Genomic DNA, 195,551 nt, shown 5'->3' on the forward strand with positions numbered 1-195,551 from the left:
TTGATATTTCCGCCTCCCCTCGTTGTCACTATTTTGCTGAAGATCGCCATGCCCATTGCCACCGACACTCCCTTGCCGATCACTCAATCGCAGCGCAAACCCTGCTTTATGTCTTGCGCAACGGCCTCGAATGCGGCCGCGCTGCTCGCCCAAGACGGCCGGCATGCGCGTCGAATGACAGGAGCGGCCGGAGCCCAGCGATGAGCAACCTCGATGTCCCCAGGCATTTCTTCGCCGAACCGCGCATCGATGCGAGCGCGTTCCTCGCACCGAGCGCCACGGTGATCTGTGATGTGCACATTGCGGCTCTCGCCTCGATCTGGTTCGGCGTCGTGGTGCGCGGCGACGTGCAGGCGATTCGCATCGGCGAAGGCAGCAATATCCAGGACGGCACGATCGTGCATGGCAGCACCGGCGGCGTGCCAACGCAGGTGGGCAGCTTTTGCACGGTCGGCCACGCCGCGGTGCTGCATTCCTGCACGCTGGACGACTACGCCTTCGTCGGCTTCGGCGCGCGCGTGCTCGACGGCAGCCGGATCGAAACCGACGGCGTGCTCGCGGCAGGCGCGGTGCTCACGCCGGGCAAGATCGTCCGCAGCGGCGAGCTGTGGGCCGGCAACCCGGCCCGTTTGCTGCGACGGATCGAGCCACCAGAAGTCGCAAGCTATCGCGCCGTCGCACCGCGCTACGTCACATTGGCGCAGGCGTACCGGCTCAGGCCGGCAGCGTCGCGCCCCTGAGAAGCCGACTGCGCGTCAAGTTCACCGCGATCCCTTTTCCCTCCCAGCTGCAACAAGCACCACTCAACGCAGGCGCAAATCATGGCAAACAACATCAAGTCAAGGAGCCGTCCTATGCCAAAAAAGTTAGCGCTACGGGTCAACGGCGCGACCCGCTCGGTCACGGTCGATCCCGATACGCCGCTACTCTATGTTCTGCGCAACGACCTTGCGCTGAACGGCGCCAAATACGGCTGCGGCCAGGCGCAGTGCGGCGCCTGCAGCGTGCTGATCGACGGGGTTGAACAACGCTCCTGCGTGTACCCGGTCGGCGCCGTCGCCAAGGGCCGCATCACGACGATCGAAGGTCTTGGCACGACGCAAAAACCGAGCGCGCTGCAGCGGGCGTTCATCGAGGAGCAGGCCGCCCAATGCGGTTATTGCAGCAGCGGAATGGTCATGGCCGCACAGGCGCTGCTCGCGCGCAGCCCGAAACCCAGCGAAGCCGATGTCAAGCAAGCGCTTGAGGGCCATTTGTGCCGCTGCGGCTCGCACAACCGCATTGTGCGTGCGGTGCTGCGCGCGTCCCGGGGCGCTGCATCATGAGCGCCGCACTGTCAAACGTTTCGCGCCGCAATTTCCTGAAAGCTGGCACTGGCCTGGTGGTCGGCATCGCGCTGGCACCTGATGCGCTGGCCCAAGGCGCAGCGGTGCCGGCGCGCCTGCCCGGCAGCCTCAACAACAATCGCCAGCTGTCGGCGTGGCTGCGCATCAACCCGAACGGCACCGTGACGGTGTTCACCGGCAAGATGGAACTCGGCCAGGGCATCGCGAGCGCGCTGGCCCAGATCGCCGCCGACGAACTTGACGTCGACTACCAGCGCATCGACATGGTGGCGCCCGACACGTCGCGCACGCCCGATGAGGGTGTGACCGCGGGCAGTCAGTCGATCGAGCAGAGCGGCACCGCCATCCGCTTCGCCTGCGCCGAAGCCCGCCAGTTGCTGCTCGCCGCAGCGGCCGCCCAGTTGGGCGTGGCCTCGGGCGAGCTCACCGTCGTCAACGGGGCGATCGCCGCCCCCGGTGGCAAACAGACAACCTACTGGGAGGTCACCACGGACGCGATGCTGCGCCGGGAGGCGACCGCGAAGGCCAAGCCGAAGGACCCAGGCCAGTACAAGCTGGTCGGCCAAAGCCTCGCCCGGCGCGATCTCCCGGCAAAGCTCACCGGCGGAGCGGCCTACCTGCAGGATCTGCGGCTTCCCGGCATGGTGCATGCGCGCGTCGTGCGGCCGCCGGTGCCGCGCGCCGAACTCACGAACCTCGACACCGCGGCCGTCAAGGCGATGCCCGGCGTCATCACTGTGGTGCGCGACGGCAGTTTCATCGCAGTCGTCTGCGAGCGCGAGGAGCAGGCGATCAAGGCACGCCAGGCGCTGCGCGAGGCAGCCGTCTGGTTGCGGCCTGAGTTGCCTCAAACGCTCGCCGACCGGTTCGATCAGGCCGACCCGGGCCTGCCGACGCAGGATTCAGTCGTGAACGAAAAGAAGGCGCCGAACGCGCCGCCGGCCGCACAGCGGATCGAGGCGCGCTATACCCGGGCATTTCAGCTGCACGCCTCGATCGGCCCGTCGTGCGCGGTGGCGCAAGCCGCGGAGGGCAAGCTGACAGTCTGGACCCACAGCCAGGGCGTGTTTCCGCTGCGCGGAGACATTGCACGCGCGCTCGGCGTGGCGCCGGCCAGCGTGACCTGCATCCATATGGAAGGCGCAGGCTGCTACGGCCACAACGGCGCAGACGATGTCGCATTCGATGTGGCGCTCATCGCGCGCGCGGTCCCGGGCAAGCCGGTCAGGGTGCAGTGGATGCGCGACGACGAGTTCATGTGGGAGCCCTTCGGCTCGGCAATGAGCGTGACGATGCGCGCCGGGCTGGGTGCAGACGGCAGCATCGTCGACTGGCAGCACGAGTTGTGGAGCTATCCGCATTCGCGGCGGCCGGGCGGACGCGAGGGCGTGAATCTGCTCGCGTCGTGGTACGTAGCGAGTCCGACGCAGCCGACTTTCCCCACCGACATCCCGCAGCCAAACGGTGGCTCCGACCGCAACTCGATCCCGCTCTACGAATTTCCGAGCCAGAAGGTCCTCAAGCACTACATGACCGACGCGCCTCTGCGCACCTCGTCGTTGCGCACGCTGGGGGCCTACCCCAACGTCTTCGCGATCGAGTCGATGATGGACGAAGCCGCGGCGGCGGCGGGCGCTGACCCGGTGGCGTTTCGCCTGAAGCACCTGCGCGACGAGCGCGCGCGAACGGTGATCGAAGCGGTGGCCAAGAAGAGCGGCTGGCGGCCGGGCGCGCTGGGCGACGGCGGCAAAGGCAGCACGCTGCGCGGGCGTGGGATCGGGTTCGCCAGATACAAGAACCACGCCTGCTACTGCGCCGTGGTCGCCGAAGTCGAGGTCGACCGCACCAGCGGCAGCGTGCGCGTGACCCGGGCCTGGTCAGCGGTGGACGCGGGGCTCGCGGTCAACCCCGATGGCATCGTGAACCAGATCGAGGGCGGCGTGATCCAGTCGACCAGCTGGACGCTGAAGGAAGCCCTCAAGTACGACCGCTCGGGCGTGCAGACCAGGAGCTGGAGCGACTACCCGATCCTGCGCTTCAGCGAAGTGCCCGCAGTTGACGTCGAGGTGATTCAGCGCCGTGCCGAGGGCTCCCTCGGGGTGGGCGAAGGGGCGCAGGGCCCGACCGCGGCAGCAATCGCGAATGCCTTTGCGGCCGCGACCGGCCGCCGCCTGCGCGACATTCCGTTCACGCCGGAGCGAGTGAAGGCGGTGCTGGCGTGAGATGCAGACACGAATTCTTGCTTCGGGCCAGATGGTGCAAAACGTTTGAAAACGGAGATTCGATGATGAAGACTTCCACAACGGCATCGCGCTCAACTGCGCCCCCTTCAAATCTTGCCCAAGGCTCCATTTACCTACTCCAAAAGGAAAAATCGATGTTGTTCCACCGCATTCTGCTCGGCGTCGCCACCTTCGCGATCGCTGCGCTCGCCCATGCCCAGACACCGCTGCGCGTGATCAGCTTTCCCGGCGGAGCGAACCTGCCGCTCTGGGTCGCCGAGGACAAGGGGCTGTTCGCGCGCGAGAAGCTCTCGGTAAAGGTGAGCCCCACTCCGAACTCGGTCGTGCTGGTCCAGGGCCTCGTCAAGGGCGAGCAGGACATCGCGTTGGCCGCATTCGACAATGTCGTCGCTTACCAGGAAGGCCAGGGAGAGGTCCCGCTGCCGGCCACGCCCGACTTCTTCGCGTTCATGGGCGTCTCGCGCGGGACCGTTCGCCTGGTGGTGAGCCCCGACGTCAAGGACTACGATGGCCTGCGCGGCAAGACGCTTGGCGTCGACGCGGTCGCGACCGGTTATTCGCTCGTGCTGCAAAAGCTGCTGCAATTGGGCGGTCTCAAGGAGCTCGACTATCGCCTTGAGTCGGTCGGCGCAACCGGCGTGCGTGCGCAGGCGCTGATGGATAACAAGTTCGCGGGAACGATTCTGACGACGCCACTGGAGATCGCGCCGGAGTCGCGCGGCTATCGGCGGCTCGCCAACGCGGTCGATGTGCTTGGCCCCTACCAGACGATCGTCGGAATGGCGCGGCACAGCTGGGCGAAGAGCAACCGCGAGGCGCTCGTCGGGTTCATCCGTGCATCGAGCGAGGCAATCGACTGGCTGTTCGATCCGAAGAACCGCGCAGAGGCAGTGTCGATTTACCGGAAGTATCTGCCAAACGTGCCCGAGGCCGCAGCGCAGCGGCATGTCGATGCGTTGCTCGGCGATCGCGAAGGCTTCGCGCGCGGCGGTGCGCTCGATCCAGATGGCATGACGACAGTGCTGCGGATCCGGTCCGAACTCGGGCGCCCGCAGAAGACGCTGGCCGATCCGGCACGCTACGTCGACGAGAGCTACTACCGGGCGGCAAGGGCTCGTTAGTAATACCTTACGATGCCCAAGCTCGATCACCCTTCACGACCGGGAATGACGATCGATGAACTCGCCTGTCGTCGCGGCCACGCACCACTACGTGCATGAGAATTCAACGGCCGCGCGATTCATGCATGACAAACTTACCGCAGCATTTGGATCAAAAGCTCCCGGATCAGTTGCTTGCACAGGCTCCTCTATGGATTCACGGCCATACTCGTGATTCCTATGACTACCAGGTCACCTACAACGACAAGGTAGCCACCAGGGTAATTTGTAATCCACGAGGGTATCCCTTGGGCCATCGGAAGGCTCCGTTTGAAAATCCAGATTTTTCTTCTGGATTGATTTTGCCAACGTCTTGTTGACTCACTGATTTAGACTGCTTCGGAGCCTCAGACCCACCAACTGAATTGGAGATCTTGTGCATACAAACGACAGCAAAAAACCGGGAACAGGTGTGGTTTCAGCAGAAGGGATCGCACCAGCACTAGATCTAATTATGGACAAGGGACTTGATTGGGTTCCATTTCTAGGCCCCTCTATCGGCGCAGTGAAGGCTTACAAAGAAGTTCGTCTCTCGCTCGGTGAGCGCAAGCAGCAAGCGTTCTTACGGGGATTAGGAACACATCCTCCAGAAGAGGTCGCCCAGTTCTTGGAGCAGTTGGGGGACAGCGCGGAGGAACGGCGTAAGACAGGTACCACCCTAATGATGATGCTAGATCAGTTCACTGATTTCGATAAATGCGAACTGCTTGGAAAATTAACCATCGCATGCGGATTAAAAGTTATTAGCTCATCAGAATTGAGGCGACTGGCGAACGCTATAAGCCTGGCGTTTCCAGAAGATTTGCTGGCTTTCATTTCCGCGGAAGATCAACCTGTTTTTTTGAAGGATCCGGATTACTTCGTACACCTTCAGTTAACAGGGTTGACGCAAAACAATGGCGGGTGGGATGGCGGCATGCCGGCCATTACGCCGCTGGGCGCAAAGTTAAGAGAAGCTCTTAAAGCGGTGAACGCGCGATACCCTGGAAGTTGAACGGCACAGCCATCCATGGGGACTTTTGCGGGACAGCAGCAGAGTTGAAATAGAGACAATGCCGGACAGATGGGGACACCCATTACCGAAATACAAACAAAAAAGCCCTACTGACTCAGTAGGGCTTTTATCGTAACTCATTGATTTAAATGAGAAATTTGGCGGAGTGGACGGGACTCGAACCCGCGACCCCCGGCGTGACAGGCCGGTATTCTAACCAACTGAACTACCACTCCTGGTAGCAGTAACGTTCGCTCTTTCGAGCCAAGTCGCCTGCCCTTGCGGGCTGGCTGTTACTGACTTGCGCCTTGTACATCACACAGGGTGATGAATGCTGGCGACCCCACGGGGATTCGAACCCCGGTACTCACCGTGAAAGGGTGATGTCCTAGGCCTCTAGACGATGGGGTCAAAGCCTTGGAACTTTCCGGACAGGCTTTTGCTTTTACACAAAGGCCTGACAAAAAAAACTCTGCTAAATCTCTCTCAACAATTTTTGGTGGAGGTAAGCGGGATCGAACCGCTGACCTCTTGCATGCCATGCAAGCGCTCTCCCAGCTGAGCTATACCCCCAAACTCTGCAGATTTCTCAGCAGTTGTCGAGCCTTGAATTATAGCCCGAAAATTCGAGGTTTTTCAAATCTTCAAACGCGAGATCACATCTTCACGTTTCATGAGCTCCAAAATCGCATCCAGCGAGGGCGTTTGCGGGGTGCCCATGACCAGCACGCGCACCGGCATGGCCAGTTGCGGCATCTTCATGCCGGTCTCGGTGAGCACCTGCTTGATAGCCGCCGCAATGGCCGCCTTGTTCCATTCGCAGCCTGCCAGCGCTTCGGCCAGTTTGGCGAGAGCCGGACGAATGGCTTCGGTCACATGTGTGCTGATATCCTGCGCGCTCGGCTGCCCACCCGTCACCAGCACTTGCAGCCAGCCGGCCAGCTCCACCAGCGTGCTGCAGCGGTCCTTGAAAAGGCCGCAGCCGCGAACCAGGCGTGCGGTGTCCAGGCTCACGCCGCGCGCAGCCAGGAAAGGCTGCACAAGTTCGGCCAGCTTGTCGTCTGCCGTAGCCTTGAGGTGCTGTGCATTGACCCAGCGCAGTTTCGCTTCATCGAACTGTGCGGCGCTCTTGCCGAGGTGATCGAGGTTGAACCATTGCAGGAATTGCTCGCGGCTGAAAATCTCGTCGTCACCGTGGCTCCAGCCGAGGCGCGCCAGGTAGTTCACCATCGCGTCGGGCAGATAGCCTTCGGCCGCGTACTGCGTCACCGGCTTGGCGCCGTTGCGCTTGCTCATCTTTTCGCCCTGTTCATTCAGAACCGTGGGCAAATGCGCATAGACCGGCACGTCCTTGCCGAGCGCGCGAAAGATATTGATCTGGCGCGGCGTGTTGTTCACATGGTCGTCGCCACGGATCACATGGGTGATGGCCATGTCGATGTCGTCCACCACCACACAGAAGTTGTAGGTGGGCGTGCCATCCGGCCGCGCAATGACGAGGTCATCGAGCTCGTCATTGCTGATCTCGATGCGGCCCTTGACCTTGTCGTCCCAGACCACCGAGCCGCCCTGCGGGTTTTTAAAACGCAGCACGGGCTGCACGCCTGCCGGAATAGGCGGCAGCGTCTTGCCCGGCTCGGGCCGCCAGGTGCCGTCATAGCGCGGCTTTTCCTTGGCAGCCATCTGCTTTTCGCGCAGCGCGTCGAGCTCGGCCACGCTCATGTAGCAGGGGTAGACCTGGCCGGCCGCCTGCATCTCGGCCAGCACGGCCTTGTAGCGGTCCATGCGCTGCATTTGGTAGAACGGGCCTTCGTCATGATCGAGGCCCAGCCAGCGCATGCCTTCAATGATCACGTCGACAGCCTCCTGGCTGGAACGTTCCACATCGGTGTCTTCAATGCGGAGGATGAAGTCGCCACCGGTGGCGCGGGCAAACGCCCAGGGGTACAGCGCCGAGCGGATGTTGCCCAGATGGATAAAGCCCGTGGGCGATGGCGCAAAACGCGTTCTTGTTTTCTGTGTCATTTCAAACGGTCCAGACCGTCCAGGCCTCGCTGGAGATCGGCTTTCAAATCATCAATGTGTTCCAGACCCACGGCCACGCGGATCAGGCCCTGGCCTATGCCAGCAGCCTGCCGCTGCGCTTCGCTGAGCCGGCCGTGCGAGGTGGTGGCCGGATGGGTGATCGTGGTCTTGGTGTCGCCCAGGTTGGCCGTGATGCTGCAGACCTGCGTGCTGTCGATCACGTGGAAGGCATTTTTGCGGGCGCTTTCGACATCGCTGCTCTTGACATCAAACGACAGCACCGCACCGCCGCAGCCCCGCCCGTTGACGGTTTGCTGCCGCATCGCCAGCGCATGCTGCGGGTGCGACTCGAGGCCCGGGTAATACACGCGTGCCACGCCCGGCTGCGCCTCCAGCCAGGTGGCCAGCGCCAGCGCATTGGCGCTTTGCGCCTGCATGCGAATGGACAGTGTTTCCAGACCTTTGAGCACCACCCAGGCATTGAACGCTGACAGCGTCATGCCGGCGCTGCGCATGATGGGAACCAGTTTGTCGTCAATGAGTTGCTTGGTCCCGCAAATCGCGCCGGCAATCACGCGGCCCTGGCCGTCGAGGTACTTGGTGCCCGAATGGATGATGAGGTCGGCGCCCAGTTTCACGGGTTGCTGCAGCGCCGGCGAGCAAAAGCAGTTGTCCACGGCCAGCAGGGCGCCTGCGGCATGCGCAATGTCGGCCAGCGCGCGGATGTCGCAGATCTCGGTCAGCGGGTTGGTCGGCGTTTCGGCAAACAGCAGCCTGGTGTTGGGCCTGATCGCCGCTTTCCACTCAGCCACGTCGGTTTGCGAAACAAAGGTGCTTTCCACGCCAAACTTGCCAAACTCACTGCCAATCAGCTTGATGGTGGAGCCGAACACTGACTGCGAGCAGATCACGTGATCGCCGCTTTTGAGCAGGCCCATGCACATCAGCAGGATGGCCGCCATGCCGCTGGACGTGCCGATGCAGGCTTCGGTTCCCTCCATCGCCGCGAGGCGCTGCTCCATGCTGGTCACCGTGGGGTTGGTGAAGCGCGAATAGATGTAGCCCTCTTCCTCATTGGCAAAGCGCCGCGCCGCGGTGGCGGCATCGGGCTGCACAAAGCTGCTGGTCAGGTACAGCGCTTCGGAATTTTCGCCATACTGGCTTTTGTCGACGGCCGCACGCACGGCCAGCGTATCGAGGTGCAGGTTCTCAGGCAGTTTCTTGTTGCTCATCGTTCAGGCCTCTTGCGGATTGGGAAGCGCCAGGCGCGACACATCCACATCGCCTTCTTCGCTGGTATCCACGCGTTGTTCGTTCATCTTTTCAATCGTCTCGCTGGTCACGTCGCCGGTGATGTAAACGCCGTCAAAGCACGACGCATCAAAACCGTCCAGCTTGGGGTTGAGCGAGCCCACGGCGCGCTTCATGCTCTCCACGTCCTGGTAAATCAGGGCATCGCAGCCAATCACCTGGCGGATTTCCTCAACGGTGCGGTCATGCGCCACCAGCTCCGTCGCCGTGGGCATGTCAATGCCGTAGACGTTGGGATAACGCACGGGCGGCGCGGCGCTGGCCAGATACACCTTGCGTGCGCCGGCGTCACGTGCCATTTGCACGATCTCGCGGCTGGTGGTGCCGCGCACGATGGAGTCGTCCACCAGCAGCACATTGCGGTCCTTGAATTCACTCGCAATGACATTGAGCTTCTGGCGCACTGATTTTTTGCGCACGCCCTGCCCCGGCATGATGAAGGTGCGGCCGACATAGCGGTTCTTCACAAAACCTTCGCGGTACGGAATGCCCAGCAGATGCGCCAGCTGGGTGGCGCTGGGGCGGCTGGATTCGGGAATGGGGATGATGACGTCAATCTCGCTGGGCGGCACGGTGGAGACCACGCGCTTGGCCAGCGTCTCACCCAGATTCAGTCGCGCCTGGTAGACCGAAATGCCGTCCAGCACCGAGTCGGGCCGGGCCAGGTAGACAAACTCGAAAATACAGGGATTGAGCTTGGGGGAAGCCGCGCATTGCTCGGCATGCACGGTGCCTTCCAGATCCACGAACACCGCTTCGCCCGGCGCAATGTCGCGCTCGAACTGGTGCGAGGTGCCTTCCAGCGCCACCGACTCGCTGGCCACCATCACGGTGCCGCCGTCTTCGTTCTGGCCGTGGCCTATGCACAGCGGGCGAATGCCAAACGGATCGCGGAAAGCCAGCAGGCCGTGACCGGCAATCAGCGCCACCACGGCGTAAGACCCTTTCACGCGCTTGTGCACGCCGCGCACCGCCTCGAACACATCAACCGGGTTGAGCGGCAGGCCGCGCGTAGTTTTTTCCAGCTCATGCGCCAGCACGTTGAGCAGCACCTCGGAGTCGCTTTCGGTATTGATGTGCCGGTGGTCGGTATTGAACAGCTCGGCCTTGAGTTCGGCCGCATTCGTCAGGTTGCCGTTGTGCGAGAGCACCAGCCCGAACGGCGCATTGACGTAAAAGGGCTGGGCCTCGTCTTCGCTGTAGGCATTGCCGGCCGTCGGATAACGCACCTGGCCCAGACCCACATTGCCCGGCAAGGCGCGCATGTTGCGGGTGCGAAACACGTCGCGCACCATGCCCTTGGCCTTGTGCATGTAGAACTTGCGCCCCAGCTGCGTGACGATGCCTGCCGCATCCTGGCCGCGGTGCTGCAGCAGCAGCAGGCCGTCATAGATCAGCTGGTTGACCGGGGCTTTGCTGACGACGCCGACTATTCCACACATAAGCTTATATTTCCATTCATAAATTTTCCGCTGGACTGCCCCGGGGAAAATGCGCCCGTTTCGGGGGGCCGCACCTCACACGAAGTGAAAAGCGTAGGGGTCATACTTTCAAATACTTCGCAAACTTCTCCGGCAGAACCGGCTGCAAACCCTTGAGCGTGACCGTCAGCATGGCCGCGCCTCTAGACTCCCGCCACCATTCAGTGGTCTTGAGCCCCGTCATGTCAATCACCACCGTGGCGGCCAGCAACAGGATCAGGCCGCGCAGCAGGCCAAATCCCGCTCCCATCACGCGGTCCACCGGCCGCAAGCCAACGGCTTCGACCAGCTTCTTCAGCAAAAAAGCCAGCAAACCGGCCGCAAACACCGCGGCAATGAATACCAGTACAAACGCAGCCGCATAGCGCACCGGATTCGAGGCGGACTGGATGGGCAACCGGGCGGCCACCTCGGGCGCAAACCATTGCGCCGCAAAAAACGCCACCACCCACCCCAGTACCGACAAAACCTCATAAACCAGCCCGCGCCAGGCGCCCAGCACCAGCGAGAAGACCAATACCGCCAGCAAAATCCAGTCAACAGCCGCCACGAATGTCCCGACCCGCTGTTTACAAGGTCAGGATGGCGGCCGGCAAATCAAGGGCCTTGATCTTGCTGGCCGCTGTTTCTGCCTCGGCCCTGCTGGCAAACGGCCCGACGCGGACACGAATACGCTTGCCGTCTTTGGTTTCGGCGACCTGCGTGTAGGTTTTCAGGCCGGCTTTTTCCAGCTTGAGCCGCGCTTCGCGTGCCTTGGCCACATCGGCAAAGGCTCCGACCTGCACCACGACACGGCCTGCGGCCTCGTCGGCGGCGGCCTTGCCGGCCGGCGCGGGCGAGCCACTGAGCAGCGCGCTGGCCCGCGCCGCCTCGTCGCTCCCGGCGGCTGGCTTGGGCGCAGGTTTGGGCTCCGGCTTCACGTCGGCCTTGACCTCGGTCTTTGCTTCGGCCTTGACTTCCGGCCTGGGCTCAGGTTTTGGCTCCGGTTTTGCTTCATTTTTAGTAGCTGCCGGCGCCGGCGTCACAGGGCCCGCGGCCTGTTTGGACGGCAGGATTTCTTCCTGGGGGGCCAGGCTGGCGGTGGCGGCCACTTTTTCGGAAGGCGCGGGAACGGCCAGGGGCTTGACCGTGCCCTTGCCGGGAATTTCAATCGGAATATCCACCGCAATCGGCCGCGGCTGGGTATCGAACAGCAGCGGAAAACCCACCACGCCAATCAGCACCAGCACGGCCGAACCGATCAGGCGGTGTTTGGCGCGCTTGCGCATCACCTCCACGCTTTCCGTTTGAGCGGCTGATCCGGCAGTGGGAGCAGCATTGGAGCCGCCCCGGCGGAAGTTAAAAAACGGCATGGTGTGGCTTGAATCCGTTGACGGTTAACGTGGGCTGTCGGTCTGCATTTCCAGGCATCACAGGCCCCGGGTCAGACAGGTTTGTCCGGCATCAAGAAGCCAGGTGCGGGGCCATGAGGCGCGGCACCCCGCCCTTCAAAACACCGCCCACCGTGTAGAACGAGCCGAACACCACAATTCTATCAGCGGGCCCTGCAGCCCTCACGGCCGCCTGCAGGGCCAGTTCGGGGGCTTTGTGCGTGGTGGCGGTCACGTCAGGCCGGCTTTCCACCGCCCGCCATTTCGCCGCGAGCTCTTCGCCGCTCGCGGCCCGGGCCGTCGGCAAATCAGTGAAATACCATTTATCGATCAGCGGGCCGACCCGCGCCAGCATGGGTGCCAGGTCCTTGTCGGCCATGGCGCCAAACACCGCATGGGTGCAGGGGTAAAAGCCCATCGCATCCAGGTTTTCGGCCAGGGCTGCCACCGAGTGCGGGTTGTGCGCCACGTCCAGCACCAGCGTGGGCTGGCCCGGAACGATCTGGAAACGCCCGGGCAGCTCGACCATGGACAGGCCATTGCGCACCGCCTGGGCCGTCACCGGCAGGCGATCGCGCAGGGCCGTCAGCGCCGCCAGCACACCAGAGGCATTGACCAGCTGGTTGGCGCCGCGCAGCGCCGGGTAAGCCAATCCGGCGTACCTGCGGCCCCGGCCCGCCCAGCTCCATTGCTGCTTGTCGCCAGAGAAATTGAAATCCTGGCCGAAACGCCACAAGTCAGCGCCCAATGCCGCCGCGTGGTCAAGAATGCTTTGCGGCGGCACCGGGTCGCTCACCACCACCGGCTTGCCGGCGCGCATGATGCCGGCTTTCTCCCGGCCTATGCTCTCGCGGTCATTCCCCAGAAACTCCATGTGGTCCAGGTCAATGCTGGTGATGACGGCACAGTCGGTGTCGAGGATGTTGACAGCGTCCAGCCGGCCGCCCAGCCCCACTTCCAGGATGACGACGTCCAGCTTCGCATCGGCCAGCAACTGCAAAATGGCCAGCGTGGTGAATTCAAAGTAGGTCAGCGAGATTTCATCGCCGTTCTGGACCCTGGCCGTCTCGACACGGGCAAAGTTTGCGACCAGTTCAGCAGCATTGACGATGTCGCCGCGAACCCTGCAGCGCTCTTCAAAATGGACCAGGTGCGGCGAGGTGTAGACGCCGGTGCGGTAGCCCGCTTCCAGCAGAATGGCTTCGAGCATGGCGCAGGTCGAGCCCTTGCCGTTGGTGCCCGCCACCGTGATGACGGGACAGGCAAACGCCAGCCCCATGCGCCTGGCCACGGCCTGCACCCGCTCCAGCCCCATGTCGATACTTTTGGGGTGCAGGCGCTCGCAGTGGGCCAGCCAGTCTTCCAGTGTCTTGAGTTGTTCCATACAGGCCCGCATTGTCGCGCAAGCCACGGCACACCCCTGTTGACCCTCACTGCGTGTAGGGTCCTCCCCCCTTGCAGGGGGCGGCGCCTGCGGCCGGCAAAGCCGGACCGCGGCCCCCGCTGAAAACCTCCGGCACAGCCTCATTCATGCGGCGAAACGGTCAGTCGCGGCCATCAGCTGCTGCAGGATGCCGGGCTCGTTGAAGGCATGGCCGGCATCGTCGATCAGGTGAAAGTCCGCCTCCGGCCAGGCGCGGTGCAGGTCCCAGGCGGTTTTGGCGGGCGTGGCCATGTCGTAGCGCCCCTGCACGATGACGCCGGGAATGCCGGCGAGCTTGCCCGCGTCGCGGATCAGCTGGCCCTCCTCCAGCCAGCCGGCGTGCACAAAGTAATGGTTTTCGATGCGGGCGAATGCCAGCGCGAAATCATCGACAGCGTGCTTGGCGGTGGCGGCCGCATCGGGCAGCAGCGTGATGGTCTGGCCTTCCCACAGGCTCCAGGCCCGGGCTGCGGCCATCTGCTCGGCCCGGTTGGAGCCCACCAGCCGCTTGCGGTAGGCGGCGATCAGGTCGCCGCGCTCGGCCACCGGAATGGGCGCCAAAAACTCTTCCCACAGGTCCGGAAACAGCCAAGAAGCCCCCTCCTGGTAGTACCAGAGCAGCTCGGCGCGCCGCAGCGTGAAAATGCCGCGCACGATGAGCGCCGACACCTGGGCGGGGTGCGCCTGGGCATAGGCCAGCGCCAGCGAGCTGCCCCAGGAGCCGCCAAATACCAGCCAGCGTTCCACGCCCAGCAGGGTGCGCAGCCGCTCGATGTCGGCAACCAGGTGCCAGGTGGTGTTGTTGTCCAGCGAGGCACTGGGGCGCGAGCGGCCGCAGCCGCGCTGGTCGAACAGCAGCACACAGTAGCGCTTGGGGTCGAACAACCGCCGGTGGTCGGGGGAGCAGCCGGAGCCTGGCCCGCCGTGCAGGAACACTGCGGGCTTGCCTGCCGGGTTGCCGCACAGCTCCCAGTAAATCGAATGGCCGTCACCGGTTTCAAGAATACCGGTGCGAAAAGGCTCGACAGGCGGGTAAAGAAAGGGCCTGGAACGGCCAGGGTTGGGGGTCGGGGAATCGGTGGCCGAAGAGGTCATGGGGCATCTTCCATCAAAAATGAAGCGCAGGGGAAAGGCCGGCAAAGAGTACGGGCCATGGCAGGCGCGTGCTGGCATTATTCCAGTGTTGGCCGGGCATCGAAGCGCGGGCTTCAATAGCGGCGTCCGGGTTCGCCTCGGCCCACCGATTCAGCTACTTATTTGATAGCTATTGGCGCCCATAAAACGCGGGTTATGGCCAGTTCTTATCTAAAATTCTGCCAAAATGACCGGATGATCATTCTCTACGGCATTCCCAATTGCGACACCGTCAAAAAAGCCCGCGCCTGGCTCATGGGCCACGGTGTGGAGCACCAGTTTCACGATTTTAAAAAACAGGGCGTCCCCCCCGAAAAACTCGCCTCGTGGACGCAGGCAGCGGGCTGGGAAAAGCTGCTCAACCGGCAGGGTACGACCTGGCGCAAACTGGACCCGGCGACGCAGGCGGCCGTGCAGGATGCCGCCACCGCCCAGGCGCTGATGCTGGCCAATCCCAGCATCATCAAGCGCCCGGTCGTGGAGTGGGGTCAGGACATCACGGTAGGATTTGATGCGGCGGCCTGGCCCGCCAGGGTGCGTTCCTGAAAAACGGGCGGCAAGACAGCAACAAAGCAACCGCCATGGCAAAACCGCCAGCTTTACAGTTGATTTGCAGAACTCCGCCGGCCAAAACGGCTCTGACTCACTAAAATCAGGGTAATAACCTGAGCCGCCATGGCCATTCATTCCTGGCGAACAGGGCGAATGGGCGGGTCGTCTGGTGGACGGTATTCGTCACCGGGGGCCAGGCGGCAAATAGAAATAGGTGAACTTCAGCCACCGGCTGTAAAAAGGGGTTGAATCATGAAAAAAACACTAGTTATCTCCACCGTTGCGGCTGCAGCAGCCTTGGCCGCCGTACCCGCCTCTGCCACCGATATTCTGGCGCGGGTAATTTCCAGCACGCCGGTGGTACAGCAGGTTGCCGTGCCCCGCCAGGTGTGCAGCAACGAAGCAGTCATCATGCAGGCGCCCAAATCGGGCGCGGGCGCCCTGATGGGCGCTTTGGCGGGAGGCGCTGCCGGCAACGCCATCGGCAATGGCGGCGGCCGCGCCGTGGCGACGGTTATCGGGCTGGTGGGCGGAGCCATGATTGGCGACCGCATCGAGGGCCCCAACAACCAGGTGCAGAACGTGCAGCAGTGCAGCACGCAGACCTTCTATGAAAACCGTCCCAGCCATTACAACGTCGTGTACGAATACCAGGGCACCCAGTACAACGTGCAGATGGCAAACGACCCAGGTCCCTACGTTCGGCTGCAGGTAACACCGGTCGGGGCCATGAACCCCGCCCCCCAACCTGGGCAGCCCGCCCAGCCCCAAGGCTTTATCCAGCCGGCGCCGCAGCAACCTGTTTACATCCAGCAGCCCACCACCTATGTGCAGCCCGTGGTGACGGCCCCCGTGGTTTATCAGTCTTACCCCGCCTACTACGCCCGGCCTTACTACGCGCCCTATTACGCACCCATTGGCCTCTCGCTGAACTTCGGCTACAGCCGGGGCTATGGTGGACATCACTGGCGTTGAGCTGAGCTGAGTTGAGCTTTCAGCGAATCAAAAAAAGGGGCATTCAATGCCCCTTTTTTATGCCCCTGTCGGCTTCAGCGACAGGTGGATTCGGCAGAGGTAGGGCACGGGGTCAGGGCAAGGCCCGGGTAACCTAAAATCAGGGATTACCGCAGCAACCTCTGTCCGCGACGTTTTTCTGTTTACCCCCATTCATTCATGATTACCGAAAAAATCGACAACATCAGCGTTACCACCAAGGCCAATGTCTACTTTGACGGCAAATGCGTGAGCCATGGCATCACTTTTGCTGACGGCACCAAAAAGTCCGTCGGCGTGATTCTTCCCGCCACCCTGACCTTCAATACCGGCGCGCCGGAAATCATGGAATGCGTGGCGGGTGCCTGCGAGTACAGGCTGGCCGGCAGCGACACCTGGATCAAATCCGCAGCGGGCGAAAAATTCAGCGTGCCGGGCAATGCAAAGTTCGACATCCGCGTGGCGGAAGGCTTCGAGGCTTACCACTACATCTGCCACTTCGGTTAATCGCCCATCCCCTCAGGAACCTATTTCATGGCCACCATCCTCCAGAACCTGCCCGCCGGCCAGAAAGTCGGCATCGCCTTTTCCGGCGGCCTCGATACCAGTGCCGCGCTGCACTGGATGAAACTCAAGGGCGCCCTTCCCTACGCCTACACCGCCAACCTGGGCCAGCCCGACGAGCCGGACTACGATGAGATTCCGCGCAAGGCGCTGCAGTACGGCGCCGAAAAGGCCCGCCTGATTGACTGCCGCAGCCAGCTCGCCGCCGAAGGCATCGCCGCCCTGCAAAGCGGCGCCTTCCACATCACGACCGCAGGTGTCACCTACTTCAACACCACGCCGCTGGGCCGCGCCGTGACCGGCACCATGCTGGTGTCCGCCATGAAGGAAGACGACGTCAACATCTGGGGCGACGGCAGTACCTACAAGGGCAACGACATCGAGCGTTTTTACCGCTACGGCCTGCTGACCAACCCCAACCTCCAGATTTACAAGCCCTGGCTGGACCAGCTCTTCATTGATGAGCTGGGCGGGCGCGCCGAAATGTCGGCCTTCATGACGCAGGCTGGTTTCGGCTACAAGATGTCGGCCGAAAAGGCTTACTCCACCGACTCCAACATGCTGGGCGCCACCCACGAAGCCAAAGACCTGGAGCACCTGGACAGCGGCATGAAGATCGTGAACCCGATCATGGGCGTGGCCTTCTGGAAGGACGAGGTCGAGGTCAAGCGCGAGGAAGTCACCGTGCGCTTCGAGGAAGGCCAGCCCGTCGCGCTCAATGGCAAGACGTTTTCCAGCACTGTTGAGCTGATCCTCGAAGCCAACCGCATTGGCGGGCGCCACGGCCTGGGCATGAGCGACCAGATCGAAAACCGCATCATCGAGGCCAAGAGCCGCGGCATCTATGAGGCACCCGGCCTGGCGCTGCTGTTCATCGCTTACGAGCGCCTGGTAACCGGCATCCACAACGAAGACACGATAGAGCAGTACCGCGACAACGGCCGCAAGCTGGGCCGCCTGCTGTACCAGGGCCGCTGGTTCGACCCACAGGCCATCATGCTGCGCGAGACGGCCCAGCGCTGGGTGGCCAGCGCCATCACCGGCGAGGTGACTGTGGAACTGCGCCGCGGCAACGACTATTCCATCCTCAACACCGTCTCCGGCAACCTGACCTACAAGCCCGAGCGCCTGAGCATGGAAAAAGTCGAAGGCGCGTTCACGCCGCTGGACCGCATCGGCCAGTTGACCATGCGCAACCTGGACATCATCGACACGCGCGACAAGCTGGGCATTTATGCCAAGACAGGCCTGCTGTCATCGGGCACTGGTGCCGACCTGTTGCGCCTGCGCGGCAAGGACGACAAGTAAGCCGGCGTTCCAGGGCCACGTGCCAGGAAACTGGCAGATAGCTGCATCCAATCAGGCCGCCTCCGGGCGGCCTGATTTTTTGCAAGCGTCAGACGACGACGGGCTCAGGCTCCAGCAGGATGCCAAAACGTTCATACACGCTGGTCTGGATGGCCTTGGCCAGGGTCATCACTTCACCGCCCGTCACCGGGTTGCTCGCACCGCCACGGTTCACCAGCACCAGCGCCTGCCGGTCGTAGACACCGGCATTGCCCACGGATTTCCCTTTCCAGCCGCAGGCGTCGATCAGCCAGCCGGCCGCCAGCTTGACCGTTCCGTCGGCCAGCGGATAGTGAACAATTTTGGGCTCGCGCTGGATGATGTCGGCGCACTGCTCGGGCGAGACGGTCGGGTTCTTGAAGAAGCTGCCGGCGTTGCCAATGACCCGCGGGTCGGGCAGCTTGGCCTTGCGGACCTCGCAAATCCAGTCGTGGATTTGCTGCGCATCCGGCGCAGTGACCCCGGACTGCTGCATCTTTTTCTCGATATCGGCATACCCCAGCACGGCCTTCCAGGCCTTGGGCAGGGAAAACCGCACATGGGTGATCAGCGCCTTGCCCGCCAGGCCGAAACCGGGCGTGCCCGCACTGGTGGCGATGCTGGTGTGTTTGAACACGGAGTCGCGGTAGCCGAACGCGCACTGCGCGGCATTGAGGGTAAAGCGCTGGCCGGTGGTCAGGTCCACGGCATCAAGCGACTCGAAGCGGTCCTGCAACTCCACCCCATAGGCGCCGATGTTCTGCACAGGCGACGCACCGACGGTACCCGGAATCAATGCGAGGTTTTCCAGGCCCGGATAGCCCATTTGCAGGGTCCAGGTGACCAGGTCGTCCCAGTTCTCGCCGGCGCCGGCCTCCACGATCCAGGCCTTGGCGGTTTCGCCGACCAGGCGTTTGCCCATGATCTCCACCTTGAGCACCAGGGGTTTGACGTCACCGGTCAGCACGATGTTGCTGCCGCCGCCCAGCACAAACTTGGGCATGGCCCGCAGCGCGTCATCCTGCAGCACGGCGGCAATATCGGACTCGGCACTGACCCGGACGAGGGAAAGCGCCTTGGCCATAATGCCAAAGCTGTTGGAATGCTGGAGCGGAACGTTTTTCTCGACTAACATCATGGGATTGTCTCATCCCTGCCCGCCCTCTACGCCCCCCTTTTTCACCTGTCCTTCTCTCTTACTTCTAGCAAAGACCCGCATCATGCCCTCCTTTGATACCGTTTTAGAAACCGATATGGTCAAGGTCAAGAATGCCGTTGAAAACACCAGCAAGGAAATCGGAACCCGCTTTGACTTCAAAGGCACCGCCGCCTCGATCGAGCTGAAAGAAAAGGACATCACGCTGATTGGCGACAGTGATTTTCAGATCGATCAGATCAACGACGTGTTGCGCAACAAACTCACCAAGGCTGGCGTGGACATACGCTTTCTGGATGTCGGCAAGATCGAAAAAATTGGTGGTGACAAGGTCAAGCAGGTGACCAAGGTACGCGACGGCATCGAAACCGAGCAGGCCAAAAAAATCCAGCAACTCATCAAAGGCAGCAAGATGAAGGTGCAGGCCGCCATCCAGGAAGGGAAAGTCCGTGTCACGGGCAGCAAGCGCGACGACCTGCAAGCCGCCATGGCCTTGATCCGGACGGACATGAAAGATCTTCCTCTGAGCTTTGACAACTTCAGGGATTGAACATGGCCCCCACGCTTTTCGCTTCGCGTAATGCGCTGCCCCCCGAGGGGGCTGTGCTTGCTTGGGGCGGCCCGGCGCGGCGCACTTTGCCCTCCCCGCGTATTTCCGTTGTGGCTGGGCTGCTGACGGCGTTTGCGATGCTGCACGGCGCGGCTTATGCCCAGTCGGTGGCGCTGGCCGGCATGATGGGCAGCAAGGCCCTGCTGGTGGTTGATGGCAGCACGCCAAAGTCTGTGGCGGCGGGTGAGACCCACCAGGGGGTCAAGGTCATTTCCACCTCAGGCGACCAGGCCGTCATAGAGCAATCCGGCAAACGCCACACCCTGCGGGTCGGCGACGCGCCGGTGAGCACGGGCGGGAGCGGCGCCTCTGCAGGCCGCGGCACCCGCATCATCCTGACGGAAAGCGGCGGCGGCCACTTCATGACCGCCGGGCAAATCAATGGCCGTGCCGTGCAATTCATGGTCGATACCGGTGCCACCAGTATTGCGATGAGCGTCGCAGACGCCGACCGCGCGGGCATCAACTACAAAAACGGGCAGCCGGTGCGCATCTCCACCGCCAACGGCAACACGCAGGGCTTTCGCATCCAGCTCAACTCCGTGCGCATCGGCGACGTGGAGGTGTACGACGTGGCGGCTGTGGTAACACCCGAGCCCATGCCCTACCTGCTGCTGGGCAACAGCTTTCTGACGCGCTTTCAGATGAAGCGGGAAAACAGCCAGATGACGCTGGACAAGCGGTACTAGACCTGTCCACACACAACCCACCGGCATTCACGCACCGGCGCAGTTGCGGTGCTATCGCGCCGTCTTGCCCGAGGAGCCCAGCTTGGACTCGGTGCCCTTGAGCAGCTTGCTGATGTTCTCGCGGTGGCGATACACGAGCAACGCGCTAATGGCGAACATGGCGACCAGGATGCCTTTGTCCACGTACCACGCAGTCCGGTCACCAAAGAGGTAGTACAGGGGCGCAAAGACTGCGGCGACCAGGGACGCCAGCGAGGAATAGCGCGAAAAATACGCCACGATCAGCCAGGTCGCAAGGGTTGCCAGGCCCAGCAGCCAGCTGATCCCGAGCAGCACACCCGCGGCCGTGGCCACGCCCTTGCCGCCCTTGAAGTGGAAAAACACCGGGTACAGGTGGCCGATAAAGGCCGCAAAGCCCACGGCCGCTACGGTGCCGTCGCCCAGGCCGTAGTCGCGACCCAGCCACCGGACCAGCATCACGGGCAGCCAGCCCTTCAAGCCATCAAGCAGCAAGGTGGCCACCGCCGCCACCTTGTTGCCGGAACGCAGCACGTTGGTCGCACCCGGATTTTTGCTGCCGTAGCTGCGGGGATCATGCAAGCCCATCACCTTGCTGACAATGACTGCAAAAGACAGCGAGCCGAGCAGGTAGGCCGCAAACGTTGCGCCGAGTGAGTATGCGTAAACCAATGTCTTGTCCTCTTGTTATTTGATTTGTCTGGTTATTCGTCTGATTATTCGTTAAGTGCGCACTGCACCGATTTTGCACCCAGCAGCGTAACGCACACCTGCGGATCGATGCCCACCAGGTAACCGCGCCGGCCCCCGTTGATGGCGATCCGCGGCAAAGCCAGAATGGTTTCCTCGATGTAGACAGGCATGGGCTTTCGCGTTCCGAAAGGCGAGGTACCGCCCACTAGGTAGCCGCTGTGGCGATTGGCCACTTCGGGTTTGCAGGGCTCGACCGATTTGGCGCCGATCTGGCGCGCAAGATTTTTGGTCGAGACCTTGCGGTTGCCATGCATCAACACCAGCAGGGGCTTGCCGTCCTGGTCCTGCATGACCAAAGTCTTGACGACGGTGAAGGGATCAAAACCCAGCACCTCGGCGCTGTGCTGGGCGCCGCCGTGCTCCAGGTACTCGTAAGGGTGCTCGGTGAAGTCGACCTTGCTGGTACTCAGGAAGTGCGTGGCCGGCGTTTCGCTGACGTGATTCTTAGCCCCCACGGTCGCTCACTCCGTGTAGCTCCCTGCCCCCCGAGGTAGCCGCCCGCCTGTGGCCCGGCAAAGCCGGTTCCACGGCTCGAACTTGCAATTCGCGGATCACAGGCGCTGAAACATGTGTGGAGCTCACAGCGCCGGGTCGCGCGTTTCCCAACGGATGTTGTCTATCTCGGCCAGCACGTCGGGCGTCAGCGTGATGCCCCAGGCGTCCAGGTCCTCGTCCAGTTGCGCGACCGAGGTCACGCCGATGATGGTGCTGGCGACCTGCCATTTGGTGTAGCAAAAGGCCAGCGCCAGCTGCGTCGGGGTCAGGCCATGCGCACGCGCCAGCGCGTTGTAGCGCCGCGCGGCTGCAAGCGCCTCCGGGCGGCCCCAGCGCTGCTTGCGCACCGACTCGAACCTGGCGATGCGCGCTTCCTTGGGCGCCTGCGGGCCTTCCGTGCCCGACTCGTCGTATTTGCCCGTCAGCAGGCCGAAGGCCAGCGGTGAATAAGCCAGCAGCGAAACACCCAGGCGGTGCATGGTTTCATCCAAGGCGTTTTCCACGGTGCGATTGACCAGGCAGAAAGGGTTCTGCACGGTCGCCACACGGGGCAGGCCGTGCTGTTCGGCCAGGCGCACGAACTCGTGCACGCCGTAAGGGGTTTCATTGGACAGGCCGATGGCGCGCACCTTGCCCGCCTTGACGAGACCGCCGAGCGCTTCCAGCTGCTGATGGATGGACGACACCGCCTTGTCCTTGGCCGGCTCGAAATACAGCATGCCGAAGGCCGGCACATGGCGGGCCGGCCAGTGGATCTGGTAGAGGTCAATCACATCGGTCTTCAGCCGCTTGAGGCTGTGATTGCAGGCCTGGGTGATATCCGCCGCGGTCAGGTCCGGGCTGCCCTCGCGAATCCAGGACATGCCGCGCGCCGGCCCCGCCACCTTGGTGGCCAGCACCAGCTTGCTGCGGGCCGCGGGATTTTTGGCGAACCAGTTGCCAATGATGGTTTCAGTGGCGCCAAAGGTCTCCGCCCGTGCCGGCACCGAGTACATCTCCGCCGTGTCCAGAAAGTTAATCCCGCGCTCAAAAGACCGGTCCAGGATGGCGTGCGCCGTGGCTTCATCTACCTGTTCGCCAAAAGTCATGGTGCCCATGCAAATGGGGGTGACCTGCAGATCGCTGGCGCCGAGTTGAACTTTATTCATGAGAATTTCAGTTGAAGAATGCGGAAGGCCCCCGGTTACCGGGAGCGCGAAGCCATCACCTGGTCTGCGATGACAGCACTCGAAAAACGGCTAGTTTAAGGCTTCAAGGCCTATCCGCCCGTGCCGAAGTCGCGCGCTTGTCTTACAAATCGTCACCTTTCAAAGGTCTACCATCGTCCTGCCAGCGCTCTGGTGCGCTGCCGAACCAATCAATATCCATGAGGAGCATTTACATGAACATGAACATGAACGTGAACAAACTAGCCATCACAGCCCTGACGTCCGCGGCACTCGCCATTGGCGGCCTCTCCGGTTGCGCCAACATGAGCGAAACCCAGCAGGACACGGCCAAGGGCGCGGGCATTGGCGCCTTGGCTGGCGCGGTGCTGGGCGCGGCAACCGGTGGTTCAAAAGGCGCGGCAACCGGTGCGGTGCTCGGCGGCGCCGTCGGCGCAGGTGGCGGCTATATCTGGTCCAAGAAAATGCAGGAACAAAAAGCTGCGATGGAAAAAGCCACGGCCGGCACCGGCGTAGCCGTCAGCCAGACCGCAGACAACCGCCTGAAGCTGGACATCCCCAGCGACGTGTCGTTTGACGTGGGCCGCGCCGCCATCAAGCCCAACTTCGCGCCTGTTCTCAATCATTTTGCGACCAGCCTGAACCAGAACGCGGTCACCACGGTGACCATCATCGGCCACACCGACAGCACTGGTTCTGACGCGATCAACAACCCGCTGTCCGTAGACCGCGCCAATGCAGCCCGCGATTACCTAGTGAGCCGCGGCGTGGCCCGCACCCGCATCGCAACCGATGGCCGCGGCTCCCGCGAGCCGGTTGCCGACAACAACACGCAGCAAGGCCGCGACAAAAACCGCCGTGTCGAGATCTATGTGGCCGAGCAGGTCGCAGCGAAATAAGGTACACCCCTATTGACGCTCACTGCGTGTAGCGCCCTTTCCCCTTGCAGGGGACGGCGCCTGCGGACTGGCGTAGCCAGATCCGCGGCGCCTGCCGGAACAAAAAAGCACTCCTTGGAGTGCTTTTTTTATGGCTGGATCAGGTTGATGACTGTGCCTTAAAGCGCTCTTCTTCCTGCAGGCGCAGCACGCGCCGTTGCACCTTGCCGGTGGTTGTCATCGGCAGGGCGTCAATGAATTCGATTTCCTTCGGGTACTCGTATGGGGCCAGCATGGATTTCACATGGGCCTGCAGCGTTGCCGTCATGTCCAGATCGAATTGCCCTGTAGCCTCTGAAAAACGATAGCGTTCAGCTACAAAATCAGGAGCAAGCACCACATAGGCCTTCACCACGGCGCCCCGCTCCCTGTCGGGCTTGGGCACCACCGCCGCATTGGCCACCGCCGGATGCTTGACCAGGCAGTTCTCGATTTCGCCGGGGCCGATGCGGTAGCCGGCCGCCTTGAAGACATCGTCGGCCCGGCCCTCGTACCAGAGGTAGCCCTCGGCGTCACGGCGGGCCAGATCGCCGGTGCGGCACCAGTCGCCGGTGAACTTGGCCTGTGTCGCAGCGTCCTTCTTCCAGTAGCCCAAGAAGAAAATCGGGTCGGGGTCGCCATGGATGTCATAACGGTTCACCGCAACATCGCCCGGCACGCCGACAGCGCACTCCTGCCCTTCATCATCAATCACCGCCACGCGGTGGCCGGGGTAGCCTTTACCCATGCTGCCGGGGCGCGCTGGCCAGCCAATGGCCCCCACGCTTGTCACTGCGTGTACTTCGCTGCCCCCCGAGTGGGCTATTTTTCCTAGGGGCGGCCCGTCGGAAAAATGTCCTCCAGCAAATCTGTTCATGCTGCAGTTGCCCACCACGTAATTGATTTCGGTCTGGCCAAACATTTCGTTGACCGTCACGCCCAGTTGCTCCTGGCAGTAGGCAAACACGGCATCGCCCACCGCTTCGCCCGCGCTCATCATGGCCTGCAGTTTCAGTTGGAAATGCTCGCGGGGCCGCGGGTAGGCCTTCATCATGGCCTTGAGTGCGGTCGGAAACAAAAAGGTGTGCGTCACACCCTCCCCTGCCATCAGCGTGAACGCCAGCTCCGGACTGAAGCGGCCGTTGAACGCGACGATGGGGCGGCCGAAATACAGGGTGGGGAGCAAGGCATCCATCAAGCCACCGGTCCAGGCCCAGTCCGCCGGGCTCCAGAAGACGGCGTCAGTCCCCGCGTTGGCCTTGCCATCAAATCCGAACCAGTTCTGGCTGCAAACAAAACCCGGCAGGTTGCCGATCAGCGCGCGGTGCGGCAGCAGCGCGCCCTTGGGCGGGCCGGTTGTGCCGCTGGTGTAGATCAGGATGGCCGCATCCTCCGCCTTTGTCCTGACGGCCGTGAAGGCTTGCTGCTGCGCCGCCAAAGCGGTCTCATAGTCAATATCGCCCTGGCCTTTTGCGGCGCCGGCTGCAACCACGGTGCGCAGTGCCGGGCACTGCGGCCTCACCGACTGGATGCTGGCGATGGCGCTTTCATCGCAGATGGCTACCACGGCCTCGCTGTCCTGCAAACGAAACTCCAGCGCATCGGGTCCAAACAACATGGACAGCGGCATGGCCACCGCCCCCATCTGGAACACCGCCATGTAGGCCACCGCGGTTTCAAAGCGCTGCGGCATCACGATGGCGACGCGGTCACCGCGCTGCACGCCCAGGCCCGCCAGCGCATGGCTGAGCGCGTCAGCCGCCTGCTGCAGCGCCTGGTAGGTATAAAAAGTGGTGCGAGCCCCCGTTTTATGCTCGCGTATAGCTATTTTTTTTGCAGCATTCCGCCCGTCGCTCCCGTCCCGGGCCCAGCGGCCACAGCAGGCTTCGGCGATGTTGAAGTGCTCAGGGACCTGCCAGCGAAAGCCGCTGTGCATGGCTGCGTAGTGGTCTGCCGCCGGGCCCGGCGGCCCTCCCGCGGGCTTGTCCCTGTTTTGACTGCGTTTCAACTCGGTCCTCCTTATGATGAGGACCCAATGTACAAAGAAAAACGTTCTTTCCGCAGCGAGTTTGTCCCTATACGCGGGCTCAGCTACCACGTCCAGGTCTGGCCAGCCGCAGCTGGCCCCGCCTCCGCCGCCACCCGCCCGCCGCTGGTGCTGGTGCATGGCTGGATGGACGTCGCGGCCTCCTACCAGTTCATGGTCGATGCCTTGTCAGACGCGTTTGCGCAGGGCCGCACGATTATTGCGCCCGACTGGCGCGGCTTCGGCCAGACTGGCTCAAGCACCTCGGTAGGCCGAACGGACAACTACTGGTTTGCCGACTACCTGGCCGACCTGGACTTTCTGCTGGACCACTATGCGGCCGGCCAGGCGGTGGACCTGGTGGGGCACAGCATGGGCGGCAATGTGGCCATGCTCTACGCCGGCGTGCGGCCGGCACGCATTCGCAAGCTCGTCAACCTCGAAGGGTTTGGCCTGCCGGCCAGCAAACCCAGCCAGGCCCCCGCGCGCTATGCGAAATGGATGGATGAGCTCAAAAGCCTGCACCGGGGCGAACTCGACCTGAAGGCCTACAACGACGTGGACGGCGTGGCGCGCCGGCTCATGCGGACCAACCCCCGGCTGACACCCGACAAGGCCGGCTGGCTGGCCAGCCATTGGGCCCGCCCCGACGCCAGCGGCAAATGGCGGATTCTGGGCGACGCTGCACACAAGATCACCAGCGCGCACCTGTACCGGCTGGATGAGGCGCTGGAGATATACCGGCAGATCAGCGCGCCCACGCTGGCCATTGAGGCGTCCGACGACTCCTTGGCCACCTGGTGGAAGAGCGCCTACACCCTGGCGCAGTACCACGAAAGGCTCAAGCAGATACCCCAGGCGCAGGTGGCCGTGGTTCAGGATGCGGGCCACATGCTGCACCATGACCAGCCCGAACAGCTGGCCAGGCTGATCGAGGATTTCCTGGGTTAAGGGCAACACGGTTCAGTCAAGGACCCGTGAAGCTCCCTCCCCCGCTGGGGGAGGGCTGGGGTGGGGGCCAGCGGCGACCAGCTAAGCGCGGCGGTCCACCCCCCTCGCCGTGAGCCCCCATCCCGGCCTTCCCCCAGCGGGGGAAGGAGACGATTGGCACTGCACGCGGCGTGCTCACTGAACCGTATTGCCTCTGGCCCCATACGGTTCAACACGGTTCAGTCAAGAACCCGTGAAGCTCCTTCGCGCTGGGGAAGGGCTGGGGTGGGGGCCAGTAGCGACCAGCTAAGCGCGGTGGCCCGACGCCCACACCGCGAGCCCCCATCCCGGCCTTCCCCCAGCGGGGGAAGGAGATGAGCGGCACTGCACGCGGTGTACTCACTGAACCGTATCGCCTCTGGCCCCAATACGGTTCAATGCGGTTCAATCAAAAACCCGTGAAACTCCCTCCCCTTCCGGGGGAGGGTTGGGGTGGGGGCCAGCGGCGACCAGGTCAACACGGCGGCCCGACGCCCACGCCGTGAGCCCCCATCCCGGCCTTCCCCCAGCGGGGGAAGGAGATGAGCGGCACTGCACGCGGTGTGCTAACTGAACCGTATTGGAGCGCGGGGGCTATCCTCGTGAGAAAATCACGAGTTAAGTGGCATAAATCGCCAGATCATTCGCCAGACCGCCCAATGGCCAAAAACGGCCAAACGGCCCACCCTTCAGGATTGAACACTCATGGACGCAGAACGCATCAACATCATCGGCAACCAGCTCGCAGACCTGAGCAACCGGGTAAACGAACTTCGGGGGTATCTTTGACTACCCTGCCAAAGAACGAAAACTGCACGAAGTCAACGCCGCGCTCGAAGACCCCAAGGTCTGGGACAACCCCAAGCGCGCGCAGGAACTAGGCCGGGAAAAGAAATCGCTTGAAGACGTGGTGCATGTCATCGACCGGCTCACGCAGGAACTGGCCGACAACACCGAGTTGTTCGAGATGTCCAAGGGCGAAGGCGACGAAGCCGGCATGCTGGCCATTGAAGGCGAAGCCGGCAAGGTGGCCACCGAAGTCGAAAAGATGGAATTCCGCCGGATGTTCAACAACCCGGCCGATCCGCTGCCCTGCTTTCTGGACATTCAGGCCGGCGCCGGCGGCACCGAAGCCTGTGACTGGGCCAGCATGCTGCTGCGCCAGTACCTCAAGTACGCCGAACGCAAGGGCTTCAAGACCACCATTGAAGACGAAACCGCGGGCGACACGGCCGGCATCAAGGGCGCCACCATCAAGATCGAGGGCGAATACGCTTTTGGCCTGCTGCGAACCGAAACCGGCGTGCACCGGCTGGTCCGCAAGTCACCGTTTGACTCCTCCGGCGGGCGCCACACCTCGTTTGCCTCGGTGTTTGTGTACCCCGAGATTGACGACTCGATCGAGATCGACATCAACCCCTCGGACGTGCGCACCGACACCTTCCGCGCCAGCGGCGCCGGCGGCCAGCACATCAACAAGACCGACTCGGCCGTGCGTTTGACGCACATCCCGACCGGTATCGTGGTGCAATGCCAGGACGGCCGCTCGCAGCACAGCAACCGCGACGTGGCCTGGAAGCGCCTGCGCTCGCGCCTGTATGACCACGAGATGCGCAAGCGTCAGGCCGAACAGCAAAAGCTCGAAGACAGCAAGACCGACGTGGGCTGGGGCCACCAGATCCGCAGCTATGTGCTGGACCAGAGCCGCATCAAGGACCTGCGCACCAATTACGAAACCTCGGCCACGCAAAAGGTGCTCGACGGCGACCTTGACCCGTTTATCGAAGCTTCCCTGAAGCAGGGCGTCTGACGACGGCCGCCGACGTTCATCACCAACAACAAACCATTTTTTCAGGAACCCGACATGCTGCAAATGCCAGATGACAGAGAAAACGGACAGATGCCCGCCGTGGTAGTTAACCGCGCCGACTATGTGGCGCCCGCTTACTGGATTGACACCGTCGACCTGTGTTTTGACCTCGACCCGGCCAAAACGCGCGTGCTCAACAAGATGAAGCTGCGCCGCAACCCGGATGTGCCGGCCCAGCCACTGAAGCTCGACGGCGAAGAGCTGAATCTCGCCCGCGTGCTGGTCAACGGGCAAGGCACGTCGTTCAGGATGGAAGGCAGCCGGCTGGTGCTGGACAACCTGCCCGATGACTTCGAGCTGGAGATCTTCACCACCACCTGCCCCGCCAAAAACACCAAGCTGATGGGTCTCTACGTCAGCAACGACTCGTTCTTCACACAGTGCGAGGCCGAAGGCTTCAGGCGCATCACCTACTTCCTGGACCGCCCGGATGTGATGGCGAGCTACAGCGTCACGCTGCGCGCCGACAAGGCCCTGTACCCCGTGCTGTTGTCCAACGGCAACCTGGTGGAGCAAGGCATGCTGGAAAACGGCACCAACGGCCCGCGCCATTTCGCCAAATGGGTGGACCCGCACAAAAAGCCGAGCTACCTGTTTGCACTGGTGGCCGGCCAACTGGTCAGCCGCGAGCAGCGCATCACCTCGCGCGCCGGCAAGGAACACACGCTGCAGGTCTATGTGCGCCCCGGCGACCTCGACAAGACCGAGCACGCGATGAACTCGCTGATGCACTCGGTGGCCTGGGACGAAGCCCGCTTTGGGCTGCCGCTGGACCTGGAACGGTTCATGATCGTGGCCACCAGCGACTTCAACATGGGCGCCATGGAAAACAAGGGCCTGAACATCTTCAACACCAAGTACGTGCTGGCGAATCAGGCGACGGCCACCGATACCGATTATTCGAACATCGAAAGCGTGGTGGGTCACGAGTACTTCCACAACTGGACCGGCAATCGCGTCACCTGCCGCGACTGGTTCCAGCTCAGCCTCAAGGAAGGCCTGACGGTATTCCGCGACCAGGAGTTCAGCCAGGACCTGTGCGGCGAGGCGTCGGCCCGTGCCGTCAAGCGCATTGAAGACGTGCGTGTGCTGCGCACCGCCCAGTTCCCGGAAGACGCGGGCCCGATGGCCCATCCGGTGCGGCCCGACAGCTATATCGAGATCAGCAACTTCTACACCGTCACCATCTACGAAAAAGGCGCCGAGGTCGTGCGCATGATGCAGACCCTGGTAGGCCGCGAAGGCTTTGCCAGGGGCATGACCCTGTACTTCGAGCGGCACGACGGCAAAGCCGTCACGTGTGACGACTTTGCGCAAGCCATTGCCGATGCCAACCCGGCGTCTGACCTGGCGCGCCTGTTGCCGCAGTTCAAGCGCTGGTACAGCCAGGCCGGCACACCGCGCGTGCATGCCCAGGGCGTGCATGACGCAGCCGCCCGCACCTACACCCTGACGCTGTCCCAAAGCTGCGCGCCGACCGCCGGCCAGGCGGTCAAGGAGCCGTTCGTCATTCCCGTGGGCCTGGGCCTGCTGGGCGCAGACGGCACCGACCTGCCCCTGCAACTGGCCCACGAAACCGCTGCCGCGGGAACATCACGCACCGTGGTGCTCACGCAAGCCAGTGAAACGCTGACCTTTGTGAATGTCGATGCCGAGCCCGTGCCGTCCATCCTGCGCGGCTTCACTGCCCCGGTGGTGCTGGAGTTCGACTACACCGACGCCCAGCTGCTGCACCTGCTGGCCCACGACAGCGACCCCTTCAACCGCTGGGAAGCCGGCCAGCGGCTGGCCGTCAGGCGCGCTACCAAATCAATCGCTGCCGTCGCCTATCCCGTGGGGGCTGCGCCGCTCGATGACGCCTATGTGGCGGCCATGCGCAGCGTGCTGCACCACCCCGGGCTGGATGCCGCGTTCAAGGAACTGGTGCTCACCCTGCCCTCGGAAAGCTACCTGGCCGAGCAGCTCGACGTGGTCGACCCGCAGCGCATCCACGCGGTGCGCGAGGCCATGCGCCAGCAGCTCGCCGTGGCACTGACCGGCGACTGGCAGCAAGTCTACGAAGCCAACCAGGGCACAGGCGCCTATACACCCGACCCCACCTCGTCAGGCCGCCGCGCGCTGGCGGGCATGGCCCTGTCCCAGCTCTGCCTGGCCGCGATGACCACCGGAGATACCGTGTGGCCCGGCAAGACGCTGCAGCGCTTCAAGGATGCGGGCAACATGACTGACCGCTTCAACGCACTGTCCGCCCTGGTCTCCAGCGGCCACCCGCTGGCGGCCCAGGCGCTGGCGAAGTTCCACGCCATGTTCAAGGACGAGGCACTCGTCATCGACAAATGGTTCGGCCTGCAGGCTGGCGCGCCAGACCGCAACGGCAACATCCTGCCGGCCGTCAGGCAGCTCATGAAGCACCCTGATTTCAGCCTGCGCAACCCCAACCGCGCCCGCAGTGTCATCAGCACCTACTGCCAGGCCAACCCGGCGGCCTTCCATCGCACGGACGCCGCCGGCTACGTGTTCTGGAGCGACCGCGTGATGGAACTCGACGCCATCAACCCCCAGGTGGCGGCCCGCTTGGCCCGTGCACTTGACCGCTGGAGCAAACTGGCCGAGCCTTACCGCAGCGCAGCGCGCGAAGCGATTGCCCGGGTCGCGGCCAAGACCGACCTGAGCAAGGACACGCTCGAAGTCGTCACGCGCGCACTGGCCGATTGAATATATGGCCCCCACGCTTGTCACTTCGTGTACTGCGCTGCCCCCCGAGGGGGCCGCTGCGCCTGCGGCCCGGCTAAGCCGGTTCCGCGGCCCCTGCTGGGTTAAGACATCACCTTTCGTTGATGTTGCCCCTGCGCTTTTCACTTCGTGTATTGCGCTGCACCCCGAGGGGCCCGCTGCGCCTGCGGCCCGGCGACAATTGATCTGATTTTCTAATTTCGAAGACTGGAGTTTCCAATGTCCCAAAGAATTTCCCTCACCCGCTACCTGGTTGAGCAGCAACGCAGGGAAGGTCACATTCCTTCCCAGTTGCGGCTGCTGCTTGAAGTGGTGGCCCGCGCCTGCAAAGGCATCAGCCAGGCCGTCAACAAAGGCGCACTGGGCGGCGTGCTCGGCACGGCCGGCAGTGAAAACGTGCAGGGCGAAGTCCAGAAAAAGCTCGACATCATCGCCAACGAAGTACTGATCGAAGCCAACGAATGGGGTGGCCACCTGGCCGCCATGGCCTCGGAAGAAATGGACAGCATCTATGCGGTGCCCAACCGTTACCCGCAAGGCGAATACCTGCTGCTGTTCGACCCGCTCGACGGCTCCAGCAACATCGACGTGAATGTCAGCATCGGCACCATCTTCAGCGTGCTGAAAAAGCCCGGTGATCATGCCGTTGTCGAAGAAAAAGACTTCCTGCAGCCGGGCAACAAACAGGTCGCCGCCGGCTACTGCGTCTATGGCCCCCAAACCACGCTGGTGCTGACCGTGGGCGACGGTGTGGCCATGTTCACGCTAGACCGCGAGCAGGGCTCCTTTGTGCTGATCGAGGAAAACGTGCGCATCCCCGAAGACACCAAGGAATTTGCCATCAACATGAGCAACATGCGTCACTGGGATGCGCCGGTGAAGCGCTACATCGACGAATGCCTGCAGGGCACCGAAGGCCCGCGCGGCAAGGACTTCAACATGCGCTGGGTCGCCTCCATGGTGGCCGACGTGCACCGCATCCTGAGCCGCGGCGGCATCTTCATGTACCCCTGGGACAAACGCGAACCCGAAAAGGCCGGCAAACTGCGCCTGATGTACGAAGCCAACCCCATGGGCTGGATCGTCGAGCAGGCCGGCGGCGCCGCCACCAACGGCAAACAGCGCATCCTGGACATCCAGCCCGGCAAGCTGCACGAGCGCGTCAGCGTCATCCTCGGGTCCAAAAATGAGGTAGAGCGGGTGACCGGCTATCACTCCGGGCTATAATTAGAGGCTGTAATTCATAAAACGCCGGTGTAGCTCAGTCGGTAGAGCAGCTCATTCGTAATGAGAAGGTCGGGTGTTCGATTCATCTCTCCGGCACCAAATCAGATAAAGGTTCATTGCTATTAATTTAGTAGTGAGCCTTTTTTTTGGTGCTCATGTAGCCACTATGTAGCCACCAGTACAGTTTTTTGTACCTTTTCGGCCAGCATCAGACGAAAAATACCCGCACGCGGCGGGCTCTCTTGGTTGGGGCAGTTACGTTTATCTCTGGTGGCTAACGCCCTGGTTTCAATAACCAGTGGACTTGCACTGCATGGGTTTTCGTCTTGGGTTTGCGCCCATGCTTGCCACGCAAGGCAGAGCCCCAAACATAAAGCAATATAGTTTTTCATCTCAGCTTTCTTTTAGGTATTTCAGCAATTTTTGCTGTGAATTCACTGCCTTCTACTTGCTCCGACGTAGACCGTCAATTAGGGTTTCTGCAGTAAAAAAGCCTCCTTGATCGGGAGGCTTTTTCTGCCTGCAAGTTGTCTCTGGTGGACAACATCCGGAATTACCCCGCCATTGTTCGCACTAAGTCCGCTTTTCTACGGCGCAAAACTTTAACGCGCGCTAAGAAACGGCTGTCGATTTGGCTATTCTCTTGGGCAACGGGGAACTGGCAGGTGCTATCGATATCTCCGGAGACTCTTCTCGTGTCGACGTTCATGCCATGGGTCTGGTTGGCATGGCGGTGTCGCAAGTTGAGCACCGCATGATTCTTGGGGCCGCCACTGGTGAGTTGGTGCACTTCCATTCTCGTCCTCGCCTACTTCACACCCCACGCTCCGCGCTGATTAGCTTGAAAGACGGACGAATTTGTGGTCTTAACCGCGTCGCTGTCGACTTGCTGCAATCCTCCTGGAAGGAACTTCTAGGTCGACCGATTGAAGAGATCTTCGGCGCGCACTGGTTAAAGCTGAAGAGTCGAGCGGGTTTGTTCAATGCTCCGTGCGGCGATCAATGGGCCGTCGCTGTGGAGTCCCGTCGACCACAAATCCATAGCCTTACCTCCGCATTTGCCGAGCCACGGCCCGCGAGCGGCGACGCGAGTCAGCTACCTGAGCCTTCTGTACTCGACGGACTGCATACCACAGCGCTTCGTGTGGTCGACGGTGGCTTGCCCCTTCTCGTCCGCGGCGAAACCGGCAGCGGGAAGGACTATTTCGTGCGCAGTCTTCACGCGAAGTCCCGGCGAGCTCAAGGGCCCCTTGTAGCCGTCAACTGCGCGGCACTGCCGGAGTCGCTGATCGAAGCAGAGTTGTTTGGCTATGAGGAAGGCGCGTTTACAGGCGCGCGGCGAAAGGGACTTCCGGGGAGACTGCGGGAGGCGCAGGGAGGTATTCTGTTCCTGGACGAAATTGGTGACATGCCACTCACGCTGCAAACGCGCCTCTTACGCGTGCTGGAAGATCGTCGCGTTCGACCTCTGGGATCTTCCCGTGATTCAAATTTGGATTTCGACCTCATCTGCGCCACGCACCACGACCTGTCAAAGTTGGTGCGTGAAGGTATGTTTCGCGAAGACCTTTTCTACCGGCTCCGTGGTTTCGAGGTCGCATTGCCTGCATTGCGTGAGCGATCGGATCGACGGTCATTGATCGCCAGCGTCTTTTCCGAAATTTCATCAGGCAAGAGCTTGAGATTATCGGAAGATGCGCTGGACCGGCTCTGCAATCACCGTTGGCCCGGAAATGTTCGGGAACTGGTGTCGGTACTGCGCAGCGCGGTCGTGCTCTCCGATGGACATGGCCCTATCCCGGGCGCAGTCGTAGCGAGGCTCTGTCCGGGTGGAGAGGAGGCGCAGGGCCGAGGATCACTTTCAGATGCGATAGAAGACCCTTCGCCATCATCTCTGGAGTCTTTGGCTCGAAACGCGATTAACCAAGCATTGACAAAGCACCAAGGCAATGTATCTCTCACCGCTGCAAGCTTGGGAGTGCATCGGAGCACCATCTATCGGCACCTGGCGATGCAACGGCAAGGCGGAACACGCATGCTCCAGTCATTCACTCCGCATTGACCGCTTTCGCCTCTTTGATGAGCCACTGACGAAATTGCTGGACAATCTCGCGCTCCATCGCGCCGCTCGGGCACACCACGTGATATGCGTAGGCGCAGTCAATCTGGTGGGTGTGTGCAACGGCCATTCGCCCTGACGCGCCTTTGCCTCGATATGTGCGGGGTGCTTCATGAGCTGCTGCAGCGCGTCCATACTTTCCCAGTAGTAAACCGTGGAAACAAGCCCGGACGGCGGGTTTTCCCATGCCTCTTCACCCAGGTAGCCCGGAATCGATTTAGCCACCCGCGCAATGACGGCGTCCAACGCATGGAACGCGTCATCGAACTGATGTTTCGCGAAGGTGAAAGTTGCCGTGTACATAGTGCCCCTCGGGCTTTCAATTTTAATAGCCATAGCGCTTAGCGCTTAGCGGACGCAGGCTCAGATGTATCTATGCTCAGATCAGCATCGCAGAGTGCGTGTGGCCGCTGATAGAGAAATCCTGCTTCGATCAGAGTTTTCCCACAAGTTTCGACCAAAAAGTCTGTTGCCTGTTGTCTATTTCGCAGAGCGCATCGGCAAGCTCGCCGTGGCCACGAGCTTTCAACGTATCGGCGGCGGCGCTGACATCGCGAGCCTCCCTGTTCTGGCTCAGTTTGAGCTTACCTACTAAGGCCGTGATTGCGATCTCGCCGCCGGCGCCCAAGCCCGTCGCAGGGTCGGCGCCTGCGGCCTTCGCTCCCCCCTCTACCCCTGGCCAGCGAAATCTGACATAGCGTTTCTCAGGTATTAGACCTTGTTTGAAGCAAACATAAAAGTCACTCGATTTGCCATATTCGTACTTTGACTACAGGCTGGTCATAATGAGAAATCAGCTTGTCGCATGGAGATCGCATGAAAAGATTTACACCCACAGAGGCATCTTTGTTGGATGTCAAATTCCTGCTGCTCTTTGAGCTGCTGTACACGACCGGCCGACTGAATCGTGCAGCTGATGAGTTAGGCCAGAGCCACCCAACAGTGAGTATCTGGCTCGCTCAGATGAGGGAAATCTTGCTAGACCCCTTGTTCGTGCGAACCCCAACGGGCATGCAGCCTACACCCCGCGCGGATGCACTCATTCCCAAAGTGCGTATTGCCTTGGAGTCCATACGCAGTATTTCAGACACCCCTCCGGAGTTCGATCCGGGGTCATCCACACGTGCGTTCAGAATATGCATGACAGATGCCAGTCTTGTGACCATCTTGCCTATATTGTTGGGCCATCTGCGCATGGTGGCCCCTGACGTGGAAGTGGAAGCCTTGCGCATCAGCCCAGATACACCAGGTTTTTTGCAATCCGGCCAAGCCGATCTCGCAGTGGGACTGCTGCCCAATCTTGAGTCTGGTTATTACCAGCAGGCCTTGTTCAAGCAAGAATGGGTTTGCCTTGCCAATCCCAAGCACTCGCGCATTTGTAAATCACTGAGTCTTGATGCTTACAAGAACGAGTCCCATATTGGGCTTGTGTACGGAACCGGTGAACAGCTACTGGAAGCTGCGCTCAAGCGCCACCGTGTCAACCGACGCGTAACCGTGAAGATGCCAACGTTCCTGGGGCTTCCGGCCATTATTTTGGGCTCAGAGTTGATTGCTACGGTCCCCAGTCTGATCGGTGGAACACTGGCTCGCGTCAATGGCTTGAACGTGTTTCCGTGCCCACTGCCTGTGAAGTCATTTGTTGTCAAACAGCATTGGCACGAGCGGTACCACCACGATCCCGGCAACCGTTGGCTTCGGGAAGTTTGCTCCTCACTTTTTACGGACAAGTGAAATCAACCAAACATTGCCTGACGCAATGTTGATGTTTAGGCATTTTGCATTTACGTAAAGACACCAGATTCCTAAACTTCACTCTTATCAGACCTGCTCCTTGAAGTGCAGGGAATAAGAGGAGACGAAATGCAAGTACTTTTGACAGGTAAAAGCGGGCGCGACACGGTTGCCCATTGCCAAGGCCGTTGAACCGAAAGCTTCGGCCATGACACACAAATATTCATTGGCGCACATGACGGCCTTGCCGTTGGCGCCACCAGAGTTCATCGCAACCGCTGCGAAGGCGGGTTACGACCTGGTTGGTTTGCGCATGCTCTCCCACGCCACTGGTATGTTGGCATATCCGCTGATGGACAACCCCAGCATGCTGCGGGAAACCATTGCGCTGCTTCAGCACACGGGTCTGAGCGTTTTTGACATTGAGATCGTTCGTCTGAATGCAGAGTTCGATGTCAATAAATTCATTCCGTTCCTATCCACCGGCGCGGAATTGGATGCCCGTGCTATTAAGGTGGCTGGGGACGATAGAGATGCTTCGCGTCTGGCGAATTCATTCGCGGTCTTTTGTGAAGCTGCTGGCCGCTTTGGCATGACCGCGAACATTGAGTTCATGCCCTGGACTGCGGTGACCAACCTGACGGATGCAGTGAACTTGGTGAAGGCAGCCGGTTCACCGGAACACGCCGGCATTCTGGTGGACGCAATACATTACGCCCGATCCAACACCACTTTGGAGCAAATCGCAGCTATCCCCCGAAAGTGGCTGAATTACGCAAAATTCGGTGACGTAGACAGCAAACCAGACAGTATGGACGAGATCCAGCGCCAGGCACGTTACAAACGCTTATTGCCTGGAGAAGGCAGCATCGATTTGTTCGGCATGTTGCAAGCATTGCCGAGTGATTTGCCTCTGTCGGTAGAGGTTTGGGACGAAAGACGCGCATCTGTGATGGGCTTGCCTGAATGGGTAAAGCGCGCGCTGGAGACCACCGAAGAAGTGGTCACCCACAGCGGTGAGTTTCATCAACCCGAGGCGAAAACGCCCTCATTTCAACTTTAACAAGTGGAGACATAATGTTCAAATTTTCAACTTTCGCGGGTCGCCGTACCCTGGTTAACTTGACAGCCATTGCGGCCGTCGCCACCTCCCTGTTGAGCCCCTTTGCAGCCAACGCGGAAATCCGCGAGCACAAGATCAAGTTTGCATTCGTCACTGCACCCGATACCGGCAAACTCAACGGTGCAGACAAATTTGCTGAGATCGTGAAGAAAAAGAGTGGCGGAAAGATCAATATTCAACTTTTTCCCGGGGGCTCTTTGGGTGGCGACGTCCAAATGATCTCCGCCATGCAAGGCGGTATTCTGGACATGGGTGTCATGGGCACCAATGCGCTGGTGGGTGTGTCCAAGGACTTTGCCTTGTTTGACTTCCCTTACATGTTCGACAACGACAAGGAAGCCTCCGCTGTGATTGACGGCCCGGTCGGCAAGCAACTCTTTGACCAGCTCGCGGCGACAAAGGGCATCGTTGGCATGCCCATCTCTGCATTCGGCTTTCGCCACCTGCATAACAGCAAACGCCCTATCGAAAAGGCCGAGGATGTTGCGGGTCTCAAGTTGCGCGTGATTCAAAGCCCCATGTATGTGGACCTGATGGGTGCCATGGGTGCCAACCCCGTCGCCATGTCTTTCACCGAGGTGTACAACGCGATGGAGCAGAAGGCGATTGACGGCATGACCAACACCGCCCTGATTGCCAACAGTATGAAGGCGTATGAAGTGCAAAAATACATGTCACTCACCCGCCACATGTACAACTACATCACGCTGCTGATCAGCAAGAAGACGTGGGACAAGTTCAATGACGAAGAAAAGGCGCTGATTACTTCCGCTGCAAACGAGACCAAGGAATTTCAGCGCAAACAGCTGGTGGAATTGACCGCGCAAGCACTGGCCGATCTCAAAAAGAACGGCATGGTGGTGAATGAAGTGCCTGCAGCCGAAATCGCCAAGCTGCGTGCCAAAGCCGCTCCCGTGATCGAAAAGTTCGGCAAGGAATTGAGCCCCGGCCTCGTCCAGCAGGCCAATGCAGCAGTCGCTGCCATGCGCAAGTAAAAGCGCTTGGGGCTTGGCCTGGCGGTCCTCTGACGGAGGGCTTGCCGGGTATCCGCTGATCTGGCGGTATGTGCGCGCTATGCAGGCTCGTACCTTTCCATTTTCATAAATCCCCTTTTTTAGGATTTATCCATGTTGAGCAAATTCATTGACCACTATTGCCGGGTCATTCGCTTCGTCATGGTGGTTCTCCTGGCCATCATGTTCGTTCTGGTTGCGGGCAATGTATTGCTCCGTTACGGTTTCAATTCAGGTGTTACGGTGTCCGAAGAGTTGTCACGCTGGCTCTTTGTGTGGGTGGTCTTTCTGGGTGCCATCGTCGCCATGCGAGACGGCGCGCATCTGGGGACAGACACTTTGGTTGTACGACTACCCCTTGCCGGAAAAAAGTTCTGCTTCGTGGTCGCCAACATCCTGATGCTATTGGTGTGTTGGCTTCTCGCCCGGGGTGCCTGGGACCAAATGGTTGTCAACCGCGATACGACCAGCCCCGTGATGGGTGTCTCGGTCAGCATCTTTTACACGAGCGGACTGGTTTTGGCTGTCTCTGGTTCATTGGTTTTGGTGAACCAACTGTGGAGACTGATCTCGGGACAGATTCAGGAAAGTGAGCTGATTGGCATTCGCGAGTCAGAAGAAGAAGAAATCGATTTACCTGCGCCCCTGAAATAGACCCGAGGAACACAAGATGACTATCGCGATATTTTTGGGCTCATTGCTCGCTGCCATGGCACTTGGTGTGCCTATTGCCTTCTCATTGCTATTGTGTGGCGCTGCACTCATGTGGCAGATGGACATGATGGATGCCCAGATTCTGGCGCAAAACGTGATGGAGGGTGCCAATAGCTTTCCCCTGCTGGCCGTTCCCTTCTTCATGCTGGCGGGCGAAGTGATGAATACCGGCGGTCTATCAAGGCGGATTGTGGACTTTGCAATGGCCTTGATCGGCCATGTGCGTGGAGGACTGGGCTATGTGACGATTGTTGCCGCCTGCTTGCTTTCTGCCTTGTCGGGCTCTGCTGTTGCAGATGCTGCAGCCCTGACCGCATTACTCCTGCCCATGATGGTCAAGGCCGGACACGACAAGGCCCGTTGCGGCGGTCTGATTGCCGCATGTGGTGTCATTGGTCCCGTCATTCCACCGTCAATCGGCTTTGTGATTTTCGGAGTAGCGGCCAACGTGTCGATCAGCAAATTGTTCCTGGCGGGCATCTTCCCCGGCATTTTGCTGGCCGTGGGTTTGTGGGCAACCTGGTGGTGGCTGACGCGCAAGGAAGACTTGTCTCCGCCGCCCCGCCGCTCCCTGGCTGAAGTAATGCAATCCATGAAGAGAGCAGGTTGGGCGCTGATGCTGCCGCTCATCATTTTGGTTGGCTTACGCATGGGTGTATTTACCCCTACAGAGGCGGCTGTTGTTGCAGCGGCATATGCGCTCTTTGTGGCTGGCGTGGTGTACCGCGAACTGGACTTGCGGAAGTTGTACGGCATTTTTGAGCGTGCCGCAATGACAACAGCCGTCGTGATGTTCCTGGTGGCCGCTGCCATGGTGTCGGCATGGCTAATCACCATTGCGGATCTTCCGGGTCAGGTGGTGAGTTTGTTGCAACCCTTGCTGGACAATCCGAAGCTGCTGATGATGGCCATCATGGTGTTGTGCATGGTGGTGGGTACCGCTATGGACATGACCCCCACCATCTTGATCTTGACGCCGGTGTTGATGCCTTTGGTCAAGGCAGCCGGAATTGACCCTGTCTATTTTGGTGTGCTCTTCATCATCAACAACTCGATTGGGCTCGTAACGCCACCGGTCGGTACGGTTCTCAATGTGGTGGCTGGCGTGGGCCGGATGCGCATGGATGAAGTGACACGGGGTGTACTGCCATTCATGGCGGTGCAGTTTCTGATCATGTTCCTGATGGTGCTTTTCCCGCAGTTGGTTATGGTCCCGGCGCGCTGGTTGTACGGTTGATCTGCAATCGCTTTAGCCCCTGACCTCGGTACGACGGCTGCGTCCAGGGGTTTTTTCTATCCGTCTGAACTTCGACATGACTTTTACGTGAGAAAACCCAATGACAAACTCTCATTCAATGAAACCTGAAACCGCGATCATCACCGGTGGTGTACGTGGCCTGGGCCTGGGCATTGCCAAGCGTCTGGCTGCAGACGGACGTCGCGTCATCCTGTGGGATGTGGACGTGAGCGACTTTGATGCCAAGGTGACAGGCTTCGAGCCTCTGCTGCTTCAAAAAGTCAATGTGGCGGACCTGGGTTCCGTTGCCGCGGCCTTTGAGGAAACCGTGGCTGCTGCCGGAACTATTCAAACTCTGGTGAACAACGCCGGCATCAACGGCCCCATCCACCCCACTTGGGAATATCCAGTGGACCAATGGCAACGCGTGATTGAGATCAACCTCATTGGGGTGTTCAATTGCTGTCGTACCGTCATTCCGCATTTGCGCGCTAACGGCTATGGCCGTATCGTCAATGTGGCTTCTATCGCCGGCAAAGAGGGCAACCCCGGTGGCAGCGCTTATGCGGCGTCCAAGGGCGGTGTGATCGCCTATACAAAGTCCATCGCAAAAGAACTGGCTCAGGATGGCGTATTGGCTAACTGCATCGCGCCGACCATGGCCGAGACCGACCTGTTGAAGCAAATGACACCCGAGTTCATTGCTTCCATCAAGGCCAAAATCCCCATGGGCCGTTTCCTGATGATTGAGGAAGTGGCTGCCATGGTGGCCTGGATTTCTAGTCCGGAATGCAGCTTCACCACCGGTTTTACTTTCGACCTGACCGGCGGACGCGCAACTTACTAAGGAGATGCTCCTCGTAGCATCAATGCCATGATTAAAACCCAACCGCTCTCCACCATTTCTCTAGCCAACCTGACCATTGGCCGCACGCCCCAAACCGAACTGATCGAAGCTGCCGCCGCGGCGGGTTTTGGCAAGGTCGGCATGCTACTGATGACTGCCACTGCTCAGCCTCTTCAATACGAAGTCATTGGGCAACCCCAGGTCATTCGTGAAGTCAAGGCCGCGCTGAAGGACACGGGCGTGCGGGTGTTCGACATCGAGGCCTTTGTGATTTCGCCGCAAACCGATCTGGAGCGTTTCAAGCCTGCGTTGGAACTTGGTGCTGAGTTGGGTGCAAGCCATATCAGTTCCATTGGCACGGAGTTCTCATCGTCTGCCACCTTCCTGTCGATTGAGCATCGTGTGGATCTCTTTGGTCGCTTGTGCGATCAGGCTGCACAGTTCGGGCTTACGGTTGGGGTGGAGTTCATGCTGTACCGCGACATCCGCACCTGGCAAGAGGCAATGCAATTGGTGGAAGCAGCAGGGCGTACCAACGCAGGCCTGATTCTGGATTTGCTGCACTTCCATCGTGCAGGTGCCAGCGCTGCCGATCTGGCAAATATCCCGGCGAACCGTTTTGCCTATGCCCAGCTGTGTGATTGCGTAAGCACATCTCCTGCTTTGGAAGGACTTCCTGTGGAAGCACGTACATCCCGTCTGCACATGGGCGACGGCGTCATTTCCTTGAATGCCATCCTGGACCAACTGCCTCAAGACCTGCAATTGGTTGTTGAAACGCCGATTGCTGCCGAAGCCACGCTTTCCACTTTAGAACGCGCCAAGTCAGCTGCTGCAAGGTCGCAGGCATTCTTTCAAGCACGAAGCGCTTCATCAATATGAGTAGCGCAAACCCCGTCCAGTGCGACCTACTGGTCGTAGGTTCCGGTGCATCAGGCCTGGCAGCCGCAGTAACTGCAGCATGGCATGGACTGAAAGTAGTGGTCGTTGAGAAGGACGATGTACTGGGTGGCGCCAGTGCTTGGTCGGGCGGTTGGATGTGGGTGCCTGGCAATCCCTTGGCCAAACGGGCCGGTATCAACGAAGACCCGCAGCAACCCCGCACTTACCTCAAAAGCCAGCTGGGCAACCGCTACAACCCTGAACGTGTGGATGCGTTTCTGGACAACTGCCCGCACATGGTCGCGTTCTTTGACCAGCATACGGCCCTGAAGTTTGTGGATGGTAACTCCATTCCCGACATGCACGGCAACATTCCCGGTGCGGCCACGGGCGGCCACCAGGTGATTGCTGCGCCTTACGATGGCCGCGAAGTGGGGACGCTGATGAAGCGTTTGCGCAAGACCATGCGTGAAACCGCATTTATGGGCATGCCCATCATGGCAGGGCTTGACCTCATGGCATTCTTGAGCGTGACCCGCTCGTTCAAATCGTTCTGGCATGTGTGCAAGCGCTTCACGCGCCATCTGCTGGATCTGGCTGTGCATGGGCGTGCCATGCAACTGGTCAACGGCGTAGCATTGATTGCACGTCTGGCCAAGTCAGCAGAAAAGTTAGGCGTGACGCTCATGGAGTCCGCACCGGCCACGCGGCTCATTCTGGAAAACGGAGCTGTTCGTGGCGCGGTGGTGAGTACGGGAAATGGCGAAGTCGAAATACGTGCCACACGTGGTGTGGTGCTGGCTGCCGGTGGCTTCCCCAATGATGTGAACCGTCGCAAGGAATTGTTTCCACGCACCCCCACAGGCACCGAGCATCTGGCCCTCCCACCCACAAGCTGCAATGGCGAAGGCATCAGTCTGGGTGAATCAGCAGGCGGTTGCCTGGAGAAAGATGTCGCTTCACCTGCAGCTTGGGCGCCAGTGTCCAGGGTGTTGCATTCCGATGGCAGTGTTGGTCATTTTCCTCACATCATCGATCGCGGCAAACCCGGTGTGATCGGAGTGCTTTCCAATGGAAAGCGCTTTGTGAATGAAGCTGATGGTTATTACGACTACACCTCGGCCTTGGTTGCGGCAGCACCGCAGGGTGAAGAGGTTGCATCCTGGTTGATTTGCGACCACGGCTTCCAGCGCCGTTACGGTCTGGGTTACTCGCGGCCTTTCCCGGTTCCTGTCGGGCCGCATGTTCGCAGTGGCTACCTCACGCGAGCAGATTCCATCGCGGAATTGGCGAAGGCTTGTGGCATCAGCGTGGAAGGGCTAACTCATACGGTCAAAGTATTTAACGACAATGCTCACCGTGGGGAAGATCCTGAATTCGGTCGTGGTACCACCCCCTTTAACCGCAAGCAGGGTGACCCCATGTACCCCGGACCGAACCCCTGTGTGGCCCCCATTGAAAATGGGCCTTTCTACGCGGTGAAGGTAATGCCGGGAAGCTTTGGAACCTTTGCAGGTTTGAAGACCAATGGCAACGCACAGGTGCTGGACAGCTCCAATGCGCCGATCACAGGCCTTTACGCCGTGGGCACGGACATGGCCAGTGTGATGGGGGGCTACTACCCGTCCGGTGGCATCAATTTGGGACCCGCCTTGACCTTCGGATATGTAGCAGCGCGCCACGCTGCAGGTGCCCAAAGTTACGAATGCTGAGTCACAACCCGATTGCTCTCCAATGAGCTATGACAGCTATATGAAAGGCGACATCTGGCCCAGTGCGCGTCGAACCCACGAACAAGATGCACAAGGCTCGATAGCCGAAGGCGACTCTCAGCTTGAGGAAATTGTGTGCGCTGCGTCGAATACATTATTCATCGACTTCGGCCTCCATCTCGACTTCGACCTCGGTTTCGATCTGCGTTTGCAGTTCGATGACGGCGGTCCGCAGCGGGTCGTAAATACTGATTTCCTGACCAACTATTTCAAATGTGACGGTGAGCGCGTAGCGTGCCGTCGTGTCGGAGTCACGGCTCCAACCTTGGTGTCCGCGGACCGCGAGGCGCGCGCGTGGCGCACGGCGCATGACTGGAAAACTACCGAATCCCCTGATCTGGATACGGCTATGTCGATGGAGTCAGAAGCACCGGAGAGGATTTCAAAAAGTGTTACTGGGGTCACCCCTAGCTTTGCAGCTGTTTCGACAAAGCTGCGATCACCCACGTATTCCTTGAGCACTTCTCCAGGATGGGGAGGGAGGTACATACGTGTCACCTTTTGTGGTCTTCAGTTTCACAGGAACTTCGATCTCAACCTGGCGAGCACTACAAAATGATGATGGGCGACGCCTACATCGAATTGCCTGCCCTGGAGATCGCTGCATGAATTCGCGGCCGTTGAACATGCCCGAGTGCGCATTCCATTGGAAACTGCCCGCCGATCAGAAACCTTGAATGACCGGAGTCAGTCTGGAACGGTTCCGTTTTGCAGCGGTTGCTGCCGTTCACCAAAGGCCGCTCTGGAGAGAGTCAATTCTCTCAGTGCAATTGCCTGTCATGGCAACCAGTTTCGTGCCCAAGCAGTCGGTGGAGGGTAGCTGAATTACGGCACGCATCGGCTAATAGATAGCAGCCCAGTCGTCGAATTACCCGAAAGCCGTTGTTAGCGTAGCCAAGACGATCCAGCGGGATGACTGGCGTCACCAGCCAGATTATCTTGGCACGATGTCCGCAATTACCGATGCCAAGGTGCGTATTCCCTGCTCAATCTGATCGGTTGTCAGACTGGCATAACCCAGGATCAAACCGGCTGGTCGAGCTTGCACGGGCGAATCCGGGTTGGCAAACAGCGGCGTCACCGGGTAGACGCCAACGTCCTTTTCGCGGGCTGCGGTCACTAGCGCGGGCTCGTCTTGAGACCGCAGGAATGGCAGCCACAGCACCAGATGCAGTCCAGCCGCCGTACCACTGACCCGGACGTCACCCGGAAGGTGGCGCGCAATGGCGTCCAGCAAGGCCGTGCGGCGACGATCGTTCTCCCGTCGCATGCGCCGCACATGGCGCTCGTAGGCACCGCTGTCAATCAGTGACGCCAGCACACGCTGCTCCAGTACGGGCGCATGGCGGTCGGCCAGTCGCTTGGCTTGCCGGAACACCGGCACAAGCTCGGGGGGCAGCACCAGGTAGCCAAGTCGAAGTTGCGGGGACAGCGCCTTGGAAAAAGTGCCGATGTAGATCACGCGGCCGTCGGTGTCGATCGACTGCAGCGCGTCGATCGGGCGCTGGCCATAACGGAACTCGCCGTCGTAGTCGTCTTCGACGATCCAGGTGTCGTGGCGCCCGGCCCATTGCAGCAGGTCCAGGCGCCGTCCGATGGGCAACACCCCTCCCAGTGGAAACTGGTGTGATGGCGTCACGTACGCCAGGCGGACACGTTCGTCCTGGGAAAGGATGGCGGTATCCAGGCCATGCTCGTCCACCGGCGTGCTCAAGCACCTCGCGCCAGTTGCCTCAAAGCAGCGCCTTGCCATCAGGTAGCCGGGATCTTCAAAGACAAATGCATCACCGGCATCGAGCAGCAGCCGTGCGCACAGGTCGATGGCCTGCTGCGATCCGTGCACCACCAGGATCTGCTCGGCCTCACAGGCCAGTCCCCGGGTACGCCGCAAATAGCCCTGGAGGGCGCGCCTGAGCAAGGCGTCACCTTCGGGCGGGACGTAGTAGAGGCTATTTTGCTGACGCAGCAGTTCGGCCTGGTAGGCACGCCGCCAGACCAGGGTCGGAAAGTCCCGGGAAGCCACCGCGCCGTACAGGAAGTCGAAGCGGACCGGTTCGGCGTCAGGCAATGCCGGCATGCCGATTCCCGTCAGGCGGCGCCCAAACTCGGACAGGGATGGCGCACGCTTAACGCGTCGGCTTGCGTTGGTTGCGGGTGGTGCGGGCGCAGCCAGCGGGCTGGCCACCCGGGCAACCCGCCCCATGGTGGTGACAAGGAAACCCTCGGCCACCAGTTGCTCGTACGCAGCGGTGACGGTGGTGCGCGACACCGCCAACTCGGCTGCCAAGGATCTCGTGGATGGCGCGCGTGCGCCCGGGACTAGCGTGCCGTCGGCAATCTGAGTGCGCAGCAGGTCGTAGATGCGGCGTCCGGCCCCGGTGGCGCCGGGGTGGTAGTCGGTTGGCTTGTGAGACTGGACCATAAATAATTACAAAAACTGGACCTTCTAATTGTGCCGGTTGTGAGCGATAGTGAAAAGGATTACGACATCACTCATTCACTCATTCACGATGTACATCCCTGACCACTTTGCTGAAACCCGACTTGGCGAACTCGGTCGCATCATCCGCGAGCACCCGCTGGGCATGCTCGTCACACAAGGGAGCGCCGGACTGGATGCTGACCACATCCCGTTCGAGTTCGATGCTGGCGTGGGAACGCCTGGCATTCTTTCGGCCCATGTGGCCCGTGCCAACACGCTGTGGCAGCGCTGCCCCACGGGCACTGCGGTCATGGTCGTGTTTCGCGGTGCCGAGGCCTACATCTCGCCCAGCTGGTACCCGAGCAAGCACGAAGCGCATCGCCAGGTGCCGACCTGGAACTACGAGGTCGTTCACGCGCATGGCACGATCACCATCCATGAGGACGAGCGCTTCGTTCGCCGCATCGTCGCGCGCCTGACACGCCAGCACGAGGCGGCCGAACCCAAGCCCTGGAAGATGGGGGACTCCGCGCCCGAGTACATCGACACGCTGCTGCGTAACATCGTGGGCATCGAGATCGCACTCACTTCACTGGTGGGCAAGGTCAAACTCAGCCAGAACAAAGATGCGCGTGATCGCCTCAATGCCGCCGATACCCTTGAGGCACGGGGGCGCAGCGAAATGGCACAGGCCATGCGCAAAGCCGGGTGACCCACAGACGACCATTCCTCCCCCGCAGATATATGTACACAGCCACCTTCACATTCGCAAAACGCGAGTTCGATGATGAGTTCCACGCCATGGACCATGCCATTGCCCAGATTGCGAAATCAATCGCCGGCTACCTGGGCGATGAGTGCTGGGAGAACCCTCTAACCGGGCTCATCTCCAATGTGTACTACTGGGAGACCATGGATGCACTTCAGGCGCTGGTGAAACATCCGACGCACATTGCCGCGAAGCAGCGGCAGGCGCAGTGGCTCAATGGCTATCAGGTCGTCATCGCCCAGGTGGTCAGCGCCTACGGGGACGGGGGCATTGCGCATCCGCTCGCCCACCTGACGTTACCCAAGCAGAGGCAGCCCCTCCGGAGTCATTGATACCCGTGCATGACAGGCGCATTCGTGGCGCTACAAGACCCAACCACGCAAAAACACCAACACCATGTCATTCATCCCCTTTCTGATTGCCGCCGTTGTCCTTGCCATCACCCCCGGCCCGGGTATCGCCTACGTCGTTGCGCGTACGGTCGCGGGTGGTCGCTCGGAAGGCCTGGCTTCATGCTTGGGCACTGGCCTGGGTGGCTTGCTCCACGTGCTCGCGGCGGCGCTCGGCCTGTCGCTGGTCATTGCCCAGTCCGCTGTTGCGTTCAACTTGCTCAAGTACATCGGTGCGGCCTATCTGGTGTACATGGGCATTCGCATGTTGCTGCGCTCGGAACAGCCGATCACGGTCGAAGCCGTGGCGGCGTCTCAAGGTGCGCGTCGCGCCCTTGTCGAGGGGGTGGTAGTCGAGGTATTGAATGTCAAGACTGCGCTGTTCTTTCTGGCCTTCTTGCCCCAATTTGTCTCGCCGAGCGAGCCCCTGGTACAGCAATTGGGGTTGCTTGGATGCATCTGCGTTTTTCTCAACACGCTCGTTGATGTTGTGATGGTCTTTGCTGCCCATCGCTTGCTCAAGTCAGCTGCTGCCCGGGCCGCACGCGCTCGCCTGATGACCCGTATTGCGGGCATCACGATGCTGGGTTTGGGGTTTTTCCTGACGCTGGCTCGACGTGAAGCATAAAGACGGTCAGCAACTTAAACTGGTATTGACCGGTCGGAAAAGAGGCAGCACAGCACTGGAGAACTTGGTTGAGCCCACGCTCGCTTTGGAACGCAGCTACGCAAATTCGGATCCTGGTCGGTGGCCGGGGTCGCTTTGACGGAGCTTTTGCCACATTGCTGACGGTGTTACCGTTGAATGAACGACAGCTTTGGAGGATGCAGATTGCGAATTGCTACTTCGGCTATAGACTGCTATGCAACGCTCTCCATAGCAGTCTGTACTTGGCATTCAAGCGAAATCTTGCATAACACCCCGGCCACTGACTCTTGAAGACTGAATGCCGACATAGGTTTGCTCAAGTTGCTCGCGCCATCCCCGACGTCGACATCGGCAGGTTGGGTGTCGGCAATGTGGAGTTGATTTCGATGAATGCTGCACCGGCGCCTAGCCATCAGCGGGTACTGAGCACCACTCGTCTGACCGTCCGGTGTCGGGTCGAAAGCAGTCCAGAGGTCTGAAACTATCGGGCTTCTGGCTCAGAATGCCTGAATTTTGTCGATGCCCGCAGTCTCAATGCGCGGCGCGATATCCAACATGATCAATGCGCAGGCATCAACGTGGTCTTCGCCCACGGCGACCAGGCTGGCACCTCCATCCATGGACGCGCCGACGAGTATCGGACGCCGTTTTCCGATAGCCGCGATAACGAATTCCAGATCCCGGACCGTGACATCCTGTCCGTACAATCCATCGGGCGCCCAATCCGAATCGCAATCGCCACGAGCATCGAAGGCAACGGCGAAATACCCTGCTGCGCCGAGCATTTCTCAGGTGCTTTTCCAAGTATGCCGGGCTTGGCCGCCGCCATGTTGAAGCAGCACCAGCGGGCCATCAGGGTCGCCTCATGAGTCACCTGCAATGCCGACGCCGCCCACACCTTGCCAGACGTGCATCGGCTCCGGGTGTGCCTGCTGTCATGGTGTTGCTCGATGGTTCATCGATTGTTTGCTACGACACTAACCGGACAGAAGGAGTGCTTGGTCAAAGTCGCGCCTTTCATGGTCCGATTGCCAGTCTTGCAACGCGCATAGTCGTCGCAAGACGCTGCAATCTAAAGCGCAGCCACCAGCTCCGGCACCGCCGTGAACAAATCGGCCTCCAGCCCGTAATCGGCGACGCTGAAGATCGGCGCTTCCGGGTCTTTGTTGATGGCCACGATGACCTTGCTGTCCTTCATGCCGGCCAGGTGCTGGATGGCGCCCGAGATGCCGCAGGCAATGTAAAGCTGCGGCGCCACGATCTTGCCGGTCTGGCCAACTTGCCAGTCGTTGGGCGCATAACCGGCGTCGACGGCGGCGCGACTGGCACCGAGTGCGGCACCCAGCTTGTCGGCCAGCGGCATCATGATCTCGTTGAATTTCTCGGCCGAGCCCAGCGCGCGGCCACCCGAGACGATGATCTTGGCGGCGGTCAACTCGGGCCGGTCGCTCTTGGCGATTTCGCTGCCGACAAAGCTCGACTTGCCGCTGTCGGCGACACCGGCCAGGGTTTCCACGCTGGCGCTTCCCCCGCTGGCGGCGGCCGCATCAAAGCCGGTGGTGCGCACGGTGATGACCTTGGTCGCATCCAGGCTTTGCACAATCGCAATCGCGTTGCCGGCGTAGATCGGGCGCTCAAAGGTGTCCACCGCATCGACCTTGGTGATGTCGGAAATCTGCGCCACGTCCAGCAGCGCCGCCACGCGCGGGGCAATGTTCTTGCCCGAGGCGGTGGCAGGAAACAGGATGTGCGAGTAGCTGGCAGCCCCATTTCCACATAAGGCCAGCACCTGGGCCGCCATGTTTTCGGCAAGGCCATGCTCAAAGTGCACCCCATCGACATGGATGACTTTGGCCACGCCGGCGATGTTGGCGGCAGCCTGGGCGGCGGCGGCGTCCTTGCCGGCGACCAGCACATGCACCTCACCACCACACTGGGCGGCAGCGGTCACGGTGTTGAGGGTGGCGGGCTTGATGACGTTATTGTCGTGTTCGGCTACTACGAGTACAGCAAGTGCGGTCATGTCAATTCCTTAGATTACTTTGGCTTCGTTCTTGAGCTTGTCGACCAGGGCGGCGACATCGGCCACCTTGACACCGGCGCTGCGCTTGGGCGGCTCGCTGACCTTGAGGGTTTTGAGGCGCGGCTTGACATCGACACCGAGGTCTTCGGGCTTGAAGTTGTCCAGCTGCTTTTTCTTGGCCTTCATGATGTTGGGCAAGGTGACATAACGCGGCTCGTTGAGGCGCAGGTCGGTGGTGATGATGGCCGGCAAGGTGAGGGACAGGGTTTCCATGCCGCCATCGACTTCGCGCATGACGACGGCCTTGCCGTCGGCCACGTCGACCTTGGAGGCAAAGGTGGCCTGTGGCCAACCCAGCAGGGCGGCGAGCATCTGGCCGGTCTGGTTGCAGTCGTCGTCGATGGCCTGTTTACCCAGAATCACCAGTTGCGGCTGCTCTTTGTCGACCAGGGCTTTGAGCAGCTTGGCCACGGCCAGCGGCTGCAGTTCTTCGGCGGTTTCGACCAGGATGGCGCGATCGGCGCCAATCGCCATGGCGGTGCGCAGGGTTTCCTGGCACTGCAGCACGCCGCAGCTGACGGCGATGACTTCGGTCACCGCGCCTTTTTCCTTCAGGCGTGTCGCCTCTTCGACGGCGATCTCGTCAAAGGGGTTCATGCTCATCTTGACATTGGCGATATCGACGCCGCTGCCGTCGGATTTGACGCGGACTTTGACGTTGAAGTCGACGACTCGCTTGACGGGTACAAACATTTTCATAAAGTTCAAAATTAGAGATGAGGTATGAAGGATAAGAGTGCACAAGCTTTCACGCGAGCCAACTAAATCAACGAATAGAGTTGGATGATCTGATGCGAACTCTTTGGCGCAATGAGAGGCCTGAGCGTTGGGTAACTAACTTTGCATCGTGTACCGAAGTCGGACGGGGGTTAACGCTAGGCGCTGCTTTCGAGTTCTCGATAGACGATCATCGGATGAACCGTCCGTCACTCCGCAGCATGGCTATGTCGGTGTACAGAGCACCTTTTTCATTGAAAGACAAACCGAAGGGCTTCGTGTTCTTTAGGTCATTCCAGGCCGTTTTCAGCCGTTTCGGCGTCGTCTTGCCGCCGGAAGCTTTCAAGGTATCGAGGAACAATCTGCCCGTCAGGTAGCCCGTGATGAAGGCCTGCGTCACCTCGCCTCGGTCGATACCTGGATGGAGGTCGTAGATTTCCTTGACCAGAGGGTGTGAGAGGTCGTAGGGCCCGGGCACCACTTGGGAAATCACCACGCCCGCCGCGTCTTTGCCAAGCGCGGTAATCACCCCACGATTGGACAGAAACGACAGAATTCCCACGCTTCCAGAGTATGTTTTCCTGAGTTTCTTCACCATTGAAATAGTGGGACCCGCAACGGTAAACATCAGGACCGCATGCGGAGAAACACCCGCGGCACTTTCAAGCTGTTGATCGGTTGCGACCGAGCCGGGTTCGATGGCAACTGATTTCACATGAAGATGGCCCTTTGCGGCGAACCCTGCGAGCGCGTATTCAGCCAAGGGCTTACCGAACGAGTCGTTCTGGTAGAAGATAACGAACCTGCTACTGCCGATGGAGCTGTAATGGCGGACCAGTCGGTCGATCTCCGAGCGATAGTCACCGGTTGCGAAGATGGTGTTCGCACTATTGGTTGTGCGCAGATGCGTGGCTCCCGCGAACGGACCAAACAACATCAGCTCGCGCGACTCCAGAAAAGCTTGCGTCTTTTCGGTGGGTCCCGTTCCGACGTAGCCGAGCAGGACTTCGACGCCCTGTTCGAGAAACGTTTGGGTATTCGAGACCGCAAGATCCGCCTGGTACTTGTCATCCAGCTGCACGATCTCGATGCGTCTTCCCAGAACCCCTTTTTCGCCATTGATTTTCTTGATGGGAAGCAGCAGGCCTGCGGCATACCCGTTGACGGTTTCGGCGATCGGTCCGGTGAAGCCGGCCGAGACACCGACCTTGATGGGCCTTTCCTGGGCGGATAGTCTGCGAGTCTCGGTGAGCGTCAACCCGACGAGCCATGCGGTCAAGGACCTTCTCGAAACGGCGTGCCGGCGATGCGGACCAGTCGCAGTCGGAGGATTTCCAGGGCGGGCTGAGTCGCTATGGATTTTCGGCTCACCGTGGCAAGCTTTGTTCATGGTTGTCTCCTGTGTGATCGCCCGCGACTTCACGGAATGGATTCCGCTTTCCCTGCAGACGTTGATGATTGCACCAGTCGGCTTTTGCAAGCCGTGTCCGTTCCCACCGGATCCGGGGTTACGGAATGGGGGGCGTCAGTTGTTGAACTTCGTGTCCATACGCCGGTTGACGTGGGGTCAAATCTTCATGCCTCGATTCGGGAATCGAGCATGCCCGCGATTTTCCGCGTCAGCAATGATTCAATATCGGTTTGGCTGTAGCCGAGCTCCTCCAGCAGCACCCGCGTGTGTTCGCCGAGTTCGGGCGGCTGCAGCCTCAACTCCAGGCGCTGGCCGTCGAGGGTAAGGGGCGTTAGCGGAACCTTGGAGACCGAGCCGTCGTTCATGCGGACTGGCGCGAGTCCACCGGTTTCATTCAGATGGGGGTCGTCGAAAAGATCTTGCGGCTTGGTGATCGGCGCGAATGGCAGCCCGTTTCTCTGGAAGACCTCGCTCAGTTCGGCCACGCTGAAGCGGGCGAGGTGCGTGCGAAGTCTGGGCATCATCCAGTCGCGCGCGGCGACCCGGTCGTTGTTGGTCTTCAGTCGCGCATCCGCCAGCATCTCGTCCAGCCCGAACGCCTTGCAAAAAATTGCCCATTGCTTGTCGCTGACGGCGGCCAGGAAGATTTGTTCGCCGTCCTTGACGGTAAAGATGTCGTAGATGGCCCAGGCCGAGATGCGGCTGGGCATGGGCGCGGCGGCCTTGCCCGTGGCCGCGAACTGCATCATGTGCTGGGCCACCAGGAAGACGTTGTTCTCAAAGAGTGCAGACTGCACGTCGCAGCCCCTTCCGGTCAGGTCTCGTTGGTGCAGGGCGGCCATGGCCCCCATGGCTCCGAACATCCCGCCCATGATGTCGTTGACGCTGGCTCCAGCGCGTAGGGGGTCGCCCTCGCGTCCTGTCATGTAGGCCAGCCCGCCCATCATTTGCACCACCTCGTCGAGCGCGGTTCGGTGCTCGTAGGGCCCGGGCAGGAAACCCTTGTGACTGACGTAGATCAGCCGGGGATGGAGCTTACTCAGTGACGCGTAGTCCAGACCCAGCCGCTTCATGGTGCCCGGCTTGAAGTTTTCGCTGACGATGTCGGCGGTGGCGACCAGCCTGAGCGCTGCGGCGATGCCGTCGGGATCCTTGAGATTCAGCGCGATGCTCTTCTTGTTGCGGTTGAAACTCGGGAAAAATCCTGCGCCCGAGCCGCGCAAATGGCGGGTGCTGTCGCCCTCGACCGGTTCGACCTTGATGACCTCGGCCCCAAGATCGCCGAGCAGCATCCCGCAGGTGGGACCCATCACCATATGCGTGAATTCGACTACACGGATACCCGCGTAAGGCAGGTTGGAACGATCAGACATGCAATCCTTTTTGTATAAAGCCCTTGGGTAGGCCGGCCTCTGGCGTCATGCCGTAGACGGGTTCTCCGGGCAAGCCCTTCATGAGCGGCTGGCGCGCCTCGAATAAGGCGTCCAGGCGGATGCCCGTCGCCAGGCCCATCGCCTCGAACATGAACACCAGGTCCTCGGTCACCACATTGCCCGAGGCGCCAGGTGCGTAAGGACACCCACCGAGACCGCCGAGCGATGCGTCGAAGGTACGCACCCCCTCCTCATAGGCAGCCAGGCAATTGGCCAGCCCCAGGCCTCGCGTGTTATGCATATGCGCTGCGCCGGCATGGTCGCCGATCTCGGCCTTGAGCTTCTTGAACAGGCGCCGTACCTGCGCCGGGTTAGCGTAGCCGACGGTGTCGGAGAGCCCAATTTCGTCGATGCCAGCGGCAACGCAGGCCGCCGCCAGCCGGATCACGTCGTCCTCGGCAACCTTCCCCTGCAAGGTGCAACCGAACGCCGTGGAGATCCCGACCTCGAGGCGAACGCTGGGCGCGAGTTCGCGACGCAGCGCGGCAATAGACTCGACCTCCGATATCATTTCCTCGGGCGTCTTTCTCACATTGGCCAGCGAATGCGCATGGCTGGCCGAGACAGGCACGGTCAGCTTGTGGGCACCGGCCTGCAGCGCGGCCTCGGCACCTCTTCGGTTCGGCACCAGCGCCATCACCGTGAGTCCGGGCAGTCCGATGGCGTGGCGCACGACCTCTGCAGCGTCGGCCATCTGCGGCAACAGGCGTGTCGGGACGAAAGACGCGACCTCGATTTCACGCAATCCCGCTGCGTGCAGGGCGTCGAGCCAGCGCAGCTTGTCGGCTGTCGGCATGACGGCCTTGACCGACTGCAGGCCGTCGCGCGGGCCGACCTCGCTGATCAGGATGTCCGGCGTCATCGGGCGTCCCATTCGCGGACCGTCACTTCCGATGAACCCGAGGTGTGGATCGGATCGTCAAACGCGATCTGCCTGGCCTCATCGAGATGGCTGGCCCTGAGCAAGTAGGCGCCACCGGATTTGTCGGTGAACGGGCCGGCCAGCTCCAGGCGCGCCTCGCTTTTCAGGCGGTCGAGAAAGGCGTAATGCGCGGGCACGACCTGCGGGTCGAAATTCGGTGTGCGCAGGGTGAGGACGAGGTAACGGGGCATGGTGGATCGATCGGGTGTAGGGTTTTTCGGGACAGATTGGTTTCGAAGGCTAGTGCTGCGGCACGATGTCCAGCCCGAGGTAGCGGCTAAGGATCGTCGGATCATCCTCCAGCATCCGGGTGCTCCCTTCGAAGGCGACGGTGCCCTCTTCCAGGATGTAGTGGCGCCGGGCCAGCGTGCGGCACACGGCAAAACTCTGTTCGACCAGCACGATGGTGATGCCGCTCTTGCCGACATCGGAAATCAGGGCGATCAGTTCGTCGACGATGACAGGTGCCAGTCCTTCCGTGGGTTCGTCGAGCAGCAGCAACTGGGGGCCCTGCACCAGCGCGCGTGCCATGGCCAGCATCTGCTGTTCGCCACCGGAGAGAGCGCCGCCGGAGTTCCTGCTTCTCTCCTTCAGGCGCGGAAACGCATCGAACACGCGCTCCAGCGTCCACGGTGAATGCGGCCGCTGCGCGATCTGCAGGTTCTCCAGCACCGACAGCATGGTGAAGATGCCGCGATGCTCGGGCACCAGCGAGATGCCGACGCGCGCGATCATGTCGACTTCCCGGCCCGCTATATCCCGGCCTTCGAACAGCACCTGACCCTGGGTCGGTGCGAGCAATCCGACGATGCTATTGAGGGTCGTGGTCTTGCCCATGCCATTGCGACCAAGCACGCTGACGATTTCGCCGGCCTGCACCGACATGTTGATGCCGTGCAGCACTTCACTCTTGCCGTAGGCGGCGTGCACGTTGCGCAATTCAAGAAGAGGCTGGCTCATGCGGCGCTCCCGAGGTAGATGCGGCGCACGTCCGCGTTCTCGCGGATGTCCTGGGGCGTGCCCTCCGCGATGACGTTGCCGGTGAACATGACGGTGATGCGGTCGCTGATATCCATAACCACCCGCATGTTGTGCTCCACCAGCAGGATGGTGTAGCTGGACTTGAGTTGCTGCAACAGCGCCGAGATGCGCGGCACGTCGGCCAGGCCGAGCCCGGCCAGCGGCTCGTCGAGCATCAGCAGCCGCGGCTGCGACACCAGGCACATGCCGATCTCGACCACACGCTGGATGCCGCTGGACAGCGAGCCCACGGGCATGTGCGCATAAGCGCCGAGTTCCAGACGTTTCAGCACGTCGTCCACGACGCCGAGGCGCTCGGCCTCCTGCGACCAGCGGCGCCAGAAGTGCAGCGCACGGCCGGCCTGCATGCCCATCGCGGCGATCTGCAGGTTGAGCAGCACCGAGCTTTCCGGAAACAGGCTGGTGACCTGGAAGCTACGCGCCATGCCCAGCTTGACACGCTGGTGTCCGGGCGAACTGCTGATGTCGCGACCCTCCATCAGGATGCGGCCCCGGCTGCGCGGCAAGCGCCCACTGACCACGTTGAAGAAGGAGGTCTTGCCGGCGCCGTTGGGACCGATCAGCGCGTGCAGCGTGTTCGGCTGCAGGCTCACGCTGACCTCGCCGACGGCGCGGAATTTTCCATAGTCCAGGCCCAGGCCGTGGGTTTCGAGAAGTGGCGTCACGGCGCTCATGGGCGTTCCTCCTGCAGGGCGGCGGCGTTGGCGTTGGTGGGCGGGCGGCGCCTGAATTTTTCAGCCAGCTGGCGCCAGAGGCCGCTGAGCCCGTCCGGTGCGTAGAGCACCACGGCGATCAGCACGAAGCCAACGATCATCTGCCAGCGCGGCCAGATTCGCGACAGCTCTTCGGCCATCAGGGTCATGGCCAAGGCGCCGAAGGCTGCACCGATCAGCGAGCGCCGCCCGCCGAGGATCGCCATCACCAGGATAGTCTCCGAGGTCAACAGGTCAATGTTCGACAGCGGCGCCGAACGTAGCTGCAGCGCGTAAAGCGCTCCGGCAAGTGCCGTCAGCGCGCCCGAAATGCAGAAGGCGACGAGTTTGAGTTTTTGCACGTTGTAGCCAACGGTGACGGCACGGATTTCGTTTTCCCGGGTCGCGTCGAGAACCTTGCCGAACGGCGAGCTCACGACCCGGCGCAGAAACGCGAAGACGCAAAAGAACGCCAGCACCACCAGCAGATATTGCGCCTGTCCTTCGTTTACCAAACCGTCCAACCCCAGCGCCGGCCGCGGGATGTCGAGTAGGCCGTTTTCGCCGCCGGTCAGCGACGGGAACGAGAGCGCAGTAAAATACGCCAGCTGCGCCATAGCCAGGGTAATCATCACGAAGTAGATGCCGCGCTGGCGAATGCTCAGCGCGCCAATGATCAGCGCGAGCGTCATGCCGGCCGCCATCGACAGAGGCAGCGCGGCCAAACCCAGGTCCGGCCAGGTCTTCAAGGCCAGTCCGACGACATAGGACCCGACGCCGAAAAAGCTGCCTTGGGCGAAACTTAGCAAGCCTGCATAGCCGAGCAGCAGATTGCACGACGCGGCGGCAATAGCGAAGACCAGCACGACGGAAGCGGTCGCTACCGAGCCCATGAGACTGGGCAGCACGAGCGCCAACGCGGCGAGGGCGACATAGAAGGTCACAGCTGATTGAAAAGGTGAGTTACGCACGGCCGAACAAGCCTTTCGGTTTAACAAGAAGAATGCCCGCCATCACAAGAAAGATCATGAGTCGCGCGCCTTCGGGCCAAATTGCGCTCATGAGGCTTTGCGTCACGCCGATGATCAGGCCGCCGATCAGCGGTCCGCTGAAGCTGCCGATGCCGCCGAGGACAACTACCACAAAGGCGATCACGATGGCCTCGACGCCCATCGAGGGGTCTGCGCCACGCAGTGGTGCGGCCAGGCCGCCAGCGAGGCCAGCCAGACCGGTTCCCAACGCAAAGGTCAGCGCATAGACGCGCGATACCTTCACGCCCATGAGGCTGAGCATGTTCGGCGACTCATTGCCGGCCCTGACCTTGGCGCCGAACAGGGTGCGCTCGAACAGCAGCCAAAGCAGGGCACCGATCAGCGCACATGCAAAGAAAATGAATACCCGGTACTTGGGGATAGGGTAGGCGCCGATGAACAGCACGCCGTTGAGGAATTCCGGCATCGGCACCAGCTGGGGTTCAGGCCCGAAGATCAGCACGACCATCTCGGTCAGGACAAAGGTCAGCCCCACGGTGATCAGGATCTGGGATTCGTGCGACATCTTGTAGGTGCGCCGCAGCAGCCAGCGTTCGGCCACGACACCCAGCACCGCCACACCGCAGAACGACGAGGCGATGCCGAGCGCGAAACTGCCGGTGGCGGTCGACACCGCCATGGCGATGTAGGCACCGACGAGGAAAAGCGCCCCGTGCGCAAAATTGACGAAGCCGAGTAAACCGAAGATGATGCTCAGTCCCACCGACAGCAGGAAATAGATCATCCCGATTCCAAGCCCGTTCAGGGCCTGGAAGACATAGATATTCATTTTTTGTCGCGCCCGTCGCTCAGATCATCTTGCAGTCGGATTCGCCGCGCGTGACCACCGACCGCGATGAATAGATGACGTCGGCATAGTCGTCGGCGTCCTTCATTGCCGCCTTCTTCTTGCCCTTGAGCAACAGATAGTTTTTGATGACCTGGTGGTCGAACCCACGGACCTCCTCCTCGCCGGTCAATCCCTGGTACTTGTAGTTTTCCAAAGCCTTTACCATGGCGGCCGGCTCGTCGCTGCCAGCGCGTTTCGCCGCATCGAACATCAGCGTAGCAATCTGATAATCCGCGGCCGAGTAAAAACGCGGGTTCTCTTTGAATTCGTCCTTGTAGGTCTTGAGGAAAAGCTTGTTGCCCGGCGTGTCAAGGTTGTGCCAGTACTGGACCCCGAAGTACATGCCTTCGGTGACGTCGGCGCCCAACGACTGGAAGGTGTCGAGGCCGGAGAACCAGACCACGACCACCGCCATGCGCTGCTTGATACCAAAACTTGCCGCCTGGCGAAGCAGGTCCAGCGTGTTAGCACCAAAGTTCAGCACCACCAGTACGTCGGCGCCGGAGCTCATGGCATTGCCAAGGTAGCCGGAGAATTCCTTTTCTGCGAGCGCGTGGTAGCTGTTACCGGCATGCTCGAGCTTGCCTTCGGCCAGTACGCTCTTGGTGTTGCGCAGCAGCGCCTCTCCGAAAACATACTGTCCGGTGATGGTGTAGAAGCGCTTCCACTTCGGGTTCTGCTGGATCAGCGGGCGCAGCACCGTATTGACGGCGCCGAAGGTCGGCAGGGTCCAGCGGAAGGTCGCGCGGTTGCAATCCTTGCCGGTCACCTCATCAGCACCAACGTAGGTGATGTAGACGCCCTTGTTCTTGTCGATTTCCTTCATGATGGCCAACGCCTCGTTGGACAGAGCCGCGCCGCCGAAATGCCGGGCCTTGTCCTGATCGATGACCTGCTGGACCTTGCGCACCGCGATCGCCGGGTTGCCCTCGGTGTCGATGCGGCGGTAGTCGATCGGTCGTCCCAGCTGGTTGCCATAGGCCTTGACCGCCGAGCGCACGCCGAGATCGCTGAACTTGCCGCTGACCGCGAAATTGCCCGAGAACGCGTTGACGCTGTAGTAGACGAAAGGTTTGGCCTGGGCAATGGCGAACGAGGGCAGCGCAAGCGCTGCGCCTGTGGCGCTGGTTTTCTGAATGAATGTGCGGCGATCCATGATGTCTCCTGTCGTTGATTTGGTGGAAAAGCGAAGATCTAAACGCTGGCGCGCGCGGCATGCTGCGCGGCGCGTCGGCCGAACACCAGGCCGCGAAGCACCGATGTCGAGCCGTTGTAGACCTGGTGGTAGATGCCCATAGTCTCGCCGGCGGCGTACAGACCCTGCATGACCTTGCCGTCCTGGTCGATCACCTGGGCGTCAACGTTGACCTTCAGCCCGCCGAACGTGAAGCAGTTGGTCGGAATGATCGGGTAGGCGTAAAACGGCGCCTTGTCGATCGGGCGCGACCAGTGGCTCTTGGGCAGCGGCAGTCCGGTCGTGGCGCGGTGGTCTAGCGCGAACGGCGTGAACTCGCCCGCCTCGGGCGGGCAGGCGCGGTTGAATGCGCCGATTGTTTCGGCCAAGGCGTCACCATTCAGTCCGATCTGGCGAGCCAGATCCGCGAGGTTATCTGCCTTGTATGGCGGCAAATCGCTGCGAATGCTGGTTTTCCAGCGCGGGATGTCTTCCACCCGCGAGTCGAAGATCACATAGCTGATGCCGTCCGGCGTGTCGGCGATCGAGCGCGTGATGTTGTCGTAGTTCGCATCGACGGTGCCTGGCGCTTCGTTGATAAAGCGCTGGGCCAGCTTGTCGACAAGGATGCCATAGGGGTAAATAAAAACGACCGCTTCGGCCTGGCGCGAGCGCGGGTCGACCGGCTCGGCGTGGTAAGAGCCGAACTCGCCGGCGGGCGCGGCACCGGCATTCAAGGCCATACGAATGCCTTCTCCCTTGTTGTAATAGCCGCCGATGGCGACCGGGCGGATATGCCGCGAACGCGGCCCTATGTATTGCGCCATCATCTCGGGATTTCCCTGGAAACCACCGCTGGCGAGAATGACGTTCTTTGCCGTCAGGTTCAGGCGCTTGCCCTCGGGGCCGGTGCACACCAGGCCGGTTACCGCGCCGTCGTCGCCCCGCAGCAGGTCCACGGCCGTGGTGCGATAGTGGATCTCGCCGCCAAGCGCCACAGCCTTGGCCATCAGGGTCTCGATGATGGCGAGGCCGCCGCCCTGCGCCGCGATTCGTGTGGTGTTCTGGGTCAGCAGGTAGATTGGCTGGGGGCCGAATTTGAGTCCGTGGCCCTTGAGCCATTGGATCGTCGGCGGAACCGATGTCGCAAAGGACGAGACCACTTCGGGATCGGGAAACGCGTGCGACTTGACGAACGCTGGCCAGTGCTCGTAGTTGTCGCCGGCGGCGTCGAGCACATTCGGATCGAGGTTGACGCCTGGGTTGTTCGCGAAGTGTTCCTCGAAATCGTCCGCGATTTCCGAGTCATTCTTCATGCGCATATAGGCTTCGGTCCAGCGCGAGTTTCCACCGAAGTGGTCCTCGCCAGAACGCTCTAGGTTGATGACCTTCAGTCCCTGTTCCAGTGCCGTGACCGCGGCGGAAAGTCCCGCCACGCCGCAACCGACGATGAGGAGGTCGGCGTCCAATGTCTTGTTCATATCTCTTTGTCTCCTGGTATTGCTGTAGTGATCGCTGGGGGCGGGTTATCCGAGCACGAAGGCGTTGCGGCGATCCGGCTTGGTCGTAATCCAGACGCTCTTGGTCTGCAGGTATTCCTTGACGGCCTCGATGCCGCCCTCGCGGCCGACGCCGCTGCGTTTGTAGCCGCCGAATGGTGTCGTGAAGCTGGTGGATCGGTAGTTGTTGACCCACACTGTGCCGGCCTGCAGGCGATCGGACATGTAAAAAGCCCGATGTAAGTTCTGCGTCCAGACGCCGGCGGCTAGGCCGAACGGGGTGTCGTTGGCGATCCGCAGCGCCTCATCTTCCGTGTCGAACACGATCACCGAGAGCACCGGACCGAACACCTCCTCCTGTGCAATGCGCATGTCGTTGGTGACGTCGACGAAGATCGTCGGCGCGATGAATTGGCCCTGGCCGTAGCCTTCGCCCGTCAGCGCATGTCCGCCGAGCACGCAGCGCGCGCCCTCGGCTTTCGCGATCTCGATGTAATTGAGAATGCGTTTGAACTGCGGCGTGGTCGCGATGGGGCCGATCTGCGTTTCCATTTTGGCCGGATCACCGATCACCGCCTGACCCGCCATCTCGGCGAGACTCTTTACGAACTGGTCGTGGATACTGCGCTGGACCAGCAGGCGCGAGCCCGCCATGCAGGTCTGACCTGCCGCACCGAAGATACCGGCGATCGCACCCTTGACGGCCTGGTCAAGATCGGCATCGTCGAACACGATGTTGGCCGACTTGCCGCCGAGCTCCAGGGTTATTTTCTTAAAATCCGACGCGGCGATCTCGTTGATCTTCTGGCCCGCAACATCACCGCCGGTAAAGCCGATCTTCGCGATCTTCTTGTGCCGCACCAACGGCTCGCCGACCTCGGCGCCGAAACCTGTGACGACGTTGATCACGCCTGGCGGGAAGCCGGCCTCCTTTGCCAGGGCGGCCAGTTCCAGCAGCGAGGCGGAGGTGAACTCCGAGGGCTTGATGACCAGCGTATTGCCAGCCGCTAACGCCGGCGCCATCTTCCAGACCGTCAGTGCGAGCGGGGAGTTCCAGGGCGTGATCGCGGCCACGACGCCTAGTGGTTCGTACTTCACATAGTTGAATACCCCCGGCTTGTTGATCGGCACGACGGCGCCATGCACCTTGTCGGCCAGACCGGCGTAGTAGTGGAACCACTGCGCGACATTCAAAACCTGGCCCGAAACTTCGGCGATCAGTTTGCCGTTATCGCGCTGTTCGGTCTCGCTGAGCAGCTTGACGTTTTCCACGACGAGGTCGGCCAGCTTGCGCATCATTGCGCCACGCTGCGTCGCCGTGAGTTCACTCCAGGACGGGTGATGAAAAGCCGCATGGGCCGCCTCGACGGCCTTGTCAACGTCGGCGGCGTTGCCCCTCGGGACCTGGGACCAGACCTGGCCAGAGTAAGGCTCACTGGAGTCGAGCCACTCGCCGCCGGCGGGGTCGACCCATTCGTTGTTGATAAAGAGTTGGTAGCGTTTCATGGGCTGGCTAGTGTCAGAGTGAAATTGGTGCGAAGTCTAAAACGGTTCTAAAATAATGTCAATCGTTCTGCTAGGTAGAACTTTTATTTGACGCTACCCTCTCCACCAACGATTGAGAACTATGACCAAATCCAAATCCACCAACGCGCCGGACCTCCAAGACGACTCCACCGCCGGCGTGGCCGCAGTCAACCGGGCGCTGGCCTTGTTGGCGGCTTTTTCGAAGCAGCATCCTTCCTTCACATTGACGCAGCTCGCGGAATCCACGGGTCTCTACAAAAGCACGGTGCTGCGGCTCGCCGAATCGCTGGAACTGCACGGCTACCTAGTGCGCTCGGCCGCCGGCGTCTTCACTCTGGGTCCGACACCGATGCGGTTGGCGGCGCTTTACCGCAGCAACCTGCATCCGGCCGAAGTTGTGATGCCGATCCTCCGCGAACTCATGCAGGTGACCTCCGAAAGTGCCGCGCTCTACGTTCGCGCAGGCGACAAACGTCTTTGTGCTTACCGTGTGAGCTCCTCGCGCGCGATCAGCGACAACGTTCAGCAAGGCGAGCTGCTCTCTCTCGAGAAGGGCGCTGGCGGTCATGTGTTGATGGCGTTTTCCGGCGAGACGGGGATGCAGTACGAAAAGATCCGCAGGCAGATGCTCTCGATCACCCTGGGCGAGCGCGACAGCGAAACCGCGGCGATCGCCTGTCCGGTGTTCGGCGTGGATCAGAAGCTCGAGGGCGCGCTGTCTTTGTCCGGCCCGATCCAACGCTTCAGACCGTCTGACATCAAGCGCATGTCGCCCAACCTTGTCGTGGCGGCCCGCGCGATGACCGCCGGACTCGGCGGTGATGCCGACGTCTACGAGAAATTCCAGGGAAGCTAACAAACCTGCGCCTTGCCGGGTGAACCCGCCCGCCGCTCAGCGGCCCAGACGCGTGAGCATGTGCAGCGTCTTCCCGGCTTGGCTGGGATTTCTCCTGACACTTGGGATGGCTAAGGCGCTAGGGGAACTCCTGAGTTCCCAGGAAGGAGCGCAGCACCTTATGGCTGCTTGGCAGGGTGTTGCGAGTTCGGCCTCATCGGTGATGCTAGCGAGTCGATGTGCGCGATGGCAGACTAATACTTCACGCATGCTCAACCAACTGGACGCACCTGGGCATCCGTCCACATCGGGCTTCACCGATCCTCAATAGCCTGTGACAGGGCGAGTGGCGCGGAACCTCTTAGCCGCTAAGACGGCGGCCGCGAAGTGTGCATTGCCCAGGCCTTGGAACAGTCCTGATACCAGCGAAAGCGTTTTTACATCTCACCAACCCCGGACAGCATCTCGCCGGAAACGCTCTCCATGCGGTCCTCTCCCATCATCGGTGGGGATTCGCGCACGGCCACCATCGGTCGTGCGTAATTCTTGCGACCGGGACTCAGCCGTACAAGGCCTTGCGAACCTTGCTCGCGTTTTGGCTACAAATTGCTCTGAAGTTCTTGCTGATTCGCGCGTCGCCGCTTGCTGCTGCCCAGAAGTGCTCCGCCGCATGGGCGGCCGTGAGCCAGGCGTCTTTCTCGGCGGGCAGGGGCAGAGGGGGCACAAACTCCTTTACCGGCAACTCCACGCCGCGCACCGGGGCGTACCCCATGGGCAGCATGTCATATACCGGGGCCGGTTGAAGCCCGGGCCTGAACGACAGGTTGCCGTCGTGCATGTCTGTATTGGCAATGAGCTGCCCGAACAACCAAAGTCGTTGCAGGGCGGCCAGGCATTCGGTATCGATGAGCCCTTGCCTGAGCAGGGCGGCGCCGCCCTCCGGCCAAGGCTTGCCGGCAAACCCAAACAGAGCTGCGTTCAAGGCTGACCAAGAACAGACGGGCGAGCGCCCGAGCCTGCCATGGCGGTCAAACCGCTCCACCTCCAGGAAAGTTCGCCCGCCCGCCTGATGGATGCGGCTGACCGCGGCCTCAAGACCCAGGTGCTCGGCCACGGCGCACAGGGCCAAGTGTTCGCAGACCAGCAGGTCAGACCAGCGCACAGTTCCGGGCGCCTCATCGGAGCCCGAAAACTTGACGATGACGTGGATCGGCTTGCCCGCCACCTCGCGAAACGCGGTGAACTTCGGGAACTCTCCTCCTGCCGAGGAGCCCGCAGTCCCGTGAGTCATAGCCTCTTCGGCCTTGAGCAGGTAGGCAGGCACAACTTGGCTCGATTCCAGGGGAAGTGCGTTCTGTTGAGAATGGGCCAGCCACTGGCGCAATGCCGGCTCTCCCAGGACGTAGTTGCCTGGCGTGTCACTGCCTAACAACGTCAGCGCATGCAGCGTGTCGTCCTCCGACCAAACCTTGGGGTCCGCGCTGACTTGGAGCAAGTCGGCGTGACGTCGAGCAAAGTGCCGCCCCAAGAATCCTTGTGGGCGCATATCGTCCAGAAAGTAGGGAAGGCCTTCAAACCAGCCGTCCCGCATGTCTTCATCCAACGGCCAGTCAAGCGACTCAAGAAAGTCAAGCGCACACCCTGCCGGATAGACCGGATACAGCATCGCAACTTCGTGGGCCTGGCCGTCCTGGTCAATGCGGTAGAGCGGCAGCGCCTGCAAACTGCCGCGCAGCGCACGGCGGGCAGCGTATGCTGTCCTGCGCGCCCGCCCGCGAGCAACTACCTGCGAGCCAAGCTCACGAACTGCGCGCATGAGCGTCGCGCGACTGATGCCAAGCCGCTCAAGCAGTTGCTTGGCGGGCAGCTTGTGCCAGGTGCGTAGTGTTCGGAGCAGGTCCTCGGAAGTCGTCATGAAACGATTTTCAAGTAGATTAAAAAAAATTTTGTGAATGATAATTTCGCCAATAGTCATTGTAATTTGAAACGATTATTGAAACGATAAATTAAAACCTCAACACTTTTCATTCGAGGGGCACGTCGGCCTGGACTCGACCCCCGAGGCGTACTTGCGCCATGTGTTGCAGCGCATCGGTGAGCATCCGGTCAACCGGGTGGCTCAATTGTTGCCATGGAATGTGGCGGCCCAAATCCAGCGACAGCCAGACAATGACAACCAGCGGCCGCCCGCCTGACCTCTCCATCGCCTTTGCCTTGAAGGGTGTCCACCTGCGGTGCACACCAGCACACCAGCACGCCACTAAGCCTCATGGCGCTGGACTTGTACCCGACTCGTTGGGCACCTGCTCCGGCTCTGGCGCCGGGGCAGTGGTCGGGACTTGCGTCTGCAGCAGACCCTCCTTCAAGAGCGCTTCCACGATATCGGCCTGGCGCACATCGCGTCGCCGCTTTAGCTCTGGCCTTTTCTGCGCGTTGTCAGCCATCCAGCGTTTGAAGCTCACGAACACAGCGGGGTCAATGGTTCGCATAAGCGCCATGCGCCCCGTCGCGGAGATGACCAGATGCTCAAACAGGGGCGTACTTGTCAGCACCGCAGCGCGCTCGGCTTGCACGGGCCACAAGTCCTCCTCGTCGTCCGTGAAACGAAACGGGTGGGGGTCACCCTCTGCGACCTGGCGGCGCAGGAAGTCCACCTCGAACCCCTTATCATCAATCGCTGTTTCGGCCTGCCCCTCCTTGCGCCGAAAGCTCGGTTCGGCCTTTTGCAGCACCTCGAGCATAGACTTGTCGAGCTTGTCCATGGTGGTGACAAAGCTCACGCGCCGCCCGGCATCCCAAAGCAGGTCGATATCCTGCGTTGCCAGCGCTCCCTGCACGATGCGAACGCCAGCAGCCGTCTCATAGGCGTACAGAGCGTGGGTACCAACCACCCTGAAATGTTCACCCAGACCCGCACCCTCAAGAGCCTGCAATACGGCAACGACTTTGGACGGCACACGACCAGCCTTCAGCGCCTTGTTCAATCGCTCGGCCTCTTTCAGGGCGCCTTGCAGTGACTTCAGTCGCGCCTCTATCTCGGTCTTGCGCTCGGTGAAATCCTTGAAAATCGCCTCCGTCTTGGCGGAGCGTGGGTCGATGCGCTTTTGACGGTTGTCGGGCAGGGTTTTGACGAGGTACTCATATTCCCCCTGCCGCTTCCAGTACATGCCGCCCACGTAGGCCCGCGCCGCCCTCTCAACGCGGCGCCACTCCTCGAAGATGGTGGAAGCGTCGATGACTTGTCGGGCTGCGTTGTCTGAAAGCGGTAGATAGTCCATTAGCCGTATAAATATTGTTTTTGCATTTTGTACGGCTAATTCAATAAAATCAATAAGTTATATGAATTTTTACACCATCGATACGTCATCAACGACGTAAGTGGCCCCACACAGACGCTCACCCATCCAGAAATGGCGGGCGAATTGAGAGCCTTCACCAACACCATGCGGTGATCTAACGGGCTATTTCGGCGTTACCAAAAAGTGATTTCTAAGCAGCAGTTGATTGCCTGCGCGCAGCTGGCGCAGCAACCCAGAGTCCTGGGCGTTCTGGTCTTCATGCATCACTTCGCTGGCCCACCGGGCAAGCATTTCCTGTGACATCGACTCGCGGCCGGTAACATTATTTCGAAAAGCAGGTCGAATCATGCTCAGTCCCTGCTTGAAGCGGTAGAGCAAGCACAGCCAGTGCCCGCGCACGGAGCCATAACGCGAACGAACCACCTTCAGTGTTTGGGACTGGGCCACGTAATACATGCTCAGCACCATGGCGCGACGAGTTGCATCCTCGCTGGCGGTGGCCATCCCATCTGCTGCACGCAGCAGTTCGCGATGAGCGCAGCTGACGGCCGCATTCCGCCTGGTATGGGACCCTTCCAGAATGTCCGCCGCCTGAATCAAGTCGTCAGGGGTGACCGCACAGGTTCCACTCCAGCCGGTGCTGGTGTCGAAGGCGTAGATTTTGGCCGATAGATGCGCAAGGGCTGCACCGCCCTCACCCCAACTTTTTGCCATGCTTACCGACCATCCCGGATTGCTGCCTACCAACAAGTTTGCCCAGAACTGATCTTCGTTTTTTTGCATGCAGTCCCTGGGATTACAGGTTGGTCTCGGGGCCGTTGATTTGACCGGAAATGCGGGCGCTAGGGTGCATGATCAGATCTGCGTCGTACTGGATGCCGCCCTTCACTTTGGCTGTGGGGCTGCGCTCGATGACTTTTCGAGCGTGGAGCTTGCCGTTCACAATACCTTCCACGTAGATGTAGTCCGCAGTGATCCGACCGGTGGCAATAGTTGCGCCGCCAGCGGTATGGATGGAGCCGGCCTTGTCCAGCTCGATCTTGCCGTTGTACTCACCGTCGAGACGAATGCCAGGCCAGCATCACCGCGGACACCATGGCTGCTTTGAAGAGGGAGGCGAGACGGGTCATATGGGGTTCTCCTATTGGGATCGATGAAATAGGTAATGGGTTGAAACCAGCTTCACACGGATTGCGGGTTTGTCAATGGAAGGGTCTGACGGAATTCGTTGCGGTAGGCCCATACCACTGCGGCGAGGGCGTCGCATGTCCTGGCGCACCCGGCCCCAACGGATAGGGAAACGGATTTCCAGCGTCCGCCATGGCCTGCCCAGCTTGCTGACATGATGTTTTCTTTTCTGAGGGTGGGTTGAGGCTCTGAGTTATCCGGGGTGTGGGGCTGTGGTGCCGTTCTGAATCAGCGGACCATGAGTTCCAGCGCGTCGTCGGGCTGGCCGGTTTCAAAGTGCTCGCTGAGGTCGATGGCGCGGTCGTACATGCCCATGAGGCGCTGTTTGAGCATGAAGCGGGCATCCCCATCCAGGGGCTGGCGGCTGGCGGTCTGGACGATGAGCCGGAATTTCTCGCTGGCCACCACTTCCAGACCCATGGCAAAGCGTCCCCCCATCCAGACGGCGAAAACGCCGGCGTCTTTCATGGCGGTCTGGAATTCAGGGTTTTCCTCCGTGCGCTGTACCCAGTCACGGATGCGCTGTTTGCGTCCCTTTTCCATCATGGGCAGGGAGCCGGTGTAAGCCTGGGTGATGTCGGGGCGAAAGTGGCCGAGTTCGCGGCTGACCTGTTCCCGGGCAGCCAGATCGGCGCTGCGTACTTCGTCGGTGACGTGCAGGGGGGCGTTCTTGCTCACTGGCGCGGCCATGCCTGCCAGTCGGGCATAGCGGCGGGCGGCGTACTGGTGGCGCAGGCCATGGGCGGTGACGCCGAGCTGGTCGCGGGTGATGCCGATTTTGCGGCACTGGTAATAGAAGTGGGCCTTGCTCTGATCCAGGCGTTTGCCCTGGATGGACAGGGTTCCCTTGCGATTTTGCTGGGCGTGGAGTTTTGCCCGTTCAAGTACATCTCTCTGCCACTCGCGCATGGCAGGGTCCTCGTCAAAGTCCACGTCGCGTGGCAAGCCGCCTTTGGTGCCGTGTAGGACGCGCAGGAAGGTGCCGCAGTCTGCCGCCTGGGGATTGAGCTGGATGGATTCCTTCATGCGCAGGCCGAATGCCGCCTGTACCTCCAGTTGGATGGCGGTGATGGCGCTTTCCTTGCTCAGCTCGGCCAGCACCTTGTGCAGGTCAACCTGGTTCTCATCCCATGCCTTGCTCTCGGTGGGGATGTTCTGCCGGGTAATGGGTGCGGTGACACCCTGGCGGTTGAGCCAGGTCTTCAAGTCCTCTCCCTTGGGGATGGCGCTGTCTTTTCCGATGAACGTGAGGAAGCGGCGCAGGATGCTGATCTTGTTCTGGATGGTGGAGGCGGCCTGGCCGCGCGCGCCCCAGTGTTTGATGAGTTTGACGGCATGGCTTTTGCCGATTTCGCCTATTTCCTGCACGCCTGCGCGAAGTTCACTGAGTTCATCGAGCATGCGGATGAGCTCGTCGGCGTAGACGGTGCGGGTGCGTTCTGATACGGGGCGTGCTCTGCCGGTTCCGGCGCGCAGGGTGAATTCGCCGAAGAACATGGCCATTTGCGCCTTGGGGTTCCTTTTGTAGCGTTGCTGGGCGCGCTGCAGGACACTCACGCCCGTGCCGGAGCCTGCTCGTTTGGCCTGGGCGACGCGCTTGGCGCTTCTGAGTTCTGATGAGATCAGGCGGTTGACTTCCCGGGCGCTGAGTTCTTTGCTGCCGTGGAGAGCGGTTTGGTCTTGTTTGGTCATATCTACGCTTTCGGTTTGGATGTACTTACTGGTTTGAAATGGAAGTCACGGAGCCCATCAAGTAGGTGTCTGTTGGTCCAGTGCTGGCCGTGACATGCCTGTGCCCACGTATTTGAATAGCGTCGTGTCGTCGGTCTTGGTCGCTGGCATAGGCATGTCACGTTCCTGTTTTCAATTCATAGGGCGCATAGCCGGGTACAGGTGCAGGGTGTGCATCTGTGCTCATAGGCATCGCGCTTTTCAATCTCACTGCTCTGTTCCTCCGGTGCTGACGTCACTGGGCTCACAAGGGCGCACCTGTCCCCACGGTCTTTCGTGCCATCACGCTGGTGATTGGTTTCCTGTTTTTTGCGGCCCCAGGCGGGCATGTCAGGTTTGGTCGCGGCTCGTTAGCAAGCTCTCCTAAAGTCCGCATTCGCTTTATTGTCGATAGCGACACCCCGGAGTTGTTGAAGCGGTTGGCTGGTTCGAAGCGTCGGTCGCGCGAGATTGTTTACCTGCTGCGACTTGGGTTGCAACTGGAAATGAGGCTCAACGGCAAGGTGCCCATGATTGGCCATGCGTCATCGGAGAGCGCACCGCCATCGAATCAGGTTCCCGCGCCGGCGGCCCCCGTACCTGCACCGGTTTCAGGGACGAGTACCCCTGCTGATATTCCGTTTGGCGGTGACTTCGCAGCTATAACTGGATTGGACGCCGACTACTTTGCGGGTGCGCCAATCGCCTACTCTGACTAGAAGCGAGTTTGAGACCAGATGCATGCAGAAGTGGCCGGATGTTCCGGCCATTTTTATGCGTGTAGCCGCCTCGGGTGATGAGCCTCAGGCAGTCTTCCTTTGCCCGTTGCATTTTGGGTGGTTGACGTAGACCGTTTCTGTGAGATTCTGTATGTGTCAAAGGCAAATTGAGAGGTACATATGACTACTCGTGTTGATAAAGAGCTGACTGCAGAAGACTTTCGCCAGAACTATGTTCCTGAGCCAGCAATGGCAGTTGAAGGCCCGAACCGCCACTGGCTTCTGGATAGCCCTGCAGGTCGTGATCTGCTCAAGTTGAAGCTACTCAAGTTGGACCATCGCTCTGATGTGTCTCTCTGGGGTGAAGGTCAAGAGTTCGATGGCCACCTGAACCGTATGGTGGACGAGCTGAAACTGCGTGACCTCGCAAAACCCGAACTCCCCATGGATCTTCTCAAGGTCAATTTCGAGCTGCTCAAGATGATGGCCGCAGTCCAGTTTGGCCTGTCCTAACAGGCTATTGAAATACCCCCAACAATAGGGCTATCCGAAATACTCGCTCCATACCCGACGTTGACATCGGCAGGTTGGGTGTCGGCAATGTGGCGCCGATTTCGATGATTGCTGCACCCGCAACCGGCCAACAGCTGCCGGTCAAACGTGTGCCGTCGAATGCCTGCAAGAGACTGACAAGAGCCAGTCGACTTACGGAATTGCTTGCTCCATTCCCGACATTGGAACCAACAACTTGACCGTCAGCAATGGGGCGACGATTTCGATGACCGCAGCACCAGCAACCGGCCAGAAGCGGACGGCCCGCGTCCTGTCAGAATCCGCAAATGACTCGACTTAAATCGATGTACGAACCAACGTGGCTGTGCGAACAAACTCGGGCGACTCGAGCTCTCATCAAGTTCATTCGTGACCATCAGGGCGAGCCTGTTGCCGACCTTTTGCAATGCTTGGCCGCCCTCGAAGGCAAGAATGTCGAGCAGGCGGTCCAGCATGCACGTCGCGTTAAGCCTGCCGGGATGGGCGGCATTACGGACTGGTTCCCACCTGTGATGTTTGCAGATGAAGACGACGAGTACGTCACGGAGGTACTTGTCTCGTTGGTTCACCATTGGGCCCACCTGATGAGTCTCTCGTTCAAGGCCGCGGCCGGCTAACGGCCAACTGCGGATGTTCGACCTCGCTGTTCAATTTGTGCAAACATGATTGATTTCAAGTTCATTACCCGCGACGAACTTACCCAAGCAGCATTCCAAGAGGCCCCGGTCTGGGTCGAGTGGGAAGAGCCCGAGCAAGACCTTGAGATTGCTTCGTGGGGAGTGGACGTCGTTGCAGCTCGGCGGTTGCGTGCGTTAAAGCCAGACCCGCATGCCGAGTACTTCTTCCCGTACCTTGGCAAGGCGCCCCTGAGTCTGGTCCGTGGAACGTACATGGCTGCTGAGGCCTATCCACTGCGCAATGCGGTCAGGTTTAGGGACGACTATCTTATTCGGATCGCACGGCAGAATTATTGTTGGTGCCTCGGCGGAAACTCGCGAGAAGCAAGCTTGCGAAATCTGCTTGCGGCCGGGCTCTCCGTCTCGGCCATGTAGGCCAGCGCCAGCCCGATGGATGCGGCCGATGGAAAGTCCACGAAGGGGCGATAGACGATCTTGTTGCTGACAAAGCGCTGCATAACCGATGGCACGAGCGCCACACCCAGCCCGCTTTCCACCAACGCCAGCACGGTCTGAATCTGGATGGCTTGTTGTGCCACGCGGGGGATGAACCCGGCCTGCTGGCAAGCGAGCATGGCCGTACTGTGCAGACCGGAGGCATGCGTGGGGGCATACATGATGAACGACTCGCCAGCCATGTCTGACAGTTTGAGCAGCCCCTTATTAGCCAAAGCGTTGCCGCGGGGCAGCGCTGCGATATATTCGTCGCGCTCCAGCTGGACCAGCGTTGCCTTGGATGCCTGCAACAGCGGCACGCGCACCAGGCCAATATCCAGTGCGTTGTCTTCCAGCTGCTGCATGATGTCCACCGAGGTTGCTTCACGCAGGATCAATTCAACGCCGGGATATTCGGCGCGAAACAGCGGCAGCAGTTTTTGCAGCATCCCATAGGTGGTCGAGCCGACAAAACCGATCTGCAAGGTTCCACCGGTTCCCTCGACCGTGCTTTTCGCCGTCTCGCGAAGCTGGTTGCCGTGAAACAGCAGCCTCTTGGCTTCCACCAGCACAGCCCGCCCGCTGGCCGTCAGCGTGACACCGGTGGATTCGCGGGCAAACAATTTGACGCCCAGCTCCGCTTCCAGCTTCTGAATGGAAACCGTCAGCGGCGGCTGCGCCATGTGCAGGCGTTCTGCCGCACGGCGGAAATTGAGCGTCTCGGCAAGGATGACGAAGTGGCGGATGCGTCGCAGGTCCATGGGTTTGGCGGAATCGTTGCCGCCAAGCATAACTGAGCGTCCCGCCGCCGCCGCCGCCAGCGCCTCGCCTGCGCGCACCTCAGCCCTTGAAAACAGGAGGGCGCTTGGCCAGAAAGGCCGAAACCGCCTCCTTGTGGTCATCCGTCTGATGCGACATCGCCTGAAAGGCCGACGCCATTTCCAGCAGTGTGTCCAGGCGCGTGTGCATGGCTTCCCGCAGCAGCCGCTTGGTCAGGCGCACGGCATGCGGCGGATTGGCCGCAATGCGCAAGGCCAGCTCATTCGCCGTGGCAAGCAGTTGATGGGCTGGCACCACGCGCGACACCAGGCCCCAGCTCGCTGCGAGGTCCGGCCCAATGACCTCACCCGTGAAGGACATCTCGGACGCACGCGACATACCGATGATGCGGGGCAGCAGCCAGGCGCCGCCGTCGCCCGGAATGATCCCCAGCTTGACAAAACTTTCGGCAAATTTGGCATGTTCCGAGGCGATACGAATATCACACATGCAGGCAACGTCCAGGCCGGCGCCTATAGCAGCGCCATTGACCGCAGCGATGACCGGAACTTCGAGGTTGAACAGTGCCAGCGGCAGTCGCTGGATGCCGGTGCGGTATTCCTGGCGAATCTGCATGCCGCTGACCTCGCCAGAAGCCTGTCGCTCCATGTCGCGGATGTCGCCGCCGGAGGAAAAAGCCGTACCGGCCCCGGTCAGGATGACGGCGCGCACGCTGCGGTCGTTGTGAATGCGGTCTATCGCGGCCAGAAAGTCCGGCACGGCCGAATTACCCGTCAGCGGATTGCGGCGCTCGGGTTCGTTCATGGTCAGCGTGACCACGTGGCCTTGCTGTTCGTACAAAAGAAAGTCGGACATGGGATGGGCCTCCTCAGGCTGTGTCATAGACCTCCAGCGTAGAGGATTTACCTCACACCGTCCAATATCGATAGATACAAAATTGATACCAAATACGTATTGCTAAATGGATGCATTATTCAGATTATTTAATAAAAATCTCTCAAAAAATTGATACCAAAAAAATATCAAAAATCAACTAATAAATATTGGACGGTATCAGGCACTACTCCTATCCTTGGCTCATCGAAATAGACAGGAGTTCCCCATGAAAACGGCGCTAGGGCACCTCAAGGTGCTCGATTTGACCCGCATCCTTGCCGGCCCGTGGGCCACGCAAAACCTTGCCGACATGGGTGCTGAAGTCATCAAGATCGAGCGGCCCGGCGTGGGCGACGACACCCGCGCCTGGGGCCCTCCTTTCCTGAAGGACGCCAACGGCCAGGAAACCCGCGACTCCTCCTACTTCCTGAGCGCCAACCGCGGCAAACAATCGGTGACCGTCGATCTGGCCAGCCCGGACGGCCAGGAGATCATTCGTCAACTGGTGCGCGATGCGGACATCCTGGTCGAAAACTACAAAGTTGGCACGCTGGCCCGTTATGGCCTGGCCTACGACGACCTGCGCAAGATCAATCCACGCCTGGTCTACTGCTCGGTCACCGGTTTCGGCCAGAGCGGCCCCTATGCGGCGCTGCCGGGTTACGACTATGTGTTTCAGGGCATGGGCGGCCTGATGAGCATCACCGGCATCCCCGACGGTGAGCCCGGCGCGGCCCCCATGAAAAGCGGCATCGCCATCAGCGACCTGCTCACCGGCATGTACGCGACAACCGCCATTCTGGCCGCCATTGAACACCGGCGCGAAAGCGGTGAGGGCCAGTACATCGACATGTCCCTGCTGGACTGCATCGTCTCGATCAACTCCTACCAGGCGATCAATTACTTCCTGTCGGGAAAAATCCCGCAACGCATGGGCAACGCGCACTCCAACATGGTGCCTTACCAGGTGTTCCGCTGCAAGGAAGGTGACATCATCATCGCCGTCGGCAACGACGGCCAGTACGCGGCTTTCTGCAAGATGATTGAACGTCCGCTGCTGGCGACCGATCCGCTGTACATCAGCAGCGCGCAACGCAACCGCAACCGCACGACACTGATCCCCCTGATCGCCGAAGCCATGCTGGCACGCACCATGGAAGAGTGGGTCACGCTGCTGGAAGCCAACAACGTGCCCTGCGGCCCCATCCACAACATGAAGCAGGTGTTCGAAGATCCGCAGGTCACACATCGCGACATGCAACTGTCCTTACCGCACAAAACAGGCGTCCATGCACCCAGCGTCGCCAACCCGATCCGGCTGTCCGCCACGCCTATCCGTTATGAGCGTTCGGCACCCACGCTGGGCGAACACAACCAAGCCATCCTGAGCGAGCGGCTGGGGCTGTCCGACGAACGTATGGCCGACCTGCAAGCCCGAGGCGTCGTCTGAACGCCCCCACCCGATAAAAACCAACCGGAGACCTTCCCATGAACATTCGATTCACCCGCCGCGCTGTTGCAGCCGCGTCCCTTTTCCTGGCCTTTGGCAGCTCCAGCGTCCAGGCGCAACAAGACGCGCCTATCCGTTTTGTCGTGCCTTACCCCGCAGGCGGCGCTGCCGACCAGATCACACGCCTGGTCGCTCAGGACGCCTCCCTCATTCTGGGCCGGCCCATCATCATCGACAACAAGGCCGGCGCGGCCGGCATGATCGCCGGGGATATCGTGGCGCGCGCCGAGCCCGACGGCAAGACATTTTTTGTCGGATCCAACGCACCACTGGTCATCAACGCCGCGCTTTACGCCAAGATGCCTTATGACCCGGAAAAGGCCTTCATTCCCGTGGCCGGCATGGGCAAGTCCCCGCTGTTGCTGGTCACACGCAAGGAGCTGAAGGTCAACACCGTCAGCGAGTTGATCGCGCTGGGTAAAAAAGACCCGGGGAAGCTGACCATGGGCTCGGCCAGCAGTGGCAACATCACCCACCTCGCGGGTGAATACGCCAGCACGCTGATGGGCTTCAAGGTGACCCATGTTCCTTATGCCGGCAGCGCGCCCGCCATCATGAGCATGATGGGCAATAACGTCGACATCATGTTCGATGCGCTGCCCTCGTCCATGCAACAGGTCAAGGCCGGCAAAATCCACGCGCTGGCGATTCTCGACAACACGCGCTTTCCGCAACTACCGAACATCCCCACCCTGAAGGAGGTCGGCTACCCGAATGCCGAGGCCAGCGCCTGGTTTGGCGTGGTCGCGCCGGCACGCACCTCGCCGGCGATCGTCAACGAAATGAACAAGGCCATCAACGAAGCGCTCAGGAAGCCCGAGCTGCTCGACAAGCTGCGTACCATCGGCGCCCAACCCATGCCCGGCTCGCCGGAAGTTTTCGGCAAGTTCATTGCCGACGAACGTGCACGCTGGATTCCGCTGGCCAAGTCGCTGGGCGTGAAAGCGGACTGACAGCATGCAAAAAAGTTTTGACTCTATTGAGGCCATCAAGGCCTTTGTCGGTCAAACCGCTGTGAGCGGCGACGCGATCACGGTTGACCAGGACATGATCAACGTGTTCGCCGGTGTGACGCAGGACAAGCAATGGATACACACCGATCCCGAGCGCGCCGCGACCGAGTCCGTCTTCAAGACAACGATTGCCCACGGTCTGCTGACGCTGTCGCTGGTCACGGGCTGGTACCACCGCTGCTTTGCCTTTCCCAATCGCAAGATGGCCCTGAACTATGGCTTCGACAAAGTGCGTTTCACCGGCCCCGTGCCCAGCGGCTCGAAACTGGTGGGCCGCTTCCAGCTGGAACGGGTGGACGACATCAAACCGGATGAAGTGCGCTGCTTCTGGCATGTGGAAATCCATATTGAAGGCGCCGAGCGGCCCGTGATGGTCGCCACCTGGCTCATGCAAATCCGCTACTGAACAACTGGAGAACCCACACATGGCTGCCATAGAGATCAAACGGGTGGATGCGACGGCGGTTCTGACCATGAACCGGCCCGACCAGCGCAATGCACTGGACTTCGCGATGCGGGAAGACTTTGCCGCCGCGGTGGCGGAGGTGCGCGACGACGAGTCGGTGCGCGCGATTGTGCTCACGGGTGCCGGCGGTCACTTCTGCGCCGGCGGCGACATCAAGGCCATGGGCGAGCAGCAGGGGAAAAAACGCGACATCTTCGAAGGCCGCGAACGGATCCGGAAAATCCACCGCTGGTTTGACGAGCTGGTGGACCTCGAAAAACCCGTGATCGCCGCTGTCGATGGCGTGGCCTTTGGTGCCGGCTTGTCGCTGGCGCTGTGCGCCGACTTCGTGCTGGCCTCGCCGCGCGCCAAGTTTTGCAGCGTGTTTGCACGGCTCGGTTATATCCCGGATACGGGTGCGATGTACCTGCTGCCGCGCGCCATCGGCCTGTCACGCGCCAAGGACCTGGTCTTCACCGGCCGCGTGGTCGGCGTCCAGGAGGCCAAGGAGATGGGCCTGGTGCAGACCATTTGCGAGCAAGACCTGCTGCAGTCCGCGCTGGACTTTGCAGAACGTTTCCACAGTGCGCCGACCGGGGCGCTGGGTATCGCCAAGAGTGTGATGAACCACGCTTTCGAATCCGACCGAAAGACGGTTTATGCACAGGAATCCATGGCACAAGCCATGTGCCGCGAGAGCGACTTCCACGAAGAAGCCGTGCGCCGCTTCCTGGCCAAGGAAGCGCCTTTGTACCAATGGCCTGATGCCAAACCCTGATTTGATGGAGGAGACTATTCATGACTGAGATCCGACCCGAGCAGGAATTTTTTGACCACCTGGCGCAGGGAAAATTCATGCTCCAGCGTTCACGCAGCAGCGGCAAATGTTTCTTTTATCCCCGTGTGGCCGAACCCGTCACGGGCGCGCGCGACCTCGAATGGGTGGAGGCCTCGGGCCGCGGCACCGTCCATGCCACCACGGTGGTGCGTGTCAAGCCACCGCAACAGCCTTACAACGTGGTGCTGGTGGACCTGGAGGAAGGCCCGCGCGTGATGAGCCGTGTCGAAGGCATGGCGCCCGATGCGGTGTATATCGGCATGAAGGTGCAAGCCCGCATTGGGACACAGGATGAACGCCCTCTCCTGCTGTTCGAGGTGGCCACAGACACAGGAAACAACTGATGACACAAGACAAATTCCCGCGCGGCAAATCGGCCATCGTGGCCGCCGCCACCTATGGCATGGGCGAGTCCCCAGGGCGCAGCTCCATGGACCTCGCGGTTTCGGCCAGTTTGGGCACACTCGATCAGATCGGCCTCAAGCCCTCCGATGTCGACGGCCTGTTCATCGGCCTGCCCGATGATTTCCTGTCGGGCCTGACCTTCGCGGAATATCTGGGCATCCAGCCCCGGCTGACCGAAAACAACCGCACCGGCGGCTCGGCCTTCCTGACGCATGCCATGTGGGCGGCGCTGGCCATCGAGGCCGGGCAATGCGACGTGGCCCTGATTGCCTACGGCAGCAACCAGCGCACGGCGTCGGGCGGGCTGGTCAGCGCCATGCGGCCGTCGGCCTATGAAGCACCTTACAAACTTGGACGTCCGGTCGGTGCCTATGCGCTGGCGACCTCGCGCTACATGCACGAATATGGCTTGAAGCGCGAGCAACTCGGCGAGGTCGCCCTGGCTGCACGCCGCTGGGCCCAGCTCAATCCCGATGCATTCATGCGTGACCCGCTCACGATGGAAGATTACCTCAAGGCACGCATGGTGTCGGACCCCATCAGCGTGCGCGACTGCTGCCTGGTGACCGACGGCGCGGCAGCCGTGGTCATGGTGAGCGCGGAACGCGCCAAACACCTGGCCAGGCGGCCGGTTTATCTGCTGGGTGCCGCTGCGGCCACCGATCACCGCGACATCACCTCCATGCCCGACCTGACCACCACGGCGGCAGTCTCCTCCGGCGCGCGCGCCTTTGCCCAGGCCGGTGTCAAGCCTTCGGATATTGACGTGGTCGAGGTCTACGACGCCTTCACCATCAACACCATCCTGTTCCTCGAAGACCTCGGTTTTTGCAAGAAAGGCGAAGGCGGTGCTTTTGTGGAAAACGGTCGCATCGCCCCGGGCGGCGCCCTGCCCGTGAACACCAACGGCGGCGGGCTGTCCTGCGTACATCCCGGCATGTACGGACTGTTCACCATGGTCGAGGCCACGCAGCAACTGATGGGGCAAACGGGCGAGCGCCAGGTGAAAGATGCACAACTGGCCGTGGCCCATGGCAACGGCGGCGAACTGTCTAGCCAGGCCACGCTGATCCTCGGTACCGAAGAAACACTTTAAGAAAGAACAGCCATGAATGACGAATCCCTCTCGCTGAAAAACAAAAGCATCGTGGTGACCGGTGCCGCCCAGGGCATTGGGCGTGCCATCGCCGACCTGGCATTGAAGCTGGGCGCCACGGTTACAGCGGTGGACCTCAACGCCGGTGCGCTGGAGGCCTTCCGCGACGAAGCCGGCAAGGACCGCGTGTTGCCCATGGTCGGCAGTGTGGCCGATATTGAATTTGCACAACGCACCGTGGACGAAGCCGTCGCCAAGTTCGGCGCCGTGCATGGCCTGGTCAACAACGCCGGCATCACCCGGCCCGCAATGATTGAAAAGATGAAGGCCGAAGACTGGCAACAGGTCATCGATGTTCACCTGTCGGGTTCTTTCTACTTTCTGCAGGCGGCAGGTCGCCACATGCTGGCGCGTTCGCGCACTGGCGACAAGGCTGCGGGCTCCATCATCAACATCTCCTCCGATGCCGGTCGGCGCGGCACCATCGGCCAGATCAACTACGGCGCGGCCAAGGCCGGCCTGCTGGGCCTGACCATGTGCGCCGCGCGCGAGTGGGCCAAGTACAACGTGCGCGTGAACACGGTCGGCTTCGGCGTGGTGGAAACGCCGATGACCGAAACCATCCGCAGTGAGAAGTTTGCCGACACCTACCTAGCGCAAATCCCGCTGGGCCGCTGGGCCGAGCCGCTGGAAGTGGCTCGTCCGGTCTGTTTCCTGCTGTCGGATGCAGCGTCCTACATCACGGGCCAACATTTGTCGGCCAATGGTGGCTACACCATCGGCGTCTGATCCACGCAGGAGAATTCCTTGAGCAACCTGTTATCGGCGTTTCGGCTCGCCACACTCCCTGCCGCTACCCATGCATTTCGCGCCGAGGTGAAAGCATTTCTCGCGTCCAGTTTTGAGGCCACGCCGCCGGACATCCGGGCTCGCTCATGGCTGGGATTTGATGCCGCCTTCAGCAAGAAGCTGGCTGCACGCGGCTGGGTGGGGGTGACCCTGCCCGCCCCATACGGCGGAGCCAGCCTGGATGCCTACTCACGTTTCGTGCTCGTCGAAGAACTGCTGGCCGCCGGCGCACCGGTGTCCGCCCACTGGATCGCCGACCGCCAGAGCGGGCCCCTGATCCTCAAGTTCGGCACGGAAGCGCAGCGCCAGTTTTATCTGCCCAAAATCTGCTCTGCCCAAGCCTTCTTTTGCATCGGCATGAGTGAGCCCAACGCCGGCTCGGATCTGGCCAGCGTCGGCACCCGTGCCACCCGCTGTGAAGGCGGCTGGCGGTTGAATGGCCGCAAGATCTGGACAACCAATGCGCAGCACTGCCACTACATGATCGCCCTGGTGCGCTCGTCCGGCGAAGCGCAGGACAGGCAACAAGGCTTGTCTCAGTTTATTGTCGACCTGTCCTTGCCCGGTGTGACAGTGCGCCCCATCCATGATCTGGCTGGTGATGCCCATTTTTCCGAAGTCTTTTTTGACGACGTGCTGCTGGCCGACGATGCCTTGATCGGCCAGGAAGGCAGTGGCTGGGCCCAGGTCAATGCCGAACTGGCCTTCGAACGCAGCGGCCCGGAACGCATCTACTCCAGCATCGTTTTGCTGGAACACTGGATCAGTTGCCTGCGCCGCATGCCGGGCGCCGCTGTTCACGCCGCCACCATCGGGCGTTTCGCCACACACCTGACCACGCTGCGCAACATGTCCATCGCTGTCACCAGCAAACTGGTTAACGGCGAAAGCCCTATCGTGGAAGCGGCGCTGATCAAGGACATAGGCACGGAGTTCGAGCAAAGCATCCCGGCCATCCTGGAAGCCGCCATCGCCATGGACCCGGATGCGCCGGTCGACGCCGACCTGTACCGCACGGTGGCCTATGTGAGCCAGATTGCACCGACTTATTCGTTGCGCGGCGGCACGCGCGAGATCCTGCGCGGCATGATCGCGCGCGGTCTGGGCTTGCGCTAAGAAAGAAAACCATGTTTGCAGAAGCCATTGAAGACATTCTCAAAAACCAGTGCACGCCGGCCGCCGTGCGGGCGATCGAAGCCGGAGGCTCAGTCGCCGCATTGTGGGACGCCGTCGCGGACGCGGGATTTCTGGAGCTGCTGGCGGCTGAGGCCGATGGCGGCGCCGACCTGTCCCTGGCCGAGCTGTTTCCGATCCTGAGCTGTTTGGGGCGTTACACGGTCCCGGTGCCGCTAGCGCAAACGATTGTGGCCCGTGCGCTGCTTGACGCCCAGTTACCGGTACCCGCCGGCATGATCACGCTGGCCGCGACCTTTCGCCGCGAAGCGGACGGCACTGTCAGCTGTCCATTGACACCTTTTGGCATGCTGGCCGACTTCGTTCTCGCCAGCGACTGCGATACCCTGTTGCTGCTGCCTTGCGCGGCGGCTCAGCGCCAAGGCACGGGGGTCCAGCACCATCTCACGGCGACGCTCACCTGGCCCGATGCCGGCAGCGCGATCTGCGCGCCACGCGGGGGCAAAATGCTGGCTGCCTTCGGGGCCGCGCTGCATGCCGCCTTGCTCAGCGGTGCGATGAACCGCGTGTTCGACATGACGCTGCAGTACTGCAACGACCGCGTTCAGTTTGGAAAATCACTCGGCAAATTTCAGGCGGTACAACACCAGTTGAGCGTGATGGCCGAACACACGGCGGCTGCATCGATAGCGGCGGAAGCCGCCTTTCAGGGCGCCGACAAAACGCCCTCCCTGCTGGCCAGCGCCATGGCCAAGTCACGTACCAGCGAAGCGGCCGTGCTGGTCGCCGCTACCGCCCACGCCTTGCATGGTGCCATCGGGGTGACGGAGGAATACGACCTCCAACTGCTGACCCGTCGCCTGCACGAGTGGCGCATGGCCCACGGATCGGAGGCTTACTGGAACACGCTGGTCGGCCAACATGTGCTCGCCAGCGATTTGTCGCTTTCAGACTTCGTCCGTACGATTTAAATTTCTATCCCCAAGAGACAAAATGAACTTCCAAAAAATCAAATCCCGGATGGTGCCGGCGCTGGCCGTCTTGTGCAGCGCCGCATGCCTGCTGCCCGCCGGGCAGGCCTGGGCGCAGGAGTTCCCATCCAGGCCCATCAAATTCATTGTTCCCTTCCCCCCGGCAGCGGCACCGATACCTCGGCACGCTACTTCGGGAAAAAGCTCGGTGAACTGACCGGTCAGCCCGTGGTGGTGGAAAACCGCCCGGGTGCCAACGGCTTTATTGCAGCCAAGGCCTTGCTCACCGCGCCCGCCGACGGCTACACCGTTTTTGTCGGCAGCAATTCGTCGCTGGCCGTCAACGTGGCCCTGTTCAAGAAGCTGCCCTACGACCCGCAAACCGACCTGGCGCCCTTGACCATGATGATGCGCGCGCCCACCGTGCTCGTGGTGCCACCCAATTCCCCGTATAAAACGCTGGCAGAGCTGATCAGCGCGGCCAAGGCGCAGCCCGGCAAGCTCAACTACGCGGCGGGTTCCGCTGGCTACCAGTTGATGTCGGAAGCGCTAAACGACAGCGCGCACCTGGACATCCGCAACGTCCCGTTCAAAGGCGCCTCCGAAGCCTTGATCGCCATCGCCTCGGGCAGCGTGGACATGGCGTTTTCCGACATCACCGCCGCATATGAGCTGGTCAAGGGCGGCAAGCTGCGTGCACTGGCCGTCGCCTCGGACCGCCGCTCACCCACTCTTCCTTCCGTACCTTATTTTGGCGAGGCCGGCGTGCCGGGCTTCACCGCCTATGTCTGGGTAGGCGCCATGGTGTCCGCCAAAACACCGAAAGCCGAAACCGACAAGCTTGCAGCCCTGCTGACACAAATCGAACGCCTGCCGGAAACCAAGGAGTTTTATGAACGCCTGGGTGCGGAGGTCATGAACGGTGGTGCGGATGAAATGCGGAAATTCCAGGCCGCCGAAATCGCGCTGTGGAAACGTATTGCGATCAAGGCCAAGGTCGAGCAGGAGTAAGTCGAACAAGAAGCGCCGCTGCGGCACAAAGTCCGCAGCGCCTCAAAAAATCACTCAGCGTTTCCGGCTTCGACCCAGCAGGTTCATGCTGCCGGAATCCTTGAAAGCCTGCTCGATTTCGCCCGCTGTCTTGATCAGCAGCGGCGCGATCGTTTCGGTGATGTGTTTGGCCGTTAGCTGTTTGGCCGAGCCGCCGCAGGTCAAGACCATGGTGCGGCCAAAGTCCTTCAGGTAAAGCGGAACCGCGACACCGGTAACGCCTTCGCGCCATTCATGGATAGACGTGCAATAACCCTGTTCGCGGTATTCTTCCATCGCTTTGGCGGTCGCCAAACTCAGCTCTTGTGCATCACGCTTCTTGCTTTTGGTTAGGTACTGAATGATTTTCTTCTGCTCCGAGGCGCTGCAAGAGGCCAGGTAGGCCCGGCCCATGGCCGTGGTGTCCAAGGCCATATGTGAACCAACCTCCAGCGGCTGGGCCAGTGTGTTGCGGCCCATCACCGCTTCGACAATCAACATGCTGTAGTCCTCACAGGCCGCCAGCGCCACCAGGCTGTTGGCGCGTTCCGCCAGTTCGGTCATATGCGGAAGAATCAGCGGGCGCATCGCCATACCACCCAACATGGCATAACTCAGCGACAAAACTTTCGCGCCCAAGCGATAAGCCGCATGGCGGCTGTCGTATTCGAGATAACCCAGCTTGACGAGTGTATGGGTCAGGCGCGACACCGAGGAGCGCGGCAGCTCGCTGTACTCCGCGAGCTGGCCATTGGTCAGCAGCGGCCGGCTGACCCGGAAGCAGGCAAGGATCAGCAACCCGCGTGACAGCGCGTTGACAAGTTGACGATCAGGAGAGCTTACAGGTGCCGAGTCATTCATATCTCAGCGACGGTGATCGCTAAATGATTTTTTTCTCGCGCAAGGTTAGCAGAGTTTCCGGGGGCAATCCCAGCAGCGCACCCAACACTTCGTCGGTGTGTTGCCCCAATCGCGGCGGGGCCATGTCTGTACGAACCGGCGTTGCGGACAGGCGGATCGGGCTGGTGACCGTCGACACCACATGCCCGTCCGGATGGGCGATATCGGTTTTCAGTTGCCGGGCCTGAACCTGAGGATCAGCAAACACTTGCGAGTAGTCATTGATCGGGGCGCAGGACACACCATGCTCTTCCAGCAAGACCAGCAATTCATCCCGCTTCCAGCGCGCCAGCGCCTGGGCGACCTGGGGAATCAGCCGCTCACGATGGATCAGACGCTGCGGTGTGGTCAGGAAGGACTCATCGCGCCCCAGCTCTGGCAGATTCATCGCACGGCAGAATTTTTGCCACTGACCATCGTTGGCAATCGCCAGAATGATCTGCCCGTCGCTGGCTGCAAACACGCCATAAGGAACGGCATTGGCATGGGCGTTTCCATAACGCTGAGGCACCTTGCCGGTGGCGAAAAAACCCGCGATCTGGTTCGACCCGAAGGCGACGATGCAATCGAGCAGCGCCGTATCGATGTATTGGCCAACACCGGTTTCAGCCCTGTGCACCAGCGCCCCCAGGACGGCAACCGTGGCGTACATGCCGGTGGTGATGTCCGCGACGGCAATACCGACCTTCTGCGGCCCAGCGCCCGGCAATTCGTCTTTCTCGCCGGTGATGCTCATCAGGCCACCCATGCCTTGAAAAACAAAGTCGTAGCCGGGGCGATGGGAATACGGGCCGTCCTGACCAAAGCCGGTAACGGAGCAATAAATAAGGGCGGGATTCACCTTTTTCAGGCTCTCGTAATCTAGGCCGTAACGCTTCAAATCACCGACCTTGTAATTTTCAACCACCACGTCGCAGCTCTCGGCCAGGGTGCGAATGATTTGCTGGCCGGTATCTGTCGCGATGTCGACGGTGATGGATTTTTTTCCGCGGTTGGCCGAGGAAAAATAGGTGGAGTCCGGCAGATTACCGCCTTGGCCATCCGCCAGCCAGGGCGGTCCCCAGGTCCGCGTATCGTCACCCACTCCGGGGCGTTCAACCTTGATCACCTCGGCGCCGAGATCCGCCAGATTTTGCGTACACCACGGTCCCGCCAGGATACGGGTCAGGTCGAGGACACGAATATGAGAAAGAGCACCTTGCATGGTCGGCTTCGTTAAAAGTTGAGGAAATGGAACGACTCATTGTGCGCATGCACCACCTTAAAAATCAACGCCCCATTCCGCTGTGCGGAACGCTGCTTGCGCTTTCAGGCAGCGTGCCTAGACTGGCTCCCAACCGGTTTTTGGCCTCAGGCCGTAAACCCGATTCCACCACACTGACCCTGGAAAAGGACAATGACTGTGACATCTGCATTTAGTACACCCAAGGCGCCTGCGCTCGACAAGGCGGGCGCTGTTCCTGCTGAAACACTGGTCGCCCCGGACTGCCGCGGCCTGAACTTCCATACGATAGATCCGGCTTTTTCCGACCTGCTGGCCTTGCGCTTGCCGTCCGAGGTGCTGGACTTCATCACCCCCCACCTTCACAAACTGGGACAAGTCGCTGGCAGCCGCCTGGACGAGCTGGCCATGGCCGCCGACAAGAACAAACCCGTACTCCGCACCCGTACCCGCTTTGGCGCCGACGAGGACTGGATTGACTACCACCCGTCTTACCGCGAGATGGAAAAAATCGGTTACACCGATTTCGGCATCCATGCCATGTCACGCGCCAAAGGGGTGCTGGGCTGGCCGACACGTTACCTGCCACTGGCGAAATACGCCTTCCAGTATTTGTTCGTGCAGGCCGAGTTTGGCCTGATGTGCCCAATCAGCGTGACCGACAGTTCGACCTTCCTGATCGAGCGTTATGGCGACGAGGCGCTCAAGGCGCGTTTCCTGCCGGGCATGACCAGCACCGACCCCAGCAAGATCCTCAAGGGCACCCAGTTCATGACGGAGCGCACCGGCGGCTCGGACATCGGCACCAACCGCCTGCAGGCGGCGCATGACGGCCAGCACTGGCGCCTGACTGGCGACAAGTGGTTTTGCTCGGCGGTTGATGCCGACGTGGCGCTGGTACTGGCCAGACCGGCGGACGGACCGGACGGCACCAAGGGACTTGCGCTGTTTGCCGTGCCGCGCCGCCTCGACGACGGTAGCCGCAACACTTACCGCATTGCGCGCCTAAAAGACAAGATGGGCACGCGCTCCATGCCCAGCGGAGAAGTGCTGTTTGAGGGCGCCGTGGCCTACCTGGTCGGCGATATCCACCAGGGCCTCAAACAAATGCTGGACCAGGTAAACTTGTCGCGCTTGTCGCACGGCGTACGTGCCGCGGCCATGATGCGCCGCTGCTGGAACGAGGCCATGGTGGTGTCCAACTACCGCATTGCCTTTCGCCGCCGCCTCATCGACCACCCCCTGCATCGCCGCCAGCTGATGAAGCTGCTGCTGCCCACGGAACAAGCACTGTCCATGTTTGTGCATGCGGCCGACGTCATGCAACGCGCCGACAGCGGTGACCTGCGCGCGCAACTGGAGCTTCGTATTCTCACGCCGCTGTTCAAGTTCCGCGCCTGCCGGGACAACGTGAAAGTGGCAACCGGCGCGATGGAGGTTCGCGGCGGAAACGGTTACATCGAAGATTTCGTCAATGAGCGCCTGATTCGCGACTCGCATATCGGCGTGTTGTGGGAAGGCACGAGCAATATCAACGCACTCGACGCGGTGCAACGCGCCGCCGGCAAGGAAGGTGCCCACAATGCCCTGGCGGAGTCGATGGCCGACTGGCTGCGGCTGTCGCCCGGCATCCCGGCACCGCTGTTGAAACTCCTCAGCACCGCCATCGAAGAGGCGCGGGTTTTGATGGACCAGAGCGCAGCAACACTGGAAGGCGAAGTGGACAGCCGCGAGGCCGCATCCCGCATGTACCACGCCGTCACCGCCGCCATGCTGGCGGGCGAAGGCGCCCGTGTCGGCCAGCAGGGCGGCGACGCACGCCGCCTGTTGATCAGCCGGCAAGTCTTGCTTCACCGCCTGCAAAGTGGTGAAAAGGATGTCCAGCGCGAAAGTCAAATCGAGATGCTGCTGCTGCAATCCGATCCCGTGCCGCTGGCACTGGCCCAGTCCCTGGTTAGCTGAGCGCCGCGCAAGCGGCACATGACGACAACAATCCCTCATGGAGACACTGATGACACCTCTGACATTTCGCAAGATTCGCAGATTTTTGTGCGTGACAATCCTGGCGGCACTCGCGCTGCCATTCGCCAACGCACAGGTCGACACCTACCCCAACCGGGTGATCCGGCTGGTCGTGCCTTATGCCAGCGGTGGCCCGACCGACCTGCTGGCGCGCTCGCTGGGCCAGCGCATGCAGGAGAGCCTGGGCCAGCCTGTCATCATTGAAAACAAGCCGGGCGCGGGCAGCATTCTGGGTGTGGACTATGTCGCCAAGTCGCCGGCCGACGGCTACACCTTGTTGTTTACCGCCAGCGCGGCCCTGGTAATCAACCCCTCCTTGAACAGCAACCTGCCCTACCGGGCCAAGGACTTTACGCCCGTCTCAAGTGCTGGCTCTTACGCGATGTTTCTGGCCGTCAACCCCAAGCTGCCTTTCAATTCCGTCGGCGACCTGATTGCCTATGCAAAACGCAACCCCGGCAAACTCTCCTTTGGTTCGGCCGGCAACGGCACCTCCAACCATTTGGCTGGCGAGCTGCTGAAGAAAATGGCGGGTATTGACCTCATGCATGTTCCCTACAAAGGGAATGCGGCGGCCATGACCGATGTGATGGGCGGAAACATTTCGATGATGTTCGACCTCCCGGCCACCACGCTGCCCCACGCGCGCGCCGGTAATATCAAACTGCTGGGCACTACCGGCCAGGACAAGAGTCCCCTGGCTCCCCAGGTCCCCCCCATTGCGAGCAGCGGTGTGCCTGGTTACGACGTCACCTCCTGGTTCGGCGTCCTGGCACCTGCAAAAACGCCGCCCGAAATTGTCCAAAAGCTCAGCAGCCTGATCGTCACGATCCTGAAGGATCCCGCCATCAGCGCCAAGCTGGCCGGCCAGGGTTACGAAGTTTTCGGCAGCACACCCAAAAAACTGGCGGACATGATGGCAGCAGACACAAAACTCTGGGCCGACCTGATCCGTGAGGCCAACATAAAGTTGGACTAGTGGACTGTAACGATTGAATCGGGAGTAATGCGCCGAGACAGGTCGCAGTACTTCCACTTCACGGGTTTAGGCTGTTTGTTGTAGTGGCGTATGTATCGCATGAGTTTTCGCTTCAGATCAGGCAAGGACGTGAACACGCCACGGGAGATGACATCGCGCTCGATCTTGGCAAACCACAACTCGACCTGGTTGAGCCAGGACGAATAGGTCGGGGTGAAGTGCATGTGAACGTTGCTGTGAGTAGCCAGGAACTCGTCAACATGCTTTGTCTTGTGGGCCGAGAGGTTGTCGGCGATGACATGAATCTCTTTGCCCGTGGGTTGGTTGGCCACGATGTCGGTGAGAAACGCCACGAACTCAGCCGAGGTATGCCTCGCAGCCGTCTTGCCCAGCACTTCGCCGGTCTTGGTGTTGAAGGCGGCGTACAGCGAGAGCGTGCCGTGCCGGAAATACTCAAAGCCGTGTCGCTCGGCGCGCCCTGGCGACAGCGGCAGCACCGGGTCCAGGCGATCCAGCGCCTGAATCGCGGTCTTCTCATCGACACTGAACACCACGGCGTTCTGCGGCGGGTTCAGATACAGCCCGATGACATCGGCCGCCTTGCTCTCAAAGTCCGGATCGTTCGAGGTGAGGTAGCCTTCCAGCAAGTGCGGCTTGATGCCGTGCTTGGCCCAGATCCGGGCCACCGTCATGTGCGAGATATCGCCGCCCAGTTCAGCTGCCAGTTTGCGCGAGGACCAGTGTGTGGAGCCGTCGGCTGGCTTGTGTTTGGTGGTTCGCGCCAACACTCGAGCTTCCAGGCGATCAGTCACCTTGTAGCGTTCGCGCCCGGCGTGGCGAGCGAACAGGCCGGCCAAGCGCTCACTCTCAAAGCGTTTGCTCCACCGATCAATATAGCTGTCGCTGCAGTCCAGCTTGGCGCGAATCTCAGCCCAGGTGAGCCCCTCGGCCAGCAGCAGAATCAAGCGGGCATGGCGCGCCGAATCGGCTCGGGCGTTCCTCGCTGCAGCTTGCTGTTGAAGTTCCATGCGTTCGCTCTTGGTCAGTTTCATCGCAACCTCCATGGGTGCAATGATACTTCCGTTTTAAACGTTACAGTCCACTAGGTGGAATGGCATTTACTTTGGCTCCCAATCATGACCGTGCCTCTAGGCCTGTCGGCGGGCCTGGGCGCGCGATACCTTCAACCAGGGGTAGGGTTTGGGCCGTCGTTTTCGCATCCGTGGCTCGATGCGTCCGGGCCGATGGCCGACCCTGCATTGGGCGATCAACGTGAACAGCCGCTGGCAATGCGTCGTGGCGGACAGTCCTCGCGCCACCCACTCCGTCCAAAGCTGCACCGTGTGCTTGAAGCTCAGGCTGCGCGGGTCCACGCCGGCATTGCAGGCGGCCTGCGCCATGATCAGTCGGATCACGTTGTAAGCCAGCAAATGGACCCACAGCTGCTTTTCATTCATCTGCGGCGTCTGGCAGCTCAGCACGTCCATGCCCGTGGTGGTCTTGAGGTTACGCAGGTCGAGTTCGACGCTCCAGAGACGCGCGTACAACGCCGAGAGATCAGCCTTGCCGACCTGTCGATGATCCAACAGTGTGGTGACCAACACCTGGTGGGCGACCTTGACCTCACGCAGCGTGATCTCATCGGGGGCGTGCGCGTACTGCTCGGGCGTCATCCACTCGGGACGGGCCGCCGGCTTGGGCCAGCGCACGATGTGGTCGCGCGTGCCCATGCGCGATGTCATGCATTACTCGGGGAACACGTTAACGGTTGCTGGCCTCCTGGACCTGCCTCTGGTGCAAATGTAGCTGAGCAAATCGCAGCAGTGCCGTGGGCGGTGCTGTCTGCCTGCAATCACCTGACTCGAAAAGGGTTGACATCGGCCGCGACCGGACGTGAATGCGGTCAGTTCAAGAGTAAAGCAAAAGCTTGTTAGGACGGACCATAAGGCGAACATAAAATTTATCGAGGCCAGAATACCCGCACAAGTATGTCCTTGTAGGTAAACGTCTGCATGGGTTACCGGTAAGCCGACACCGACGACCGGCAGCAACCGCTGCAGTCCCGTCGTTCGAATCCCAATCATCAGTGACCGCAAAGGGCCCTTTGCTGGCGGCCATGAATGACTGCTGACTGGCAAGCCAAATTTTGAAATTGAGTTTTCAGAGAGCTGCCGTTGACCAGTAAGCTGTTAGCCACAGCCACGCGAGATTGACATCCAGATCGGTCGCTGATCAGTGTTTCAACCAGTCTTGATTCTCGGCAAGCAGTGCCTTGTTCTTGCGCGCAACGTACTCGCTGAAAAAAATCCCCGCAACGATCACTGCGCCAAGTGCGATTTGGACTATGGTGATCGTTTCCATGATGTTTCCTGTATTTATTGTGCTTCTTAATGGTGCAGATCCATAAAGGCGTTCACCCCTATGGATTGCTTGCTTACTTTAAGCAAAACCTGCGTCTATTTCAAGCTCCGCAACGAGTGCTTTCACTATCTTTTCGGCAAGTAATGGCGCGAAGAACACAAGGACTCACCGAGTGATAGCTAGCGGCCTGGGTCACACTGTCATCAGGTTGTTTCGGGACTTGCACTGCCGCCACGTCGCCCGAGGCATTCTGTGCGAAAGCCGCCGGTATGACTGCACTGGCAAGAAGGCCCACCGCCGAATGGGCGAGCACCCTTGAGACCCCAAATTTCAGCACGCAGCCCCCAAAACCATCGCTACACCTCTCTGCACATCGGCAGCGCCAACTTCAATGAAATCATCGTTCGACTGAGAGATCGCACGGTTAGGATTTGAAGCCATTATTCTGCGTGAGCAAGCGAACAGGGGCGGAACGATCATTGAAAAGATAGAGGCCAATGGGGATGTTGGTTTCGCAATTGTCTTGCTGACTCCCGACGACGTAGGGGGCAAGCTGAATGAGGAACAAAGACCTCGTGCACGTCAAAACGTGCTTCTGGAATTGGGCTATTTCATCGGCCGACTAGGACGGCAAAATGTGTGCACCCTTGCCAGGGCAGACTTAGAAATTCCTACCGATTTCGCTGGAGTGGTCTGGGAACAATTGGACGATGCCGGCGCATGGAAACGTTCCCTTGCAAGGGAGCTAGATGCAGCTGGTTTTGAGATCGACTGGAACAAGGTGATGAGGTAGCTTCGCGTTCACTGAGGACATTCCCTGCAAGTGATGACACGACTGAACATGCGCGGCGTCTCATTGGGGTCATGTCCCCCTTTGATTTCCCGCAAAAACTGCGGGCTGTTGTACGGCGGGTAGGCCTTCGTAGTGAGAAGGTCGGGTGTTCGATTCATCTCTCCGGCACCAAATGAAAAGGGGATAGGCTTTCGGGCCTATCCCCTTTTTCACGTAGTCAGTATGTAACCGCTGGCTAGTTATTAGCCCATGCGGCTTTTCTCGCAAGCTTGACGCGCACAATTTACCCTTACGCCGACTCGGACCATCTCTAAATGCTGGTCAAATTTTTCGACTCCATAGTCGCGTTTAACGTGAGCTCAGGAAGCACCACATTTCCGTTGGCATGCCCCATCGTATTGAATTCAGGGCCTACATCAATGCTAATGATTACCTGCTTGATGTCCTCGATTCTGTTGTCGCAAAAGACAAATGGAACAAGATCATCAGTCAACCTTGATTCTGTCAAATTAAGCACATATTGGTCATCCCTTTGGTTCCAATCGGCGCGAATTTCACGACCGAGAAAGCAAAAGAGATGAGTGACCTCCCGGTCGCCGGTTTCGATAAAAAGGAAAAGCACGAATCCGTCACTTACATACTTTGTCGGGAGCGTCACACTCGATGTTCGAGACCTTCCGAGGGATCTGCCTTTGCATTGAATTCGACAAAATTTGGCATTGTCTTTCACGTCCAAGAGAGCAAGCAAATCGGCTCCATCCTGATCAAACTTTGGCTTCGCCACCAAGATATTTGCTCGCTGAAGCTTATGCGCGATGAGATCTTCGGCGGTGTACTCCATAACAGTTGTGTCGTTTGTCATTTACGCTCCAGTTTTCTAAAAATACGGTTGTGAGAAGCTTCAAAATTTGGCGGATTATTCGCGTGCATTCTCAGCATGGCGACGAATGACCTCGGATGGAAAGATAGGAAGGGACTACTGCTGATGCGTCCTGGACTGGGGAACCCCTTGCCAGACTATGTTCCATTCATCCACCTAGACCAGGTCCTCGAAAGCGTCTATTGGCGCACAGCCTGCCCAGAACCAGCAACGCACGGCGACTGGTCAACTGCTTGCTAACGTCGTAACGTCACTCTCTGGCCAGCAGCTTCTCCAGCATAAGATCAATTCCGAGCAAAGCCTCTAGTGATCCTTTCTCGATACCGACGTCCATGCTACTTGGCACCTGCGGCTCGCGCGGGTTGATACGGATAAGGCGTGCGCCATACTCATGACTCAAGCTGTGGCTGTTGTGTCGGACGGAGGGTATTGCCATGCCAGCGCCGATCTCCACAATCACAACGCGCGCTTGACTGTCAGAAATCGCCTCCAGCCATTGCATCTCACGCCTGCGCTGCAATTCGGCTCGCCGCTCCACCCAGTTCCAGTCGCTAAACATCAGAATATTCGGTCGGGCCAGACCCGCGCAATGCGGACAACGTGGTGGGGCGTTCAGGAGACGGCACGCATCGGCATCTACTTCCGGGGTGAACTCTGCGGCACTCCACACCCCCGATTCGCAATCCATGCATTGCAGGTGATGGATCGAACCGTGGCATTCATGAATCTGCTCCTCAGAAAATTCTGCCTTCTGAAATTGCCCGTCCACGTTACTGGTAAATATCCAGGTGCCCAGGGGCATGCGCTCACCCCATTGCCGCAATATCCCAAAACCGGCATGGGGAACGGTCTTACGGTACAGGTCGAGGCGATGCCCGTAGAAGCCCCAAGCCAGACTGGCATCCTGAAGAAAAGTGCGTGGACTGGCCACCTCAGTGAAATTGAGATTCGCCTTGGCCAGCGCCGGATAGGCCTGCCAGAACCCCTGATTGCCACGAAAGTCTGGCAGGCCAGAGTCAACCCCCATGCCAGCACCTGCGCCAATCACCAGAGCATCAGCTTCGGCAATGAGTTCAGCAGCCTTTCGATATTGGGCCATGCTATTCATTTGTACTGCGCTGAGGTGGGGATCTTCACTGCAACCCTGCCGCGCTTAACCAGCAGGAACTTACCGCTTCTTGCTTTCGGGCAGCTGCCCATCTTGCGGCATGATGAAGGAGTCTTCCCACTGCACCGCGAAATTGTCACCCGCGTCCTCTTGCACGCTTTCCTCCACGTGGTCTGCACTGGCGCTGAGGGGGTCGAAATTGGTGAAGCGTATCTTGCGGTTGCGCTCAAGCTTGGCGCGCAGGCTGGCGCGGGCAGCCGCCACGGCCTCCATGTCGATTTCAGAGGACATTTCTGGCTTGGCGCCGCTGGCCGGACGCAGGGTGTCGGGCACCGTGGGCAAGGCCCCGTTGTCGAAGTCCATGTCCGCGAACGACTGCGACATCGGTGGCCGGCTGTTCAGGGCGAGGTCTTCATCCGAAGGATCGATTTCACCCAGGAAGGCAGCGCGCACCTCTTCCAGCGAGGGGAGTTTTCCCGCCCGGACGACGGCATACGCGATACGGCACTCTTCAAACAGCTTTTGCTTGAGGTCACGGTTACTGGCACTCAACCCGCGGGGTCCGGGGACATCCAGGCAGCCGATGACGGTGCCGTCGGAGGCGCACACGGTGAACGTGCAATAAACACTGTTAAGCAATTCATGGGAACGCAAGCCCTCGGAGACATTGCGGGGCGACGTGAAACGGATGGCGGAAACCTTGACCAGCACGTGCTGGTCAAAAAAAGCACGTTTCAGCCAGTGCCAAACATCCTGTTCCTGCTCCGTCAGAAGGGGTCTGGGCCGAAGCTGCCAGCGTACGGGAATGCGTCTTTTACTCTTCGCAGCGCGTGCCGCCCAGCGGCGATGGCACAGCGCGCCCAAAGCCATTCCGGACACCGCCGCGGCAGCCAGTGTCAATGCAAGAGAATTCAACATGCGCGCCCTATTTTTTTAGAGTTTAAACACAGCACCCAGAAAGTTACAACTATGAAGGCGCCGATTGTTGCGGCAATGTCTGAAATATGAGCAATAGCGCCCCGCGCGGCGCGAGTCCCCGCAAACTCCAACCAATTCGGAGTCATTGGGCCTAAGCGTCCGTGGACTCGGTCGTCCGGCTGGCCAGCACCTTGTCAATGCGCTTGCCGTCCAGGTCAAGGACCTCAAACCGCCAGCCTGCGCAATCGACTTGCTCGCCCGTCTTCAGCAGGCGGCCTGAGACGCTTTGCAGCAGGCCTGCCGCGGTGTTGTAGCGCCCCCTGTCCTCTTCCGGGAGCTCCCTGATATCGAGCCGGACCTTGAGTTCGGACACCGGCATGACGCCATCAATCAGCCAGCTGCCGTCTTCGCGCTGAGTCGCCCAGGCATCGATCTCGGCACCAGGCTGCAATTCACCGGTGATGGCCTCCAGCATGTCCATGGGCGTCATCAGCCCCTGCACCACGCCGTATTCGTCGACCACAAACACCATGCGGGTAGACCGGGCACGAAACTGCTCAATCAGTTCCATGCCCGTGAGGGTTTCGGGAACGAACACGGCCGGCACGGCATAGGCGCCAATGCGGTCGGCCACCGAGGGGGTTGCATTCTCGCCCGGCTCGGGGGGAGAGGACAAAATCCTGCCGCGCAGGCCCAGCAGCTTGGCCACATTGACCACGCCGATCACGTCGTCGAGGCTGCCCCGACACACCGGGTACCAGGAATGGCCGGTGGCCCCGGCTTTGTCAATGGCCTCGGCCACCGTGTCGGAGGCATCCAGCCATTCGATGTCGGAGCGCGGCAGCATCAGGGAGGTGAGCAAGCGGTCGTCGAGCAAAAACACGTTTTGCACCATCTGGTGCTCGTGTTCCTCGATCAGGCCGGCGTCAACACCCTCTTCCAGGCTGGCGGCGATTTCTTCCTCGGTTACGCCGCGCTCGCCCGCGTTGTCAACGCGCAGCAGCTTGAGCACCGCGTGGGTGCTGAAGGACAACAGCCTGACAAATGGCTTGGCGCCCGTAGCCACCCACATCATGGGCCGCGACACCAGGCGCGACACCGTCTCGGGGTAGAGCTGCCCGATGCGTTTGGGCACCAGTTCGCCAAACACAATGGTGATGAAGGTGATCACGGTCACAACCAGAGCCGTGGCGGAAATATCGGCGGCGCGCGGCGCGGCCCCGAAACTCTGTATCCAGACGGACAAGCCGTCGCTGAAAGCCGCCTCGCCAATAATGCCGTTGAGCATGCCGATGGAGGTGATGCCCACCTGAACCGACGACAGGAATTGTGTGGGGTTTTCCAGCAGGCCCAGCGCCGCGTGCGCCCCCTTGTCCCCTGATTCGGACATGGCGATCAGCCGGGCCTTGCGACTGGATGCCAGGGCCAGCTCGGACATGGCAAACACGCCGTTGAGCAAGGTTAAAAAAACGATCAGCAGGAAATCCATGAATCCGGAGGGAGAATAAACACATGTCACTTTACTGTATTGGCGACCTGCAGGGTTGCAATGCGCCATTTCAGCGGCTGCTGGAGAAGATTGACTTCTCCCCAAGCCGCGACACGCTGTACCTGCTGGGCGACCTGGTCAACCGCGGCCCGCACTCGCTGGCCGTGCTGCGCCACCTGAGCCGCCTGGGCGATGCCGCCCAGTCCCTGCTGGGCAACCACGATTTGCATTTGCTGGCCTTGTGGCAGGGCATGGGCAAGCTGCACCGCAGCGATACCGCACAAGACATCCTGCAGGCCAGCGACCGCGGCGCCCTGCTGGAGTGGCTGCGCCACCGCAACATGGCCATCCATGCGCACGGCTGGCTGATGGTGCATGCCGGTGTGCTGCCCCAGTGGAGCACCGCCAAAACCATGGCACTGGCCGCCGAGGTGGAGCAGGCCTTGCGCGGGCCCGATCTGAAGGGATTCTTGAGCGACATGTATGGCAACACCCCTAACCAGTGGCACGAGAGCCTGCAGGGCGCGGACCGGCTTCGGGTCGTGGTCAATGCGCTGACGCGCTTGCGCTTTTGCACTCCGCAAGGGGTGATGGAGTTTGCCACCAAGGAAGGCGCAGAGGCGGCGCTGCACGGCTACCTGCCATGGTTTGATGTGCCGGGCCGTCAAACCGCAGACACGCCGGTCATGTTTGGCCACTGGTCAGCGCTAAAGGCACAAGACGCCCAGAAATCGGGCAGCCTGCTGCTGCCGCTGGACACGGGTTGTGTCTGGGGCGGGAGCCTGACCGCCGCCAGGCTTGGGGCAACGCCAGCGGCGTATGAACTGATCTCGGTGGCCTGCGCAGATTGAACACCTTCCCACCGTCCCGCTCGCGAACCTCGTCAACCCAGGCCCGCGCGACGCTGGCCGCCAGGCTGGGAGCCCTTGCCTCTTACCCTTCCTCTTACCGTTCGCCTTTACCCTGACACCTCAGACCGAACCACCGCGTCGCCCGCAGGCGGCGCCACGTTGCCGGAAGCCTCGTCAGACCAGGCGCGCGCCACGCTCGCAGCGAGCAGAAGCACCGCAGATGAAAAATAAATCCACATCAAGATGACCACCAGGGAGCCTGCGGCGCCGTAGGCAGATACCACGGCTGCGGTAGACAGGTAAAAAGCCATCAGGTGCTTGCCGACCGCAAACAGCAGCGCACCTACCGCCGCCCCCCTCACCAGGTAGCGCATGGCCGGCTTGGGCCCAGCGCTCATTCTCATCAGGGCCACAAACAGCGCCACGGAAAAGCCGAAGGACGCCACTTCATTGATGGCGTAGGCGAATTTCTCGACAGGCCAATACTCGCCCGCCCAGCCCGACAGAAGGTTTAATAAAGTGGAAACCACGAGCGAAACCAGCAACAGGAAGCCGATGGCCAGGATGTAAGCCACACCACGCAGGCGCAAGGAGGCGGTGTACCACCACTTCTGCTGGGGCGCCTTGCCGCTGCCCTGTCGCCACAAACGTTCGAACGCGTCCTGCAACTCGGCAAACACGCCGGTGGCGCCGGAAAGCAGCAGGCCAAACGCCACCAGCGAGGCGGTAATTCCCTGCGAGGGCTCCCGCGCGCTGGAAAGCGCCTGCTGGACCACCTGCGCGCCCTGGGCACCCACCACACTGCGGATCTGGTCGACCAGGCTGATTTCAATAAAGCTCTGATCCACCCACCAGCCCAGCACCGCCACCAGCAAGACCAGCAAGGGCGCCAGACTGAGAATGCCGTAGAAGGACATGGCCGCACTCATGCGCAGGCCATCGGCCTCAATCCACTGATCCACAGCGCGCCAGAGCGGTCTGTAGATATGCTGGAGCCTGTGCTGGAGCGATGAAAGGCCAACCGCCGGCAGGCCCGAAAGGCGCCGGTGAGCGGACTGGTTATCGGTATCGGTGTCGGCGGTTTTTGCCGTCATTCAGACAGCATGAGGATACGGCGGCAGAACCCGCGCCGGACGGCCCCGCGAAGAATCGTAGGTGCGCGCCGACGGTCCGGCCGGACGGGAAAGATCTCAGTCGCTGGTCTTGAACAGCGCAGCGACTTTTTTCTTGGGCTTGATGTTGGCCGAGACGCTGCTGCGCGCAGGGCCGGCCTTGGCGGTGGCTTCCCAGGCTGGTTGGGCGTCCGCTATAACGGTCGCCTCGTAGGGCTGGTCAAAAAACGGATCGCGCGGCGCCGCCGGCTGGCGATGCGGCATGTATTCGCGACGCTCCCTGCGCTCCGGCCGGTCACGCGGTTCCCGCGAAACAAACGCTTCACGCCCCGCGCCCTCTTCACCGTCGCTGCCCTGGCGGTACATGCGGCGGCCGTCGTTGATGCGGCCCTGCTCGCTGATGCGCGGGCGGTCTTCATCAAACTCGATCGGCTCCAGCTCGATCTTGGTCTTGATCAGCTTTTCAATATCGGCGACCAGGCGCTGGTCGCTGCTGGCGACAAAACTCACGGCCAGGCCTGAAGCCCCGGCACGGCCGGTGCGGCCAATGCGGTGCACATAGTCTTCGGCATTGAATGGCACGTCGAAGTTGAACACCGCCGGCACATCCTTGATGTCCAGGCCGCGCGCAGCGACGTCGGTACACACCAGCAGGTCCACCTCGCCTTTTTTGAATGCATCCAGCGCCTTCAGGCGCTCGTCCTGGCTTTTGTCGCCGTGCAGCGCGGTGGTTTTAAGGCCTTCGCGTTCCAGTGAACGGGCCAGGCGTGCGCAGCCGAGCTTGCTGTTGACGAACACAAAGGCCTGCTTCATGCCGCGCTCTTTGAGGATCTGGTGCAGTGCACGACGCTTGTCGTCAGCGCCCACACTGTAGAAGTGCTGCTCGACTGTCGAGGCGGTGGCGTTGGAGCGCGCCACCTCGATCGTCACCGGATCCTGCAGGTAGCTGGAGGCCAGGCGCTTGATTTCAGGCGAGAAGGTCGCCGAGAACAGCAGCGTGATGCGCTGCTTGGGCAGGTAGCTCAGAATGCGCTGCAGATCCGGCAGAAAGCCGATGTCGAGCATGCGGTCGGCCTCGTCGAGCACCACGTATTCAACCTGGTTGAGTACGGTATTTTTGGCTTCGATGTGGTCGAGCAGACGGCCTGGCGTGGCCACCAGCACTTCAACGCCTTTTTTGAGCTCCAGCGTTTGCGGCTTCATGTCCATGCCGCCAAACACCACCGCACTGCGCAGGTTGGTGTGCTTGGCGTAGAGCTTGACCTGTTCGGCTACCTGGACGGCCAGCTCGCGTGTGGGCAGCAGCACCAGCGCGCGCACCGGGTGGCGCGCCGGCGAGGTCGAGGCGTTCTCGTGCTTGAGCATGCGCTGCAGCAGCGGCAGCGAAAAGGCAGCGGTTTTACCGGTACCGGTCTGTGCGGCGCCCATCACGTCTTTGCCCTGCAGGACGACCGGAATGGCCTGCTCCTGAATGGGCGTCATGGTTTCGTAGCCCATTTCGGCTACGGCGCGGGCCAGCGGTTCTGCCAGCGAAAGATTGGAAAAGGAAGATGTCATTTAACCCACTATTGTCGCACTTTGGGCGAAATCCCCCTTTTTTGCCCGCCAACCGGGGTATTGCCGCCCGGATGCAGCGACGCGGGCAGCAAGCCAAAAGCCCCGTCAGCTATTGATTTAATAGCTACACACCCAGGAAAACCACGACCCGCAGCCATATTTCTTATAAATTCCGGGCGCTGAAAGTGTCGCAGGCCTTGATGCTGCCGGTTTTCAGGCCGGCGTCGAACCAGCGCTGACGCTGGGCGCTGGTGCCGTGGGTGAAGCTCTCGGGCACGACCGCACCGCCGCTGGAGCGCTGCAGCGCGTCGTCGCCAATTTTGGCGGCCGCATTCATGGCCTCCTCGACATCGCCCTGCTCCAGGATCTGGCGCGCGCTCTGCGCGTTGTGGGCCCACAGGCCGGCAAAGCAGTCGGCCTGCAATTCCAGCCGCACGCTCAGGGCGTTGTACTCCGCCCGGCTGACCCGGCCGCGCATCTGCTCCATCTTGCTGGTGATGCCCAGCAGATTCTGCACATGGTGGCCGACCTCATGCGCAATCACGTAGGCCTGCGCAAAATCGCCCGGTGCGCCCAGGCGGTTTCTCAGGGTTTCGTAAAAGCCGAGGTCGATATACACCTTCCGGTCGGTCGGGCAGTAAAACGGCCCCATGGCGGCCTGACCCTGGCCGCAGGCGGTTGGCGTGGCGCCCCTGAACAGCACCAACCGCGGCTCCTGATAACTTGCGCCACCTTTGGCAAACACGTCTTTCCAGACGTCCTCGGTGTCGGCCAGCACGGTGGAGACAAACTTCGCCATTCGGTCATCGGCAGGCGGCCGCTGGGCCGGTCTTTGTTGCGGTACCTGCTGCACCTGCGCCGGCGGCGAACCGCCGCTCAGGAGGCTCAATATGGTCAGCGGATTGATGCCGAAAATCCAGCCGCCGACCAGCGCCACCACAATGGTGCCAATGCCGATGCTGCGGCCGCCCAGCAATCCGCCGCCGCCAAAACCACTGCCCCCGCCACCCTCGTCGCGCCTGTCCTCAACGTTGTCGGATTCCCGATTGCCTTCCCATTTCATGATTGCCCCAGTTGCATAGAGAGAGAGAGAGAGAGAGATAGAGAGAGGTGGTGAGGCCGAATAGCTCGCATGGTCCGGACAGCCCGGACGCCTCACGAACGCCTCAAAATTGCTTCAACGCATGAGCCAACTTTACTAGAGAGCCATGCGCTGCGTGGAACAAAATTGAACCCCGATGTATCCACTCTTTATGGCATTTTTTGCACATTTTCACCCTGCGCGGTCAATTCGCCTTGGCATGGCGCTGCTCCTGGTGACCTTGGTGGCCCTGCTGGCCGGCTGCGCCAGCCCGATCACGGCCAGGGTCACCAGCTTTAACCAGTGGCCCGCCGATGCGGCGGGCAGCACGTTCAGCTTTATCAGCCCGGTCGACAGCACCCGCGAACTGGAGCAGGCCACCTATGAAAGCCATGTTCAGGCTGCGCTTGAAAGGCAGGGCCTGCGGCGGGCACCGCCCGGGCAGGTGGGGCGCATCCAGGCCGAGGTGCGGGTAGTCAGCCACAGCGATCAAAAAACCTGGCTGCAACCGGTCTACCACGACCACCCTGTTTTTTTGCCCCCGTACCGTGATGCGGCCGGACGTGTGTTTCCGGGGGCCTGGGTGCCCGATCCGTTCGGGCCGCGCTATGTGGGTGACCGCCAGGTGAGCCGCATCGTGTGGCTCGGCAACTTGCGCCTGCGCCTGCTGGACTCACGGGGAAGCCCACCGGGCAAACCGCACACGGTGTTCGAGTCGCGAGCCAGTTATGAAGGTGACAGCGACGATTTGCCGGCACTGATGCCCTACCTGGTGCGGGCGGTATTTGACGATTTTCCCGGCCAGAACGGGCGGACACGCAACGTGAGCTTTGACAGCGAAACCGGTGCGTTGATCAAAAAGTAATCCTCCTGAGGCTGGAAAGGCTGCGCCGGGCTGCCAGCGGCTCCGCGCTCCAGCGCGCGCCAGCCAAAAGACTTCAGGGTTTCAGGGGATCAAGGCTTGAGGCCATCAATGTCATTCAAAACGCAGGCGCAACCCCTCGAGGTCCTCTGCCACCGGGTCTGGCGATTGAATGTCCGTGTGCCATAGTTGCCCGGCCTGTACCGGCCAGGCATCGGTCAAACTGCCCGTGGTGACCAGATCACCGGCCAGCAGTGGTGGCGCGCCCGGGGTGGTGCGCAGCGCCTCCACAAAATGCAATAAAGCCTGCAACGGCCCATCCAGCACGTTGGCGCCCACGCCTTCTTCCTTCAGCGCCCCATCCACGTAAAGCCTCAGCCGCAAGCCGGCGAGCGCCTGAACCAGCGCGTCCGGCGCAATACCTGCGGTCAATTTCACGGGGTAGCCCACCAGCAGGTGGGCATGGAGGCCGGCATCCGCCACCGCCTGCGCGGCAGTGAACTTCCAGCCCGGGAAATGGGTGTGCACAATCTCAAAGCCGTGGGCTATCCAGTCAATGGCGTCCACCAGCTGCGCCAGCGTGCATGCGGGCGGTGGCGGGAAGCGCAGGCAAAACACGATCTCGGGTTCGATGCGGGGCTCGCAGAGGCCCTCCAATCGCACCTTGCCGATGTTCGGCGCCCCTGCATCAATCAGCGTCAAGCCACTTTGCCAAACAGTGCCCCAGACGGGCGCATAGACCTCATAGCGCGGCCACATGCTGCGGTTGGTAAAGCCGACTTTGTAGCCTGCGGCGCGCTCTCCGGCGGCACAGCGCGCCTCGCGCACAGCCAGAGCCGCAGCGTAGGCTGTGCCTACATCTGACGGTACCGTCGCAGGCCAGCGCAAAGGCTCCGCGTGAAGCCGGGCACGCGACAGGTCGGACACGAGGCTGGAAAGCGGGGGTGGGGAACTCATGGCCGCATGTTAGCCACAACCAGACCCACCGCGCAACGGGGAGCCATTTCGCAGACCCCAGCGAGACACCCCAGCCATACTTCACAATGGCAACATGGACACGGCCTCCACCCCTCCCCGCGTGCTGCTCACCGGTTTTGATGCGTTCGGGTTTGGCGAAGCCGGGCCGGCAGGCCCTGCGCTCAACCCCAGCTGGCTGGCCGTCCAGGCACTGCACGCCACACGCATCGCGGGCCACGAAGTGATTGCGGCACAGTTGCCGACCCGGTTCGACACATCGGTGACGGAGCTCATGCGCCTGTTGCGTCTTTACCGGCCAGCGCTTGTGATTTGCGTCGGGCAGGCAGGCGGGCGAAACGCCTTGTCGCTGGAAAGGGTCGCCATCAACGTGAACGATGCCCGCATCCCCGACAACGCGGGCATGCAACCCGTCGACACGCCAGTCGTACCGGGAGGCCCGGCGGCCTACTTCAGCACGCTGCCCATCAAGGCCATGCTGCAGGCCCTGCAGGACGCGGGCCTGGCTGCCGAGGTGTCGCAGACAGCGGGCACCTTCGTCTGCAACCACGCGTTTTACGCGCTGATGCATGCGCTGGCCACGCAGCGCGGCTTCAAACGCACGCGCGGGGGCTTTGTCCACGTGCCTTACCTGCCCGAACAAGGCTCGCCCAGCCTGCCACTGGAAGACATGGTGCGCGGGCTGCAAGTGGCGATAGCCACCGCGCTGGCAACGCCGCACGACATCACAAAAAGCGCAGGCGCAGTCAGCTAGGGACTAGCCCGGCGGCGTCGGTCTGCCCCGCTGCTCCGGCGCATCGGCGGCGGGGTCATTGCGCATCAGCCGCCAGGCCAGCCAGATGCCGATGGCCGCATTGCCGATGGCGAAGCCACTCACGAGCAAGGCGCCCCAGGCATTGAGCGGGCGGTTGTGCGCTACCCAGGCCAATGCCGTTGACAGGCCATTGAGCACGAGCATGATCCAGAACAGGGGGTTGCGTGGCTGGAACAGACGGGAGAACTTCATGGGAGTCCATGCTACCCGCTGTTGAGCACGGCTGGTCCGCACCGGCCTGGTCGCTTCGCCCTTCCCCGCTTGCCGCGCTTCAGCGGGCCGTCATCAGCGGGGCGTGAACATCGCGGGCCTGAAGTCCTGCATCTGATGGGCCGCGAGGGCACCGCTCCCATCGTCGAAATTGCTGGCCACCGCCTGGCTGTTCTGCCTGGGCTCGGCGACCTCGGAAGGAAGGTTGGCGGTCTTCGCCTGCTGCAGGCAACTGTGGCGCGCAGCCCCCATGCTGCTTTCCATGCAGTGGGCAGTGGCGATTCGCTCCGAAATCCGCTGGGTCTCGCGTACCTGCGCTTTTTTGACCTGTTCATCCGCCACCATCGCCAGGGCAACCAGCTGGCACAGAATCACGAAGCCACCCGCCACGCCGAGCAGGGTCTTGTACGGGATCTCCTGAATTTTTCGCAAATGATCTGAAAACATCGCTCGCTCCCATTTTTGTCTGACGACTCCATGCTGAGGCGAAGCTTTCAAAAGGCCACCCGGTGCAGCGCCCGTGACACTGTAGGATGGAAACGCGAAGCAGGCTTGCAGTCCCGCGCCTGCGGATCGGCCTTCACGGCGCGAGTTCTGCCACCATTGCACCGACCCGTACCAGCCGGGTCTGGATGGTGGTCGATGCGGGTCTGCAAGGGCGCCTGGCCAGGGCATCAGCTGGCGGCATTACGTCATTGGCATGCAGCCCATCAGATTCGGGTGGGCATTAAAAAACCCGCCGGCACCGGCCGTCTGGAAGCGGCGGCTGGGCGGGTCGAGTCGGTTCGGAATTTGGCGGCGAGAACACCACGCAGCAATCGTCACCGACAAGCCGGCCTATTCGGCTTGTTCGGCTTGTTCAAAAAGTAAAAAAAAGCGAACCGGTTAATTACTGGCCACAGATGGGGGAGTGCCCACACCACGGTTCGGTTTTCCTTCAGCATCTTCCCGGCGGTCGAATGTCAGCAGTTTTCCCATCACCACCTGTATCCATTGCGGGTAGGTGTATGCGGTGCCCTTGTTATGGTCAATGATCGCACCGATACCGCCACCAAAGAGAATGTTGCCAGCCATGCCCGCATTCGCACGCGAAATCGCGACACCGCGGCCATCGGTTTCACCGGGTTTGACACAGGTGACCTGCAAATCCTTGGAGGAACGGCGCACGTTGACGGTGGCAGGCGTTTTGACGCTTTGCTTGCCATAGTCGTTTTCCAGGGTGCACTCTGCATCCTTGATCTCGACGCCGGCCGCACTGAAGGTTTCAAAGCGAACCGGCGCGGAGGTGTCGTTGGTGATGGATGCGCAACCGGTCATGGCGACGCAAGCGACAAGGACGGAATACAAACGAACAGACATGTCTTACCTTTTTTGAATGAGGCTCAAAATGTAACTTCATGTTTCAGCCTTTCATCGCACGGTGAACATGTTTTTATTACCCTTGCACGCGTCGAAAGTTCAAGCTAAGGGTGAGCGTCATCCTGCCTGGTGGATTGAAACGACGGCTGAATCGGCATTCGCGCCATGCCGGCGCAAGCGGCTTTGTTTGCGGCAACCGCTGGTACAGGTGAAGCACCCTTTGTTGCTCTTTGCCTCTCTGCCTCTATGCTCCTATGCCGCCCTGCCTCTATAGCGCTTCCAGCGGCTTCAACTGCTGCAGCAACGTTGGAATCAATTCGCTGACAGTGGGATGGATGTGCATCGCACGGGTGATGGCCGTGTAAGGCTGGTCGGCGGCCATGATGTCGACCAGTGCGTGAACCACTTCGTCGCCGTTGAGCCCGAGGATGGCGGCGCCCAGCAGGCGCTTCGTGTCTGCGTCGACGAGGGCCTTGATGAACCCCTGCGTCTCGCCGGCTTCGCGGGCGCGGCCTACGCGCTGCATGGGCATGCGCGCCAGCAGCGCCGCCCGCCCGCTGGCGCGCACTTCGCGCTCTGTCAGGCCCACGCGGCCGAGCGCGGGGTCGATGAAGAGCGCATAGCACGGGATCCGGTCGCTCACGCGGCGCGGGTCGCCATCAAACAGGTTGGCGGCGACGATCTCGTAATCGTTCCAGGACGTGTGGGTAAACGCGCCCCGGCCATTGCAGTCACCCATGGCCCACACCCCTTCGGCACTGGTGCGAAGCTGATCGTCAACGATGATGTAGCCGCGTTCATCGAGCTGGATACCCGCGGCGTCCAGCCCCATGCCGTCTGTATTGGGGCGCCTGCCGACGGCCAGCAGCACATGGCTGGCAATGAGGGCGGGCGACTCCGTTGCGCACACGGTGCCGACCAAAATTCCGCGCCCTTCCCGCGCCAGCGACAGGCACTCCGCCTCCAGCTGGAACCCGATGCCCTCTGCCTCCAGGATGGCACGAATGCCATCCGACACATCCTCGTCCTCGCGGGACAGCAACTTGGCCGAACGCTCCACCACGGTGACCCGGGCCCCAAAACGCCGCATCATTTGCGCAAATTCGAGGCCGATATAGCTGCCGCCGACAATGACCAGATGTTCCGGCACTTCGGTCAGCTCCATGATTGACGCGTTGTCCAGATACGGGACGTCATGGACACCCGCCAGCTCCGGAACGGAAGGCCGGCCGCCCACATTGAGGAATATCCGCGGGGCCGCCAGCGTGCGCTCGCCGACCTTGACAGTGCGCGGCCCCACAAATGCTGCATCGCCCTGAATCACCTCGGCATTTTTCAGGCCCTGCATCCACTGGTAGACACCGTTGCGCGACTTCAGGACGATCTCGTCTTTTCGTGACTTGACGCGCGGCATGTTGACCTGGATATCGCCGGCGGAAAATCCGAACTCGGCGCCACGCCTGGCCATGTGGATCGCCCGCGCACTGGCTACCAGTGTTTTGGTGGGTATGCAGCCGTCATTGACGCAGGTGCCGCCGAAATGGGCGCGCTCGATCACCGCCGTGCGCAAGCCTTCCTTGGCGCAACGCTCTGCCAAAGCAGGCCCCGCCTGCCCGGCGCCTATGACGATGGCATCGAAAGATTCGACTTGCATGAGCTTCTCCGGTTTCCGTGGATGGGCACGGACACAAGCACAAGGGAGGCGCCCGGATGCAATGCCCCGGGAGTGCCCTATGGCAGGTTCATGACCACCCAACCAACAGTATCCGCCTCTGTGAATCCTCTGTGAATGATAGTGAGCCTTCTTCGTGCTGACTACAGCTTGACTACGGCTTGACTACAGTTGGCAATCACTGTCAGGACCGACCGAACCCGGCAATTGACCATAACGCCCAGACCCACAGATACTCGGGGGCAGGAGTGCAGCCTGACGCTGCCTGCCTGTCACATGCCTTTATTTGCCACAACGGTATTCCTGTCGGCCTTCCTGCTGTTCCAGATCCAGCCCATCGTGGGCAAGATGATCCTGCCCTGGTTTGGCGGATCATCATCGGTCTGGAGCACCTGCATCGTCTTTTTCCAGGCTGAGCTGCTGCTGGGTTACGCGTATGTGCACTGGCTGCACGAGAAGCTGCCCGGGCGGCGGCAGGCGCTGGTGCATGCGGGCTTGCTGCTGCTGAGTCTGGTCACGTTGCCCGTGGTGGCCGATCCGGCCTGGAAGGGCACGGCGCTGGCCCATCCGGGCCTGAGCGTGCTGGCGGTGCTGGCCACGGCAGTGGGGGCGCCGTACCTGTTGCTGTCAACCACCGGGCCGCTGATGCAGGCCTGGTACGCCCGCTCGCATTCGGCGTCGCTCACCACGGCACGGCCGTACCGGCTGTATGCGCTGTCGAACCTGGCCTCGATGCTGGGCCTGCTGTCCTACCCGGTGCTGATCGAACCGCTGTTGCCCGTCGGGGCACAGCTCCAGTCGTGGTCGGCTGCCTATGCCATGTTTGTCGTGGCCTGCGTGGCCACCGCGGCGCTGGCATGGCACCGCATGGCGCCGCCAGCCATCGCCCACCCGGCCCCGCTGGCAACGACGCCGCCGCCGGGGTGGCGGGAATGCCTGCTGTGGGTCGGCCTGTCGGCCACGCCTTCCATCCTGCTGCTGGCCATGACGCGCCACCTGACGCAGGATGTGGCGCCGGTGCCCTTCCTGTGGGTGCTGCCGCTGAGCATCTACTTGCTGAGCTTCATCCTGTGCTTCGATGCACCGCGCTACTACGTGCGGCCGGTGTTTCTGGCCGCGCTGCCGCTGGCATTGCTGGCGATGGACCGCGTGCTCGACAACGGCATGGACGTTCCGCTCCTGGTCGGGCTGCTTTGCGCCTGCCTGTTCATCTTCTGCATGGTCTGCCATGGTGAGCTGGTCAGGCGCAAGCCGCCGGTGCGGCACCTGACGCTGTTCTACCTGATGCTTTCGGTGGGCGGGGCGCTGGGTGGCCTGCTGGTCGGCCTGGTGGCACCCGCGATTTTCACCGCCTACTTCGAGTTGCCGCTGGGCCTGTTCCTGTGCGCAGCCCTGGTGGTGACGGTGCTCTGGCGCGAACTGCGTCCCGTCTGGCGCGGGCTGCTGCTGGTGGCGCTGCTGGGCTATGGCTGGCGGCTCGGCGACATTTCGCAGGAGTACGTTCAGGGCTACCGGCGGGTGGTGCGCAACTTCTACAGCCAGCTGCGCGTGCAGGACAACACCGATGCCGCGCTCGGGCCGCAGCGCACCATGCTGCATGGCCGCATCAACCACGGAGAGCAATACACCGCGCTGGCGCACCGGCGCCAGCCGACGGCCTACTACTGCGAGAAGTCAGGCATTGGCCGGGCCATCCGCGCCCTGCCGCAGGCGCAGCCGCTCAAGCTCGGGGTGGTCGGACTCGGCGCCGGCACGCTGTCGGTTTATGGGCGTGCGGGCGACGAGATGCGCATCTACGAAATCAACGAGCAGGTGCTCGACCTCGCCCGCAGCGAGTTCAGCTACCTGGCCGACACCCCCGCACGCATCGTGCCGGTGCTCGGCGACGGGCGACTGATGCTGGAGCGTGAATCACCGCAGCAGTTCGACCTGCTGGCCATGGATGCTTTTTCAGGCGACTCGATCCCGACGCACCTGCTGACCCTCGAAGCAATCCAGACCTACCTGGGCCATTTGAAGCCCGAGGGGCTGCTGGCCATCCACATCACCAACCATTACCTGGACCTGCGGCCGGTGATGGCGGCCGCAGCGCAGCACTTCGGCAAAGCCGCGCTGCTCTATGAGCTGGAGCCGGCGGACAACGATGCCTATTGCCGCCATTCGATCTGGGTGCTGTTCATGCCCCCGGAAAGCGCGGCCAGCCTGCCGGCCGGACTGCAGGGTGGTGAACGGCTGGTATCCCGTCCCGGTTTCGCCCCCTGGACCGACAGCTTTTCAAACCTGCTCGGGATTCTGAAATAAGCCAAAGCCCTGCCTGCGGCCTCGGCCAGAAGCAGCGGCCACGACGAAGCTCCCTGGAAAACACATGGCCATACACGCCCCCGGCGGCGCCATCAACCCGCACGTCGATCACCATGTGTCCGCCACTCAGCAACGTATTGCCGCGCTGAGCATCACCGCGGCAACGCTTTTCAGGGCAAGCCGGCGAGCAGCTTGCGCATTTCGGTAACCGTGAATCCGCGCAGCGTCTGCGTGCGGACGTTCCCCAGGCTGGCGGTTTGCAGGCTCAAGGCCATGAGAGCGTCTTCGGGGCCCTCGGTAACCAGTACCAGGTCGTAAGCGCCCAGTGTCCAGTGAACACTTTTCACCGTGATGCCTTTGCTTTCGGCCACAGTCTTGAAAGCCTCGAAGCGGTCTGGTGAACCCTTGATCGTGCGGGCGCCCTGGTCAGTGAAATTCATCAATGTGATGTATGCAGGCATTGCCGTTCTCCTTGCTGTATTGAATGCGTGGATAAACCGGCGGTCGCTTGGGTATTGCCGATGCGCCGAGGAAGACCGCCATTGCCCCGGCCTCAGAGTACAAACCCTTTGCCAACCAAAACTATAGCCCCCGCATTCGGAAAATCAAGGGACGCGAGGGCCATTTTTTCGCGCTTTTTTTTGGGGCGGCCCGCGCGCAGTCAAAGCCTCCCACGGCCCACTTTTCACTTCGCACTGATCGCGTTTTTCGCACTTTCCTTTTTTTGTAACCCGGAAACACCCGGAAACACCATATACAGCCCTCCTCAGTGATTGACGGACCGGGTCAACAGGGATCAGAATCAAAAAGTCCGCCCTTTTCGGGGTTCGCAGGGATGAAACAACAAGTCCGCTTTTGCACCAGTGCCGACGGCACGCGCATTGCATATGCCATGAGCGGCAATGGGCCACCGTTGCTGATGTCGACCACGTGGCTGACACACCTTGAATACCAGCACCGCAGCAGCCTTGCCTGGCGCCCCTGGCTCGATGCCCTGTCGCAGCACTACACCCTGATTCGCTACGACCCGCGCGGCTGCGGCATGTCGGATCGGGCGGTGGCCGACCTCTCGTTCGAGAGCTGGATGATGGACTTGGAGGCGGTCGTTGCAGCGTCGGGCTATCAGCGATTTGCCCTGCTGGGGGTGTGTTGGGGCGGGCCGCTTGCGATGACGTATGCGGCACTGCATCCGCAGCGGATCAGCAAACTGGTTCTTTATGGAACGTATGCCCGGGGCAGGCTCCGGCGAACCGGCTCTCCACAGGAAATCGAAAAAGCCAGATTGCTGCTGGAGCTGACGCAATTGGGGTGGGCCCAGGAAAACCACGCATTCCTGCAGGTGTGGGCCACCGCATTCCAGCCCGGCGGCACGATGGAGCACTTGCGTTCGTGGTGTGAAATGCAGCGCATCAGCACCTCGGCGGAAATGGCGGTGGCGCTGAGCCGTGTGTCTTTCGACGTGGATGTCAGCGCCATGGTGCCCCGGATTGCATGCCCGACGCTCGTGATTCATGCGGATCGGGATGCGGTGGTTCCGATCGAGGAGGGGCGGATTGTTGCCTCGCTGATTGCCGACGCACGCTTCGTTCAGCTCGATAGCGTCAACCATATGCTGCTGCCGGCAGAGCCCGCCTGGGCGCGGTTTCTCTCGGAGCTCCGCGGCTTCCTGCCCGAGGGCATCAACGACCGGAGCGCCTCCGGCGAACAGGTACGTCTGGCCTTACTCACCGCGCGTGAGAACGACGTGCTCAACGCATTGGCGCAAGGCCAGAGCAACGCGCAGATTGCCGATGGACTTGGCCGCTCCGAGAAGACCGTGCGCAATCACATCACGCGCATCTTTGACAAGCTGTCGGTGCAGACCCGTGCGCAAGCGATTGTGCTGGCGCGCGAGGCCGGGTTTGGCCGGGAGCGCGCCATGTCTTGAGGCGCTGAACCGGGACGGGTGTCCCGGTTGCGGTGTTTTTTTGAGGGGGCTTGGGACCAGGGACTCTAGGAGGTGCACTCCGCGCCGCCCATAGTGGGTGTACTGAAGTTCATTGCCGAACAGGATGAGGATGGATCCGGATCGGCGGATGTTCTCCAGTATTTGTTCAACTTTTCAAGGAAACCATCATGCCTAAATATGTCATTGAACGCGAAATTCCGAAAGCAGGAATGCTGCCCCCAAGCGAGTTGAAGGCCATCTCAAGAAAGTCATGCGACGCCCTGGAGAGCATGGGCCCCCAAATCCAGTGGGTCCAAAGCTACGTCACCGGTGACAAGATCTACTGCGTCTATATCTCGCCCGATGAGGACACCATACGCAAGCACGCGACCCTGGGCGGCTTCCCCGTCAACAGCATCGCCCGCGTACAGACGATCATCGATCCGACAACGGCCGAGTAGCGATCGCCGGCCTTCCCAGCGTTGTACCCGAAGGCCGGAGGTTTCCGGTGCAGCCGGCTGCCTCTGGCCTGCCTGACGTCGCCCTGCCCCCCCGGCAAGCCCGTCAGCGTGCCCGCCTGCGCCAATCAAGCCTTGGGCAGCGTCACCCCATGCTGGCCCTGGTACTTGCCGCCGCGGTCCTTGTAGCTGGTCTCGCACACTTCGTCGCTCTCGAAGAACAGGACTTGCGCGCAGCCTTCGCCCGCGTAAATCTTGGCGGGCAGCGGTGTGGTGTTGGAGAATTCCAGCGTCACATAGCCTTCCCACTCGGGCTCAAACGGCGTGACGTTGACGATGATGCCGCAGCGGGCGTAAGTGCTTTTGCCCAGGCAGATGGTCAGCACGTTGCGCGGGATGCGGAAATACTCCAGCGTGCGGGCCAGCGCAAAGCTGTTGGGCGGGATGATGCAGCTGTCGCCGTGGAAGTCGACAAAACTTTTTTCATCGAAGTTTTTCGGGTCCACCACCGTGCTGTGGATGTTGGTGAACACCTTGAATTCGGGGGCGCAGCGAATATCGTAGCCGTAGCTGGAGGTGCCGTAGCTGATGATCTTCTTGCCGTCGGCCTCGCGGATCTGGCCAGGCTCGAAGGGCTCGATCATGCCGGTGCTTTCTGCCATCCGGCGTATCCATTTGTCGCTTTTGATGCTCATTGGGGAAATTCCTTGGGTTGGCTAGATTGTAGGCAAGCCATGGCCGGCGCCGGCCAGCGCAAGTTACCCATGAATTGGACGGTTTGCCCAGCCTGCTTTTCATGGCACGGGCAGGGAGCCGATTTGGCTCCTCAAAACCAGCCGGTCAGGCTGATTCCGCCTGTGAAATCACGGTTTTCTCGATCAGCCGGTCATCGCCCAGCACGATCAGGGAAAAGAGCAGCTCGTCCAGGCTGCCGGCCTGGCCGGTCTTGCGGGCCAGCAGCGGCGTGGCCTGGGGGTTGAGCACCACAAAGTCGGCCTCGCAGCCGGGCAGCAGGTTGCCCACCACGCCCTGCAGGCCCAGCGCCCGGGCCGCACCGGCGGTGTGTTGCCACCACAGGTGCTGGGGCGGGAGCGACACGCCGGCTTTGGTCTGCCCCTCGCGCCCCACGTAATACGCCGCCAGCATGGTGTGAAAGGGGCTGAAACTGGTGCCACCGCCCACATCGCTGGCCAGGCCATACAGAAAGCCTGCGCGGTCGGCGCCGACATGGTCAAAAAAGCCGCTGCCGAGGAAGAGATTGCTGGTCGGGCTCACCGCTGCGGCGGTGCCGGTGCTGCGCATCAGGGCGCGGTCCTCGTCGTCGAGGTGAATGCAGTGCGCATAGACGGCGCGCGGCCTGAGCAGGCCGAAGTCCTCGTACACGCTCAGGTAGCTGCGCGCCTGGGGATAGAGCTGGCGCACCCAGGCGACTTCGTCCCTGTTTTCCGCCACGTGCGACTGAATCCACACATCCGGGTATTGCGCGGCCAGTTCGCCGGCGCCGCGCAGCTGGGCCTCGCTGCAACTGGGCACGAAGCGCGGCGTGATGGCGTAGCCCAGCCGGTCCACGCCATGCCATTTTTCAATCAGCGCCTCGGTATCGATCAGGCTTTGCCGGGTCTCGTCCCGCACGCCATCGGGCGCATTCTGGTCCATCAGCACCTTGCCGGCGATCATGCGCAGGCTGTGCCGTTGCGCTTCACCCAGCAGCGCGTTGACCGATGCAGGGTGCGAGGTGGCAAAGGCCAGCGCCGTCGTCACGCCGTGGCGCAGCAGTTCCGCGATGAAAAAAGTCGCCGCTTCCGCACTGTATTCGGGCGCCGAGAAGCGTTTTTCATGCGGAAAGGTGTAGTTCTCCAGCCAGGGCAGCAGGCCCTCGGCGGGCGAGCCGATCACGTCGATCTGAGGATAGTGGATGTGCATGTCCACAAAGCCCGGCGCAATGATGCGGCCCGGCAGGTGTTCGACCTGCAGGCCGGGGTACTGGCTCTGTGCCTGGGAGGCGAGTTGCTGGTAGCTGCCAATGGCCTGCACCACTTGTCGGCCCGCTGCGTCAGGGCCCACCACGAGCAGACCATCCTGCTCGAATGCGGCCCGGCCCGGCTGGCTGTCGGGGGCGGCAAAGTACAGAAGGCTGGCGCGGTAGGCTTTCATGCCCGCAAGGTTACCGCAGCGCGGCCCGCGGTGCATATGCCGCGCCGGATGAGCACTATCTGGCCGGCGCCCCGGGTGCCCCTGGATTCCCACGCAGCGTGCAGCTGTCGCCGACCGACTCGCGCCAGACGCGAACCGCCGCCAGTGACGGCAGGGCCGGCGCCAGCTGGCGCCAGATAAAGGCACACAGGTTTTCCAGGGTGGCCGGGCCCAGGCCCGCGATGTCGTCGAGCATGTGGTGATCCAGCTGGGGGCGCAACTGCTCGATGGCCCGGCGTACCAGCCCCAGGTCCACCACCATGCCGGTCCGCGCGTCGGGCTGACCGGAGAGCGTGACCTCTGCGTTGTAGGTATGCCCATGCACGCGGCGGCTGCTGTCGGCCTCGACCTCGCGCTTGAGCGTGTGGGCCGCATCAAAAAAGAACTTCTGGCTGATTTCGTAGCTCATCGTATGCCCGTGATCTTGTGGGTCTGCAGGCTCAGCCGCCAGGCGGGCCGCTGCATGCACAGGGAAATGCAGGCCTGGGTGTTGTCGGCGCGCCGGGCGTTGTCCATGGGCTGCAGAAAGCGGTGCGTGAAGCGGGCCGCCTCCAGCTCGGACAGCTCAAAGCCGGCCTGCGGCCACACCACCTTGAGCTCCTGGCCTTCCCGCTGTATCCACGGGGCGCCGGCCTTGGGGCTGACGCAAATCCAGTCAATGCCGGCAGGCGCGGCAATCGTGCCGTTGGTCTCCACCGCGATCTGAAAGCCACGCGCATGCAGGGCTGCGATCAGTGCCGCATCGACCTGCAGCAGCGGCTCACCGCCGGTCATGACCACCAGGCGGTGTTCGCGGTCATCCGCCGGCCACTGGGCCTCGATCTGGCGCGCCAGCGCATCGGCGTCGGCAAACTTGCCGCCCAGCGTGCCGTCGGTGCCGACAAAATCGGTGTCGCAAAACTGGCAGACGGCGGTGGCGCGGTCCTGCTCGCGGCCGGACCAGAGGTTGCAGCCGGCAAAGCGGCAAAACACAGCCGGGCGTCCGGCGTTGGCGCCTTCGCCCTGCAGGGTGTAGAAAATCTCTTTGACCTGGTAGCTCATGCGGCCCTCCGGAACACGGGAGGGGGCGGCAGGGAGCAAGGGCGAGAAATGGAAGAAATGGGAGAAATAAAGCTGGCGGCCACGCGCGTCGACATGACAGTGGCTGCGAGGTTTTTATACATGGTAGTCCTCTACATGGCCCCGGAAACATCAGAAACAACAAACACCAGCACGCCGGGACAGCATGCTGGCAAGCTGTGATTTTAACGCGTCAAGCCGGACAGCGCCTTGTCAGCCGGTAAAGCCCGCCTCGGCAGGGGAATGGGCACCAGCGCCGGCACCCCGCAGGCGCCGCCGTCGCCGTCGTCCTGGTGCTCGCTCGACCCGGGGCCGGGTTCACGCCGGCCGGGGGTAGGCCCGGGTCATCCAGCCGTAGATGGCCGCGCCGGCCAGCAGCGTGGCGGCCGCAATTTCCAGCGACAGCGTGAAGCCTTGACCCGCGCTGCGGGTGTGCCTGAGCAGCACGGCCACCAGTGGCGGCCCCAGGATTTGTCCCACACCGTAGGTAGCCGTGAGCAGGCCCATGAAACTAGCCGCGGTGACGGGGCGCAGACGGCGTACCTCCTGCATCGCGAAGAAAGTGATCGCCGTGAACGGCAGGCCGAGCAGCAGGCTGCCGCCGGCAAAACCGGCCAGGCTGGGACTCCAGATACTGGCTGCAATGCCAAGTGCCTGCGTGACATAGCAGCCCGCCAGCAAGAGACGAAAGTCGATGCGGGGCGAAATGCGCGTGGCCAGCAGCGCACCCACCATCACCCCCAGCCCGAAGATGGGCCAGAACAGGTCCAGCCATGCCGATCCCGGCAGCGCGGTGCGGGCAATCACCGGCAAAAACGTGGCGGTGATGATGTAGCCAAAGCCCGCCAGCCCGTAGGCCAGCGCCAACAGCATCATCTCACCCCGGCCGTGCCGGACCGACGAGTCGCCGGATGGGCCGATCGCGCGCGCACCGAGTGCCACCAGACGCTCGTCGCCCCCTCGCAGGACGCGCCATACCATGGCCGCCAGCCCAAAAGCCAGCACGCCAAAAATGGCCCATCCGGTAGCAGCCGTCCAGTCCCAGGCCACCATGCCGCTGGCGAACAGGCCGCTCACCACAATGCCCGCGCCCGGGCCGACGTAAATCAGGCCCCCCAGCGCCGGCGTGCCGAGCCGGGCCAGCCGCGACAGGCACCAGCCCGAGGTGAACACAAACACCACTGCGCTGGTCATGCCGGCGGCGAAGCGCAGCACCGGCCAAGCCGCAGGCTGCTGCCAGGCCATGGCCAGGGTCAGCGCACCGGTGGCCAGCAGCCCGGTGCGCACCAGGGACACATAGGCCAGCGACGGCAAGCCCTGGAACCGGGCCCACAGCCAGGGCTGCAGCGTGCACAACAAGGCGCCCAGCATGTAGCCGAAGTAGTTGGCGCTGGCGAGCCAGCTGGCCGATGGCAGATCGACGACGCCGTCGTTCAGCATCATGGGCAGCAGCGGCGTGAAGGCAAAGCGTCCTATGCCCATGGCCACGGCCAGCGACACCAGCCCGGCCAGGGCGATGGCCCTGGGGCCAGGCAATGCAGGCGTCCGCTGCGGCTGCGGATCCGGCATCAATGCCATGCCCGGAAATTCATCATCGACAGCATCAACGACACCTCTCGCCGGGCCGGCGCAGCGACCCGCTCATTGAAAGGTTTCAAAGGTTTCGTCCAGACCTTGGATAAGGGCCTGTCGGTCAGGTGCGTCGATGAAACTGGCCTCGAAGCTGTTGCGCGCCAGTGTGTAGGCGTGCCCTGCATTCAAGTCCACCGCGGCAAAGGTTTGCGTGAAGTTGTCATTCATGTAGCCACCAAAATAAGCCGGGTCATCCGAGTTGATGGTGGCCACCAGCCCCGCATCCAGCAACGTGCGAAGGTTGTGGCTGGCCAGGTCGGGAAACACGCACAGCTTGAGATTGGACAAGGGGCACACCGTGAGCGGAATGCGGTCCTGGGCCAGGCGCCGCATCAGGGCCGCGTCCTTGCTGGACTGCACGCCATGGTCGACCCGCTCCACCTTGAGCAAGTCCAGGGCCGTCCAGACATAGGCGGGCGGCCCTTCTTCACCGGCGTGCGCGACCAGGTGAAAACCCAGCTCACGGCAACGGGCAAACACGCGGGCAAACTTTTCAGGCGGGTTGCCCACCTCGCCGGAGTCCAGCCCGACACCGATGAATTTGTCGCGGTAAGGCAGTGCCTGCTCCAGCGTTTCAAACGCCTCCTCTTCGCTGAGGTGGCGCAGGAAACACAGGATCAGCGTGGCGCTGATACCGAGTTCGGCACCGGCATCGACGCAGGCGCGGTGCAGGCCATTGATGACGGTCTCCATGCCGACGCCGCGCGCCGTGTGCGTCTGCGGGTCGAAGAACAGCTCGGCATGGACCACGTTGTCCTGTGCCGCCCGCAGCAGGTAGGCGCGCGCCATGTCGTAGAAGTCCTGCTCTTTCAGCAGCACACTGGCGCCGGCGTAATAGATGTCGAGAAAGCTCTGCAGGTTGGTGAAGGCGTAGGCGCTGCGCAGCTCGTCCACGCTGCGGTACGGAATCGCCACGCCATTGCGCTGCGCCAGCGCAAAAATCAGCTCGGGCTCCAGCGAGCCCTCGATGTGGATGTGCAGCTCGGCCTTGGGCATTTTCCGGAGCAGCTCGGGCAGGCGGTCGGCGGCAATGGGTTTAAGCAGTTTCATGACAATTCCCTGAACGAAAAAGCTGCCCGAGGGCAGCTATGGCATCACGTTTTTGCTCCTTCCCCCGCTGGGGGAAGGCTGGGATGGGGGCAGCTGGCGGTACACAGAGCACTTGCAATAGATGCGCCGCCGGCCCTCACCCCAACCCTCTCCCAGGGGGAGAGGGAGTGAAGAGGCCCTCACCCCTGCTCTTTCCCGGAGGGAGAGGGAGTAAAAACTCAGTTACCGGGAACCTTGCCTTCCACGCCCTTGACGTAGGTCTTCAGGCCACCCAGGAACTTGTCGTCGGCCACCACGTCCTTGCCCAGCAATTCCTTGCCAGTGTTGTCCATGATGGGGCCCTTCCAGATGGCAAAGCTGCCGTCCTTGAGGCCGGCCTTGATTTCGTCGATGCGCTTTTTGGTTTCGGCGGGCACGTCCTCGGCGATGGACACCATGTCGATGGCGCCTTCCTTCACGCCCCACCAGATCTTGTCCGGCGAAGTCTGCCACTTGCCTTCCAGCGCGTCGCGGGTGGCCTTGATGTAGTACGGACCCCAGTTGATGACGGCGGAACCGAGGTGGGCCTTGGGGCCGTAGGCCGTCATGTCGGAATCCCAGCCGAAAGCGCGCTTGCCTTTTTCCTGGGCGGTCTTGAGCACGGCGGGCGAGTCGGTGTTCTGGAACAGCACGTCTGCGCCGCCGTTGATCAGGGACGTCGCGGCCTCGGTTTCCTTGCCGGGGTTGAACCACTCGTTGACCCAGACCACCTTGGTCTTGATCTTGGGGTTGGAGCTCTGTGCGCCGAGCGTGAAGCTGTTGATGTTGCGCACCACTTCGGGAATCGGCACCGAGCCGACCACGCCCAGCGTGTTGGATTTGGTCATCTTGCCGGCGATCACGCCGGCCATGTAGGCGCCTTCGTAGGTGCGGCTGTCATAGGTGCGCATGTTCTCGGCGGTTTTGTAGCCGGTGGCATGCTCGAACTTGACGCCCTTGTTGTCGGCCGCCACCTTGAGCATGGACTCCATGTAGCCGAAGGTGGTGCCAAAGATCAGCTTGTTGCCTTCACCTGCGAGGTCGCGGATCACGCGCTCGGCATCGGCCGACTCGGGAACGCTTTCCACAAACTTGGTGACCACCTTGTCGCCGAATTCCTTTTCGACCGCCTTGCGGCCGTTGTCGTGCGCAAAAGACCAGCCGCCGTCGCCCACCGGCCCCACATAGGCAAACGCGATTTTCAGCGGCTCGGCCTTGGCCGGCGCTGGTGCCGAAGCCGCGGGGGCGGGCGCAGGTGCGGGTACAGGCTCATCCTTCTTGCCGCAACCTGCCAGGGCCATGGCTGCCACTGCGGATGTCGCAGCCAGTTGGAGCAAGGAACGTTTTTTCAGGTCAGTCATGTCGTCTCCTGTAGCGACGGGTTTGCAAAAAAAGGCCATTATGAGCCCGGAAATTGATCCCAGAAATGAGTCCGAAAAATCAGGACCCAGGGTAAAACGGTTTGCCAATGGAGCCCGGCATGTTCACGCGTATCCACTGGGGGTTGCGCGAAATCAGCGCCAGCACCACGATGGTAGCCAGGTAAGGCAACATGCTCAGGAACTGGCTGGGAACATTCACCCCCGCGCCCTGCAGGTGGAACTGCAGCATGGTCACGCCGCCAAACAGGTAAGCCCCAAGCAAAACCCGGGCCGGGCGCCACGTGGCAAAGGTGGTCAGCGCCAGCGCGATCCAGCCCCGGCCGGCCACCATGCCTTCAACCCACAGCGGGGTGTAGACCGTGGAAATGTAGGCCCCGGCAAGGCCACACAGGGCACCGCCCGCAACCACCGCCGCCAGGCGAATGCGCCGCACCGGGTAGCCCAGTGCATGGGCCGACTCGGGCGATTCGCCCACCGCCCGGAGCACCAGGCCGGCGCGTGTGCGATAGAGAAACCAGATCAAGCCAAACGCCAGCGCAATGGTCAGGTAGACCAGGGGGTGCTGGCGAAACAGCGCCGGCCCCAGCACCGGAAGATCGCTGAGCACCGGAAGCTCCAGCGGCGTGCGCTCGGGCAACTTGGCCTGCACATAGGGGATGCCGACAAAAGCCGAAAAGCCCACGCCGAAAAGACTGAGCGCCAGCCCGGTGGCGTACTGGTTGGTATTGAGCCAGATAACCAGCACGCCAAAGATGGCCGCCAGCACGGCCCCGGCCGCCATGCCCGCGACAAAGCCCAGCAAGGTATTGCCGGTGTGCACCACGGTGGCAAAGCCGGCAATCGCCGCGCACAACAGCATGCCTTCGGCACCCAGGTTGACGATGCCGGCCTTTTCGTTGATCAGCAGGCCCAGCCCGGCAATGGCCAGAACCGTCCCCGCGCTGAGCGTGGCGGCAAACAGCAGTGCATAGGACTCCATCAGTGCGCCTCCCGGGGGGTTGTTTGCGGGATGACGGGGATGGGCGCCTGGCGCGCAGCCCTGACGAATTTGATGCGGTAGGCGATCAGCGTGTCAGCCGCCAGCAGCGTGAACAGCAGCAGGCCCTGGAAAACGCCGGTGAGCGATTTTGGCAGCCCCAGCCGCGACTGGGCCAGCTCGCCACCAATGTAGAACATGCTCATCAACAGGGCCGAGAAAACCATGCCCACCGGATGCAGCCGCCCGACGAAAGCCACGATGATGGCGGCAAAGCCATAACCCACGGGGACATGGGGCGTGAGCTGACCGATTGGCCCGGCCACCTCCAGCGCACCGGCCAGGCCGGCCGCACCGCCCGAGGCCAGAAGCGCCACCCACAAAGCCTTGCGCGAGGAAAAGCCGGCATAGCGCGCCGCCGCCGGCGCCAGGCCACCGACCTGCAAGGCAAAGCCGGCTCGGGTGCGAAACAAAAACACCCACAAGGCGGCCACACCGAGCAGCGCCAGCAGCAGCCCGATGCTCACGCGCGAGCCCTGCACCAGCCGGGGAATTTGCGTGACGGCCTCAAAATTTTTCGTCTGCGGAAAGTTATAACCAGCCGGGTCCTTCCAGGGCCCGTAAACGAGGTAGCCGAGCACCAGCACCGCCACGTAGACCAGCATCAGGCTGACCAGAATTTCGTTGGCATTGAAGCGGTCCCGCAGCAGCGCCGTGAGCGCCGCCCAGGCCATGCCGCCCGCCACCCCGGCCAGCAGAATGGCCACCACAATCCAGCTGCCGGTGGTTTTGTCGGCCAGCAAGGCCATGCCGCCGGCCGCCACGGCGCCCATCACAAACTGCCCTTCGGCGCCAATGTTCCAGACGTTGGAGCGAAAGCACACCGCCAGGCCCAGCGCAATGATCAGCAGCGGCGTGGCCTTGACCATCAGCTCGCCGAACGCATAAGACGTTTTGATGGGGTCCCAGAAGAACACCAGCAAACCCTTGACCGGGTCCTTGCCCAGCGCCGTGAACATCAGCACGCCAATCACCACAGTCACCAGCAGGGCCAGCAGTGGCGAGGCATAGCTCCAGAACTTCGAAATCTGGGGTCTGGCTTCAAGCCGCAGCATGTAGAACTCCTTTTTCCGTTTGGGTACCCTGATCCCACAGCCCGCTCATCCACTGCCCCACGCGCTCCACCGTCGCGTCGGCGCGCCGCAGCGAGGGCGAGACGTGCCCCTTGGCCATGACGTAGAGGCGGTCACAGATTTCGAACAGCTCTTCCAGCTCTTCGCTGACCACCAGCACGGCACAGCCGCTGTCGCGCAGTTTCAAAATCTCGCCCCGGATTTGCGCTGCGGCCCCGACGTCAACACCCCAGGTCGGCTGCGAGACGATCAACAGGCTGGGCTTGGCCTCAATCTCGCGGCCGACAATGAATTTCTGCAGGTTGCCGCCCGACAACGACATCGCTGCCGCATTGGCTCCGTTGGCTTTCACGTTGTAGCGCCCGATGATGCCCTCGGCCTGCGCCTGCAAACCGGCCAGGTGAATCCAGCCCCCCGCCTTCACGGCATCGCCCCGCGTCAGCAGCAGGTTGTGTGCCAGCCCCAGCGTGGGCACGGCGCCACGCCCCAGCCGCTCCTCGGGCACAAAGTTCAGACCCAGCTCGCGGCGCTGCATCGGGCCCAGCCTTCCGGCGTCCTGGTTTCTGACCAGGATGGTGCCCGCGGCAGCCCGCGTGTCTTCGCCGGACAGGGCGTACAGCAGTTCTTTTTGCCCGTTGCCCGACACACCGGCAATGCCGACCACCTCGCCGGCACAGACCTGCAGGGCGACCCGCTGCAAGTCCACGCCGAATTGCTCCTCACGGGCCAGGCTCAGCCCGCGCACGTCGAGCACGGTCGCACCGACCTGCACCTCGCGGTGCTCCAGGGCCGGCGGCTCGGCGCCAATCATCAGGCGGCTCAGCGAGGCATTGGACTCCTGGCGCGGATCGCAGACCCCCGAGACGCGCCCGCCGCGCAGCACGGTGCAGGCGGTACAGAGCGCGCGGATTTCATGGAGCTTGTGGCTGATGTACAAAATGCTGCAGCCCTGCTCCGCCAGCCGGCGCAGCGTGACGAACAGGCTCTCCACCGCTTGCGGCGTCAGCACCGAGGTGGGCTCGTCCAGGATCAGCAGTTTGGGATGGGTGAGCAACGCCCGCACGATCTCCACGCGCTGGCGTTCGCCCACGCTCAGGGTGTGCACGGGCCGCGTCGGGTCGAGCTCCAGTCCGTAGGCCTGCGTCGTTTGCGTGATGCGCTGCGACACCTCGGCCAGGCGCAGCTTGTCCAGCCCGAGCCAGACGTTTTCGGCCACCGTCAGCGTGTCAAACAGGCTGAAATGCTGAAACACCATGCTGATGCCCAATGCACGCGCCTCGTGCGGGTTGCGCACCAACACCGGCTGGCCGTCCACCACCACACTGCCAGCGTCGGGCTTGACCGAGCCGTAGATGATTTTCATCAGGGTGGATTTGCCGGCGCCGTTTTCACCCAGCACGGCATGGATCTCGCCGGGCTGCACCGTCAGCGCAATGTCGCTGTTGGCCAGCACGCCGGGGTAGCGCTTGGTGATGCCCGCAAGCTGCAGCCGGGGTGGCGCGCCCCCGCCCGCCATGCCGCTGCTTTCGGTCGGGGTTTCAGTGACAGGAGGTGATGCAGTCATTTTTTCCGGTTATTTGATTTGTGGATGTTGCAGGCCTGTCACCGTTGATTGATGGGTACCAAATGCTATTCTTTTCGGAGCGAAGTAGCCACCGACTTGACACGCTCGCGCAGCCATTTGGCGGCATTGGAGGCATGCGTGCGTTCGTGCCAGAGCTGGTAGTACATCATGCGGGGAAACTCGATCGGGCACGGCAGTATTTTGACCGGCAGCAGCCCGGCAAACCGCTCGCAGTACTGCCGGCCGGTCGTCATGATCAGCAAGCTCGACGCCACCATGGAGGGCATCAGGCCAAAGTGCGGGCAACGCACCGTGATGTTGCGCTGCAGCCCGAGTGTGTCCAGGTGCTCGTCAATCACGCCCTTGGCGCCCGGGTGCGTGGCCATCGGTGCAATGTGCTCGGCCTCCAGCCAGTTCGCGACATGCGCCGCGCTCCAGCCGCGGCGCACGGCCGGATGGTCTTTGGCCACCAGGCACACCACCTCGTCGCCAAACAATCGCCCCATGTGCAGGTCATCGGGCGGCGCGGCCCAGTTGCCGATCACGATGTCCACCTGACCCTGCGCCAGGTGGGCGCGGTAGTCGGACTCGGCCGTGAGCGGATGGATTTCAATATGGCAGCGTGGCGCTTGCGTCTTGATTTGCGCCACCAGCTGCGGCAGGAACAGGGGATCAAGGTAGTCGCTCGCGGCCAGGCGGAACGTCGTTTCGGCGGTAGCCGGCTCAAACCCCTTGGCGTTGCTGAACAGCATGCTGGATGCGCGAAGAATGCTGGCCGAGGGCTCGATCATGCGCAGGCCGGCATCGGTGGGCACCATGCCAGCGCCCGAGCGCACAAGAATCGGGTCGCCGGCCAGCTCGCGCAGGCGCTTGAGCGCCGCGCTGACGGCGGGTTGGTACATTCCCAGGCGCATGGCGGCGCGTGATACGCTGCGTTCAGTAAGCACGGTATTCAAGACCCTGATGAGGTGGAGGTCTATCTTGTCGAAAAGCGCCTGATCTTTCATACGCTCTTGCCCATGCGCCTGATATGCGCTTTTGTATGCCGACTGTGGACTGACTGTTTTACCCTGAAACTCATGTCTAGCATGGCCATCCGATCTGACACCCAGAACACTGTCAAGCCCATCCGGTTCATCCGGCGTGGTGAAGTGGTAACGCTTGCCAATGTACCACCCAGCCGCACCCTGCTGGAGGTGCTGCGCGAAGACCTCGCCTGCACCGGCACCAAGGAAGGCTGCGGCGAAGGCGACTGCGGCGCCTGCACCGTGGTGCTGGGCGAGGCCGACGGCAAAACCATCCGCTACCGCGCCATCAACAGCTGCATCCGGCTGGCGCATTCGGTTGACGGCCTGGCGCTGTGGACGGTGGAAGATATTGCCCCCACGCTTTTCACTTCGCCTTCGGCTTCGTGTAATGCGCTGCCCCCCGAGGGGGCGCTGCGCCTGCGGCCCGGCAAAGCCGGTTCCGCGGCCCCTACTGGCGAAGAAGAAAGGGGTGAACCAACACTACACCCCGCGCAAGAGGCCAGTAATGCGCTGCCCCCCGAGGGGGCGCTGCGCCTGCGGCCCGGCAAAGCCGGTTCCGCGGCCCCTACTGGCGAAGAAGAAAGGGGTGAACCAACACTACACCCCGCGCAAGAGGCCATGGTCCAGTGCCACGGTTCCCAATGCGGCTTCTGCACCCCCGGCTTTGTCATGAGCCTGTTCGGCATGTACCAGAACCACATAGCCCCCACGCTTGCCACTTCGTGTGCTGCGCTGCCCCCCGAGGGGGCTGGTGCGCCTAGGGGCGGCCCGTCGGCGCACCGTGCCGCCAATCCCATCACGCGCGCATTGGCGCAGGAAGAACTCTCGGGCAACCTGTGCCGCTGCACCGGCTACCGGCCCATTCTCGACGCCGCGCAAGCTATGGACGCGCTCCCGAGGGTGGCCATTGACGAAACCGCCCTGCTGCAAAAACTGAAGCGGCTGGCGCCCTCGCCGTCCTCGTCGCACCGGCCAGGCGCCGATTTCGCTTACGAATCGCCGTCCACCCTGGCAGCGCTGCTGCAAGCGCGGGCCGCGCGCCCCAAGGCACAACTGGTGGCCGGCTGCACCGATGTGGGTCTCTGGGTGACCAAGCAGCACCAGCAGCTCCGCCAGGTACTGGACGTCACCAGGGTGCAGGAACTGCGCCGCATTGAAGACTACCCGCAGCACATCGCCATAGGCGCCGCAGTCACACTGGCCGATGCCTATGCCGCGCTGGCGAAAGACCGGCCCCAGCTGCACACCTTTGCCGCGCGCTTTGCCGGCCTGCCGGTGCGCAACGCGGGCACGCTGGGCGGCAATGTCGCCAATGGTTCGCCGATTGGCGACTCCATGCCGCTGCTGATTGCGCTGGGCGCCAACGTCGTGCTGATGAGCGAACGGCAAGGCGTGAGGGGCCACCGCGAGATGCCGCTGGAGCAACTCTACATCGGCTACCGCCAGACCGTGATCGCCCCGGATGAAGTGCTGGCCTGGATCAAGGTGCCGCGGCCGAAGGCGGGGAGCCCTCACCCTAACCCTCTCCCAGGGGGAGAGGGGATTGAAGAAAAAGACGGTATTGCTCCCTCGCCCCTCTGGGGAGAGGGCTGGGGTGAGGGGCCGGAACGACTACGGGTCTACAAAATCTCCAAGCGCTACGACGACGACATCTCCGCGGTCTGCCTGGCCCTGAACCTGCGCATCGACAAGGGCATCGTGACCAGCGCGTCGATAGGCGCAGGCGGCGTCGCCGCAACACCCGTGCGCGCCGTCAAGACCGAGGCAGCGCTGCTCGGCCAGGCATGGACCGCCGAGACGGTGCAACAAGCCATCACCACCTTGCGCGCCGAGTTCTCGCCGATCTCGGACATGCGCGCTTCCGCCACCTACCGCAGCACGGTGCTGGGCAACCTGCTGCAGCGCTACTGGCTCGAAAGCCAGGGCCTGCAGCAGATCAACCTGGAATCCTTCCGGCTGGAGGAGACGGTATGAACGCCCCTGAAATACTGCCGGTTCATGCGGCCGGACCGGCACAGCCGTCGGCCGCCGGACGCCCGCACTTTCATGAAAGTGCCCGTGCGCAGGTGGCCGGTTCAGCCCTTTATGTCGACGACATTCCCGAAGTCAAGGGCACGCTGTTTGCGGCGCCCATCCTGTCGACCACGGCCCACGGCAAACTGCTGGGCGTCGATGCCGGCGCTGCGCTGGCCATGCCCGGCGTGCGCGGCGTGGTGCTGGCCGGCGACATCCCGGGCGACCCGCTGCTCCCCACGTTCGGGCAAGACGAGCCCGTGCTGGCGACGACCAAGGTCGAGCATATCGGCCAGGTGATCGGTGTGGTCGTGGCCGACACCGTGATGCAGGCCCGCCGCGCGGCGCGCAAGGTTCAACTCACCATAGAAGCACTGCCGCCGGTGCTCGATGTCCGGGACGCCTTGGCAGCACAAAGCTTTGTCTTGCCGCCCGTGGTCGTCAAGCGCGGCGATGCCGAGGCCGCGCTGGCAGCGGCGCCACACACCCTCCGCGGCTCGTTCGAAGTGGGTGGGCAGGAGCATTTTTATCTCGAAGGCCAGGTGGCCTATGCGCTGCCGCAGGAACAGAACCAGTGGCTGATTTATTCCAGCACGCAGCACCCCGGCGAAGCCCAGCACTGGGTCTCGCACGCGCTGGGCATTGACAGCCACGCCGTGCGCGTCGAGTGCCGCCGCATGGGCGGCGGGTTTGGCGGCAAGGAAACCCAAAGCGGCCACATGGCCGTGTGGGCGGCGCTTGCAGCCCACAAACTCGGGCGGCCCGTCAAGCTGCGCATGGACCGCGACGACGACTTCCTGGTCACCGGCAAACGCCATCCGTTTGCCTATGACTACACGGTGGGCTTTGACGACAGCGGCCGCCTGCGCGGCCTCGAGCTCATGATGGCCGTGAACTGCGGCTTCAGCGCCGACCTCAGCGGCCCGGTGGCAGATCGCGCGATTTTTCACGCCGACAACGCCTACTTTCTCGAAGACGTGGCGATCACGTCCTACCGCTGCAAGACCAATATGCAGAGCAACACGGCGTTTCGCGGCTTTGGCGGGCCGCAAGGCATGATCGCGATCGAAACCATCCTGGGCGATATTGCCCGGACGCTGGGGCTGGATCCGCTCGATGTGCGCAAGCGCAACCTGTACAGCGACGAGATCGTCGCGCCGAAGACCGACACCACGTCCGAAAGGCGCCGGGACACAACCCACTACGGCATGCAGGTCGAAGACAACATCCTGCAACCCCTGCTGTCCAGGCTGGAGCAGACTGCGCACTATCGCCAGCGGCGTGAAGCCATGGCTGCATGGAATGCGCAAAGCCCGGTGATCAAACGCGGCATCGCCATCACGCCCGTCAAGTTCGGCATCTCGTTCACCGCCACCCTGTTCAACCAGGCCGGCGCGCTGGTGCATGTCTACACCGACGGCAGCGTGCAGGTGAACCACGGCGGCACCGAGATGGGCCAGGGCCTGAACACCAAGGTGGCGCAAATCGTGGCCGACGAACTCGGCGTGGCGTTTGAGCAGGTGCTGGCCACCGCGAGCGACACGAGCAAAATCCCCAACGCCTCGGCCACCGCCGCATCCGCCGGCACCGACCTCAATGCCAGGGCGGCGCAGTATGCCGCCCGCCAGGTGCGAGACAACCTGGCGCAGTGGGTGGCCGGGCTGGACCGCTGCGATGTGGCGGCGGTGCGTTTTGCAGGCGGCGAAGTCACGACACCGGCCCGCACGCGTGCGTTCACCGAGGTTGCCAAGCTCGCGCATGCCAACCGCATCCAGCTCTGGAGCGACGGCTTTTACCGCACGCCCAAAATTCATTACGACAAAACCACGCTGACCGGCCGGCCGTTTTACTACTTCGCCTATGGCGCAGCGTGCACCGAAGTCGCCATCGACACCCTGACCGGTGAAAGCCGCGTGCTGAAAGTCGACATCCTGCACGACGTGGGCACCAGCATCAACCCGGCGATCGACATCGGGCAGATCGAGGGCGGTTTTGTGCAAGGCATGGGCTGGCTCACCACCGAGCAGCTGGTGTGGAATGACCAGGGCGCGCTGTCGACCCACGCCCCCAGCACCTACAAGATCCCGGCCACCGGCGACGTTCCCGAGCACTTCAACATCGCCCTGTGGCCCGAGCCCAACCGCGAAGACAACGTGTTTGGCAGCAAGGCCGTGGGCGAGCCGCCGCTGATGCTGGCGATCAGCGTGTATGAGGCCTTGCGCGACGCGATCGCTTCAGTCCGGCCGGACCGGACCGTCGTGCTGCAGGCGCCGGCCACGCCCGAGCATGTGCTGGCGGCGCTTGGCCGCCCTGCCGATATCCCTGCTCACATCTTCATGTCGAGGAAACCGCGCAAGGTTTGAGACGTGTTGCCGACATGCCAGGCCAGGAAGAACTCGGTTTTCGCCCGGGTCCCGCGCAGGGCGCGGTATAAAACATTCTGCATCTGCAGCCTTTGCATCGACTCGGGGACGATGGCAATCCCAACGCCCGCCGCCACCAGCCCCACCACGGTCGACATCGGGTAGGCCTCTTGCACGATGCGCGGTGAAAAGCCCGCGGCCTCGCACATTTTGCGCAGCTGTTCGTGGATCGCGGGCGCCTCGCTGCGGCTGAAGAATACGAAGTCCTCCTCCGCCAGCGACTGCAGCATGACCCGCTCCTGCCCCGCCAGCCGGTGATGCGCCGGCAGCGCGGCCATGAAGCCTTCCTTGAACAGGCTGCGCGTGGCCAGCCAGGGCTCGGTGACGGACTGGCGAATGATGCCGACGTCGATCTCGCTGTTTTTGAGCATGACGGTTTGCCGGGCCACCGTGAGCTGCTGCACGGACACCGCCACGTGGGGATAGAGCCGCCGGTATTGGCTTAACAGGGCAGGCACCGAGGTGTAAATGGTGGAGCCCACAAACCCGATGCGCAGCGAGCCGGTTTCTCCGCGGCTGGCGCGGCCGACGACCTCGGGAATGCCCGCCGACAGCGCCAGCAGGCGGCGCGCCTCCTCCAGCAGCGCCTGGCCTGCCTGCGTCAGTGCCACCTCATGCGATGAACGGATCAGCAAAACCGCCCCCAGTTCCTGTTCAAGCCTGGCGATCTGGCGGCTCAGGGGCGGCTGTGAAATGTGTACGCGCGAGGCGGCGCGGCTAAAGCTCAGCTCTTCGGCCACGGCCACGAAGTAAGACAGCTGGCGCAAATCCATGAATACCTTTCTGGTATAGCCAATGACTTTATTATGCATTGGACAGCAATAAAGGCGGGGCATAGCATCCACTTATGACGACTGCTTCTTCTGCTTCTGGAGACAAAATGACCCCTCACCTTCCCCCCGGCTCCGGCCGGCGCCGCCTGCTTTCGCACAGCCTGAAGCTCGCCGCCCTGGCGCTGGCCTTGGCGGCCGCCTGGGTTCCGCCCGCAACCGCCCAGGCGGCTTACCCGTCCAGGCCCATCAAGCTGATAGCGCCTTTTGCCGCAGGCGGCGCGGCCGACACGGTGGCGCGCATCCTGGCGCCCAAGCTGTCCGAATCCCTGGGCCAGCCCATCATCATTGAAAACCGCGCCGGTGCGAGCGGCGCCATCGGTTCCGCCTATGTCGCGGCGGCAGCGCCGGACGGCTACACCCTGCTGATCAACCTGGGTCCGCCGCACCAGACCGTGCAGTTCTTCACCAAGGGGATCAAATACGATCCGGTCAAGGACTTCACCGCCATTTCGCACGTGGCCACCGCGCCGCAGTCGCTGGTGGTGCCCGCGTCCTCGCCAATCAAATCGGTGGCCGATTTCGTCGCGGCGGCCAAGGCCTCGGCCAAGGGCCTGTCGTATGCGACCTCGGGCTCGGGCACTTCGCAGCACCTGGCCGGCCTGCTGCTGGCGAGTTCGCAAAAACTCGCGCTGACGCACGTGGGCTACCGGGGCGGCGCGCCGGCCCTGACCGACGTCGTCGGCGCGCAGATAGACGCCGGCCTGCTGGTGCTGTCCAACACCCTGCCTTACATCCAGGCCGGAAAACTCCGCGCGCTGGGCGTGGTGGAAAGCCACCGCTCCAAATCGGCCCCCAACATCCCGACGCTGGCCGAAGGCGGCCTCACGGGCTTTTCGGTGCCCGACACCTGGGTGGGCGTCATGGGGCCCGCCGGCCTTCCCGCCCCCATCGTGCAGCGGCTCAATGCCGACATCCTCAAGATCCTCCGCAATCCGGACGTCAAGGCGCAACTGCAGCAAAACGGCTATGACGCCGTCGAAGCCTCGCCCGACGAGTTCGCCAGGCTGCTGGCCGACAGCACCCAGGTCTATCGCTCCATCGTCCAGAAAGCCGGCATCACGCCCGAATGAGTTGAACCAGGAAACCAACGACACAATGACAACCCAACCAGCCACCACCCCCGCAGGCCGCAGGGCCAGCGCCGCCTTTCCCCGGATGACGGTCGTGCTGACCTTTCTGATGGAGAACTGGTCCGTCGGCAAGGCGCCGCCCTATTCGCCCATGACCAGCCCGCCCAAAGCGGGCGAGATCGATCGGGCCGGCATTCTCTGGGCCAATTACGGCGGGCGATCCGGCATTGCCAGGCTGATGCGGATCGCCGAACGCCACGGCGTGTCGGGCACGGTCTGCGTGAATGCGCGCTCGGCGGAGCTGTTTCCCGAGACGGTCAGGCACATCGTGGAGTCGGGCTTTGAACTGGGCGGCCACAACTATGCGCAGGACGAGGTGCTGTCCGGCCTGAACGAGGCCGACGAGCGCGCGCTGATCCAGAAGAGCCTGCGCATCCTGCAGGAAGTGTCGGGCGTGCGCCCCACCGGCTGGCTGAGCTCCACCATCGCGACCACCGACCGCACGGCCGACCTGCTGACCCAGGAGGGCTTGCTCTGGCACGGCGACTACAACGACATCGACCAGCCGCACCAGGTGGCGACGCAGTCCGGCCGCATCGTGGCGATTCCGCACAGCGACTACGCCGACAACCGCGTGCTGCGCGGCGCGCCGGACGACTGGTACCACTGCTACAAGGACATGTTCGACTACCTCTACCGCCAGGAGTCGGGCGCGTTGATCAACATCACCATGCACGGCAACTTCGGCGGCCGGCCCCTGATGTCGGCGCAACTGGACAAGCTGCTGACCTACATGCTGGCCCATGACGAGGTCTGGATGCCGCGGCATGACGAGCTGGCCCACTGGGTCAACGAGCACGGCATAGCCGAAACGCCCTTCATCCAGCGCTTTGCGGCCTGAGCCGGCGCCCACCCACCGGAACACCACCAACAGGAAACCCGAGACATGATCACCGAGACTGAACGCCGACAGGCCGCGGATGCGCTGCTGGAAGCCGGCCGAACCCGCCAACCAATACGCCAGGTCAGCCAGACCTGGCCCGCGATGGACATCGAAGATGCCTATGCCATCCAGAAACTCTGGGCGGACAGCAAGATGGCGCAGGGCGCGCGCATCGTCGGCCACAAGATCGGCCTGACCTCACGCGCGATGCAGAGGGCGTCAAAAATGACGGAGCCGGACTACGGCATGCTGATGGACGACATGCTGTACACCGACGGCGCCCGCATACCGGCCAGCGGCTTTCATTCGCCGCGCCTGGAAGTGGAGCTGGCCTTCGTGCTGGGCCGGCCGCTGGGCGGCAAGAACATTTCCATTTATGACGTGCTGGACGCCACGGCCTATGTGACGCCCGCGCTGGAAATCATCGACTACCGCACCGACGTGCCGCGCGCGATTTGCGACACCATCGCCGACAACGCGGCAGCGGCAGCCATGGTGACGGGCGGGCGTGTCGTCAAGCCCATGGACATCGACCTGCGTTGGGTCAGCGCGACGCTGTCCAAGAACGGCGTCATCGAAGAGTCCGGCGTTTCCGCCGCCGTCATGGGGCACCCCGCCATGGGCATCGTCTGGCTGGCCAACAAACTGGCGCTGCACGGCATCACGATGCAGGCGGGCCACATCCTGCTGGCGGGCTCGTTCACGCGGCCCACGCCGGTCGCCGCGGGCGACACCATCCAAGCCGACTTCGGGCCGCTGGGCTCCATCGGCGTGTCTTTCAGCTAAGAGCCGCTCTAAACTGGCCTTCGGGTGCGCGAAATCCCTTCGCCGCCCGGTCGCAACAACGCGCGCAATCATCAAGCAACAAGGCGGAACCATGGAATTGCCGGTCAACGAATTCAAGAAAGCGCTGCGAAGCGGGCATCAGCAGATAGGCCTGTGGTGCACGCTCTCCAGCCCCTACGGCGTCGAGCTGCTGGCCGGCTCGGGCTTTGAGTGGCTGCTGATAGACACCGAACACTCCCCCAGCGAGGTGGGAAACGTGCTGACCCAGCTCCAGGCCATCGCGCCCTACCCGGTTTCCGCTGTGGTGAGGCCCGCCTGGAACGACCCGGTGCTGATCAAGCGCTACCTCGACATAGGCGCGCAAACCCTGTTGATCCCCTATGTTCAGAACGCCGAGGAAGCCAGGCGGGCCGTCCAGAGCATCACCTACCCCAGCGGCGGCATGCGCGGCGTCTCCGCGCTGACGCGGGCCTCCCGCTTCGGCCGTGTTCCGAACTACGCCAAAACCTGCCGCGACGAGCTGTGCCTGCTGGTGCAGATTGAAACCCTGGAAGCGCTCGACAACATCGAAGCGATTGCGGCCGTCGAGGGCGTGGACGGCATCTTCATCGGCCCGGGCGACCTGGCCGCCAGCATGGGTCACCTCGGCGAGCCGGGCAACGCCGCCGTCGTCGCGAAGATCGAAGAGGCCATACGCCGCATCATGGCCTGCGGCAAGCCCGCCGGCATCCTGACGGGCGACGAGGCCTTTGCCCAGCGCTGCATCTCGCTGGGGACCACTTTTACCGCGGTGGGCGTGGACGTGGGGTTGTTGGCCCGGTCTACCTCGCAGCTGCGGCAGCGTTTCGGCGGTGGCAAGGCCTGAGCCAGGGCGTTCCGTGGGTTTCGCGTGAGCGGCTACGCTGGCCGGGATTTGTTTTCTCCCTCTCCCTCTGGGAGAGGGCGGGGGCTGAACGCTGCGGCTCCAGATGCGCCTGCGCGCATCTGGACAGCGTGAAGAAGTCCGGGCTCAGACCGGGCTGCGGTCTGCAAGACAGGGCCGCGGCCTTTGCATGCGCCGCGGCATTTTTCCCGCCGCAGGCCCTCACCCTAACCCTCTCCCAGGGGGAGAGGGGATAAAAAAGTAGAGAGGGTCAACGTCTGCCTCCACAACACGCACAAAAGCACGCATGGCCAAAGGCGGGGCACTGCCATCCACCCCCTTTTGATGGCGCGTGTCAACCGCCCTGAATCAGCGGCCGGAACAAATCCAGCAGCATCATCAGCACCGCGAAACCCATCACCACCACGCCGCCCCAACCGAACCAGGTAGTCTTGAAGCCCGAGGTGAATTTGCCCATCACCGATTTCCGGCCGGCCAGCAGCATCAGGCCGGCCATGATGGGCGCGGCCACCACGCCGTTGATGACCGCGCTCCAGTAGAGCGCCTTCATCGGGTCTATGGTGGTGAAGTCCATGCCGGTGCCCACGATGGTGGCGATGACGATGATGGCGTAAAAGCGCTTGGCCTCGTACCAGCGGCGCTCCAGGCCCTCGGGCCAGCCGAAGGCTTCGGCCACCGCGTAGGCGGCCGACGAGGCCAGCACCGGCACGGCCAGCAGGCCGGTGGCGATGATGCCGCCGGCAAACAGCGCAAAGGCAAAGTCGCCGGCCAGCGGGCGCAGGGCCTGCGCCGCCTGCGCGGCCGAGGTCACGTCGTGGATGCCCGCCGCATACAGCACCGCCCCGCCCAGCACCATGATGAAAAATGCGATGGTGTTGGAGAAGAACATGCCGATGTAGGTGTCGCGCTTGACGCGGCGCAGGTCGCGGCGCACTTCTTTTTCCGACCCGTGCCCGGCGCCCTTCAGGCGCAGCTCTTCCACCTCCTGCGAAGCCTGCCAGAAAAACAGGTAGGGCGAAATCGTGGTGCCCAGCAGCGCGACGATCATCATCCAGTAGCCCGAGGTCCATTGCAGCTTCGGAACGACCAGGTCATGCAGCACCTGGGCCCACTGCACCTGCACCAGGAGCACGGCGATCACGTAGGCAAACAGGAACAGCGTCAGCCACTTGAGGATGGGCGCCAGCTTGCGGTAAGGCACGAAGACCTGCAGCAGCACCGTGATGACGCCGAAGGCCACCGCATGGAAATGCTCGCCGCCGCCCACCGCCAACTGCAGCGCCTCGCCCATGGCGGCGATGTCGGCAGCGATGTTGATGGTGTTGGCGATCACCAGCAAAAACACCATGCTCATCAGGAAGGCGCGCGGCGTGTGCTCGCGCAGGTTGGCCGCCACGCCCTTGCCGGTGACACGCCCTATGCGCGCGCTGACCAGCTGGATGGCGATCATGAAGGGCAGCGACAAAAACACCGTCCAGAGCAGCCCGGTGCCGAACTGCGCCCCCGCCTGCGTGTAGGTGGCGATGCCGGAAGGGTCATCATCGGCGGCGCCGGTGACCACGCCTGGGCCGACATGGCGCAGGAAGGAGGGGATGCGGTTCAACATGGGCGCGAGACTAGCAAGGCGCGATTAGGCCAGGCTTAAGCCGGCTGACGGGCGGCTTGCAGGCCGATGGACCAAGGTGGATACGACTGTAGACCTTGAGAAACCGACGTCAGACGCTGGAAAATCAATAGCAGCCCAAATCCTTCACATCGGCTCGCCACGGATCGCGGCCGGCTGCTACTCGCTCATCACCACCAGCACCTGCGCATCGGTGCGGCCCAGCGAGAGATAGATGTGGCCAACGCCGCTGTCGAAATAGGCCGATTCATGACGGCCGACTTCGACGATTTCGCCGGTCTCGAACTCGATGCGCACCCGGCCGGACAGCACCGTCACGAACTCCTGCCCCGGATGGCGAATGAAATCAGGGAACTGATCCCGCTCGCGCGCCACGATGCGGCCGTGCAACGGCGTCATGCGTTTGCCGGGGAAGCTGGTTGCGAGCATGCGGTAGTCGTAATTGCCCGAACTGTAGGCCGGCGCCCCGCCGGCTTCGGACCACACCACCACGGGCGCCGCCGTGCCGGCCGGCGGCGTGGCCCGCGCATCCAGCAGTTGCCCCACGTCCAGCGACAGCGCCCGCGCCACGGCCGCAAGCTTTTCATAGCTGACCGAAATCTGGCCCAGTTCCATTTTGGACAGCGTGGACAGCGCCACGCCTGAGTGGCCCGACAGGTCCTTGAGCGTCAGCCGCCGTGCCTTGCGGTGTTCGCGCAGCCTAAGGCCAAGCTGCACCCGGTCGGCCTCCGGGGCGGCGGCAGGGGTGCGGGCAGAGCTTACAGAGCGTGCGGGCATGGTGTTTTCCCTTGTTCAGACTGAAAATAGGTAAATGGCACTGGACAGGCACGATTCTCGCATGTGAGAATTCTCAAATGCGAGAATTTGACATTGTTATCTTTGGTGCCGGCATCGCCGGTGCATCCGTGGCCTGGCGCCTGGCCGGGCAGCGCAGTGTGCTGCTGCTCGAACGCGAGGCCCAGCCCGGCTACCACTCCACCGGCCGCTCGGCCGCCATGTTCATGGAAAGCTATGGCCCGCCGGCCGTGCGGGCGCTGACCCGCGCCAGCCGGGCCTTTTACGAACACCCGCCCGAAGGCTTTGCCACCGCGCCGCTCATGCAGCCACGCGGCGCGCTGTACCTCGCCACGCCCGGGCAGGAAGCGCTGATGGCGCAAACCCGCGCCGAACTGGCCGCGACCTGCCCCGGCCTGGAAGTGCTGGATGCGCGTACCACCCTGGAGCGCGTGCCCTGCCTGCGGCCCGAAATGGTGCACGGCGCCCTGTACGACCCGGGCGCCCAGGACATCGACGTGCATGCACTACACCAGGGCTTTTTGCGGGGCTTCCGACAACAGGGCGGTGAGCTGCGCACCAGCGCCACCCTGACCCAGGCCAGCCATGACGGACAGGGCTGGGCGCTGCAGTTTTCCGACGGCCAGACGCTGCGGGCACGCACGGTGGTCAACGCCGCCGGCGCCTGGGCCGACGAGTTGGCGGGCCTGTTTGGCGCCGCCCCCATCGGGCTGGTGCCGCACCGGCGCAGCGCCTTCACCTTCAAGGCGCCCGAGGGCGTGGACGTGTCCGGCTGGCCGGCCGTGGTGGGCATGGACGAAAGCTATTACTTCAAGCCCGACGCCGGCCAGTTGCTGGGCTCGCCCGCCAATGCCGACCCGACGGTTGCGCACGACGTGGTGCCCGAAGAGCTGGACATTGCCACGGGCATTTACCAGATCGAAAGCGTCTCGACCCTGACCATTCGCCGTCCCGGCAGCACCTGGGCGGGGCTGCGCTCGTTTGTGCCCGATGGCGAGATGGTGATCGGCTGGGATGGCGCCTGCCCCGGCTTTTTCTGGCTGGCGGCCCAGGGCGGCTACGGCATCCAGAGCGCGGCCGGCGCCAGCGCACTGGCCGACGCCCTGCTGCGCAACGTGGCCCTGCCGGCAGACCTTGTCCAGCACGGCGTCGAAGCGGCCGCACTGTCACCGGCCCGCCTGCGTTGACAACGCCACGTTGATTGATACCGGGACACCACAACCATGAAACAGCCCGCCACGTCTTCCTCAGCCGGAACCGCGCTTGATTCGGCTCTGGCTGAGACCACCGCACGCTACTGTGCCCGCAACCCCGGCAGCGAACGGCTGCTGCGTGAGGCGGCCGACGTGCTGCCCGCGGGCAATACCCGCAGCGTGCTGTTTTACACGCCGTTTCCGCTCTACATGGCCCGGGGCGAAGGCTGCCACCTGTGGGACGCCGACGGCCACCGCTACCTGAACGCGCTGGGCGAATTCACCGCGGGCATATACGGCCACTCGAATCCGGTGATCCGGCAAGCCATCGTGGCCGCGCTGCAGGACGGCCTGAGCCTGTCGTCGCACACCGCGCGCGAAGGCGCGCTGGCGCATGAAATCCAGCGCCGCTTTCCCGGCATGGCGCTGCTGCGCTTCACCAACTCGGGCACCGAAGCCAACCTGATGGCGCTGGCGGCTGCCACCGCGCACACCGGCCGGCGCAAGGTGCTGGTGTTCAACGGCGCCTACCACGGCGGCGTGCTGTCGTTTGGCGGTGGTGGTTCGCCGGTGAACGTGCCGCACGACTTTGTGGTCGCACCCTACAACGACCTGGACGCCGTGCACGCGCTGGTCCAGGCGCATGGCCCGCAGCTGGCGGCCATCCTGGTCGAGCCCATGCTGGGCGCGGGCGGATGCATTCCCGCAGAACCCGCTTTTTTGCACGGCCTGCGCGCACTGGCCGACGCCTGCGGCGCCTTGCTGATCCTCGATGAAGTCATGACCTCGCGCCTGTCCGGCGGCGGGCGGCAGGCGCAGCTGGGTTTGAAACCCGACCTCACCACGCTGGGAAAATATTTCGGCGGCGGGTTGTCCTTTGGCGCGTTCGGGGGCCGGGCAGACGTGATGTCGCGCTTCGACCCGCGCCGCGCCGACGCACTGGCCCACGCCGGCACCTTCAACAACAACACGCTGACCATGGCGGCCGGCCTGGCAGGCCTGACGCAGGTGCTGACACCGGCCGCCCTCGATGCGCTGAACCAGCGCGGCGAGCGCCTGCGCGAGCGGCTCAATGGCGTGTTCAAACGCCACGCGGTGGGCCTGCAGTTCACCGGTCTGGGTTCGGTGATGCAACTGCATGCCACTGCCAAACCGCTGCGCAACGCGGCCGACCTGGCCGGCGCCGACGACCGCATCAAGGCGCTGCTGTTTTTTGATCTGCTGGAGCGCGGTATTTTTCTGGCGCGGCGTGGGCTGGTGGCGCTATCGCTACCGTTCGGCGATGCCGCGGCCGATGAATTCGTGGCGGCGCTGGACGCTGTGGTCACGGCACGCCATGCGCTGCTGCCCGCTGCAGGTTGAATAGTTTTCTTTTTACGAGAGGTCATCATGTCAAGCACGTCAAATACTTCAGGCACTTATTTCAACCCACTGCGCCGCGCACTGATCGCCAGCAGCCTCCTCCTTGCCGGGCTCGCCTGCGCGGCGGGTTACCCCGAGCGGCCCCTCACGCTGGTCGCGCCCTACCCTGCCGGGGGCGCGGCCGACGTGCTGGCCCGCCTCCTGGCCCGGAAGCTCGAAGAGCAGCTGGGCCAGCCGGTGGTCGTGGAAAACAAACCCGGTGCCGGCACCGCCATTGGCGCCGCCGCCGTGGCCAATGCCAAACCCGACGGCTACACGCTGCTCGTCAGCTCCAACTCCACCTTCACGCTCAACCCGGCCTTGCAGCCCAAACTCTCGTATGACCCGGTCAAGGGCTTCGAGCCCATCGGCATGGTCGGCTCGGTGGCGTTGGCGGTGCTGGCCCATCCGTCCGTCACGGCGAGCACCGTGCCGCAGCTGGTGGCCGCCGCCAAAGCCAACCCGGACAAATTCCTCTATGGCAGTTTCGGCAACGGCACCAGCTCCAACTTTGCGGGGGCCATGTTCAACAACGCCACCGGCCTCAAAATGACCCATGTGCCTTACAAGGGCAGCGCGCCGCTGATGACCGACCTGATCGGCGGGCAGATTCCCCTGTCATTCGACACCGTGGTGGCCGCGGCGCCGCAGCTCAAGACCGGCAAGATCAAGGTGCTGGCGGTCACAACGGCGAAACGCTCGGCTCTGCTGCCCGACGTGCCCACCGTGGCCGAGTCGGGCTACCCCGGTTTCGACATGACTGCCTGGCTGGCGCTGGTAGCGCCGCACGGCCTGCCGGCCGACGTCAAGGCCCGGCTTGAGAAGGCCCTGGTCACCATGATGGCCAGCACCGACACCCAGGACAAGATGAAGGCCGCCGGCTTCGAGCCCGGCTACCGTGCCATTGCCGACTGGCCCGGCATGATCACCGCCGACATTGCCCGCATGAAAACAATCGCCGAACGCTCGCAAATCAAGGTGGACTGATATGACGGCCTCCACGCTCGTCGAAAAATCCGCGGTTGAACTGCGCCGCCTGATCGGCAACCGCCAGCTTTCGCCGGTCGAGCTGCTCGACGCCTGCATTGCGCGCATCGAAGCCCTCAACCTGGCCATCAACGCGATCTGCGCGACCGACTTCACGCGGGCGCGAGAAGCTGCGCGCCAGGCCGAGGCGCAGGTGATGCGCGGCGAGCCGCTGGGCCTGCTGCACGGCCTGCCCCTGGGCGTGAAAGACCTGCAGGACACGGCCGGCCTGCTCACCACCTATGGCAATGTGCGGCTGCGCGGCAATGTGCCCAGCGCCGACAACGCGCTGGTGGCCCGGCTGCGCGCCGCCGGTGCCATCGTCACCGCCAAGACCAATGTGCCCGACATGGGCGCGGGCGCCAACACACGCAACCCGGTCTGGGGCGCCACGGGCAACCCGTTCAACCCCGCACTCAACGCCGGCGGTTCCTCGGGCGGCTCGGCCGCGGCGCTGGCCGCCGACATGCTGCCGCTGTGCACTGGTTCGGACACCGGCGGCTCGCTGCGCATTCCGGCGGCGCTGTGCGGCGTGGTGGGCCTGCGCCCCTCACCCGGGCTGGTGGCCAACGATGCGCGGCCCCTGGGCTGGTCGGTCATTTCAGTGCTGGGGCCCATGGGGCGCACCGTAGCCGACACCGCGCTGATGTTTGCCGCCAGTGTGGGGCCCGACGCGCGGGATCCGCTGTCGTACCCGGTCGATGCCTCGGCATTTTGGCCGCTCCAGCAGCTTGATCTTTCAACACTGCGCGTGGGCACGACGGAAGACTTCGGCCTGTGCATTGTCGACCCCGAAATACGCCGGGTGTTCCGCGAGCGCGTCGAGGCAATCCGGCCGCTGGTGGCCAGTTGCGAGCCCGTGGACCTGCAACTGGGTGACGCCGACCGCGCCTTTGACATCCTGCGCGCCGAAAGCTTTGTCGCCGCCTTTGCCGAGACCTGGCAAAAAGAGCCCGAAACGCTGGGCCCGAACGTGCGCGCCAACATGGATATCGCGGCAGCGATCACCCTGGCCGACCGGGCCTGGGCGCACCTGGAGCAGACCCGCATTGCGCGCCGCTTTGCCAAGGCCTTCGAGCAATACGACCTGATCCTCGCACCGACCACGCCGGTCACGCCCTTCCCGTGGACGGAGCTGTACGCCGGCAACATCGACGGCCAGGCCATGCGCAACTACTACCACTGGCTGGGCCTGACTTACGTGGTCACGCTGGCCACCAATCCGGCCCTGTCGCTGCCCTGCGGCACTGACGAACACGGCATGCCGTTTGGCCTGCAGGTCATCGGGCGCCTGCGCGGCGATGCGCAGCTGATGGCGGCGGCGCAGGCACTGGAGCAGGCGTTCGAAGCCACGCCCGCGCTGCGCCGTCCGAAGCCGGCCATCGATGCGCTGCGCACTGCGCGGCCCGAACTCCAATCCATCGTCACGCACCCGCCGGAGACAGGCAGTTTCAAAGATTCCGGCGACGGCGTGACTGCTGTTTAGCCGGACAAGTCCCGCTCACCGGTGAACGGGTCCGTATCCGCGGCAAAACGGCCTCAAGGCAAAACGGGGGTCGGCAGCGGCAACTCAAGGCCCCGGCCCCTCATTTCCTCGCGTACCAGATCGGGGCGGTCGCTCACGATGCCATCAACCCCCATGTCCATCATTCTTGCCATGAGGCCGGGGTCGTTGACTGTCCAGGCCAATACCTTCAGGCCCAGACCGTGCGCCTCTTTCACTTTTGCCGCGGTCAAGTCGCCGTGGTATGCCGACCAGGTGTGGCCACCGGCCGCCTTGATCATTCGTGGGACGGAGCCGTAGTCCTTGTACCGCAGACCGGCAGTCCACGGCGAAGCACCCGCCTTGTCGGCTTCGATGTTGTCCATAAAGCGCTGCTGGGCTGTCAGGTACACCGTGGGGATTTCGGGCGCTTCACGTTGCACAACCTGAAGGGAACGCCATTCGAAGGACAAAACCGAGCTGCGTGGCGCGACCCCGGCCTCGCGGATTGAACCGAGGACGGCACGGGTGAAGGCCTCGACCTCCATCGTGTCCTGGGGGGCCAGAGGTGACACTTTGGTTTCGATGGCGAAGCGAACCCTGTCATTTCCGGACTTCTTCACCAATGCGAAAAGATCGGACAAACGGGGTATTCGCACGCCGTCCATCCCACGCTGATCCGGGTAAAGCCGCGCGTACTGTGTGCCTGGTTTGATACGGCCTACGTCATATCGGCTGAGCTCGTCAAACGTCAGACTGCTGATGACAGGACCGCGAGTTTGCAGAAACTTCCCGTCGGGTCCTCTGGTGATGTCGGGATTAAGCGCCGAGTCGTGAGAGATGACCAGGACACCGTCTTTGGTTATCGCTATGTCCAACTCCAGGGTGGTTACCCCATAGCTGAGCGCTTGCGCGAATCCCTCAAGCGTGTTCTCCGGCGCAATCGCCCGGGCGCCACGATGGCCTTGCAGGTCGAAGGCGTAGGTGCTTGTACTTATCAGCAGAAACACAAAGGCGGCGAGAGTCGGTCGCAGTGCGGCCATTGAAGTCTCCTTCAGCTGTAAGTTTAGGCTTGCGAACACTTTCGATTGATAAAGGATTACCAGAAGTCCTCGGTACCGCCGGCGATCTCATTGGCGAAGATCACTCCCGGAGGGTGACCGATGTTTCGGTGCTACCCGGCATGCCTTGTTGCGTCATTCGCTGGAAAAGTGCGAACATGCTGTTGTTATCCGCATTGGATCGAAATCTGATGGGCACGTTGTTGGTGACTCTGCAATTTGGCCTGCTTCTCGTGCTGGCAGCGTCAGCGGCACGAAATATCTTGCTTGGCGATATTCCCGCGGGAGCGTTGATGATGATGGGGATCTCCATCGCACTCATCACGTGGGCGCTTATGCACAACAGGCCGGGAAACTTCAACATCCAACCTGCGCCCAAGGTTCGGGGCGTTTTGGTTACAACCGGTCCGTATCGGTGGATTCGCCATCCCATGTACACGTCGCTCCTTCTGGGCGCGGCAGCGCTGGCGTGGACGTCCAGCACCTTTCTGGGGTGGGGTGCATGGTCCATGCTGGCCATTGTCCTGTTCATGAAATCAAGCCTGGAGGAGCACGGGATGCGCAAGCAGCATCCTGGGTATGCCGCCTACACCCTTGGAAGCAAACGCTTTTTACCCTGGCTGTTTTAAAGGCCATCATGCCGCTGGCCAGCGCTTCCCAAGCTCAGCGGGACACGCCAAACTCCCGGGCGAGCTGGCGGTATTCCGCGATCTGCTTGTCGATGAGCGCGTCAAGCGCCGCGCCAGTCAGCCCGCCGGGTTGAAACCCGGCGCGTTCCAGTTCACGGGGAAAGGACGGATGCGCCATCGCGCGGGCCAGTGCGTCGACCCAGTCGCGCTGCTCCCGCTCACTGACCGCCGGCCCCACATAAACCCCGCGCACGATGGGCCAGCGAATGTCAAAGCCCTGCTCCTTGGCGGTGGGAACCTGGGCCCAGCGACCCGGCAGGCGCTCCGCCGCCAGCACGGCCAGCACCCGGACCGGCGCGCCCTGATCGATCTGCCGGGCCACCTCGGCGGCATCCCCGGCGAGGACCTGAACATGGTCGCCGCGCAGCGCGGTCAACGCTTCTCCGCCGCCTTCAAAGGCCACGAAACGCATCACCTTGTGGCTCACGCCGGCAGCCCGGGCCAGCAGCGCCGCCTTCATCCAGTCCTGGCTGCCGATGGATCCGCCGGCACCAAAGACGATGCGGTTCGGTGACTCACGCAGTGCGCTCATCAATTGCCCAAGCGTCTGGAACGGGGCGTCACGGCGCACGGCAATCACGCCGTAGTCCAGCCCCAGGCTGGCAATCCAGCGCACGTCGCGCGCCGTGTAGGGACCAAAGCGGCCCTGCGCCAGATTCAGCAGCGAGCCCGAGGAAAACGCCACGATGGCCTGGCCATCGGCCGGCCTTTGCGTCACCACGCTTTTGAAAGCCAGGGCACCTATGCCGCCGGGCTGATAGGCAATGGACAGCGGCGCGCGGGTCAGGCCCGCCTCCTGCAAGGTGGCGCGCGCCAGCTGGCAGGTCAGGTCAAACCCGCCGCCAGGCTTGGCAGGTGCGATGCAGCGCGCGCCCTCCAGCGCGCCCGCATGGGCCGGTGCGCCGGCAAGACCCAGCAGGAACAGCAGGAACAGAAGCAGGAGGCTCAGCAGGACGGGAAAGCGTTTCATGATCGGGGCCACCATATTGCAACGCAGGTGCCGTTGGCCGCTGGCGTCGGCTCAATGCGCAGGCGGCCTCCGTGGCGCTCGGCCACCGAGCGGGCAATGGCCAGCCCCAGGCCGGAGCCCCGGCTGCCCCGGCTTTTGACAAAACGCTGGCCGATCCGATCCAGCACCTCGGGGTCAATACCGCCGCCGTCGTCGATGACCTGCAGGCTGAAGCCCAGCGCGTCGGCCGCCGCCTGCAACGTGACCGTGCCCTGTTCGCGGCCATGCTGGATCGCGTTGTGGGCAATATTGAGCAGGGCCTGCTGCAGCAGGCTGCGGTCGCCCTCGGCCTCAAGCGCTTCGGCCTGCACTTCCACGCCAAAATCGACGCCGCGTGCCCGCGCCAGGGGCAGCAACTCCAGCGCCACTTCCCGCGCCAATCTACCCAGGTCAAACTTTTCCCTTTGCGGCGTGGCCGCGTCACTGCGCGCCAGGGTCAGCAACTGGTTGGTGGCACGGATGGCATTGCCCAGTTCTTCGGACAGCGCCTGCAGGGCCAGTTGCCGCCGCGCCGGGTCCGGCTCGCGCAGCACATAGTCGAGTTGGGCACGCAGAATGGACAGCGGGGTGCGAAGCTGGTGCGAGGCATCGTCGACAAAGCCCCGGCGCTCGGCCACCAGCTGTTCGGTGCGCGCCATTTGCTGGTTGACGGCATCAACCAGGGGCCGGATGTCGTTGGGCAAATCAGCCGTTTGCAAGGGACGCAGGTCGTCAAGCTCCCGGGCCCGCGTTTGCACTGCCAGGCGCGTCATCGGGCGCAGGGCCACCGTCAGCCCCATCACCACCGCCAGGCCCATCACGACCAGCAGCAGCACGTCGCGCCAGGCGGCACGCCGCACGAAACTGGCGGTGAATTGCTCGCGCGATGAAGTGCTCTCGGCGACCTGGATCACCAGTTGCGGATCACCGCTTGCATTCAGGGGCTGCTCCAGCGGCCGCATGAAAGCGCCCACACGCACCGACTCGCCAAAATAGGTGGCGTCATAAAACATCGGCTGGCCTGCGCGCAAGGCCGATGGCGGCGACGGCAGATCGGGATTGCCGATTTCCACCAGGCTGTCGGCTGTGGCCACCCTGAAATAGACGTTTCCCGTCGCCGTGAGCTGGAAAAATTCGAACAGGCGGTAAGGAAGCTCAACGGACAAGCCGCCCGAGGCCGTCGAGACATTCAGGTCCAGCGCCTTGATGGCGCCGAGCAGCGAGCGGTCGTAGGCCGCATTGGCTGAAGCCACGGCATCGGCGCGGGTCAGCCACAGGCTGGCCGCCGTCACCAGCGCCATCGTGGGCAGCAACAGGGCCAGCAGCCTGACCCTAATGCTGGCCCGGCGAATCCAGTTCCAGTACATAGCCCAAGCCCCGGTAGGTCTGAATGCGAACGCCGCTGTGGTCAAGCCGCTTGCGCAGCCGGTGCACCAGTACGTCGATCACGCTGGGCTGCACGTCCTCCTCGTCGCTGAACACGCGGTCCATCACCTGCTGGCGCGACAGCGGCTCCCCACTGCGCTGGATCAGGGCCTTGAGCAGCGCATGCTCGCGCGGCGAAAGCGGCAGGTTCTCCGAGCCGAGGCTGAACTGGCGCGACACGGTGTCGAACAGCAGCGGGCCGCAGGCAAAGCGCGGATGCTCGCTGCCGCGGGCGCGGCGCACCAGCGCGGTCAGCCGGGCTTCCAGTTCGGCCAGCGCAAACGGTTTGACCAGAAAATCATCCGCGCCCTCGTTGAGCGCGTTGACCCGGTCGGCGAGCGAGTCACGGGCGGTCAGTATCAGGACCGGCAAGCGTTTATCCTGCGCACGCAGCCGGCGCAGGATCTCATCGCCGCTGCGGCCGGGCAGACCGAGATCAAGCACCACCGCGTCGTAGTCGTGATCCACCAGCGCACGCTCCACCAGGCGGCCGTCGTCACGCCAGTCCACGCGGTTACCGCTTTGTTCAAGTGCCTTGGTCAGCCACTCGCCCAGGGCGTGCTCGTCTTCAGCCAACAGGATTCGCATGTCAGGGATTATCGGGTCGACCGGGCTGCAGGACTGAAAGGCAATTGTTAGGTTCGCCCGGGCACGATAGCGGGCATTCTCAAAACTCCAGGAGACTTCCATGACCGACTTGACCCTCAACCGCCGCAGCCTGCTGATGGCCGGCACCGCAGCAGCCTCCAGCCTCTGGCTGCCCCAGGCACGCGCCCAGGCCGCATGGCCTGCCAAGCCGCTGCGCCTGGTCGTGCCATTCGCACCGGGCGGAAGCTCTGAAATCGTCGCGCGGGCGGTGGCCGGCGAAATGGCCAAGACCATCGGCCAGAACGTCTTCGTGGACAACAAGCCGGGCGCGGCAGGCAACATCGCGATGCAGGAAGTTGCCAACAGCACCGATGACCACACCCTGATCCTGGGCCACATCGGCACCCTGGCCATCAACCCCTACATCTTTCCGAAGCTGCCTTATGACGCCAACCGGGACTTTGTGCCCGTCACCCTGGTGTCCAAAGTGCCGAGCCTGTACGTGGTGCACCCCGACCTGCCGGTGAAAAACCTCAAGGACTTCATCGCTTACGCCAAGGGCCAGCCAGGCAAGCTGAACTATGGCTCTGCCGGCAACGGAAGCGCGGGCCACCTGGCCTTCGAGTACCTGAAGCTGGTCAGCGACACCTTCGTGGTGCACGTCCCGTACCGCGGCACCGGCCCCATGCTGACCGACCTGATGTCCGGCCGGCTGCAGGCTGCGTCGGTCGGCGCTCCAGCCCTGCTGCAATTCATCAAGGCCGGGAAACTGCGCTGCATCGCCACCGGTACCGCCCAGCGCCTGCCGCAGCTGCCCGACGTTCCCACCGTGGCCGAACAGGGCTTCAAGGGATTCGAGATGACGCAATGGTACGGACTGCTGGCCCCGAGCAAGTGGCCCAAGGCCCATATTGCCAAGCTCGAAGCCGAGGCCATCAAAGCCGCCCGTGGAAGCGTGGTCAAGGAAAAGCTGGCCCAGGAAACCGCGCTGGCCGTGGGCAACACGGGCGCCGAGTTCGACGCTTTCATCAAGTCCGAACAAGCGCGGTGGAAGCCCGTGATCGCCCGCGCCGCGATCAAGCCTGAAGGGACTTAGGTCCACTGTTGGCCGCGGAGCAGATCAGCTCCCGGCCGGCGCTTCCAGGCACACATTCGGGGCGCAGGCGCATCCCGCTGGTTAAAAACTCAATTTTTTAACTGGAGAGGCGCTTTCTTCGCAAGAAGACTCACAAGATGTTGACGGATCACGGACGTAATGTGTTCACGCTTCCCCTGCTCAAGCATGCCGATCTGCCGTGTCGCCGGACGGCCCGGTAGCGGCAGGACGCGCAATGTAGGGTCGTTCACCCAGTCGGCATTTCTCCAGTGCGGCACGACGGTGACGCCGACATTCTGGCGCACCAGATCGATGATGCTGGACACCGAACTCAGCTCCAGAAAGTCTTGCGGCATCAGACCCAGTTTGCGCAAGGTCTGCTCGATACGGATACCGCTGGGGGTGCGGCGATCAAAACGTAAAAACGGGTTTTCGCGCAGCAGCTTCTTGATGTCGCTGTCGGGCCCGGCCACCAGCGAACTGGCCACCAGGGTCAAGGGCTCCACGTACAGCGGTGTCCATAGCAAGCCCTGGCGTTCCATCGGCGGGCCTTCGATCATGACCGCGGCATCCAGCGCCCCACTGATGACACTCTGGGCCAGACCGCTGGACTCCTGCACCACCAGGCGCACATTCAGGCGGGGAAACCGCGGCTTCATGGCGACCACCGTATTGGACAGCAGGCCCATGGCCGAAACCGTCGAACCCACAGTCACCGTGCCGGCGATCTCGTTTTCTTCCTCCAGGCCTTCGCGCATCTGCTCATAACAGGCAATGATTTTTTCCGCATGGGCGATCAAGGCGCGCCCGGCCACCGTCAGCAGCACGCCGCGCCCCGACCGTTCAAACAGCCCGGTGTTCAGCTCGGCTTCCAGCGCCCGCATTTGCAGTCCGACGGCAGCTTGCGTCAAAGCGACCCGCTCGGAGGCCGCGGCGAAAGAGCCCTCTTGTGCCACAGCCAGAAAGGTTCTGAGAAATCGAATGGTGCTCAAGGGAACAAACCCATTGTTGGGCCCAAAATACTAAAGAATAACTTTAGCATTGCAAAACAAAATATGGATATATTTTTTAGATTGGATGGAGAACAATGGCTCACCAACCTGTTGTTTGACATGCAATTGTGCTCACGCGCAGCGCCGTCCAGTGCAGGTTTATGGCCCTTATGGCCCTTTTTAACCTGACTATTTATGCCTGATTTGCTCTCCCCGACAGCCCGCGCCGACACTCCCGCCGATGCCTTTGGCGCACAACGCGCCGAGGCGATTTACGACCTGGGCCACAGCACCATCTTTGCGTCGCGCAGCGACCCGCGCTTTTCCTACTGCACCTACGCGCCGCCCACGTCGGGCAATGAGCAGCATCCCAAGGCCTTGGTCGTGGTCGTGCATGGCACAGGCCGCGCATTCACCGAATACCGCGATGCGTTTGCCGAATTTGCCAAATGGAACGACTGCATCGTGCTGTGCCCGCTGTTTCCCGCCGGACCCCAGGGCGACGGCAACCGCGACGGCTTCAAACACCTGCAGGAAGCCGATATCCGCTACGACCGGATCTTGCTGGATATGGTGGACGAAGTCGCCACCAAGTTCCGCGCTGATTTTTCCAGATTCGCGCTGTTCGGCTATTCGGGCGGCGGCCAGTTCGTCAACCGCTTTGGCCTGCTGCATCCAGAGCGCCTGTGGGCGCTGTCGATCGGCGCGCCGGGCTCGGTCACCCTGCTCGATTTCAACCAGGACTGGTGGGTCGGCGTGCGCGACTTTGCCCGCCAATTCGGCCAGCCGCTGAACCTGGATGCGCTGAAAGCCTTGCCGGTACACATGGTGGCGGGCAAGGCCGATTTGGAAACCTGGGAAATCACCCACCAGGCAGGCGGCAAGTTCTTTATGCCCGGCGCCAACGATGCCGGGCGCACCCGGCCGGAGCGGCTGGAAACCCTGCGCAAGTCCTTCGAGGCGGCGGGTGTGCAGGTGCACCTGGATCTGGTGGACAACGTGCCGCACAACGGCCTGGCCTGTGTGGACAAGGTGCAGGACTTCTTTGCGGCCACGCTGCGCCGCCTGCGGGCAGCCAGCCGCTAAGCGGCCTTAGCCACTTTTAGCACTTCACCTACTTCAGCCACTCCACTGACAACGGAAGAGCCCTCATGCTGCGTTTTGCGCTGTCCCGTCTCGCCATGGCCATACCGACGCTGCTGATCGTCGCGGTGGCCGTTTTCGTACTGATCCGGCTTATCCCGGGCGACCCGGCGCAGCTTCTGCTGGGCGATCTCGCCGACCCGGTCCGGCTGGCCGACCTGCGCGCCCAACTCGGCCTCGACAAGAGCTGGCCGGTGCAATTCACCATCTGGGGCCGCCACGTGCTGGGCGGCGACCTCGGCGTTTCCATCAACACCGGCGAACCCGTGCTGCACCTGGTGCTGAGCCGCTTTCTCGTCAGCGCGCAGATTGTGATCATTGCCGTGTTCTTCGCCACCCTGGTTGCCGTGCCCGCCGGCATGATCGCCGCCTGGAAGCAAAATCGCCTGCCCGACCTGATGCTGGTCGGCACGGCGACCCTGCTGGTCTCGATCCCCACTTTCTGGCTGGGCCTCTTGCTGCTGCTGTTCTTCGGCCTCAAGCTCGAATGGCTGCCCGTGGTCGGCTATGTCTCCATCATGAACGACTGGAAGTCGGGCTTGCTGTACCTCCTGATGCCCATCCTCACGCTGTTCCTGCATGAGATCGGCGTGCTGATCCGCATGGCCAGGGCCAGCACGCTGGAGGTGCTGCGGCTGGACTACATCACCCATGCCCGGGCCAAGGGTCTGTCGGAACGTGCCGTGCTGGTGCACCACGCGTTTCGCAACTCCTTCGGCCCGACCTGGACGCTGATCGGCCTGGTGCTGGGCAACCTGCTGGGCGGCGTGGCCGTCGTCGAGACTGTCTTCACCATCCCCGGTCTGGGCCGCCTGCTGGTCGACGCGATCTTCGCGCGCGACTACCCGGTGATCCAGGGCTGCCTGCTGCTGGTCGCCGTGATCTACGTCGTCACCAACCTGGTCATCGACCTCTGCTATCCGATCTTCGACCCGAGGGTGCTCGCGGAATGAAAAAGTTTTTAAGCCCGCAGGCCCTGATAGGCCTCATCATCGTGGGGCTGATCCTCGCGGCGGCCGTACTGGCTTTCTTCTGGACGCCGCACGAGCCGCTCAAGATCAACTTCATGGCGCGCCTGAAGCCGCCCAGCTCAACCTATTGGTTCGGCACCGACGAGTTCGGCCGCGACGAGCTCTCGCGCCTGATGGCTGGCGCCTCCAACAGCGTGTGGATCAGCTTCCTCACGGTGCTGTTCTCCATCACCATAGGCACGGCCATCGGCGTGCTGACCGGCTTTGTGCGCGGCTGGACCGACCGCATCGTCATGGCCTTCATCAACGCCCTGCTGGCCTTTCCGGGCCTGCTGCTGGCGCTGGCGCTGCTGGCCGTCTTCGGCGCCAACAAGTACGGCATCATCCTGGCGCTCGGCCTGGCCTACACGCCGTCGGTCACGCGCATCGTGCGCGGCACGGTGATGTCGCTGCGCGAAAAGGAGTTCATCGAATCCTCGCGCGTGCTCGGCAATTCGGAGCTCTACACCATGTTCCGCCACGTGCTGCCCAACTGCGTGGCGCCGCTGACGGTGCTCGCAACCTCGATGTTCGGTTGGGTCATCCTCGCGGAAAGCTCGCTGTCCTTCCTGGGCCTGGGCGTGCCGCCGCCGGCGCCGACCTGGGGCAATATGCTGGCCGCGGCCCGGCCCTTCATGGCGCAGGCGACCTACCTTTCCATCTTCCCGGGCCTGTGCATCGCGCTCACGCTGCTGGGCATCAACTTCCTGGGCGACGCGGTGCGCGACCTGCTGGACCCGCGCATGAGGGGTATCGAATGACGCATCTGGTGGATGTCTCCGGCCTGAGCCTGTCCATCGGCAAGGACGGCCGCGAAATCGTGCGCAATGTCTCCTTCATCGTCGCGCCCGGCGAAATCGTCGGCATCGTCGGCGAATCCGGCAGCGGCAAGACCCAGGCGGCCCGGGCCATCATGGGCCTCACGCCGCCGCCGCTGGTGCGCAGCGCAGGGCGCATTTTGTTTGAAGGCGAAGACATGGCGGCGGCCGGCGATGCGCGTTTGCGCAAGCTGCGCGGCGCCCGCATCGGTATGGTGTTCCAGGAGCCCATGACCTCGCTCAACCCGTCGATGACGATTGGCCGCCAGCTCGATGAAGGCCTGGCCCTGCACCGGCCCGAACTTTCGCCGGCCGCGCGCCGCGACAAGGCGTTGGCCATGCTCGCGCGCGTCGGCATCACCGACCCGCAGGCCGCGCTCGCCGCCTGGCCACATGAGTTCTCGGGCGGCATGCGCCAGCGCATGATGCTGGCCTCGGTCATGCTGCTGGAGCCTGCGCTGCTGATCGCCGACGAGCCGACCACGGCGCTGGACGCGCTGGTGCAGCGCGACGTGCTGGAACTCATGGTCGGGCTCACGCGCGAGCACAACACGGCCGTGCTGCTGATCAGCCACGACCTGCCCATGGTCGCGCGCTACACCCAGCGCATGATCGTCATGCAGCAGGGCGAAGTCGTCGAAGCCGGCGACACGGCCGCCCTGCTGGCCGGCCCGCGGCAGGCCTACACCCGCAAGCTGCTGGAGGCCATCCCGCGCCGGCAGGCCGCGCGCACGATTGCCGACGCGCAGCCCGTCATCGAAGTGCGCAATCTCGTATTCGACTACCCAGGCAAGCGCCGGCTGTTCGCCAAGTCCACGGCCAAGCGCGTGCTGCACGGCATTGACCTGGTGGTGCGCCCGCGCGAGATCGTCGCGGTGGTGGGCGGCTCCGGTTCGGGCAAGACCACCCTGGGCCGCGCGATTGCCGGCCTGATCAAGCCGACCGAGGGCGATATCCGTTTTCGCGGGCGTTCGATTGCGCGCAGCGACGCGGGCTGGCTGGACTACCGGCTCAATTGCCAGATGGTGTTCCAGGACCCGTATTCGTCACTAAACCCGCGCATGAGCATAGGCCAGCTGGTCGGCGAAGGCCTGCGCCTGGTGCCCGGCCTTTCCTCGGCCGAACGACAATCGCGTGTGGCCAAAATGCTCGACGAAGTCGGGCTGGAGCCGAGGCATGCGGCGCGCTACGCGCATGAACTCTCGGGCGGTCAGCGCCAGCGGGTGGCGATTGCCCGGGCGCTGATACGCGAGCCGGCCTTCGTGATCGCCGACGAGCCGGTGTCGGCCCTCGACGTCACCGTGCGCGCCCAGGTGTTGGCGCTGCTGGCCGAGCTGCAGGAGCGGCACGGCTTTGCCTGCCTCTTCATCAGCCACGACCTCGGCGTGGTCGAGCAGGTGGCCGACCGCGTGATCGTGATGCAGGCCGGCCGCATCATCGAGCAAGGCAACCGCGACGAGGTGTTCGACCGTCCGCAGCATGCCTACACGCGCAAGCTGCTCTCGGCGATTCCCGCGCTGACGCCCACCGGCCAGGGCGGCATGCAGCTCAAGTGGCGTTTTGACGAAGCCGATGCGCCAGCGGGCGCCCTGCAACCTGCCCTACAACCTGCCTTGTAACCCCCTGTTTAACCTCTTTCCGTTCGATTTCCGATTCTTAAGGAGCTTCCCATGCTTTCGATGCGATTGAAATTTCTGAGCACCGCCGTGCTGGCGGCCTGTACCGCGGCCCAGGCCCAGACGGCGCAAATCGTGGTCGCGCAGCCGGCCGACATCCGCTCGACCAATCCCGGCGTGAACCGCGACAACACCACCGACGGCGTGGTGCTCAACATCGTCGAAGGCCTGGTCGGCTACCACGAGAACGGCACCGTCGGCCCGCTGCTGGCGCGCTCCATCGTCGTCAGCCCCGACGGCCTGACCTACATCTTCAAGCTGCGTACCAACCTCAAGTTTCACAACGGCGAGCCCATGACTTCGGCCGACGTGCTGTGGAGCTGGAAGCGCTACACCGACCCCAAAACCGACTGGCGCTGCCTCAGCGAATTCGACGGCCGCTCCGGCATCAAGGTGACATCGGTGACGGCGCCCGACGCTCAGACAGTGGTGATGCAGCTGGACCGTCCCTCGGCGGTCTTCCTCGACAACCTGGCGCGTACCGATTGCGGCATGACGGCCATCCTGAACAAGAAATCCGTCAAGGAAGATGGCAGCTGGGACAAGCCCGTCGGCACCGGCCCCTTCAAGTTCGATGAATGGAAGCGCGGCGAGTACGTGACCCTGAGCGCGTTTGCCGACTACCAGTCGCCCCCCGGCACCAAGCCCGACGGCTACCTCGGCCTCAAGAAACCGCTGGTCGAACAGGTCAAGTTCCTGACCGTGCCCGACATGTCGACCTCCAAGGCCGGCCTGCAGTCCGGCGCCATCGACGCCGGCCAGATCACCTCGTCCGATGTGCAGGAGCTCAAGGGCAACAAAAATCTCAGCGTGGTCGCCGCAGTCGATGCGGGCAAGAACACGCTGCTGATGCAAACCAATGACCCGCTGCTAAAAGACGAAAAAATCCGCCAGGCGATCGCGCTGTCGCTGGACATGAACCAGATCGTCGCGGCCTCGTCCGAAGGCCTGGCCCGCGTCAACAACTCGGCCATCCAGGACACCTCGGCTTACTACACCGCGGCCCAGAAAAAAGGCTACCGCTACGACCCCGCCAAGGCCAGGCAGCTGCTGCGCGAAGCCGGCTACAAGGGCCAGCCCATCGTGATCCAGGCCAACAAGCGCGCTCACCTGCCGAGCTTTTCTGTCGCCGTGATGAGCCAGGCCATGATGCAGGCCGTTGGCATCAATGCGCAGATCGAGGTGCTCGAATGGGCGACCCAGCTGGACCGCTACAACAGCGGCAACTACCAGATGAGTTCCTTCACCTATTCCTCGCGCCTGGACCCGGCCCTGAGCTATGAGCAGTTCTCCGGCAAGAAGGAAAAGCAGCCGCGCAAGGTATGGGATGACCCGGCCGCGCAAAAACTGATCGACCAGAGCTTCACCGAAGCCGATCCGAAAAAACGCCAGGTCCTGTTCGACCAGTTGCACGCCCTGATGATGGCCAAAACGCCGCTCGTTGTTCTGTACAACGTTACCGATTCATGGGCGGTGCGTAAACGGGTCACCGGATTTTCAGTATGGGAAGGCAAGCCGCTCCTCTGGAATACCCGGATCAGTAAATAGCAAAGAGCAGAGAGAGAGCAGAGAGCAGCGTCCCGGCCGGGGGGGCCCAGTTTGCCAAAACAGCGGCAGCTGCGCCTTCGGGTCGCGGCGCTGTCGAAATCGGTGACCGCGCCCTTCCGGACGGTTTTCTCCTGCTTCTCCTGCTTCTCCTGCTTCTCCTGCCTCCCCTGCTTTCCTGTATAGCCAGACTGCCTGCCGTTCGCGTGGCATGAACGGGCGGGCAGGTCTTCCATCTCACAAGCTTTGCACATGACTACCCTACAGCAATTTCCTTTTGTGTCAGTTTCGGGTGCGCCCCATGCACGCGGGCTGCAATACGGGCAGCAGGCCGCTGACCGCGTGCGCGCCAGTGCGCGTCTTTATGGCCAGACCCTGATAGACCTTGGCTACAGCGATAGTGCCCGCTCGCAGCTGATTGCGTATTTTGCAAAGGAAATAGAAGGCTTCGCCCCTCATTACCTGAACGAGATGCGCGGTATTGCGAAAGGGGCCGGCGTCGACTTCCAGGACATTGTGATGATCAATGCCCGCACCGAAGTACTCGCCAAGGCACGGGCCGAAAAGGTCAAGCAGGCCGACCTGGAGCCTGGCGACGGCTGCACCGGTGCATTGATACTGCCTGAGCGCTCAGCAAGCGGGAACCTGCTTCACGGGCAAAACTGGGATTGGCGCGCCGAGTGTGTGGAAACGTCCATCGTGCTACGCGTGCGTAACGACAACGGGCCTGACTTTTTGACCTTTGTGGAGGCCGGCGGCCTTGCCCGCAGCGGCTTCAACAGCGCAGGCGTTTCCATCACGGCCAACTACCTGGAGTCGGATCGCGACTTCCAGCAACTGGGCGTTCCGCTTTCACTGATTCGCCGAAAAGTGCTGGAGCAGGAAATTTTTTCACTGGCGATGAAAGCAGTGGCCACCACGCCGAAATCCTGCTCGAACAACATCATGCTGGGCATGGCGCAGGGCTTCGGCATCGATTTTGAATGCACCACCAATGAGGCGTTTCCTATTTATCCCGGCCCCGACAACCTGATCGTCCATGCCAATCACTGGATGAGCCCGGTCGCCCTAAGCAAACTGGTCGACAAGGGCTTGTCGAATTCGCCGGACAGCCACTACCGGGACTGGCGTGTGCGCAAGTTGCTGAATAAAAAAGAGAAGCTTGGCCGCCAGGATTTGAAAGATGCATTTTTCGACAACTTTGGCGCTCCCTACGCTGTTTGCCGCCCACCGCGGCCTGGCAGCAATGAAAACCTCTCGGCAACGGTTGCCATGGTCATCATGGAGCCGGCAGTCAGGGAAATGGATGTGGTCCCCCTGCCGGCCCTTAACCGTGTTTTCACGCGCTACAGCCTGACCGAAGAGCCCAAGGTCTTCGAGTCATAGAACTGGAACGAGGAAGAACGGCGGACGCAATAGGTAGCCGGATTCAGGATTCACGGCGTTTCAGGTTCGCACAGCTTGAACAAAGGCCCCCCGCAAACCAGACGCCGCATCCGGCTGGGTTCTGATAACTGATAACCGCGGGACCTCAGCCTTCGGAAAACAGCGCCACAATCGTCTGCCGCATCCACCGGTTACCGGGATCAGACTCAAACCGTTTGCTCCAGTGCCGCGACACTGTGAAGCCGCCATGCAGGGCATTCGTGAGCCACGGCCCGTCACTCAGCAGGTAGCTGTTTGAGCACCGGCGCAAAAGTCACAAATACCGATGTGCCTCCGCCCGGCGTCGATTTCACCCAAATCCTCCCGTGATGCCGGGCGATGATGCGCTGGCAGGTTGTCAGCCCAATGCCGGTTCCGCTGAACTCGCTCAGGGTGTGGAAGCGTTGAAAGGGTTTGAAGAGCAACTCGGTATTCCGCGCATCAAAGCCAACACCATTGTCCTGAACCCGAACAATCACGTCGGCCCCCTCTGCATCCACCAGCAGTTGAACGTGCGCATCGTCACGCTTGCCGGTGAATTTCCATGCGTTGCCCAGCAGGTTGGCCAGCAGTGGTCGCACCAGGCCGGCATCTGCGCGCACATGCAGCGATGCGGGCGCTTCAAAGCACACCTTGCGATGGGGCTCCTGTTGCTGAAGCTCCTCAATGATGTCCTGGGCGATGGGAACGAGGTCCACGTCCATGATGTTCAGCACCGTCGTGGACACCCGTGACAGGGACAGCAGGTCATTGACCAGGCTGGCCATCTGCTTGGCCGAACGTTCGATGCGGGCGGTTAATTTGGCACCGTCCTCGCTCAGCACAGCGGCATACCGCTTCTGAAGAATCTGCGTGAACCCGACCACGGAGACCAGCGGTGACTTCAGGTCGTGCGCGACAGTTCTTGCAAACGCGTCGAGCTCGGCATTGACGCGCACCAGTTCGGCCGTTCGTTCCGCCACCAGCCGCTCCAGCTCAAGCTGGTTCGCCGCACGCTGCGCCTCGTGTTGCTTTGCTGCCGTGACGTCAATGGCCATCACCATGGCGGCCTTGCGCTGCAGAAACTGCACCGTATGCAAGGTGAGGTGGACAAAGACGACCTCGCCGGACTTCTTGCGGTGCCGTACCACACCCATGTCGTGCGGCCCCTCCAAGGCGTCCTGCCTGGTTGCGAGCAGGAGCGGCAAGTCTTCTGCCGGGCGTATGTCCCTCAGGTTCATATGCAGGAACTCATCACGCGAATAGCCGTAATGCCGCGTGGCAGCCTCGTTCACGGCCAGGAAACCGAGCGTCTCCTGGTCATACACCCACATCGGTTTGGGGTGTTGCACGAACAGGTCGCGCGCATGCAGTTCCATGGCTTCAGCCCGGTTGCGCGCATCGAAGAGCCGCCTGTAGCCCGCGTTGACCAGGAAAATCAGGCCAAGGGAGGTGCTCAGAACATAGAGGATGCCCTTGTAGCTCTGGGCCGTCGCCAGCCAGGCAGGGTCGACAGAGATGGACGTGACAAAAGTGTCTGAAGCGAGAATCCAGAGAACCCCAAGCGCGGCGTAGAGTACACCGATTCCCAGGGCGAACCGTGAAATATTCGGTCTTAGGACTGCTTTGAAGTTTTGACTCATGGCAAGCTCACTTGGGTCCTCCTGGCACCTCGCCACAACGGCGAGCTGTTCCTCGTCGTGCTTCGCCTCCTCGGCACGGCACGGCACGGCACGGCACGGCACGGCACGGCACGGCACGACGATAGCACGGGACGAAGAGCGCCAACACCGCGACCGCCTCAGGAAAGCGACGATTTTCCACCTTTTTTGCACTCAACTTTCTCGCCGGTTTTCGCTACGGCGCATGAGCAGCGTTCATGGGCTCTCCCGGGCAGCAGCGCGACTGCAGTTTTACCGCTGGATGGTGTTCAACGTTCTGATTGGCAAGGCGACAACCTCCTGCGGGCATCAACGTCGCACCGACCTATGACTTGCGATGCACGGCGGTATACGAGACCGGAGCCCTGGCTAACGAAAAAGGGCCACTGGCCCGGCACGCCCTTGGCATTCTTCCAGGGCAACGCGACCACTTTGCTGTTACTCGCGCTAACGTGCTCGAAGGCGAAGCAGGCTATGGGTCTGGCCGAGGCGACTGCGAAACGGGACTTGACCGCTCGACGGCACACGTTTCGGTGCGCTGATCAAGGCAAGGAACATCAAGGGCGACTGAGAAAGGCCCCCACGCTCGTTACTTTGTGTACTGCACTCCCCCCCGAGGGGGCTGTGCTTGCTTGGGGCGGCCCTTCGCTGCGCACAAGGACCCCCACGCTTGCCACACAAGCTACGGCGGCATACTTTCCATCCATGCCTCGATCGCCAAGTGGCACGGCAGGAGCCTTGTGCAGCGCTACCTGGAGATGCGAGGCGAGACTCCGATCATGGCGTGCGACGAGGTGCGCATCTTCGCTGGCAGCAAGAACGATGGTCGCATGTTCACCTGGGAGATTCCGGCGCAGATCCGGCAGTTGTGCGAAAAGGGGCTGAGCCGGAGCCCTGCCGCTCAGATGGCGCGGTTCAGGTCCACGTCCAGGCCTGCCCGCTTCATCTCGCGCGCCAGCAGCAGCCGCCACAAGCCCGTGTCGTCGACCGTGATACGTGTCGCGCCCTTCAAGGCGGCCGGCAATGCCCCCTGTTCGGACTGCAGGCAGACGATGCGGCTGCGGCCGAGCACGGCGAGCATGAATCCGATGGCCAGCATGGCTGCCGGTGCCTCGGAGTCTTCGCCCGGCAGAAGCAGCAGGAACGCCACGTTGCGCAGAGCCTCGAGTTGATCGACAGAGACGGCGTCGAGTACCGCCGCCTCCAGTCCCAGTTGCTCCATGAGCTCGCACGCCTGGCCCGCAGCGTCGTCGCCGCCCCAGCCAAGGACGGCCACGCGCCCACCGGGCACGGCTTGCTGCGCTGCGATGGAAGAGGAAGCGGAATCGGAATCGGCTTTGGACATGGGCATCATGGTAACAGCGGGAGATGAAGGCGTCTGCGCGGTCGTCGGTACAGGCGACGGTGCCGGGCTGGACGCAGCCACCGGCGCTTGTGCGGGTGCGGGTGCGGGTGCGGATGCGGACGGTGGCGGTGGCGGTGGCGGAGTTTCCGCCTCTGCAGCTGGGGCAGCCGCCGGCGCGCTTGTCGATACAGGCGACGGTGCCGGGCTGGGCGCAGCCACTGGCGGCTGTGCGGGTGGCGGCGGCGGTGGTGGTGGTTCCGCCTCTGCAGCTGGAGCCGCCACCGGCGCGCCCGTCGGTACAGGCGACGATGCCGGGGTGGACGCAACCACTGGCGCCTGTGCGGATGACGGTGGCGGTGGTGGTGGTGGCGGTTCCGCCTCTACAGCCGGGGCAACCACCGGCGCGGCAGCGGCCCGGCCCTCAAGGCGCTCCGTCAGCAGCTTCTTGGCCGCATTCAGATGGGCGATGGCCCGATCGATCCCATGCTTGACTTTTTGCTGGCGCTCCTCGACCGAGTAGCGGTCGCCGAAGGTCTTGTCCAGGAAGAAATCCTGTGTCGCCACGGCGTACTGCCTGTACTCGGGCGTGCCCACGCCGAAGCTGTCGGCAAGGGTGGCGTTGATTTTCTTTTGCAAGGCCTCCATGCCCGAGTCCCAGCCATCCCGTGCGACCGAGACATCGAAAGTCCGCAGCATCTTGACCTGCCGGTTGACCTTCTCGATCGTGTTCTTGATCGAGACCTTGTCGTGGGTGCCTGCGGGTGGCGGTGTGTGTTTGTCGATGGACATGCAGCTTCCTTATGCGGCCAGCCTGCACTTTAACGCGTCCGTGACGCGAACCCGAAGAAGCTCGTGGCGCAGCCTACAAAATCAGCATCGCCCGGAAGTCATTGACATTGGTATTCGTCGGCCCGGTGATGACCAGGTCACCCAGCGGCTCAAAGTAGCCATAGGCATCGTTGCGGTCCAGGTACTGGTTCAGCTTCATGCCCTGCGCCAGCGCCCGTTCCAGGGTGTCAGGCGCGACGAACGCGCCGGCGTTGTCTTCCACGCCGTCAATGCCATCGGTGTCGGCAGCCAGCGCATACACGCCCGCTTGCCCCTGCAGCCCCAGCGCCAGCCCCATGCAGAATTCGCCGGCCCGCCCGCCCCTGCCCTTGGGGGTGCCGTCGGGCTGCTTTTTGATGGTGACCGTGGTTTCGCCGCCGCTCAGAATCACGCAAGGTTTCTGGAAAGGCTGGCCCTTGAGAGCCACCGCGCGGGCCAGCGCCGCATGCACCTTGCCGACTTCGCGCGACTCGCCTTCCATTTCATCGCTGAGGATGTAGGCCGTCAGCCCCGCATCCCTGGCTACCGCGGCGGCGGCTTCGAGGCTTTGCTGCGGCGTGGCAATCATGTGGACCTCATGGCCGTTGAAGGCCGCATCGCCGGGCTTGGGCGTTTCGAGCGCGCCCTGCTCCAGCAGGCTCATGAGCCCGCCCGGGATCGCGATGCCGTAGCGCGCGAGGATGGCCACGGCCTCGGCGCAGGTGCTGGCATCAGGCACGGTCGGGCCGCTGGCGATGATGGAGGGGTCGTCGCCCGGCACGTCGCTGATGGTGAGCGTGACCACGCGCGCCGGCGCGCAGGCCGCGGCCAGCCGCCCGCCCTTGATGCGCGACAGGTGCTTGCGCACACAGTTCATCTCGCCAATGTTGGCGCCGCTGTTCAGCAGGTCCTTGTTGATGCGCTGCTTTTCTTCCAGCGTGAGGCCCTCGGCGGGCAAGGTCAAAAGAGACGAGCCGCCACCGGAGATCAGGCACAGCACCAGGTCGTCGGCGGTCAGACCCTGCGTCATGGCCAGGATGCGCTGCGCAGCCGCCAGGCCCGCCGCATCGGGCACCGGATGCGCCGCCTCGACCAGTTCGATGCGCTGCTTCAGGCCCGCAGGTCGCGGCGGGATATGGTGGTAGCGCGTGACCACCAGGCCCTCCAGCGGTGCGTCAGCAGGCCAGAGGGCCTCGACCGCCTGCACCATGGAACCCCCGGCCTTGCCGGCGCCCAGGACAATCGTCCGGCCCTTGGGCGGCTTGGGCAGCCACGCGGCCGTGTTGTGCAAAGGCAGCGCACGTTGCACTGCCGCGTGGTAGAGATGCTCCAGAAACTGGCGCGGCTGGGAGGCGGGGTTGGGTGCGGTCATTCGGATGTCTCTTGCGGGTTATTGGAAGGCAGTTGATTGAACAGCGCTGCTTTCCGGCACTGCTCGCTGTCCCGCCCAGACCGTCATTGTGCCGCCGTAACTCGCCTGTAACACCACACCACGGTTAAAAGTGAATTACCCCGCGCTAGTGTGGTGTCGCATGCTTGACGGTACAAATAAAACCGATGGATTTTTGTTCAGGACAAGGCGCAAACCACAGCAATAGCCCCGCTATTGCGCGGATTTGCAACGCCGTCATGGACGAAAAGACGCGGTTTTATGTACCGGATAGCGTGCAACACCACACTAGCCATCCCTCCAGAAAAATCGCCCTCCGGGGGGCCGATGCCAGCGGCCCGGCCTACTTCTTGCCCAGACCCAGGCGCTGCGCACCCTCGGTGTACAGGCGCACCTTGTCTTTCATGAAGGCGTCCATCTGATCGGCGCCGACATTGACCAGCTCGAACCCGCTCCTGGCCGCGAGCTCCTTCATTTCTGGGTCGTTGTTCATGGCGGCCCAGAGGTCCGAGAGGCGCTTGCGCGCTTCGGGCGGAGTTGACTTGGGCACACCGATGCCGCGGTAGGCGCCATCGACCCAGTCCACACCGAGCTCCTTGAAGGTGGGCACGTCGGGCATCAGCGGGTGGCGTTTTTCCATGGCCACGGCCAGCGGCCGCAGGCGGGTCTTGTTGCTGATGGCAAACGGCGTGTAGGTCATGGCACCGTCGACCTGGGAACCGATCACCGCGGTGGCCATGTCACCCGTGCCCTTGTAGGGAATGTAGTTGGTCTTGACGCCGAAAGCCGCATTCAGGCGTTCGTGCGCTGCGTGGTTGGCCGAGTTCAGGCCCGAACCGCCCAGGCTGAGCTGGCCGGGCTTGGCCTTGGCCGCACTGAGGAAATCAGCAAAGGTCTTGATCGGGCTGGACTCGGGCACCACGAGGATGTCGGGCGTGTAGTGGAACCAGAACACCGGCGTGATGTCCTGCGTCTTGTACTGTACCTGTCCCTCCAGCGGCTGGAACACGATATGCGGCAGGTTGATGCCAACCACGTTCAGCCCGTCACCCGGCAACTGGTTCATCTGGCCCCACATCAGCCCGCCGCCCGCACCGGCCTTGTACTGGATGATGGTGTCAATTGCAGGGCATTTCTTCTTCAGCACAACCTGTTGGTGGCGTGCCGACAGGTCGGACTCGCCGCCTGGCGGAAAGGCCTGCCAGTACAGCACGTTCTTGTCGAGGCAAGCGGGCCCGGCGGCTGCCGGAGCGCCTTGCGCCAGGGCCAGCGGGGCCAGCAAGGCCAGGCCGATTGCACTTAAAAGCTGTTTCATGGTTTGTCTCCTGTTGATTGTTGCCATCTCGTCATCCATCAGGCCCGTCAGGCCCTTACCGTCTGGTCTGTCAGTCCCGTCACGCCGCCTGGCGCGCCGGGGCCGCAGCAAAGCGCGCGCAGACGGCTTCGGTGACCTGTGCCATCGTGGCCTTGCCGCCGAGGTCGCTGGTATGCAGCGCCGGGTTGGCGGTGATGGCTTCCACCGCCTCCATCAGCACCCTGGCGGCCTCGGGCTCCCCAAGGTGCTCGAGCATCATCACGCAGGACCAGAAGGTGCCCACCGGGTTGGCGAGGCCCTTGCCCATGATGTCGAAGGCCGAGCCGTGAATCGGTTCGAACATCGACGGATAGCGGCGCTCGGGGTCAATGTTGCCGGTGGGCGCAATGCCCAGGCTGCCCGCCAGCGCGGCGGCCAGATCGCTCAGGATGTCGGCATGCAGGTTGGTCGCAACAATGGTGTCGAGCGAGGCCGGGCGGTTGATCATGCGCGCCGTCGAGGCATCCACCAATTCCTTGTCCCATTTGACATCCGGAAACTCTTTGGAGATCTGCAGGGCGATCTCGTCCCACATCACCATGGCATGGCGCTGGGCATTGGACTTGGTGATCACGGTCAGCAGCTTGCGGGGGCGCGACTGCGCCAGCTTGAAGGCAAAACGCATGATGCGCTCCACACCGGCGCGCGTCATCACGGAGACGTCCGTCGCCACTTCGATGGGATGGCCCTGGTGGGCGCGACCGCCGACGCCCGAATATTCGCCCTCGGAGTTTTCGCGCACGATGACCCAGTTCAGGTCTTCGGCCTTGCAGCGCTTCAGGGGGCCGTCGATGCCGGGCAGGATGCGCGTGGGGCGCACGTTGGCGTACTGGTCAAAGCCCTGGCAGATCTTCAGGCGCAGGCCCCACAGCGTGATGTGGTCCGGGATGTGGGGGTCGCCGGCGGAGCCGAACAAAATCGCGTCCATGCCACGCAGCGCATCCAGGCCGTTGTCCGGCATCATCACGCCGTGCTGGCGGAAATAGTCACCGCCCCAGTCGAACGAGGTGAAATCGAATTTGAACTTGCTCTGCGTGGCGGCCAGCGCTTGCAGCACGGTCTGGCCGGCCGGCACCACTTCCTTGCCGATGCCGTCACCGGGAATACACGCGATCTTGTAGGTTTTCATGAAATGTCCTGGGCTGTTGTGAGTTGTCCTGCCGACAACTTTAACGACTGCCCATCGCGTATAAAACATTTCAAGTTATGTCATTATTGCCTTCAAGTTAACAATCATGGAGTTCCGTTTCGACGACCTCAGGCTGGAATTCCCCTCAAGTCAACGCCGCCCTCAGCGCATCCGCGAGCGGCGGGTATCCACGAAAAACAGCCCGGCACGCAGAGGCAGACCGCGCTGTGGCGGTCATGCCGGCCCGATCACTGCCGGATACGCCCGGCCTCGGTGACGATGGTTAGTTCCACAAACCTTGAGCCGAACCGCATGCCCGGCTTGAAGCCGACCTTGTAGCCGCCCAGGTCTAGGTCCAGGCCGTCGAGCGCTTTCACCATTCCGTCGCGGGAGACACGGGCGCCCATGCGCCGCACGGCTTCCACAATCACCGTGCCGGCAATGTAGCCCTCCATCATCGCGTAGCTCACCGGCACTTCCAGGTCAGGGGTGCTGCCCGCCAGATCGCTGAATTCCTTGTTCAACCGGCCTGAAATCTTGTACGGGTTGGGCGTTACCTGGGTGATAGCCAGGCCCTTGAGCTGGGCCTCGCCCAGGCGCTTGGAGATTTGCTCGATGTCTGCGCCCGAGTGCGCGAACAGGCGCGCCGTGCCGCCGCCTCCCTGGTATTTTTCAATGAAGGCTGCCGCAGCGGAGCCGCTGGCAACGATGATGATCGCCTGCGGCGCCGCGGCAATGAAGGTGTCAATCACCGCATTGGGAACCTTGGCCGTACCGGCCGCGTAAGCGCCCTTGGCCGTGATGTGCGCGCCCTTGCTCTTCATCACGTCTTCGGTCGCGGCAATCAACGGGGCAGCACCGGGACCGTCTTGATAAAAGAGACCAATGCGGGTGATACCGACCGTGACGAGATGTTCGGTGATCTTGTTGATCTCATCGCGCAGATTCGCACGGACGCTGTAGAGCAAGGGCGCCTCGGCCCTGATCTCGTTCACGCGGTAGCCCACCAGCGGGATATTTTCCTTTTCGAGCAGGCCGGAACTGACCAGCTCGCCAATCACGTGGTCGCCGAAGTAACCCGCCAGCACGAGCGGGCGGCTCTCGCCGAGCAGCTGCCGGGTGGCGGTCATATTTTCGGCAGGGCTGCCGGAATCGTTCTTGCGGACCAGGCTGAACGTATGGCCGTTCACCCCACCCGCCTTGTTGGCCTTGTTCAGGGCCAGCTGGATGCCGGTTGAATAGGCGCGGGCCTGCGAGCCCTCCAGCCCGGACAAGGGGGCCACCTGCCCGACAACAATCTGGACGGCATTGACTGCCAGCGGTGCGGCCAGGGCAGCGGCAACCGCCAGGTGACGAATCAGGAACTGCAAACGCATCATCATGGGTTTCTCCTCCTCATAGGGTGTGGCACGCCAGGCGGACCGAGAGACCGCGGCGACCATCTGTTTCTTGGCTATTAGGCTATTGGGTTATTAGGCCTATCGGGTATCGGCACAGGGTTGTGCCCGGCCGCAGCCGTCAGGCGGCAACCGCCACGAATTGAAGCACGGGATCCGGCGATGCCTGTACGTGAAATTACGCAGACGCGCCCGCGCCTTGCTGCGCCGACGGATGCGGTGGCCGGTCAGCGGATCAAGGCGTCCGGGCACCCGCCTCAAACCACCGCCGGAGCAGCTCACGCTCCGCGTCGGTCATGCCGGTGGCATTGTTCATGGGCATGGCCTTGCTCACCACGGCCTGCTGGTACACGGCTTGCGCATGCCGGCTGAGCTGCTCCGGCGAATCCAGCCGCACGTTTTTCATCTGCACCTGCTCGCCATGGCACTGGTAGCAGCGCTGGGCCAGCACCTTCTGCACCGCTGCATAACTGCCGGCGCCGTCAGCCCCTGTACCGCTTTGGCCAGTCGCCATCGATTCGGTAGCAACCGGATTCATCCAGGCGATCGCGCCGATGATCACCGCGATTCCGGTCAGCGCGTAAGGCAGCGGGTGGCGGTTGCGGCCCAGCTTGTAGCCATGGCGCAGCACAAAAAACTGCCGGATGGCAGCGCCGGCCAGCATCATCAGGATGAGCACCAGCCAGTTACGCGGATGACTCCAGGTAAAACTGTAGTGGTTGCTCAGCATGGCAAACAGCACCGGCAGCGTGAAGTAAGTGTTGTGCACGCTGCGCTGCTTGCCGCGCAGGCCGTGCACCGGGTCCACCGGCTCACCGGCCTTGATGCTTGCAATCACCTTGCGCTGGCCCGGGATGATCCAGAAAAAGACATTGGCGCTCATGGCCGTGGCCATCATGGCCCCCACCAGCAAAAAGGCCGCGCGCCCGGCAAACCAGTGGCAGGCCAGCCAGGATGCGATGCACACCAGCAGCGCAACCAGCGCCCCGACGATGGCATCGCCACTGACCTCGCCCCCACGCTTTTCACTGCGTGTCATGCGCTGCCCCCCGAGGGGGCCCAATTTCCTCGGGGCGGCCCAGCGGAAATTGCGCTGGCCGAAGAGTTGGCAGATGCCGTCGTACAGCATCCAGAACACCACCAAGAAAGACAGCGCCACACCGACAGCCGCCCCCGTCGACCAGTTCATCAGGGACTTGTCGATCAGGTAGGTGCCGGCGTTCCAGAGATAGGAGATGGTGAAGAGCGCAAAACCCGACAGCCAGGTGCTGTAGCTTTCCCAGTAAAACCAGTGCAGGTGCGCCGGCAGTTGCGGCGGTTGGACCGCGAACTTGACCGGGTGGTAAAAGCCGCCGCCGTGTACCGCCCAGAGCTCGCCGCTGACACCCTGCCGCTTCAGGTCCTCGTCTTCCGGCGGCGTCAGGCTGGAATCGAGAAAGACAAAGTAAAACGAGGAACCGACCCAGGCGATGGCGGTAATGACATGGACCCAGCGCAGCAGCAGGTTGGCCCAGTCGAGAAGGTAGTTTTCCATATCTCTCAACCTATGCAAACCTGCTCACCACTGCGGGCGCTGTAAGCAGAAATTAGGCCGCGAACAAAAGAAACAGACGTTTCCCGGCTCCGCTGCGGCCTGATGGCGTCAGTTTATCGAGTTTGACGGCCCCGGCAAAGCCCTGGGGCGGCCAGGCTCAGCCGCCGTGGACGGTTTGCAACAGCTGCGCCGCTACAGCGACCGCAATCACTTCCGGTTCCTTGCCGCCGATACCGGGCACGCCGATCGGGCAGGTCACCTGCGCCAACTCGGCCGGGGTGAAACCCCTGGCCTCCAGCCGATGGCGAAACACCGCCCATTTGCTTTTGCTGCCGATCAGGCCAATGTAAGGCAGGTCGGCCTTCTCGCGCTGACGTTTCAGGCAGGCGGCCACTATATCCAGGTCCTCCGCATGGCTGAAACTCATGATGAGCACGCGCGACTGCGGCGCCAGGCCGGGCACGGCCGCCTGCACCGGCCCGGAATACTCGCACACGACGCGTTCCGGCACCTCGTCGGGAAAGACCTCGTCGCGGCTGTCGATCCAGGTGAGCAGAAATGGCAACGGCGCCAGCACCTGCACCAGCGCATGGCCCACATGGCCGCCGCCAAACAAGGCCACCGGCACCAGCCTGCCGGCCAGTTCATCGGCCAGGCTTTGCGCCAGCGCGGGCGCATCATGCGCGCCGACCCTCTCGAAACGAAGATGCACCACGCCACCGCAGCATTGGCCCAGCGCCGGCCCCAGCGCAAAACGCACCGGCGCCTCGGCGGCCTCCTTCGCCTCTTCCGCCTCTTTCCCTTGCACGCCCTCGGCCAGCAGTTGCGCACGCGCCCTGGCAATGGCTTCGTATTCCAGGTGACCGCCGCCTATGGTGCCCACCAGTGCATCGGTAAAAACGGCCATCCAGGTACCGGCCTCGCGCGGAACGGAGCCCTGGGTCGAAACCACCCGCACCAGCACCGCCGGCTCATGGGCCAGCCGTGCCAGAAAAGCGTCGACGGGCCGACTGGTGTTGCTGGAAACCATTGGTGACGAGTTGGCCATGTCAGCGGATTAAATTGTGGGCAAAATAGTTACATCAACAACATGAATTCAACAAAGGGCACAAGGAGCACAAGGAGCGCTAGAGGCACACAAGAGACACACCAGGCGACAAGGCACGCCGTACGCGAATACAGACTGAACCCTTACCTTAGCACCACCTCGCACGATTCGGCCACAGAAATGGCGCCCGGCAACATCTCGCTCCCGGGATCAGTCCGGACATACATGGCAACAACAACAAACAATAAGCGCACACCCATCATGAGACACGACACGCCTGACTCCGCACTTCGCCGCCATTGGCTGCTGGCACTCCTCGCCGCTTCGGTGGCTGCACTGCTGAATGCCTGCAAGACCGCCCCCGAAATAGCGCTCCCCGAGTCCCCGAAGGAACCCGACAAACCCGACAAGCCGGTGGCCATTGCTGTTCCTGAGCCAAAAGGCTCGGCCCGAACGTCTTCAGCCAGCTCGCCGCGCGCCTACCGGGAAGACGGCGCCACCCATATTTATGGCCTCAATGCCGACCGTATTTACAAGGGGAAAATGCCGCCGCTGCTCTATGCCATCGGTGTGCTGAACGTGGAGATAGATCGGGCCGGCCGCGTGACCCGCCTGGACTGGATGCGCGCGCCGCGCCATGCCCCTGAAGTGATCGCGGAAATTGAGCGCACCATCAAGGAAGCCTCACCTTTCCCCGCGCCCACGCGGCTGGGCAAGGTGGTTTATACCGACACCTGGCTGTGGCACAAGAGTGGCAAGTTTCAGCTGGATACGCTGACCGAAGGGCAGAATTAGGCCCCCACGGTCGCTCACTKCGTGTAGCTCCCTGCCCCCCGAGGGGGCCGCTGCGCCTGCGGTCTGGCAAAGCCAGTCCCGCGGCCCCTGCTGGTATTGGACGGTTCGCTGCGCATCGCGCTTGGAGCGCCCTGGGCCATCCTTCGACAGGCCAGGACGACCGGATATGAAAGAGCGACAAAGAGGGATCTTCAACCCAGCCTGAGCCGCGGAACCGGCTTTGCCGGGCCGCAGGCGGGCGGCCCCCTCGGGGGGCAGGGAGCTACACGMAGTGAGCGACCGTGGGGGTCACTCTATTTTGAGGTTTTGCGTCTTCACGACGTTGCGCCAGGCGCGGTAGTCGGCTTCGATGAAGTGGCCCAGCAGCGCGGGCGAGCCGGGTGCGGGCTCGACGGCATCGGTCTTGAAGCGGGCGAGCACATCAGGCAGGGCCACCACCTTGTTGATGGCAGCGTTCAGGGCATTGACGACGGCAGCAGGCGTGCCCGTGGGCGCCATCAGTGCGAAATAGTTCACCACATCGATGCCGGGCATGCCGGCCTCGGTCATGCTGGGCACATCGGGCAGCGCACTGGAGCGCTTGGCGCTCGTCACGGCCAGGGGCTTGATGCTGCCGTTCCTGATGAAGGGCAACAGGGCGGGAATAGTGCCGGTGACCAGCTGGATCTGCCCGCCAATCATGTCCATGGTGGCGGGTGCCACGCCGCGGTAAGGAATATGCGTGATGAAGGTGCCGGTGCGCGCCTTCAGCAGTTCCAGCACCAGGTGGTTGACGCCCCCCGCACCGGCCGAGCCGTAGTTGAGTGCGCCGGGCTTCTGCCTGGCCAGCGTGACCAGCTCTTTCATGTTGTTGACCGGCAACTGGGCGTTGGCCGCCCAGACCAGCGGGCCGCTGGCGATCATGCCGACCGGCGTGAACTGGCGCAGCGGGTCGTAGTTGGCGCTGGGCAGCGATGCCGCCACCGTGGTGAACGGTGAGGCCACCAGCAGCAGGGTGTAGCCATCCGCAGGGGCCTGGGCGACATATTGCGTGCCGATCGCACCCGAAGCGCCGGCCTTGTTGTCCACCACAAAGGTGGCGTTCATGACCTCGCCGAGCTTTTGCGCCACCAGGCGCGCCATGGCGTCGGTGCCAGCGCCCGGTGCAAAGGGCACCACGATCTTGACGGCGCGGTCGGGATAGGCAGGGGTAGAAGTAGCAGGGCCTTGCGCCCGTGCTGCGGGAAGCACCAGACTGGCGGCAGTACCTGCAGATAACAGCAGGGCTTGGCGGCGGCTCAGGGCGCCCGTGGACGTGTCGTTCATGTAGAACCAAAAAAAGTGGCAACCGGCGGATTGTCGCCGCCGCCCATGACTGCTGCGTGACAGGGCCGCGACAGCCCACCGTTCGGCTTCAGCTTCCGCGGTAGGTCGAGTAGCTCCAGGGGCTGACCAGCAGGGGCACGTGGTAGTGCTGGCCGGTATCGGCCACGCCGAAATCCAGCGTGACCTGGTCCAAAAAGGGCGGCTCCGGCAGCACCACGCCCTTCGCCCTGAAATAAGCGGCCACATCAAATACCAGCCGGTAGGTGCCGGCTTGCAACGTGGCGCTGTCGTACAGCAGTCCGCCCGGATGGCGGCCATCGTCGTCAAGTGTGAAGCTTTTCACCAGCGTGGCCTGGTCGCCGCGGGTGGTGAACAGTGCAACCCGCATGCCGCCCGCCGGCGTGCCGTGCATCGTGTCCAGTACATGTGTGCTCAGGCCCATGGCGTTCCTTCAGGGTTCAGGGTTCAGGGTGGGTGAAAAATGCGAAAAACATAAAAAACGGTTCACCAAAATTGTATACAATTTTTGGATTTGGGGCTATGATATCTGCATGGAATCATCCACCACCCATGCCATCGTCGAAGCCCTGACCAAGGCCATTGTGGAGCACCGGCTACACCCGGGCACCAAACTGGCCGAACAAAAACTGGCCGATCATTTCGGTGTATCGCGCACCCTGGTGCGGCAGGCGCTGTTTCAGCTGTCGCAAAACCGCCTGATTCGCCTGGAGCCCGCCCGTGGCGCCTTTGTGGCCGCGCCCTCGGTGCCCGAAGCCCGGCAGGTGTTTGCGGTGCGGCGCATGCTGGAAGCGGAAATGACCCGTGCCTTTGTGCGCGATGTCACCCCCGCCAAGATCAAGGCGCTCAGGGACCACGTCAACCAGGAGAAATCGGCTGTGGAACGCAACGATGTGCCCGGCCGCACCGAACTGCTGGGCGACTTTCATGTGCGCATGGCTGAACTCATGGGCAACGAAGTGCTGGCTCAAATACTCGGCGAGCTGATCTCGCGCTGCGCACTCATCACCCTGATGTACCAGACCGCCAGCGCCGCCGAACACTCGAACGACGAACACGCCGAAATCGTCAAGGCCCTGGCGGCTAAAGACGAAGCGCTTGCCGTGCGCCTGATGACCGAGCATTTGCTGCATGTCGAAGAAAACCTCGCCTTTGACCGCAAGGTTCCCACTAACGATATTTCGATGGCTTTGTCATGAACACCTACGATTCCACTGCACCCTATCCCCGTGATCTAGTCGGTTACGGCCGCAACCCGCCGCATGCCCAGTGGCCAGGCCAGGCGCGCATTGCCGTGCAGTTTGTACTGAACTACGAGGAAGGCGGTGAAAACGCCGTGCTACATGGCGATGCAGGCTCCGAACAGTTCCTCTCCGAAATGTTCAACCCCGCCAGTTTTGCCGACCGCCATCTGAGCATGGAAGGCATTTACGAATATGGCTCGCGCGTGGGTGTGTGGCGCATCCTGCGCGAATTTGAAAAGCGCAAGCTTCCGCTGACCGTGTTTGGCGTCGGCATGGCGCTGCAGCGCCACCCTGAACTGACCTCAGCCTTCGTGGAGCTGGGCCATGAGATCGCCTGCCACGGCTGGCGCTGGATCAGCTACCAGAATGTCGACGAAGCCACCGAGCGCGAGCACATGCGCCTGGGGCTGGAGGCCATCGAGCAACTCACCGGCACCCGCCCCTTGGGCTGGTACACCGGGCGCGACAGCCCGCGCACGCGGCGCCTGGTGGCCGATGACGGCCGGCTGGCTTACGACAGCGACTACTACGGCGACGACCTGCCCTTCTGGATGAAGGTCGCGCGCACCGACGGCACGGTGGTGCCGCGCCTGGTGGTGCCCTACACGCTGGACACCAACGACATGCGCTTTTCATTGCCGCAGGGGTTTTCCCAGGGCGACGATTTCTTCACCTACCTGAAGGACAGCTTTGACGCGCTGTATGCCGAAGGCGACGAGGCCCCGAAGATGCTGAGCATCGGCATGCACTGCCGGCTGCTCGGGCGGCCGGGGCGCATCGTGGCGCTGCAGCGCTTTCTGGACCATGTGCAGCAGCACGACCGCGTCTGGGTGTGCCGGCGCATTGATATTGCCCGGCACTGGCAGCAGACCCATCCGTATCCAGCATGAAAGGGAACCTCGCCATGGCCATCACCCTGGAACAAGTCAATCGTGCCTCCCGCGCCGAAGCGATGGAGCTGCTGGACGGCCTGTATGAGCACTCGCCGTGGGTCGCCGAAAAGGCGCTCAACGAGCGCCCTTTCCACTCGCTGGCACACCTGAAACACGCGATGGCCCGCGTGCTGCACGACGCCGGCAAGAACGCGCAAATCCGCCTCATCCAGGCCCACCCCGAACTGGCCGGCAAGGCCATGGTCAGCCAAAGCCTCACGGCCGAGTCAGCCCATGAACAGGACAAGGCAGGCCTCACGCAATGCACGCCGCAGGAGTTTGAAACCCTGCAGCACCTCAACACCGACTACAACGCCAAATTCGGCTTTCCCTTCATCCTCGCGGTGCGCGGCCCGCGCGGCAACGGGCTGAGCAAGCGGCAGATCATCGAGACCTTTGCGCGGCGCCTGCAAAACCACCCTGACTTTGAGCTGCAGGAATGCCTGCGCAACATCCACCGCGTAGTCGAACTCCGGCTCAATGACAAGTTCGCGGCAGAACCGGCGCTGGGCAACGACGTCTGGGACTGGCATGAGCAACTGGCCCAATACAGCGACCCGGGCTACGCCGAAAAAGGCCAGCTGACGGTGACCTACCTCACCGACGCACACCGCGCCTGCGCGCAGTTCATAAGCAAGACCATGCGGGACTGCGGCTTTGACGAGGTGGGCATCGATGCCGTGGGCAACGTGGTGGGCCTCTACAAGGCCGCCACCCCCAACGCCAAAACCCTGCTCACAGGCAGCCACTACGACACCGTGCGCAACGGCGGCAAGTACGACGGCCGGCTCGGCATTTTTGTGCCCATCGCCTGCGTGCGCGAACTGCACCGCCTGGGCCGGCGACTTCCCTTCAACCTGGAAGTGGTCGGCTTTGCGGAAGAAGAAGGCCAGCGCTACAAGGCCACCTTCCTGGGTTCGGGCGCGTTGATCGGCGACTTCAAGCCCGAGTGGCTGGACCAGAAGGACGCCGACGGCATCACCATGCGCGAAGCCATGCACAATGCCGGCCTCCAGCCCGCGGACATCGCGAAGATCAAACGCCAGGCAGACAGCTACCTCGGCTTTGTCGAAGTCCATATCGAGCAGGGACCGGTGCTCAATGAGCTGGACCTCCCCCTGGGCATCGTGACCTCCATCAACGGCAGTGTGCGTTACCTCTGCGAAATCATCGGCATGGCCAGCCACGCCGGCACCACGCCGATGAACCGCCGCCGCGACGCAGCCACCGCCGTGGCCGAGCTCGCGCTCTATGTGGAGAAGCGGGCTGCACACGACGGCGATTCCGTCGGCACCGTGGGCATGCTGCAGGTACCGAACGGCTCCATCAACGTGGTGCCGGGCCGCTGCCTGTTTTCACTCGACATGCGCGCGGCCGTCGATGCGCAGCGCGATGCATTGGTCTCCGACGTACTGGCGCAGCTCAAAACCATTTGCGAGCGCCGCGGCGTGCACTACACGCTGGAGCTGACCGAGCGAGCGGCCGCCGCGCCCAGCGCGCCCGAATGGCAGCGGCGCTGGGAGGCTGCCGTGGAGCCACTGGGCGTTCCGCTGTACCGCATGCCCAGCGGCGCCGGCCACGACGCCATGAAACTGCACAAGGTGATGCCGCAGGCCATGCTGTTTGTGCGCGGCGAGAATTCCGGCATCAGCCACAACCCGCTGGAGAGCACCACCAGTGATGACATTCAGCTCGCCACGGCCGCCTTCCAGCGCCTGCTGGCCAACCTGGCTTTGGAAACCCCATGACCACCACCCATATCAACACTGACATCAACACCGATACCAACATCGACACCGCCTACAAGCAGCTTGATCGCTGGATCGACGAGCACTTCGACGAGGAAGTGCGCTTCCTGCAGGAACTCATACGCGTACCCACCGACACGCCCCCGGGCAACAACGCGCCGCACGCCGAGCGCACTGCCGAGCTGCTGCAGGCTTTCGGCTTTGAGGCTGAAAAACACCCTGTTCCCGAGGCTGACGTCCGGGCCTATGGGCTCGAATCCATCACCAACCTGATCGTGCGCCGCCCGTATTCGAAACCCGGCGAAGGACGCACGATCGCGCTCAATGCCCACGGCGATGTGGTGCCGCCCGGCGAGGGCTGGACCAAGGATCCTTATGGCGGCGAGATCGAAGACGGCAAGATCTACGGCCGCGCGGCCGCGGTCAGCAAATGCGATTTCGCCAGCTTCACCTTTGCCGTCCGGGCACTCGAAGCACTGGGCGCACCGCTCAAAGGCGGTGTCGAGCTGCATTTCACCTACGACGAAGAGTTTGGCGGCGAGATGGGGCCGGGCTGGCTGCTGCGCCAGGGTCTGACCAAACCCGACCTGATGATCGCGGCGGGCTTTTCATATGAAGTCGTGACCGCCCACAACGGCTGCCTGCAAATGGAAGTCACCGTGCACGGCAAGATGGCCCATGCGGCCGTTCCCGACACCGGCGTCGACGCGCTGCAGGGCGCGGTGCATATCCTCAATGCGCTGTATGCGCAAAACGCGCTGTACCGCAAGGTCACCTCTGGGGTCGCGGGCATCAACCACCCTTACCTGAATGTAGGCCGCATCGAAGGCGGAACCAACACCAACGTCGTGCCCGGCAAGGTGATGTTCAAGCTGGACCGCCGCATGATCCCGGAAGAAAATCCGGTCGAAGTCGAAGCCACCATCCGCCAGGTGATTGCCGACGCCGCTGCCGGCTGCGCGGGCATCAGCGTGGACATCAAGCGGCTGCTGCTGGCCAACTCGATGAAGCCGCTGGCGGGCAACAAGCCCCTGGTGGACGCGATCCAGAAGCATGGCGAGGCACTGTTCGGCCAGAAAATCCCGGCCATGGGCACGCCGCTGTACACCGACGTGCGGCTCTATGCCGAAGCCGGCATTCCCGGTGTGATTTACGGCGCCGGGCCACGCAGCGTGCTCGAGTCGCATGCCAAGCGTGCCGACGAGCGTCTGGAGCTGGAAGACCTGCGCCGCGCCACCAAGGTGATTGCCCGCACGCTGGTTGATTTGCTGGCCTGACCCGACGGCAAAAACGCACGAAAAAACTCACGAAAGACCGGGACAGCCGGCAACGGTGAGTTGCCCGGCGCCCGCAGCAGCGACATGGCGCGCGCAAACCGCCGGCACCCGACCGACCGCACTTCCGGTGCCGTGTCACATTGCCACCCGGCGCCGCGCCGGGCGATTTCCAGGCATTTCGCCGACCCGGCGAATCCGTGCGGTGCGAGAGTCACTGACGCCTGAAAGTGAGCCGTCACAGGCGTAATATTTAACTTCGGGCACATGAACCGGGAAGCCGGCGCTCGACTGCATGAATACCAGGAAAGCAGCGAGTCGCCAGTCTTCCAGCCCTCAGGAAACAAGGAGACACACCATGACTACTCCTCTTTCACCGGCTGAAGAAGCGCTGCGCGACGCCGCGCGCGACTACCACCGCAGCCCGGTGCACGGCAAGATATCCATCACGCCAACCAAGCCGCTGTCCAACCAGCGGGACCTGTCCCTGGCCTATTCGCCCGGCGTGGCCTACCCCTGCCTTGACATCGAGGCCGACCCCTCGCTCGCGGCCGAGTACACCTCGCGCGGCAACCTCGTGGGGGTGATCACCAATGGCACGGCCGTCCTGGGACTGGGCGACATCGGCCCGCTGGCAGCCAAGCCGGTGATGGAAGGCAAGGGCTGCCTGTTCAAGAAGTTCGCCGGCATCGACGTGTTTGACATCGAGCTGGCCGAGCGCGACCCCGACAGGCTGATTGACATCATCGCCGCCATGGAGCCCACGCTGGGCGGCATCAACCTCGAGGACATCAAGGCACCGGAGTGTTTCTACATCGAGACGAAACTGCGCGAGCGCATGAACATACCGGTGTTCCACGACGACCAGCACGGCACCGCCATCATCTCGTCGGCGGCCGTGCTCAACGGCCTGGAACTGGTGGGCAAGCGGATCGAGGACGTCAAGGTCGCGGTCTCGGGGGCGGGAGCGGCCGCACTGGCCTGCCTGGACGTGATGGTGGGCCTGGGGGTGCGCCGCGAAAACGTCTATGTCTGCGACTCCAAAGGCGTGATCTACCACGGCCGCCCCGGCGGTTTTGACGAATCCAAGAAACGTTTTTCCCAGGAAACGGCGCTGCGCACGCTGGCCGACGCGGTCAACGGCGCGGACGTGTTTCTGGGGTGCTCGGCGCCCGGCGTGCTGACGCAGGACATGGTCAAGACCATGGCCGCCAGCCCGATCATCCTGGCGCTGGCCAACCCCGAACCGGAAATTCGACCCGAGCTGGCCAAGGCGGCGCGGCCGGACTGCATCATTGCCACGGGCCGTTCGGACTACCCGAACCAGGTCAACAATGTCCTGTGCTTCCCCTACATCTTTCGCGGCGCGCTCGATTGCGGCGCCACCAAGATCACCGAAGAAATGAAGCTCGCCTGCGTGCGGCAGATTGCCGACCTGACCAAGGCGGACATCAGCGAGGAAGTCGCCCGGGCCTATATCGGGCAGGATCTGGTGTTCGGCCCTGACTACATCATTCCCAAGCCTTTTGACTCGCGCCTGATTCTCAGGATCGCACCGGCGGTGGCGCAGGCCGCGCAGGACTCGGGTGTGGCGACCCGGCCCATCACGGACATGGCCGCTTACCGGCGGGAACTGTCGCGTTTCGTGTACTCGACCGGCATGCTCATGCAACCGATGTTCCTTGCGGCGCACGCCATTGCGGACCCGCACAAACGCGTGGCCTTCGCCGAAGGGGAGGACGAGCGCGTGCTGCGTGCGGCGCAACTGGTGCTCGACGAAGGCCTGGCCCGGCCCATCCTCATCGGCCGTCCCGCCGTGATCGAGACCCGCATCGCCAAGGCCGGACTGCGGCTGCGGCTCGGCCACGATGTGGAATGCGTCAATCCCGAGGACGACCCGCGCTTTCGCCATTACTGGGAAACCTACCACCGGATCATGGGTCGCCACGGCGTGACGCCCGACGCCGCCAAGGCGGCGGTGCGCCGCTCCACCACCACTATCGCCGCGCTGATGGTCAAACTCGGCGACGCCGATGTCATGCTGTGCGGCATGGTGGGCCGCTACGACGGACATCTTGAGCATGTGCGCGACATCATCGGGCTCAAGGAGGGTGCGTCCGGGTTTGCGGCGCTGAATGCACTGATGCTGGACAAACGCACCCTGTTCATCGCCGATACCTTTGTCAACGAAGACCCGAGTGCCGAGCAGCTGGCCAGCATTGCGCTGATGGCGGTCGATGAGGTGCGGCGCTTCGGCATCCCGCCCAAGGTGGCATTTCTGTCGCACTCCAACTATGGCTCGTCCAACCGTGCGTCGGCGCGCAAGATGCGGCTGGCCCACGAGCTGTTCACCAGGATGGCGCCCGACGTGGAGTCCGATGGCGAGCTGCATGGCGATGCGGCGCTGTCGGAAGAGGTGCGGCGGGCGTCCCTGATGGAAAGCAATCTGAGCGGGGAGGCCAATATCCTGATTTGCCCGAATCTGGATTCCGCCAACATCCTCTTCAACGTGCTCAAGATGACGGGCGGCCAGGGTGTCACCGTCGGCCCCATTCTGCTCGGCACGGCGGCCTCGGCACACATCCTGACCACCTCGGCCACCGTGCGGCGCGTGGTGAACATGACGGCGCTGGCCGTGGCCAGCGCAGCGGCCCGGCGCTGACACGCACCCTCGGCACCGCGCCTGGTGCGGTGACAGGCACAGCCGGGATTTCCGGGGCCCGCCTGTTTCCGTGCGCCGCGAAAAACCGAGGTCTCCAAGTTTTCCCAAGCTTTTGAAGGTTTGCCGGCGCACGCTGCGCGGCCTGCCGGATTGGCGGTCAACGGCCTTAACCCCCTCCTCTCAAAACTCCCGTTGCGGCGGGAGTTTTGCTTTCCGGAAGAGCTGTCCGCACCGCCTCGGGTGAGCCAGTGAAGGCGAAGTGGGCGAATCAGTTTTTACTTTCCCGGCAGGGATGACTCGGGATAACCCTGAAATGTTATTTCCGCACTTTGCCTACATTACTTGTATGCAAGACTTGTGAGCAATAGGCCTTGCTGTTCAGAAACCCCTTTCGGAGACTGCCATGCCCAAGTTTTTCCGCTCCCTGTTCGGTCAGGTGCTGCTCGCCCTGATCGTCGGCGTGATCGTCGGTTTTGTCTGGCCAGACACGGCCGTGCAGCTCAAGCCGCTCGGCGACGGCTTCATCAAGCTGATCAAGATGCTGATCCCGCTGATCGTGTTTTGCGTGGTGGTGCACGGCATCGCCGGCACCGGCGACCTCAAGCGGGTCGGCCGGGTCGGCGTCAAGTCGCTGATCTACTTTGAGGTGGTCACCACCGTCGCCCTGGCGCTGGGCCTGCTGCTGGCCTTTGTGTTCCAGCCCGGCGTGGGCATGAATGTCGACCCCAAGACGCTGGACGCCAGCGCCATGAGCGCCTATGCCACCAACGCGAGCAAGCTGACCGGCGGCGGCACGGTCGACTTCCTGATGAAGCTGATCCCGACCACGGCGGTGAGCGCCTTCGCCAACGGCGATGTGCTGCAGGTGCTGCTGTTCGCCGTGTTGTTCGGCTGCGCGCTGGCCATGCTGGGCGAGCGCGGCAAGCATGTCAGCGGTTTCATCGAAGATCTCTCCCATGTGCTGTTCAAGACCATGGGCATCATCATCAAGCTGGCGCCCCTGGGCGTGCTGGGTGCCATTGCCTTCACCGTGGGCAAGTACGGCATCGGCTCGCTCAAGCAGCTGGGCATGCTGGTGGTGCTGTTCTATGGCGCGGTGACCATCTTCGTGGTCGTCGTGCTCGGCGCCATCATGCACCTGTCGGGCTTTAACCTGTTCAAGCTGCTGCGCTACCTGCGCGAGGAACTGATGGTGGTGTTTGCCACCACCTCGTCCGACAGCGTGCTGCCGCAGATCATGGCCAAGCTCAAGCACATGGGCATACGCGACTCCACGGTCGGCCTGGTCATCCCTACCGGCTATTCGTTCAACCTCGACGCGTTCTCGATCTACATCACGCTGGCGGCCGTCTTCATTGCCCAGGCCACCAACACGCCGATCTCGATGACCGATCTGCTGACCATCCTGGCCATCTCGCTGGTCACCTCCAAGGGCGCGCACGGTGTGCCGGGCTCGGCGATCGTGGTGCTGGCCGCCACCCTGCAGGCGATTCCGGCCATTCCCGCCATCGGCCTGGTGCTCGTGCTGTCGGTGGACTGGTTCATGGGCATCGCCCGCGCCCTGGGCAACCTGATCGGCAACTGCGTGGCCACGGTCGCGGTGGCCGCCTGGGAGGGCGACATCGACCGCGAGCGCGCCCATGCCGTGCTCAATGGCGAGCCGCACGCGGTGTTCGACATAGAGGACGAGGAGCCTGCGCCCGTGCCGGTGGCCGTGCCAGTTCGTTAGTCCGTTAAAGTCCCATGCCATGAGCAGCCAGAACCAGATTTCCCAGCAGGTGGTCGAATCCATCCTCGCGCAAAAGCTCGCGCCCGGTGAGCGCCTGGGCGAGCAGGAGCTCGCCGAGCTGTTCGGTGTGAGCCGCACGCTGGTGCGCGAAGCACTGATGCAGCTGCAGGCACGCGGCTTCGTGGAAGTGCGCACGCGCAAGGGCTGGTATGTGGTGGAGCCCTCGGTCGAGGAGGCACGCGATGCGTTCTCGGCCCGCCGCATCATCGAGACCGGCATCCTGCGCGAAGCAGGCCGGCCGCTGCAATCGGTGGTGCGCAAGCTGCGCCAGCACATTGCCCAGGAGAAACAGGCGATTGAAGACGCCGACGCCGCCACCCGCTCTTTCCTGCTGGCCGACTTCCATGTCTGCCTGGCCGAATGCCTGGGGCAACGGCTGCTGTGCGATGTGCTGCGCGACCTGACCGCGCGCACCACGCTGGCAGCCTCGCTGTACCAGTCCAAGCACGACGCGGGCCAGTCCTGCGCCGAGCATGCGGGCATCGTGGCCGCGCTCGAAAAAGGCCAGCTGGAACTGGCCCGGCAGCGCATGCTGGACCACATTGGCAGCGTCGAAGCGGCGCTGGGCTCGTCGGCGCCGGACGCCTCCAGCAGTGACAGGCTGCGCGCGGCGCTCTCGCCGGTGGGGCGGCCCACCTTGCGCCGGGTAGGCTGACGCACCCTGCCATCAAGACCGGCTATGCGCCGCTGTTAACCCCCATACGGTTCAGTCAAGGACCCGTGAAGCTCCTTCCCCTTTCGGGGGAAGGCTGGGGTGAGGGCCAGCGACGACCAGGTCAGCACGGTGGCCCGACGCCCACGCCGTGAGCCCCCATCCCGGCCTTCCCCCTGCGGAGGAAGGAGACGATCGGCACTGCACGCGGTGCGCCAACTGAACCGTATTGCTGCCAACCCGCTAACCGACTAACCGACTAACCGGGTACCTGCCCGCCAGCCCTCACAGAAACCGCTCCAGCAGGCGGCGCGAGGCGCGGTCCAGCGCCGCCATGTCGGGCACGCTGTACTGCACGCCCTGGCTGCCCGAGATGAGCAAGGCCGTGCGCCCCAGCCGGCGTATGTCTTCCTCGCCCTTGAGCACAAAAGACGTGTCGCCCCGGTCGGTCTCCACCGTCCAGATGCTGGGCGTGGCAAAGGTCGACACGCTTTTCAGGCGCCGTATCTCGGGCACAAAGTCGCGCAGGGCCAACTCTTCCTGCAGCAGCGTGCGCAGCGCGGGCGGCAGCGCCTGCAACTGCTCTACCCAGGCCAGTTCATGGCCCTCGGTACTGACCAGCGAGATGCCTTCATCGGGCGCAGCCAGCGGGAACGCCCGCACGGGCACCACGCCGGCATGCTGCTCGCCGTTGGCGCCAATGAACAGCAGCCGGCCGGAGGGCTGGCGCATCAGCTGGAAAGCCGGGGAAGCTGTAGATGATGTCGAGGGTGTCGAGGGTGTCGAGGGGGAATTTGTCATGCTCGGGTTCTCACTCATGGGTTGCCCGCATGTTGTGCGGTATGGGCCAGCTGCGAGGTGGCCAGGGCTATCCGGCTCTCCTCGCCGTCCTGGCCGCCCTCCTCGCTGTCCACCTGGCGCGCCTGCGCTTCATACAGCCGCCAGTAAGCACCCTGCTTCGCCATCAGCTCATCGTGCGGGCCGACTTCCACCACCTGGCCGCGGTCCATCACCACCAGCCGGTCGGCCTTGCGCAGCGTCGAGAGGCGGTGGGCAATGGCAATTGTCGTGCGGCCCTGCACCAGGTTGTCCAGCGCGCGCTGGATTTCCTTTTCGGTCTCGGTGTCGACCGAGGAGGTGGCCTCGTCCAGGATCAGGATGCGCGGGTTGATCAGCAGGGCGCGCGCAATCGAGATGCGCTGGCGCTCCCCGCCCGACAGGCCCTGGCCGCGCTCGCCCACCAGCGAGTCATAGCCCTGGGCCAGGCGCAGGATGAACTCATGCGCATGGGCGGCGCGCGCGGCCGCCACGATTTCGGCGCGCGTGGCGCCGGGCTTGCCGTAGGCAATGTTCTCGGCAATCGTACCGAAAAAGAGGAAGGGCTCCTGCAGCACCAGGCCGATGTGGCGGCGGTAGTCGGCCACGCCAAAGCGCCGGATGTCGGTGCCGTCTACTTGAATAGCGCCGTCGCTCACATCGTAAAAACGGCAGATCAGGTTGACCAGCGTGCTTTTGCCCGAGCCGCTGTGGCCGACCAGGCCGATCATCTCGCCCGGCTCGATCTGCAGGTCCAGGCCGCGAATGACGGACCGGTTGCCATAGCGAAAACCCAGGCCCTTCATCTCGATGCGCCCCTGCAGCGCGCCTATTTTCACCGGGTTGGCCGTCTCCGGCACGTTGGAGACATGGTCCAGGATGTCGAAAATCCGCTTGGCGCCGGCTGCCGCCTTTTGCGTCACCGACACGATGCGGCTCATGGAATCCAGCCGGGTGTAAAAGCGCCCGATGTAGGCAATGAAGGCCGTCAGCACCCCGACCGTGATCTGCTGTTTTGACACCAGCCAGATACCGAAGGCCCAGACCACCAGCAGGCCGACCTCGGTCAGCAGTGACACGGTGGGCGTGAACAGCGACCAGGTCTTGTTGAGCTTGTCGTTGACCGCCAGGTTGTGCTGGTTGACCTCGCGAAAGCGCTGGGCCTCGCGCTTTTCCTGGGCGAAAGCCTTGACCACACGGATGCCGGGGATCGTGTCGGCCAGTACGTTGGTCACGTCGGACCAGACCCGGTCGATCTTTTCAAAGCCGGTGCGCAGCTTGTCCCGCACCACATGGATCATCCAGCCGATAAACGGCAGCGGCAGCAGGGTCACCAGGGCCAGCCACGGATTGATTGAGAACAAGATGACCGCGGTCATGAGGATCATCAGCACATCGGTGGCAAAGTCCAGCGCATGCAGCGACAGGAACACACAGATACGGTCGGTTTCGGAGCCTATCCGGGACATCAGGTCACCGGTGCGCTTGCCCCCGAAATAGTCGAGCGACAGCTCCAGCAGGTGGTCAAACGTGGCGGTGCGCAGGTCCGCACCGATGCGCTCGGACACCAGCGCCAGCAAATAGGTGCGCGCCCAGTTCAGCGCCCACCCCAGCAGCGCCGCGGCCAGCAGCCCGGCGAGCAGGGCAATGACTTTCCAGGGCTCGATCTGCTGGCCGTTCTGGAACGGGATCAGGATGTCGTCCATCAGCGGAATGGTCAGGTAGGGCGGCACCAGCGTAGCCGCCGTGGAGGCCAGCGTCAGCAAAAAACCGGCCAGCAGCTGATGGCGGTAAGGATGGGCAAAACGCCACAGGCGCAGCAGCACCCAGGTGGACGGCGGCGTGTGCAGCTCGCGGGCGCAGGCCGGGCATTCCTCGCTGTCCGGCGGCAGCGGCAAATCGCATTCGGGGCACAGGGCGGCTTCATCGGTCACGCCGGCCGCACCCGCCAGATCCGCCGTCACGACGGCGCCTTGCTGGGCAAACAGCCGCGCCAGGCGCAGCGCCTGCATATTGGCCCCCAGGGTAAACCGCCAGCTCGCGAGCCGGCTGTGGGTATCGTGCAGCTCCAGCGTGCCCACGCCGGCATGGTCGAAATGGCGCAATTGCAAGCCCTGCCCGGGCGCACCCGCCGCGTCCGGGAGGGACCAGGCGTGCCAGTCGCCCTGCGGGCTGCAGGCCAGCAGGCGGCGGTCAGTCAGGGCGAGCAGGCCTTGGGCAAAACGAAGTTGCGGGTCCAGGTCAACCGTCAGGGTCGCCAGAACGTTTTCTTTGGTTGCAAGTTGTGAACGAAGCCCTGTCAGCGCAGGGTCGGTATGGCTGGAGTCGTCCACCGGATGGTTATGTTGCATTGTGTAATGAATTTCCTGGAGTCCGGCATCTGGCGCGGCTGGGTGTTCGGATTCGCGCGGATTGGCCCCGAAGCAGGGATTTTCGCCGAATGCGGGCCGTCGCATCGATGTTTACCTATTTCCGGACCGAAAATGGCGAATGCCTGCAAAATCAGCACTTTGCCCACTGCCGCCCGCTGCAATTAAAACCAGCAAACAAATAACGAAAATAACGAGACACAGGCAGGACCCCGAGACCCTCAAAGGCCTCCAACTGAAATCTATCGACACAACATGGGCATCCTGCATGGGCAGGACCGAAAACCCGATAACGTGCCGACAATTTTGCAAAACATGAGCAAACAGGACGACATCAAGCTACTGCGTATCAACTACCTGCGCGGCCCGAATATCTGGACCTACCGGCCCGTTCTTGAAGTATGGCTGGACCTGGGGGGCCTGGAAGACTGCCCCTCCAACCTGCTGCCCGGCTTCAATGACCGGCTGGTCGCCCTGCTGCCCGCCCTGCTCGAACACCACTGCGGCGTCGGCGAGCGCGGCGGCTTCATCCAGCGCCTGCGGGAAGGCACCTGGGCGGGCCACGTGCTGGAACATGTGGTGATCGAGCTGCTGAACCTGGCCGACATGCCGACGGGCTTTGGCCAGACACGCAGCACCTCCCGGCGCGGCGTGTACCGCATGGTGTTCCGGGCGCGCGACGAACAGGTGGCCCGCACGGCGCTGGCCGAAGGCCACCGGCTGCTGATGGCCGCCATCAATGACGAAGCCTTCGGGCCGGCCGACGTACAGCTTGCCGTGGAGAAAATCCGCGCCAAGGTGGATGACTGCTATCTCGGCCCCAGCACGGCGTCGATTGTGGCGGCCGCCACCGACCGCCGCATTCCGCACATCCGCCTGAACGACGGCAACCTGGTCCAGCTAGGCTACGGCGCCAGCCAGCGCCGCATCTGGACCGCCGAAACCGACCTCACCAGCGCCATTGCCGAAGGGATTGCCCACGACAAGGACCTGACCAAAAGCCTGCTCGCCACCTGCGGCGTCCCCGTTCCGGAAGGCGAAATTGTCAGCACCGTGGAGCAGGCCTGGGAAGCCGCCCAGGACATCGGCCTGCCGGTGGTCGTCAAGCCCTCCGACGGCAACCACGGCCGCGGCGTCTCGCTGGACCTCAACACCCAGGAAGAAGTGGACGCGGCTTTCCGCGTGGCCGAGCCGCATGGCAGCGACGTGATGGTAGAGCGCTTCATACGTGGCCATGAACACCGCCTGCTGGTGGTGGGCGGCCGCGTCGTGGCGGCAGCCCGGGGTGAAACCGCCACCGTGACCGGCGACGGCAGCTCGACCGTGATGCAACTGGTGGACGCCCAGCTCAACACCGACCCGCGGCGCGGCCTGGAAGAAGACTTTCCCCTCAGCCGCATTGAAACCGACAAGGACGAAGCCATTGTGCTGGACCTGCAGCGCCAGGGCCTGACGCCGCACGCCGTTCCGGCGGCCGGCCGGCAGGTGCTGATCCAGCGCAACGGCAATGTCGCCATCGACTGCACCGACGAGGTCCACCCCGAGGTTGACCATATCGTGTCGCTCGCTGCGCGCGTCGTCGGCCTGGACATCGCCGGCGTGGATGTGGTGGCGCAGGACATCTCGCGCCCGCTGCACGCGCAGGGCGGCGCCATTGTCGAGGTCAATGCCGGGCCTGGGCTGCTGATGCACCTCAAACCCGCCGAGGGTTCGCCGCGGCCCGTGGGCCGCGCCATTTGCGACCACCTGTTTCCCGACACACCCGACCACGCGCCACAGGACGGCCTGAACAGCAGCCCCTGCGGCCGCATTCCCATCGTTGGCATTGCCGGCTCCGAGGGCACCCAGCGCATTGCGCGCCTGGTGGCCTGGCTGCTGCACCTGTCGGGCCGCTACACCGGCCTGGCCTGCCGCGATGGCCTGTTCCTGGACCAGCGCTGCGTGGATGCCTCCGACAGCGCGCACTGGGAAGCCGGCCAGCGCCTGCTGATCAATCGCACGGTGCAGGCCGCCGTGTTTGAAAACAGCGCCGAAACCATCTTGCGCAGCGGCCTGGCTTACGACCGCTGCCAGGTGGGCGTGGTCACCGACCTCGGCGGCGCCGCCGGCCTGGCCGAATTCGACATCACCGAAGACGAGCAGATGTTCCGGGTCATGCGCACGCAGGTCGACGTGGTGCTGTCCGGCGGTGCGGCGGTCCTCAACGCCGCCCATCAACGCATCGCGGACATGCATGACCTGTGCGATGGCGAAGTCATTTTCTACAGCGCCGACCCCAAGGCGCCCGCCCTCGCCGCGCATTGCGCCAAAGGCGGCCGCGCCCTGTATGTGCGGCAAGACCAGATCGTGCTGGCCACCGGCGCCACCGAAGCCTTTCTGCCCGGCCTGGGCAAGCTGTCGGCCTGGCGCGCGCGGCGCGACCTCAGTGAAAGCACGCTGCTGGCCGCCGTTGGTGCGGCCTGGGCGCTGGGCATTCCGCTCAATTTGATCGGCGCAGGCCTGGAAGCCTTTGAAACCACCCCTAAAACTGCCGGGAGTGCAGAGTAATGGAAGTGTCCCGCATCCGGGCCCTGCGCGGGCCCAACCTCTGGAGCCGGCACACGGCGCTGGAAGCCGTCGTGGCCTGCACGGCGGCCGAACGTTCGATAGACGACCTGCCCGGCCTTGAGCCGCGCGTGCGCGCGCTCTTTCCCGGCATCGGCGCGCTGCGCCAGACCGGCCACGGCGGCCCGGTCTCGCTGGCGCATGTGCTGGAAGCCTCTGCGCTGGCGCTGCAAGCGGCAGCCGGCTGCCCGGTCACCTTCAGCCAGACGGCCGTCACGGTGGAACCCGGCACCTACCAGGTCGTGGTCGAATACAGCGAAGAGGCTGTGGGCCGGCTGGCGCTGGAACTGGCGCAGGCCCTGATTCACGCAGCCCTGCGCGACGCCGCTTTTGACCTCGACGCGGCCATCGCGCAACTGCGCGACCTGGACGAAGACGAGCGCCTGGGGCCCAGCACCGGCGCCATAGTCGATGCGGCCGTGGCGCGCGGCATTCCCTACCGGCGCCTGACCAAGGGCAGCATGGTGCAGTTCGGCTGGGGCTCCAAACAGCGCCGCATCCAGGCGGCCGAAATCGACGCCACCAGCGCCGTGGCCGAGTCGATTGCCCAGGACAAGGACCTCACCAAAAAGCTGCTGCGTGCGGCCGGCGTGCCGGTGCCGCTGGGCCGGCCGGTCAGCGACGTGGAAGACGCCTGGGCCGTGGCCCGGCAGATTGGCCTGCCCGTCGCGGTGAAGCCGCAAGACGGCAACCAGGGCAAGGGCGTTACCGTCAACATCAGCAGCCGGGAACAACTGGAAAGCGCTTACCGCGCGGCGGCCGAGTATGGCGAGGTCATGGTCGAAACGTTTTTGCCCGGCAGCGACTTCCGCCTGCTGGTGGTGGGCGACAAGCTGGTCGCCGCCTCGCGGCGCGATCCGCCGCAGGTGGTGGGCGACGGACTGCACACCGTGCGCGAACTGGTCGACATCGTCAACCAGGACCCTCGGCGCGGCGAAGGCCATGCCACCTCGCTGACCAAAATCCGCTTTGACGATATCGCTGTGGGCCGGCTCGAGGCGCAGGATCTCACGCCCGAATCAATTCCCGCCAAGGGACGCCGCGTCATCCTGCGCAACAACGCCAATCTGAGCACCGGCGGCACCGCGACCGATGTCACGGACGATGTGCATCCCGCCGTGGCGGCACGCGCCGTGGCTGCGGCGAAGATGGTGGGCCTGCACATCTGCGGCGTCGACGTGGTCTGCGAAAGCATGCTGCGCCCGCTCGAATCGCAAAGCGGTGGCGTGGTCGAGGTCAATGCCGCGCCCGGCCTGCGCATGCACCTCTCGCCCTCCTATGGCAAGGGCCGCGCCGTGGGCGTGGCCATGATCAACGAGCTGTTCCCGGCCGGCGGAAATGACGTGAATAACGGCCGCATCCCCGTGATTGCCGTGACCGGCACCAACGGCAAAACCACCACCACGCGCCTGATTGCCCACCTGATGGCCGCGCACGGCCTGCGCACCGGCATGACCAACACCGACGGTGTCTGGGTCAATGGCCGGCAGACCGACAGCGGTGACTGCAGTGGCCCCAAGAGCGCCCGCAACGTGCTGATGCATCCCGACGTGGACGCCGCCGTCTTTGAAGTCGCCCGCGGCGGCGTGCTGCGCGAAGGCCTGGGCTTTGACCGCTGCGAAGTGGCCGTCGTCACCAACATCGGCAGCGGCGACCACCTGGGGCTCAACTACATCACCACAGTGGAAGACCTGGCGGTGCTCAAGCGCGTGATTGTGCAGAACGTCGCGTCCACCGGCTATGCGGTGCTCAATGCGGCGGATCCCATCGTCGCCGACATGGCTGCCACCTGCCCCGGCAAGGTGATTTATTTCGCAGCAGACCGCCACCACCCGCTCATGGCCACGCACCGCGCGCAGGGCAAGCGCACCGTGTACGTGGACGGCCCGATGCTGGTGGCCGCCGAAGGCGCGTGGGTCGAACGCATTCCGCTGACCGGCATTCCCGTGACGCGCGGCGGCAGCATTGGCTTTCAGGTCGAAAATGCCATGGCCGCGATAGCCGCAGCCTGGGCGACGGGCCTGAACTGGGACACCATCAAAAGCGGGCTGGCCAGCTTTGTCAACGATGCGCACAACGCACCGGGCCGCTTCAATGTGATGGACTACCGCGGTGCCACGGTCATTGCAGACTACGGCCACAACCCGGACGCCATGCGCGCACTGGTGGCGGCGGTAGACGCCATGCCCGCCGCATCCGGGCAGCGCCGCAGCGTGGTGATCAGCGGCGCCGGCGACCGGCGCGACAGCGACATCCGCGACCAGACCGTGATCCTGGGCGCCGCGTTTGACGACGTCATCCTTTACCAGGACGCCGCCCAGCGCGGCCGCGCCGATGGCGAAGTGATGGGGCTGCTGCGCGAAGGCCTGGAAGGATTACACAAGGCCAGCCGCACCAGCCGCATCGACGAAATCCGCGGCGAATTCCTGGCCATTGACACGGCACTGGCGCGCCTGCAACCCGGTGACCTGTGCCTTGTGCTGGTGGATCAGGTGCAGGAAGCGCTGGACCATCTGGCGCTGCGCGTGAAGGAAGCCAAAGACCAGCTGGTGGCTGCATCCTGAAGTGCATTCCGGTTTGCCGCGCGGGCAACAGTTCATGCAACAGTTCATACAACAGCGTAGGGAACAACGCAGGCAACCGGAATCAATGACCAGCCACGATCAACAACGGCCGAAGCCCATCAAAAACACGGGCTGACAGCTATAAACTTCATAGCGAACCAGCGTGGCAGGCACGCTAAACTCGGCCCATGACCTGGAACGCGACGCTCGCACTCGACTACACATGGCAAGCCGGCAAGACGGTTGCCCACTTTCGCCACAGCGGGCCGCTGCGTATTTTGCAAAGCCTCTATCCCGAGGGCGATGCGATTTGCCACAACGTGATCGTGCACCCGCCCGGCGGGCTGGTGGGCGGCGACACGCTGGACTTGCAATTCAGCGCCGGCGCCGGCGCACACGGCCTGGTCACCACACCCGGCGCCACGCGTTTTTACCGCTCCACCGGTGAGCCCGCGCTGCAGCGCACCCATCTGACGCTCAAGGCCGGCGCGCGCATGGAGTGGCTGCCGCTGGAGGCGATTTGCTACAGCGGCTGCCTCGCTGAAAACCACCTGACCATGACGCTGGCCCCCGGGGCCGAGTTGATCGGCTGGGACGTCACCGCACTCGGCCTGCCCGCTGCCAACCTGCCCTTTGAACATGGCAGCTTTTGCCAGCATATTGAAGTGCCGGGCGTGTGGCTGGAGCGCGCGCGCATGCAGGCCAGCGACACCTTGCTGATGAGCAGCCCGCTCGGCATGGCGGGGCACCGCTGCATGGCCTCGCTCTTTTTTGTGGCCGGCAGCAAGCTCGACCGCAACCGCCGCCAGCAGGCGCTGGACACCGCGCGCCAGATCCTCGAAGCGCACCCGCTGTCGGCAACGGCGGGCGCCACCAGCCCCGATGGGCAGGTGGTGGTGGTCAGGGTGCTGGCGCCGGTGGTGGAGCCCGCCATGGCGCTGCTGAGGCAGGTGTGGCTGGCCTGGCGCAGTCATTTCTGGCAACAGGCCGCCTCCAGCCCGCGCATCTGGTCGATGTAAACGCCGGGTCACCAGAAGCGCGGCCTTCAGCACCCTTTCCCCTCTGTTCCTGCGGTGCTTGAGCCAGGCAGGAAAACCCTTGAAAGACCTGTCCTACAGAGGAATTCGGCGTGGGACGCGGTCTTGCTGGTGATTTCCTTTCATCCCATACAGAGCCGCTGCGCCAAACTACATGAACCGAAATGGAACAAGGAGTTTGACCATGCACTTATTAATGCCTATCCGCCACGACCATCACGTCCGGCTTAACCGCTTGGGCAAAGGCGTGGCTTGCTTCGGACTGGCTGTACTGCTGGCCATGACTGCCGCCACCGCTCAGATCGCCTCCGCGCAAATTGCATCCGGCACGACCGGTATTGATGCAACCGGTGATGCAAAAAGCGAAATGGCCGCCTGTAACAGCGGTAAAACCCAGCAAGACAGGGCCACCTGCATCACCGAGGTGAAAAATGCCAACGCTGCCAAGCGCGCAGGCAAGCTTGAAAACGGTGACGGCCAGTTTGCCGCCAACGCACTGAAGCGGTGTGAAGTCTTTAAAGGCGACGACCAGATTGCCTGCCAGGAGCGCATTGCGGGCAGCGGCAAAGCCCAGGGCAGTGTCGCCGGTGGTGGCGTGCTGCGCGAAGCAGAAATAACAGTGCCTGCTACGCAATAAAGTTAACCAGGTTGCCACTCGCTCCGCCGGGGTTTGATGAATTCACCGGATGGGGTAGAAGCAAAGTGGGCCGCTCGATGCGGCCCACTTCTTTTTTCAACTCACCAAAAACTTCAGGCTAGCACTTCGACACAGAGGTATCGGAACGCAATGAAAGCGATGGATTCGGGCCCAGGCCTAGGCGCAAACCGCAGACATAGCCGTAGCTATGGCGAGGATTTGCAACGACGGCATGGGCTCGAAGGCGCGCTTTCATGTTTCGATATTTCTGGGTCGGAGTACTAGGGCTTGACCAGCCCGTCGGCCTTGAACATGGCCTTGATGCCGCGCACGGCCTGGCGGATGCGGGCCTCGTTTTCGATCAGCGCAAAGCGCACATGGTCGTCGCCATGGTCGCCGAAGCCGATGCCGGGCGACACGCACACCCTGGCTTTTTCAAGCAACTGCCTGGAAAATTCCAGCGAACCGAGCTTGCCATAGGCCTCGGGGATGCGGGCCCAGATGTACATCGAGGCCTTGGGGCAGTCCACCTGCCAACCCGCTTCGATCAAGCCCTTGTAGAGCACATCGCGCCGGCTCTGGTACTGCGCGGCGATCTCTTTCACGCAACTCTGGTCGCCTTCCAGCGCGGCGATGGCCGCCACCTGCAGCGGCGTGAAGGTGCCGTAGTCGTGGTAGCTCTTGATGCGGGCCAGCGCGGCCACTAGATCGGGGTTGCCCACCATGAAGCCGACGCGCCAGCCCGCCATGTTGTAGCTCTTGGACAGCGTGAAGAACTCGACCGCGATGTCCTTGGCACCCGGCACCTGCATGATGGACGGCGCCTTCCAGCCGTCGAACACGATGTCGGCATAGGCCAGATCGTGCACCACAAAAATGTCGTGCTTGCGCGCCAGCGCAATCACCTTCTCGAAGAACTCCAGCTCCACGCACTGGGCCGTCGGGTTGGACGGAAAGCCCAGCACCATCATCTTGGGCTTGGGGTAGCTGCCGCGAATCGCCTTCTCCAGCTCGGCGAAGAAATCCGTGTCGGGCGTCAGCGGCACGGAGCGGATGTCGGCCCCCGCGATCACCGCGCCGTAGATGTGGATCGGGTAGCTCGGATCGGGCACCAGCACGGTGTCGCCACGGTCCAGTGTGGCCAGCATCAGGTGCGCCAGGCCTTCCTTGGAGCCGATGGTGACGATGGCCTCGGTGTCGGGGTCTATCGCCACCTGGTAGCGGCTCTGGTACCAGTGCGCGATGGCGCGGCGCAGGCGCGGAATGCCCTTGCTGGCCGAGTAGCCGTGGGTGTCGGGCCGCTGCGCCACCTCGGTGAGCTTGGCCACGATGTGCGCGGGCGTGGCGCCATCGGGGTTGCCCATGCTCATGTCGATGATGTCTTCGCCACGCCGGCGCGCCGCGAGCTTGAGCTCGGCCGTGATGTTGAAGACGTAGGGAGGAAGGCGGTCAATGCGCGCAAAGCGGCGCTTGCCTGAAGAGGAAGCGGACATAAAAAACTTTCACGTAAGCGCCCGGAACCGTCCGAGCGACGTGGCCGGCAATGAGGCCGGCCCACCGCCATCGTAACCGACGGCGATGCCGGTCGACTGGTAGGCACCGAGCTCATCGGGCTTCCATAAGAAACCACGATGAATCCGCCTTGGCCGTTGCAGCAACTATGTCGTGTTGACGGTCATTGTGGAGAGTGCGGATGCGTGGTGTCACCCCCGAGCGGTCAGTCACGAATTGTTCTTCGAATGAGCCCAGCCCAGCACAGCACAGCGAAAAGTCAGCCATTCAGAACCAACCCCTACTTTCCGGGAGGGCTATTGCATGGGCAGATAATTTGTAAGGGCCGCGGGAGCGCTATGCTCGCACCCCCGCCAAATGCGCGAGGCGTCAGCGGGCGTAGCATTCCATGCGTTCGGTATTGGGTGTTGAAGAGTCGCCCGCCTTGTGCGGCGGGTAAGGAGTGTCACCATGGCCGCGCTGGTTACCGCGAAACCTCCAGGCAAGCCAAGACCTCGCATAAGGCTGTCGCGCAATGGACCATACCTGGTCACCGTCGATGACCTGACAAACTCAAAGGGAGAGCGGCTCGAAGGGTGGTACGGCGTCGCGTTGTGTCGTTGCGGCGCATCGAAGAGGAAGCCGTTTTGTGACAGCTCCCATATTCGGATCGGGTTTTCGGACGAGCGGCACCCGGACCGCACGCCTGATGGCGTCGTGGACTACCCGGGCGCCGCCATTGTTGTGAGCTTCAACCGTCTTCAGTGCTCGGCGTCGGAGCGGTGCGCCAAAACGCTTCCGCTGGTCTTCCGCGATGGCGAAAAACCCTGGATCCAGCCGGATCGGGCAGACGCGGACACCATCATCGAGGTCGTTCGACACTGCCCGTCAGGCGCGCTTCGATACACACGGCACGGCCAACCCGGACCAACTGACGTGGCTGCTCCGAGCATTCATATCGCACGAAACGGCCCCTATGAGGTTCAGGGGTTTGATCTTGACACCGAGAACTGGAGCGAAGGCGCCTCGCGTGAGCGCTTTACCCTCTGCCGCTGCGGCGGATCGAAGAACAAGCCATTTTGCGACGGTACGCACCGGAACATCAACTTTCAGGACGACAGCAACTGAATCAGCGGATGGGCGGCTTGTTTTCGTCCGACCCAACACGGGTGAGGCCGGCGTGTCAGGCAGCGTTGCCCCAACCGTCAGCCTGACCCTTTTACAGGGACTTCCCACGAAGTCAGGCACGGTCCACGATAGTTTTTCCGTGGTGACGGCTTTCTTGCGCTGGCGTTCCGCTCAAGCTTCGATCCACAGTTCCAATTCATCATCTAGCGCGAGTTCCTCGCAATTGGGCAGCTTCGACGGCCCACCCCGGTCGATCACAAGAAAATCGCAAACCGAGTGCAGGGGCAGCACCGGGTGATGCCATGTCCCGCGTGCAAAATTGACACCTTGGCCAGGGGATGCACGAAAGCAGTGGATGTGCTGTGCGCTCAGCGGCGTGTCGGCCGCGGCCACAATCACCAGATAGGGTTGGTTTCCCATCGGAATGAACGCTTGGCTGCAGATCGGGTGGCGCTCGAGCAGCCGCAGACGCAAGGGCAAGTTGCATGGCTGCGCGCGGAAAATGCTAATGACCGGATGGCCATGCTCGGCAGCCACGTCCACCGTTGCCAGATCGTGGTACCGCGTCGCGTCCCCCTGGTTGACCGTGAACTGCTCGGCCGAATCGCTGGCCTCAATGACATCGCCGTAGCGGCGAAACGCTCCCGCGCCGAGAGGTTCGATGGGCATGACGTGGCGACGGGTTGACATGGTGGCGACCTTCAGAGGTGGGGGTGGCGAGATCGAAAGGGACGAGCGACATGCAGATAGTTGGCAACTGTTGTTTTGCACAGCATAAGGCGTTGCCCGGTTGTCACGGCTCGCCGAACATCCATGTTGCCTCATTTTTTAGCATAATCCGCCAACCCAGTGCTGGCGGTGCTTTGGGGACTTATCCAAAAAGTTATCCACAGCGTAGGCCACAGGCAGCGGGGACAACTGATTGAAGCGTTTGCGAGAATCTGGGCCAACATCGCACCGCCGCCAAAAGCTGACTGTCAACTCCAAAGTCGGCTATGGAGCATGCCGCGCACCCGCATTGCTTTAGGAGGGACGAGTCATGTCGGAGATTGAAAAAGACCAGGTCGTTGGCGTGCTGAACCGGATACTTGAGGCCGAGCTCGCCGGCGTCGTCCGCTACACCCACTACTCATTTCTGGTATTCGGGTTTGGCCGTATTCCGGTTGTTGCCTGGTTGCGCGAACAGGCCACTGAATCGCTGCTGCATGCCCAGCAGGCCGGAGAATGGATCACCACGCTCGGCGCCTATCCGTCGCTTGCGATCGGCAAGCTGCTGGACAGCCACACCTTTGATATCGCCGCGATCCTGCGCGAGTCACTGGAAGCCGAGATGGGTGCCTTGAAGCTGTACCGCGAGCTATTGACACTGGTGGAGCATCGCTCCGTCGCGCTGGAAGAATATGCTCGCCAGATGATCCAACTGGAAGAGCTGCATGCCGGGGACGTGGACAAGATGCTGCGCAAACCGGGACATGCCGCGGCGTTCGCCCAGCCCCAAGGTTGACGGGAGCGGGTGCGGGTAGAGGCCTGACCGGGACCGGCAGTGACGGCCCCGCCCGCAGAGCTGGCGAAACCGGAGCCCCGAACGCCTTGGGAGAGTGTGCGGCATCGGCGGATCCCTACAACGGCATCAGTCCCATCCGACAGACCGAGGTCCCGCGATGAGTACGATTTGAGTTGTTTGGACGGCGGCGGATGCCGGGTGCTCAACTCTTCAGGAGACACGAAATGACCAGCAAGAACACGATCTGTCTGTGGTACGACGGCGACGCCGCTGACGCCGCAAAATTCTATGCCGAAACATTCCCTGACAGCGCTGTCGGCGCCATCCTCCGCGCACCGGGCGACTATCCCGACGGCAAGCAGGGCGATGTCCTGACGGTCGAGTTCACCGTCGCCGGCATTCCCTGCATCGGGCTGAACGGCGGCCCGTATTTCAAGCACAACGAGGCCTTCTCTTTTCAGATCGCGACCGACGACCAGGCCGAAACCGACCGCTTGTGGAACGCGGTCGTCGGCAACGGCGGCCAGGAAAGCGAGTGCGGCTGGTGCAAGGACCGGTGGGGATTGTCATGGCAGATCACCCCGCGCGCCCTCACCGCGGCTGTATCCGACCCCGATCGCGCGGCGGCCAAGCGCGCATTCGACGCGATGATGACCATGAAAAAGATCGACATCGCCGCGATAGAGGCGGCACGGCGGGGCTGAAACCTGTCCTCAAGTTGATGGCGCATGTCCCGCGCGTTCTCCGCACATTCTCCGCAAGTTCTCTCCTGTTCAGCTGTGAGGGGATGGCTGCCCGACCGGTTCTGGCCGGGTGCGGATGCTTCGGTTGTTGAAATCGTCGCCATATTGCAGGCAAGCGCTATCATGGTGCGATAACAAAGACGCGAGAACTTCCATGAATACGATTCTCAAGACCGCAGCAGCGCTTACCTCAGTGTTCATTCTGCTGGGCCACGCCCAGGCCGCCTCAGAGGAACCCGCGGAGTCAAGCACGAGCACCGCGCCTGGCGTCGTTGACAAGGTGGGAAATGCGGTCGCGCGAGGCGCAAAAGCCGCTGCCAGCGGCGTCGAGCGTGGGGTGAAGGCAGCAGCCAGCGGCATCGAGCGTGGAGCCAAGGCAACGGCCCGCGGAGTCGAGCATGGCGCAAAGGCAACTGCGAGCGCGGCTAACCGCGTTGCCGGCAAGGTGGGCGGTTCACCCGCCTCCTCGCCGGCATCCTCACCCTCACCCGCTACCGACAAATAACGGAACGGTGGTCGCGTGAGTTCAGCCGCACGGGCGCCCAACCCGTCGATCAGTTGGTGCCTGCAATGCAGTGAAATTGGTCTTTCGGCAGCCTCCCCCAAATGGAGGGATATTCAAACCACAACGTTTGGTCGAGAATCGCTATAAATGTGGGACGAGCCATTTCTTACAATTTGCCGGGTTTGTCGCTATTTTTAATGGCACAAACTATCCAAGTGAGACAAGCCTAACTGCCAGTTTCGTAGTGAAAGTCGCCACGTTATACCGCTGCACCTTGCGGTCTACATTCGTTAGGAGCAACGGTAACTTCAGAGGAGAACGCAATGCGAACGACTCATTGGCTGATGACCGCAATACTTGGACTGCTGCTTTCGGGCTGTGCGGGTGTCAGTACCGCCCCGACACCGGAAGTGCGACAGGCATTGGCTCCAACCGGCAAGCTTCGCGTTGGGCTCCAGCAGAGCAATCCCTTGAACATGACGCGGGACTCCGTGTCGGGTGAGATGAAGGGGCTGGGATTTGACCTCGGAAAAGAGTTGGCCCGGCGCATAGGGGTTCCGTTCGAACCGGTTCTGTACCCATCGATCGGAGCCCTTCTCGACGGTGGGAAATCCGGGGCTTGGGACGTGTCCCATTTCGGGTTTAGTCCTGAGCGGGCGAAGGAGTTTGATTTTGCCGCCGTGCACCTGGAAGTCGAATTCGGCTACCTCGTCCCTGGCGGTTCTTCCATCTCGACGATGGCTGATGTGGATCGCCCCGGGATTCGAGTTGCCGTGCAGGAGAAATCCGGCCCGGATGTCTTTTTCACTCGCGCACTGAAAAATGCAGTGTTGGTCCGAGCACCAAGCAACCCTGGCGCATTGGAGGCGCTGAAATCCGGGAGAGCAGACGTAATGGGCAGCATCAAGCCAATCCTGTTCGAGATGTCGAATCAATTGCCCGGTTCTCAGGTTCTCGACGGTCGGCCCGGCATCGATCCACACGCCATGGCGATGCCCAAGGGACGGGATCTCGGCATCACGTACTTGCGCCAGTTCATTGAAGACGCGAAGTCCGAGGGTTTGGTTCAGGCCGCGGTCGAAAGAGCCGGATTACGCGGCGTGGTTGTGACCCCACATAAATGATGCTCTCTAACCACGGCTTGGACAGCGACGCCCGTAAAGCGGGTGCGCGTCAAGCTGGCCGTTAAATGACGGTTATCGGTCGTCCCGAATCTCTGGAGTCAGTCTCAGCCAGGCATTCAGCAATACGCGTTGGACCGCCAGGTGTTGGCACCGGTCCACAACATTGCGACATTGCGATCAAAGAAGTGCTGGTTTCATGCCTTGGTGCTCATATCGCCACCAGCTGCCGGACACCATTGGCTTCCATGTCCTTGCCTTGGCCGCGCGCGATGAATTCGCCGCGCTCCATCACCAGGTAGTCGTCGGCCAGCTCCTGCGCAAAGTCGTAGTACTGCTCCACCAGCAGAATCGCCATGTCTCCCCGGTCGGCCAGCATGCGGATCACGCGGCCGATGTCCTTGATGATGCTGGGCTGTATGCCCTCGGTCGGCTCGTCCAGGATCAAGAGCTTGGGCTTGGCGGCCAGCGCGCGCGCAATCGCGAGCTGCTGCTGCTGCCCGCCCGAGAGGTCGCCGCCGCGGCGGTTCAGCATCTGCTTGAGCACGGGGAACAACTCATACAGTTCAGCAGGAATCGGTGTGCCCGCGCTTTTGTAAGCCAGGCCCATGCGCAGGTTTTCTTCCACCGTCAGGCGCGCAAAAATTTCGCGGCCTTGAGGGACGAAGCCTATGCCGGCCCTGGCGCGTTCATACGGTGTCGCACCCTGGATCTGCTTGCCATCGAATTCGATGGTGCCGGTCTTGATGGGCACCAGGCCCATGAGCGACTTGAGCAGCGTGGTCTTGCCTACGCCGTTGCGGCCCAGCAGCACCGTGACCTTGCCAAGGTGGGAGTCCATGCTCACATCGCGCAGGATGTGGGAGCCGCCGTAGTATTGGTTGATGTTTTTCACTGTCAGCATGGGACTACTCCGAAGTTTATGGGCCTTTGCTGAGGGTGGAGGCCGGGACTCGCCCCGGCGGGCGACTTACTTTTCTTTGCTTCGCTGTATGGACTGGGCACATACGCAACAGGTGTTCGGAGACATAGGAAACACTTCTTCAGCGCCATTGGCGCAAGGAGAAGGGCATGCCTTGGCAACCGAGAGACCTGATGGACATCAAACGCGAATTCGTGGCACTGGCCTTGCAAGAAGGCGCCAACCGGCGCGAGCTGTGTCGGCGCTTTGGCATTGGCGCGAAGGCCGCAT

At 62.5% G+C, this 195,551-nt stretch carries 172 protein-coding genes, 4 tRNA genes and 5 pseudogenes; 90 read left to right on the top strand and 91 right to left on the bottom strand.

What is annotated here, in order from left to right:
- Positions 1–200: 200 nt before the first annotated feature.
- The 5 genes from AC1DS5_RS08600 to AC1DS5_RS08620 all read left to right on the top strand — a co-directional run bounded on the left by AC1DS5_RS08600 (position 201) and on the right by AC1DS5_RS08620 (position 5,743).
- A complete protein-coding gene (locus AC1DS5_RS08600) occupies positions 201–740 on the top strand; it encodes a gamma carbonic anhydrase family protein (protein ID WP_477717836.1) in 540 nt (179 codons plus the stop codon).
- A gap of 114 nt (positions 741–854) precedes the next feature.
- Complete coding sequence (locus tag AC1DS5_RS08605; RefSeq protein ID WP_477717837.1) at positions 855–1,325, top strand: (2Fe-2S)-binding protein; 471 nt, start codon at positions 855–857, stop codon at positions 1,323–1,325.
- Positions 1,322–3,568 (top strand): xanthine dehydrogenase family protein molybdopterin-binding subunit, encoded by a 2,247-nt coding sequence (locus AC1DS5_RS08610; RefSeq protein WP_477717838.1) that lies wholly within the window; start codon positions 1,322–1,324, stop codon positions 3,566–3,568. Before AC1DS5_RS08605 ends, AC1DS5_RS08610 begins: the two co-directional genes overlap by 4 nt.
- A 155-nt stretch (positions 3,569–3,723) precedes the next feature.
- Positions 3,724–4,710, top strand: a complete 987-nt coding sequence (locus AC1DS5_RS08615) for an ABC transporter substrate-binding protein (protein WP_477717839.1) — start codon at positions 3,724–3,726, stop codon at positions 4,708–4,710.
- Positions 4,711–5,125: 415 nt separating this feature from the next.
- Positions 5,126–5,743: a hypothetical protein gene (locus AC1DS5_RS08620; protein ID WP_477717840.1), complete on the top strand. Its 618-nt coding sequence runs from the start codon at positions 5,126–5,128 to the stop codon at positions 5,741–5,743.
- Between the two features lie 159 nt (positions 5,744–5,902).
- Here the strand turns inward: AC1DS5_RS08620 and AC1DS5_RS08625 are convergent.
- From AC1DS5_RS08625 to pip, 10 genes are all read right to left on the bottom strand, one after another.
- Positions 5,903–5,979 (bottom strand) — tRNA-Asp (locus AC1DS5_RS08625).
- Positions 5,980–6,078: 99 nt separating this feature from the next.
- Positions 6,079–6,154: transfer RNA gene (locus tag AC1DS5_RS08630), tRNA-Glu, on the bottom strand.
- Between the two features lie 86 nt (positions 6,155–6,240).
- Positions 6,241–6,316, bottom strand: a tRNA-Ala gene (locus AC1DS5_RS08635).
- 63 nt (positions 6,317–6,379) lie between these two features.
- Positions 6,380–7,768 carry a glutamate--tRNA ligase gene (gene gltX / locus AC1DS5_RS08640; RefSeq protein ID WP_477717841.1) on the bottom strand — a complete coding sequence of 463 codons (1,389 nt, stop codon included), beginning with the start codon at positions 7,766–7,768 and terminating at the stop codon, positions 6,380–6,382.
- Positions 7,765–9,000 (bottom strand): O-succinylhomoserine sulfhydrylase, encoded by a 1,236-nt coding sequence (locus tag AC1DS5_RS08645; RefSeq protein ID WP_477717842.1) that lies wholly within the window; start codon positions 8,998–9,000, stop codon positions 7,765–7,767. The genes gltX and AC1DS5_RS08645 overlap by 4 nt, the downstream gene beginning before the upstream one ends.
- A gap of 3 nt (positions 9,001–9,003) precedes the next feature.
- Positions 9,004–10,521, bottom strand: coding sequence for an amidophosphoribosyltransferase (gene purF / locus AC1DS5_RS08650; protein WP_477717843.1), 1,518 nt, complete (start codon positions 10,519–10,521; stop codon positions 9,004–9,006).
- A gap of 100 nt (positions 10,522–10,621) precedes the next feature.
- Positions 10,622–11,110, bottom strand: a complete 489-nt coding sequence (locus tag AC1DS5_RS08655; RefSeq protein WP_477717844.1) for a CvpA family protein — start codon at positions 11,108–11,110, stop codon at positions 10,622–10,624.
- A 19-nt stretch (positions 11,111–11,129) separates the two neighbouring features.
- Positions 11,130–11,912 (bottom strand): SPOR domain-containing protein, encoded by a 783-nt coding sequence (locus AC1DS5_RS08660; RefSeq protein WP_477717845.1) that lies wholly within the window; start codon positions 11,910–11,912, stop codon positions 11,130–11,132.
- A gap of 91 nt (positions 11,913–12,003) precedes the next feature.
- Positions 12,004–13,314 carry a bifunctional tetrahydrofolate synthase/dihydrofolate synthase gene (gene folC, locus AC1DS5_RS08665; protein ID WP_477717846.1) on the bottom strand — a complete coding sequence of 437 codons (1,311 nt, stop codon included), beginning with the start codon at positions 13,312–13,314 and terminating at the stop codon, positions 12,004–12,006.
- A 144-nt stretch (positions 13,315–13,458) separates the two neighbouring features.
- Entirely contained in the window at positions 13,459–14,448 is a 990-nt protein-coding gene (pip, locus tag AC1DS5_RS08670; RefSeq protein WP_477717847.1) for a prolyl aminopeptidase, read from the bottom strand.
- Between the two features lie 234 nt (positions 14,449–14,682).
- Here pip and AC1DS5_RS08675 point away from each other — a divergent pair, with 234 nt between their 5' ends.
- From AC1DS5_RS08675 to argG, 4 genes are all read left to right on the top strand, one after another.
- Positions 14,683–15,033 carry an ArsC family reductase gene (locus tag AC1DS5_RS08675; protein ID WP_477717848.1) on the top strand — a complete coding sequence of 117 codons (351 nt, stop codon included), beginning with the start codon at positions 14,683–14,685 and terminating at the stop codon, positions 15,031–15,033.
- A gap of 258 nt (positions 15,034–15,291) precedes the next feature.
- Positions 15,292–16,014, top strand: coding sequence for a glycine zipper 2TM domain-containing protein (locus tag AC1DS5_RS08680; RefSeq protein ID WP_477717849.1), 723 nt, complete (start codon positions 15,292–15,294; stop codon positions 16,012–16,014).
- A 198-nt stretch (positions 16,015–16,212) separates the two neighbouring features.
- Positions 16,213–16,539, top strand: a complete 327-nt coding sequence (ppnP, locus tag AC1DS5_RS08685; protein ID WP_477717850.1) for a pyrimidine/purine nucleoside phosphorylase — start codon at positions 16,213–16,215, stop codon at positions 16,537–16,539.
- 27 nt (positions 16,540–16,566) lie between these two features.
- Positions 16,567–17,904, top strand: coding sequence for an argininosuccinate synthase (gene argG, locus AC1DS5_RS08690; RefSeq protein WP_477717851.1), 1,338 nt, complete (start codon positions 16,567–16,569; stop codon positions 17,902–17,904).
- Between the two features lie 88 nt (positions 17,905–17,992).
- Here the strand turns inward: argG and murB are convergent, their stop codons facing one another.
- Positions 17,993–19,057 carry a UDP-N-acetylmuramate dehydrogenase gene (gene murB / locus AC1DS5_RS08695; RefSeq protein ID WP_477718001.1) on the bottom strand — a complete coding sequence of 355 codons (1,065 nt, stop codon included), beginning with the start codon at positions 19,055–19,057 and terminating at the stop codon, positions 17,993–17,995.
- A gap of 85 nt (positions 19,058–19,142) precedes the next feature.
- Here murB and AC1DS5_RS08700 point away from each other — a divergent pair, with 85 nt between their 5' ends.
- The gene (locus AC1DS5_RS08700) at positions 19,143–19,628 is read left to right on the top strand and encodes a YajQ family cyclic di-GMP-binding protein (protein WP_477717852.1); all 486 of its coding nucleotides are present in this window, start codon (positions 19,143–19,145) and stop codon (positions 19,626–19,628) included.
- A 137-nt stretch (positions 19,629–19,765) separates the two neighbouring features.
- Positions 19,766–20,377 (top strand): retropepsin-like aspartic protease family protein, encoded by a 612-nt coding sequence (locus AC1DS5_RS08705; RefSeq protein WP_477718002.1) that lies wholly within the window; start codon positions 19,766–19,768, stop codon positions 20,375–20,377.
- A gap of 51 nt (positions 20,378–20,428) precedes the next feature.
- On the opposite strand, the gene plsY is transcribed toward AC1DS5_RS08705, so the two are convergent.
- The 3 genes from plsY to AC1DS5_RS08720 form a co-directional block, all read right to left on the bottom strand.
- A complete protein-coding gene (gene plsY / locus AC1DS5_RS08710) occupies positions 20,429–21,067 on the bottom strand; it encodes a glycerol-3-phosphate 1-O-acyltransferase PlsY (RefSeq protein ID WP_477717853.1) in 639 nt (212 codons plus the stop codon).
- 44 nt (positions 21,068–21,111) lie between these two features.
- Entirely contained in the window at positions 21,112–21,603 is a 492-nt protein-coding gene (locus tag AC1DS5_RS08715) for an aminoacyl-tRNA deacylase (RefSeq protein WP_477717854.1), read from the bottom strand.
- Positions 21,604–21,726: 123 nt separating this feature from the next.
- The gene (locus AC1DS5_RS08720; RefSeq protein WP_477717855.1) at positions 21,727–22,791 is read right to left on the bottom strand and encodes an aldo/keto reductase; all 1,065 of its coding nucleotides are present in this window, start codon (positions 22,789–22,791) and stop codon (positions 21,727–21,729) included.
- Between the two features lie 239 nt (positions 22,792–23,030).
- Between AC1DS5_RS08720 and AC1DS5_RS08725 the strand changes: the two genes are divergently transcribed.
- Positions 23,031–23,708 carry a YiaD family glycine zipper/OmpA-like lipoprotein gene (locus AC1DS5_RS08725; protein ID WP_477718003.1) on the top strand — a complete coding sequence of 226 codons (678 nt, stop codon included), beginning with the start codon at positions 23,031–23,033 and terminating at the stop codon, positions 23,706–23,708.
- Between the two features lie 139 nt (positions 23,709–23,847).
- Here the strand turns inward: AC1DS5_RS08725 and AC1DS5_RS08730 are convergent, their stop codons facing one another.
- Positions 23,848–25,662, bottom strand: a complete 1,815-nt coding sequence (locus AC1DS5_RS08730) for an acetate--CoA ligase (protein ID WP_477718004.1) — start codon at positions 25,660–25,662, stop codon at positions 23,848–23,850.
- Between the two features lie 99 nt (positions 25,663–25,761).
- Here AC1DS5_RS08730 and AC1DS5_RS08735 point away from each other — a divergent pair, with 99 nt between their 5' ends.
- The 5 genes from AC1DS5_RS08735 to AC1DS5_RS08755 all read left to right on the top strand — a co-directional run bounded on the left by AC1DS5_RS08735 (position 25,762) and on the right by AC1DS5_RS08755 (position 32,650).
- On the top strand, positions 25,762–26,703 hold the full coding sequence (locus tag AC1DS5_RS08735; protein WP_477717856.1) for an alpha/beta fold hydrolase: 942 nt from the start codon (positions 25,762–25,764) through the stop codon (positions 26,701–26,703).
- Between the two features lie 723 nt (positions 26,704–27,426).
- A protein-coding gene (prfB, locus tag AC1DS5_RS08740; RefSeq protein ID WP_477717857.1) for a peptide chain release factor 2 occupies positions 27,427–28,531 on the top strand; the annotation gives its coding sequence in 2 pieces (ribosomal slippage) (positions 27,427–27,507 and positions 27,509–28,531; 1,104 coding nt in all).
- Between the two features lie 54 nt (positions 28,532–28,585).
- Complete coding sequence (gene pepN / locus AC1DS5_RS08745) at positions 28,586–31,306, top strand: aminopeptidase N (protein WP_477717858.1); 2,721 nt, start codon at positions 28,586–28,588, stop codon at positions 31,304–31,306.
- 237 nt (positions 31,307–31,543) lie between these two features.
- Positions 31,544–32,551, top strand: coding sequence for a class 1 fructose-bisphosphatase (locus tag AC1DS5_RS08750; protein ID WP_477717859.1), 1,008 nt, complete (start codon positions 31,544–31,546; stop codon positions 32,549–32,551).
- A gap of 23 nt (positions 32,552–32,574) precedes the next feature.
- Positions 32,575–32,650 (top strand) — tRNA-Thr (locus AC1DS5_RS08755).
- A gap of 65 nt (positions 32,651–32,715) precedes the next feature.
- On the opposite strand, the gene AC1DS5_RS08760 is transcribed toward AC1DS5_RS08755, so the two are convergent.
- Positions 32,716–32,943, bottom strand: coding sequence for a hypothetical protein (locus tag AC1DS5_RS08760; RefSeq protein ID WP_477717860.1), 228 nt, complete (start codon positions 32,941–32,943; stop codon positions 32,716–32,718).
- 239 nt (positions 32,944–33,182) lie between these two features.
- On the opposite strand from AC1DS5_RS08760, the gene AC1DS5_RS08765 reads away from it, so the two are divergent.
- On the top strand, positions 33,183–34,613 hold the full coding sequence (locus tag AC1DS5_RS08765; protein ID WP_477717861.1) for a sigma-54-dependent Fis family transcriptional regulator: 1,431 nt from the start codon (positions 33,183–33,185) through the stop codon (positions 34,611–34,613).
- A 123-nt stretch (positions 34,614–34,736) separates the two neighbouring features.
- Here the strand turns inward: AC1DS5_RS08765 and AC1DS5_RS08770 are convergent.
- A pseudogene (locus tag AC1DS5_RS08770) lies at positions 34,737–34,973 on the bottom strand (antibiotic biosynthesis monooxygenase family protein); the annotation flags it as partial.
- A gap of 513 nt (positions 34,974–35,486) precedes the next feature.
- On the opposite strand from AC1DS5_RS08770, the gene AC1DS5_RS08775 reads away from it, so the two are divergent.
- The 9 genes from AC1DS5_RS08775 to AC1DS5_RS08815 all read left to right on the top strand — a co-directional run bounded on the left by AC1DS5_RS08775 (position 35,487) and on the right by AC1DS5_RS08815 (position 44,551).
- Positions 35,487–36,404 carry a LysR family transcriptional regulator gene (locus AC1DS5_RS08775; protein ID WP_477717862.1) on the top strand — a complete coding sequence of 306 codons (918 nt, stop codon included), beginning with the start codon at positions 35,487–35,489 and terminating at the stop codon, positions 36,402–36,404.
- 208 nt (positions 36,405–36,612) lie between these two features.
- Complete coding sequence (locus AC1DS5_RS08780) at positions 36,613–37,467, top strand: sugar phosphate isomerase/epimerase family protein (protein ID WP_477717863.1); 855 nt, start codon at positions 36,613–36,615, stop codon at positions 37,465–37,467.
- Between the two features lie 14 nt (positions 37,468–37,481).
- The gene (locus AC1DS5_RS08785) at positions 37,482–38,522 is read left to right on the top strand and encodes a DctP family TRAP transporter solute-binding subunit (protein WP_477717864.1); all 1,041 of its coding nucleotides are present in this window, start codon (positions 37,482–37,484) and stop codon (positions 38,520–38,522) included.
- A gap of 132 nt (positions 38,523–38,654) precedes the next feature.
- A complete protein-coding gene (locus AC1DS5_RS08790; protein WP_477717865.1) occupies positions 38,655–39,194 on the top strand; it encodes a TRAP transporter small permease in 540 nt (179 codons plus the stop codon).
- A 16-nt stretch (positions 39,195–39,210) separates the two neighbouring features.
- On the top strand, positions 39,211–40,491 hold the full coding sequence (locus AC1DS5_RS08795; protein WP_477717866.1) for a TRAP transporter large permease subunit: 1,281 nt from the start codon (positions 39,211–39,213) through the stop codon (positions 40,489–40,491).
- Positions 40,492–40,609: 118 nt separating this feature from the next.
- Entirely contained in the window at positions 40,610–41,338 is a 729-nt protein-coding gene (locus tag AC1DS5_RS08800) for an SDR family NAD(P)-dependent oxidoreductase (RefSeq protein WP_477717867.1), read from the top strand.
- Between the two features lie 27 nt (positions 41,339–41,365).
- The gene (locus AC1DS5_RS08805; protein WP_477717868.1) at positions 41,366–42,220 is read left to right on the top strand and encodes a sugar phosphate isomerase/epimerase family protein; all 855 of its coding nucleotides are present in this window, start codon (positions 41,366–41,368) and stop codon (positions 42,218–42,220) included.
- Complete coding sequence (locus tag AC1DS5_RS08810) at positions 42,217–43,932, top strand: FAD-dependent oxidoreductase (RefSeq protein ID WP_477717869.1); 1,716 nt, start codon at positions 42,217–42,219, stop codon at positions 43,930–43,932. The genes AC1DS5_RS08805 and AC1DS5_RS08810 overlap by 4 nt, the downstream gene beginning before the upstream one ends.
- 40 nt (positions 43,933–43,972) lie before the next feature.
- On the top strand, positions 43,973–44,551 hold the full coding sequence (locus AC1DS5_RS08815) for a hypothetical protein (RefSeq protein WP_477717870.1): 579 nt from the start codon (positions 43,973–43,975) through the stop codon (positions 44,549–44,551).
- Positions 44,552–44,926: 375 nt separating this feature from the next.
- On the opposite strand, the gene pdxR is transcribed toward AC1DS5_RS08815, so the two are convergent.
- Positions 44,927–46,414 (bottom strand): MocR-like pyridoxine biosynthesis transcription factor PdxR, encoded by a 1,488-nt coding sequence (gene pdxR / locus AC1DS5_RS08820; protein WP_477717871.1) that lies wholly within the window; start codon positions 46,412–46,414, stop codon positions 44,927–44,929.
- Positions 46,415–46,502: 88 nt separating this feature from the next.
- On the opposite strand from pdxR, the gene AC1DS5_RS08825 reads away from it, so the two are divergent.
- The 3 genes from AC1DS5_RS08825 (at position 46,503) to AC1DS5_RS08835 (ending at position 48,200) form a co-directional block, all read left to right on the top strand.
- A complete protein-coding gene (locus tag AC1DS5_RS08825) occupies positions 46,503–47,126 on the top strand; it encodes an FMN-binding negative transcriptional regulator (RefSeq protein WP_477717872.1) in 624 nt (207 codons plus the stop codon).
- 32 nt (positions 47,127–47,158) lie between these two features.
- Positions 47,159–47,515, top strand: a complete 357-nt coding sequence (locus AC1DS5_RS08830) for an antibiotic biosynthesis monooxygenase family protein (protein WP_477717873.1) — start codon at positions 47,159–47,161, stop codon at positions 47,513–47,515.
- A gap of 64 nt (positions 47,516–47,579) precedes the next feature.
- Positions 47,580–48,200: a LysE family translocator gene (locus tag AC1DS5_RS08835; protein ID WP_477717874.1), complete on the top strand. Its 621-nt coding sequence runs from the start codon at positions 47,580–47,582 to the stop codon at positions 48,198–48,200.
- 518 nt (positions 48,201–48,718) lie between these two features.
- On the opposite strand, the gene AC1DS5_RS08840 is transcribed toward AC1DS5_RS08835, so the two are convergent.
- The 14 genes from AC1DS5_RS08840 to AC1DS5_RS08905 form a co-directional block, all read right to left on the bottom strand.
- The gene (locus AC1DS5_RS08840; protein ID WP_477717875.1) at positions 48,719–49,006 is read right to left on the bottom strand and encodes an alpha/beta fold hydrolase; all 288 of its coding nucleotides are present in this window, start codon (positions 49,004–49,006) and stop codon (positions 48,719–48,721) included.
- Between the two features lie 287 nt (positions 49,007–49,293).
- Entirely contained in the window at positions 49,294–50,244 is a 951-nt protein-coding gene (locus AC1DS5_RS08845) for an electron transfer flavoprotein subunit alpha/FixB family protein (RefSeq protein WP_477717876.1), read from the bottom strand.
- Positions 50,245–50,253: 9 nt separating this feature from the next.
- Positions 50,254–51,003: an electron transfer flavoprotein subunit beta/FixA family protein gene (locus AC1DS5_RS08850; RefSeq protein WP_477717877.1), complete on the bottom strand. Its 750-nt coding sequence runs from the start codon at positions 51,001–51,003 to the stop codon at positions 50,254–50,256.
- A gap of 208 nt (positions 51,004–51,211) precedes the next feature.
- Complete coding sequence (locus AC1DS5_RS08855) at positions 51,212–52,300, bottom strand: ABC transporter substrate-binding protein (protein ID WP_477717878.1); 1,089 nt, start codon at positions 52,298–52,300, stop codon at positions 51,212–51,214.
- Between the two features lie 296 nt (positions 52,301–52,596).
- Positions 52,597–53,805 carry a CaiB/BaiF CoA transferase family protein gene (locus AC1DS5_RS08860; protein WP_477717879.1) on the bottom strand — a complete coding sequence of 403 codons (1,209 nt, stop codon included), beginning with the start codon at positions 53,803–53,805 and terminating at the stop codon, positions 52,597–52,599.
- Positions 53,798–54,727: a hydroxymethylglutaryl-CoA lyase gene (locus tag AC1DS5_RS08865; RefSeq protein WP_477717880.1), complete on the bottom strand. Its 930-nt coding sequence runs from the start codon at positions 54,725–54,727 to the stop codon at positions 53,798–53,800. The genes AC1DS5_RS08860 and AC1DS5_RS08865 overlap by 8 nt, the downstream gene beginning before the upstream one ends.
- Entirely contained in the window at positions 54,724–54,978 is a 255-nt protein-coding gene (locus AC1DS5_RS08870) for a YciI family protein (protein WP_477717881.1), read from the bottom strand. Before AC1DS5_RS08870 ends, AC1DS5_RS08865 begins: the two co-directional genes overlap by 4 nt.
- A 49-nt stretch (positions 54,979–55,027) precedes the next feature.
- Positions 55,028–55,747, bottom strand: a complete 720-nt coding sequence (locus AC1DS5_RS08875) for an ABC transporter ATP-binding protein (RefSeq protein WP_477717882.1) — start codon at positions 55,745–55,747, stop codon at positions 55,028–55,030.
- A complete protein-coding gene (locus AC1DS5_RS08880) occupies positions 55,744–56,502 on the bottom strand; it encodes an ABC transporter ATP-binding protein (protein WP_477717883.1) in 759 nt (252 codons plus the stop codon). Before AC1DS5_RS08880 ends, AC1DS5_RS08875 begins: the two co-directional genes overlap by 4 nt.
- Positions 56,499–57,464, bottom strand: coding sequence for a branched-chain amino acid ABC transporter permease (locus tag AC1DS5_RS08885; protein WP_477717884.1), 966 nt, complete (start codon positions 57,462–57,464; stop codon positions 56,499–56,501). The genes AC1DS5_RS08880 and AC1DS5_RS08885 overlap by 4 nt, the downstream gene beginning before the upstream one ends.
- 19 nt (positions 57,465–57,483) lie before the next feature.
- On the bottom strand, positions 57,484–58,341 hold the full coding sequence (locus AC1DS5_RS08890) for a branched-chain amino acid ABC transporter permease (RefSeq protein WP_477717885.1): 858 nt from the start codon (positions 58,339–58,341) through the stop codon (positions 57,484–57,486).
- 19 nt (positions 58,342–58,360) lie between these two features.
- On the bottom strand, positions 58,361–59,557 hold the full coding sequence (locus AC1DS5_RS08895) for an ABC transporter substrate-binding protein (RefSeq protein WP_477717886.1): 1,197 nt from the start codon (positions 59,555–59,557) through the stop codon (positions 58,361–58,363).
- Positions 59,558–59,595: 38 nt separating this feature from the next.
- A complete protein-coding gene (locus tag AC1DS5_RS08900) occupies positions 59,596–61,056 on the bottom strand; it encodes an FAD-dependent oxidoreductase (RefSeq protein ID WP_477717887.1) in 1,461 nt (486 codons plus the stop codon).
- 45 nt (positions 61,057–61,101) lie between these two features.
- Complete coding sequence (locus AC1DS5_RS08905; RefSeq protein WP_477717888.1) at positions 61,102–62,580, bottom strand: aldehyde dehydrogenase; 1,479 nt, start codon at positions 62,578–62,580, stop codon at positions 61,102–61,104.
- Positions 62,581–62,701: 121 nt separating this feature from the next.
- Here AC1DS5_RS08905 and AC1DS5_RS08910 point away from each other — a divergent pair, with 121 nt between their 5' ends.
- Complete coding sequence (locus tag AC1DS5_RS08910; protein ID WP_477717889.1) at positions 62,702–63,457, top strand: IclR family transcriptional regulator; 756 nt, start codon at positions 62,702–62,704, stop codon at positions 63,455–63,457.
- A 538-nt stretch (positions 63,458–63,995) separates the two neighbouring features.
- Here AC1DS5_RS08910 and yjjJ read toward each other — a convergent pair.
- Complete coding sequence (gene yjjJ / locus AC1DS5_RS08915) at positions 63,996–65,411, bottom strand: type II toxin-antitoxin system HipA family toxin YjjJ (RefSeq protein WP_477717890.1); 1,416 nt, start codon at positions 65,409–65,411, stop codon at positions 63,996–63,998.
- Between the two features lie 67 nt (positions 65,412–65,478).
- Between yjjJ and AC1DS5_RS08920 the strand changes: the two are divergent.
- Positions 65,479–65,631: pseudogene (locus AC1DS5_RS08920) on the top strand (transposase domain-containing protein); the annotation flags it as partial.
- A 72-nt stretch (positions 65,632–65,703) separates the two neighbouring features.
- Here AC1DS5_RS08920 and AC1DS5_RS08925 read toward each other — a convergent pair.
- From AC1DS5_RS08925 to AC1DS5_RS08940, 4 genes are all read right to left on the bottom strand, one after another.
- The gene (locus AC1DS5_RS08925; protein WP_477717891.1) at positions 65,704–66,714 is read right to left on the bottom strand and encodes a GSU2403 family nucleotidyltransferase fold protein; all 1,011 of its coding nucleotides are present in this window, start codon (positions 66,712–66,714) and stop codon (positions 65,704–65,706) included.
- A gap of 183 nt (positions 66,715–66,897) precedes the next feature.
- Entirely contained in the window at positions 66,898–67,518 is a 621-nt protein-coding gene (locus AC1DS5_RS08930) for a hypothetical protein (RefSeq protein ID WP_477717892.1), read from the bottom strand.
- Between the two features lie 13 nt (positions 67,519–67,531).
- Positions 67,532–67,804 (bottom strand): bactofilin family protein, encoded by a 273-nt coding sequence (locus tag AC1DS5_RS08935; RefSeq protein WP_477718005.1) that lies wholly within the window; start codon positions 67,802–67,804, stop codon positions 67,532–67,534.
- A 347-nt stretch (positions 67,805–68,151) separates the two neighbouring features.
- A complete protein-coding gene (locus tag AC1DS5_RS08940) occupies positions 68,152–69,615 on the bottom strand; it encodes a tyrosine-type recombinase/integrase (RefSeq protein WP_477717893.1) in 1,464 nt (487 codons plus the stop codon).
- 917 nt (positions 69,616–70,532) lie between these two features.
- Between AC1DS5_RS08940 and AC1DS5_RS08945 the strand changes: the two genes are divergently transcribed.
- Both AC1DS5_RS08945 and AC1DS5_RS08950 read left to right on the top strand, forming a co-directional pair.
- Positions 70,533–70,865, top strand: a complete 333-nt coding sequence (locus AC1DS5_RS08945) for a hypothetical protein (RefSeq protein WP_477717894.1) — start codon at positions 70,533–70,535, stop codon at positions 70,863–70,865.
- 326 nt (positions 70,866–71,191) lie between these two features.
- Entirely contained in the window at positions 71,192–71,521 is a 330-nt protein-coding gene (locus AC1DS5_RS08950) for a hypothetical protein (RefSeq protein ID WP_477717895.1), read from the top strand.
- A gap of 350 nt (positions 71,522–71,871) precedes the next feature.
- Here AC1DS5_RS08950 and AC1DS5_RS08955 read toward each other — a convergent pair whose 3' ends face one another.
- Both AC1DS5_RS08955 and AC1DS5_RS08960 read right to left on the bottom strand, forming a co-directional pair.
- Positions 71,872–72,777: a LysR family transcriptional regulator gene (locus tag AC1DS5_RS08955; protein ID WP_477717896.1), complete on the bottom strand. Its 906-nt coding sequence runs from the start codon at positions 72,775–72,777 to the stop codon at positions 71,872–71,874.
- A gap of 79 nt (positions 72,778–72,856) precedes the next feature.
- The gene (locus tag AC1DS5_RS08960) at positions 72,857–73,651 is read right to left on the bottom strand and encodes a crotonase/enoyl-CoA hydratase family protein (protein ID WP_477717897.1); all 795 of its coding nucleotides are present in this window, start codon (positions 73,649–73,651) and stop codon (positions 72,857–72,859) included.
- Between the two features lie 247 nt (positions 73,652–73,898).
- Between AC1DS5_RS08960 and AC1DS5_RS08965 the strand changes: the two genes are divergently transcribed.
- From AC1DS5_RS08965 to AC1DS5_RS09010, 10 genes and pseudogenes are all read left to right on the top strand, one after another.
- Complete coding sequence (locus AC1DS5_RS08965; protein ID WP_477717898.1) at positions 73,899–75,122, top strand: CaiB/BaiF CoA transferase family protein; 1,224 nt, start codon at positions 73,899–73,901, stop codon at positions 75,120–75,122.
- 38 nt (positions 75,123–75,160) lie between these two features.
- Positions 75,161–76,135: a Bug family tripartite tricarboxylate transporter substrate binding protein gene (locus AC1DS5_RS08970; RefSeq protein WP_477717899.1), complete on the top strand. Its 975-nt coding sequence runs from the start codon at positions 75,161–75,163 to the stop codon at positions 76,133–76,135.
- A 4-nt stretch (positions 76,136–76,139) separates the two neighbouring features.
- Complete coding sequence (locus tag AC1DS5_RS08975; RefSeq protein WP_477717900.1) at positions 76,140–76,601, top strand: MaoC family dehydratase; 462 nt, start codon at positions 76,140–76,142, stop codon at positions 76,599–76,601.
- A 19-nt stretch (positions 76,602–76,620) separates the two neighbouring features.
- Positions 76,621–77,418, top strand: a complete 798-nt coding sequence (locus tag AC1DS5_RS08980) for an enoyl-CoA hydratase/isomerase family protein (protein ID WP_477717901.1) — start codon at positions 76,621–76,623, stop codon at positions 77,416–77,418.
- Positions 77,419–77,438: 20 nt separating this feature from the next.
- Positions 77,439–77,822: a Zn-ribbon domain-containing OB-fold protein gene (locus AC1DS5_RS08985; RefSeq protein ID WP_477717902.1), complete on the top strand. Its 384-nt coding sequence runs from the start codon at positions 77,439–77,441 to the stop codon at positions 77,820–77,822.
- Positions 77,822–78,979: a thiolase gene (locus AC1DS5_RS08990; protein ID WP_477717903.1), complete on the top strand. Its 1,158-nt coding sequence runs from the start codon at positions 77,822–77,824 to the stop codon at positions 78,977–78,979. Before AC1DS5_RS08985 ends, AC1DS5_RS08990 begins: the two co-directional genes overlap by 1 nt.
- Before the next feature lie 12 nt (positions 78,980–78,991).
- Complete coding sequence (locus AC1DS5_RS08995) at positions 78,992–79,768, top strand: SDR family NAD(P)-dependent oxidoreductase (RefSeq protein WP_477717904.1); 777 nt, start codon at positions 78,992–78,994, stop codon at positions 79,766–79,768.
- Between the two features lie 18 nt (positions 79,769–79,786).
- Positions 79,787–80,944 (top strand): acyl-CoA dehydrogenase family protein, encoded by a 1,158-nt coding sequence (locus AC1DS5_RS09000; protein WP_477717905.1) that lies wholly within the window; start codon positions 79,787–79,789, stop codon positions 80,942–80,944.
- Between the two features lie 11 nt (positions 80,945–80,955).
- On the top strand, positions 80,956–81,933 hold the full coding sequence (locus AC1DS5_RS09005) for an acyl-CoA dehydrogenase family protein (protein WP_477717906.1): 978 nt from the start codon (positions 80,956–80,958) through the stop codon (positions 81,931–81,933).
- Positions 81,934–81,982: 49 nt separating this feature from the next.
- Positions 81,983–82,944, top strand: a pseudogene (locus tag AC1DS5_RS09010) (Bug family tripartite tricarboxylate transporter substrate binding protein).
- Between the two features lie 54 nt (positions 82,945–82,998).
- Here AC1DS5_RS09010 and AC1DS5_RS09015 read toward each other — a convergent pair.
- Both AC1DS5_RS09015 and AC1DS5_RS09020 read right to left on the bottom strand, forming a co-directional pair.
- The gene (locus tag AC1DS5_RS09015; RefSeq protein WP_477717907.1) at positions 82,999–83,823 is read right to left on the bottom strand and encodes an IclR family transcriptional regulator; all 825 of its coding nucleotides are present in this window, start codon (positions 83,821–83,823) and stop codon (positions 82,999–83,001) included.
- Between the two features lie 19 nt (positions 83,824–83,842).
- Positions 83,843–85,066: a CaiB/BaiF CoA transferase family protein gene (locus AC1DS5_RS09020; RefSeq protein WP_477717908.1), complete on the bottom strand. Its 1,224-nt coding sequence runs from the start codon at positions 85,064–85,066 to the stop codon at positions 83,843–83,845.
- Positions 85,067–85,258: 192 nt separating this feature from the next.
- Between AC1DS5_RS09020 and AC1DS5_RS09025 the strand changes: the two genes are divergently transcribed.
- Entirely contained in the window at positions 85,259–87,046 is a 1,788-nt protein-coding gene (locus AC1DS5_RS09025) for an acyl-CoA dehydrogenase family protein (RefSeq protein ID WP_477717909.1), read from the top strand.
- A 49-nt stretch (positions 87,047–87,095) separates the two neighbouring features.
- Positions 87,096–88,085: a Bug family tripartite tricarboxylate transporter substrate binding protein gene (locus AC1DS5_RS09030; RefSeq protein WP_477717910.1), complete on the top strand. Its 990-nt coding sequence runs from the start codon at positions 87,096–87,098 to the stop codon at positions 88,083–88,085.
- Here AC1DS5_RS09030 and AC1DS5_RS09035 read toward each other — a convergent pair.
- From AC1DS5_RS09035 to AC1DS5_RS09045, 3 genes and pseudogenes are all read right to left on the bottom strand, one after another.
- A complete protein-coding gene (locus tag AC1DS5_RS09035) occupies positions 88,082–89,137 on the bottom strand; it encodes an IS630 family transposase (protein ID WP_477717911.1) in 1,056 nt (351 codons plus the stop codon). The two genes, AC1DS5_RS09030 and AC1DS5_RS09035, sit on opposite strands and share 4 nt — an antisense overlap.
- Before the next feature lie 96 nt (positions 89,138–89,233).
- A pseudogene (locus AC1DS5_RS09040) lies at positions 89,234–89,815 on the bottom strand (transposase); the annotation flags it as partial.
- 502 nt (positions 89,816–90,317) lie between these two features.
- The gene (locus AC1DS5_RS09045) at positions 90,318–90,446 is read right to left on the bottom strand and encodes a hypothetical protein (RefSeq protein ID WP_477717912.1); all 129 of its coding nucleotides are present in this window, start codon (positions 90,444–90,446) and stop codon (positions 90,318–90,320) included.
- A gap of 478 nt (positions 90,447–90,924) precedes the next feature.
- Here AC1DS5_RS09045 and AC1DS5_RS09050 point away from each other — a divergent pair, with 478 nt between their 5' ends.
- Positions 90,925–91,239 carry a TIR domain-containing protein gene (locus AC1DS5_RS09050; RefSeq protein WP_477718006.1) on the top strand — a complete coding sequence of 105 codons (315 nt, stop codon included), beginning with the start codon at positions 90,925–90,927 and terminating at the stop codon, positions 91,237–91,239.
- A gap of 310 nt (positions 91,240–91,549) precedes the next feature.
- Here the strand turns inward: AC1DS5_RS09050 and AC1DS5_RS09055 are convergent, their stop codons facing one another.
- The 4 genes from AC1DS5_RS09055 to AC1DS5_RS09070 form a co-directional block, all read right to left on the bottom strand.
- Positions 91,550–92,101 (bottom strand): hypothetical protein, encoded by a 552-nt coding sequence (locus tag AC1DS5_RS09055; protein ID WP_477717913.1) that lies wholly within the window; start codon positions 92,099–92,101, stop codon positions 91,550–91,552.
- A gap of 268 nt (positions 92,102–92,369) precedes the next feature.
- The gene (locus AC1DS5_RS09060; RefSeq protein WP_477717914.1) at positions 92,370–93,227 is read right to left on the bottom strand and encodes an SIR2 family NAD-dependent protein deacylase; all 858 of its coding nucleotides are present in this window, start codon (positions 93,225–93,227) and stop codon (positions 92,370–92,372) included.
- Between the two features lie 60 nt (positions 93,228–93,287).
- Positions 93,288–94,145, bottom strand: coding sequence for a DUF2726 domain-containing protein (locus AC1DS5_RS09065; RefSeq protein WP_477717915.1), 858 nt, complete (start codon positions 94,143–94,145; stop codon positions 93,288–93,290).
- Positions 94,146–94,296: 151 nt separating this feature from the next.
- Positions 94,297–95,634 (bottom strand): hemolysin family protein, encoded by a 1,338-nt coding sequence (locus AC1DS5_RS09070; protein WP_477717916.1) that lies wholly within the window; start codon positions 95,632–95,634, stop codon positions 94,297–94,299.
- Between the two features lie 23 nt (positions 95,635–95,657).
- Between AC1DS5_RS09070 and AC1DS5_RS09075 the strand changes: the two genes are divergently transcribed.
- Complete coding sequence (locus tag AC1DS5_RS09075) at positions 95,658–96,485, top strand: symmetrical bis(5'-nucleosyl)-tetraphosphatase (protein ID WP_477717917.1); 828 nt, start codon at positions 95,658–95,660, stop codon at positions 96,483–96,485.
- Positions 96,486–96,592: 107 nt separating this feature from the next.
- On the opposite strand, the gene AC1DS5_RS09080 is transcribed toward AC1DS5_RS09075, so the two are convergent.
- The 3 genes from AC1DS5_RS09080 to ypfJ all read right to left on the bottom strand — a co-directional run bounded on the left by AC1DS5_RS09080 (position 96,593) and on the right by ypfJ (position 100,217).
- Positions 96,593–97,579, bottom strand: coding sequence for a YihY/virulence factor BrkB family protein (locus AC1DS5_RS09080; RefSeq protein WP_477717918.1), 987 nt, complete (start codon positions 97,577–97,579; stop codon positions 96,593–96,595).
- A gap of 96 nt (positions 97,580–97,675) precedes the next feature.
- Positions 97,676–99,154: a DEAD/DEAH box helicase gene (locus AC1DS5_RS09085; protein WP_477717919.1), complete on the bottom strand. Its 1,479-nt coding sequence runs from the start codon at positions 99,152–99,154 to the stop codon at positions 97,676–97,678.
- A gap of 163 nt (positions 99,155–99,317) precedes the next feature.
- Positions 99,318–100,217: a KPN_02809 family neutral zinc metallopeptidase gene (gene ypfJ, locus AC1DS5_RS09090; RefSeq protein ID WP_477717920.1), complete on the bottom strand. Its 900-nt coding sequence runs from the start codon at positions 100,215–100,217 to the stop codon at positions 99,318–99,320.
- A gap of 238 nt (positions 100,218–100,455) precedes the next feature.
- On the opposite strand from ypfJ, the gene AC1DS5_RS09095 reads away from it, so the two are divergent.
- Positions 100,456–101,100, top strand: coding sequence for a DUF4136 domain-containing protein (locus AC1DS5_RS09095; RefSeq protein WP_477717921.1), 645 nt, complete (start codon positions 100,456–100,458; stop codon positions 101,098–101,100).
- 111 nt (positions 101,101–101,211) lie between these two features.
- Here AC1DS5_RS09095 and AC1DS5_RS09100 read toward each other — a convergent pair whose 3' ends face one another.
- Positions 101,212–102,054, bottom strand: coding sequence for a 2-keto-4-pentenoate hydratase (locus AC1DS5_RS09100; RefSeq protein WP_477717922.1), 843 nt, complete (start codon positions 102,052–102,054; stop codon positions 101,212–101,214).
- 94 nt (positions 102,055–102,148) lie between these two features.
- Between AC1DS5_RS09100 and pcp the strand changes: the two genes are divergently transcribed.
- Positions 102,149–102,826 (top strand): pyroglutamyl-peptidase I, encoded by a 678-nt coding sequence (gene pcp, locus AC1DS5_RS09105; RefSeq protein WP_477717923.1) that lies wholly within the window; start codon positions 102,149–102,151, stop codon positions 102,824–102,826.
- A 3-nt stretch (positions 102,827–102,829) separates the two neighbouring features.
- Here the strand turns inward: pcp and AC1DS5_RS09110 are convergent, their stop codons facing one another.
- The 4 genes from AC1DS5_RS09110 to AC1DS5_RS09125 form a co-directional block, all read right to left on the bottom strand.
- Complete coding sequence (locus AC1DS5_RS09110; protein ID WP_477717924.1) at positions 102,830–103,078, bottom strand: hypothetical protein; 249 nt, start codon at positions 103,076–103,078, stop codon at positions 102,830–102,832.
- A gap of 93 nt (positions 103,079–103,171) precedes the next feature.
- On the bottom strand, positions 103,172–103,543 hold the full coding sequence (locus AC1DS5_RS09115) for a hypothetical protein (protein WP_477717925.1): 372 nt from the start codon (positions 103,541–103,543) through the stop codon (positions 103,172–103,174).
- A 438-nt stretch (positions 103,544–103,981) separates the two neighbouring features.
- Positions 103,982–104,455 (bottom strand): hypothetical protein, encoded by a 474-nt coding sequence (locus AC1DS5_RS09120; RefSeq protein ID WP_477717926.1) that lies wholly within the window; start codon positions 104,453–104,455, stop codon positions 103,982–103,984.
- Positions 104,456–104,723: 268 nt separating this feature from the next.
- The gene (locus tag AC1DS5_RS09125; protein ID WP_477717927.1) at positions 104,724–106,109 is read right to left on the bottom strand and encodes an FAD-containing oxidoreductase; all 1,386 of its coding nucleotides are present in this window, start codon (positions 106,107–106,109) and stop codon (positions 104,724–104,726) included.
- Between the two features lie 294 nt (positions 106,110–106,403).
- Between AC1DS5_RS09125 and AC1DS5_RS09130 the strand changes: the two genes are divergently transcribed.
- Entirely contained in the window at positions 106,404–108,428 is a 2,025-nt protein-coding gene (locus AC1DS5_RS09130; RefSeq protein WP_477717928.1) for a spermidine synthase, read from the top strand.
- 170 nt (positions 108,429–108,598) lie between these two features.
- Here AC1DS5_RS09130 and AC1DS5_RS09135 read toward each other — a convergent pair whose 3' ends face one another.
- A complete protein-coding gene (locus AC1DS5_RS09135; protein WP_477717929.1) occupies positions 108,599–108,889 on the bottom strand; it encodes a GYD domain-containing protein in 291 nt (96 codons plus the stop codon).
- 374 nt (positions 108,890–109,263) lie between these two features.
- On the opposite strand from AC1DS5_RS09135, the gene AC1DS5_RS09140 reads away from it, so the two are divergent.
- Positions 109,264–110,355 (top strand): alpha/beta fold hydrolase, encoded by a 1,092-nt coding sequence (locus tag AC1DS5_RS09140; protein ID WP_477717930.1) that lies wholly within the window; start codon positions 109,264–109,266, stop codon positions 110,353–110,355.
- A gap of 188 nt (positions 110,356–110,543) precedes the next feature.
- Positions 110,544–110,816: a DUF4242 domain-containing protein gene (locus AC1DS5_RS09145; protein ID WP_477717931.1), complete on the top strand. Its 273-nt coding sequence runs from the start codon at positions 110,544–110,546 to the stop codon at positions 110,814–110,816.
- A 125-nt stretch (positions 110,817–110,941) separates the two neighbouring features.
- Here AC1DS5_RS09145 and dcd read toward each other — a convergent pair whose 3' ends face one another.
- From dcd to queE, 4 genes are all read right to left on the bottom strand, one after another.
- Positions 110,942–111,508 (bottom strand): dCTP deaminase, encoded by a 567-nt coding sequence (dcd, locus tag AC1DS5_RS09150; RefSeq protein WP_305634601.1) that lies wholly within the window; start codon positions 111,506–111,508, stop codon positions 110,942–110,944.
- 145 nt (positions 111,509–111,653) lie between these two features.
- Positions 111,654–112,967 carry a guanine deaminase gene (gene guaD, locus AC1DS5_RS09155; RefSeq protein WP_477717932.1) on the bottom strand — a complete coding sequence of 438 codons (1,314 nt, stop codon included), beginning with the start codon at positions 112,965–112,967 and terminating at the stop codon, positions 111,654–111,656.
- Positions 112,968–113,022: 55 nt separating this feature from the next.
- Positions 113,023–113,415: a 6-pyruvoyl trahydropterin synthase family protein gene (locus AC1DS5_RS09160; RefSeq protein WP_477717933.1), complete on the bottom strand. Its 393-nt coding sequence runs from the start codon at positions 113,413–113,415 to the stop codon at positions 113,023–113,025.
- Entirely contained in the window at positions 113,412–114,047 is a 636-nt protein-coding gene (gene queE / locus AC1DS5_RS09165; protein WP_477717934.1) for a 7-carboxy-7-deazaguanine synthase, read from the bottom strand. The genes AC1DS5_RS09160 and queE overlap by 4 nt, the downstream gene beginning before the upstream one ends.
- A gap of 48 nt (positions 114,048–114,095) precedes the next feature.
- Between queE and AC1DS5_RS09170 the strand changes: the two genes are divergently transcribed.
- Entirely contained in the window at positions 114,096–114,248 is a 153-nt protein-coding gene (locus AC1DS5_RS09170) for a hypothetical protein (RefSeq protein ID WP_477717935.1), read from the top strand.
- Positions 114,249–114,383: 135 nt separating this feature from the next.
- Here the strand turns inward: AC1DS5_RS09170 and AC1DS5_RS09175 are convergent, their stop codons facing one another.
- From AC1DS5_RS09175 to AC1DS5_RS09205, 7 genes are all read right to left on the bottom strand, one after another.
- Positions 114,384–115,643 (bottom strand): YbfB/YjiJ family MFS transporter, encoded by a 1,260-nt coding sequence (locus AC1DS5_RS09175; RefSeq protein ID WP_477717936.1) that lies wholly within the window; start codon positions 115,641–115,643, stop codon positions 114,384–114,386.
- Positions 115,644–115,706: 63 nt separating this feature from the next.
- On the bottom strand, positions 115,707–116,747 hold the full coding sequence (locus tag AC1DS5_RS09180; protein ID WP_477717937.1) for an adenosine deaminase: 1,041 nt from the start codon (positions 116,745–116,747) through the stop codon (positions 115,707–115,709).
- A gap of 218 nt (positions 116,748–116,965) precedes the next feature.
- Positions 116,966–118,126 (bottom strand): BMP family ABC transporter substrate-binding protein, encoded by a 1,161-nt coding sequence (locus AC1DS5_RS09185; RefSeq protein WP_477717938.1) that lies wholly within the window; start codon positions 118,124–118,126, stop codon positions 116,966–116,968.
- 79 nt (positions 118,127–118,205) lie between these two features.
- Complete coding sequence (locus AC1DS5_RS09190) at positions 118,206–119,126, bottom strand: ABC transporter permease (protein WP_477717939.1); 921 nt, start codon at positions 119,124–119,126, stop codon at positions 118,206–118,208.
- Positions 119,126–120,238: an ABC transporter permease gene (locus AC1DS5_RS09195; RefSeq protein WP_477717940.1), complete on the bottom strand. Its 1,113-nt coding sequence runs from the start codon at positions 120,236–120,238 to the stop codon at positions 119,126–119,128. The genes AC1DS5_RS09190 and AC1DS5_RS09195 overlap by 1 nt, the downstream gene beginning before the upstream one ends.
- Entirely contained in the window at positions 120,225–121,820 is a 1,596-nt protein-coding gene (locus AC1DS5_RS09200) for an ABC transporter ATP-binding protein (protein WP_477717941.1), read from the bottom strand. The genes AC1DS5_RS09195 and AC1DS5_RS09200 overlap by 14 nt, the downstream gene beginning before the upstream one ends.
- A gap of 65 nt (positions 121,821–121,885) precedes the next feature.
- Positions 121,886–122,827 (bottom strand): LysR family transcriptional regulator, encoded by a 942-nt coding sequence (locus AC1DS5_RS09205; protein WP_477717942.1) that lies wholly within the window; start codon positions 122,825–122,827, stop codon positions 121,886–121,888.
- A gap of 81 nt (positions 122,828–122,908) precedes the next feature.
- Here AC1DS5_RS09205 and AC1DS5_RS09210 point away from each other — a divergent pair, with 81 nt between their 5' ends.
- Positions 122,909–124,822 (top strand): xanthine dehydrogenase small subunit, encoded by a 1,914-nt coding sequence (locus AC1DS5_RS09210; protein WP_477717943.1) that lies wholly within the window; start codon positions 122,909–122,911, stop codon positions 124,820–124,822.
- The gene (gene xdhB / locus AC1DS5_RS09215) at positions 124,819–127,224 is read left to right on the top strand and encodes a xanthine dehydrogenase molybdopterin binding subunit (protein ID WP_477717944.1); all 2,406 of its coding nucleotides are present in this window, start codon (positions 124,819–124,821) and stop codon (positions 127,222–127,224) included. Before AC1DS5_RS09210 ends, xdhB begins: the two co-directional genes overlap by 4 nt.
- Here the strand turns inward: xdhB and AC1DS5_RS09220 are convergent.
- Entirely contained in the window at positions 127,188–128,057 is an 870-nt protein-coding gene (locus AC1DS5_RS09220; protein ID WP_477717945.1) for a LysR family transcriptional regulator, read from the bottom strand. The two genes, xdhB and AC1DS5_RS09220, sit on opposite strands and share 37 nt — an antisense overlap.
- A 107-nt stretch (positions 128,058–128,164) precedes the next feature.
- Between AC1DS5_RS09220 and AC1DS5_RS09225 the strand changes: the two genes are divergently transcribed.
- The 4 genes from AC1DS5_RS09225 (at position 128,165) to AC1DS5_RS09240 (ending at position 131,781) form a co-directional block, all read left to right on the top strand.
- Complete coding sequence (locus AC1DS5_RS09225; RefSeq protein WP_477717946.1) at positions 128,165–129,187, top strand: Bug family tripartite tricarboxylate transporter substrate binding protein; 1,023 nt, start codon at positions 128,165–128,167, stop codon at positions 129,185–129,187.
- A gap of 25 nt (positions 129,188–129,212) precedes the next feature.
- Positions 129,213–130,088, top strand: coding sequence for a polysaccharide deacetylase family protein (locus AC1DS5_RS09230; RefSeq protein ID WP_477717947.1), 876 nt, complete (start codon positions 129,213–129,215; stop codon positions 130,086–130,088).
- 45 nt (positions 130,089–130,133) lie between these two features.
- Positions 130,134–130,916 carry a 2-oxo-hept-4-ene-1,7-dioate hydratase gene (gene hpaH, locus AC1DS5_RS09235; protein WP_477717948.1) on the top strand — a complete coding sequence of 261 codons (783 nt, stop codon included), beginning with the start codon at positions 130,134–130,136 and terminating at the stop codon, positions 130,914–130,916.
- A 91-nt stretch (positions 130,917–131,007) separates the two neighbouring features.
- On the top strand, positions 131,008–131,781 hold the full coding sequence (locus tag AC1DS5_RS09240; RefSeq protein ID WP_477717949.1) for an aldolase/citrate lyase family protein: 774 nt from the start codon (positions 131,008–131,010) through the stop codon (positions 131,779–131,781).
- A 352-nt stretch (positions 131,782–132,133) separates the two neighbouring features.
- Here the strand turns inward: AC1DS5_RS09240 and AC1DS5_RS09245 are convergent, their stop codons facing one another.
- Positions 132,134–133,405 carry an Nramp family divalent metal transporter gene (locus tag AC1DS5_RS09245; RefSeq protein WP_477717950.1) on the bottom strand — a complete coding sequence of 424 codons (1,272 nt, stop codon included), beginning with the start codon at positions 133,403–133,405 and terminating at the stop codon, positions 132,134–132,136.
- 177 nt (positions 133,406–133,582) lie between these two features.
- Complete coding sequence (locus tag AC1DS5_RS09250; protein WP_477717951.1) at positions 133,583–134,200, bottom strand: helix-turn-helix domain-containing protein; 618 nt, start codon at positions 134,198–134,200, stop codon at positions 133,583–133,585.
- A gap of 77 nt (positions 134,201–134,277) precedes the next feature.
- On the opposite strand from AC1DS5_RS09250, the gene AC1DS5_RS09255 reads away from it, so the two are divergent.
- From AC1DS5_RS09255 to AC1DS5_RS09270, 4 genes are read left to right on the top strand one after another with little or no spacing between them, the layout of a single operon-like run.
- Complete coding sequence (locus AC1DS5_RS09255) at positions 134,278–135,405, top strand: NAD(P)/FAD-dependent oxidoreductase (protein ID WP_477717952.1); 1,128 nt, start codon at positions 134,278–134,280, stop codon at positions 135,403–135,405.
- Positions 135,406–135,441: 36 nt separating this feature from the next.
- A complete protein-coding gene (locus AC1DS5_RS09260) occupies positions 135,442–136,773 on the top strand; it encodes an aspartate aminotransferase family protein (protein ID WP_477717953.1) in 1,332 nt (443 codons plus the stop codon).
- A 27-nt stretch (positions 136,774–136,800) separates the two neighbouring features.
- Complete coding sequence (locus AC1DS5_RS09265) at positions 136,801–137,799, top strand: Bug family tripartite tricarboxylate transporter substrate binding protein (protein WP_477717954.1); 999 nt, start codon at positions 136,801–136,803, stop codon at positions 137,797–137,799.
- 1 nt (position 137,800) lies between these two features.
- Positions 137,801–139,324, top strand: a complete 1,524-nt coding sequence (locus tag AC1DS5_RS09270) for an amidase (RefSeq protein WP_477717955.1) — start codon at positions 137,801–137,803, stop codon at positions 139,322–139,324.
- A gap of 53 nt (positions 139,325–139,377) precedes the next feature.
- On the opposite strand, the gene AC1DS5_RS09275 is transcribed toward AC1DS5_RS09270, so the two are convergent.
- Positions 139,378–140,364 (bottom strand): glycerophosphodiester phosphodiesterase, encoded by a 987-nt coding sequence (locus AC1DS5_RS09275; protein ID WP_477717956.1) that lies wholly within the window; start codon positions 140,362–140,364, stop codon positions 139,378–139,380.
- Between AC1DS5_RS09275 and AC1DS5_RS09280 the strand changes: the two genes are divergently transcribed.
- Positions 140,364–141,011: a methyltransferase family protein gene (locus tag AC1DS5_RS09280; protein ID WP_477717957.1), complete on the top strand. Its 648-nt coding sequence runs from the start codon at positions 140,364–140,366 to the stop codon at positions 141,009–141,011. The two genes, AC1DS5_RS09275 and AC1DS5_RS09280, sit on opposite strands and share 1 nt — an antisense overlap.
- 34 nt (positions 141,012–141,045) lie before the next feature.
- On the opposite strand, the gene AC1DS5_RS09285 is transcribed toward AC1DS5_RS09280, so the two are convergent.
- The 3 genes from AC1DS5_RS09285 to AC1DS5_RS09295 are packed head-to-tail and all read right to left on the bottom strand — an operon-like array spanning position 141,046 to position 144,072.
- Positions 141,046–142,041 (bottom strand): tripartite tricarboxylate transporter substrate binding protein, encoded by a 996-nt coding sequence (locus tag AC1DS5_RS09285; protein WP_477717958.1) that lies wholly within the window; start codon positions 142,039–142,041, stop codon positions 141,046–141,048.
- Positions 142,038–143,426, bottom strand: a complete 1,389-nt coding sequence (locus AC1DS5_RS09290; RefSeq protein ID WP_477717959.1) for a sensor histidine kinase — start codon at positions 143,424–143,426, stop codon at positions 142,038–142,040. Before AC1DS5_RS09290 ends, AC1DS5_RS09285 begins: the two co-directional genes overlap by 4 nt.
- A complete protein-coding gene (locus AC1DS5_RS09295; RefSeq protein ID WP_477717960.1) occupies positions 143,392–144,072 on the bottom strand; it encodes a response regulator in 681 nt (226 codons plus the stop codon). The genes AC1DS5_RS09290 and AC1DS5_RS09295 overlap by 35 nt, the downstream gene beginning before the upstream one ends.
- Before the next feature lie 100 nt (positions 144,073–144,172).
- On the opposite strand from AC1DS5_RS09295, the gene AC1DS5_RS09300 reads away from it, so the two are divergent.
- Entirely contained in the window at positions 144,173–145,168 is a 996-nt protein-coding gene (locus AC1DS5_RS09300; RefSeq protein ID WP_477717961.1) for a Bug family tripartite tricarboxylate transporter substrate binding protein, read from the top strand.
- A gap of 89 nt (positions 145,169–145,257) precedes the next feature.
- Here AC1DS5_RS09300 and AC1DS5_RS09305 read toward each other — a convergent pair whose 3' ends face one another.
- Complete coding sequence (locus AC1DS5_RS09305; RefSeq protein ID WP_477717962.1) at positions 145,258–146,160, bottom strand: LysR family transcriptional regulator; 903 nt, start codon at positions 146,158–146,160, stop codon at positions 145,258–145,260.
- A gap of 195 nt (positions 146,161–146,355) precedes the next feature.
- Between AC1DS5_RS09305 and AC1DS5_RS09310 the strand changes: the two genes are divergently transcribed.
- From AC1DS5_RS09310 to AC1DS5_RS09335, 6 genes are all read left to right on the top strand, one after another.
- Positions 146,356–147,246, top strand: coding sequence for an alpha/beta hydrolase (locus AC1DS5_RS09310; protein ID WP_477717963.1), 891 nt, complete (start codon positions 146,356–146,358; stop codon positions 147,244–147,246).
- A gap of 65 nt (positions 147,247–147,311) precedes the next feature.
- Positions 147,312–148,256 (top strand): ABC transporter permease, encoded by a 945-nt coding sequence (locus AC1DS5_RS09315; protein ID WP_477717964.1) that lies wholly within the window; start codon positions 147,312–147,314, stop codon positions 148,254–148,256.
- The gene (locus AC1DS5_RS09320) at positions 148,253–149,074 is read left to right on the top strand and encodes an ABC transporter permease (RefSeq protein ID WP_477717965.1); all 822 of its coding nucleotides are present in this window, start codon (positions 148,253–148,255) and stop codon (positions 149,072–149,074) included. Before AC1DS5_RS09315 ends, AC1DS5_RS09320 begins: the two co-directional genes overlap by 4 nt.
- Positions 149,071–150,750: an ABC transporter ATP-binding protein gene (locus AC1DS5_RS09325; RefSeq protein WP_477717966.1), complete on the top strand. Its 1,680-nt coding sequence runs from the start codon at positions 149,071–149,073 to the stop codon at positions 150,748–150,750. The genes AC1DS5_RS09320 and AC1DS5_RS09325 overlap by 4 nt, the downstream gene beginning before the upstream one ends.
- Positions 150,751–150,801: 51 nt before the next feature.
- Positions 150,802–152,355, top strand: a complete 1,554-nt coding sequence (locus tag AC1DS5_RS09330) for an ABC transporter substrate-binding protein (protein WP_477717967.1) — start codon at positions 150,802–150,804, stop codon at positions 152,353–152,355.
- A 249-nt stretch (positions 152,356–152,604) separates the two neighbouring features.
- Positions 152,605–153,738, top strand: coding sequence for a C45 family autoproteolytic acyltransferase/hydolase (locus AC1DS5_RS09335; RefSeq protein WP_477717968.1), 1,134 nt, complete (start codon positions 152,605–152,607; stop codon positions 153,736–153,738).
- Positions 153,739–154,013: 275 nt separating this feature from the next.
- On the opposite strand, the gene AC1DS5_RS09340 is transcribed toward AC1DS5_RS09335, so the two are convergent.
- The 8 genes from AC1DS5_RS09340 to xdhC form a co-directional block, all read right to left on the bottom strand.
- Entirely contained in the window at positions 154,014–155,399 is a 1,386-nt protein-coding gene (locus AC1DS5_RS09340; protein WP_477717969.1) for a sensor histidine kinase, read from the bottom strand.
- 919 nt (positions 155,400–156,318) lie between these two features.
- On the bottom strand, positions 156,319–157,551 hold the full coding sequence (locus AC1DS5_RS09345) for a hypothetical protein (protein ID WP_477717970.1): 1,233 nt from the start codon (positions 157,549–157,551) through the stop codon (positions 156,319–156,321).
- Positions 157,552–157,624: 73 nt separating this feature from the next.
- Complete coding sequence (locus AC1DS5_RS09350; RefSeq protein ID WP_477717971.1) at positions 157,625–158,941, bottom strand: glycerate kinase type-2 family protein; 1,317 nt, start codon at positions 158,939–158,941, stop codon at positions 157,625–157,627.
- A gap of 361 nt (positions 158,942–159,302) precedes the next feature.
- The gene (locus AC1DS5_RS09355; protein ID WP_477717972.1) at positions 159,303–160,274 is read right to left on the bottom strand and encodes a tripartite tricarboxylate transporter substrate binding protein; all 972 of its coding nucleotides are present in this window, start codon (positions 160,272–160,274) and stop codon (positions 159,303–159,305) included.
- Between the two features lie 79 nt (positions 160,275–160,353).
- Positions 160,354–161,442 carry a tartrate dehydrogenase gene (locus AC1DS5_RS09360; protein ID WP_477717973.1) on the bottom strand — a complete coding sequence of 363 codons (1,089 nt, stop codon included), beginning with the start codon at positions 161,440–161,442 and terminating at the stop codon, positions 160,354–160,356.
- A 248-nt stretch (positions 161,443–161,690) separates the two neighbouring features.
- Positions 161,691–162,821: an ABC transporter substrate-binding protein gene (locus AC1DS5_RS09365; RefSeq protein ID WP_477718007.1), complete on the bottom strand. Its 1,131-nt coding sequence runs from the start codon at positions 162,819–162,821 to the stop codon at positions 161,691–161,693.
- Between the two features lie 253 nt (positions 162,822–163,074).
- On the bottom strand, positions 163,075–164,373 hold the full coding sequence (locus AC1DS5_RS09370) for a urate hydroxylase PuuD (RefSeq protein ID WP_477717974.1): 1,299 nt from the start codon (positions 164,371–164,373) through the stop codon (positions 163,075–163,077).
- Between the two features lie 157 nt (positions 164,374–164,530).
- On the bottom strand, positions 164,531–165,403 hold the full coding sequence (xdhC, locus tag AC1DS5_RS09375; RefSeq protein ID WP_477718008.1) for a xanthine dehydrogenase accessory protein XdhC: 873 nt from the start codon (positions 165,401–165,403) through the stop codon (positions 164,531–164,533).
- Positions 165,404–165,682: 279 nt separating this feature from the next.
- On the opposite strand from xdhC, the gene AC1DS5_RS09380 reads away from it, so the two are divergent.
- Complete coding sequence (locus AC1DS5_RS09380; protein ID WP_477717975.1) at positions 165,683–166,216, top strand: hypothetical protein; 534 nt, start codon at positions 165,683–165,685, stop codon at positions 166,214–166,216.
- Positions 166,217–166,504: 288 nt separating this feature from the next.
- Here the strand turns inward: AC1DS5_RS09380 and AC1DS5_RS09385 are convergent, their stop codons facing one another.
- The gene (locus AC1DS5_RS09385; RefSeq protein WP_477717976.1) at positions 166,505–167,521 is read right to left on the bottom strand and encodes a tripartite tricarboxylate transporter substrate binding protein; all 1,017 of its coding nucleotides are present in this window, start codon (positions 167,519–167,521) and stop codon (positions 166,505–166,507) included.
- 88 nt (positions 167,522–167,609) lie between these two features.
- Complete coding sequence (uraH, locus tag AC1DS5_RS09390) at positions 167,610–167,963, bottom strand: hydroxyisourate hydrolase (RefSeq protein ID WP_477717977.1); 354 nt, start codon at positions 167,961–167,963, stop codon at positions 167,610–167,612.
- 109 nt (positions 167,964–168,072) lie between these two features.
- Here uraH and AC1DS5_RS09395 point away from each other — a divergent pair, with 109 nt between their 5' ends.
- The 7 genes from AC1DS5_RS09395 to AC1DS5_RS09425 all read left to right on the top strand — a co-directional run bounded on the left by AC1DS5_RS09395 (position 168,073) and on the right by AC1DS5_RS09425 (position 177,843).
- A complete protein-coding gene (locus AC1DS5_RS09395; RefSeq protein WP_477717978.1) occupies positions 168,073–168,738 on the top strand; it encodes a GntR family transcriptional regulator in 666 nt (221 codons plus the stop codon).
- Entirely contained in the window at positions 168,735–169,673 is a 939-nt protein-coding gene (puuE, locus tag AC1DS5_RS09400; protein WP_477717979.1) for an allantoinase PuuE, read from the top strand. Before AC1DS5_RS09395 ends, puuE begins: the two co-directional genes overlap by 4 nt.
- Positions 169,674–169,687: 14 nt before the next feature.
- Entirely contained in the window at positions 169,688–171,463 is a 1,776-nt protein-coding gene (uraD, locus tag AC1DS5_RS09405; RefSeq protein WP_477717980.1) for a 2-oxo-4-hydroxy-4-carboxy-5-ureidoimidazoline decarboxylase, read from the top strand.
- Positions 171,460–172,740, top strand: a complete 1,281-nt coding sequence (locus AC1DS5_RS09410; RefSeq protein ID WP_477717981.1) for a M20 family metallopeptidase — start codon at positions 171,460–171,462, stop codon at positions 172,738–172,740. Before uraD ends, AC1DS5_RS09410 begins: the two co-directional genes overlap by 4 nt.
- A 355-nt stretch (positions 172,741–173,095) precedes the next feature.
- Positions 173,096–175,399: an NADP-dependent malic enzyme gene (locus tag AC1DS5_RS09415; RefSeq protein ID WP_477717982.1), complete on the top strand. Its 2,304-nt coding sequence runs from the start codon at positions 173,096–173,098 to the stop codon at positions 175,397–175,399.
- Between the two features lie 403 nt (positions 175,400–175,802).
- Positions 175,803–177,128: a C4-dicarboxylate transporter DctA gene (locus AC1DS5_RS09420; RefSeq protein WP_477717983.1), complete on the top strand. Its 1,326-nt coding sequence runs from the start codon at positions 175,803–175,805 to the stop codon at positions 177,126–177,128.
- Between the two features lie 19 nt (positions 177,129–177,147).
- The gene (locus AC1DS5_RS09425; RefSeq protein WP_477717984.1) at positions 177,148–177,843 is read left to right on the top strand and encodes a GntR family transcriptional regulator; all 696 of its coding nucleotides are present in this window, start codon (positions 177,148–177,150) and stop codon (positions 177,841–177,843) included.
- A gap of 282 nt (positions 177,844–178,125) precedes the next feature.
- Here AC1DS5_RS09425 and AC1DS5_RS09430 read toward each other — a convergent pair whose 3' ends face one another.
- Both AC1DS5_RS09430 and AC1DS5_RS09435 read right to left on the bottom strand, forming a co-directional pair.
- Positions 178,126–178,641, bottom strand: coding sequence for a cyanophycin metabolism-associated DUF1854 family protein (locus AC1DS5_RS09430; protein ID WP_477717985.1), 516 nt, complete (start codon positions 178,639–178,641; stop codon positions 178,126–178,128).
- A 14-nt stretch (positions 178,642–178,655) separates the two neighbouring features.
- Entirely contained in the window at positions 178,656–181,007 is a 2,352-nt protein-coding gene (locus tag AC1DS5_RS09435) for a cyanophycin metabolism-associated ABC transporter (protein WP_477717986.1), read from the bottom strand.
- Positions 181,008–181,340: 333 nt separating this feature from the next.
- Here AC1DS5_RS09435 and AC1DS5_RS09440 point away from each other — a divergent pair, with 333 nt between their 5' ends.
- The 4 genes from AC1DS5_RS09440 to AC1DS5_RS09455 all read left to right on the top strand — a co-directional run bounded on the left by AC1DS5_RS09440 (position 181,341) and on the right by AC1DS5_RS09455 (position 187,867).
- Positions 181,341–183,572, top strand: coding sequence for a cyanophycin synthetase (locus tag AC1DS5_RS09440; RefSeq protein ID WP_477717987.1), 2,232 nt, complete (start codon positions 181,341–181,343; stop codon positions 183,570–183,572).
- Positions 183,572–186,193 (top strand): cyanophycin synthetase, encoded by a 2,622-nt coding sequence (cphA, locus tag AC1DS5_RS09445; protein ID WP_477717988.1) that lies wholly within the window; start codon positions 183,572–183,574, stop codon positions 186,191–186,193. The genes AC1DS5_RS09440 and cphA overlap by 1 nt, the downstream gene beginning before the upstream one ends.
- A gap of 188 nt (positions 186,194–186,381) precedes the next feature.
- Positions 186,382–187,212, top strand: coding sequence for an urease accessory protein UreD (locus tag AC1DS5_RS09450; protein WP_477717989.1), 831 nt, complete (start codon positions 186,382–186,384; stop codon positions 187,210–187,212).
- A 202-nt stretch (positions 187,213–187,414) separates the two neighbouring features.
- Positions 187,415–187,867: a hypothetical protein gene (locus tag AC1DS5_RS09455; RefSeq protein WP_477717990.1), complete on the top strand. Its 453-nt coding sequence runs from the start codon at positions 187,415–187,417 to the stop codon at positions 187,865–187,867.
- Positions 187,868–188,148: 281 nt separating this feature from the next.
- Here the strand turns inward: AC1DS5_RS09455 and alaC are convergent, their stop codons facing one another.
- Positions 188,149–189,360, bottom strand: coding sequence for an alanine transaminase (alaC, locus tag AC1DS5_RS09460; protein ID WP_477717991.1), 1,212 nt, complete (start codon positions 189,358–189,360; stop codon positions 188,149–188,151).
- Between the two features lie 469 nt (positions 189,361–189,829).
- Here alaC and AC1DS5_RS09465 point away from each other — a divergent pair, with 469 nt between their 5' ends.
- Complete coding sequence (locus AC1DS5_RS09465; protein ID WP_477717992.1) at positions 189,830–190,486, top strand: CDGSH iron-sulfur domain-containing protein; 657 nt, start codon at positions 189,830–189,832, stop codon at positions 190,484–190,486.
- A 171-nt stretch (positions 190,487–190,657) separates the two neighbouring features.
- On the opposite strand, the gene AC1DS5_RS09470 is transcribed toward AC1DS5_RS09465, so the two are convergent.
- A complete protein-coding gene (locus AC1DS5_RS09470; RefSeq protein ID WP_477717993.1) occupies positions 190,658–191,176 on the bottom strand; it encodes an ureidoglycolate lyase in 519 nt (172 codons plus the stop codon).
- Between the two features lie 349 nt (positions 191,177–191,525).
- Here AC1DS5_RS09470 and AC1DS5_RS09475 point away from each other — a divergent pair, with 349 nt between their 5' ends.
- The 4 genes from AC1DS5_RS09475 (at position 191,526) to AC1DS5_RS09490 (ending at position 194,362) form a co-directional block, all read left to right on the top strand.
- Complete coding sequence (locus AC1DS5_RS09475) at positions 191,526–191,990, top strand: ferritin-like domain-containing protein (RefSeq protein WP_477717994.1); 465 nt, start codon at positions 191,526–191,528, stop codon at positions 191,988–191,990.
- Positions 191,991–192,214: 224 nt separating this feature from the next.
- Entirely contained in the window at positions 192,215–192,694 is a 480-nt protein-coding gene (locus AC1DS5_RS09480; protein WP_477717995.1) for a VOC family protein, read from the top strand.
- Between the two features lie 193 nt (positions 192,695–192,887).
- The gene (locus AC1DS5_RS09485) at positions 192,888–193,238 is read left to right on the top strand and encodes a hypothetical protein (protein WP_477717996.1); all 351 of its coding nucleotides are present in this window, start codon (positions 192,888–192,890) and stop codon (positions 193,236–193,238) included.
- 323 nt (positions 193,239–193,561) lie between these two features.
- Positions 193,562–194,362 (top strand): transporter substrate-binding domain-containing protein, encoded by an 801-nt coding sequence (locus AC1DS5_RS09490; RefSeq protein WP_477717997.1) that lies wholly within the window; start codon positions 193,562–193,564, stop codon positions 194,360–194,362.
- A 208-nt stretch (positions 194,363–194,570) separates the two neighbouring features.
- On the opposite strand, the gene urtE is transcribed toward AC1DS5_RS09490, so the two are convergent.
- Complete coding sequence (urtE, locus tag AC1DS5_RS09495) at positions 194,571–195,263, bottom strand: urea ABC transporter ATP-binding subunit UrtE (protein WP_477717998.1); 693 nt, start codon at positions 195,261–195,263, stop codon at positions 194,571–194,573.
- A gap of 167 nt (positions 195,264–195,430) precedes the next feature.
- Here urtE and AC1DS5_RS09500 point away from each other — a divergent pair.
- Positions 195,431–195,551: pseudogene (locus AC1DS5_RS09500) on the top strand (IS481 family transposase); the annotation flags it as partial.

The sequence above is a fragment of the Polaromonas sp. P4_H1 genome (assembly GCF_056400945.1).

Excerpts from the sequence above, each read along its gene's own strand:
- AC1DS5_RS08600 (WP_477717836.1), top strand. The coding sequence starts at position 201 with ATGAGCAACCTCGATGTCCCCAGGCATTTCTTCGCCGAACCGCGCATC.
- AC1DS5_RS08605 (WP_477717837.1), top strand. The coding sequence starts at position 855 with ATGCCAAAAAAGTTAGCGCTACGGGTCAACGGCGCGACCCGCTCGGTC.
- AC1DS5_RS08610 (WP_477717838.1), top strand. The coding sequence starts at position 1,322 with ATGAGCGCCGCACTGTCAAACGTTTCGCGCCGCAATTTCCTGAAAGCT.
- AC1DS5_RS08615 (WP_477717839.1), top strand. The coding sequence starts at position 3,724 with ATGTTGTTCCACCGCATTCTGCTCGGCGTCGCCACCTTCGCGATCGCT.
- gltX (WP_477717841.1), bottom strand. The coding sequence starts at position 7,768 with ATGACACAGAAAACAAGAACGCGTTTTGCGCCATCGCCCACGGGCTTT.
- AC1DS5_RS08645 (WP_477717842.1), bottom strand. The coding sequence starts at position 9,000 with ATGAGCAACAAGAAACTGCCTGAGAACCTGCACCTCGATACGCTGGCC.
- purF (WP_477717843.1), bottom strand. The coding sequence starts at position 10,521 with ATGTGTGGAATAGTCGGCGTCGTCAGCAAAGCCCCGGTCAACCAGCTG.
- AC1DS5_RS08660 (WP_477717845.1), bottom strand. The coding sequence starts at position 11,912 with ATGCCGTTTTTTAACTTCCGCCGGGGCGGCTCCAATGCTGCTCCCACT.
- folC (WP_477717846.1), bottom strand. The coding sequence starts at position 13,314 with ATGGAACAACTCAAGACACTGGAAGACTGGCTGGCCCACTGCGAGCGC.
- pip (WP_477717847.1), bottom strand. The coding sequence starts at position 14,448 with ATGACCTCTTCGGCCACCGATTCCCCGACCCCCAACCCTGGCCGTTCC.
- AC1DS5_RS08675 (WP_477717848.1), top strand. The coding sequence starts at position 14,683 with ATGATCATTCTCTACGGCATTCCCAATTGCGACACCGTCAAAAAAGCC.
- AC1DS5_RS08680 (WP_477717849.1), top strand. The coding sequence starts at position 15,292 with ATGAAAAAAACACTAGTTATCTCCACCGTTGCGGCTGCAGCAGCCTTG.
- ppnP (WP_477717850.1), top strand. The coding sequence starts at position 16,213 with ATGATTACCGAAAAAATCGACAACATCAGCGTTACCACCAAGGCCAAT.
- argG (WP_477717851.1), top strand. The coding sequence starts at position 16,567 with ATGGCCACCATCCTCCAGAACCTGCCCGCCGGCCAGAAAGTCGGCATC.
- murB (WP_477718001.1), bottom strand. The coding sequence starts at position 19,057 with ATGTTAGTCGAGAAAAACGTTCCGCTCCAGCATTCCAACAGCTTTGGC.
- AC1DS5_RS08700 (WP_477717852.1), top strand. The coding sequence starts at position 19,143 with ATGCCCTCCTTTGATACCGTTTTAGAAACCGATATGGTCAAGGTCAAG.
- AC1DS5_RS08705 (WP_477718002.1), top strand. The coding sequence starts at position 19,766 with ATGCTGCACGGCGCGGCTTATGCCCAGTCGGTGGCGCTGGCCGGCATG.
- AC1DS5_RS08720 (WP_477717855.1), bottom strand. The coding sequence starts at position 22,791 with ATGAATAAAGTTCAACTCGGCGCCAGCGATCTGCAGGTCACCCCCATT.
- AC1DS5_RS08725 (WP_477718003.1), top strand. The coding sequence starts at position 23,031 with ATGAACATGAACGTGAACAAACTAGCCATCACAGCCCTGACGTCCGCG.
- AC1DS5_RS08730 (WP_477718004.1), bottom strand. The coding sequence starts at position 25,662 with ATGCACAGCGGCTTTCGCTGGCAGGTCCCTGAGCACTTCAACATCGCC.
- AC1DS5_RS08735 (WP_477717856.1), top strand. The coding sequence starts at position 25,762 with ATGTACAAAGAAAAACGTTCTTTCCGCAGCGAGTTTGTCCCTATACGC.
- pepN (WP_477717858.1), top strand. The coding sequence starts at position 28,586 with ATGCTGCAAATGCCAGATGACAGAGAAAACGGACAGATGCCCGCCGTG.
- AC1DS5_RS08750 (WP_477717859.1), top strand. The coding sequence starts at position 31,544 with ATGTCCCAAAGAATTTCCCTCACCCGCTACCTGGTTGAGCAGCAACGC.
- AC1DS5_RS08760 (WP_477717860.1), bottom strand. The coding sequence starts at position 32,943 with ATGAAAAACTATATTGCTTTATGTTTGGGGCTCTGCCTTGCGTGGCAA.
- AC1DS5_RS08775 (WP_477717862.1), top strand. The coding sequence starts at position 35,487 with ATGAAAAGATTTACACCCACAGAGGCATCTTTGTTGGATGTCAAATTC.
- AC1DS5_RS08780 (WP_477717863.1), top strand. The coding sequence starts at position 36,613 with ATGACACACAAATATTCATTGGCGCACATGACGGCCTTGCCGTTGGCG.
- AC1DS5_RS08785 (WP_477717864.1), top strand. The coding sequence starts at position 37,482 with ATGTTCAAATTTTCAACTTTCGCGGGTCGCCGTACCCTGGTTAACTTG.
- AC1DS5_RS08790 (WP_477717865.1), top strand. The coding sequence starts at position 38,655 with ATGTTGAGCAAATTCATTGACCACTATTGCCGGGTCATTCGCTTCGTC.
- AC1DS5_RS08795 (WP_477717866.1), top strand. The coding sequence starts at position 39,211 with ATGACTATCGCGATATTTTTGGGCTCATTGCTCGCTGCCATGGCACTT.
- AC1DS5_RS08800 (WP_477717867.1), top strand. The coding sequence starts at position 40,610 with ATGAAACCTGAAACCGCGATCATCACCGGTGGTGTACGTGGCCTGGGC.
- AC1DS5_RS08805 (WP_477717868.1), top strand. The coding sequence starts at position 41,366 with ATGATTAAAACCCAACCGCTCTCCACCATTTCTCTAGCCAACCTGACC.
- AC1DS5_RS08810 (WP_477717869.1), top strand. The coding sequence starts at position 42,217 with ATGAGTAGCGCAAACCCCGTCCAGTGCGACCTACTGGTCGTAGGTTCC.
- AC1DS5_RS08815 (WP_477717870.1), top strand. The coding sequence starts at position 43,973 with ATGAAAGGCGACATCTGGCCCAGTGCGCGTCGAACCCACGAACAAGAT.
- pdxR (WP_477717871.1), bottom strand. The coding sequence starts at position 46,414 with ATGGTCCAGTCTCACAAGCCAACCGACTACCACCCCGGCGCCACCGGG.
- AC1DS5_RS08825 (WP_477717872.1), top strand. The coding sequence starts at position 46,503 with ATGTACATCCCTGACCACTTTGCTGAAACCCGACTTGGCGAACTCGGT.
- AC1DS5_RS08830 (WP_477717873.1), top strand. The coding sequence starts at position 47,159 with ATGTACACAGCCACCTTCACATTCGCAAAACGCGAGTTCGATGATGAG.
- AC1DS5_RS08835 (WP_477717874.1), top strand. The coding sequence starts at position 47,580 with ATGTCATTCATCCCCTTTCTGATTGCCGCCGTTGTCCTTGCCATCACC.
- AC1DS5_RS08840 (WP_477717875.1), bottom strand. The coding sequence starts at position 49,006 with ATGCTCGGCGCAGCAGGGTATTTCGCCGTTGCCTTCGATGCTCGTGGC.
- AC1DS5_RS08845 (WP_477717876.1), bottom strand. The coding sequence starts at position 50,244 with ATGACCGCACTTGCTGTACTCGTAGTAGCCGAACACGACAATAACGTC.
- AC1DS5_RS08850 (WP_477717877.1), bottom strand. The coding sequence starts at position 51,003 with ATGAAAATGTTTGTACCCGTCAAGCGAGTCGTCGACTTCAACGTCAAA.
- AC1DS5_RS08860 (WP_477717879.1), bottom strand. The coding sequence starts at position 53,805 with ATGTCTGATCGTTCCAACCTGCCTTACGCGGGTATCCGTGTAGTCGAA.
- AC1DS5_RS08865 (WP_477717880.1), bottom strand. The coding sequence starts at position 54,727 with ATGACGCCGGACATCCTGATCAGCGAGGTCGGCCCGCGCGACGGCCTG.
- AC1DS5_RS08870 (WP_477717881.1), bottom strand. The coding sequence starts at position 54,978 with ATGCCCCGTTACCTCGTCCTCACCCTGCGCACACCGAATTTCGACCCG.
- AC1DS5_RS08875 (WP_477717882.1), bottom strand. The coding sequence starts at position 55,747 with ATGAGCCAGCCTCTTCTTGAATTGCGCAACGTGCACGCCGCCTACGGC.
- AC1DS5_RS08880 (WP_477717883.1), bottom strand. The coding sequence starts at position 56,502 with ATGAGCGCCGTGACGCCACTTCTCGAAACCCACGGCCTGGGCCTGGAC.
- AC1DS5_RS08890 (WP_477717885.1), bottom strand. The coding sequence starts at position 58,341 with ATGAATATCTATGTCTTCCAGGCCCTGAACGGGCTTGGAATCGGGATG.
- AC1DS5_RS08895 (WP_477717886.1), bottom strand. The coding sequence starts at position 59,557 with ATGGATCGCCGCACATTCATTCAGAAAACCAGCGCCACAGGCGCAGCG.
- AC1DS5_RS08900 (WP_477717887.1), bottom strand. The coding sequence starts at position 61,056 with ATGAACAAGACATTGGACGCCGACCTCCTCATCGTCGGTTGCGGCGTG.
- AC1DS5_RS08905 (WP_477717888.1), bottom strand. The coding sequence starts at position 62,580 with ATGAAACGCTACCAACTCTTTATCAACAACGAATGGGTCGACCCCGCC.
- AC1DS5_RS08910 (WP_477717889.1), top strand. The coding sequence starts at position 62,702 with ATGACCAAATCCAAATCCACCAACGCGCCGGACCTCCAAGACGACTCC.
- yjjJ (WP_477717890.1), bottom strand. The coding sequence starts at position 65,411 with ATGACTATTGGCGAAATTATCATTCACAAAATTTTTTTTAATCTACTT.
- AC1DS5_RS08925 (WP_477717891.1), bottom strand. The coding sequence starts at position 66,714 with ATGGACTATCTACCGCTTTCAGACAACGCAGCCCGACAAGTCATCGAC.
- AC1DS5_RS08930 (WP_477717892.1), bottom strand. The coding sequence starts at position 67,518 with ATGCAAAAAAACGAAGATCAGTTCTGGGCAAACTTGTTGGTAGGCAGC.
- AC1DS5_RS08940 (WP_477717893.1), bottom strand. The coding sequence starts at position 69,615 with ATGACCAAACAAGACCAAACCGCTCTCCACGGCAGCAAAGAACTCAGC.
- AC1DS5_RS08945 (WP_477717894.1), top strand. The coding sequence starts at position 70,533 with ATGACTACTCGTGTTGATAAAGAGCTGACTGCAGAAGACTTTCGCCAG.
- AC1DS5_RS08950 (WP_477717895.1), top strand. The coding sequence starts at position 71,192 with ATGACTCGACTTAAATCGATGTACGAACCAACGTGGCTGTGCGAACAA.
- AC1DS5_RS08955 (WP_477717896.1), bottom strand. The coding sequence starts at position 72,777 with ATGGACCTGCGACGCATCCGCCACTTCGTCATCCTTGCCGAGACGCTC.
- AC1DS5_RS08960 (WP_477717897.1), bottom strand. The coding sequence starts at position 73,651 with ATGTCCGACTTTCTTTTGTACGAACAGCAAGGCCACGTGGTCACGCTG.
- AC1DS5_RS08965 (WP_477717898.1), top strand. The coding sequence starts at position 73,899 with ATGAAAACGGCGCTAGGGCACCTCAAGGTGCTCGATTTGACCCGCATC.
- AC1DS5_RS08970 (WP_477717899.1), top strand. The coding sequence starts at position 75,161 with ATGAACATTCGATTCACCCGCCGCGCTGTTGCAGCCGCGTCCCTTTTC.
- AC1DS5_RS08975 (WP_477717900.1), top strand. The coding sequence starts at position 76,140 with ATGCAAAAAAGTTTTGACTCTATTGAGGCCATCAAGGCCTTTGTCGGT.
- AC1DS5_RS08980 (WP_477717901.1), top strand. The coding sequence starts at position 76,621 with ATGGCTGCCATAGAGATCAAACGGGTGGATGCGACGGCGGTTCTGACC.
- AC1DS5_RS08985 (WP_477717902.1), top strand. The coding sequence starts at position 77,439 with ATGACTGAGATCCGACCCGAGCAGGAATTTTTTGACCACCTGGCGCAG.
- AC1DS5_RS08990 (WP_477717903.1), top strand. The coding sequence starts at position 77,822 with ATGACACAAGACAAATTCCCGCGCGGCAAATCGGCCATCGTGGCCGCC.
- AC1DS5_RS08995 (WP_477717904.1), top strand. The coding sequence starts at position 78,992 with ATGAATGACGAATCCCTCTCGCTGAAAAACAAAAGCATCGTGGTGACC.
- AC1DS5_RS09005 (WP_477717906.1), top strand. The coding sequence starts at position 80,956 with ATGTTTGCAGAAGCCATTGAAGACATTCTCAAAAACCAGTGCACGCCG.
- AC1DS5_RS09015 (WP_477717907.1), bottom strand. The coding sequence starts at position 83,823 with ATGAATGACTCGGCACCTGTAAGCTCTCCTGATCGTCAACTTGTCAAC.
- AC1DS5_RS09020 (WP_477717908.1), bottom strand. The coding sequence starts at position 85,066 with ATGCAAGGTGCTCTTTCTCATATTCGTGTCCTCGACCTGACCCGTATC.
- AC1DS5_RS09025 (WP_477717909.1), top strand. The coding sequence starts at position 85,259 with ATGACTGTGACATCTGCATTTAGTACACCCAAGGCGCCTGCGCTCGAC.
- AC1DS5_RS09030 (WP_477717910.1), top strand. The coding sequence starts at position 87,096 with ATGACACCTCTGACATTTCGCAAGATTCGCAGATTTTTGTGCGTGACA.
- AC1DS5_RS09035 (WP_477717911.1), bottom strand. The coding sequence starts at position 89,137 with ATGAAACTGACCAAGAGCGAACGCATGGAACTTCAACAGCAAGCTGCA.
- AC1DS5_RS09045 (WP_477717912.1), bottom strand. The coding sequence starts at position 90,446 with ATGGAAACGATCACCATAGTCCAAATCGCACTTGGCGCAGTGATCGTT.
- AC1DS5_RS09055 (WP_477717913.1), bottom strand. The coding sequence starts at position 92,101 with ATGACAAACGACACAACTGTTATGGAGTACACCGCCGAAGATCTCATC.
- AC1DS5_RS09060 (WP_477717914.1), bottom strand. The coding sequence starts at position 93,227 with ATGAATAGCATGGCCCAATATCGAAAGGCTGCTGAACTCATTGCCGAA.
- AC1DS5_RS09065 (WP_477717915.1), bottom strand. The coding sequence starts at position 94,145 with ATGTTGAATTCTCTTGCATTGACACTGGCTGCCGCGGCGGTGTCCGGA.
- AC1DS5_RS09070 (WP_477717916.1), bottom strand. The coding sequence starts at position 95,634 with ATGGATTTCCTGCTGATCGTTTTTTTAACCTTGCTCAACGGCGTGTTT.
- AC1DS5_RS09075 (WP_477717917.1), top strand. The coding sequence starts at position 95,658 with ATGTCACTTTACTGTATTGGCGACCTGCAGGGTTGCAATGCGCCATTT.
- AC1DS5_RS09080 (WP_477717918.1), bottom strand. The coding sequence starts at position 97,579 with ATGACGGCAAAAACCGCCGACACCGATACCGATAACCAGTCCGCTCAC.
- AC1DS5_RS09085 (WP_477717919.1), bottom strand. The coding sequence starts at position 99,154 with ATGACATCTTCCTTTTCCAATCTTTCGCTGGCAGAACCGCTGGCCCGC.
- ypfJ (WP_477717920.1), bottom strand. The coding sequence starts at position 100,217 with ATGAAATGGGAAGGCAATCGGGAATCCGACAACGTTGAGGACAGGCGC.
- AC1DS5_RS09095 (WP_477717921.1), top strand. The coding sequence starts at position 100,456 with ATGGCGCTGCTCCTGGTGACCTTGGTGGCCCTGCTGGCCGGCTGCGCC.
- AC1DS5_RS09100 (WP_477717922.1), bottom strand. The coding sequence starts at position 102,054 with ATGAGTTCCCCACCCCCGCTTTCCAGCCTCGTGTCCGACCTGTCGCGT.
- pcp (WP_477717923.1), top strand. The coding sequence starts at position 102,149 with ATGGACACGGCCTCCACCCCTCCCCGCGTGCTGCTCACCGGTTTTGAT.
- AC1DS5_RS09110 (WP_477717924.1), bottom strand. The coding sequence starts at position 103,078 with ATGAAGTTCTCCCGTCTGTTCCAGCCACGCAACCCCCTGTTCTGGATC.
- AC1DS5_RS09115 (WP_477717925.1), bottom strand. The coding sequence starts at position 103,543 with ATGTTTTCAGATCATTTGCGAAAAATTCAGGAGATCCCGTACAAGACC.
- AC1DS5_RS09120 (WP_477717926.1), bottom strand. The coding sequence starts at position 104,455 with ATGTCTGTTCGTTTGTATTCCGTCCTTGTCGCTTGCGTCGCCATGACC.
- AC1DS5_RS09125 (WP_477717927.1), bottom strand. The coding sequence starts at position 106,109 with ATGCAAGTCGAATCTTTCGATGCCATCGTCATAGGCGCCGGGCAGGCG.
- AC1DS5_RS09130 (WP_477717928.1), top strand. The coding sequence starts at position 106,404 with ATGCCTTTATTTGCCACAACGGTATTCCTGTCGGCCTTCCTGCTGTTC.
- AC1DS5_RS09135 (WP_477717929.1), bottom strand. The coding sequence starts at position 108,889 with ATGCCTGCATACATCACATTGATGAATTTCACTGACCAGGGCGCCCGC.
- AC1DS5_RS09140 (WP_477717930.1), top strand. The coding sequence starts at position 109,264 with ATGAAACAACAAGTCCGCTTTTGCACCAGTGCCGACGGCACGCGCATT.
- AC1DS5_RS09145 (WP_477717931.1), top strand. The coding sequence starts at position 110,544 with ATGCCTAAATATGTCATTGAACGCGAAATTCCGAAAGCAGGAATGCTG.
- dcd (WP_305634601.1), bottom strand. The coding sequence starts at position 111,508 with ATGAGCATCAAAAGCGACAAATGGATACGCCGGATGGCAGAAAGCACC.
- guaD (WP_477717932.1), bottom strand. The coding sequence starts at position 112,967 with ATGAAAGCCTACCGCGCCAGCCTTCTGTACTTTGCCGCCCCCGACAGC.
- AC1DS5_RS09160 (WP_477717933.1), bottom strand. The coding sequence starts at position 113,415 with ATGAGCTACGAAATCAGCCAGAAGTTCTTTTTTGATGCGGCCCACACG.
- queE (WP_477717934.1), bottom strand. The coding sequence starts at position 114,047 with ATGAGCTACCAGGTCAAAGAGATTTTCTACACCCTGCAGGGCGAAGGC.
- AC1DS5_RS09170 (WP_477717935.1), top strand. The coding sequence starts at position 114,096 with ATGGAAGAAATGGGAGAAATAAAGCTGGCGGCCACGCGCGTCGACATG.
- AC1DS5_RS09175 (WP_477717936.1), bottom strand. The coding sequence starts at position 115,643 with ATGGCATTGATGCCGGATCCGCAGCCGCAGCGGACGCCTGCATTGCCT.
- AC1DS5_RS09180 (WP_477717937.1), bottom strand. The coding sequence starts at position 116,747 with ATGAAACTGCTTAAACCCATTGCCGCCGACCGCCTGCCCGAGCTGCTC.
- AC1DS5_RS09185 (WP_477717938.1), bottom strand. The coding sequence starts at position 118,126 with ATGACTGACCTGAAAAAACGTTCCTTGCTCCAACTGGCTGCGACATCC.
- AC1DS5_RS09190 (WP_477717939.1), bottom strand. The coding sequence starts at position 119,126 with ATGGAGTCCTATGCACTGCTGTTTGCCGCCACGCTCAGCGCGGGGACG.
- AC1DS5_RS09195 (WP_477717940.1), bottom strand. The coding sequence starts at position 120,238 with ATGCTGCGGCTTGAAGCCAGACCCCAGATTTCGAAGTTCTGGAGCTAT.
- AC1DS5_RS09200 (WP_477717941.1), bottom strand. The coding sequence starts at position 121,820 with ATGACTGCATCACCTCCTGTCACTGAAACCCCGACCGAAAGCAGCGGC.
- AC1DS5_RS09205 (WP_477717942.1), bottom strand. The coding sequence starts at position 122,827 with ATGAAAGATCAGGCGCTTTTCGACAAGATAGACCTCCACCTCATCAGG.
- AC1DS5_RS09210 (WP_477717943.1), top strand. The coding sequence starts at position 122,909 with ATGGCCATCCGATCTGACACCCAGAACACTGTCAAGCCCATCCGGTTC.
- xdhB (WP_477717944.1), top strand. The coding sequence starts at position 124,819 with ATGAACGCCCCTGAAATACTGCCGGTTCATGCGGCCGGACCGGCACAG.
- AC1DS5_RS09220 (WP_477717945.1), bottom strand. The coding sequence starts at position 128,057 with ATGGATTTGCGCCAGCTGTCTTACTTCGTGGCCGTGGCCGAAGAGCTG.
- AC1DS5_RS09225 (WP_477717946.1), top strand. The coding sequence starts at position 128,165 with ATGACCCCTCACCTTCCCCCCGGCTCCGGCCGGCGCCGCCTGCTTTCG.
- AC1DS5_RS09230 (WP_477717947.1), top strand. The coding sequence starts at position 129,213 with ATGACAACCCAACCAGCCACCACCCCCGCAGGCCGCAGGGCCAGCGCC.
- hpaH (WP_477717948.1), top strand. The coding sequence starts at position 130,134 with ATGATCACCGAGACTGAACGCCGACAGGCCGCGGATGCGCTGCTGGAA.
- AC1DS5_RS09240 (WP_477717949.1), top strand. The coding sequence starts at position 131,008 with ATGGAATTGCCGGTCAACGAATTCAAGAAAGCGCTGCGAAGCGGGCAT.
- AC1DS5_RS09245 (WP_477717950.1), bottom strand. The coding sequence starts at position 133,405 with ATGTTGAACCGCATCCCCTCCTTCCTGCGCCATGTCGGCCCAGGCGTG.
- AC1DS5_RS09250 (WP_477717951.1), bottom strand. The coding sequence starts at position 134,200 with ATGCCCGCACGCTCTGTAAGCTCTGCCCGCACCCCTGCCGCCGCCCCG.
- AC1DS5_RS09255 (WP_477717952.1), top strand. The coding sequence starts at position 134,278 with ATGCGAGAATTTGACATTGTTATCTTTGGTGCCGGCATCGCCGGTGCA.
- AC1DS5_RS09260 (WP_477717953.1), top strand. The coding sequence starts at position 135,442 with ATGAAACAGCCCGCCACGTCTTCCTCAGCCGGAACCGCGCTTGATTCG.
- AC1DS5_RS09265 (WP_477717954.1), top strand. The coding sequence starts at position 136,801 with ATGTCAAGCACGTCAAATACTTCAGGCACTTATTTCAACCCACTGCGC.
- AC1DS5_RS09270 (WP_477717955.1), top strand. The coding sequence starts at position 137,801 with ATGACGGCCTCCACGCTCGTCGAAAAATCCGCGGTTGAACTGCGCCGC.
- AC1DS5_RS09275 (WP_477717956.1), bottom strand. The coding sequence starts at position 140,364 with ATGGCCGCACTGCGACCGACTCTCGCCGCCTTTGTGTTTCTGCTGATA.
- AC1DS5_RS09285 (WP_477717958.1), bottom strand. The coding sequence starts at position 142,041 with ATGAAACGCTTTCCCGTCCTGCTGAGCCTCCTGCTTCTGTTCCTGCTG.
- AC1DS5_RS09290 (WP_477717959.1), bottom strand. The coding sequence starts at position 143,426 with ATGTACTGGAACTGGATTCGCCGGGCCAGCATTAGGGTCAGGCTGCTG.
- AC1DS5_RS09295 (WP_477717960.1), bottom strand. The coding sequence starts at position 144,072 with ATGCGAATCCTGTTGGCTGAAGACGAGCACGCCCTGGGCGAGTGGCTG.
- AC1DS5_RS09300 (WP_477717961.1), top strand. The coding sequence starts at position 144,173 with ATGACCGACTTGACCCTCAACCGCCGCAGCCTGCTGATGGCCGGCACC.
- AC1DS5_RS09310 (WP_477717963.1), top strand. The coding sequence starts at position 146,356 with ATGCCTGATTTGCTCTCCCCGACAGCCCGCGCCGACACTCCCGCCGAT.
- AC1DS5_RS09315 (WP_477717964.1), top strand. The coding sequence starts at position 147,312 with ATGCTGCGTTTTGCGCTGTCCCGTCTCGCCATGGCCATACCGACGCTG.
- AC1DS5_RS09320 (WP_477717965.1), top strand. The coding sequence starts at position 148,253 with ATGAAAAAGTTTTTAAGCCCGCAGGCCCTGATAGGCCTCATCATCGTG.
- AC1DS5_RS09325 (WP_477717966.1), top strand. The coding sequence starts at position 149,071 with ATGACGCATCTGGTGGATGTCTCCGGCCTGAGCCTGTCCATCGGCAAG.
- AC1DS5_RS09330 (WP_477717967.1), top strand. The coding sequence starts at position 150,802 with ATGCTTTCGATGCGATTGAAATTTCTGAGCACCGCCGTGCTGGCGGCC.
- AC1DS5_RS09335 (WP_477717968.1), top strand. The coding sequence starts at position 152,605 with ATGACTACCCTACAGCAATTTCCTTTTGTGTCAGTTTCGGGTGCGCCC.
- AC1DS5_RS09340 (WP_477717969.1), bottom strand. The coding sequence starts at position 155,399 with ATGAGTCAAAACTTCAAAGCAGTCCTAAGACCGAATATTTCACGGTTC.
- AC1DS5_RS09345 (WP_477717970.1), bottom strand. The coding sequence starts at position 157,551 with ATGTCCATCGACAAACACACACCGCCACCCGCAGGCACCCACGACAAG.
- AC1DS5_RS09350 (WP_477717971.1), bottom strand. The coding sequence starts at position 158,941 with ATGACCGCACCCAACCCCGCCTCCCAGCCGCGCCAGTTTCTGGAGCAT.
- AC1DS5_RS09355 (WP_477717972.1), bottom strand. The coding sequence starts at position 160,274 with ATGAAACAGCTTTTAAGTGCAATCGGCCTGGCCTTGCTGGCCCCGCTG.
- AC1DS5_RS09360 (WP_477717973.1), bottom strand. The coding sequence starts at position 161,442 with ATGAAAACCTACAAGATCGCGTGTATTCCCGGTGACGGCATCGGCAAG.
- AC1DS5_RS09365 (WP_477718007.1), bottom strand. The coding sequence starts at position 162,821 with ATGATGCGTTTGCAGTTCCTGATTCGTCACCTGGCGGTTGCCGCTGCC.
- AC1DS5_RS09370 (WP_477717974.1), bottom strand. The coding sequence starts at position 164,373 with ATGGAAAACTACCTTCTCGACTGGGCCAACCTGCTGCTGCGCTGGGTC.
- xdhC (WP_477718008.1), bottom strand. The coding sequence starts at position 165,403 with ATGGTTTCCAGCAACACCAGTCGGCCCGTCGACGCTTTTCTGGCACGG.
- AC1DS5_RS09380 (WP_477717975.1), top strand. The coding sequence starts at position 165,683 with ATGAGACACGACACGCCTGACTCCGCACTTCGCCGCCATTGGCTGCTG.
- AC1DS5_RS09385 (WP_477717976.1), bottom strand. The coding sequence starts at position 167,521 with ATGAACGACACGTCCACGGGCGCCCTGAGCCGCCGCCAAGCCCTGCTG.
- uraH (WP_477717977.1), bottom strand. The coding sequence starts at position 167,963 with ATGGGCCTGAGCACACATGTACTGGACACGATGCACGGCACGCCGGCG.
- AC1DS5_RS09395 (WP_477717978.1), top strand. The coding sequence starts at position 168,073 with ATGGAATCATCCACCACCCATGCCATCGTCGAAGCCCTGACCAAGGCC.
- puuE (WP_477717979.1), top strand. The coding sequence starts at position 168,735 with ATGAACACCTACGATTCCACTGCACCCTATCCCCGTGATCTAGTCGGT.
- uraD (WP_477717980.1), top strand. The coding sequence starts at position 169,688 with ATGGCCATCACCCTGGAACAAGTCAATCGTGCCTCCCGCGCCGAAGCG.
- AC1DS5_RS09410 (WP_477717981.1), top strand. The coding sequence starts at position 171,460 with ATGACCACCACCCATATCAACACTGACATCAACACCGATACCAACATC.
- AC1DS5_RS09415 (WP_477717982.1), top strand. The coding sequence starts at position 173,096 with ATGACTACTCCTCTTTCACCGGCTGAAGAAGCGCTGCGCGACGCCGCG.
- AC1DS5_RS09420 (WP_477717983.1), top strand. The coding sequence starts at position 175,803 with ATGCCCAAGTTTTTCCGCTCCCTGTTCGGTCAGGTGCTGCTCGCCCTG.
- AC1DS5_RS09425 (WP_477717984.1), top strand. The coding sequence starts at position 177,148 with ATGAGCAGCCAGAACCAGATTTCCCAGCAGGTGGTCGAATCCATCCTC.
- AC1DS5_RS09430 (WP_477717985.1), bottom strand. The coding sequence starts at position 178,641 with ATGACAAATTCCCCCTCGACACCCTCGACACCCTCGACATCATCTACA.
- AC1DS5_RS09435 (WP_477717986.1), bottom strand. The coding sequence starts at position 181,007 with ATGCAACATAACCATCCGGTGGACGACTCCAGCCATACCGACCCTGCG.
- AC1DS5_RS09440 (WP_477717987.1), top strand. The coding sequence starts at position 181,341 with ATGAGCAAACAGGACGACATCAAGCTACTGCGTATCAACTACCTGCGC.
- cphA (WP_477717988.1), top strand. The coding sequence starts at position 183,572 with ATGGAAGTGTCCCGCATCCGGGCCCTGCGCGGGCCCAACCTCTGGAGC.
- AC1DS5_RS09450 (WP_477717989.1), top strand. The coding sequence starts at position 186,382 with ATGACCTGGAACGCGACGCTCGCACTCGACTACACATGGCAAGCCGGC.
- AC1DS5_RS09455 (WP_477717990.1), top strand. The coding sequence starts at position 187,415 with ATGCACTTATTAATGCCTATCCGCCACGACCATCACGTCCGGCTTAAC.
- alaC (WP_477717991.1), bottom strand. The coding sequence starts at position 189,360 with ATGTCCGCTTCCTCTTCAGGCAAGCGCCGCTTTGCGCGCATTGACCGC.
- AC1DS5_RS09465 (WP_477717992.1), top strand. The coding sequence starts at position 189,830 with ATGGCCGCGCTGGTTACCGCGAAACCTCCAGGCAAGCCAAGACCTCGC.
- AC1DS5_RS09470 (WP_477717993.1), bottom strand. The coding sequence starts at position 191,176 with ATGTCAACCCGTCGCCACGTCATGCCCATCGAACCTCTCGGCGCGGGA.
- AC1DS5_RS09475 (WP_477717994.1), top strand. The coding sequence starts at position 191,526 with ATGTCGGAGATTGAAAAAGACCAGGTCGTTGGCGTGCTGAACCGGATA.
- AC1DS5_RS09480 (WP_477717995.1), top strand. The coding sequence starts at position 192,215 with ATGACCAGCAAGAACACGATCTGTCTGTGGTACGACGGCGACGCCGCT.
- AC1DS5_RS09485 (WP_477717996.1), top strand. The coding sequence starts at position 192,888 with ATGAATACGATTCTCAAGACCGCAGCAGCGCTTACCTCAGTGTTCATT.
- AC1DS5_RS09490 (WP_477717997.1), top strand. The coding sequence starts at position 193,562 with ATGCGAACGACTCATTGGCTGATGACCGCAATACTTGGACTGCTGCTT.
- urtE (WP_477717998.1), bottom strand. The coding sequence starts at position 195,263 with ATGCTGACAGTGAAAAACATCAACCAATACTACGGCGGCTCCCACATC.